Annotated in this window: 218 protein-coding genes, 2 tRNA genes and 1 pseudogene (2 of these 221 cut by a window edge); 80 read left to right on the top strand and 141 right to left on the bottom strand. The window is 56.0% G+C overall.

Annotated elements, in window-relative coordinates; translation table 11 throughout:
• Positions 1–346, bottom strand: the 5' end (the start) of a protein-coding gene (locus tag LINBF2_RS05940) for an ABC transporter permease (protein WP_281891172.1). 614 nt of this gene lie to the left of the window's left edge; 346 of the gene's 960 nt are visible here — the first part of the coding sequence; its start codon is at positions 344–346; its stop codon lies beyond the left edge, outside the window.
• Positions 347–414: 68 nt separating this feature from the next.
• Positions 415–1413 (bottom strand): sugar ABC transporter substrate-binding protein, encoded by a 999-nt coding sequence (locus tag LINBF2_RS05935; protein ID WP_104797830.1) that lies wholly within the window; start codon positions 1411–1413, stop codon positions 415–417.
• 178 nt (positions 1414–1591) lie between these two features.
• Here LINBF2_RS05935 and LINBF2_RS05930 point away from each other — a divergent pair, with 178 nt between their 5' ends.
• From LINBF2_RS05930 to ppc, 10 genes are all read left to right on the top strand, one after another.
• Positions 1592–2032: an RbsD/FucU domain-containing protein gene (locus LINBF2_RS05930; protein WP_104797460.1), complete on the top strand. Its 441-nt coding sequence runs from the start codon at positions 1592–1594 to the stop codon at positions 2030–2032.
• Positions 2029–3243, top strand: a complete 1215-nt coding sequence (locus LINBF2_RS05925; protein ID WP_281891169.1) for an ROK family transcriptional regulator — start codon at positions 2029–2031, stop codon at positions 3241–3243. Before LINBF2_RS05930 ends, LINBF2_RS05925 begins: the two co-directional genes overlap by 4 nt.
• A gap of 65 nt (positions 3244–3308) precedes the next feature.
• Positions 3309–4157: an SIS domain-containing protein gene (locus LINBF2_RS05920; protein WP_281789988.1), complete on the top strand. Its 849-nt coding sequence runs from the start codon at positions 3309–3311 to the stop codon at positions 4155–4157.
• Positions 4154–5620: a glucose-6-phosphate dehydrogenase gene (gene zwf / locus LINBF2_RS05915; protein WP_281891167.1), complete on the top strand. Its 1467-nt coding sequence runs from the start codon at positions 4154–4156 to the stop codon at positions 5618–5620. The genes LINBF2_RS05920 and zwf overlap by 4 nt, the downstream gene beginning before the upstream one ends.
• Positions 5620–6363 (top strand): 6-phosphogluconolactonase, encoded by a 744-nt coding sequence (gene pgl / locus LINBF2_RS05910; RefSeq protein ID WP_281891165.1) that lies wholly within the window; start codon positions 5620–5622, stop codon positions 6361–6363. The genes zwf and pgl overlap by 1 nt, the downstream gene beginning before the upstream one ends.
• 8 nt (positions 6364–6371) lie before the next feature.
• The gene (edd, locus tag LINBF2_RS05905; RefSeq protein WP_281891163.1) at positions 6372–8204 is read left to right on the top strand and encodes a phosphogluconate dehydratase; all 1833 of its coding nucleotides are present in this window, start codon (positions 6372–6374) and stop codon (positions 8202–8204) included.
• 12 nt (positions 8205–8216) lie between these two features.
• Positions 8217–8858, top strand: a complete 642-nt coding sequence (eda, locus tag LINBF2_RS05900) for a bifunctional 4-hydroxy-2-oxoglutarate aldolase/2-dehydro-3-deoxy-phosphogluconate aldolase (protein WP_281891160.1) — start codon at positions 8217–8219, stop codon at positions 8856–8858.
• A 75-nt stretch (positions 8859–8933) separates the two neighbouring features.
• Positions 8934–10541 (top strand): glucose-6-phosphate isomerase, encoded by a 1608-nt coding sequence (pgi, locus tag LINBF2_RS05895; RefSeq protein WP_281891158.1) that lies wholly within the window; start codon positions 8934–8936, stop codon positions 10539–10541.
• Positions 10542–10544: 3 nt separating this feature from the next.
• Positions 10545–11555, top strand: coding sequence for a glucokinase (locus LINBF2_RS05890; RefSeq protein ID WP_281891156.1), 1011 nt, complete (start codon positions 10545–10547; stop codon positions 11553–11555).
• Between the two features lie 26 nt (positions 11556–11581).
• A complete protein-coding gene (gene ppc, locus LINBF2_RS05885; protein WP_281891154.1) occupies positions 11582–14473 on the top strand; it encodes a phosphoenolpyruvate carboxylase in 2892 nt (963 codons plus the stop codon).
• A gap of 61 nt (positions 14474–14534) precedes the next feature.
• Here ppc and LINBF2_RS05880 read toward each other — a convergent pair whose 3' ends face one another.
• From LINBF2_RS05880 to LINBF2_RS05865, 4 genes are read right to left on the bottom strand one after another with little or no spacing between them, the layout of a single operon-like run.
• Complete coding sequence (locus LINBF2_RS05880; RefSeq protein WP_104797470.1) at positions 14535–15554, bottom strand: TRAP transporter substrate-binding protein; 1020 nt, start codon at positions 15552–15554, stop codon at positions 14535–14537.
• A 24-nt stretch (positions 15555–15578) separates the two neighbouring features.
• Positions 15579–16871: a TRAP transporter large permease subunit gene (locus tag LINBF2_RS05875; RefSeq protein ID WP_281891152.1), complete on the bottom strand. Its 1293-nt coding sequence runs from the start codon at positions 16869–16871 to the stop codon at positions 15579–15581.
• Between the two features lie 5 nt (positions 16872–16876).
• Positions 16877–17377 carry a TRAP transporter small permease subunit gene (locus tag LINBF2_RS05870; RefSeq protein WP_281891150.1) on the bottom strand — a complete coding sequence of 167 codons (501 nt, stop codon included), beginning with the start codon at positions 17375–17377 and terminating at the stop codon, positions 16877–16879.
• The gene (locus LINBF2_RS05865) at positions 17374–17892 is read right to left on the bottom strand and encodes a gluconokinase (protein ID WP_281891148.1); all 519 of its coding nucleotides are present in this window, start codon (positions 17890–17892) and stop codon (positions 17374–17376) included. Before LINBF2_RS05865 ends, LINBF2_RS05870 begins: the two co-directional genes overlap by 4 nt.
• A gap of 133 nt (positions 17893–18025) precedes the next feature.
• On the opposite strand from LINBF2_RS05865, the gene LINBF2_RS05860 reads away from it, so the two are divergent.
• Entirely contained in the window at positions 18026–19051 is a 1026-nt protein-coding gene (locus tag LINBF2_RS05860; protein ID WP_281891146.1) for a LacI family DNA-binding transcriptional regulator, read from the top strand.
• 3 nt (positions 19052–19054) lie between these two features.
• On the opposite strand, the gene ugpC is transcribed toward LINBF2_RS05860, so the two are convergent.
• From ugpC to LINBF2_RS05835, 5 genes are all read right to left on the bottom strand, one after another.
• On the bottom strand, positions 19055–20119 hold the full coding sequence (gene ugpC, locus LINBF2_RS05855) for a sn-glycerol-3-phosphate ABC transporter ATP-binding protein UgpC (protein ID WP_281891144.1): 1065 nt from the start codon (positions 20117–20119) through the stop codon (positions 19055–19057).
• A gap of 11 nt (positions 20120–20130) precedes the next feature.
• Positions 20131–21000, bottom strand: coding sequence for a carbohydrate ABC transporter permease (locus LINBF2_RS05850; protein ID WP_281891142.1), 870 nt, complete (start codon positions 20998–21000; stop codon positions 20131–20133).
• Positions 20990–21871: a sugar ABC transporter permease gene (locus LINBF2_RS05845; protein WP_281891140.1), complete on the bottom strand. Its 882-nt coding sequence runs from the start codon at positions 21869–21871 to the stop codon at positions 20990–20992. Before LINBF2_RS05845 ends, LINBF2_RS05850 begins: the two co-directional genes overlap by 11 nt.
• 72 nt (positions 21872–21943) lie before the next feature.
• Entirely contained in the window at positions 21944–23164 is a 1221-nt protein-coding gene (locus LINBF2_RS05840; protein WP_104797832.1) for a carbohydrate porin, read from the bottom strand.
• A 50-nt stretch (positions 23165–23214) separates the two neighbouring features.
• Positions 23215–24462 carry an ABC transporter substrate-binding protein gene (locus LINBF2_RS05835; RefSeq protein ID WP_104797477.1) on the bottom strand — a complete coding sequence of 416 codons (1248 nt, stop codon included), beginning with the start codon at positions 24460–24462 and terminating at the stop codon, positions 23215–23217.
• 163 nt (positions 24463–24625) lie between these two features.
• Here LINBF2_RS05835 and fabG point away from each other — a divergent pair, with 163 nt between their 5' ends.
• Genes fabG through LINBF2_RS05815 form a run of 4 tightly spaced genes read left to right on the top strand, consistent with a single transcriptional unit; the run spans position 24626 to position 27190 of the window.
• Positions 24626–25393, top strand: coding sequence for a 3-oxoacyl-ACP reductase FabG (fabG, locus tag LINBF2_RS05830; protein ID WP_281891136.1), 768 nt, complete (start codon positions 24626–24628; stop codon positions 25391–25393).
• Positions 25390–25977: a chromate transporter gene (locus LINBF2_RS05825; protein WP_281891134.1), complete on the top strand. Its 588-nt coding sequence runs from the start codon at positions 25390–25392 to the stop codon at positions 25975–25977. The genes fabG and LINBF2_RS05825 overlap by 4 nt, the downstream gene beginning before the upstream one ends.
• Entirely contained in the window at positions 25974–26570 is a 597-nt protein-coding gene (locus LINBF2_RS05820) for a chromate transporter (RefSeq protein ID WP_104797480.1), read from the top strand. The genes LINBF2_RS05825 and LINBF2_RS05820 overlap by 4 nt, the downstream gene beginning before the upstream one ends.
• Positions 26561–27190, top strand: a complete 630-nt coding sequence (locus LINBF2_RS05815; RefSeq protein WP_281891132.1) for a nucleoside/nucleotide kinase family protein — start codon at positions 26561–26563, stop codon at positions 27188–27190. The genes LINBF2_RS05820 and LINBF2_RS05815 overlap by 10 nt, the downstream gene beginning before the upstream one ends.
• A 9-nt stretch (positions 27191–27199) precedes the next feature.
• Here the strand turns inward: LINBF2_RS05815 and rlmB are convergent, their stop codons facing one another.
• Together rlmB and LINBF2_RS05805 are read right to left on the bottom strand one after the other, a co-directional pair.
• Positions 27200–27949, bottom strand: a complete 750-nt coding sequence (gene rlmB, locus LINBF2_RS05810) for a 23S rRNA (guanosine(2251)-2'-O)-methyltransferase RlmB (protein WP_281891130.1) — start codon at positions 27947–27949, stop codon at positions 27200–27202.
• Between the two features lie 9 nt (positions 27950–27958).
• Entirely contained in the window at positions 27959–28657 is a 699-nt protein-coding gene (locus tag LINBF2_RS05805) for an ABC transporter ATP-binding protein (protein WP_281891128.1), read from the bottom strand.
• A 220-nt stretch (positions 28658–28877) separates the two neighbouring features.
• Between LINBF2_RS05805 and LINBF2_RS05800 the strand changes: the two genes are divergently transcribed.
• Positions 28878–29438, top strand: a complete 561-nt coding sequence (locus tag LINBF2_RS05800; protein WP_281891295.1) for an arylesterase — start codon at positions 28878–28880, stop codon at positions 29436–29438.
• A gap of 3 nt (positions 29439–29441) precedes the next feature.
• Positions 29442–30527 carry a tRNA 2-selenouridine(34) synthase MnmH gene (mnmH, locus tag LINBF2_RS05795; protein WP_281891126.1) on the top strand — a complete coding sequence of 362 codons (1086 nt, stop codon included), beginning with the start codon at positions 29442–29444 and terminating at the stop codon, positions 30525–30527.
• A gap of 3 nt (positions 30528–30530) precedes the next feature.
• On the opposite strand, the gene LINBF2_RS05790 is transcribed toward mnmH, so the two are convergent.
• The 22 genes from LINBF2_RS05790 to LINBF2_RS05685 all read right to left on the bottom strand — a co-directional run bounded on the left by LINBF2_RS05790 (position 30531) and on the right by LINBF2_RS05685 (position 51915).
• Positions 30531–31319, bottom strand: a complete 789-nt coding sequence (locus LINBF2_RS05790; RefSeq protein WP_281891124.1) for a DUF2189 domain-containing protein — start codon at positions 31317–31319, stop codon at positions 30531–30533.
• A 26-nt stretch (positions 31320–31345) separates the two neighbouring features.
• Positions 31346–32557, bottom strand: coding sequence for a PLP-dependent transferase (locus LINBF2_RS05785; RefSeq protein WP_281891122.1), 1212 nt, complete (start codon positions 32555–32557; stop codon positions 31346–31348).
• 72 nt (positions 32558–32629) lie between these two features.
• Positions 32630–33154, bottom strand: coding sequence for a phosphoribosyltransferase (locus LINBF2_RS05780; protein ID WP_281891120.1), 525 nt, complete (start codon positions 33152–33154; stop codon positions 32630–32632).
• Between the two features lie 19 nt (positions 33155–33173).
• Complete coding sequence (locus tag LINBF2_RS05775) at positions 33174–34502, bottom strand: adenylosuccinate synthase (protein ID WP_281891294.1); 1329 nt, start codon at positions 34500–34502, stop codon at positions 33174–33176.
• Positions 34503–34548: 46 nt separating this feature from the next.
• A complete protein-coding gene (locus LINBF2_RS05770; RefSeq protein ID WP_281891118.1) occupies positions 34549–35715 on the bottom strand; it encodes an ATP phosphoribosyltransferase regulatory subunit in 1167 nt (388 codons plus the stop codon).
• Between the two features lie 49 nt (positions 35716–35764).
• Complete coding sequence (locus LINBF2_RS05765) at positions 35765–35959, bottom strand: DUF2065 domain-containing protein (RefSeq protein ID WP_281891116.1); 195 nt, start codon at positions 35957–35959, stop codon at positions 35765–35767.
• A 12-nt stretch (positions 35960–35971) separates the two neighbouring features.
• Complete coding sequence (gene hflC, locus LINBF2_RS05760; RefSeq protein WP_281891114.1) at positions 35972–36880, bottom strand: protease modulator HflC; 909 nt, start codon at positions 36878–36880, stop codon at positions 35972–35974.
• A gap of 14 nt (positions 36881–36894) precedes the next feature.
• On the bottom strand, positions 36895–38274 hold the full coding sequence (gene hflK, locus LINBF2_RS05755; protein WP_281891112.1) for an FtsH protease activity modulator HflK: 1380 nt from the start codon (positions 38272–38274) through the stop codon (positions 36895–36897).
• A 53-nt stretch (positions 38275–38327) separates the two neighbouring features.
• A complete protein-coding gene (gene hflX, locus LINBF2_RS05750; protein WP_104797493.1) occupies positions 38328–39491 on the bottom strand; it encodes a GTPase HflX in 1164 nt (387 codons plus the stop codon).
• A 67-nt stretch (positions 39492–39558) separates the two neighbouring features.
• A complete protein-coding gene (gene hfq / locus LINBF2_RS05745) occupies positions 39559–39825 on the bottom strand; it encodes an RNA chaperone Hfq (RefSeq protein WP_104797494.1) in 267 nt (88 codons plus the stop codon).
• Between the two features lie 67 nt (positions 39826–39892).
• A complete protein-coding gene (gene der / locus LINBF2_RS05740; RefSeq protein ID WP_281891108.1) occupies positions 39893–41233 on the bottom strand; it encodes a ribosome biogenesis GTPase Der in 1341 nt (446 codons plus the stop codon).
• Positions 41234–41257: 24 nt separating this feature from the next.
• Positions 41258–42394, bottom strand: a complete 1137-nt coding sequence (gene bamB / locus LINBF2_RS05735; protein ID WP_281891106.1) for an outer membrane protein assembly factor BamB — start codon at positions 42392–42394, stop codon at positions 41258–41260.
• Complete coding sequence (locus LINBF2_RS05730) at positions 42391–43062, bottom strand: tetratricopeptide repeat protein (RefSeq protein ID WP_281891104.1); 672 nt, start codon at positions 43060–43062, stop codon at positions 42391–42393. The genes bamB and LINBF2_RS05730 overlap by 4 nt, the downstream gene beginning before the upstream one ends.
• A 50-nt stretch (positions 43063–43112) precedes the next feature.
• Positions 43113–44396, bottom strand: a complete 1284-nt coding sequence (hisS, locus tag LINBF2_RS05725) for a histidine--tRNA ligase (protein ID WP_281891293.1) — start codon at positions 44394–44396, stop codon at positions 43113–43115.
• 81 nt (positions 44397–44477) lie between these two features.
• Positions 44478–45761: a flavodoxin-dependent (E)-4-hydroxy-3-methylbut-2-enyl-diphosphate synthase gene (gene ispG / locus LINBF2_RS05720; RefSeq protein ID WP_281891101.1), complete on the bottom strand. Its 1284-nt coding sequence runs from the start codon at positions 45759–45761 to the stop codon at positions 44478–44480.
• Positions 45751–46401, bottom strand: coding sequence for a helix-turn-helix transcriptional regulator (locus LINBF2_RS05715; RefSeq protein ID WP_281891099.1), 651 nt, complete (start codon positions 46399–46401; stop codon positions 45751–45753). Before LINBF2_RS05715 ends, ispG begins: the two co-directional genes overlap by 11 nt.
• Before the next feature lie 29 nt (positions 46402–46430).
• Positions 46431–47006, bottom strand: coding sequence for a hypothetical protein (locus LINBF2_RS05710; protein ID WP_281891097.1), 576 nt, complete (start codon positions 47004–47006; stop codon positions 46431–46433).
• Positions 47003–48133: a 23S rRNA (adenine(2503)-C(2))-methyltransferase RlmN gene (rlmN, locus tag LINBF2_RS05705; protein ID WP_104797501.1), complete on the bottom strand. Its 1131-nt coding sequence runs from the start codon at positions 48131–48133 to the stop codon at positions 47003–47005. The genes LINBF2_RS05710 and rlmN overlap by 4 nt, the downstream gene beginning before the upstream one ends.
• Before the next feature lie 44 nt (positions 48134–48177).
• Positions 48178–48600 carry a nucleoside-diphosphate kinase gene (ndk, locus tag LINBF2_RS05700; RefSeq protein ID WP_104797502.1) on the bottom strand — a complete coding sequence of 141 codons (423 nt, stop codon included), beginning with the start codon at positions 48598–48600 and terminating at the stop codon, positions 48178–48180.
• Positions 48601–48724: 124 nt separating this feature from the next.
• Positions 48725–50053 carry a pseudouridine synthase gene (locus tag LINBF2_RS05695; protein WP_236657751.1) on the bottom strand — a complete coding sequence of 443 codons (1329 nt, stop codon included), beginning with the start codon at positions 50051–50053 and terminating at the stop codon, positions 48725–48727.
• Complete coding sequence (scpB, locus tag LINBF2_RS05690) at positions 50043–50783, bottom strand: SMC-Scp complex subunit ScpB (protein ID WP_104797504.1); 741 nt, start codon at positions 50781–50783, stop codon at positions 50043–50045. The genes LINBF2_RS05695 and scpB overlap by 11 nt, the downstream gene beginning before the upstream one ends.
• 154 nt (positions 50784–50937) lie before the next feature.
• A complete protein-coding gene (locus tag LINBF2_RS05685) occupies positions 50938–51915 on the bottom strand; it encodes an RluA family pseudouridine synthase (protein ID WP_236657752.1) in 978 nt (325 codons plus the stop codon).
• An 80-nt stretch (positions 51916–51995) separates the two neighbouring features.
• Here LINBF2_RS05685 and LINBF2_RS05680 point away from each other — a divergent pair, with 80 nt between their 5' ends.
• Entirely contained in the window at positions 51996–52805 is an 810-nt protein-coding gene (locus tag LINBF2_RS05680) for an outer membrane protein assembly factor BamD (RefSeq protein ID WP_281891292.1), read from the top strand.
• On the opposite strand, the gene LINBF2_RS05675 is transcribed toward LINBF2_RS05680, so the two are convergent.
• The 8 genes from LINBF2_RS05675 to LINBF2_RS05640 all read right to left on the bottom strand — a co-directional run bounded on the left by LINBF2_RS05675 (position 52774) and on the right by LINBF2_RS05640 (position 65092).
• Positions 52774–54960 (bottom strand): ATP-dependent DNA helicase, encoded by a 2187-nt coding sequence (locus LINBF2_RS05675; protein WP_281891089.1) that lies wholly within the window; start codon positions 54958–54960, stop codon positions 52774–52776. The two genes, LINBF2_RS05680 and LINBF2_RS05675, sit on opposite strands and share 32 nt — an antisense overlap.
• The gene (locus tag LINBF2_RS05670) at positions 54957–55520 is read right to left on the bottom strand and encodes a hypothetical protein (protein ID WP_281891087.1); all 564 of its coding nucleotides are present in this window, start codon (positions 55518–55520) and stop codon (positions 54957–54959) included. The genes LINBF2_RS05675 and LINBF2_RS05670 overlap by 4 nt, the downstream gene beginning before the upstream one ends.
• On the bottom strand, positions 55517–56626 hold the full coding sequence (zapE, locus tag LINBF2_RS05665) for a cell division protein ZapE (protein ID WP_281891086.1): 1110 nt from the start codon (positions 56624–56626) through the stop codon (positions 55517–55519). Before zapE ends, LINBF2_RS05670 begins: the two co-directional genes overlap by 4 nt.
• Before the next feature lie 79 nt (positions 56627–56705).
• Positions 56706–58133 (bottom strand): dihydrolipoyl dehydrogenase, encoded by a 1428-nt coding sequence (gene lpdA / locus LINBF2_RS05660; protein WP_104797509.1) that lies wholly within the window; start codon positions 58131–58133, stop codon positions 56706–56708.
• 58 nt (positions 58134–58191) lie between these two features.
• Positions 58192–59445 (bottom strand): 2-oxoglutarate dehydrogenase complex dihydrolipoyllysine-residue succinyltransferase, encoded by a 1254-nt coding sequence (gene odhB, locus LINBF2_RS05655; protein ID WP_281891083.1) that lies wholly within the window; start codon positions 59443–59445, stop codon positions 58192–58194.
• Between the two features lie 37 nt (positions 59446–59482).
• Positions 59483–62347, bottom strand: a complete 2865-nt coding sequence (locus LINBF2_RS05650) for a 2-oxoglutarate dehydrogenase E1 component (protein WP_281891081.1) — start codon at positions 62345–62347, stop codon at positions 59483–59485.
• Positions 62348–62501: 154 nt separating this feature from the next.
• A complete protein-coding gene (locus tag LINBF2_RS05645) occupies positions 62502–64397 on the bottom strand; it encodes a propionate--CoA ligase (RefSeq protein ID WP_104797512.1) in 1896 nt (631 codons plus the stop codon).
• Positions 64398–64489: 92 nt separating this feature from the next.
• The gene (locus LINBF2_RS05640) at positions 64490–65092 is read right to left on the bottom strand and encodes an isochorismatase family protein (protein WP_104797513.1); all 603 of its coding nucleotides are present in this window, start codon (positions 65090–65092) and stop codon (positions 64490–64492) included.
• 159 nt (positions 65093–65251) lie between these two features.
• Here LINBF2_RS05640 and LINBF2_RS05635 point away from each other — a divergent pair, with 159 nt between their 5' ends.
• Positions 65252–65791, top strand: a complete 540-nt coding sequence (locus tag LINBF2_RS05635; protein ID WP_281891077.1) for a C40 family peptidase — start codon at positions 65252–65254, stop codon at positions 65789–65791.
• A 3-nt stretch (positions 65792–65794) separates the two neighbouring features.
• Here LINBF2_RS05635 and LINBF2_RS05630 read toward each other — a convergent pair whose 3' ends face one another.
• On the bottom strand, positions 65795–66649 hold the full coding sequence (locus LINBF2_RS05630) for an RNA pseudouridine synthase (RefSeq protein WP_281891075.1): 855 nt from the start codon (positions 66647–66649) through the stop codon (positions 65795–65797).
• 69 nt (positions 66650–66718) lie between these two features.
• On the opposite strand from LINBF2_RS05630, the gene LINBF2_RS05625 reads away from it, so the two are divergent.
• A complete protein-coding gene (locus tag LINBF2_RS05625) occupies positions 66719–68281 on the top strand; it encodes an AMP-binding protein (protein WP_281891073.1) in 1563 nt (520 codons plus the stop codon).
• A 17-nt stretch (positions 68282–68298) separates the two neighbouring features.
• Entirely contained in the window at positions 68299–69006 is a 708-nt protein-coding gene (locus tag LINBF2_RS05620) for a VOC family protein (protein WP_281891071.1), read from the top strand.
• A 72-nt stretch (positions 69007–69078) separates the two neighbouring features.
• Here the strand turns inward: LINBF2_RS05620 and ycaO are convergent, their stop codons facing one another.
• The 7 genes from ycaO to LINBF2_RS05585 form a co-directional block, all read right to left on the bottom strand.
• Entirely contained in the window at positions 69079–70806 is a 1728-nt protein-coding gene (ycaO, locus tag LINBF2_RS05615) for a 30S ribosomal protein S12 methylthiotransferase accessory factor YcaO (RefSeq protein WP_281891069.1), read from the bottom strand.
• A gap of 118 nt (positions 70807–70924) precedes the next feature.
• Entirely contained in the window at positions 70925–72103 is a 1179-nt protein-coding gene (locus LINBF2_RS05610) for a YbfB/YjiJ family MFS transporter (RefSeq protein ID WP_281891068.1), read from the bottom strand.
• A gap of 3 nt (positions 72104–72106) precedes the next feature.
• Entirely contained in the window at positions 72107–72523 is a 417-nt protein-coding gene (locus LINBF2_RS05605) for a type II toxin-antitoxin system VapC family toxin (protein WP_104797520.1), read from the bottom strand.
• A gap of 2 nt (positions 72524–72525) precedes the next feature.
• Positions 72526–72756 (bottom strand): type II toxin-antitoxin system VapB family antitoxin, encoded by a 231-nt coding sequence (gene vapB / locus LINBF2_RS05600; RefSeq protein WP_104797521.1) that lies wholly within the window; start codon positions 72754–72756, stop codon positions 72526–72528.
• A gap of 56 nt (positions 72757–72812) precedes the next feature.
• The gene (locus tag LINBF2_RS05595) at positions 72813–74882 is read right to left on the bottom strand and encodes a DEAD/DEAH box helicase (protein ID WP_281891066.1); all 2070 of its coding nucleotides are present in this window, start codon (positions 74880–74882) and stop codon (positions 72813–72815) included.
• Positions 74883–74975: 93 nt separating this feature from the next.
• The gene (locus tag LINBF2_RS05590; protein WP_281891065.1) at positions 74976–75482 is read right to left on the bottom strand and encodes a hypothetical protein; all 507 of its coding nucleotides are present in this window, start codon (positions 75480–75482) and stop codon (positions 74976–74978) included.
• Positions 75479–76447: a tRNA-dihydrouridine synthase gene (locus LINBF2_RS05585; protein WP_281891064.1), complete on the bottom strand. Its 969-nt coding sequence runs from the start codon at positions 76445–76447 to the stop codon at positions 75479–75481. Before LINBF2_RS05585 ends, LINBF2_RS05590 begins: the two co-directional genes overlap by 4 nt.
• A gap of 123 nt (positions 76448–76570) precedes the next feature.
• On the opposite strand from LINBF2_RS05585, the gene LINBF2_RS05580 reads away from it, so the two are divergent.
• From LINBF2_RS05580 to LINBF2_RS05545, 8 genes are read left to right on the top strand one after another with little or no spacing between them, the layout of a single operon-like run.
• Entirely contained in the window at positions 76571–77095 is a 525-nt protein-coding gene (locus LINBF2_RS05580; protein ID WP_281891063.1) for a GNAT family N-acetyltransferase, read from the top strand.
• A gap of 34 nt (positions 77096–77129) precedes the next feature.
• Entirely contained in the window at positions 77130–77414 is a 285-nt protein-coding gene (locus LINBF2_RS05575) for a DnaJ domain-containing protein (protein WP_281891062.1), read from the top strand.
• Between the two features lie 6 nt (positions 77415–77420).
• Positions 77421–77981, top strand: a complete 561-nt coding sequence (locus LINBF2_RS05570) for a hypothetical protein (protein ID WP_281891061.1) — start codon at positions 77421–77423, stop codon at positions 77979–77981.
• 9 nt (positions 77982–77990) lie between these two features.
• Entirely contained in the window at positions 77991–78746 is a 756-nt protein-coding gene (locus tag LINBF2_RS05565) for a hypothetical protein (protein ID WP_104797526.1), read from the top strand.
• Positions 78747–78757: 11 nt separating this feature from the next.
• Positions 78758–79963, top strand: coding sequence for a hypothetical protein (locus tag LINBF2_RS05560; protein WP_281891058.1), 1206 nt, complete (start codon positions 78758–78760; stop codon positions 79961–79963).
• 51 nt (positions 79964–80014) lie between these two features.
• Entirely contained in the window at positions 80015–80761 is a 747-nt protein-coding gene (locus LINBF2_RS05555; RefSeq protein ID WP_236657756.1) for a tRNA-uridine aminocarboxypropyltransferase, read from the top strand.
• Between the two features lie 15 nt (positions 80762–80776).
• Entirely contained in the window at positions 80777–81715 is a 939-nt protein-coding gene (gene ylqF / locus LINBF2_RS05550) for a ribosome biogenesis GTPase YlqF (RefSeq protein ID WP_104797528.1), read from the top strand.
• 12 nt (positions 81716–81727) lie between these two features.
• Positions 81728–82321, top strand: a complete 594-nt coding sequence (locus LINBF2_RS05545) for a 3'-5' exonuclease (protein ID WP_104797529.1) — start codon at positions 81728–81730, stop codon at positions 82319–82321.
• A 7-nt stretch (positions 82322–82328) separates the two neighbouring features.
• Here LINBF2_RS05545 and LINBF2_RS05540 read toward each other — a convergent pair whose 3' ends face one another.
• Entirely contained in the window at positions 82329–82688 is a 360-nt protein-coding gene (locus LINBF2_RS05540) for an SUMF1/EgtB/PvdO family nonheme iron enzyme (RefSeq protein WP_281891054.1), read from the bottom strand.
• 50 nt (positions 82689–82738) lie between these two features.
• Positions 82739–82972: pseudogene (locus LINBF2_RS05535) on the bottom strand (SUMF1/EgtB/PvdO family nonheme iron enzyme); the annotation flags it as partial.
• A gap of 188 nt (positions 82973–83160) precedes the next feature.
• On the opposite strand from LINBF2_RS05535, the gene LINBF2_RS05530 reads away from it, so the two are divergent.
• Complete coding sequence (locus LINBF2_RS05530; RefSeq protein WP_281891052.1) at positions 83161–84084, top strand: hypothetical protein; 924 nt, start codon at positions 83161–83163, stop codon at positions 84082–84084.
• A gap of 86 nt (positions 84085–84170) precedes the next feature.
• Here the strand turns inward: LINBF2_RS05530 and LINBF2_RS05525 are convergent, their stop codons facing one another.
• The 5 genes from LINBF2_RS05525 to LINBF2_RS05505 are packed head-to-tail and all read right to left on the bottom strand — an operon-like array spanning position 84171 to position 91869.
• Positions 84171–87269 carry a type I restriction endonuclease subunit R gene (locus tag LINBF2_RS05525; protein ID WP_281891050.1) on the bottom strand — a complete coding sequence of 1033 codons (3099 nt, stop codon included), beginning with the start codon at positions 87267–87269 and terminating at the stop codon, positions 84171–84173.
• Positions 87266–88303, bottom strand: coding sequence for a virulence RhuM family protein (locus LINBF2_RS05520; RefSeq protein ID WP_281891048.1), 1038 nt, complete (start codon positions 88301–88303; stop codon positions 87266–87268). The genes LINBF2_RS05525 and LINBF2_RS05520 overlap by 4 nt, the downstream gene beginning before the upstream one ends.
• Positions 88300–89136 (bottom strand): BRO family protein, encoded by an 837-nt coding sequence (locus tag LINBF2_RS05515; protein WP_281891046.1) that lies wholly within the window; start codon positions 89134–89136, stop codon positions 88300–88302. The genes LINBF2_RS05520 and LINBF2_RS05515 overlap by 4 nt, the downstream gene beginning before the upstream one ends.
• Before the next feature lie 13 nt (positions 89137–89149).
• Positions 89150–90301 (bottom strand): restriction endonuclease subunit S, encoded by a 1152-nt coding sequence (locus LINBF2_RS05510; RefSeq protein ID WP_281891044.1) that lies wholly within the window; start codon positions 90299–90301, stop codon positions 89150–89152.
• The gene (locus LINBF2_RS05505) at positions 90298–91869 is read right to left on the bottom strand and encodes a type I restriction-modification system subunit M (RefSeq protein WP_281891042.1); all 1572 of its coding nucleotides are present in this window, start codon (positions 91867–91869) and stop codon (positions 90298–90300) included. Before LINBF2_RS05505 ends, LINBF2_RS05510 begins: the two co-directional genes overlap by 4 nt.
• A 140-nt stretch (positions 91870–92009) precedes the next feature.
• Between LINBF2_RS05505 and LINBF2_RS05500 the strand changes: the two genes are divergently transcribed.
• On the top strand, positions 92010–92354 hold the full coding sequence (locus tag LINBF2_RS05500) for a type II toxin-antitoxin system RelE/ParE family toxin (RefSeq protein ID WP_281891040.1): 345 nt from the start codon (positions 92010–92012) through the stop codon (positions 92352–92354).
• Positions 92355–92365: 11 nt separating this feature from the next.
• Positions 92366–92659: a helix-turn-helix domain-containing protein gene (locus LINBF2_RS05495; protein WP_104800370.1), complete on the top strand. Its 294-nt coding sequence runs from the start codon at positions 92366–92368 to the stop codon at positions 92657–92659.
• A 275-nt stretch (positions 92660–92934) separates the two neighbouring features.
• Here LINBF2_RS05495 and lpdA (LINBF2_RS05490) read toward each other — a convergent pair whose 3' ends face one another.
• Genes lpdA (LINBF2_RS05490) through aceE form a run of 3 tightly spaced genes read right to left on the bottom strand, consistent with a single transcriptional unit; the run spans position 92935 to position 99174 of the window.
• On the bottom strand, positions 92935–94779 hold the full coding sequence (lpdA, locus tag LINBF2_RS05490) for a dihydrolipoyl dehydrogenase (protein WP_281891038.1): 1845 nt from the start codon (positions 94777–94779) through the stop codon (positions 92935–92937).
• A 15-nt stretch (positions 94780–94794) separates the two neighbouring features.
• Entirely contained in the window at positions 94795–96456 is a 1662-nt protein-coding gene (gene aceF / locus LINBF2_RS05485; RefSeq protein ID WP_281891036.1) for a dihydrolipoyllysine-residue acetyltransferase, read from the bottom strand.
• An 18-nt stretch (positions 96457–96474) separates the two neighbouring features.
• Positions 96475–99174 carry a pyruvate dehydrogenase (acetyl-transferring), homodimeric type gene (aceE, locus tag LINBF2_RS05480; RefSeq protein ID WP_281891034.1) on the bottom strand — a complete coding sequence of 900 codons (2700 nt, stop codon included), beginning with the start codon at positions 99172–99174 and terminating at the stop codon, positions 96475–96477.
• 152 nt (positions 99175–99326) lie between these two features.
• Here aceE and LINBF2_RS05475 point away from each other — a divergent pair, with 152 nt between their 5' ends.
• From LINBF2_RS05475 to LINBF2_RS05460, 4 genes are all read left to right on the top strand, one after another.
• Entirely contained in the window at positions 99327–101834 is a 2508-nt protein-coding gene (locus tag LINBF2_RS05475) for a PAS domain-containing sensor histidine kinase (protein ID WP_281891031.1), read from the top strand.
• 15 nt (positions 101835–101849) lie between these two features.
• On the top strand, positions 101850–102476 hold the full coding sequence (locus tag LINBF2_RS05470) for a response regulator transcription factor (RefSeq protein WP_104800365.1): 627 nt from the start codon (positions 101850–101852) through the stop codon (positions 102474–102476).
• A 93-nt stretch (positions 102477–102569) separates the two neighbouring features.
• Positions 102570–103430 (top strand): bifunctional methylenetetrahydrofolate dehydrogenase/methenyltetrahydrofolate cyclohydrolase FolD, encoded by an 861-nt coding sequence (folD, locus tag LINBF2_RS05465; RefSeq protein ID WP_281891028.1) that lies wholly within the window; start codon positions 102570–102572, stop codon positions 103428–103430.
• Between the two features lie 10 nt (positions 103431–103440).
• Positions 103441–105528 carry a M3 family metallopeptidase gene (locus LINBF2_RS05460; RefSeq protein WP_281891026.1) on the top strand — a complete coding sequence of 696 codons (2088 nt, stop codon included), beginning with the start codon at positions 103441–103443 and terminating at the stop codon, positions 105526–105528.
• Between the two features lie 3 nt (positions 105529–105531).
• On the opposite strand, the gene LINBF2_RS05455 is transcribed toward LINBF2_RS05460, so the two are convergent.
• Complete coding sequence (locus LINBF2_RS05455; RefSeq protein WP_281891024.1) at positions 105532–106278, bottom strand: SDR family NAD(P)-dependent oxidoreductase; 747 nt, start codon at positions 106276–106278, stop codon at positions 105532–105534.
• The gene (gene rpiA / locus LINBF2_RS05450; protein WP_281891022.1) at positions 106233–106931 is read right to left on the bottom strand and encodes a ribose-5-phosphate isomerase RpiA; all 699 of its coding nucleotides are present in this window, start codon (positions 106929–106931) and stop codon (positions 106233–106235) included. Before rpiA ends, LINBF2_RS05455 begins: the two co-directional genes overlap by 46 nt.
• 41 nt (positions 106932–106972) lie before the next feature.
• Between rpiA and LINBF2_RS05445 the strand changes: the two genes are divergently transcribed.
• On the top strand, positions 106973–108055 hold the full coding sequence (locus tag LINBF2_RS05445; RefSeq protein ID WP_281891020.1) for a quinone-dependent dihydroorotate dehydrogenase: 1083 nt from the start codon (positions 106973–106975) through the stop codon (positions 108053–108055).
• A gap of 60 nt (positions 108056–108115) precedes the next feature.
• Here LINBF2_RS05445 and LINBF2_RS05440 read toward each other — a convergent pair whose 3' ends face one another.
• The 4 genes from LINBF2_RS05440 to LINBF2_RS05425 all read right to left on the bottom strand — a co-directional run bounded on the left by LINBF2_RS05440 (position 108116) and on the right by LINBF2_RS05425 (position 111063).
• The gene (locus tag LINBF2_RS05440; protein ID WP_281891018.1) at positions 108116–108598 is read right to left on the bottom strand and encodes a C40 family peptidase; all 483 of its coding nucleotides are present in this window, start codon (positions 108596–108598) and stop codon (positions 108116–108118) included.
• A gap of 10 nt (positions 108599–108608) precedes the next feature.
• Entirely contained in the window at positions 108609–109718 is a 1110-nt protein-coding gene (locus LINBF2_RS05435) for an NAD(P)/FAD-dependent oxidoreductase (RefSeq protein ID WP_281891016.1), read from the bottom strand.
• Positions 109719–109810: 92 nt separating this feature from the next.
• Entirely contained in the window at positions 109811–110356 is a 546-nt protein-coding gene (locus LINBF2_RS05430) for a phasin family protein (RefSeq protein WP_104800357.1), read from the bottom strand.
• 179 nt (positions 110357–110535) lie between these two features.
• Entirely contained in the window at positions 110536–111063 is a 528-nt protein-coding gene (locus LINBF2_RS05425) for a phospholipase D family protein (RefSeq protein WP_281891014.1), read from the bottom strand.
• A 91-nt stretch (positions 111064–111154) separates the two neighbouring features.
• On the opposite strand from LINBF2_RS05425, the gene LINBF2_RS05420 reads away from it, so the two are divergent.
• Both LINBF2_RS05420 and LINBF2_RS05415 read left to right on the top strand, forming a co-directional pair.
• Positions 111155–112372: an MFS transporter gene (locus LINBF2_RS05420; RefSeq protein ID WP_281891011.1), complete on the top strand. Its 1218-nt coding sequence runs from the start codon at positions 111155–111157 to the stop codon at positions 112370–112372.
• 11 nt (positions 112373–112383) lie between these two features.
• Positions 112384–113295, top strand: coding sequence for a 3'-5' exonuclease (locus tag LINBF2_RS05415; protein ID WP_281891009.1), 912 nt, complete (start codon positions 112384–112386; stop codon positions 113293–113295).
• 83 nt (positions 113296–113378) lie between these two features.
• Here the strand turns inward: LINBF2_RS05415 and LINBF2_RS05410 are convergent, their stop codons facing one another.
• From LINBF2_RS05410 to LINBF2_RS05395, 4 genes are all read right to left on the bottom strand, one after another.
• A complete protein-coding gene (locus LINBF2_RS05410) occupies positions 113379–113750 on the bottom strand; it encodes a hypothetical protein (protein ID WP_104800354.1) in 372 nt (123 codons plus the stop codon).
• A 63-nt stretch (positions 113751–113813) separates the two neighbouring features.
• Positions 113814–114194, bottom strand: coding sequence for an MAPEG family protein (locus tag LINBF2_RS05405; protein ID WP_104800353.1), 381 nt, complete (start codon positions 114192–114194; stop codon positions 113814–113816).
• Entirely contained in the window at positions 114191–114562 is a 372-nt protein-coding gene (locus LINBF2_RS05400; protein WP_104800352.1) for a hypothetical protein, read from the bottom strand. The genes LINBF2_RS05405 and LINBF2_RS05400 overlap by 4 nt, the downstream gene beginning before the upstream one ends.
• Positions 114563–114607: 45 nt before the next feature.
• Positions 114608–115924, bottom strand: coding sequence for an amidase (locus LINBF2_RS05395; RefSeq protein WP_281891006.1), 1317 nt, complete (start codon positions 115922–115924; stop codon positions 114608–114610).
• Between the two features lie 68 nt (positions 115925–115992).
• Here LINBF2_RS05395 and LINBF2_RS05390 point away from each other — a divergent pair, with 68 nt between their 5' ends.
• Both LINBF2_RS05390 and LINBF2_RS05385 read left to right on the top strand, forming a co-directional pair.
• Complete coding sequence (locus LINBF2_RS05390) at positions 115993–116406, top strand: DUF393 domain-containing protein (RefSeq protein WP_104800350.1); 414 nt, start codon at positions 115993–115995, stop codon at positions 116404–116406.
• A gap of 82 nt (positions 116407–116488) precedes the next feature.
• The gene (locus LINBF2_RS05385) at positions 116489–116761 is read left to right on the top strand and encodes a hypothetical protein (RefSeq protein WP_201747069.1); all 273 of its coding nucleotides are present in this window, start codon (positions 116489–116491) and stop codon (positions 116759–116761) included.
• Between the two features lie 123 nt (positions 116762–116884).
• On the opposite strand, the gene parC is transcribed toward LINBF2_RS05385, so the two are convergent.
• The gene (gene parC, locus LINBF2_RS05380; RefSeq protein WP_281891003.1) at positions 116885–119242 is read right to left on the bottom strand and encodes a DNA topoisomerase IV subunit A; all 2358 of its coding nucleotides are present in this window, start codon (positions 119240–119242) and stop codon (positions 116885–116887) included.
• Positions 119239–121218: a DNA topoisomerase IV subunit B gene (locus LINBF2_RS05375; RefSeq protein WP_104800348.1), complete on the bottom strand. Its 1980-nt coding sequence runs from the start codon at positions 121216–121218 to the stop codon at positions 119239–119241. Before LINBF2_RS05375 ends, parC begins: the two co-directional genes overlap by 4 nt.
• 163 nt (positions 121219–121381) lie before the next feature.
• Between LINBF2_RS05375 and LINBF2_RS05370 the strand changes: the two genes are divergently transcribed.
• Genes LINBF2_RS05370 through LINBF2_RS05345 form a run of 6 tightly spaced genes read left to right on the top strand, consistent with a single transcriptional unit; the run spans position 121382 to position 126209 of the window.
• The gene (locus LINBF2_RS05370; protein WP_281891001.1) at positions 121382–122608 is read left to right on the top strand and encodes an MFS transporter; all 1227 of its coding nucleotides are present in this window, start codon (positions 121382–121384) and stop codon (positions 122606–122608) included.
• An 18-nt stretch (positions 122609–122626) separates the two neighbouring features.
• Complete coding sequence (locus LINBF2_RS05365; protein ID WP_161499745.1) at positions 122627–122773, top strand: hypothetical protein; 147 nt, start codon at positions 122627–122629, stop codon at positions 122771–122773.
• Position 122774: 1 nt separating this feature from the next.
• Positions 122775–123332: a class I SAM-dependent methyltransferase gene (locus LINBF2_RS05360; protein ID WP_104800347.1), complete on the top strand. Its 558-nt coding sequence runs from the start codon at positions 122775–122777 to the stop codon at positions 123330–123332.
• A gap of 55 nt (positions 123333–123387) precedes the next feature.
• Positions 123388–124281: a 4-hydroxy-tetrahydrodipicolinate synthase gene (dapA, locus tag LINBF2_RS05355; RefSeq protein WP_281890998.1), complete on the top strand. Its 894-nt coding sequence runs from the start codon at positions 123388–123390 to the stop codon at positions 124279–124281.
• A gap of 26 nt (positions 124282–124307) precedes the next feature.
• Entirely contained in the window at positions 124308–125399 is a 1092-nt protein-coding gene (gene bamC, locus LINBF2_RS05350; RefSeq protein ID WP_281891291.1) for an outer membrane protein assembly factor BamC, read from the top strand.
• 24 nt (positions 125400–125423) lie between these two features.
• Positions 125424–126209, top strand: a complete 786-nt coding sequence (locus tag LINBF2_RS05345; protein ID WP_281890996.1) for an MBL fold metallo-hydrolase — start codon at positions 125424–125426, stop codon at positions 126207–126209.
• Positions 126210–126276: 67 nt separating this feature from the next.
• Here LINBF2_RS05345 and LINBF2_RS05340 read toward each other — a convergent pair whose 3' ends face one another.
• Both LINBF2_RS05340 and LINBF2_RS05335 read right to left on the bottom strand, forming a co-directional pair.
• Positions 126277–126453 carry a hypothetical protein gene (locus LINBF2_RS05340; RefSeq protein ID WP_201747067.1) on the bottom strand — a complete coding sequence of 59 codons (177 nt, stop codon included), beginning with the start codon at positions 126451–126453 and terminating at the stop codon, positions 126277–126279.
• 163 nt (positions 126454–126616) lie between these two features.
• Complete coding sequence (locus LINBF2_RS05335) at positions 126617–127747, bottom strand: cupin domain-containing protein (RefSeq protein WP_281890994.1); 1131 nt, start codon at positions 127745–127747, stop codon at positions 126617–126619.
• Between the two features lie 19 nt (positions 127748–127766).
• Between LINBF2_RS05335 and LINBF2_RS05330 the strand changes: the two genes are divergently transcribed.
• On the top strand, positions 127767–128291 hold the full coding sequence (locus tag LINBF2_RS05330; protein WP_104800343.1) for an FKBP-type peptidyl-prolyl cis-trans isomerase: 525 nt from the start codon (positions 127767–127769) through the stop codon (positions 128289–128291).
• A 1-nt stretch (position 128292) separates the two neighbouring features.
• Here LINBF2_RS05330 and dut read toward each other — a convergent pair whose 3' ends face one another.
• Together dut and coaBC are read right to left on the bottom strand one after the other, a co-directional pair.
• Entirely contained in the window at positions 128293–128742 is a 450-nt protein-coding gene (gene dut, locus LINBF2_RS05325; protein ID WP_281890991.1) for a dUTP diphosphatase, read from the bottom strand.
• Positions 128743–128827: 85 nt separating this feature from the next.
• Entirely contained in the window at positions 128828–130045 is a 1218-nt protein-coding gene (coaBC, locus tag LINBF2_RS05320; protein ID WP_281890989.1) for a bifunctional phosphopantothenoylcysteine decarboxylase/phosphopantothenate--cysteine ligase CoaBC, read from the bottom strand.
• Between the two features lie 69 nt (positions 130046–130114).
• Between coaBC and LINBF2_RS05315 the strand changes: the two genes are divergently transcribed.
• From LINBF2_RS05315 to LINBF2_RS05290, 6 genes are read left to right on the top strand one after another with little or no spacing between them, the layout of a single operon-like run.
• Positions 130115–131761, top strand: coding sequence for a CTP synthase (locus tag LINBF2_RS05315; protein ID WP_281890987.1), 1647 nt, complete (start codon positions 130115–130117; stop codon positions 131759–131761).
• A 22-nt stretch (positions 131762–131783) separates the two neighbouring features.
• Positions 131784–132641, top strand: a complete 858-nt coding sequence (gene kdsA / locus LINBF2_RS05310; RefSeq protein ID WP_281890985.1) for a 3-deoxy-8-phosphooctulonate synthase — start codon at positions 131784–131786, stop codon at positions 132639–132641.
• Between the two features lie 55 nt (positions 132642–132696).
• Entirely contained in the window at positions 132697–133980 is a 1284-nt protein-coding gene (eno, locus tag LINBF2_RS05305; protein ID WP_104800338.1) for a phosphopyruvate hydratase, read from the top strand.
• A 24-nt stretch (positions 133981–134004) separates the two neighbouring features.
• On the top strand, positions 134005–134277 hold the full coding sequence (gene ftsB, locus LINBF2_RS05300) for a cell division protein FtsB (protein ID WP_236657953.1): 273 nt from the start codon (positions 134005–134007) through the stop codon (positions 134275–134277).
• Positions 134274–134885, top strand: coding sequence for a nicotinamide riboside transporter PnuC (gene pnuC / locus LINBF2_RS05295; RefSeq protein WP_281890982.1), 612 nt, complete (start codon positions 134274–134276; stop codon positions 134883–134885). The genes ftsB and pnuC overlap by 4 nt, the downstream gene beginning before the upstream one ends.
• Positions 134882–135517 (top strand): ATP-binding protein, encoded by a 636-nt coding sequence (locus LINBF2_RS05290; RefSeq protein ID WP_281890980.1) that lies wholly within the window; start codon positions 134882–134884, stop codon positions 135515–135517. Before pnuC ends, LINBF2_RS05290 begins: the two co-directional genes overlap by 4 nt.
• Before the next feature lie 6 nt (positions 135518–135523).
• Here LINBF2_RS05290 and LINBF2_RS05285 read toward each other — a convergent pair whose 3' ends face one another.
• Both LINBF2_RS05285 and LINBF2_RS05280 read right to left on the bottom strand, forming a co-directional pair.
• Complete coding sequence (locus LINBF2_RS05285; protein WP_281890978.1) at positions 135524–136498, bottom strand: Hsp33 family molecular chaperone HslO; 975 nt, start codon at positions 136496–136498, stop codon at positions 135524–135526.
• Positions 136498–137022, bottom strand: a complete 525-nt coding sequence (locus LINBF2_RS05280; RefSeq protein WP_104800334.1) for a gamma carbonic anhydrase family protein — start codon at positions 137020–137022, stop codon at positions 136498–136500. The genes LINBF2_RS05285 and LINBF2_RS05280 overlap by 1 nt, the downstream gene beginning before the upstream one ends.
• Positions 137023–137061: 39 nt before the next feature.
• On the opposite strand from LINBF2_RS05280, the gene LINBF2_RS05275 reads away from it, so the two are divergent.
• Positions 137062–137865: a ferritin-like domain-containing protein gene (locus tag LINBF2_RS05275; protein WP_281890977.1), complete on the top strand. Its 804-nt coding sequence runs from the start codon at positions 137062–137064 to the stop codon at positions 137863–137865.
• 7 nt (positions 137866–137872) lie between these two features.
• Here the strand turns inward: LINBF2_RS05275 and xerD are convergent, their stop codons facing one another.
• Positions 137873–138796 carry a site-specific tyrosine recombinase XerD gene (gene xerD, locus LINBF2_RS05270; protein WP_281891290.1) on the bottom strand — a complete coding sequence of 308 codons (924 nt, stop codon included), beginning with the start codon at positions 138794–138796 and terminating at the stop codon, positions 137873–137875.
• Complete coding sequence (locus LINBF2_RS05265; RefSeq protein WP_281890975.1) at positions 138796–139758, bottom strand: tripartite tricarboxylate transporter substrate binding protein BugE; 963 nt, start codon at positions 139756–139758, stop codon at positions 138796–138798. Before LINBF2_RS05265 ends, xerD begins: the two co-directional genes overlap by 1 nt.
• Before the next feature lie 98 nt (positions 139759–139856).
• Between LINBF2_RS05265 and LINBF2_RS05260 the strand changes: the two genes are divergently transcribed.
• The 4 genes from LINBF2_RS05260 to LINBF2_RS05245 all read left to right on the top strand — a co-directional run bounded on the left by LINBF2_RS05260 (position 139857) and on the right by LINBF2_RS05245 (position 144325).
• Positions 139857–140762, top strand: coding sequence for an AEC family transporter (locus LINBF2_RS05260; RefSeq protein ID WP_104800330.1), 906 nt, complete (start codon positions 139857–139859; stop codon positions 140760–140762).
• Between the two features lie 91 nt (positions 140763–140853).
• Positions 140854–141111 (top strand): type B 50S ribosomal protein L31, encoded by a 258-nt coding sequence (locus tag LINBF2_RS05255; protein WP_104800388.1) that lies wholly within the window; start codon positions 140854–140856, stop codon positions 141109–141111.
• 66 nt (positions 141112–141177) lie between these two features.
• Positions 141178–142908 carry a hypothetical protein gene (locus tag LINBF2_RS05250; RefSeq protein ID WP_281890972.1) on the top strand — a complete coding sequence of 577 codons (1731 nt, stop codon included), beginning with the start codon at positions 141178–141180 and terminating at the stop codon, positions 142906–142908.
• 7 nt (positions 142909–142915) lie between these two features.
• Positions 142916–144325, top strand: a complete 1410-nt coding sequence (locus tag LINBF2_RS05245; RefSeq protein ID WP_281890970.1) for an MATE family efflux transporter — start codon at positions 142916–142918, stop codon at positions 144323–144325.
• On the opposite strand, the gene glmM is transcribed toward LINBF2_RS05245, so the two are convergent.
• The 4 genes from glmM to LINBF2_RS05225 all read right to left on the bottom strand — a co-directional run bounded on the left by glmM (position 144322) and on the right by LINBF2_RS05225 (position 149277).
• Positions 144322–145653: a phosphoglucosamine mutase gene (gene glmM / locus LINBF2_RS05240; RefSeq protein ID WP_281890968.1), complete on the bottom strand. Its 1332-nt coding sequence runs from the start codon at positions 145651–145653 to the stop codon at positions 144322–144324. The two genes, LINBF2_RS05245 and glmM, sit on opposite strands and share 4 nt — an antisense overlap.
• A 52-nt stretch (positions 145654–145705) precedes the next feature.
• Positions 145706–146530: a dihydropteroate synthase gene (folP, locus tag LINBF2_RS05235; RefSeq protein WP_281890966.1), complete on the bottom strand. Its 825-nt coding sequence runs from the start codon at positions 146528–146530 to the stop codon at positions 145706–145708.
• 54 nt (positions 146531–146584) lie between these two features.
• On the bottom strand, positions 146585–148495 hold the full coding sequence (ftsH, locus tag LINBF2_RS05230; protein WP_281890964.1) for an ATP-dependent zinc metalloprotease FtsH: 1911 nt from the start codon (positions 148493–148495) through the stop codon (positions 146585–146587).
• A gap of 107 nt (positions 148496–148602) precedes the next feature.
• Positions 148603–149277 (bottom strand): RlmE family RNA methyltransferase, encoded by a 675-nt coding sequence (locus tag LINBF2_RS05225; protein WP_281890962.1) that lies wholly within the window; start codon positions 149275–149277, stop codon positions 148603–148605.
• Between the two features lie 34 nt (positions 149278–149311).
• On the opposite strand from LINBF2_RS05225, the gene LINBF2_RS05220 reads away from it, so the two are divergent.
• The gene (locus tag LINBF2_RS05220) at positions 149312–149785 is read left to right on the top strand and encodes a YhbY family RNA-binding protein (protein ID WP_281890960.1); all 474 of its coding nucleotides are present in this window, start codon (positions 149312–149314) and stop codon (positions 149783–149785) included.
• On the opposite strand, the gene LINBF2_RS05215 is transcribed toward LINBF2_RS05220, so the two are convergent.
• From LINBF2_RS05215 to rpsB, 19 genes are all read right to left on the bottom strand, one after another.
• Positions 149782–150216, bottom strand: coding sequence for a DUF4149 domain-containing protein (locus tag LINBF2_RS05215; protein ID WP_281890958.1), 435 nt, complete (start codon positions 150214–150216; stop codon positions 149782–149784). The genes LINBF2_RS05220 and LINBF2_RS05215 overlap by 4 nt on opposite strands.
• 9 nt (positions 150217–150225) lie before the next feature.
• Positions 150226–150702, bottom strand: a complete 477-nt coding sequence (greA, locus tag LINBF2_RS05210) for a transcription elongation factor GreA (protein ID WP_281890956.1) — start codon at positions 150700–150702, stop codon at positions 150226–150228.
• A 9-nt stretch (positions 150703–150711) separates the two neighbouring features.
• Positions 150712–153990 carry a carbamoyl-phosphate synthase large subunit gene (gene carB, locus LINBF2_RS05205; RefSeq protein WP_104800320.1) on the bottom strand — a complete coding sequence of 1093 codons (3279 nt, stop codon included), beginning with the start codon at positions 153988–153990 and terminating at the stop codon, positions 150712–150714.
• A gap of 2 nt (positions 153991–153992) precedes the next feature.
• Positions 153993–155156, bottom strand: coding sequence for a glutamine-hydrolyzing carbamoyl-phosphate synthase small subunit (gene carA / locus LINBF2_RS05200; protein WP_281890953.1), 1164 nt, complete (start codon positions 155154–155156; stop codon positions 153993–153995).
• Positions 155157–155326: 170 nt separating this feature from the next.
• A complete protein-coding gene (locus LINBF2_RS05195) occupies positions 155327–156103 on the bottom strand; it encodes an RNA methyltransferase (RefSeq protein ID WP_281890951.1) in 777 nt (258 codons plus the stop codon).
• A complete protein-coding gene (rnhB, locus tag LINBF2_RS05190) occupies positions 156100–156717 on the bottom strand; it encodes a ribonuclease HII (protein ID WP_281890949.1) in 618 nt (205 codons plus the stop codon). The genes LINBF2_RS05195 and rnhB overlap by 4 nt, the downstream gene beginning before the upstream one ends.
• On the bottom strand, positions 156689–157831 hold the full coding sequence (lpxB, locus tag LINBF2_RS05185) for a lipid-A-disaccharide synthase (RefSeq protein ID WP_281890947.1): 1143 nt from the start codon (positions 157829–157831) through the stop codon (positions 156689–156691). Before lpxB ends, rnhB begins: the two co-directional genes overlap by 29 nt.
• Before the next feature lie 5 nt (positions 157832–157836).
• Positions 157837–158631, bottom strand: a complete 795-nt coding sequence (gene lpxA, locus LINBF2_RS05180; RefSeq protein WP_104800316.1) for an acyl-ACP--UDP-N-acetylglucosamine O-acyltransferase — start codon at positions 158629–158631, stop codon at positions 157837–157839.
• Positions 158632–158633: 2 nt separating this feature from the next.
• The gene (gene fabZ, locus LINBF2_RS05175; RefSeq protein WP_281890944.1) at positions 158634–159071 is read right to left on the bottom strand and encodes a 3-hydroxyacyl-ACP dehydratase FabZ; all 438 of its coding nucleotides are present in this window, start codon (positions 159069–159071) and stop codon (positions 158634–158636) included.
• 2 nt (positions 159072–159073) lie between these two features.
• Positions 159074–160057 carry a UDP-3-O-(3-hydroxymyristoyl)glucosamine N-acyltransferase gene (lpxD, locus tag LINBF2_RS05170; protein WP_281890942.1) on the bottom strand — a complete coding sequence of 328 codons (984 nt, stop codon included), beginning with the start codon at positions 160055–160057 and terminating at the stop codon, positions 159074–159076.
• Between the two features lie 6 nt (positions 160058–160063).
• The gene (locus LINBF2_RS05165) at positions 160064–160570 is read right to left on the bottom strand and encodes an OmpH family outer membrane protein (RefSeq protein ID WP_104800314.1); all 507 of its coding nucleotides are present in this window, start codon (positions 160568–160570) and stop codon (positions 160064–160066) included.
• Positions 160570–162807, bottom strand: a complete 2238-nt coding sequence (gene bamA, locus LINBF2_RS05160; RefSeq protein WP_281891289.1) for an outer membrane protein assembly factor BamA — start codon at positions 162805–162807, stop codon at positions 160570–160572. The genes LINBF2_RS05165 and bamA overlap by 1 nt, the downstream gene beginning before the upstream one ends.
• An 89-nt stretch (positions 162808–162896) precedes the next feature.
• A complete protein-coding gene (gene rseP, locus LINBF2_RS05155) occupies positions 162897–164267 on the bottom strand; it encodes an RIP metalloprotease RseP (RefSeq protein WP_281890938.1) in 1371 nt (456 codons plus the stop codon).
• A 3-nt stretch (positions 164268–164270) separates the two neighbouring features.
• Positions 164271–165467 (bottom strand): 1-deoxy-D-xylulose-5-phosphate reductoisomerase, encoded by a 1197-nt coding sequence (gene ispC, locus LINBF2_RS05150; protein WP_281891288.1) that lies wholly within the window; start codon positions 165465–165467, stop codon positions 164271–164273.
• A gap of 32 nt (positions 165468–165499) precedes the next feature.
• Positions 165500–166336 carry a phosphatidate cytidylyltransferase gene (locus LINBF2_RS05145; RefSeq protein WP_281890936.1) on the bottom strand — a complete coding sequence of 279 codons (837 nt, stop codon included), beginning with the start codon at positions 166334–166336 and terminating at the stop codon, positions 165500–165502.
• 5 nt (positions 166337–166341) lie between these two features.
• A complete protein-coding gene (frr, locus tag LINBF2_RS05140) occupies positions 166342–166902 on the bottom strand; it encodes a ribosome recycling factor (protein WP_281890934.1) in 561 nt (186 codons plus the stop codon).
• Between the two features lie 46 nt (positions 166903–166948).
• Positions 166949–167671 carry a UMP kinase gene (gene pyrH, locus LINBF2_RS05135; RefSeq protein ID WP_104800308.1) on the bottom strand — a complete coding sequence of 241 codons (723 nt, stop codon included), beginning with the start codon at positions 167669–167671 and terminating at the stop codon, positions 166949–166951.
• 78 nt (positions 167672–167749) lie between these two features.
• On the bottom strand, positions 167750–168643 hold the full coding sequence (gene tsf, locus LINBF2_RS05130) for a translation elongation factor Ts (protein WP_108282458.1): 894 nt from the start codon (positions 168641–168643) through the stop codon (positions 167750–167752).
• An 83-nt stretch (positions 168644–168726) separates the two neighbouring features.
• On the bottom strand, positions 168727–169467 hold the full coding sequence (gene rpsB, locus LINBF2_RS05125; RefSeq protein ID WP_281890930.1) for a 30S ribosomal protein S2: 741 nt from the start codon (positions 169465–169467) through the stop codon (positions 168727–168729).
• A gap of 215 nt (positions 169468–169682) precedes the next feature.
• On the opposite strand from rpsB, the gene LINBF2_RS05120 reads away from it, so the two are divergent.
• Positions 169683–170939 (top strand): D-amino acid dehydrogenase, encoded by a 1257-nt coding sequence (locus tag LINBF2_RS05120; protein ID WP_281890928.1) that lies wholly within the window; start codon positions 169683–169685, stop codon positions 170937–170939.
• Positions 170936–172414 carry an NAD(P)H-hydrate dehydratase gene (locus LINBF2_RS05115; protein WP_281890926.1) on the top strand — a complete coding sequence of 493 codons (1479 nt, stop codon included), beginning with the start codon at positions 170936–170938 and terminating at the stop codon, positions 172412–172414. Before LINBF2_RS05120 ends, LINBF2_RS05115 begins: the two co-directional genes overlap by 4 nt.
• Before the next feature lie 22 nt (positions 172415–172436).
• On the opposite strand, the gene rnr is transcribed toward LINBF2_RS05115, so the two are convergent.
• Positions 172437–174686 (bottom strand): ribonuclease R, encoded by a 2250-nt coding sequence (gene rnr, locus LINBF2_RS05110; protein WP_281891287.1) that lies wholly within the window; start codon positions 174684–174686, stop codon positions 172437–172439.
• 22 nt (positions 174687–174708) lie between these two features.
• Here rnr and LINBF2_RS05105 point away from each other — a divergent pair.
• Positions 174709–174793 (top strand) — tRNA-Leu (locus LINBF2_RS05105).
• A 51-nt stretch (positions 174794–174844) separates the two neighbouring features.
• Here the strand turns inward: LINBF2_RS05105 and rimO are convergent.
• The 4 genes from rimO to LINBF2_RS05085 all read right to left on the bottom strand — a co-directional run bounded on the left by rimO (position 174845) and on the right by LINBF2_RS05085 (position 179042).
• Positions 174845–176224: a 30S ribosomal protein S12 methylthiotransferase RimO gene (gene rimO / locus LINBF2_RS05100; protein WP_281890924.1), complete on the bottom strand. Its 1380-nt coding sequence runs from the start codon at positions 176222–176224 to the stop codon at positions 174845–174847.
• Complete coding sequence (gene phaR, locus LINBF2_RS05095) at positions 176221–176667, bottom strand: polyhydroxyalkanoate synthesis repressor PhaR (protein ID WP_281890922.1); 447 nt, start codon at positions 176665–176667, stop codon at positions 176221–176223. The genes rimO and phaR overlap by 4 nt, the downstream gene beginning before the upstream one ends.
• Positions 176668–176738: 71 nt before the next feature.
• Positions 176739–176815 (bottom strand) — tRNA-Val (locus LINBF2_RS05090).
• Positions 176816–176846: 31 nt separating this feature from the next.
• The gene (locus tag LINBF2_RS05085; protein WP_281890920.1) at positions 176847–179042 is read right to left on the bottom strand and encodes a bifunctional (p)ppGpp synthetase/guanosine-3',5'-bis(diphosphate) 3'-pyrophosphohydrolase; all 2196 of its coding nucleotides are present in this window, start codon (positions 179040–179042) and stop codon (positions 176847–176849) included.
• A gap of 62 nt (positions 179043–179104) precedes the next feature.
• On the opposite strand from LINBF2_RS05085, the gene LINBF2_RS05080 reads away from it, so the two are divergent.
• Both LINBF2_RS05080 and LINBF2_RS05075 read left to right on the top strand, forming a co-directional pair.
• Positions 179105–179887 carry a 3-hydroxybutyrate dehydrogenase gene (locus tag LINBF2_RS05080; RefSeq protein ID WP_281890918.1) on the top strand — a complete coding sequence of 261 codons (783 nt, stop codon included), beginning with the start codon at positions 179105–179107 and terminating at the stop codon, positions 179885–179887.
• A gap of 105 nt (positions 179888–179992) precedes the next feature.
• Positions 179993–180409 carry a hypothetical protein gene (locus LINBF2_RS05075; RefSeq protein WP_104800299.1) on the top strand — a complete coding sequence of 139 codons (417 nt, stop codon included), beginning with the start codon at positions 179993–179995 and terminating at the stop codon, positions 180407–180409.
• Here the strand turns inward: LINBF2_RS05075 and ispF are convergent.
• Both ispF and ispD read right to left on the bottom strand, forming a co-directional pair.
• A complete protein-coding gene (ispF, locus tag LINBF2_RS05070) occupies positions 180403–180885 on the bottom strand; it encodes a 2-C-methyl-D-erythritol 2,4-cyclodiphosphate synthase (protein WP_281890915.1) in 483 nt (160 codons plus the stop codon). The genes LINBF2_RS05075 and ispF overlap by 7 nt on opposite strands.
• 22 nt (positions 180886–180907) lie before the next feature.
• Complete coding sequence (gene ispD / locus LINBF2_RS05065; RefSeq protein ID WP_281890913.1) at positions 180908–181618, bottom strand: 2-C-methyl-D-erythritol 4-phosphate cytidylyltransferase; 711 nt, start codon at positions 181616–181618, stop codon at positions 180908–180910.
• 58 nt (positions 181619–181676) lie between these two features.
• On the opposite strand from ispD, the gene mfd reads away from it, so the two are divergent.
• Both mfd and serB read left to right on the top strand, forming a co-directional pair.
• A complete protein-coding gene (gene mfd, locus LINBF2_RS05060; RefSeq protein WP_281890911.1) occupies positions 181677–185162 on the top strand; it encodes a transcription-repair coupling factor in 3486 nt (1161 codons plus the stop codon).
• A gap of 27 nt (positions 185163–185189) precedes the next feature.
• Positions 185190–185906, top strand: a complete 717-nt coding sequence (gene serB / locus LINBF2_RS05055) for a phosphoserine phosphatase SerB (protein WP_281890909.1) — start codon at positions 185190–185192, stop codon at positions 185904–185906.
• Between the two features lie 67 nt (positions 185907–185973).
• Here serB and uvrC read toward each other — a convergent pair whose 3' ends face one another.
• A complete protein-coding gene (gene uvrC / locus LINBF2_RS05050) occupies positions 185974–187875 on the bottom strand; it encodes an excinuclease ABC subunit UvrC (RefSeq protein ID WP_281890907.1) in 1902 nt (633 codons plus the stop codon).
• Positions 187876–187900: 25 nt separating this feature from the next.
• On the opposite strand from uvrC, the gene earP reads away from it, so the two are divergent.
• The 3 genes from earP (at position 187901) to LINBF2_RS05035 (ending at position 190607) form a co-directional block, all read left to right on the top strand.
• A complete protein-coding gene (gene earP, locus LINBF2_RS05045; protein WP_281890905.1) occupies positions 187901–189025 on the top strand; it encodes an elongation factor P maturation arginine rhamnosyltransferase EarP in 1125 nt (374 codons plus the stop codon).
• A 75-nt stretch (positions 189026–189100) separates the two neighbouring features.
• Positions 189101–189655: an elongation factor P gene (gene efp / locus LINBF2_RS05040; protein ID WP_281890903.1), complete on the top strand. Its 555-nt coding sequence runs from the start codon at positions 189101–189103 to the stop codon at positions 189653–189655.
• 88 nt (positions 189656–189743) lie between these two features.
• Entirely contained in the window at positions 189744–190607 is an 864-nt protein-coding gene (locus tag LINBF2_RS05035) for a TIGR00730 family Rossman fold protein (protein ID WP_281890901.1), read from the top strand.
• On the opposite strand, the gene LINBF2_RS05030 is transcribed toward LINBF2_RS05035, so the two are convergent.
• Genes LINBF2_RS05030 through LINBF2_RS05000 form a run of 7 tightly spaced genes read right to left on the bottom strand, consistent with a single transcriptional unit; the run spans position 190582 to position 198142 of the window.
• Positions 190582–191733: an MFS transporter gene (locus LINBF2_RS05030; protein WP_281890899.1), complete on the bottom strand. Its 1152-nt coding sequence runs from the start codon at positions 191731–191733 to the stop codon at positions 190582–190584. The genes LINBF2_RS05035 and LINBF2_RS05030 overlap by 26 nt on opposite strands.
• Positions 191730–192980 carry a DNA recombination protein RmuC gene (gene rmuC / locus LINBF2_RS05025; protein ID WP_281890897.1) on the bottom strand — a complete coding sequence of 417 codons (1251 nt, stop codon included), beginning with the start codon at positions 192978–192980 and terminating at the stop codon, positions 191730–191732. The genes LINBF2_RS05030 and rmuC overlap by 4 nt, the downstream gene beginning before the upstream one ends.
• The gene (locus tag LINBF2_RS05020; protein WP_281890895.1) at positions 192980–193954 is read right to left on the bottom strand and encodes a D-glycerate dehydrogenase; all 975 of its coding nucleotides are present in this window, start codon (positions 193952–193954) and stop codon (positions 192980–192982) included. Before LINBF2_RS05020 ends, rmuC begins: the two co-directional genes overlap by 1 nt.
• Before the next feature lie 13 nt (positions 193955–193967).
• Positions 193968–195254: a sodium:proton antiporter NhaD gene (nhaD, locus tag LINBF2_RS05015; RefSeq protein WP_281890893.1), complete on the bottom strand. Its 1287-nt coding sequence runs from the start codon at positions 195252–195254 to the stop codon at positions 193968–193970.
• 13 nt (positions 195255–195267) lie between these two features.
• Positions 195268–196452, bottom strand: coding sequence for a nicotinate phosphoribosyltransferase (gene pncB / locus LINBF2_RS05010; RefSeq protein ID WP_104800286.1), 1185 nt, complete (start codon positions 196450–196452; stop codon positions 195268–195270).
• 20 nt (positions 196453–196472) lie between these two features.
• A complete protein-coding gene (locus tag LINBF2_RS05005) occupies positions 196473–197180 on the bottom strand; it encodes a nitroreductase (RefSeq protein ID WP_281890891.1) in 708 nt (235 codons plus the stop codon).
• A complete protein-coding gene (locus LINBF2_RS05000; protein WP_281890889.1) occupies positions 197177–198142 on the bottom strand; it encodes a histone deacetylase in 966 nt (321 codons plus the stop codon). The genes LINBF2_RS05005 and LINBF2_RS05000 overlap by 4 nt, the downstream gene beginning before the upstream one ends.
• 194 nt (positions 198143–198336) lie before the next feature.
• On the opposite strand from LINBF2_RS05000, the gene LINBF2_RS04995 reads away from it, so the two are divergent.
• The gene (locus tag LINBF2_RS04995; RefSeq protein ID WP_104800283.1) at positions 198337–198879 is read left to right on the top strand and encodes a phasin family protein; all 543 of its coding nucleotides are present in this window, start codon (positions 198337–198339) and stop codon (positions 198877–198879) included.
• Positions 198880–198976: 97 nt separating this feature from the next.
• On the opposite strand, the gene LINBF2_RS04990 is transcribed toward LINBF2_RS04995, so the two are convergent.
• A complete protein-coding gene (locus LINBF2_RS04990) occupies positions 198977–199894 on the bottom strand; it encodes a patatin-like phospholipase family protein (RefSeq protein WP_281890887.1) in 918 nt (305 codons plus the stop codon).
• Positions 199895–200021: 127 nt separating this feature from the next.
• Between LINBF2_RS04990 and LINBF2_RS04985 the strand changes: the two genes are divergently transcribed.
• The 4 genes from LINBF2_RS04985 (at position 200022) to rpoD (ending at position 207614) form a co-directional block, all read left to right on the top strand.
• On the top strand, positions 200022–200780 hold the full coding sequence (locus LINBF2_RS04985) for a 3-hydroxyacyl-CoA dehydrogenase (RefSeq protein ID WP_104800282.1): 759 nt from the start codon (positions 200022–200024) through the stop codon (positions 200778–200780).
• An 88-nt stretch (positions 200781–200868) separates the two neighbouring features.
• Complete coding sequence (locus tag LINBF2_RS04980) at positions 200869–203067, top strand: OsmC domain/YcaO domain-containing protein (protein ID WP_281890884.1); 2199 nt, start codon at positions 200869–200871, stop codon at positions 203065–203067.
• A 24-nt stretch (positions 203068–203091) separates the two neighbouring features.
• Complete coding sequence (dnaG, locus tag LINBF2_RS04975) at positions 203092–204993, top strand: DNA primase (protein ID WP_281890883.1); 1902 nt, start codon at positions 203092–203094, stop codon at positions 204991–204993.
• Positions 204994–205244: 251 nt separating this feature from the next.
• Positions 205245–207614 carry an RNA polymerase sigma factor RpoD gene (gene rpoD, locus LINBF2_RS04970; protein ID WP_104800279.1) on the top strand — a complete coding sequence of 790 codons (2370 nt, stop codon included), beginning with the start codon at positions 205245–205247 and terminating at the stop codon, positions 207612–207614.
• Between the two features lie 79 nt (positions 207615–207693).
• Here rpoD and LINBF2_RS04965 read toward each other — a convergent pair whose 3' ends face one another.
• Positions 207694–208530 carry a class III extradiol dioxygenase family protein gene (locus LINBF2_RS04965; protein WP_281890880.1) on the bottom strand — a complete coding sequence of 279 codons (837 nt, stop codon included), beginning with the start codon at positions 208528–208530 and terminating at the stop codon, positions 207694–207696.
• Positions 208531–208548: 18 nt separating this feature from the next.
• A complete protein-coding gene (locus LINBF2_RS04960) occupies positions 208549–208899 on the bottom strand; it encodes a protocatechuate 4,5-dioxygenase subunit alpha (RefSeq protein WP_104800277.1) in 351 nt (116 codons plus the stop codon).
• 87 nt (positions 208900–208986) lie between these two features.
• On the opposite strand from LINBF2_RS04960, the gene LINBF2_RS04955 reads away from it, so the two are divergent.
• Positions 208987–209871 (top strand): LysR family transcriptional regulator, encoded by an 885-nt coding sequence (locus LINBF2_RS04955; RefSeq protein ID WP_104800276.1) that lies wholly within the window; start codon positions 208987–208989, stop codon positions 209869–209871.
• A 5-nt stretch (positions 209872–209876) separates the two neighbouring features.
• Here LINBF2_RS04955 and LINBF2_RS04950 read toward each other — a convergent pair whose 3' ends face one another.
• From LINBF2_RS04950 to LINBF2_RS04910, 9 genes are all read right to left on the bottom strand, one after another.
• Positions 209877–210878, bottom strand: coding sequence for an aldo/keto reductase (locus LINBF2_RS04950; RefSeq protein WP_281890877.1), 1002 nt, complete (start codon positions 210876–210878; stop codon positions 209877–209879).
• Positions 210875–211762 carry a TIM barrel protein gene (locus LINBF2_RS04945; RefSeq protein ID WP_104800381.1) on the bottom strand — a complete coding sequence of 296 codons (888 nt, stop codon included), beginning with the start codon at positions 211760–211762 and terminating at the stop codon, positions 210875–210877. Before LINBF2_RS04945 ends, LINBF2_RS04950 begins: the two co-directional genes overlap by 4 nt.
• Before the next feature lie 11 nt (positions 211763–211773).
• Positions 211774–212655, bottom strand: a complete 882-nt coding sequence (locus LINBF2_RS04940; protein WP_281890874.1) for a 4-hydroxyphenylpyruvate dioxygenase — start codon at positions 212653–212655, stop codon at positions 211774–211776.
• 33 nt (positions 212656–212688) lie between these two features.
• A complete protein-coding gene (locus LINBF2_RS04935) occupies positions 212689–213540 on the bottom strand; it encodes a ThiF family adenylyltransferase (protein WP_281890872.1) in 852 nt (283 codons plus the stop codon).
• Positions 213541–213546: 6 nt separating this feature from the next.
• On the bottom strand, positions 213547–213990 hold the full coding sequence (aroQ, locus tag LINBF2_RS04930; RefSeq protein ID WP_281890870.1) for a type II 3-dehydroquinate dehydratase: 444 nt from the start codon (positions 213988–213990) through the stop codon (positions 213547–213549).
• Positions 213991–214073: 83 nt separating this feature from the next.
• A complete protein-coding gene (locus LINBF2_RS04925; protein WP_281890868.1) occupies positions 214074–215096 on the bottom strand; it encodes a TRAP transporter substrate-binding protein in 1023 nt (340 codons plus the stop codon).
• An 85-nt stretch (positions 215097–215181) separates the two neighbouring features.
• Positions 215182–216459, bottom strand: a complete 1278-nt coding sequence (locus LINBF2_RS04920; protein WP_281890865.1) for a TRAP transporter large permease subunit — start codon at positions 216457–216459, stop codon at positions 215182–215184.
• A 21-nt stretch (positions 216460–216480) separates the two neighbouring features.
• Positions 216481–217011, bottom strand: coding sequence for a TRAP transporter small permease (locus LINBF2_RS04915; protein WP_104800270.1), 531 nt, complete (start codon positions 217009–217011; stop codon positions 216481–216483).
• A 106-nt stretch (positions 217012–217117) separates the two neighbouring features.
• Positions 217118–217783 (bottom strand): TetR/AcrR family transcriptional regulator, encoded by a 666-nt coding sequence (locus LINBF2_RS04910; RefSeq protein ID WP_281890862.1) that lies wholly within the window; start codon positions 217781–217783, stop codon positions 217118–217120.
• Positions 217784–217893: 110 nt separating this feature from the next.
• On the opposite strand from LINBF2_RS04910, the gene LINBF2_RS04905 reads away from it, so the two are divergent.
• Together LINBF2_RS04905 and LINBF2_RS04900 are read left to right on the top strand one after the other, a co-directional pair.
• Positions 217894–218631 (top strand): sulfite exporter TauE/SafE family protein, encoded by a 738-nt coding sequence (locus tag LINBF2_RS04905; protein WP_104800268.1) that lies wholly within the window; start codon positions 217894–217896, stop codon positions 218629–218631.
• Entirely contained in the window at positions 218628–219689 is a 1062-nt protein-coding gene (locus tag LINBF2_RS04900) for a Gfo/Idh/MocA family oxidoreductase (RefSeq protein ID WP_281890859.1), read from the top strand. The genes LINBF2_RS04905 and LINBF2_RS04900 overlap by 4 nt, the downstream gene beginning before the upstream one ends.
• Before the next feature lie 35 nt (positions 219690–219724).
• Here the strand turns inward: LINBF2_RS04900 and LINBF2_RS04895 are convergent, their stop codons facing one another.
• The 7 genes from LINBF2_RS04895 to LINBF2_RS04865 are packed head-to-tail and all read right to left on the bottom strand — an operon-like array spanning position 219725 to position 225536.
• Positions 219725–220777 (bottom strand): Gfo/Idh/MocA family oxidoreductase, encoded by a 1053-nt coding sequence (locus tag LINBF2_RS04895; protein WP_281890857.1) that lies wholly within the window; start codon positions 220775–220777, stop codon positions 219725–219727.
• Positions 220778–220779: 2 nt separating this feature from the next.
• Complete coding sequence (locus LINBF2_RS04890) at positions 220780–221541, bottom strand: ABC transporter ATP-binding protein (protein WP_281890855.1); 762 nt, start codon at positions 221539–221541, stop codon at positions 220780–220782.
• Positions 221542–221543: 2 nt separating this feature from the next.
• Positions 221544–222302, bottom strand: coding sequence for an ABC transporter ATP-binding protein (locus tag LINBF2_RS04885; protein ID WP_281890853.1), 759 nt, complete (start codon positions 222300–222302; stop codon positions 221544–221546).
• A complete protein-coding gene (locus tag LINBF2_RS04880) occupies positions 222299–223282 on the bottom strand; it encodes a branched-chain amino acid ABC transporter permease (protein WP_281890850.1) in 984 nt (327 codons plus the stop codon). Before LINBF2_RS04880 ends, LINBF2_RS04885 begins: the two co-directional genes overlap by 4 nt.
• Positions 223279–224154 carry a branched-chain amino acid ABC transporter permease gene (locus tag LINBF2_RS04875; RefSeq protein ID WP_104800263.1) on the bottom strand — a complete coding sequence of 292 codons (876 nt, stop codon included), beginning with the start codon at positions 224152–224154 and terminating at the stop codon, positions 223279–223281. The genes LINBF2_RS04880 and LINBF2_RS04875 overlap by 4 nt, the downstream gene beginning before the upstream one ends.
• 55 nt (positions 224155–224209) lie before the next feature.
• Entirely contained in the window at positions 224210–225355 is a 1146-nt protein-coding gene (locus LINBF2_RS04870) for an ABC transporter substrate-binding protein (RefSeq protein WP_281890844.1), read from the bottom strand.
• On the bottom strand, positions 225348–225536 hold the full coding sequence (locus LINBF2_RS04865) for a hypothetical protein (RefSeq protein WP_281890843.1): 189 nt from the start codon (positions 225534–225536) through the stop codon (positions 225348–225350). Before LINBF2_RS04865 ends, LINBF2_RS04870 begins: the two co-directional genes overlap by 8 nt.
• 54 nt (positions 225537–225590) lie before the next feature.
• Between LINBF2_RS04865 and LINBF2_RS04860 the strand changes: the two genes are divergently transcribed.
• The gene (locus LINBF2_RS04860) at positions 225591–226343 is read left to right on the top strand and encodes an IclR family transcriptional regulator C-terminal domain-containing protein (RefSeq protein WP_281891286.1); all 753 of its coding nucleotides are present in this window, start codon (positions 225591–225593) and stop codon (positions 226341–226343) included.
• Positions 226344–226476: 133 nt separating this feature from the next.
• Here LINBF2_RS04860 and LINBF2_RS04855 read toward each other — a convergent pair whose 3' ends face one another.
• From LINBF2_RS04855 to LINBF2_RS04845, 3 genes are read right to left on the bottom strand one after another with little or no spacing between them, the layout of a single operon-like run.
• Complete coding sequence (locus LINBF2_RS04855; RefSeq protein WP_281890842.1) at positions 226477–227286, bottom strand: sugar phosphate isomerase/epimerase; 810 nt, start codon at positions 227284–227286, stop codon at positions 226477–226479.
• Between the two features lie 19 nt (positions 227287–227305).
• A complete protein-coding gene (locus tag LINBF2_RS04850) occupies positions 227306–229708 on the bottom strand; it encodes an FAD-dependent oxidoreductase (RefSeq protein WP_281890841.1) in 2403 nt (800 codons plus the stop codon).
• Positions 229709–229727: 19 nt separating this feature from the next.
• Complete coding sequence (locus LINBF2_RS04845; protein ID WP_281890840.1) at positions 229728–230543, bottom strand: IclR family transcriptional regulator; 816 nt, start codon at positions 230541–230543, stop codon at positions 229728–229730.
• Between the two features lie 124 nt (positions 230544–230667).
• Here LINBF2_RS04845 and LINBF2_RS04840 point away from each other — a divergent pair, with 124 nt between their 5' ends.
• Positions 230668–230686 carry the beginning of a ThiF family adenylyltransferase gene (locus LINBF2_RS04840; protein ID WP_281890837.1) on the top strand. The gene runs 794 nt beyond the window's last position, so only the first 19 of its 813 coding nucleotides appear in the window; its start codon is at positions 230668–230670; its stop codon lies off the right edge, out of view.

The following is a 230686-nucleotide window of genomic DNA, read 5'->3' as shown; positions in this document are numbered from 1 at the left end:
GCGTCACCAGCACACCATTGAGGTAACCAAACAAGGTCGTCACCGCTAAACCACACGCCATTGCGACGGGCGTCGAAAGCCCATAGTCCGCTGCAAATTTGGTCATCACAATGCCACCCAGCGCCATGACCATGCCACATGACAAGTCAATGCCTGCAGTCAAGATGATGAGGGTTTGACCAATCGCAATCACGCCCACCACCATGACTTGCGCCAAGATGAGCGAGAAGTTTTGGGTGCTCAAAAACCGGTCGCTTTGGCTGGCAAAAAACACACAGGCCAACACCAGTGCAATCAGCGGCCCCAAGGTGCCCATGGGCGGGAGCTTGTCTTTGAAGGAATTCATACAGTGACTTTTTTCTTTGAAATCGGAGGGGGCCACACGGCCCCCTCACTCAAGCGTTTGATCACGCTTTACTTGTTACCCCAGCACAGGTCTGCGCCAGTTTTCACGTCTTTGCTGTCCACGCCCTTCATGGCCTTAGCAGCAATCAATGTCACACCCGTGTCGGTGTAGCCGCTGACTTTTTTACCGGTCTTGGCATATTCCACACCCGCAGCCACACCCATGGCGGCCATGCGCAAGGGGTATTGTTGCGATGTCGCTGCGATCACGCCAGCGCCCACGTCTTTGATGCCAGCGCAGCCGCCATCCACAGACACGATCAACACGTCTTTCTCTTTGCCTGCAGCCTTGAGTGCGTTGTAAGCACCAGCAGCTGCGGGTTCATTGATGGTGTAAACCACATTGATGTTGGGGTTCTTTTGCAAGCAGTTTTCCATGCCGGTTTGGCCCTTGGCGCGGTCGCCAAAGCTGTCGGCCATACACACCACTTCAGCAGGTTTGGCCAACTCGTTGCTCTTGGCGTCGAGTGAGGTCAAGCCGTAGCCTTGCAAGAAACCGTTGTGGCGCTGTGCGCCCACAGGGTGGCCTGGGAACAAATCGAGGGTGGCGATGACGGGCTTCTTGCCATTCAACGCGGCTTTGGCGTATTGACCAATGAAGACACCGGCTTTGTAGTTGTCCGTCGCAAACAACGCGTCAGTCGCGTTGGCAGGTTCTGTGGGGCTGTCCAAGGCGATGACCATCACGCCTTGTGCTTGTGCTTTCTTGATGGCAGGCACGATGGCTTTGGAGTCGCTGGGCGTGATCAAAATGGTTTTGGCACCGGCCGCAATCATGTTTTCCATGGCAGTGACTTGACCTGCGTTGTCGCCATCTGTCTTGCCTGCCGCAGACATCACCTTGGCACCGAGTTTGGTGGCTTCGGCTTGTGCGCCCTCTTTCATCTTCACAAAGAAGGGGTTGGTTTCGGTTTTGGTGATCAAGCCGATCACTGGCTCAGCCGCATAGGCGCTGGTTGCGGCCAAGGCAAGAGCTGTCAACATCAATTTAGGTGTGTTCAATTTCATCAAGGTCTCCACGTTGTTGGTAATCATCGCCGACGCACTTTTGCGCCGCGACTTAAATGTAAGATAACTCGACTTACTAAATCAAGTTAGTTTAGTTAGTACATACCCTGAAACACGAGTTGCCAAAAATTTGGCATCCTCCAAGGCCTGACAATATTGATGAATTAAGGACAGATACGTGCTCAAAGGAATTGACCCCATCCTCACCCCCGAGTTGCTCATGCACCTGTGTGCCATGGGCCATGGCGAATGGGTTGCCGTTGTGGATGCCAACTTCACCGCTGATTATTTGGCACACGGCAAACCCGTGGTGCGCCTCCCCGGCCTCAGCCTAGAACGCGTGAGCGACGCGGTGCTGTCGGTGTTCCCACTCGCCACCGATGTGGCGCAACCAGCCGCCCTCATGCATGTGTGCCACAGCGAGGCCAGCCATCGCACCGAAGCACAACAAGCGGTGATTGGTTTGGTCAACAAGGCGGGCTTTGCGTCGAATCAAGTCGAAGCTGTGGAGCGCTATGCGTTCTACGAGAAAATCAAAGGCGCCAGTTTGATTGTGCAAACTGGCGAAGGCACGGCCTACGGCAATGCCATGTTCTGCAAAGGTGTGATTCTTTTATGAAAACAATGCGTGGGTCTAACCACACCGGCATGCGCCAATTCAACGAGCGCACGGTGCTGCGCGCCATTCGTCACGAAGGCGCCATTCCCAAAGCCGATCTGGCACGCCTCACGCAGCTGTCGTCTCAAACCGTTTCCATCATCGTCAATCGTTTGCTCGACGATGGTTTGCTCATCAAGCAAGACCGGATTCGCGGCAAGATTGGCCAGCCTTCGGTGCCACTCGCCATCAACCCCGATGGCGCTTACAGCATTGGCCTGCAAGTGGGCCGCCGTAGCCTTGAGGTGGTGGTGACTGATTTCCTTGGGCAAATGCGCCACCAGTGGCAACACACCTATCCCTACCCTTCCCCCACCGAAGTGCTGCCCAAAATCAAAGAAGGTTTGAAGCTCATGCAAAAACGCATGGGCGCTGAAGCTTGGAAACGCGCCGTGGGCATTGGCCTGAGTGCGCCGCTGGCCATGCACCAATGGGGCGACTTGATGGGTAAGAAGGCTCAAAAAGCCATGGTGGATTGGGAGCACATCGACTTGGTGCAAGAAGTGCAAGCCATGTCGGCGCTGCCCGTTGAATTTGCCAAAGACACCACCGCCGCTTGCGTGGCTGAGTTGGTGCAAGGCTTGGGCCGTGATGTACCTAACTTTTTGTATGTCTATGTGGGCACATTTGTGGGGGGCGGCTTGGTCATGGATGGGCACATCGTCAACGGCCCACGCGGCAACGCAGGTGCGATTGGCTCCATGCCGATTGGCCTGCCACCTTTGGGCACACGCGCCAATGCAAACACACCCGCGCAGCTGTTGCAACTCGCATCGGGTTGGCAGCTTGAACAAGCCTTGATGGCTGCAGGACACGACCCGCTGCTGGTTCAGCAAGACGCAATCATGAGCGCCGAATTCAGCGCGTTCACACAACCCTGGGTTTCACAAGCAGCCAAAGCCTTAGCCATGAGCGCCACCAGTGCAGCTGCCCTGCTGGATTTGGATGCCATCATCATGGATGGTTCGCTCAACCCCAAACTCTTGCAAACCCTGATTCAACAAACCGAAGCCAGCTTGGCGCAATTCAGTTTTGATGGCATTCATCAGCCTCAAATTTTGGCCGGCCGCGTGGGCAACCATGCCCGCGCTTTGGGGGGCGCACTGCTGCCTTTGCATGCCCAATTTTTCCCTGACAAAGACATTTTTTTGAAGCAAGACGAACTCGGGTAATCATCCAGAAAAATGATCTGTAACCATGTTGACTAAAAACATGAAACTAAGTTACATTTGCGTTCATGTTGGAACGCATCAAATCGACCCTATCGTCCTTAGCCCCCGCCGAACAGCGCGTGGGCAAGCTTCTTCTCTCTGACCCACGCACGTTCTCGACGCTACCCGTCACCGAACTGGCCGAACGTGCAGGCGTGAGCAAACCGACCGTGGTGCGCTTTTGCCGCAGCATGGGCTACGAAGGTTTGAGTGATTTCAAACTCAAGCTCGCGGGCAGTTTGAGCGAAGGCGTGCCCTTCATCCATCGCAACGTGGGCGCACAAGACAACAGCAACGATGTGTTGGTCAAAGTCATTGACAACACCGTCACTGCGTTTTTGAAATACCGCAACGATGCCTCTTCAGCCGCCATCGACAAAGCGGCCGAAGCCATCGCCCTCACCCACAAAAAAGGCAAGCGCCTTGAGTTTTTTGGTGTGGGCAATTCAGGCATCGTGGCGCAAGACGCACAACACAAATTTTTTCGTCTGGGTTTTCACACCATCTCGCACAGCGACGGCCACATGCAAATCATGAGTGCCTCTTTGCTCGGCCCTGGCGACTGTTTGGTGGTGTTCTCTAACTCTGGCCGCACGCGTGATTTGCTCGACTCATGCGAGATTGCCAAAAAGAACGGTGCCACCACCGTGGTGGTCACCGCCTCTGGCTCACCTCTGGCCAATGCCGGAAAAATTCACCTCGCAGCGGACCATCCCGAAAGCTACGAAAAATTCAGCCCCATGGTGTCGCGCTTGCTGCACCTGATGATCGTCGACGTGTTGGCCACCACTGTGGCACTGCGCATTGGCAGCACTCAGCTGCAACCTTTGCTGCGCAACATGAAACAAAACCTTCTTAACAAACGTTACTCATGACACACCCCAATCCACCAGCGGGCACGCTGGACATCGTGATTTTTGGCGGCGCTGGCGACTTGTCCTTTCGCAAACTCTTGCCTGCGCTGTACATGGCGCATTTGCATGACAAGCTCGATGCATCCGCACGCATCATTGCTGTGGGCCGCCAAGACTGGACGCGCCAAGCGTATTTGGATTTCATCGACAAAAACTCGCCCGCCTTCATCGAAAAAGACGCCTTCACCAAAGACGATTGGCAAAGCTTTTTGAACCGCTTGGCCTACGTGAGCATGGACGTGACCAACGCCAACGACTTTGCCAAGCTCAAAGACTTATGCGGCACACCCGCGCTGCGCGTGTATTACTTGGCCACGGCGCCGAGCTTGTTCACGCAAATTTGCGCGCACTTGTCGGGCGCAGGTTTGGTGGATGCGCAGTCGCGCGTGGTGCTTGAAAAACCACTGGGCACCGACCTCGCCTCTGCTCGCGACATCAACAGTCAGGTGGCCCGTTACTTTGACGAGCAACAGATTTACCGCATCGACCACTACCTTGGCAAAGAGACGGTGCAAAACCTCATGGTGCTTCGTTTTGGCAATGCCATTTTCGAACCGCTGTGGCGCGCGCCTTACATCAAGAGCGTGCAAATCACCGTAGCCGAAAGTGTGGGCGTGGGCAGTCGTGCAGGTTTTTATGACGGCGCAGGTGCGATGCGTGACATGGTGCAAAACCACTTGTTGCAGCTTCTGTGTATCGTGGCCATGGAGCCGCCCATTTCCTTGGGCGCAGACGATGTGCGTGATGAAAAGCTCAAAGTGTTGCGCTCGCTGCGCAAGATGGATTTGGCTGACATCAAGCGCGACACCGTGCGCGGCCAATACACCGCAGGTGCCTCTGAAGGCGCTGCCGTCAAAGGCTACTTGGAAGAAGACAACGTGCCCGCCAGCAGCCGCACCGAAACCTTCGTGGCCTTGCGTGCGCACATCAACAACGCACGTTGGGCCAATGTGCCGTTCTTCTTGCGCACGGGCAAACGCATGCAGCGCCGCGAATCGCAAATCATCATTGAGTTTGCGGACCAACCGTTTTCCATCTTCGGCTCCACCGCACAGCAAGAGCCCAACCGACTCATCATCACCTTGCAGCCTGAAGAATCGATTCAGCTGGAGATGATGGTCAAAGAGCCAGGCACAGGCATGAACTTGCATCCGGTGAAGCTGGGCCTCGATTTGCAACAGTCGTCCGACAAGCGCCGCGCAGAAGCGTACGAGCGTTTGTTGATGGACGTCATCAAAGGCCGCCTCACCCACTTCATGCGTCGTGATGAATTGGAAGCGGCGTGGATTTGGGTCGAGCCCATCATCAACGGCTGGGCCGAGTTGGACGACAAACCGCGTGCCTACTCTGCTGGTAGCTGGGGCCCTGCAGCGTCATCAGCCCTGATGGCACGTGAAGAACTGTCGTGGTTTGAGGAAGCCTGATGACCTCCACATGGCATCCTGAATCGCGCGGCACGTTGACGGTTCACACCGTCAGTGCAGCCGAGTTGAATGTGCGCTTGGCAAAAGACATCGCGCAACGTTTAGCCGCAGCCATTCAAGCGCGTGGCTTTGCTGTGCTGAGCGTGTCAGGCGGTAAATCGCCTGTGGCTTTGTTTGAAGCACTGTGTGTGATTGACATCGATTGGTCACGCGTGCGCATCACCTTGGTGGACGAGCGCTGCGTGCCCCGCAGTCACCCCGACAGCAATGCACTGTTGGTGCAAACCCATTTGCTGCAAGACCTCGCCGCCAAAGCGCAACTGGTGTTCATGGTGGCCAGCACGGCAGAACCTTTGGATACACCTGCCACGCTTGCCAAAGCAGCCAGCCTTGCACTGACCGCTGCAGGCGTGGCCGATGTGTTGGTGTTGGGCATGGGGGCTGATGGTCACACGGCGTCGTTATTTCCGGATGCCCCCAATTTGACGGATGCGCTAGACCTGCGCAACACCCAAACCTGCGTGGCCATTGAATTGACACATCCCCCCGCCAATGCGCCCTATGCGCGCATCACGCAAACCTTGGCGCAAATTTTGTCGGCACGTCACATCGTGTTGCCGCTTTCTGGCACCGACAAACTCAATACCTTGCAGCAAGCTTGGAAGCAAGCCACACCTGCCCTACCGATTTCATGTGTGTTGCAACAAACCCAAACGCCTGTGGCGCTTTGGCTTGCGAACTGAAAGTTTTTATGACCGTACCTTTACATGCCACCCTCGCCGCCGTCACTGCACGCATTGAGCAACGCAGCGCCAAAACACGCCAAGCCTATTTAGACGTTTTGGCCAAAGCCAAAAAGCCCGGCCCTTACCGCGGTGGCATGGGCTGCGCCAATGCAGCGCACGCTTATGCGGCCATGCCTGCCAACGACAAGCTGGTGTTGCGCCAAGAGCGTCAGCCCAATGTGGGCGTCATCACGGCGTACAACGACATGCTCTCGGCCCATCAGCCGTATGAGCACTACCCAGAAAAAATTCGTGCGGCCGCACGTGCCGCAGGTGCCACAGCCCAAGTCGCAGGCGGCGTGCCTGCCATGTGTGATGGCGTGACGCAAGGCGAAGACGGCATGGAGCTGTCACTGTTCTCGCGCGATGTGATTGCCTTGGCCACTGCCGTGGGTTTGTCGCACAACGTGTTTGATGCCGCGCTGTTCTTGGGCGTATGCGACAAGATCGTGCCCGGCCTGTTCATCGGTGCGTTGCAGTTTGGCCATTTGCCTGCGGTGTTTGTGCCTGCTGGCCCGATGACATCAGGTTTGTCAAATGATGAGAAAGCCAAAGTGCGTCAGCAATACGCACAAGGCTTGGTCAGCCGCGAGGTGTTGCTCGAAGCCGAACAAGCGGCGTACCACAGCGCAGGCACGTGCACGTTTTACGGCACGGCCAACTCCAACCAAATGCTCATGGAAATCATGGGCCTGCACTTGCCCGGCTCCTCATTTGTGAACCCAGGCACACCGTTGCGTGAAGCCCTGACGGTAGATGCCGTCAAACGTGCCGTGGCTTTGTCACATGACAAAGAAACAGGTGTGGGTTACCAAATCAACGCCAAGGTCATCGTCAACGGCATCGTGGGTTTGTTGGCCACCGGCGGCTCGACCAACCACACGCTGCACATCGTGGCCATGGCCCGCGCGGCAGGCATTCTTGTGAACTGGGATGACTTCGCGGATCTCTCGGCTTGCGTACCCTTGCTCGCACGTGTCTACCCCAACGGCAACGCCGATGTGAACCACTTCCAAGCCGCGGGTGGCATGGGTTATCTCATGGCCCAGTTGCTCAGCGCAGGTTTGTTGCACGACGATGTGCACACCATCATGGGCCAAGGCCTGCATCGTTACACCGTTGAGCCTTGGCTCAACCCCGCACTTAACGGCCAACTCGATTGGCGCAATGTGCCAGCTAAGTCAGCTGACGAAGCTGTGTTGCGTCCTGTGACGCAACCCTTCAGCACCGATGGTGGCTTGCGTTTGTTGCAAGGCAACTTGGGCCGAGCCGTGGTGAAAGTCTCTGCCGTCAAACCAGAGCACCGCCAAGTGCGTGCGCCTGCCATCGTGCTGACTGATCAAAAACAACTCAACCAATTATTCAAAGATGGCAAGCTGGAACGCGACTTTGTGGCCGTGGTGCGCAACCAAGGCCCACAAGCCAACGGCATGCCCGAGCTACACCGCCTCACGCCTGTGTTGGGCGTGTTGCAAGACAAAGGCTTCAAAGTGGCCTTGGTCACCGATGGACGCATGTCGGGCGCATCAGGCAAAGTGCCGGCGGCGATTCACCTCAGCCCAGAGTCTGTGAACGGCGGTTTGATTGGCAAAGTGCAGAGTGGCGACATGATTGCGCTCGACTGCGATACACAAACGTTGCAGCTTGAGGTGAGCGATGCTGAACTTGCCGCACGCACCGCCCCCACCCCTGATTTGTCTGGCAACCAACACGGCACAGGCCGTGACATCTTTGCGCTGTTCCGCGCCAATGCTGCGCTGGCCGAAGAAGGCGCATCGCCTTTGTTCACAAACATCTAAAGCTCACTTGATATGACCCAACTCAACCCCGCATTCACCCGCCCCGCGTTCACCTCACGCGTGGTGCCTGTCATCGTTATCACCCATCCTGACCAAGCGGTGCCCATGGCCCACGCGCTGCTCGAAGGGGGTGTGGACGTGATGGAAATCACCTTGCGCCATGCCGCAGGTTTGCCAGCGATTGAACAAGTGGCCAAGCACGTGCCGCACATGCATGTGGGCGCGGGCACCGTCACACGCGCCGAAGAAATGGCCCGCGTGCAAGCCGCAGGTGCCAGCTTTGCGCTGTCGCCTGGCATGACCGATGCGCTCGTGCAAGCCGCCATTCAATGCAAACTGCCCTTCATGCCCGGTGTGATGACGCCAGGCGAAGTGATGGCGGCACGCGACTACGGCTTTGGCTTGGTCAAACTTTTTCCCGCAGCACAAGCCGGTGGCTTGGCCATGCTCAAAGCCATGGGCGGCCCCTTGGGCGATATGCGCTTTTGCCCCACAGGCGGTGTGTCGTTGGCCAACATGGGTGAGTTCTTAAAGCAACCCAATGTGGGCATGGTCGGTGGCTCATGGCTCACGCCTGTCGATGTGGTGGAACGCGGCGATTGGGCCGAGATCACGCGCTTGGCGCGTGAAGCCACCGACGCGGCTGCTGTTTAAGTTAATTCAACTGTCACATCAAAAGTTTCATTCGACTGCGACTAGAAACGCACTAAATTTGACGAAAATCCAAACATGACTTCATTCGTCCCTCCCCAAAAGCGCCAAGCTTGGCAAGCCCTGCAAGCCTTGGCCCAAGGCCCACAACCGCATTTGCGCGAGTTGCTCAAGAGTGCCGAACGCAACACGGCCTTGCACGCCAGTGGCGCTGGCATCAGCATCGACTACGAGCGTCAACGCGTCACACGCGAAGTCATGCAACAGCTCTTGGCTTTGGCAGACGAATCGCAAGTCATGCCACAAGCACAAGCCATGTTCAAAGGCGAGCCCATCAACGCCACCGAACAACGCGCGGTATTGCACGTGGCTTTGCGTGGCAGCCATGTACCCAACCCACCTTGGGGCCATGAAATTTCAAAGCAAGTGGCCAATGAGTTGCACCGCGTGTGTACCTTTGCCGAGAAAGTGCGCGAAGGCCACATGAAAGGCCATGGCGGCGAATCCATCACCGATGTGGTGAACCTTGGCATTGGTGGCTCAGACCTCGGTCCTCGTATGACCACCGAAGCGCTCAGCCACTTGACGCGTGACAGCTTCAAAAACAAAGTGCGCGTGCACTATGTGTCCAACGTGGATGCTTGGAGCCTGTACACCGCACTCGCCTACCTGAACCCTGCGCGCACCGCGTTTGTGGTGCAAAGCAAAACCTTCACCACGCAAGAAACCATGACCTTGGCTGCTTCGGCTAAGCGTTGGTTGACCGACGGTGGCTGCCCTGAAGACCAACTGGGCAAGCACCTGATTGCGGTGACGGCCAACCCACACATTTCTGCAGCACAAGGCTTCACGCCTGAGCACACCTTTGGTTTTTGGGATTGGGTGGGTGGCCGCTACTCGGTGTGGTCTGCCATTGGTTTGCCTTTGGCCATCTCCATCGGTGCGTTTGCCTTCCAAGACATGCTCTTGGGTGCACGCGCGATGGACGAGCACTTCATGACTGCACCGTCTGACCAGAACCTGCCTTTGCTCATGGCATTGTTCGGCGTGTGGAACCGCAATTTCTTAGGCGCGACCACGCACAACATTGCGCCCTACGCTTCGCCCTTGGGCAAGTTCGCCTCGTTCTTACAACAGATGGACATGGAGTCCAACGGCAAAGGCACACACGTCGATGGCAGCCCCGTTGAAGTCGCCACGGCGCCCGTGTTGTGGGGCGGCTTAGGCATCGACGGGCAACACGCTTACTTCCAACTCATCCACCAAGGCAAGCACTTGGTACCGATGGACTTCATTGGTTTGCGCACCGAGCGCAGCCCCTTGCCGTTTGCCGCTGAACACCACCGCGTGGTGTTGCTCAACATGCAAGCCCAAGCGCAAGCTTTGGCCATTGGTCGCACACCTGAAGAAACCATGCGTGAGCTACGCGACAGCGGCATGGACGAAGCTGAAGTGCAACGTTTGGCCCCACACCGCAGCTACCCCGGCAACGTGCCCAGCACCACCATTTGGGTGGATGCGCTCACGCCACGCAGCATGGGTGCGCTCATGGCCTTGTACGAACACAAAGTGTTCTGCCAAGCCGCCATCTGGGGCATCCACGCCTACGACCAATGGGGCGTGGAGTTGGGCAAAAAAATGGCCAAGGACATCGAAGCCGCCGAAGCGGCACGCCTGAAAGCCTGATGCATGTTTGAGTCACGCGACCCCGCCGTGGCCCATGCGCAGGCGTATCCGCGCTTGCTCGGCGACATCGGCGGCACCAATGCCCGCTTTGGTTGGCAAGCGCTTGAAGATGCACCCATCACCCACGTGCAAGTACTGCCCTGTGCCGAACACGAATCGTTGTTGGCAGCAGCACAAACGTATCTCAACGCACAAGGCTTAAGCGCCCCACCCTGCGCGGCATTTGGCATTGCCAACCCTGTCACCGGCGACCAAGTGGCCATGACCAACCACCACTGGAAGTTTTCAGTGAATGCTTTGCGCGAAGGTTTGGGCGTGTCACGCTTTCTGTTGCTCAACGATTTCACCGCACTCGCGTTGTCACTCACGCTATTGCCCGATACACAAAAACGCCAAGTGGGAAGCGGCACCGCTGCACCTGATGCCGCGATTGGTTTGATTGGCCCAGGCACTGGTTTGGGCGTGTCGGGTTTGTTTCCGGTGGGCTATCAAAACAAGTGGATGCCCATCGCCGGCGAAGGCGGCCACGTGAGTTTGACCGCGACCACGGAACACGAGTTTGCTGCCATTCAACAACTGCAAAAACGCTACGGCCATGTGTCTGCCGAGCGCGTCATTTCTGGTGCGGGTTTGGTGGATCTATACCACGCGCTGTGTGATTTGAAAGACGGCCAAGGCCGAGAAATCACGACGCCTGCCGAAGTGATTGAGCGCGCACAAGAAGTAGCAACCTCAACAGCCAATGAAGCCCTAGATATGTTCTGCGGTTTCTTAGGCTCAGTGGCGGGTGACTTGGCTTTGACACTGGGTGCACGCGGTGGCATCTACATCGGCGGCGGCATCGTGCCGCGCTTGGGCGAGCGCTTTGATGCGTCCCCATTTCGTGAACGCTTTGAAGCCAAAGGTCGGTTCAAGAAGTATTTACAAGAAGTCCCGACTTGGGTGATTCATAGCCCTGTTTCGCCGGCACTGCAAGGTGCGTCGCAGGCTTTGTCATTGACGCAATGGCAATAAAAAAACATTTACAAACCGAGCAATACATGACTGACAAAACTTCAGCCAAAGCCAAACCATCAGCTACTGCCAGAGCAACAGCACAAGCCAAAGAAAACGAACGTCCCTTGGTTGAAGACATTCGCCTCTTAGGCCGCATCTTGGGCGATGTGATTCGCGAACAAGAAGGCAAAGAAGCCTACGAGTTGGTCGAACAAGTGCGCAAGCTCTCGGTGGCGTTTCGCCGCGACGCCGATGCCAGCGCCGACAAAGCCCTGAAAAAACTCTTGGCCTCACTCAGCGCCGAAGCCACCGTGAGTGTGATTCGCGCATTCACCTATTTCAGCCATTTGGCCAACCTCGCCGAAGACCGCCACCACATTCGCCGCCGTGCGATACACGAACGTGCGGGCGATACGCAAGAAGGTAGCTTGCACATGGCGTTGAGCCGCCTCAAGGCCGCAGGCATCGCACCTAAGAGCATCGTGCAGACATTGGCGCACAGCCATGTGTCGCCTGTGCTCACGGCGCATCCCACTGAAGTGCAGCGCAAGAGCATCTTGGACGCAGAGCGTGGCATTGCACAACTCTTGAGCTTGCGTGACGACATCAAATCTCGCTCTGCCCTGCACGCTTCTGCCAAAGCACCAGATGCTTTGGCGCTGCGCGAACTGGCCGCCAACGAAATGCAATTGCGCGCACGTGTGTTGCAACTGTGGCAAACCCGTTTGCTGCGCTTCACCAAACTCACTGTGTCAGACGAAATTGAAAACGCGCTGAGCTATTACGAATCCACGTTCTTGAGCGAAATCCCGAAGCTCTACGCCGACCTGGAAGCTGAGCTGGGTCAAGCCCACGTGCACAGCTTTTTGCGCATGGGCCAATGGATTGGTGGCGACCGCGACGGCAACCCCAACGTCAACGCCGACACCTTGCGCTTTGCCTTGCGCCGCCAATGCGATGTGGCCTTGCGTCACTATTTGACAGAGATTCACTACCTCGGCACCGAGTTGTCCATGTCGGCCATGTTGGTCGATGTCACGCCTGAAATGCATGCACTGGCAGATCGTTCACCCGACACCAACGCACACCGCCAAGACGAGCCTTATCGCCGCGCCCTGACTGGCATGTATGCGCGCTTGGCTGCTACGCTCAAAAACCTCACAGGCGGTGATGCCGCACGCCATGCGGTGGCGCCACAAAACGCGTACCTTTCGGCCCAAGAGTTGCTGGCTGATTTGCGCGTGATTTCAGAATCACTGCAAGCCCAACACGGCAGCGCCTTGATGGCGCAGCGCCTCACACCGCTCATGCGTGCAGTGGAAGTGTTTGGCTTTCACCTAGCGACCGTGGACTTGCGTCAAAGCTCTGACCAACACGAGTTGGTGGTGGCCGAGTTGCTGGCCACGGCAGGCGTGGAAAAAAATTACGCCAAGCTCAATGAACCACAACGCATCGATGTACTGAACAAGTTATTGCACGACGCACGCCCGCTGCGCGTGATGGGTGCGAGCTACTCCGAACTCGCGCTCAAAGAGCTGGCGATTTTTGAAACCGCACGCGAGATGCTGGACACTTTTGGCAAAGACGCCATTCGCCACTACATCATCAGCCACACCGAAACCGTGAGCGATTTGCTCGAAGTGTTGTTGCTGCAAAAAGAAACCGGCTTGATGCGCGGCACCCTAGGCAACACATCAGGCAGCAAAACATCGACCTGCGATCTGATCGTCGTGCCTTTGTTTGAAACCATCGAAGACTTGCGCTGCGCCGCCGACATCATGGGTGGCTTTTACGCGATTGACGGTGTGGCCAACTTGGTCAAGCGCAGCGGTGGCGAGCAAGACATCATGTTGGGCTACTCCGACAGCAACAAAGACGGCGGCATCTTCACCAGCAACTGGGAGCTGTACCGCGCCGAGATTGCATTGGTCACGTTGTTTGATGGCTTGTTCAAGCAGCACGACATCACCCTGCGCATGTTCCACGGCCGTGGCGGCACCGTGGGTCGTGGCGGCGGCCCCAGCTACCAAGCGATTTTGGCGCAGCCCCCAGGCACGGTGCGCGGGCAAATTCGCCTCACCGAACAAGGCGAAGTCATTGGCTCTAAATACGCCAACCCAGAAATTGGCCGTCGCAATTTAGAAACGCTCGTGGCAGCGACTTTAGAAGCCACGATGCTGCAAACCACCAAGCCAGCACCACAAGCATTTTTGGATGCAGCGCAGTGGCTCTCACACGCCAGCATGGCCGCTTACCGTGGCTTGGTGTACGAGACACCAGGCTTCACCGAATATTTCTTTGCGTCCACGCCCTTGCGCGAAATTGCCGAGCTCAACATTGGCTCACGCCCTGCAGCACGACCCAAGAGCGGCAATGCATCGCCTCGCATCGAAGACTTGCGCGCGATTCCTTGGGGCTTCAGCTGGGGTCAATGCCGCTTGACCTTACCCGGTTGGTTGGGCTTTGGCTCGGCTGTGAACCAGTTCATCCACCAACACCCCACGCTCAAGCCCAAAGATGCGTTGGCCTTGCTGCAAAAAATGCAGCGCCAATGGCCGTTCTTCCGCTCGCTCTTGTCCAATCTCGACATGGTGTTGTCCAAGAGCGATTTGGGGCTGGCCTCACGCTACGCCGAGTTGGTGAGCGATGCCCGTTTGCGCAAAAAGATTTTTAGTTTGATTGAAGCCGAATGGCATCGCACATCAGATGCTTTGAAGCTCATTACGGGTGACAAACAACGTTTGGTCAACAACGCTGCGTTGGAACGCTCGATGCGCCATCGCTTCCCCTACATCGACCCACTGCACCATTTGCAAGTGGAGTTGATTCGCCGCTACCGCGAAGGCAAGCGTCCGCAAGACCGTGATGAGAAAGCCCAACGCGGCATTCACATCTCGATCAACGGCATTGCGGCAGGGTTGCGCAACACCGGCTAAACCACGCGACAGACAAAAGAAAAGCCACCCGAGGGTGGCTTTTCTCATGAAGCTTTAGACATTACTTCTTGGCACGCAAACGTGTCAGTTCTTTCTGTGTGTCATTCCACAAGTCCATGCCCACGTTGGTGGCAATGCCTGCGTTGATGTGCGTGAGCTTGTCACGCATGCGGTTGGTTTCAGCCACCGACAACTCGTTGATTTGCATGCCCTTGGCTTTCAGATCGCCCAAGGCTTTGGCAGCTTCGTCACGGGTGTCTTTGCGCTCAAAGTCGCGGCTCACGCGTGCGGCGTCGAGCAAGATTTTTTGTTCGGTCTTGCTCAAGCCATCCCACCACTTCTTGCTCACTGTGACGATCCAAGGGCTGTACACGTGGTTGGTCACGCTCAAGTACTTTTGCACTTCGTAGAACTTGCTCGACAAGATGGTGTTGTACGGGTTCTCTTGACCGTCGACTGTTTTGGTTTCCAAGGCGCTGAACAGCTCAGAGAAAGGCATAGGCACCGCATTGGCACCCAAGATCTTGAAGCTGTCGAGGTACACATTGTTTTGCATCACGCGCAGTTTGACGTCGTTCAAGTCTTCGAGCTTGGTCACGGGGCGCTTGCTGTTGGTCAGGTTACGGAAACCGTTTTCCCAATAGGCTAAACCGACCAAGCCTTTGTCTTGCAGCTTGTCCATCACCTTTTGACCGATGGGGCCGTCCAGCACAGCATCGGCTTCTTTGACGTTGTTGAACAAGAACGGGGTGTCCCACAAAGCCATCTCTTTGGTGATGCCCACCAAGGTGGCGGTGGAGCCCACCATCATCTCTTGTGCGCCGCCAATCAATGCTTGTTGCATTTGCGTGTCTGGGCCCAAGGCTGCTGCACCAATGGCGCGCACTTTCATTTTGCCGCCAGAGGCTTTTTCCACTTGCTCAGCAAACACTTTGGCTGCACGGCCTTGGTTGCTTTGCTCGTTCAAGCCGTAGCCAAAGCGAATCAAGCGTGGCTTGATGTCTTGCGCAAAGACAGAAAACGAGGCGCTGGCCACGGCCACGGTGGCTGCAGCAATCAGGGTTCGACGAAGAAAAGTCATGGGAAGTCTCCTTGGGTTAAAAACTTATCGCATCCACGCCACAGGGGCGGTCACGATTTGTGGGAACAAAACAAACGCAGTCAAGATGATGAGGTAAGTCACCAAAAACGGGTTCACCCCTTTGATGACTTGGTGCATGGACAAACGTCCCACACCCGCCACCACATTGAGCACAGTGCCGACAGGCGGTGTGATCAAACCAATCGCGCCATTGAGCACAAACATCAAACCGAAATACACGGGGTCAATGCCAGCCTTCACCGCGATGGGCAACATCACGGGCGCAAAAATCAAAATCGTGGGGGTGAGGTCCAACGCCGTGCCAATCAGCACCAGCGTGATCATCATCACCGCCATCAACACGCGTGGGCTCTCGACCAGCGGGCCCAACCAACCTGTGAGCACCGTGGGCAAATCTGCCAAGGTGATCATGTAGCTAGCCACTTGTGCGCCCGCACACAAGAACATCACCACCGCCGTGGTTTTGGCAGCACGCACCAAGACCTCGTGAATTTCAATCAGCTTCATTTCGCGGTGAATCACCAACGCGACGACCAAGGCGTAAAACGCGGCGACCACGGCCGCTTCGGTGGGCGTGAAGATGCCCGTCTTCATGCCACCAATGATGATGAGCGGCATGAGCATGGCCCAGAAGGCTTTGCGTGTGGCGTGCAAACGTTCAATCAAGGGAAGTTTTTCGCCGTGAGGCAAATCAATGTGACGCAGTTGAAGCTTCCACGCAATGATCAAGCCAATGCCCATGATGATGCCGGGCACGATGCCAGACAAAAACAAGGAAGAAATAGAAGTGTTGGTGGTCACGCCATAAATCACAAAGGGCATGGACGGCGGGATGATGGGGGCAATGATGCCGCCCGAGGCAATCAACCCCGCTGAGGTGTGCATGGGATAGCCCTGACGCTTCATCATGGGCAACAAAATCGTGGCCAAAGCGGCTGTATCCGCCAAGGCTGAACCACTCATGCTGGCCATGAGCACCGCAGCACCAATCGCGACAAAACCCAAACCACCACGGATGTGTCCCACCCACGCTTGGGCCATGTCAATGATGCGGCGGCTGATGCCGCCAGAGTTCATCAATTCACCGGCCAAGATGAAGAACGGCACGGCCAATAAAGGAAAGCTGTCCACGCCCGCCACCAAGTTTTGGGCCAGCAACTGGGTGTCCCAAAAATCAAGGGTCCAGGCCATGCCTGCGCCTGTGAGAACCAAGGCAAACGCCATGTTCAGGCCAATGCCCATGAGCAACAACATGCCCACCGAGAAAACAATGAATGCTTGTGCTTCTGGTGTCATGCTGTTTACTCCACGTCCACGCCGTGGTCAAAGTCCATAGCTTTGTTCTGAATCAATTCTTTGAATGCCATCAAGCCAATCGCCAATGAGGACAACAACACAGGCAATGGCAGCAACCAATTGGGGTAACCCAACACCACCGAGTTGCTGGCAAAGCCCACTTCCACCTGTTGCCAAGCACCACGGCCTAACATCACGCAGCTCAAGATCACCAAGCTCCGTATCAAAATCGTCAAGGCTTGGATGGTGTTTGGATGCTTGCGCAAACTGGCAATGAAACTGGTGAAGGCCATGTGCTCACCCGCTGGATAAGCTGCGGTGGCGCCAATGAACACCATCCACACAAACAACAAACGCGAGAGCTCTTCACTCGCCGCAATGCCGCTGCCAAAACCGTAGCGCAATACCACGTTGAAAAACACGGCCACCGCCATGACACCCAAACACGCGGCCATCATCACGTGCGCTAGTGCCTGACTGCGTGAGGTGGTTTGATTTGTACTCATGCACACTCCTTGGCTTGCAACCAAGCACACACTTGCACTTGGATCGTTTCAATACTTTGCGTGGCGTCTGCGGTGAACACACCGGCTTCGTCCACTGGTTTTTCTAAGGCCGCAAACTGGCTGTCTACCAACGCGGGCTGAAAGTAGTGGCCTGGTCGTTGCGTCACACGTGCGATGGATTGCTCACGCGTGAGGTCCAGGTGCACAAAACGCAAGGTCGGCACGCTTTGGCGCAAACGGTCGCGGTAGGCTTTTTTCAGGGCCGAACACGTGAGCACCGCATGCGGGCCACATTGCACCAGCTCATTGGCCAACGCATCCAACCAACCTGCACGGTCATCGTCAGTCAATGGAATGCCAGCGCGCATTTTGTTGACGTTTTCAGGCGGATGGAACTCATCCCCTTCAATCAACTGCCAGCCCAACGCCTGCGACAAAGCTGCCGCAAAGCTGGACTTGCCGCAACCGGCCACACCCATGATGACCACAGGACTCATCAACTCAGATTCATTCATAGACTGGATAGCGCTATCCCATTTTGGTAAAAAGTAGAGCGAACCCCGTGATAACCATCACATCGTTCACTCTTGGATAGCGCTATCATAAACAAACCATACAGCTCCCAACCTAGCAAAAACCCTGAGCCAAATGAAGTCCACCAAAACCCGTTCTCGCGCCACCGGCCGCGTCACGCTGGCGGATGTGGCCGCTTTGGCCAAGGTCAGCCCCATCACGGTGTCGCGTGCGTTACGCGGTGAACGTGCGGTGGCCTCTGATTTGACCGACCGCGTCAAAGCCGCCGCTTTGAAACTGGGCTACACCCCTGACCCCGCCGCACGCGCCCTCGCCTCGCGTCACAGCGACCACGTGGCGGTGTTGATTCCGATGTTGTCCAACAACCTGTTTGTGGACGTGTTGGAGTCCATCCAAAAAACACTGCGCCATGCGGGCTACCAAACCCTGATTGGCATCACCCACTACGACACCCGTGAAGAAGAACAACTTTTGCGCGAACAGTTGCAGCACCGCCCTGCAGGTATCTTGGTCACAGGCTTAGACCGCAGTGATGCTGCACGTGAGCTGATTGAAAAAAGCGGCATTCCGTGTGTGCACATGATGGAGCTCGCCCAATCGCCCGATGTCAACAGTGTGGGGTTCTCACAAACACAAGCGGCTATGACGTTGACCGAGCATTTGCTGCAACGCGGACGCCAACGCATTGCCTTTGCCGCCGCCCAACTCGACCCACGGACCATGCAGCGTTTGGACGGTTGGCGCAAAACACTCAAGGCGGCCAAGCTGTATGACAAGGCCTTGAGCTACACCAACAAGTCGCCGTCATCCATGGCTTTGGGGGGGGAGATGCTGCAACACATCATGGCCCAAGATCCCAGCATTGACGCCATCTTCTTCTGTAACGATGACTTGGCCCAAGGCGCGTTGTTGGCGGCTCAACGCTTGAAAATCAAAGTCCCTCAGCAGCTTGCGATTGCAGGTTTCAACGACCTCACAGGCAGCGATCTCGTTGGCCCAGGCCTGACCACCATTCGCACACCACGCGCTGCGATTGGTGAAGCCGCGGCGAAGATGCTGCTGAACCTGATGCGTGAAGAGGATGTGCCTACGCCCAGCGTGGACGTAGGCTATGAGCTGATGGTGCGCGGCAGCACCTGAACTTTACAAACGCAAGCCCGAGGCTTGGTCAAACCAAGTCACGTGTTCGGCTTGAATGTCCAAGCCCACAGCGTCACCAGGGCGCACCTGTGTTTGCGGCGCAGCGCGCACCGTGACTTTGCCAGCCGCCGTGTCCACCACCACATAGGTGTCAGCGCCTGTGGGCTCCACCAAATTCACCACACCACGCCAAGGCGCGGCATCATTCAAACGGATGTGTTCTGGTCGCAAACCCATCAAGGTGGGTTTGCTGGCGTTGTCGGGCACGGCCAAAGCCAGTTGTGCACCAGCCACCGTGAACTGCCCAGTCCCCGATGCCCTGCCCTCGACCAAGTTCATCGTGGGCGAACCAATGAAGGTCGCCACATAGGTGTTTGCGGGTCGGTTGTAAATCTCATCGGGGGTACCGAGCTGTTGCAACACCCCGCCCTTCATCACCGCGATGCGACTGCCCAAGGTCATGGCCTCGACTTGGTCATGCGTCACATACACGCTGGTGATACCACTGAGCTGGTGCAAACGTTTGATCTCGGCACGCATCTCCACGCGCAACTTGGCATCGAGGTTTGACAAAGGTTCATCAAACAAAAACAGCTGCGGGTTACGCGCCAAAGCACGGCCCATGGCCACACGTTGACGCTGGCCACCGGACAGTTGCGAAGGACGACGGTCAAGCAAATGTTCTATCTGCAACATGGCAGCCACTTCGGCAATGCGCGCTTGGCGCTCAGCTTTGGGTACTTTGCGGATTTCGAGAGCGAAGCCAATATTCTCAGCCACGCTCATCGTGGGGTACAGCGCATAGCTTTGAAACACCATCGCAATGTCACGTTGTGCGGGCGGTACACCCACCACGTTTTTGTCACCAATGGAGATGCTGCCCTCTGTGGGTTCTTCCAGGCCCGCAATGATGTTGAGCAAGGTGGATTTACCGCAGCCCGAAGGGCCGACCAAAATTAAAAACTCACCGGGTGCCACATCGATGTCGATGCGCTTGAGCACCTCCACCGTGTTGTCACCCTGACCAAAGCATTTGCGAATGCCGCTGATTTTCAATGCTGAAGACATGCTTATTCCTCTTAACCTTTCACAGCGCCGGCGGTCAGGCCGCGCACAAAATATCGTCCAGCCACCACGTAGACCAACATAGTGGGCAGGCCTGCAATCAATGCAGCGGCCATGTCCACGTTGTAGGCTTTGACGCTGCTAGTGGTGTTGGCCAAGTTGTTCAATCCCACAGTGATGGGTTTGGAATCCGCGCCGCTGAAGGCCACGCCGAACAAAAAGTCGTTCCAAATTTGGGTGAACTGCCAAATCAAAGTCACCATCACGATGGGCGTAGACATGGGCACGATGATGCGCAGAAAAATCATCCAAAAACCTGCGCCATCCATGCGTGCGGCGTTGAGCAAATCTTTGGGCACGGCGGCGTAGTAGTTACGAAAGAACAAGGTGGTGCTGGGCAAACCGGCCAACAAGTGAACCAAGATCAGGCCAGCGATCGAGCTAGACATACCGAGCCAACCCAACACTTGGCTCATGGGCAGCAGCACCACTTGAAATGGCATGAACACGCCAAAGAGCAAAAAGGCAAACAAGGTTTCGCTGCCGCGAAATTTCCACAGGCTCAGCACATAACCGTTGAGTGCACCCCAGGTAGTGGAGATCAACACAGCAGGAACGGCCATCCACACCGAGTTCCAAAAGAAGGGCTCTAAGCCAGAACACTGCGCGCCGGTGCAAGCGGAGTCCCAAGCCAAACGCCAGGCATCAAAATTCATCCCGCCAGGCAAACTGACCAAGCTGTTTTGGCGAATCTCGTCGGCATCTTTGAGTGAGGTCACGACCATCACATACAAAGGCGCCAAAAAGAATGCGGCGCCGACCAACAGCGTGACATACAGCAATGCACGCGAGAACATGTGCATCGAAAAAAGCTTAGTGCTCATGTGATTTACCTCGCAACTCGCTGTACAGATAAGGCACGACCAAGGCAGCCACCGTGGCCAACATCATGGTGGCACTGGCTGCCCCCAAACCAATTTGCCCACGCGTGAAGCTCATGGCATACATGAAAGTCGCTGGCACGTCCGTGGCATAGCCGGGGCCACCCGACGTCAAAGCCATGATGAGGTCAAAGCTCTTGATGGCCAAATGAGAAAGCACCATCAAGGTTGAGAAAAACACAGGGCGCAACGCAGGCAACACAATGCGCCAATAAATACGCGGCAGCGACGCACCATCTATCTGAGCCGCTTTGATGATGCTGTCATCAATCCCGCGCAAGCCCGCCAAAAACAAAGCCATGGCAAAACCCGCGGATTGCCAAATACCAGCGATCACCACGCAGTAAATAGCCATTTCGCTGTCGACCAACCAACCAAATCTGAAGCTTTCCCAGCCCCAGTCATGCATAAGTTTTTCTAAACCCATGCTAGGGTTGAGCAACCATTTCCAAGCAGTCCCCGTCACCACAAATGACAAGGCCATGGGGTACAGATACACCGTGCGAATGAAACCTTCTGCGCGTACCTTTTGGTCCAACAGCACAGCAAGGAACACACCGAGGGCCATCGCACCGCCGACATAACCGACGCCGAAAATGGCGAGATTTTTCAGGGCGACCCACCAGCGGTCCATCTCCCACAACTTGGCATATTGCGCCAAGCCAACCAATTCGTAATTGGGCAGCATGCGAGACGCGGTGACTGACAACACACCGTTCCAAATCATGAAGCCATAGATGAACGCAAAACCCAGCAACAAGCCAGGAGCGACCACCAATTTGGGTATCAACGTTTCTAAGCGATGCTTTTGCATCTGGATGCCTTTATGTAAGAAGCAAAAAAGGGAAAGGGTTGCCCCTTTCCCAATCCCTCGTTCAACCCTTGCTTACCACCACACTTCGTACTGGACGCCAGCGAGTGTTTGTGATTTTCTGCCGTTGGTACCAAACGCACCTTCACCTGTACCACCGTTGTTCGCATCAGAAGCAGCTTGGTTCCAGTTGGCTTTTGTCACGTAAAAACGCAACTCAGGACGTGACCAGAAGTCTGGAGACAAAGCCAATGTGGGCGCGATCGTCAGCTTGTTCAAGCGCTGTGCGGCTTGGTTGTCGCTGAACTTGCGTGATGTGGTGCCTGCTTCAACCAACCACTTGAAATTCTTAGAAACAGCGTAGGACACGCGGCCACCCAGAGAGGTATCTTTGATGGTGTAAGTGACAGCTGGGTCATCGGACTTGGTCGTTTGGTAACCCAAGATCGCTTGCCCACCAAACGCGCCTGACTGCCAGTTGATCGAGTCAGCAATACGGTTTGTTTTCTTGCCGTAGACAGTCGCTGCACCAGCGGCATCGTAGAACGCTCCAAATCGACCATTGATATTGGCGTAGCCACTAGAGGTTTGCAAGAACAAGCTGTTGGTCAAGCCCTTCACAACAAAGTCAGATTGGTTGTGGCTCACAGTGAAGCCAGAACCACCGCTGCTCTTCAAGCCTGAAGTGCTAACCGAGGTCACCAATACGCGGGCTTTACCACCAGGATTCGTCTTGATTTCAGACAGATCCAAATTCAACTTGTTGGCAGATGTACCTGCAATCATTTTTGCGTCAAAGGTATCGCCTGTTTGCAAAGCTGCGCCCAATTTCATGCCACCCACGGCCAAATCTGTGAAGCCTGAACCTTGGTTGACGCCGTAGTCCATCAAGAAGTGATCCACGATGTGCACGTCTTGAATACGAAGACGGCGTTGGCCAGCCCAGATTTTGGCTTCGGGTGCAAAGCTCAAACCACTCATCTCCACGAAGGCTTGTTCTGTGCCGACATTGCCGCTATTCCATTTGGTGGGCATGTAATCGAGTTTGTATTTCACGCCTTCGACGTCAAAGGTTTTGGCGATGTTGACTTCAACACCATAGTCACCCTCGTTACCCAAACGGTACTTTTGCAAATCACCGCCCAAGCTCAAGCCACCTTTGACCTGTTGGTCTTTGTTGTAGCTGTACACACCACCGCCACGGCTGTAGCCGGTGACTTCCACACCGCCCACATCAGCGGCCAAAGCGGCTGTGCTCAAGCAGCACAAAGCAGCAGCCACACAAGTTAATTTCATCTTCATTGTTTGTATCTCCAAGGTTTATGTTTCAACAGTCGAGCTGCTGCTTATTTGGTGGCTGCGGCCGCAACAAGACGCTTTTGACCGTCGTCAATGCTGATCTTGTCGTCGTTCCAGAACTGGCTCACCAAATCTTTGATTGCGCCTTCGGTCGCTGGCGAAATCGCCATGCCGTGGGCGACGGAGGGGACCAAGCCGCCAGTCTTGGCGGTGTCCACGAAATCTTTGCTTGAGAGCTTGGCGCAATCGTCAAACTTAGCCATCGACATGCTCAAGCGCACAGGGATAGAACCCTTGTTGAGGTTGAACACCTCTTGGAAGTCTGTGCTCATGATGGCGGCCGCCAAGTCACCTTGGGCTTTTTGTGCGCTGGCATCTTTGAGCTTGAACATCGCAAATGAATCGACGTTGAAGGTGTAAGACTTGGCGGTGCCTGGGGCTGCCGCACACAAGAAGTCTTTGCCAGGTTTTTTGCCTGCGGCCACAAACTCGCCTTTGGCCCAGTCACCCATGAACTGAAAGCCTGCTTTGCCTTGCATGACCATGGCTGTGGCCAAGTTCCAATCGCGGCCAGGCGAAGCCGCATCGGTGTAGCCCTTGATCTTGCGGAAGGTCTCAAGCGACTTTTTCATGGTCGGGCTGTTCAAGGCTTTGGGATCGAGCTTGACCAAAGCATCTTGGTAAAACTTGGCACCACCCACACCCAACACCACCGATTCAAAGGTGGTGAAGTCTTGCCAGTTTTGACCACCGTGGGCCACCGCAATAAAGCCTGCTTTTTTGATCTTGTCAGCTGCAACAAAGAACTCGTCGTAGTTGGTGGGCATGGCAGACACGCCTGCCTTCTTCAAAACCTCTGGGTTGGCCCACACCCAGTTCACGCGGTGCACGTTGACGGGCGCTGCCACGTAGTTGCCTTTGTATTTCATGACATTGGCCACCACCTGTGGCAACAAGCTGTCCCACTTCTCGGCTTGCGCCACGCTGTCCAAGTTGGCCAACACGCCCTCTTGCGCCCACTCTTGAATGGCGGGGCCTTTGATTTGTGCGGCTGAAGGTGGGTTGCCTGCCACCACGCGGCTCTTCAACACGGTCATCGCGTTGTCACCGCCGCCACCCGCAACTGCGAAGTCTTTCCAAGCATGGCCTTTGGCAGCCATGATTTTTTTCAGCTCAGCCGCTGATTTGGCTTCACCACCCGATGTCCAGTAATGCAGGACTTCGACCTCGCCCGCCACTGCTGCAGACACTGACAAAGCGGCAGCGCAGGCCAAAAACAATTGATTCAATTTCATAAGAATGTCTCGCTCCAAAATGTTGTGAAACTTGAATTAATCACTCAAGTTGATTTATTGTTACTTAATCACTCAAGTTGATTTATTAGGTTTTTCCCTTAATCTATATAAATGATTTAGTCGGTGTTTCCCCTTGTTGAGCCAGGTGCTTAAACTAAAGCCTATGAGCACACACACAAACACACACCACCAGCGGTTAAACGGCAAAGTCAGCGTCATCACGGGTGCCGCACAAGGCATTGGTTTGGCCACCGCTTTGAAATTCGCACACGAAGGCGCCATCGTCATCGTGTGTGACGTGAAGCAAGCTGCGGTCGATGACGCCGTCAAACAGTGCCAAGCCATCGGTGCACAGGCCCAAGGTTTTGTGGTCGATGTGACGCAGCGCGAGATGGTCGATGCCACTGTGAAAGCCGTGCTCGACAAGTTCGGACGTATCGATGTGTTGGTCAACAACGCAGGCATCACACAAGATGCGCGTTTGCAAAAAATGACCTTGGAACAGTTTGACCGTGTGATTGACGTCAACCTGCGTGGCGTGTTCCATTGCGCGCAAGCCGTGACGGATGCCATGGTGGCGCAAGGCAGCGGCGTAATTTTGAATGCCTCATCGGTCGTTGGCATCTACGGTAACTTTGGCCAAACCAACTATGCAGCCACCAAGTTTGGCGTGATTGGTTTCACAAAAACATGGAGCCGCGAGCTTGGCCCCAAAGGCATTCGTGTGAATGCCATCGCACCCGGTTTTATCCAAACGCCGATCTTGTCGACCATCCCTGAAAAAGTGATTCACGAGATGACTGACCGCGTGCCCCTGAAGCGCTTAGGCCAACCCGAAGACATTGCCAACGTGTATGCCTTCTTGGCCAGTGATGAAGCCGCTTACATCAACGGCACCGTGATTGAAGTGGCTGGCGGTCTCACCCTATGACCGCACAGCACAGTGCTGTGCCCAACGCACCTCAAAACAAAACCGATTTGTTTGTGTCGTTCACCGTGCTGGCCTTGCAAGGCTTTGGCGGCGTGCTGGCCGTTGTGCAACGAGAATTGGTGGACAAAAAGCAATGGCTCACCACCGATGAATTTGTCGAAGACTGGGCTGTTGCGCAAATTTTGCCGGGCCCCAATGTGGTCAACCTCTCGCTCATGATTGGTGGCCGACACTTTGGCATTGCGGGCGCATTGGCGGCACTCAGTGGTTTGTTGATTGCACCTACCGTGCTGGTGCTGCTACTCGCTGCCGCCGTGGCAGGTGTGGCAGAGACCCCCGTGGCACAAGGCATGTTGCGCGGCATGGGCGCCGTGTCCGCAGGACTTATTGCGGCAGTGGGCATCAAGCTCATGGGTGCTTTGAAAAACAACCCCATGGGCATGCTGACCTGCATTGGCATTGGTGCCCTCACCTTCGTGGCCATTGGCCTGCTGCGTTTGCCTTTGGCTTGGGTGCTGCTCAGCCTCGGCCCTCTGGCCAGCGTGTGGGCCGCGCATTGCATCAAACAGCGAGGTGTGGCATGAGCATCACCATGACCTTGGCTGATTGGGGTTCGCTGTTTTTGCACTTCATCTCGCTCTCACTCTTGGCCGTGGGTGGCGCTATCACTACTGCGCCCGATATCCACCGTTACTTGGTAGACGAAACACATTGGCTCAGCGACACGCAGTTCACCTCGTCCATCGCTTTGGCCCAAGGCGCACCGGGCCCCAACGTGATGTTCATCGCTTTGATGGGCTGGAACGTCGGGCTCAACGCAGGTGGCGGTCTAGCTGCAGGTTGGCCTGCCGTGGCCTTGGCCCTGTGGGGCGTGCTCATCACCATGGTGGGCATCATGATCCCGTCCTGCACCCTCACCTTTGTGGCCACGCAATGGGCGCACCGCAACCGCGAGATGCTGGCTGTCAAAGCCTTCAAAAGCGGCATGGCCCCCATTGTGATTGCGCTGCTGATTGCCACGGGATGGTTGCTCACAGGCAACCACGAAAACCCTGCGCGTGATTGGCCGCTGTGGGTCTTGGCCGGTGCCACCACACTGATTGTGTGGAAGACCAAAACGCATTTGTTGTTGCTATTAGGTTTCGGTGCTTTGCTGGGTGCTTTGGGATGGATTTAAAAATCCCTGCCCTGTATCAACAGCGCATTGCGCATTTACTGAGCAGCGGCGAGCGCCGCATTCTGGGCTTGGTCGGCGCACCAGGCGCTGGCAAATCCACGCTGGCTCATGCCTTGGCGATGCAATGGTCCCAAGACATTCAAGTCGTTCCCATGGATGGGTTTCATTTGGCTAATGTCGAGCTAGAACGCTTGAACCGAAAAAGCCGCAAAGGCGCACCTGATACTTTTGATGCGTTTGGCTTCATCGCTTTGCTCAAACGCCTGCGCATACCAGCAGCAGATGAAGTGGTTTACGCACCCTGCTACGAGCGCAGCCTAGAAGAAAGCGTGGCTGGTGCAATAGCCGTGCAGCCATCGACACCGCTCATCGTGGTGGAAGGTAATTACTTGTTGCTCAGTGATTCACCGTGGAACCAAGTGCAAGCGCTGTTAGATGAAACATGGTTTGTCGATGTGCCGCAAGACTTACGCGTGGGCCGTTTAACCCAACGCCATCAGCAGTTTGGTCGCAGCGCACAAGACGCTGCCGATTGGGTGAAACACACCGACGAGCCCAATGCGCGACGCATTGAGGCCGAACGGGCTAAAGCCGATGTGATGTTTCGCTGGGACGCTTAAAGAAGCGACTTAACCAACCGTGCGTTGACGGCGAGCTTCGTACAAGCAAACGCCACTGGCCACCGACACGTTCAAACTCTCCACTCCACCACACATAGGAATGCTGATGAGCTCGTCACACGTCTTACGCGTGAGCTGACGCATGCCGTCACCTTCTGCCCCCAACACCAATGCGGTGGGGCCTTTGAGGTCGACTTGGTACAAAGTTTTGGGCGCATCGTCGCTGGTGCCGATGATCCAAATGTTTCGCTCTTTCAGCTCGTTCAAGGTGCGCGCCAAGTTGGTCACCATGAAATACGGCACCGTCTCAGCCGCACCGCTGGCCACTTTGGCTACTGTGGCGTTGATGCCCACGGCATGGTCTTTGGGCGCAATCACCGCATGTGCACCAGCACCGTCGGCCACACGCAAACACGCGCCGAGGTTATGCGGGTCGGTCACACCGTCCAGTACCAAGATCAAAGGTGATTCGATTTTTTCGATGCCTTCCAGCAACTCGTCTAACGAGTGAACCATCTTGATTTCGCTCACACGCGCTGCCACACCTTGGTGGCCATGGCCACCTGAGAGCTTGGCCAAACGCGGGCCATCGGCCTCGATCAAACGGATTCCAGCTTCGGTAGCGCGGTCCACAAATTGACGCATACGTGCATCGCGGCGCGTGGGGTCGAAATAGATTTCGATGACGGATTGCGGCGCTGTTTTAACGCGCACGCCAACGGCGTGAAAGCCGAAGAGAACTTTAGGGGCTGAAGACATATGCAGGCATTATCCCTTGACCTGCCCCGCCTCAATCGTGATGGCTTGATCGCACCTTGCGGCCAGCTTTAAATCATGCGTCACCAACACCAACGTGGTGCCTAGTTCTTTGTTCAACTCGAACATCAAATCCATGATCCGCTCTCCGCTGGCGTGGTCCAGGCTGCCTGTGGGCTCGTCGGCCAGCAACAGCGCGGGCTTCACCACAAAGGCACGGGCCAAGGCGACGCGTTGTTGTTCACCACCCGACAGCACTTTGGGGTAATGGCCCAAACGCTCGCCTAAGCCCACGCGCACCAGCATGTCTTTGGCAGCGGCACGCGGGTTGGGCAAGCCTGCCAGCTCTAGCGGCAGCATGACGTTTTCTAGCGCGGTCATATTGCCTAAGAGCTGAAAGCTTTGAAACACAAAGCCCACTTGGCGGGCACGCACTGCGGCGCGTGCGTCTTCGTCCATCGCAAACATGTCCACACCTCCCAGCCACACGGTGCCCTGCGTGGGGGTATCCAAACCGGCCATGATAGACAACAAGGTGCTTTTGCCCGAGCCCGAAGCGCCCACGATGGCCAACGATTGTTGCGGCGCGAGATGGAAGTCGATATCGCGGAGAATGTGCAGTGTGCCACTGGCGTCTTGCACCGATTTCGACAAGTGCGAGACGACCATCAAAGGCGATGTGGATGATTTTTCAAATGAAGGCTGGGTCATGAAACGCAATGGGTGGTTAAGACGTGACTTTAACTTGGGCGCACTGGGCGCCGCTTTGCTGGGGGCATTGGGCACAAGCGTTGCCTCGGCCCAGCAAAGCGTCATCACGTCCACCGGCCAAGGCATGGAGGGTGACATCACCTCCACCGGCCCGCACCGCCGCCGTGGTCAACCCCAAAACAACGTGCCACCGCCCGGCTCGGCCCCCGCGCCAGGCACCATGCCTGCAGCCACTATCTTGGTGTTGGGCGATTCGCTCAGCGCCGAGTACGGCATCCCTCGCGGCAAAGGCTGGGTGGCGCTGCTGGCCGACAAGCTACAAGCCGAGCGCCCCGATGTGCGCGTGGTCAATGCCAGCATCAGCGGCGACACCACCGCCGGTGGCCGATCCCGCCTGCCCGCCATGCTCGACCAAGTGCGCCCCGTGCAAGTGGTGATTGAACTCGGCGGCAACGACGCTTTGCGTGGCCTTGATCTGAACAGCACTCAAAACAACCTCGAAGCCATGATTCAAGCCTGCCGCGCCGTCAATGCGCGCGTGGTGTTGGTGGGCATGCAAATACCGCCCAACTACGGGCCAGATTACAGCGCCAAATTCTCGGTGATGTTTACCAACCTCGCTAAAAAATACCGCACAGGCTTGGTGCCGTTTTTCCTCAAAGGCATTGCCGATGCGCCCGAAGCCACCGCACAGTTCCAACCCGACCGCATCCACCCCAAAGCCGAAGCGCACCCGCGCATGTTGGCCAATGTGTGGCCCGAAATTAAAAAGAATTTATAAACCGTGAGCGTTACCTTCATCTCGGCGCAAGACGCCATGGCCCGCATGGCCATTCCCCTTGGGGCTTCCGGTGGATTCAGTACCATCATCGACGCACGCAGCGAAGACGAGTACGCACTCGACCACTTACCCGCCGCCGTCAACTGGCCCTCGCTCAACAACGAAGAACGCATCTTCGTGGGCACCATGTACAAGCAGCAAGGCGCGTTTGAAGCCCAAAAGCATGGCGCTGCCATGGTGGCTGCCAACATTGCGCGACACATCCAACGCGAAGTGTTAGCGCTTCCGAAAAACTGGCAACCTCTGATTTACTGCTGGCGTGGCGGCAAGCGCAGTGGATCGCTGTCGTTGGTGCTGGGGCAAATTGGTTTCAAAGTGAACTTGATTGAAGGCGGCTACAAAGCGTTTCGTGCGGCCATCGTGGAAGACATTCCTAAGCGAGTGGCACCACTGCAATTCAAAGTCATCTCTGGCCCCACGGGCTCGGGCAAAACGCGTTTGCTCTATGCACTCGCTGCCGAAGGTGCGCAAGTGTTGGACCTCGAAGACCTCGCCAGCCACCGCAGCTCGGTGCTGGGCCACATTCCTGGGCAACCTCAACCCAGCCAAAAACGCTTTGACACCTTGGTATGGCAAGCCCTGCGCAGCTTTGACCCCGCGCGGCCTGTGTTTGTGGAATCTGAAAGCCGCAAAGTGGGCAATCTGTCTATCCCTGAATCGTTGATGCTGGCCATGCGCGACAGCCCCTGCTTTGAGCTGCAACTCAGCCTCGATGAACGCGTGGCCTTGCTGATGGAAGACTACAACTTCTTCGTCGATGACCAAGACTTGTTTTGCCGACGCCTAGATGCGCTGGTAGCCATTCGCGGCAAAGCGGTGGTGGATGCGTGGAAAGAACAAATTCACACCGGCCACATCGACCAAGTTGTGCGTGACTTGCTGGTGATTCACTACGACCCAACCTATGCGGCATCCATGGTGCGCAACTTCGCGCAAACAGGACAGGCCACGGCTTGTGTGGCAGACAACCGACATGCGGAGAGTCTGCGTCAGGTGGCACAAGCCTTGTGCCACCAAGTAGGTGCTTGAGGTTTAGCTCGCCTGTGCTGCCGTCACACGCACGGCAGCGCGGTAAGCGTGCCAACTGGCAAAGCCCAGCCAAGGCCCGACCACCAGCAAACCCGCCGCTGACGGCAACATGGCCAACACCACCAAGGCTGTGATGAGCGCCCCCCAAAACACCGACACGGCGGTGTGATCCACAAAGACACGCAAGCTGGTGATGCAGGCGGTGATGGCATCGGTGTCACGGTCCAAAATCATCGGAATAGACACCATCATGCTGGCGAAGACCAGCCCAGCAAAGAAGCCCCCCACGCATAGGTAGGCGGCAATGAACTCCCAGTTCTGCGGGTTGAACACGGCCTCTAGCACGGTGGCGGTGGTGGGCATTCCGCCCGTGTTGAAAAACACCGCAAACACCACCAACGATGCGCGCCCCCACAGCAGCTCCATCACCACCATCACCATGATGAGCATGCTCATGCTACGGATGTGCGACTCCCAACAAGTGAGCGAACTGCCCATGCTCGGCGGCTCATCGCGCTCCATGTGCATGCTCACGTCATACAGCCCCATGGCCAAAAAGGGGCCAATCAGCAAACAACCCGACACAGCCGACAAGGTGTACTCGGGATTGCTTTTGAACACGGCCAACAAGATCAACGCCATGAGCCAAAAGCAGACGCCGTAAAACAAAGAAATCATAGGTTGCGAGACCATGTCTCGCAAGCCCTGCCAAAGCCAACGCAACGGATCGCTCAAGCCAATCGGGTTGATGTCAATGCGGTCATGTGCCTCGTCTGGTACCAATTGCTGCATGTGTCTCCCCTCTTGTGGGTTTGGTTTTATAAGTTGGCGACTTTCAAAGCTCGCTCTAGGTCATTTTGCAAATCGATCACATTCTCTAGGCCAATACAAAAACGCACCACGCGTCCGCGTTGCCTATGCGACACCGAGCGTGCGCGGCTAGACGCCATGTTGTAGGGCATCACCAAACTCATGGGGCCGCCCCAGCTGTAACCAATTTTGAACAACTGCAAGGCATCGCAAAACGCATCCACTTGTTTGGATGTGAAACGCTCGTCCATCACCACGCTGAAAATACCCGCAGCCAAACCCTCAGGCTCATGCGGCGTCACACACAGTTGCTGCCAATGCACATGACCCGGCGAGCTGCTGAGTGCGGGATGCAACACTTGGCTGAATGCAGGTTGCAAAGCGCACCATGCAGCCAAGGTGCGTGCAGCCGCGTCTTGCGCTTTGTAGCGCAGCGGCAGAGAAGCCAATGAGCGCAACACCATCTCAGCGTCATTCGCGCCCACACCCGTACCCAAACGCATGTGCGTGAGTTTCAACACACGCGCCAATTCATCGCTGCGCGTGACGATGCTGCCCATCAACACATCACCGCCGCCGCTGGGGTATTTGGTGAGCGCGTGAATGGTCAGGTCCACCCCAAGCTCGCCCTGCCCTGGCGTGAGGTCAAACGCGTTGAAGGCCAAGCCTGCGCCCCAGGTGTTGTCGAGCGCGCACAGCACGCCACGCGCTTTGCACAGCTGCACCAAAGCCACGAGGTCGGGAAACTCCATCGTCACCGAGCCCGCCGCTTCGAGCCACACCAAACGCGTGCGCGGTGTGATGCGTGCAGCCAAGTCATTCACATCCAACGCGTCGTACACCTGATGCGTGATGCCAAACTGCGCCAACTCACCCTCGGCCAGCGACTTGTTGGGCGCATAGGCGTTATCAGGAATCAACACCTCGTCGCCCGTTTTGAGCAGCGCGAAATCCACATGCGCAATCGCCGCTAAACCGCTGGGCGTGAGGATGCAATGCGTACCGCCCTCTAGCGTGGCCAAACGCTCTTCGAGCGTGAACGTGGTGGGAGTGCCATGCAAACCGTAGGTGTAAGCCGACTTGTCCATCCACTCACGCGTGCGCATGGCGGCCACATTCGGAAAGATGACCGTCGAGGCTTTGAACACCCCCACCTGCGGCGCTTCAAACTCAGCGGGGGGAAGGTAGGTGTGGTGAATGAGATCGGTGCTGCGGGTCATGCACTGATATTAACCAGCCGAGAAACGAAAAACTCCGCCGAAGCGGAGTTCTTAAAACCAACAAGGGGAAAGTTAAACCTTCCACTTCTCCAACAAAGCCACTGGGCGCATGCTGTCATAGGGCTCAAACGGTTGGTGAATCCATGGGTTCGTGGCCAAATAGTCCATCGAGTAATCAGGTTTGAATTCAGACACGCCCTTGGTCCAAATCACGGCAGTGCGCAATTCGGTGATGGGTGCGTAGTTGTTCTTGAGCTGGTCCACCACCGCCTTCAAGGTGTGGCCGGTGTCAGCCAAGTCGTCCACCAACAGCACTTTGCCAGCGATTTCGCCTTTAGGTGTGGTGATGAAGCGGGCGATATCCAAATGGCCTTGCACCGTGCCTGCATCAGCGCGGTACGAGCTGGTGGACATGATGGCCAAAGGCTTGTCGAAGATGCGCGACAAGATGTCGCCTGGGCGCATACCGCCACGGGCCAAGCAAAGGATGGTGTCGAATTCCCAGCCCGATTGGTGAATCTTGATGGCGAGTTTTTCAATGAGGTTGTGGTACTCGTCGTACGACACGTACAGGTGTTTGCCGTCTTCGGTCAACATGGTCTAGTCCTTTAAAAAATTAAGCGATGTAGGGGTGTGTCAGCAAGATCGTGTGGTCACGGTCTGGGCTGGTGGACACCATGTGAATGGGCACGCCAGTGGTGTCAGCAATGCGGTTGAGGTAGTGCTGAGCGGCTTTGGGCAACTTGTTGTAGTCGGTCACGCCAACGGTGCTGTCGGTCCAGCCAGGGATGGTTTCGTAGATGGGTTTGCAACGCGAAATCTCGTCTGCGCCCATGGGCAAGATGTCGATGGTTTCGCCGTCCAATTCGTAACCCACGCACAAGAGCAATTCGGTCAAGCCGTCGAGCACGTCGAGCTTGGTGATGCACAAGCCTGTGAGGCCGTTGACTTGTGCGCTGCGCTTGAGCAACGCGGCATCAAACCAACCGCAACGGCGTGAGCGCCCCGTGGTCGTGCCCTTCTCTGCGCCAATGGTGGCCATGTGGTAACCAGGCGTGCCTTCTTTTTCCCAATCGAGTTCGGTGGGGAATGGGCCGCCGCCCACGCGTGTGCAGTACGCCTTGGTGATGCCCAAGATGTAGTGCAACATGCCAGGGCCAACGCCTGCACCTGCAGCGGCGTTACCGGCCACGCAGTTGCTAGACGTGACGAAGGGGTAAGTACCGTGGTCCACGTCGAGCAAGGTGCCTTGTGCGCCTTCAAACAACAGGTTGGCACCGGCTTTGTGGGCTTCGTTCAACTCACGTGACACGTCTGCCACCATCGGCAAGATTTCTTTGGCATAGGCCATAGCTTCGTTATAGACGGTGTCGTAGTCCACAGCGGGCGCGTGCAAGATGTCGGTCAACACATGGTTGTGCAGCTCAAGGTTCTCGCGCAGTTTGGTGGCGAAGCGCTCGGGGTGCTTCAAGTCTTGCACGCGCAAAGCACGGCGTGCAATTTTGTCTTCGTAGGCGGGGCCAATGCCGCGGCCTGTGGTGCCGATCTTGGCGGTACCGGCCTTCTCTTTGGCGGCTTCACGCGCGATGTCGATGGCGGCGTGGTAAGGCAAGATAAGTGGGCAAGCTTCGCTGATGCGCAAGCGTGAGCGCACTTCCACGCCCGCCTTTTCCAAGCCCGCAATTTCTTCAAGCAGCTTAGGTGCAGACAACACAACACCGTTGCCGATGTAGCACTTCACGCCCGGGCGCATGATGCCGCTGGGGATCAAGTGCAGCGCGGTTTTCACGCCGTTGATGACCAAGGTGTGTCCTGCGTTGTGGCCACCTTGAAAGCGCACCACGCCAGTGGCGGTTTCGGTCAACCAATCGACCAATTTGCCTTTGCCTTCGTCACCCCATTGGGTGCCGACCACGACGACGTTACGGCCTTTGGTTGCAGCCACGGTTTGTCCTTGGGTAGTGCTCATATCCACTCGATTACTTAAAAAATTAAAGGGCTTGACCAGCGGGAACAGCTTGCACTGCCCACTGGCCGGCGACTTCGATCAGTTCACGATCGCAGTCAAATTCATCGACTTCGCTTTCGTGGCCTGGCAACACGCAGACCACGGTTTCACCATTGGCACGCAAGGTGGCAATGGCTTCGCGCAAACCTTTGGCGGTTCCCCAGGGCGCACGAATGGCGGCTTTGAGGGCGCGCTCTGGCACCACGCTGACCAACTCTTTCAAGTCCAAACTGAATCCAACGGCGGGACGCTTACGGCCAAACACCGCCCCCACTTCGTCGTAGCGGCCACCGCGCACCAAGGCGTCGCTGGCACCGCGCACAAAGATGGCAAAGCGCACGCCGCTGTAGTAGGCGTAGCCGCGCAAATCGGCCAAGTCGAATGTCACGGCCACACCGCTCAAGTCAGCGGCAATTTGGCGCAGCTCAGCCAAGGCTTGCATGACCACAGGCCATGCAGCAAATGCTTTTTCGGCTTGGGCCAACACGGACGCATCGCCATACATGCCGACCAAAGCGACCAATGCCGTGCGCACGTTGGCAGGCAAGTCTTTGGAGAGAGCTTGAACGCCTGAAGTGTCTTTGGCGGCCAAGGCGCTGTGCAAGGCATCGCGCACGTCAGCCGTCAAGGTCACACCATTGAGCAACGCGGGCACGATGCGCGCATCGCTCAAGTCCACCGTGAATTGGTGGATGGACACGGCTTTGAGGGTGTCCAACGCCAAGTGCAGCACTTCAAGATCGGCCTCGATACCTGCATGGCCATAAATTTCGGCACCAAACTGCAAAGGCTCACGGGTGGCGAATGGGCGGTCTGGGCGTGTATGCAGCACAGGGCCGCAGTAGCACAGGCGCGTCACGCCAGTACGGTTGAGCAAATGGGCGTCAATGCGGGCGACTTGCGGCGTGGTGTCGGCGCGCAGGCCCAAGGTACGACCAGAGAGTTGGTCGACCAGTTTGAAGGTTTGCAAATCGAGTGCGCGGCCTGTGCCCGACAGCAATGATTCGAGGTACTCAAGCAACGGTGGCATGACCAGCTCGTAGCCATAACCTCTAGCTGTGTCGAGATACAAGCGACGCAGCTCTTCGATGTGCCGGGCCTCAGAAGGCAGAACATCGGCGATGTGATCCGGCAGAACCCAAGCAGACATGTAATTAAGGGAGGCTGTTAAAACCGAGATTTTACAGGGCTAAACGCCCTCAACCCAGCCACCAGAGCATCAAAAGACCGACCATGACGCAGACCAAGCCGAAAAAGCGGATCTGACCGTCTTCCAACACCATGAGTTGGGCCATTTTGTCGCGCCAACCGTGGGGCGACACGAAGGGGAAGATGCCTTCAAAAATGAGCATCAACCCGAACGCGACCCACAGCGTATCGCTGTCCAAGCTCATACGAGGGGCCTTTTACTTCTTAGGCGCTGGGGCGCTGCCGCCACTGCTGCCACGCAGGGCTTTGAAGAAGTCGCTCGATGGGTCGACCACCATCACGTCGCTCTTTTTGCTGAACGTGGTTTTGTAGGCTTCTAAGCTGCGGTAAAACTGAGCAAAGTTAGCATCGCGGCCAAACGAGTCAGCATACAAACGCGCGGCTTCGGCGTCGCCCTCGCCTTTGATTTTTTGCGCTTCGCGGTAGGCATTGGCTACAGTCACTTCGCGTTGTCGATCTGCATCGGCGCGGATTTTCTCGCCTTCGGCGGCACCGGTCGAACGCAGCTCGTTGGCCACGCGCTTGCGCTCGGCTTCCATGCGGCGGTACACCGATTCAGTGATGGCGTCCACATAGTCAGCACGGGTGATGCGCACGTCAATCACGTCCACGCCCCAAGGCTTGGCACCTTTGACTGCCGTCAACACTTCGCGCTTGACATCGGCCAGCAACTCTTCGCGCTTCAATGAAAGCAGTTCTTTCACCGTGCGCTTGTTGATCTCTTCTTGGAAAGCATTGCGCACAACACGGGCCAGCTGCACAGCGCCGGCGTTTTCGTCCAGACCCACGTTACGGATGTATTGCGATGGGTCGGTGATACGCCAACGGGCATACCAATCAATCACCACACGCTGCTTTTCAGCGGTGAGCATGGGCTCGGTGTCCGCGTTGTCCAGCGTGAGCAAACGCTTGTCGATGTAGCTCACGTTTTGGAACGGTGGCGGCAGCTTGATGTTCAAGCCAGGCTCAGTGATGACGTTCTTGATTTGGCCAAAGGAATACACCACGCCAAACTGACGTTGGTCCACCACAAACAGGGTGGAGCTGAGCAGCGCCAAAGCCACGAAGGCAGAGGAAATGTAAAAACCGATTTTGTTTTGTTGCATGTTCGTGTCCCCTATCAACGGCCATCACGGTCGCGTGCGCGGCCATCGCGTGCGCGCGCATCTGTGGCAGGCGTGCTTGGGTTAGCGGGTGTGTTGGCGGCATTTTGCGCAGCGTCAGCAGGTGACGCAGCAGGTGCTGTGCCATTGGCTGCATTGGTTTGCTGGATGATTTTGTCCAAGGGTAAATACAACAAGTTCGAGCCTTGCTTGGTGTCCACCAACACCTTGGTGGTGTTGCTGTAAATCTGTTGCATGGCGTCGATGTACAAACGGTCACGCATGACTTGTGGCGCCTTTTGGTATTCGCCCACGAGCGACTTGAAGCGTTGCGCATCACCCTCGGCTTGCGCCACGATGCGGGCTTTGTAACCATCGGCTTCTTGCTTCAAACGCGAAGCGGCACCCACAGCACGTGGCACCACGTCGTTGGCATAGGCTTCGGCTTCGTTTTTGGCGCGTTCGCGTTCTTGACCCGCTTTGAGCACGTCGTCAAACGCAGCTTGTACTTGCTCTGGGGGGCGCACGCCACCTTGTTGCAAGTTGATGCCCACCACTTCGACACCGACTTTGTATTGGTCAAGAATGGCTTGCATGATGGTGCGAATGCGTGGACCAATTTGGTCACGCTCGTCGGACATGGCAGCGTCCATCTTCATCTTGCCCACCACTTCGCGCACGGCTGTTTCGGCAGCTTGCACCACGGTGTCCGTGGGGTTCTTGGTTTCAAACAAATAAGCGCGTGCATCTGTCAAACGGTATTGCACGGCAAATTTGATTTCAAGGATGTTTTCGTCTTCCGTCAACATGGCCGACTCGCGCAAGCCCGTGGACTTGACGATGGTGTCACGGCCCACATCGACCGAACGAATTTGCGTCACGAACACCAGCTCTTGGCGTTGGAAGGGATAAGGCAAACGCCAGTTGAAACCGGCACCCACAGTGGAGTGGTAGCGGCCAAACTGCGTGATGACCGCTTGCTGACCTTCTTGCACGATGAAGAAACCGGTGCTGAGCCAAATGGCCAACACCACAGCGCCAATCACACCGATACCAAAACGCGCCACTTTGAAGTCGGGGCCTGTTGGACCACCGTTGTTGTTTGGCGGCTCAGAGCCACCTTTTTTATTGCCAAGCAAGCCTGATAGCTTGGCGTTGAAATCGCGCCACAACTCATCCAAGTCAGGCGGACCGCCCGCGCCTGCTGCGGGTGGGCGCTTGGGTTCGTCTTGCGGCTTTTTCTCGTCGCTCGAAGGCGGAATGGCCTGACTGCCATTGGGGTCAAACGTGGGGTTGCCGTCTTTGTCGCGACCCCAGCGGCCATCGTTGAGGTTGAACATGCCGAGCAGTCGCGCGCACCAAGATTTGGGGCTGACCGTGTGGGTGTTGGAGTTCATGCGCATCGTTGTTTTTTCTTTGAAGTCTTCGATTGTGCCTAAGGATTCAAGCCTCATTCCAATTCCTGCGTATTTGCATGGTCTTCAGGCATCGTCGACAGAGCTTCCTGTGCCAAAAATTCACGCAAAGCTGCGACGCCCTCACCTGTTTGAGCGCTGACAAAAAAGCGCGGTACGCTCAAGCCGTCTACCGTGTAATGGTCTTGTAACTGCACAGGACGCGTTTCGGGGCTCATGGCATCGAGCTTGTTGAACACAAAGACCTGCGGCACATCGGCCGCACCAATCTCGGCCAACACTTTTTGAACCTCGACCATTTGTTCGGGGTAATTGGGGTTAGACGCGTCGACCACGTGCATCAGCAGCGTGGCATCCGCCGCTTCTTGCAAGGTCGCTTGGAAAGCATCGATCAAACCGTGCGGCAAATCGCGGATGAAACCCACCGTGTCTGACAGCGAGACCGAGCGGCCCGTGCCATCGGCATTGCCCAAATACAGCTGACGAGTGGTGGTGTCCAGGGTGGCAAACAACTGGTCGGCGGCATAGGCCCGGGCTTTGACCAGGGCGTTGAACAAGGTCGATTTGCCCGCGTTGGTGTAGCCCACCAGAGAGATGGTGAAGGCATCGCGGCGGTTGCGCTGGCGGCGCTGGGTGCTGCGCTGCTTTTTGACCTTGTCCAAACGTTCTTTGGTGCGCTTGATGGAATCATTGATCATGCGGCGGTCCAGCTCAATCTGGGTCTCGCCGGGGCCACCGCGCATACCGATACCACCGCTTTGGCGCTCTAAGTGCGACCAGCGGCGCACCAAGCGCGTGCTGAGGTATTGCAGCTTGGCGAGCTCGACTTGCAACTTGCCTTCGTGGCTGCGCGCGCGTTGGGCGAAGATTTCCAAAATCAACAAGGTGCGGTCGTTCACCGCCACGCCCATGTGACGCTCTAGGTTGCGCTGCTGTGCAGGGCTGAGCGATTGGTCAAACAGGATTTCGGTGGCACCGTGCATGAGGGCCAGCTCTTTGATTTCGTCGGCTTTGCCGCTGCCTACAAACAGGGCAGCATCGGGCGCTTTGCGCTTGCAGGTGATGCGCGCCACAGGCTTCAGGCCCGCGGTTTCGGCCAAAAGCCCAAGTTCTTCTAGCTCGCCATCGAAATGCGGCAAGCCAAAATCGACCCCTACCAAAATGGTGGCGCCGGCGGTTTTTTGAGGTGTGTCGTTCAAGCGGTCAGTCTAGAAAATAAGGCGTAAAAAAAGGGCTGAAACAGCCCTTTTTGCAGAGCGTTCAAGCTCAGACTTCAGGCGAACTGCCTGTGCCGTCGGTGGGGTTGAAGTTGACAGCGCGGCCCGGCACGATGGTCGAGATGGCGTGTTTGTAAACCATTTGCGTCACGGTGTTGCGCAGCAACACGACGTATTGGTCAAACGATTCGATTTGGCCTTGCAGCTTGATGCCGTTGACCAAGTAGATGGACACGGGCACATGCTCGCGGCGCAGGATGTTCAAAAATGGGTCTTGCAACAGTTGGCCTTTGTTCTTTGAGTTTTCGGTGTTCACGATATGCTCCGTGTCTGTGTAGTTGAAAGAAATGCCACGTTACCACAGAGCTAGAGGGCTTGTAATATCAGTCGTCTTTGCCTGCGTAAGGGTTACTTGAGGTCTTCATCTCAATTCGCAAGGGGGTACCTTCTAAATTAAAGGCCTTGCGGAATCGCCCTTCCAAGAACCGTTTGTAGGTTTCGGTCACGTGCTCCAGCGAATTGCCGTGAATCACGATGATGGGCGGATTCATGCCACCTTGGTGGGCATAACGCAGCTTGGGGCGGTACATGCCGCCGCGCTGTGGTGACTGAAACTGCACGGCTTCTAGCAACAAGCGTGTGAGCAAAGGCGTTGGCATCTTGCACATCGCCGCTTTGTGGGCTTGCGCAATCGCGCCCCACAACGGCCCCAAACCTTGGCGTTTCTTGGCGGAAATGAAGTGCATGGCCGCAAACTTCAAAAACGGCAAACGCGTCTCAATCGAGCGCATCAGCAATTCGCGCTGGTAAGAGTCCACGGCGTCCCATTTGTTCACAGCCAACACAACGGCACGGCCGCTTTCCAAGATGTAGCCTGCGATGTGCGCGTCTTGGTCGGTCACGCCTTGGGTCGCGTCGAGCAACAACAGCACCACGTTCGCCGACTCGATGGCTTGCAAGGTTTTGACCACCGAGAACTTCTCGATGGCTTCAAACACTTTGCCTTTGCGGCGCAAACCAGCCGTATCGATGAGTTCAAACATTTGGCCATTGCGCTCAAATGGCACGCTGATGGCGTCACGTGTGGTGCCCGGCATGTCAAACGCCACCAAGCGTTCTTCACCCAACCACGTGTTGATGAGGGTCGATTTTCCCACGTTGGGGCGGCCGGCCACAGCGAGCTTGATGGTGCCGTTGTCTGCGTCGGCATCTTCTTCGTTAGGGTCAGCCAAATTCAGCGGTGCCAAGGCCTGCGCCATCATGTCGCGAATGCCTTGACCGTGCGAGGCGGACACAGGCAACACTTCGCCCAAGCCCAGCTCGTAGAACTCAACCAGCTGAGCGCCCTCTTTCATGCCCTCGGCTTTGTTGGCCACCAAAATGGTGGGCTTGCCCAAGCGGCGAAGGTAGTTGGCAATGTCGTGGTCTTGGGCAGAAATACCGCCACGCGCATCCACCACAAACACCACCACATCGGCTTCGGCCACGGCTTGTTGCGTTTGACGCGCCATCTCTTTGTAGATGCCGTTGTCAGCGGTGGGCTCAAAGCCGCCCGTGTCAATGACGATGAATTCGTGTTTATCAAAACGGGCGTTGCCGTAGTGACGGTCGCGGGTCAAGCCTGCGAAGTCGGCCACGATCGCATCACGCGATTTGGTCAAACGGTTGAACAACGTGGACTTACCAACGTTGGGGCGGCCCACTAAGGCCAATACGGGTTTCAAAACTTAATCCTTTAACTTTCCCAATTACGGGATTTGGAGGCCAGTCACGCGACCTTCGCGTGTGACCACCACATAGCGACCACCTGCAAACACAGGGGCAGTTGCCAATTCTTCGGTATCGAGCTTGATGCGGTTGAGCAATGCGCCGTCAGCGAGTGACAGCAAATACAACCAGCCGCCGTTGTCAGCCACCAACACGCCGCGCGGCGTGACCAGTGGTGCGCTCAAGATGCGGTATTTCAAACGCTCGGTGTCCCACAGACGTTCGCCATTGCTGCGATTGAACGCTTGCACCACGCCGTTGGACAGTGGCGCGACCAGCAAGGTGTCGTTGCCACTCACGCCCATCTCGCCTGCGGACGGACGTGTCCACACGCCTTGACCACGGTCTGCATTCACACAACCGACAGCGGTCTGGAAGGCACGCACGCACACCACGTCTCCCACGCGGTCAAACGGGGCGACCAAGTCGACCAAACGCTCCACGTCGTTGGTGCCGCGCGGTGTGGCAATGGCTGATTCCCAACGAATTACGCCCGTGTTGGGGTCAATGCCCGCCAAGCGACCAGACAGGCCGACCACCAAGGTGTTCTTGAATGCAAGCATCACACCTGCTTGCTTCAGCACCAAAGGCTCGCCAGGGCGCTGCTGGGTCCAGAGTTGGCGACCTGTCGCACCATCAAACGCGATGACTGAACGATCTGCTGTCAGCACAAACACGCGTGAACCCGCCACCAAAGGCGCGGTAAACGATTGCGCAGGCAAGCTCTTGCGCCATTGCACTTTGCCGTCTTGCAACGCAACCAGTTCGTTGTTGCGAGTCACCACTGCCAGCTGTTGGCCATCACTGCCCACGCCCGCTGAAATAGCTTGGTCCAACTTCAAACGCCAAATGTCTTTGCCGGTGGCGGCGTCCAACACGGCCACCACGCCTTGGCTGTTGGCCAGAGCAATGCGATCTTCGCGAGCTGACACGACCAAGGGGAAGTCCACCTTGCCCACATTGGCGGTCCAGCTCGTGCGCATGTCTTGCAACACGGGGACGCCAGGAATTTCGGTGGGCTTAGGACGCGAAGGACCCGAGCATGCAGCCAAGGCCACGCACGCGCCAACTAGCGCAACGCGTGTCAGAGATAGGCAGCGAGACGTTGTTGTGTTCACTTTTTGCTCTCCACGGCAGCTGTATCTTCAGGGTCTGCGCCCAAAGCAGACAATTTCACAGCCACCAAACGGCGGTACTCGGCGTTGGGCTCAAAGCCCTTCCACGCATTTTTGTAGTGTTGAACAGCTTCAGCCGGTTGCGCTTGCAACATGGCCAAGTCACCCAAGCGATCGGCCATCAAGGGGGCGAAGGCTTCTGGCACTTTGGCAGTGAGTTGCTTGCGGGCTTCGTCATACGCTTTGTCTTCCACCAACAAAGCAGCCAAACGCAAACGTGCCAAGGCTTGGTAGCCCTCGTCGCTGGCTTTCTCAACAACCCAGCTCAGCTGAGCTTTGGCATCGGCTTTGCGGTCCTTGTCGTTGTAAACGCGGGCGGCCAACAAAGCGGCTTGTTGAGCGTAAGTAGTGCCGGCAAATTTGTCTTTGATGTCGCTCACCGAGCGGTCAAGCAAAGCAATGTCGCCACTCAACGCGGCGCGTTCCACCGTGTCATACAAGGCCGCAGATTGGGCCGCTTGTTTGCCTTGGTAAGACTGCCAACCCATCCAAGCGGCATATCCGCCCAACACGGCAATCAGCAGCCACGTGATGAGGTCGCCCCAGTTTTTCCAAAAGTGCTTGAGTTCGTCGATTTGTTCTTGGTCTTCAAGGTTGAGGTGCGATGACATGGTGTGAATGCTTTGACTTAAAAATTTAGCGAATTGTAGGGCTCGGCTTATCAGCCAGCGGTTTGAGACGGGGCCACGCCCTGCGCAAGTTTGGCAGCCACACGGGTGGTAACGTCTGCCAAGGGCAACGCCTCTTGCGCACCCGCGCCATCGCGCAAGGCTTTGAGGGTAACTTCGCCGCGCGCCAACTCATCGCCGCCAAAAATCAGGGCGAACTGTGCGCCGCTGCCATCGGCTTTTTTGAACTGCGATTTCATGCTGCCCATTCCTTCACCTGCCCCCGCATGCATTTGCACGGACATGCCTTGCGCACGCAGGATTTGGATGGTTTTGAACACAACAGGCAATGCAGTCGCGTCGGGCACGATGGCGTACACATCAGGCCCCACAGCCTCGGGCAATGTGCCCTGCTCTTTGAGCAACTCCAGCACACGCTCCACACCCAAGGCCCAGCCTACGGCGGGCGCAGGCTTGCCTCCCACTTGCTCAATCAGATAGTCGTAACGGCCACCGCCGCAAATGGTGCCTTGCGAGCCCAAGCGGTCGGTCACAAACTCAAACACGGTGAGGTTGTAGTAGTCCATGCCACGCACCAAGCGTGGGTTGATGCGGTAGGCCACGCCACTCGCATCCAAAATGGCTTTCACCGCGTTGAAGTGAGCCAGTGAAGCCTCGCCCAAAAAGTCGATCAACTTCGGTGCGGCTTCGACCACGGCTTGCATCGCTGGGTTTTTGGTATCCAAGATGCGCAAGGGGTTGGTGTGCAAACGGCGCTTGGCTTCTTCGTCCAGCACATCGACATGAGCTTCTAAGTGAGCAATCAAAGCAGTGCGATGCGCCGCACGCTCGTCGGGTTGGCCCAAGCTGTTGAGCTCCAAGCGCACGTCTTGCAAACCCAGTTCTTGCCACAGCGTGGCAGCCAACAAAATGAGCTCGGCATCCACCTCGGCGCCAGGAAAACCCAAAGCCTCTGCGCCGATTTGGTGGAACTGGCGATAGCGGCCACGTTGTGGGCGCTCGTGGCGAAACATCGGGCCCATGTAATACAGGCGCTGACCACCGTTGTAGAGCATGTTGTGCTCAACCACTGCACGCACCACACCGGCTGTGGCCTCTGGGCGGAGCGTGAGCTGCTCGCCATTCAGGCGGTCTTCAAAGGAGTACATCTCCTTTTCCACAATGTCGGTCACCTCGCCCAAGCCACGCACAAACAAGGCGGTGGGTTCAACGATGGGTGTGCGCAAGTTGCGATACGCGTGGCGTGCCATCAGACCGCGAACCTTCTCTTCCAACCATTCCCATTGGGCTGAGGCTGGAGGCAACAAGTCGTTCATGCCTTTGACAGCGGTCAAGGCTTGGGCTTTGGCAGGTTTTGTTGTTTTGTTTTCTGTCGTCACGATAGGCAGGCGCACGGATTAACCGAAGCGTTTTTCAATGTAGTTTTCAACAATTTGGTGGAACTCTTGCGCGATGTTGTCGCCGCGCAAGGTCATGGCTTTTTCGCCGTCGATGAACACGGGCGCTGCAGGCGCTTCTCCGCTGCCAGGCAGGCTGATGCCAATGTCAGCATGCTTGCTTTCGCCAGGGCCATTCACGATACAACCCATCACCGCGACCTTGAGGTTTTCCACCCCGGGGTATTGGGTGCGCCACACAGGCATTTGCGCGCGTAAGAAGTCGTCAATCGACTTGGCCATTTCTTGGAAGGTCGTGCTGGTGGTGCGACCACAGCCAGGGCAAGCCGTGACGCTGGGCACGAAGGTGCGCAGCCCCAAGGCTTGCAAAATCTCAGAAGCAATCACCACCTCTTGCGTGCGGGCTTCGCCGGGCTGAGGTGTGAGCGAGACGCGAATGGTGTCGCCGATACCTTCTTGCAAAAGAATAGACAAAGCCGTGGCCGAAGCCACTGTGCCCTTGGTGCCCATGCCCGCTTCGGTCAGGCCCAAATGCAGCGGATAGTTGCAGCGCTGAGCCAGCTCACGGTAAACCGCGATCAGGTCTTGCACACCACTGACTTTGCAACTGAGCAAAATTTGTTCAGCGGGCATGCCCATGCTCTGTGCCAATTTAGCTGAGTCGATGGCGGAGGTGATGAGCGCCTCGTACATCACTTGCTTGGCTTCAAAGGGCTGCGCACGCAAAGCGTTTTCGTCCATCAATCGGGCCAACAGTTCTTGATCCAAACTGCCCCAATTCACACCAATGCGCACAGCTTTGTTGTAGCGCATCGCGGCTTCAATCATCTGGCCGAATTGCTTGTCGTGCTTATCGCCCTTGCCCACGTTGCCGGGGTTGATGCGGTACTTGGACAAGGCTTGCGCACAGTCTGGAAATTCGGTCAGCAAACGGTGGCCGTTGTAATGGAAGTCGCCAATCAGCGGCACGTTGATGCCCATCTTGTCGAGCTGCTCACGCACGTACGGCACGGCGGCAGCTGCCTCGGGTGTGTTGACGGTGATGCGCACCAATTCAGAACCGGCCAATGCCAATTCTTTGATTTGAATAGCCGTGCCAATCGCGTCTACCGTGTCGGTGTTGGTCATGGACTGCACGCGCACAGGCGCATCGCCACCCACGGTCACCACGTGGTCGCCCCATGACACGCGGGCTTGCAAGCTGCGGCGTGCTTTGGGTTGTGACAACGCAATGCCGTGCGTTTGAGGCAAGGCGAAGCCTTGGGTGTGCGCGTTATTTACCATCCGAGGCTCCCGGTGCGCTGGCAGGTGCTGCAGCACTGGCCGCTTGTGCGGACACGGCTGCCGAATGAACCGTGGTCACCACCATGTTGCCGGACACGTTGTCAACCACGGGCGCAGGCACTTCGGTGGAAGGCAAAGCAATGGCAGGCTCCACGGGGACCACCACGGTACCCGCGGTGGGATCGTCTTTGAACACCAACAAGCCATGAATTTCTGGCCACAAACCAATCCCCAAGGCCAAGACCAACACAGCCACAGCCGCCCAACGCATGGGGGTGAACAAACGTGCCACAGCGACAAAGCTGGACTGCGGTAAAAAGGAAGGACGGTCCAAAGGAAAGTCCAAACCACGTTCGTTTTTAGCTGCTAAGCGCGACACATCTTGGGTGGGCAACAAGGCCAGCACGGGGGCTGCATCGGTCTTCAATTGGCGGCACACGGCCAAGGTCAAGGCGCGCGCAAACATGGCGTCTGGTAACGCATCCAAATGGTCGGACTCCAAGGCCTCTAGCTTGGCAGGTGACACGCGCAAGGCTTGCGCCAACACGTCGAGCTTGAACCCTGCGTCTTTGCGGAGTTGACGCAACAAGGCTCCAGCTGTCGTGCTCGAGGTAGTCGATGTGGTGGTTTCTTCAGTCATCAGGCTTCAAAAAAGAATGAGGGGTTTGTTCAATGATTGTGTTGGCGCGTGTCAGCGGGTGTCGCACGCTTTTTACAAAATTCAATGGCTTTGTTTGTTTTGTCAGCACTGGCGTAGCCCGGTTGCGACAGCGCACGGCCCAACTGGGTTTGTGCTTCTGCAAAACGGTTTTGTTCGCACAAGAACCAACCGTAGTTGTGTTGAATGGCACCTAGCTCGGCTGAGCGCACAGGCGGCTGAGACGCCAGCTGCAGGGCCTGCTCAAAACTTTGTTGCGCCAAAGCAGGCGCTTTTGCGCGCTGGTGAATCAGTCCAAGCAAGCTATACGCATCGGCATAGTTCGCGTCAATTTGCAAAGCGGCGCGCACTTCTTGCTGCGCTACGTCGTTTTGGTTTTGTTCGTAATACGCACTGGCCAAACTCAGGCGGCGCATCGCGCGTTGGCGGGTGCTGTCGGGCTCGACTTGCGTGAGCGTGTCGAGCTGCGGCGTAGCACTTGTGCATGCGACCAGACCACAAGCAGTGGCAAGCCAAAGCAACGCGCCACTTGCCAAGCTCCTTGACGTGCAACTGGCAAGGCCACTGATCGCATACCACACGCTCATGACGACACCTGTGTCAGTGGAATCACGCGCTGCTTGGCCATGCGGGCATCGACCTTGGTGCGGTCTTTCACGTCACCCGCAAGCTGGCCGCACGCGGCATCAATGTCGTCACCGCGCGTTTTGCGCACCGTGGTGATGATGCCGGCTTCACTGAGCTGCGCCGCAAACGCTTTGACCGTGGCGGCACTGGAACGTGTGAGACCCGAGGCTGGAAATGGATTGAACGGAATGAGGTTGAATTTGCAAGGCACGCTCTCACCTAAACCGCGTTTGGGCTTGACCAAATCAATCAAGGCTTGCGCGTGTTCGGGCTGGTCGTTCACGCCATCCAACATGCAATATTCAAAGGTGATGAAGTCACGTGGGGCGTGCGCCAAATAGCGGCGGCAAGCGTCCATCAATTCATGCAAAGGGTATTTGCGGTTGAGCGGCACCAAATTGTCGCGCAAAGCATCGGTGGGTGCATGCAGTGATACGGCCAAGGCCACGGGGCAGTCTTCGCCCAAACGGTCCATCATGGGCACCACGCCCGAGGTAGACACCGTCACGCGGCGGCGTGACAAACCGTAACCATGGTCGTCCAACATCGAACGCAGCGCAGGCACCAAGGCGCTGTAGTTTTGCAGCGGCTCGCCCATGCCCATCATCACCACGTTGGAGATGACGCGCTCAGTCGTGTTGAACTGTTTGCGCAGCGTGTGCTCGGCAAACCACAGCTGCGACAAAATTTCGCCAGTGGTGAGGTTGCGGCTAAAGCCTTGGTGGCCCGTGGAGCAAAAGCGACAACCCACGGCGCAACCGGCTTGCGACGACACGCACAAAGTGCCTCGATCGTCTTCGGGAATGAACACGGTTTCAACGGCGTTGCCGTCACCCACGTCGAACAACCATTTGATGGTGCCGTCGGCGGAGTCGTGTCGGGAAATAGGAGTGAGTGGCTGAACCTGTGCGCAGGTCTTCAGCTTCTCGCGCAGCGACTTGGCGAGATCAGACATCTGATCAAAGTCTTGTGCGCCTTTTTGGTGGATCCACCGGAACAGCTGCGTGGCACGGAAGCGTTTCTCGCCCAAGCGCTCACAAAAAACGGCCAAACCGTCGAGATCAAAATCAAGCAGGTTGGCCGTCATTTTTTTGCTTAGGCATTGCTGCAAGCAGCAACACCAATTGCCTCTTAGTGACCGTAAACGTTCATGCCAGCGAAGAAGAAGCCGATTTCGACAGCGGCAGTCTCAGCGGCGTCAGAACCGTGCACAGCGTTGGCATCAATGCTGTCAGCGAAGTCAGCGCGGATGGTGCCAGGAGCAGCGTCTTTAGGGTTGGTAGCGCCCATCAAGTCACGGTTTTTCAAGATTGCGCCTTCGCCTTCGAGCACTTGGATCATGACAGGGCCGGAGACCATGAAATCAACCAAATCTTTGAAGAAAGGACGCGCTTTGTGCACAGCGTAGAACTGTTCGGCTTCGCCGCGTGACAGGTGAGCCATGCGAGCTGCGACAACTTTCAAGCCAGCAGCTTCGAAGCGTGCGTAGATTTGGCCGATGACGTTCTTAGCAACTGCGTCTGGCTTGATGATGGAGAGAGTACGTTCGGTCATTTGGATTTTCCTGTATTGACTGTGATTGAAACTTTTATACGCGATGTGCGAAGCCCGCTATTTTAACCGTTTCAAGGGATTTCCCTTGAACGGGCAAGCGTTTTTGGTGCATCTTGCGTGTGATTTATCGGCCGCCTCGCCCGCCTTGGCCACGATTGCCACCTGAACCGCCAGCGTTGCCGCCGCCCGAGCGGCCACCACCAAAGCTGCCCCCTGCCGAGCCACCGCGGCGTGGACCGCTGCTGGAAGGACGTGGACCACCGACCAGGCCGGCTTTGAATGCTTTTTGGCCATCTTTTTTGCGTTGACGCTCCTCGGCGTAGCTGTCTGCACCGATGTAGCCCACTGAGGTTTGCATTGGATCTGGCTGTGGTGCGCGCTCTGGCGCTTTGCCACCGCGGCGGCGCTCTGTACGCACCAAACGCTCGGGGCCACTGCGCTCTTCAGCCGCACGCGGTGTGGATGGACGCGGACCAATGCTGTTGCCGCGACGGCGGCTGTTGGCGCGCTCGCTGCGGTCATGGCGTGAGGGGCCGCTTTGCATCGGTGCTTCAGCACCAGCGGCTTCCATCAGCGCGCGAATGTCGCGCTCACCCAGCTCTACAAACGCGCCGCGCTTCAAGCCGCGTGGCAACACCATAGCGCCGTAACGAATACGAATCAGGCGGCTCACGGCGTGGCCCACGGCCTCGAACATGCGGCGCACTTCGCGGTTGCGGCCTTCAGAAATGGTGACGCGGTACCAGCAGTTAGAACCTTCGCCACCGCCCTCTTCGATCGAGCCAAATTGGGCTGGACCATCGTCGAGCTGAATGCCCGTGATGAGCTGTTCTTTTTGGTCTTTGCTGAGTTTGCCCAGCGAGCGCACCGCGTATTCGCGTTGCAAGCCAAAGCGTGGGTGCATCAGCTGGTTGGCCAACTCACCAGAGCTGGTGAACAGCAACAAGCCTTCGGTGTTCAAGTCCAAACGGCCCACGGATTGCCATTTGCCTTGGTACAGGCGGGGCAAGCGGCGGAAAACAGTCGGGCGGTTTTGTGGATCATCGGTGGTCACCACTTCGCCCGCAGGCTTGTGATACGCGATCACGCGCGGTGGCGGTGGTGCAATGCGCACCTTGAGCTGACGGCCATTGACCTTGATCTGGTCACCAAACTGCACGCGTTGGCCGGTGTGGGCCACTTCGTTGTTCACAGCCACATGGCCTTCGGCAATGAGGCGCTCCATCTCGATGCGCGAGCCCATGCCCGATTGGGCCAAGACTTTGTGCAGCTTCGGCGATTCAGGTTGTGGCAAGAGCACTCGCTTTTCTGGCGCAGCTTCGGCGCGGATCAGCTCGGCATCGAACTCGCCAGAAACGACGTCGTCAAAGTCAAACGCGGTGTCGTCGTCATCCAAAAATTCGTCGTGTGATTCGGTTGGCTTGCCACCCAGGTCGTGGTGTTTAGTGTTCATGCGTGTCGTCGCCGGTTGGGGCGGGGTCTCTGGGTGAGGAAAGTTCAAAAATAGGGGCATCGTCGCTGAGCGCCGTTGGGGCTTGTGCGGCCACTTCTGCAACCGCCTCGCCTTCGACTGGCGTGGCAACTTCAGTCGCATCAGCAGACTCAAGGGCCATGTTCATTTGTAAAGATGGGTCGTCTTCGCCCAAACGGGCAAAGGCGTTGGCTTGCGCCTGGGCGCTGTCGTACACAGGCAATTGGTCGAGTGAGGCCAAGCCTAAGTCGTCCAAGAACTGGCGTGTGGTGGCGTACAAAGAAGGACGGCCCACGGTTTCGCGGTGGCCAATCACTTCGACCCAGCCACGGTCTTCGAGTTGTTTGATGACGAGTGAATTAACGGTCACGCCACGGATGTCTTCCATGTCGCCACGGGTCACCGGTTGGCGGTAGGCAATGATGGCCAAGGTTTCCATCACGGCACGTGAGTATTTAGGAGGCTTCTCAGGGTTCAAACGGTCCAAATATTCACGCATTTCTGGGCGGCTTTGAAAGCGCCAACCGGTGGCCACTTGCACCAGCTCAACGCCGCGCTGCGCCCAGTCGAGCTGCATTTCTTCCAGCAAGGTGCGAATGGTGTCTGCGCCCAAGGCGTCAGAGAACAGCACGCGCAAATCGCGAATCTGGATGGGTTGGTGCGAACAAATCAGGGCGGTCTCAAGTACGCGCTTGGCATCCACGGTGTTCATCGTGAGAGTTCCGGGTCAAGGGTCGAGGAAAAGGCCTACGAAAATTCATCTCGAGGCAGTAAGGGCCATGCGGGGCATGGCACGAGTCAGAGCCAAAGGGCTCACCGCTTTCACAAGCGTGAGCCTATATTGTAACGGAGGTGGCTGGAAAGACCTAGTCGGGGCGCTTGAGGCCCAAACCGGCCAGTAAATTGACCATATCGTCAGGCAATGGCGCTTCAAATTTGAGAGGCTCGCCGGTGATGGGATGGTCAAAGCTCAGGCGGAAAGCATGCAAGGCTTGGCGGTCAATGCCAAGCGTCATCGGCCCTGCATAAAGCGAATCGCCCACCAGCGGATGACCAAAGTGCGCCATGTGCACGCGAATTTGATGCGTGCGGCCTGTGTGCAAGGTGCATTGCACCAAACAAGCTTCTTCTTGACTGCTCAGACATTCAAAGGTGGTGTGGGCTTCTTTGCCTGGCAAGCGCTCCAGATCAACCACAGCCATGCGCAAGCGGTTGCGGTAGTCGCGGCCAATGGCAGCCACGATGTCGCGCACAGGTGTGCCACTCCATTTGCGGTAGGCCACGGCCAAATATTCGCGGTGCACTTCACGTTCTGCAATCATGGCCACCAAGGCATCCATGGCGCGACGCGTGCGCGCTACGATCATCAAGCCACTGGTGTCTTTATCAAGGCGGTGCACGATGCCCGCGCGGGGCAGCATCACCGCTTGTGGGTCCAAGGCCAGCAAGCCATTGAGCAGTGTGCCGCTCCAGTTACCGGGCGCAGGATGTACCACCAAACCTGCTGGCTTGAACAGCACACGCAGATCTTCGTCTTGGTAAATGACGTCCAACGGGATGTCTTCTGGTTTGAAAGCCTGACTCTGCGGCGTAGGCCTCAAGATGAGTTGATAACGCTCGCCCATACGCACCTTGGCCGAGGCCTTGGTCATCACGCGAGAGGTGGGCAACACGCAGCTGACACACCCTTCGCTGAGCAACTGCTGAGAGAAGCTGCGCGAGAACTCAGGCAACAACACAGCCAGAGCGCGGTCTAGACGCTCGCCATGCAAATCGTTGGGGATGGAGAGTTCACGGGTTTCCACCTCTGGCCCGTCGATGAGGTCGACATGCTCATCGAGCAAAACATCCTCCTGAACAGGCGTGGGGGATGGTGGCTGAGCCGATAGAATGGATTTACTTTGCTTCAAGAGGTTGACCTGTGGTGTTACGACTCAAATTATCGACTGTGTGGATGGCCATTGGCCTATCGACTGCTATTCTTTTCACAGGATGCGCCGACAGCAACTACGACCCCACCAAAGACTGGAGCAACGACAAGCTCTACAACGAGGCCAAAGACGAAATGGCCGCGGGCGGTTACGACAAAGCCATTGGCATGTATGAAAAGCTCGAAGGCCGTGCTGCGGGCACGCCTTTGGCACAACAAGCTCAGCTAGACAAAGCATGGGCACAGTACAAAACCAACGAACCCGTGCAAGCTGTCGCCACACTGGACCGCTTCATCAAGCTGCACCCTGCCAGTCCAGCAATGGACTATGCGCTGTACCTCAAAGGTTTGGTCAACTTCAACGACAACTTGGGACTCATGTCATCTGTCGCCGAACAAGATTTAGCTGAACGCGACCCTAAGCAAGCGAAAGAATCGTTTGAAGCCTTCCGCGAATTGGTGAATCGATTCCCAAGCTCAAAGTATGCAGAAGATGCACGCTTGCGCATGGCATTTATCAAAAACTCACTGGCGCGTTCAGACGTCCACGTGGCGCGCTTCTATTACCAACGTGGCGCCTATGTAGCGGCGATCAACCGCGCACAAACTACGGTGCAGGAGTTCCGCGATGTGCCAGCGGTCGAAGAAGCTTTGTTCATCATGGTGCAGTCCTACGACAAGTTAGGTCTGAACCAGTTGCGCGATGACACCAAACGCGTGTTAGAAACCACCTACCCCAATACAGCCTTCTTGTACCCAGAGCGCGCAGCGACTAAAAAGTCGTGGTGGAAGTTCTGGAAATAAAGTCTAGGTTGAGCGCCTCCAACGACTGAGCCAACGCCTCAGTCGTTTGCAACTGACGCATGGGCGGCAAAGCCGCCATCAAACGACGGCCATACCCTGTGGTGACCAAACGGTTGTCACACAGCACCAAGACCCCTTGATCAGACTCGGTGCGAATCAACCGCCCAGCCCCCTGCTTCAAAGCCACCACAGCCTCTGGCACAAAGTAGTCGTTGAACGGGCTGCGGCCTTGGGACTCTAAGCGCTTGCTGCGCGCCTCGACCAATGGATCGTTCGGCGGCGGAAACGGCAGCTTGTCGATGATGACCAGCTGCAGCGCATCACCCGGCACATCAAAGCCTTCCCAGAACGTGGCTGAGGCCACCAACACGCAACCGCCCTCACCCACTTTCGCACCTTCGCGAAAACGCTCCATCAAATGACGCTTGGGCCATTCACCTTGCACCAACACCTCGATGCCTGAGCCTTCGAGCTGTTGTTTCATCACATCGCCAATCGCACGCAAGGCACGCAAGGTGGTGGTGAGCACCAAGGTGCGACCACCCAAGCGACGCACAGCATCGCTGGCGATGGCTGCCACCTGCGCACTGTGCGCGGGGTCATTGGGGCGCACGATGTCACGTGGCACATAGAGCGAGGCTTGTGCAGGGTAATCAAACGGGCTGCTCACGCGCAAGATTGTGGCGGACTCCAAGCCACAAGGCTCGGTGAACCAACGCAGGCGTGGGTCGTCCCCCAAAGTGGCCGAGGTGAACACCCAGCTGCGTGGACGCGTGTCTTCTGCGGGGCGCATGGGAAACGCGCTCTCAAACGGAGAAGCTTCGGCATCGTGATCATGTGTGCTGGATGCGTCTTCTGCTTCGTGCGAGGCCACAGCATCGTCGAACATAGGTTCATCGTGCCAAGGGGGCGGCTCTTGGTCTGCGCCATCCTCTGCCATGGCGGCTGACTGCTTCATCAAACGTTCACGCACAGTTTCAGCAATGTCCAAAGGTGCTTCCATCAAACGCATTTGCGATGCGCTCACGTCCACCCAACGCACGGCATCGGGTGCACACGGATTCAAGAAGGCATCGACACGTTTAGCCACTTCAGCCACACGGTCATGCAGGCGCATGAAGTCGGGAGCAATTTCACTCACCGTATCGAGTGCCTGCAAAGCTTGTACGCAAGCAACGCCCACATCTTGCAGCGATTGCTCCCATGCGCCCGCGTGAATGCCCTCCGGCGCCTCCTCGGTCCAACGCAGCTTGACCGCACCCATGCGTTTGCCGCCCATCAAGCGCAGCTCGCGAGCAGCGCGCTCCAGCCCTGAGCACACACCTTGCCAATCGGCTAAGCCACGCGCCAATTGCAACCCGGTGGCCAACATGTCACGCGTCACATCGAGCAACTGTGCCGTCCCCAATTGGTGACCTAAAAAATTCACACCCACTTCGTTGAGCTGGTGCGCCTCATCAAAAATCACCACGCGCACACTGGGCAGCAACTCGGCCATGCCGGTTTCGCGCACGGCCATGTCGGCAAAAAACAAATGGTGGTTGATGACCACCACGTCTGCCCCCAGCGCCTCACGCCGAGCAGCATTGACATGACACGTTTTGAACTTGGGGCATTGCGAGCCCAAGCAGTTTTCACGGTTGGACGTGATGAGCGGAATCAAAGGTGAACGCTCATCCAAACCGGGCAACTCGGCCAAGTCCCCCGTGCGCGTACTGAGTGACCATGTCTCCACACGCGACAACAAATGCACGGTGTGGCGGTCAGGGATTTGTGTGTCGCGTCGCGCCATTTCCATGCGGTGCGTACACAGGTAGCTGGAGCGCCCTTTGAGCAAAGCCAAGCGAATGGGCAAGTTGAGGGCTTGCACCAAACGCGGTAAATCACGCGCAAAGAGTTGGTCTTGTAAGGCCTTTGTGGCGGTAGACAACAACACGCGCTCACCACTCAGCAACGCTGGCACCAAATAGGCAAAGGTCTTGCCGACACCTGTTCCCGCCTCGACCACCAAACTGCCACCGTGTGCCACCACATCGGCCACAGCGAGCGCCATGTCAGTTTGACCTTGGCGCGGGTTGAAATGGTCAGTGGCGCGTGCCAACACACCCAGCGGTGCAAAGGCTTCTTGCACCAAGTCGCGCAAGGGATGTGTCATCGGCCAGGCACTGGCAGCGGCGCTGCGGGTTCTTTGGTGCGTTCGCGCAATTTCTTTTCTACATCGGCACGGCGCTGTGCAGCTTCGCGTTGCTTTTGCTCGTATTCACCGCGTTTGGTGCCTTGCAGCTCATGCTCCATTTGCTTTTGTGCATTGGCATCGGCTCGGTCTTTGCTCGCTTGAACGGCTTGCGCGCGATTGGCTTGCGCTTCCTTGGTTTTGGCTTCGCTGGTTTTTTCTTCTGTCCGCTGCACCGCCTCTTCGGCTTGGATGCGGCGCTCAGTGGCGTTGTAACGCAGCTCTTCCTTGCGCAAAGCGGCATTGGCTTGGATGCGACGCTCGCGTGCTTGAATGCGACAACTCGTCACATCAAAGTTTTGATAGCAAGCCTTGAGCTCTTGTTGATAGGTGTCTTCCAGCTTTTGCCTGAGTGCAGACAAGCGCTGACCTTCTGCTTGACGCGCTTCTAAGCTTGGCGCACTCGCAGGCACTTGCGTTTGCGAGTAAGAAGCTGTCCAAATACAAGCCGCGCAGGTGAAGAAAAGAATCTCTTTTTTCATGTCAACCCCGTATCCACGGTACGACGCTCCAACGCCAAGAACTCAGCCGATTGCATCTCGTTCAAGCGAGACACCGTACGCGGGAACTCGTGCGACATCGGGCCCTCGGTGTACAACTCTTCAGGGGGCACAGCCGCTGACAACATGAGCTTGACGCGACGGTCGTACAACACATCTACCAGCCAAGTGAAGCGGCGAGCTTCGGCAGCCTTGTTCACAGGCATGAGTGGCACATCGCTGAGGAGCACCGTATGAAATTGGCTGGCAATTTCTAAGTAGTCGTTTTGCGAACGAGGGCCACCGCACAAGTCTTTGAAGTCAAACCACACCACACCACCGGCGCGACGACGCGCTTTGATTTGGCGGGCCTCAATGTGCAGCACAGGGTCTTCGTCTTGGCACTCGGCTAAGCGGTTGAAGGCATCAGTCATCGCCGCATCGGCCTTTTCACCCAATGGGCGTAAATAGAGTTCTACCTGCTCCAGTGTGCGACGACGGTAGTCAGTACCGTTGTCGACGTTGATGATTTCCAGCTCTTTGTTGAGCAACGCAATCGCCGGCATGATGCGATCGCGGTGCATCCCGCCTGGGTACAAATCATCCGGCTTGAAGTTAGAGGTGGTCACAAAGCCCACACCGTTGTCAAACAGGGCATCAAGCAAGCGATGCAAGATCATCGCGTCCGTGATGTCGGCCACGTGAAATTCGTCAAAGCAAATCAGCTTGTACCGCTTGGACATTTGTTTGCCCAACACATCCAGCGGGTTGACCGTGCCTTGCAGTTCACGCAGCTCACGGTGCACCTCACGCATGAACTCATGGAAATGCAAACGGGTTTTGCGCTTGATCGGCACAGCCTCGAAAAAGCAATCCATCAAAAAGCTTTTGCCGCGCCCCACCCCACCAAACATGTACACGCCACGCGGAATAGCGGGACGGTTGACCATCTTCTTCAACGCGTTGGATCGCTTCTCTTTGTAAGCGGCCCACTCGCTGGCGCAACGCTCTAGGGCATCAATCGCTCGCAACTGCGCAGGGTCGCTTTTGAAGCCTCGAATTTCGAGTTCTTTGAGGTAGTTTTCGTGGACGGGTTGTTTGGCTGACATAGGGCTCTATTGTGCCTTGCCCATGAAAAAAGCCCGCTGTTGCCAGCGGGCTTTTTAGACGCAAGACGGATGAATTTGCTTAGAAATTCAACGTGCGTTTATCCACCGCCAAAGCAGCCTCTTTCGTTGCCTCAGACAACGAAGGATGTGCATGGCAAATGCGTGCGATGTCTTCGGCAGAAGCCTTGAACTCCATCGCCACCACAGCTTCAGAGATCAACTCTGACACCTGTGGGCCCACCATGTGCACGCCCAAGATTTCGTCGGTCGTGGCATCGGCCAAGAACTTGACCATACCGGTGGTGTCGCCCAAAGCGCGTGCACGGCCGTTCGCGAGGAACGGGAACGTGCCGGCCTTGTACGCCACACCGTCGGCCTTGAGCTGTTGCTCAGTGCGGCCCACCCAAGCGATTTCGGGGCTAGTGTAGATGACCCAAGGGATGGTGTTGAAGTTGACGTGACCGTGTTGGCCTGCCATGCGCTCTGCCACAGCAACGCCTTCTTCTTCGGCTTTGTGCGCGAGCATCGGGCCACGCACCACGTCGCCCACCGCCCACACGCCGGGCACGTTGGTTTTGCAATCGCCGTCCACAACAATCGCACCGCGCTCGTCGAGTTGCAAGCCAATGGCTTCGGCGTTCAAGCCGATGGTGTTAGGCACGCGTCCGATGGATACGATGAGCTTGTCAGCATCCAACACAATAGCTTCGCCTTTGGCGTTGGTGTAGTTGACGGTGACGCCCTTCTTGCCGTTGACGATCTCGCCAACTTTCACGCCGAGTTCGATCTTCAAGCCTTGCTTGTCGAATGCTTTCTTGGCTTCTTTGGCAATTTGCTCGTCCACAGCGCCGAGGAATGTGGGCAGGCCTTCGAGGATGGTCACGTCAGCGCCGAGTCGACGCCACACAGAACCCATCTCCAAACCGATCACGCCTGAGCCGATCAAGGCCAACTTCTTAGGTACAGCGCCCACGCGCAATGCACCGTCGTTGGACAACACGTTGACTTCGTCAAACGGTGTGCCGGGCAACGCACGGGCGTTCGAGCCTGTGGCGATGATGACTTGCTTGGCTGTGATGGACTCTTCTGTTTTGCCAGCCACGTTGATGGTGTAGCCGCTTTCAGCCTTGCCAGCAAAGCTGCCACGACCGTGGAAGAAAGTGACTTTGTTTTTCTTGAACAGGTACAAGATGCCATCATTGTTTTGTTTCACAACGTTGTCCTTGCGGGCAATCATCTTGGCCACATCCATCTTCACGTCCTTGGCAGTGATGCCGTGCTCTGCGAAGTGATGGTTGGCATGGTCAAAGTGTTCGCTGGACTGCAGCAAAGCCTTAGAGGGAATGCAACCCACGTTGGTACATGTGCCACCGGGCGCTGGGCCACCGGCTGCGTTTTTCCATTCGTCGATACAAGCGACTTGGAAACCGAGTTGTGCAGCACGAATCGCTGCGATGTAGCCACCGGGACCACCACCAATGACGACGACGTCGAATTGTTTACTCATGGGAATATCTCTTGAATGAACAACGCCCCCAAAAGAGGGGGCATTGAAAATGGGTGAATTAAATGTCGAACAGCAAGCGAGCTGGATCTTCCAGCGCTTCTTTCATCGCCACCAGACCCAAGACAGCTTCGCGGCCGTCAATGATGCGGTGGTCATACGACATCGCGAAGTAGTTCATGGGGCGAACCACCACTTGGCCGTTTTCCACCATAGCGCGGTCTTTGGTCGCGTGCACGCCCAAAATCGCAGACTGTGGTGGGTTGATGATCGGGGTCGACATCATGGAGCCGAAAGTACCGCCGTTGGAGATAGAGAAAGTACCGCCGGTCATTTCTTCCAAGCCCAACTTGCCATCACGCGCTTTCACGCCGAATTCAGCAATTTTCTTCTCGATGTCGGCAAAGCTCATTTGATCGGCGTTGCGCAAAATTGGCACCACCAGACCGCGTGGCGAGCCCACAGCGATACCGATGTCGAAGTAGCCGTGGTAGACGATGTCATTGCCGTCGACCGAAGCGTTCAACACGGGGAACTTCTTCAAGGCGTGCACTGCAGCTTTGACGAAGAAGCTCATGAAGCCCAACTTGCAACCGTGTTCTTTTTCGAAACGCTCTTGCATGCGCTTGCGCATGTCCATGACGGGAGCCATGTTGATTTCGTTGAACGTGGTCAGGATGGCGTTGGTCGATTGCGATTGCAACAAACGCTCAGCCACGCGAGCACGCAGACGTGTCATGGGCACGCGTTGCTCTGGGCGGTCACCCAAAGCCACGACAGGTGCCGCAACTTGTGGCAGTGACTTGGCAGGTGCGCCAGTAGGAATCACAGCAGCAGTGGATTGCACACCACCAGCCACAGCAGACAACACATCACCTTTGGTAACGCGACCGTCTTTGCCTGTGCCAGACACAGAGCCGGCAGCCAAGTTGTTGTCAGCCATCAGTTTGGCTGCAGCGGGCATGGCCACGCCGGCTTTGCTGCTAGAAGCAGCTGCAGCTGCTGCAGGAGCAGCAGCGGCTGGTGCGGCAGCAGGTGCTGCGGCTGCGGGAGCGGCAACTGCGCCAACTTTGCCATCGGTGTCGATGCGAGCGATGAGCTGCTCAGCAGCCACTGTGCCGCCATCAGCGACCACGATTTCGCACAACACGCCAGCAGCTGGTGCGGGCACTTCGAGCACCACTTTGTCAGTCTCGATGTCGATCAAGATTTCGTCAGCAGCAACTGACTCGCCCACTTTCTTTTTCCATTGCAGCATGGTGGCTTCGGCCACGGATTCGGACAGCTGAGGAACTTTTACTTCGATGATTGCCATGTTTATCTCTCTTTATTTGAGTGTTCGTTTCAACGATTTATTTGGTCAGAACAAAGCCCTTGAGCTTGCCGAATGCGCCTTCGACCAGCGACTTTTGCTGCTCTTGGTGCAAGTGTGAATAACCCACGGCAGGCGACGCAGAGGCGGCGCGGCCAGAGTAGCCAAGCTTTTGGCCGGGCAACATGTTTTCGTGGATGTAATGCTGCACGAAGAACCATGCGCCTTGGTTTTGTGGCTCGTCTTGCGTCCACACCAATTCAGTGGCGTTGGGGTACTTCTTGAGTTCAGCCGCGAAAGCTTTGTGTGGGAATGGATAGAGCTGTTCGGCGCGCAAGATAGCAACGTCGTCAGCACCCAACTCTTCACGCTTCTTGACCAGGTCGTAGTAAACCTTGCCTGAGCACACCAACACGCGTTTGACCTTGTCGGCCTTGAGCGCTTTGTTTTCAGGAATGATGGTTTGGAACGAACCCTTGGTGAATTCAGACACGGGTGATGTCGCGTCTTTGTTACGCAACAGCGACTTCGGTGTGAAAATGATTAATGGCTTGCGCAAGTCGCGCACCATTTGACGACGCAACACGTGGAAGATCTGGCTGGCCGTGGTGGGCTGCACGATCTGCATGTTGGTGTCAGCGGCGAGCTGCATGAAGCGCTCGAGGCGTGCCGAGCTGTGCTCTGGGCCTTGGCCTTCGTAGCCGTGTGGCAGCATCAAAGTCAAGCCGTTGACACGGCCCCACTTCACTTCGCCAGAAGCAATGAACTGGTCGATCACCACTTGGGCGCCGTTGGCGAAGTCGCCGAACTGGGCTTCCCAGATCACCATGGTGTTGGGATCGTTGGAGGCGTAACCGTATTCGAAACCGAGTACCGCTTCTTCAGACAAGATCGAATCGATCACGGTGAAAGGCGCTTGGTTTTCAGTCACGTTTTGCAACGCAACATAAGTACCGGTGTCCCACTTTTCACGCTTTTGATCGTGAATCACAGCGTGACGGTGCGTGAACGTGCCACGACCGCAATCTTCGCCCGACAAACGCACGGGGTAGCCGCTGGCCACCAAGGATGCGAAAGCCATGTGCTCGCCCATGCCCCAATCCACAGGCGTGTCGCCACGGCCCATGGCGGCACGGTCGTCGTACACCTTTTTCACCAACTGGTGAGGCGTGACGGATGCGGGGATGGTGGTGATTTTCTCAGCCAAGCGCTTCCACTCAGACATTGGGATCGCGGTGTCACCTGCATCAGTCCACTTCTTGCCCATGAAGGGCGACCAGTCCACAGTGAACTTGGTTTTGAAGTTGGTCAACACAGGATCATCCGTGTGTTTGCCAGCGTCCAAAGCGGCGCGGTAAGCCTTGACCATGTCGTCCCCCAAAGTCTCGCCCAAGCCTTGTGTGGCCAACTTGTCGGCGAACAGCTTGCGGGTGCCAGGGTGAGCGGCAATTTTTTTGTACATCAGCGGCTGAGTCAGCGCTGGTGTGTCTTGCTCGTTGTGGCCGAGTTTGCGGAAACACACGATGTCGAGCACCACGTCTTTGCGGAAGGCCATGCGGTATTCGAGGGCCAGTTGCGTGGCCAACACCACGGCTTCTGGATCATCACCGTTGACGTGCAACACAGGTGCTTCGACCATCTTGACGATGTCGGTACAGAACACGCTAGAACGCATGTCACGTGGATCTGAAGTGGTGAAACCGATTTGGTTGTTCACAATGATGTGCACCGTGCCGCCAGTGGTGTAACCACGGGTTTGGGCCAGAGCCAAGGTTTCTTGGTTCACGCCTTGACCGCCGAAGGCAGAGTCACCGTGCACCAGCACTGGCAAGACTTGGCTGCCCGTTGGGTCTGCACGGCGGTCCATGCGTGCGCGCACAGAGCCTTCCACCACAGGGTTGACGATTTCCAAATGCGAGGGGTTGAACGCCAATGACAAATGCACGGGGCCACCAATGGTGGACACATCCGAGCTAAAGCCTTGGTGGTATTTCACGTCACCAGCTGGCAAGTCTTCAGGCGCTGTGTGGTCGAACTCAGCGAACAAGTCAGAAGGCAACTTGCGCATGGTGTTGACCAACACGTTCAAACGGCCACGGTGGGCCATACCGATCACAACTTCTTGCACGCCCTTGAGGCCGGCTTGTTGAATCAGTTCGTCCATTGCGGCAATGAAGCTTTCACCACCTTCGAGCGAGAAGCGCTTTTGGCCCACGTATTTCGTGTGGAGGTAGCGTTCCAAACCTTCAGCGGCGGTCAGGCGCTCAAGGATGGCTTTCTTTTTATCAGAGTTGAAGTTGGCTTTGCTGCGGATGCTTTCCAGCTTCTCTTGCCACCAACGCTTTTCGGATTGCTCCGAGGTGTACATGTACTCGGCGCCCAAAGTGCCGCAGTAGGTTTCACGCAAAGCGTTGAGCAACTCGCGCAAGGACATATTGTTCTTGCCGAAGAAAGTGTTGCTGGTGTCGAAAACGGTTTCTTGGTCGGCATCGGTGAAGCCGTAGAAAGCGGGATCGAGATCAGGAATATTGGGGCGCTCAGTGCGCTTGAGTGGATCAAGGTCAGCCCAACGTTGACCCACGTTGCGGTAGGCGGCGATGAGTTGCTGCACAGCAGTGCGCTTGCGGCCCATTTCAACGTTTTCGCTCGCCATGACAACTTTGGTGCCGCCAGATTTGGCACGTTCAGCAAAGGCATTGATGACGGGCAAGTGAGGCACGTCTTTGGCGTTCGAGCCATCGACTGCGGGCACATGCGACAACGCATCAAAGTACTCGCGCCACGAATCGGGCACGCTACCTGGGTTGGCTAGATAGTTTTCATACATCTCTTCGACGTAGGGGGTGTTGCCCCCGAAGAGATGGGTATTGCCTGAATAGGCTTGATAGACGGTTGTCTCACTCATTTGCGCTGACCTCCGTTTCCCTGCAGGAAACATTAGTTGGTTGGAAAAAAACCTCCGCGACACGGCTGGACCGGTTAGCGGATGCGACTTTGATCAGGATTGACCTAAGTTACACCCAAGATTGTGCCACCGAAACCAGCCGCAGGCGGCTCAATTAAACGATTTGGTCCTTGATTTGCTGCAAAGCGGCGGGATCGTCCATGGTGGTCAAGTCACCAGGATCGCGCCCTTCAGCTACCGCTTGGATGGCACGGCGCAGCAATTTACCGCTGCGTGTTTTGGGCAAAGCCGAGACAAAAATCACGCGTGATGGGCGGGCCACTGCACCGAGTTGGCTGTCCACCACCTTCATGACTTCGGCTTCCAGGGCTTTGCGGGCGGCATCGTCGGTCAGGCCAGAGGTGTCTTTGGCGATGGCAAATGCCATGGCCACTTGACCCTTGAGTTGATCGGCGACACCAACCACGGCCACTTCAGCGATATTGGGGTGACTGGAGATGCTTTCTTCGATTTCGCGGGTGCCCAAGCGGTGACCGGCGACGTTGATCACGTCATCGGTACGGCCCAAGATGAAGTAGTAGCCATCTTCGTCACGCACAGCCCAGTCGAAGGTGCTGTACACGAGTTTGTTGGGCACGGTCTTCCAATAGGTGTTGACGAAACGGTTGTCATCACCCCAAATGGTTTGCAAGTTGCCAGGAGGCAGTGGGCCTTCGATGGTCAACACGCCTTTTTGGTTAGCGCCTGTGAGCTCTTCGCCCGTTTGGTCATCCACCAACTTGACGTTGTAGCCATACACCGCCTTGCCGGGTGAACCAAACTTGCTAGGCGCTTTTTCCACGCCGTTGCAGATGGTCAAGATAGGCCAGCCGGTTTCGGTTTGCCAGTAGTTGTCGATGATGGCTTTACCGTTAAGACCTTCAGAAATCCACTTGGCCGTTGGCTCGTCCAAAGGCTCGCCAGCCAAGAACAAGGCCTTGAGCGTCGACAAGTCGTACTTGGTGAGCAACGCTGGGTCTTGTTTTTTGAGCACGCGAATCGCTGTGGGCGCGCTGAACATGACAGAGACTTTGTATTTCTCCACCAAGCTCCACCAGATGCCGCCGTCTGGACGGATGGGCAGACCTTCGTACATGATGGTGGCCATGCCACCAATCAGTGGGCCATAGATGATGTAGCTGTGGCCCACCACCCAACCGATGTCGCTGGTACAGAAGAAGGTCTCACCAGGCTTGCCTTGGTAGATATTAGGAATGCTGGAAGCCAAGGCCACGGTGTAGCCACCGGTGTCACGTTGCACGCCTTTTGGCTTGCCCGTGGTGCCTGATGTGTACAGGGTGTAGCTGGGATGCGTGGACTCGACCCACTCGCAAGGCACTTGCGTGTCCATGTGTTTGGCGCGCTCGGTGGCGTAATCCACATCACGGCCAGCCACTGGCGTGAAAGCCGCCAATTTGCGGTCCACCATGATGACGCTCTTGGGCTTGTGCGCAGACAAGTTGATGGCCTCGTCCAGCAATGGCTTGTAAGGCACGCCTTTGCCGCCACGTGAACCTGCGTCCGCGCTGATGATGACCTTGGGTGACGCATCTTCAATGCGAGTGGCCAAGGAGTGAGATGCAAAACCGCCGAACACCACCGAATGGATCGCGCCCAAACGCGCGCAAGCCAACATGGCAAATGCCGCTTCGGCAATCATGGGCATGTAGATCAAGACGCGGTCGCCTTTGACAATGCCCAAGTCTTTCAAAATCGCTGCCATGCGCTGCACTTCAGCGTGCAAGTCGCGAAATGTGTACGTGTGTTCTTGGTTGGTTTCTGTGGAAACGAAAATCAACGCGGCTTGGTCAGCGCGGTCTTTGAGGTGACGGTCGACCGCATTGTGGCAAATGTTGGTCTTGCCACCCACAAACCACTTGGCAAAGGGAGGGTTGCTGTAATCGCAGATTTGCTGGGGAGGTGTTTCCCAATCCACCAATTTGGCCTGCTCAGACCAAAAAGCGTCGCGGTCCTCAATGGAACGGCGGTGAAAATCTGCGTACGCAACCATCTATTTCTCCTAAAAACGAATCTGTACTGAATTCATAATTATGAGAAGGACGGACTTGCAACAAGCTGACTTTTCAGGTGGGTAATTACCCTTTATTTGATCAGCGCATGGATTTCTTTGAATGGGTCCGCCTCTGCTGTGCGCAGCCATTCAAACAACACCATCTCGGTGGTCACCAGCTCTGCACCGGCTCCGGCCAAGCGGTCAAACGCGGCGTCTCGGTTGCGCTCGGTGCGTGAACCACAAGCATCCGTCACCACCCACACCGAATACTCTTCTTCTAGCAAATCCAAGGCAGTTTGCAGCAAGCACACATGCGCTTCGCAGCCCGCAATGACGATGCTTTGGCGTGTGGGCTCTTGCGGCACGGCCTTTTGCAAATGCTTGGGCAAGCTGCGGGCGTTGCCAGCAGGTGCGCGTGCTGCGGGGCGCAACACTTCGCTCAAGCCATCGGGGCAAGCGCTGAAACTCATCTTGGGGATGGTCCGTCGGCACAAGGCGCGCAGTTCGGCAGGGTTTTGGCCTAGCTTGTCTGGGTTTTGCTCGGTGCCGTAGGTCGGCACTTCCATCCAATGCGCGGCTTGCGCCAAACGCATGGCATTGGCCAACACCAAATCAGCTTCAAAAATGGCGGGCATCAGGCGGGCTTGGTAGTCCACCAGCACGAGTTGGGATTCTTGGTCGTCGAGCAACATGCGAGGGTCGAATAGGTTTGTAGAAAAGCGCAAGTATCGACGATATGAAATTTGCAGCCTGTCAATATCGTTTACTTTAGGACTAACCCTAGTGAAATCAACAACTTAGGCGCTGTATTTGATAAGTTTTCGCAGATAAAGCAGCTAGAATAGCCGGCTATGTTGAAACGTACCCTACTCATCCTCTGCTGCGTCGCCAGTGCACATGCTGCACCGTCAAACAATGCAGCGGAAGATATCGAGCGCTATTTGGCCGAGCGTGGCATCGTCGCGCAAATGGACCAGGTACGCCAATCGGTGGGTGATACGGCTTCCGACTTGGTGGGCAACGCCATGACCTTCTTGGGCGTGCCCTACCGACGTGGCGGCACCAGCGCTGCCACGGGATTTGACTGCAGTGGCTTTGTGCGCTCCATGTTCGAGCAAACCGTGGGCAAGGTCTTGCCCCGTCGCGCCAGTGAACAAGCTGCCGCAACCGAGAAAATCGACAAGCAAGATTTGAAGCCAGGCGACTTGGTGTTCTTCAACACCATGCGCCAAACTTTCAGCCATGTGGGCATCTACGTGGGTGACAACAAGTTCATCCACTCACCTCGCTCAGGCAAAAGCGTACGCGTCGAGGACATGCGCGATGCTTATTGGGACCGCCGCTTCACAGGCGCCCGTCGTGTGCCCGCCGCAGGCAACAACGACAACTAAGCGTCAGAAACGCTCGCCTTCGGCTAGGTAGCGCCAAGTCCCCTCCTCCAGATCGCCCAAGCTCACGCGTCCCAAGCGGATACGTCGCAGCGCCAAGATTTCCAAGCCTGCCAATTCGCACAAATAAGGCGCCAAGCCTAGCTGCGAGCCTTTCACCGCCAAACGCAGCTTGCTGCGCTCGGGGTTGGCACTGCCCACGCTGATTTTGAAATCAGGCAAACGCAGGCGCTCATCGCGCATGGCGCGTTCAATCGGACGCAAGGCATCAGGCAAGACTTCTCCACGCACATCCACGATCAGCTCTTGCTCGATGAACGCCATGTCTTCCATCAGCTTGCGCTGCACACGGAAGTCTTGGGTGAACGCCACTAATCCGCTGGCTTCGTATTCCAAGGGCACGCTGGCATCAAGCTTGGCCAAATGGCTTTTCAAAAAGCGCACACCGCTGTGGTCGTGCTTGCTGTGCTGCTCAGACGTGAGCAAGGTGCGAACGTTTTGCGGACCTCTAGGTGCGCGGACTGGAGGGCGAACAGATGCACCAGGCTTACCAGCAGGCGCTGACCGCGCCAGAGGCTTTTGGGCGGGCAAAGGCTCTAAGCCATCGGTCCATCCCGCAGGCTTGTTCAAGATCAGCGTGACTGACATGAGGTTGAGCAAACTGGCATGCGCATCCACCGCCACGTTTTGCGTGGTCACACGAAACTGCGGCTCTTGGACAACCGCCCCATCCACGCGCACAAAGCCCGCTTCGATGTATTGCTCGGCTTCGCGGCGCGAACAGTCGCGCAGTTGCATGATGCGTTTAGAAAGGCGTTCGCCTTCGGCTGGGCGCTCGCCCATGGATTTACTGGAATTCATAAGGGCTGAATCCTCCCACAGTTAATCGTTGTATCGTTCACCCATTCAGCTCTTTGTGGAGAGATTTCGTTGAACTTGGCTCATTTACTCAAGCGGATGGCGCGGCAGTTTCCCAAACGCGCTGCTATTTTTCATGGCACACAGGCTGTGGCTACTTACGCGCAATGGGCACAACGCTGCGCGCATTTGGCCCAACAGTTTCAAAACGCAGGCTTGCAGCCTGGCGACCGCGTGGCCATCTTCATGCACAACCACCAGCGTTACCTAGAAGTTCTGTTTGGCGCATGGTGGGCAGGCTTGGCCGTAGTGCCCATCAACGCCAAGCTGCATGTGCGCGAAGCGCAGTGGATCATCGACAACGCGCAAGCCTGCTGGGCCTTTGTCACGTCTGACGTGATGGCCGACGTCACCACCAACACACCCCAACAATTGACCGGCTTGCAACGCGTCATTGATGTGGACAGCCCAGAGGCCAATGCCTTGTGGACCATGCCTCAAGCCAGCGATGCGCCACCAACAAAGCCCATCATTGAACGCCAGTCAGACGACCTCGCTTGGTTGTTCTACACCAGTGGCACGACGGGCCGCCCTAAAGGTGTGATGATCACCCACCGCAACTTGATGACGATGGGCTTGGCTTACTTCACCGACGTGGATGCCATCACTGACCAAGACGCCATCGTCTACGCCGCACCCATGTCACACGGTGCTGGCTTGTACGCCATCCCACATTTGATGGCAGGTGCACGTCATGTGGTGCCAGCTTCTGGCGGCTTTGATGCAGCGGAGTTGTTTGAACTCGGTCAGTCGGTTGGGCCACTTTCCATGTTTGCAGCACCCACCATCGTCAAACGCTTGGTCGACCATGCCGAGCAAACCTCACTCACACCCAAAGCTTGCGCCCTAGCTTTCAAAACTATCGTCTACGGCGGTGCACCCATGTACGCCGCAGACATCCAGCGCGCCCTTCGCATCATGGGCCCATGTTTTGTACAAATTTACGGCCAAGGCGAAAGCCCGATGGTGGGCACTGCCCTGTCGCGCTTTCATTTGAGCGACAGCACTAACCCCGAACACGCCCAACGCTTGGCATCTATCGGCATTGCCCAAACGCCGGTTCAAATCCGTATAACCGACAAACATGGCCACGACTTGGCGCTAGGCGAAGTAGGCGAAGTGCTCATCAAAGGCGACAGCGTCATGGCTGGCTACTGGCGCAACCCTGAAGCCACCCAAGCCGCCATTAGAGATGGCTGGCTCTTCACGGGCGATATGGGCTGCTTAGACGCACATGGGTTCCTCACACTCAAAGACCGAAGCAAAGACCTCATCATCAGCGGCGGCTCCAACGTGTACCCACGCGAAGTGGAAGAAGTGTTATTGCAAGCCCCAGGCGTGAGCGAGGTGGCCGTGGTCGGCGCACCCGACCCTGAGTGGGGCGAAGTCATCGTCGCCTTTGTGGTGCTGCAACAAGGCAGCGCGGTCAGCGCCCAAGACCTAGACGCGTATTGCCTCAACGAAATTGCCCGTTTCAAGCGCCCCAAACGCTATGAATTGGTCGACAGTCTGCCCAAGAACAACTACGGCAAAGTGCTGAAAACCGAGCTGCGACTCAGACTCACGCAGCCCTAGTGGTATCGTGCTGCCCCATGCACACACAAATAGACCACCTCGTCATCGTTGCCAAAAGCCTAGAACAAGGCGTGCAATGGTGCGAAGACACACTGGGCATCACGCCCGGCCCCGGCGGCGAACACACGCTGTACGGCACACACAACCGCTTGTTCAAAGTGGCCTCGCCCGCTAACCCGATGGCCTATGTCGAAATCATCGCCATTGATCCCAAAGCCGTGCGCCCCAAACGCGCCTGCCCCACACGCTGGTTCGATATGGACGACCCAGCCCTGCAAAAAGCCGTGGCCAAAGAGCCGCGCTTGGTGCACTTTGTGGTCAACACCCCTGACATTCGCGCCGCACGCATGGCCATTCGCATGCAAGGCATTGACCGCGGCCCCGCCATCTCGGCCAACCGCCGCACGAATCGCGGCACGCTCAACTGGCAAATCTCGGTGCGTGCCGACGGTCAGCGCTTGTTTGACGGCTGCATGCCCACCCTCATTCAGTGGGGCAAGCCCGAAGCCACCGACCCACTCAAGCTCCATCCCCGCAACACCCTCACCCGCTCAGGCGTGACGCTGCAAAGCCTAGAGGTGATTCACCCCAGTGCGGCCAAACTGCAAGCAGCCTATGACGCGATTGAACTCAACCGTGTGAGCGTGACCGAAGGTCCTGCCAACTTGAAAGCCACGCTGCAAACACCTAAAGGCGTGGTGGTGTTGGAAAGTTTAGGCATCTAAGCCCGCAGCGCTTGCACCTCAAGCACTCATGAAAAAGCCGCTTTGAAAAGCGGCTTTTTTGTTTGCGTTCGGTTACTTGTACTCTTGCACTTTTTCGTAGGCCGCCCACAACTTGTGTTGCATCTCGCAGCCCTCCATCATCAAGCCAGGCGCTGAGATGCCCATGAAGCGGTCAGTCTGCATGATGAGGGCGTGGGCTTGCTCAAACACACCCGCGCCAAACAGCTGGCGAATCGCACCCACATAAGGCGCAGTGTCGCCACGGTCGGTCAGCAACACCAAGGTTTCGATACACGCATACACAGCACGGCGTTGTTGCGGAATTTGGTCAAAGTGGCGAATCCACTCGCAGCCTTCTACGGTGGCGGCTTCGTCGCCACAGGCCAAGGCCAACAACGTTTTGAGTTCGCCTACGCGCAAGTCGGCCCAGAAGCTGCCTGCGTCTGCGGCCATGCCAATCAGGCCCGCCACGGGGCGTTCATCGGCCAAGTTGGATTCGTTCAACGAGGCCAACAAGTCTGAACACTCTTCGTTATCGAGATCCGTCAAATTAAGAATGGCCTCGCGCATTTCGTTGGCGATGCTGTTGTTCTCAAAGTCAAGGTCGTCCACGGGGTAAATCTCAGACATACCTGGCACGAGCACGCGGCAGGCATACACGCCCAAGTGCTCGAAGTCAGCGATGTAAATGTCAAACCCATCGTCGTGCATGCGCTTCACACAATACGCGTAGTCTTCAGGCGTGGTGTTGGCAAAGTTCCAGTCCACAAACACATAGTCTGGAATCTGGCCCAAGAACTCCCAGTGAATCACACCACTCGAATCCACAAAATGAATTTCGATGTTGGGTGCACTCGCCGCTTCTTCCAAATCAAATGTGGGCGCAGGAAAACCGCTCAAACTATCCAACGCGCGGCCTTGCAGTAGTTCGGTCAATGCACGCTCCAGTGCCACCTCAAAACGCGGGTGCGCACCAAAGCTGGCAAAGCAGCCTTGGTCTTCGGGGTGCAGCAAAGTCACGTTCATCACGGGGTACTTGCCACCGAGCGATGCGTCTTTCACCAAAATACCAAAGCCTGCTGCACGCAAGGCTTCAATGCCTGCAGCGATACGCGGGTAGCGATTGATCACCGCTTCTGGCACATCGGGCAAGCAAATGCCTTCGCTGATGATCTTGGCTTTCACATGGCGTTCGAAAATCTCAGACAACGCTTGTGTGCGTGCCTCCAGCGCGGTGTTGCCCGCGGACATGCCGTTGCTCACATACAAGTTGCCAATGATGTTGACGGGGATGTAGGCTGTCTCGCCATCACGCTGGCGCTCATACGGAATGGCGCAAATACCTCGCTCCATGTTGCCCGAGTTGAAGTCCACCAAGTTGGCGCAATCAATGTTGCCCTCGGGGTTGTAAAAGGTGTGCAGCTCAGCGTTGAGTAAACCCTTGGGCCAAGAACCGTCATCGGTCAAATCAAACCAACGCTCTTGCGGGTAGTGCACAAACGAAGCATCTGCCGTGAGGGGACCAAGGTAGAAATGCGTCCAAAAATAATTGGTGGCCAAGCGTTCAAAGAACTCACCCAACGCGCTGGCCAAACACGCCATGCGAGTCGCGCCTTTGCCGTTGGCAAACAAAGCGGGGCAATCGCGGTCGCGGATGTGAACCGACCAAATGCCGTCCACGGGATTGAGCCAACTTTTCTCTTGGATGTGAAACCCCATCGCCTGCAACTTGGCCTGCATGGTGTTGATGGTGGATTCGAGTGGCGCGTCTTTGCCAAGAATAAAACTTTGAGTGGGCACGGTAAATCGCTTTAAAAAACAGCAGGGGCGCCCTAGAGCTAACGCCCTATTGTGAGGCCTGAGCTACCCCGTCACAGGCTGGGGTTTTCGCTCAAATCCTTTGCGAAATGCTGTGCTTTCAGTCGTCTTTGGGCAAAGTCGCCAACAGGGCCATGCCTGCGGCCATCACCCCAGCGGTCAGCCACAACGCACCTTTGAACGTGCCCGTGGTCTGAGCCATGTAACCCGCCACCACAGGGGCCAGCATTTGCGCGGCGCCGTAGCTGAGCGTGAGCTTGGCCATGGCTTTGCCTGGGTTGTTGGGTGCTCTGCGGCCCACCAAGGCCAGTGTCATGCTCACAATGCCAATGAACGTTGCGCCATAGCCCACAGCCCCTGCAAGCGCAGCCCACAACTCGCCCGACATCGCAGGCAACATGACCGAAAGCGTTTGCAAACCAAACGCCAACAGCAATGCCCGCTTGTCGCCCACACGCCGCGCCACCAAATCCCAAATAAACACCGCGGGCATGGCCGCTAACCCCACCATCGCCCAAGCTAACGGGCCTTGGCCCGCCAGTGCAGGCTCGCGCTCAACAATCGCCACCGTGAAAGTGGCGCTGATCACAAAGCCCCAACCCGCCGCAAAGTAACTGGTGAGCATGGTCCACGCCCAGCGGCGCGAGCCTAAGCCTGCCGCAGGCGCTGCGTCATGCGCCACCACCACCTGCGGTGGCACAGGCGGACGCCACTTCCAAGCGGGCACAAAAAACAGCAAGCCCAGCGTCGCAAACGCCAACCATTGGTCCGACCATGTGGGCCACAACTGCGACAAGCCCCAAGCACCCAACGCCGACACCACAATGCCCAGCCCCAAGCCAATGAAATACAAACCCAACTCAGGCCGGCGCCCCTGCCGCATCAGCCAACCCAAAATCAATCCGGAGCCCAGCAACATGCCAGTTGCGCCACACAAACCACCGATGTAGCGAATCAAAGCCCACGCAGGCATCCAAGTGGTCAGCGCCATTGCGGCCACCGTGACCAAAGCCATCCACAAGCCAGCGCTGTAGAGCCAATGCCGCCAGCGCACATCGTCAATCCAGGTGGCCGCCAATGCACCGCTCATGTAGCCAGCGTAGTTGATGGCGGCCAAGCCGCCTGCGGCAGCGTCGGTTAATCCGGTTTGAATTTGCAGGCTTGGTAGCAACGGCGTATATGCAAAACGCGCCAAGCCAATGGTCAACACCAAACCGCAAATGCCGCCTGTGAGGACTTGCCAAGGGTGGAGGTGTGTTTTAAGACTTGCAGGTGGCATGCATTACTCAACCCAGTTTTCAACGCGTAACCCCTGCACTCGGCTGAACTCACGCGTGTTGTTCGTCACCAAAGTCCAACCTTCGGCTAGAGCATGAGCGGCTAACCAAAGATCGTTATTTCCAATTGGCATGCCCTGCTGCTGTAAGGAGGCTCGCACATGACCGTAATGTTCAGCCGCCGCCATGGGTAAGGCACACGGCTGGATCATTTGAACCAATTGCGCAATAGTCGCTAACGCACGATCACGAGACTGACTTTTTTCTGCACCAAACCGCAATTCACCCACCGTGATCGTAGACATGGCCAACTCTTGAAGCGTGTGCGACTCAAACCGATGGCGCACAGCCAGCGGCTGTCCCTTAGCGATGTAAATGCAAATATTGGTATCTAAGAGATAGCGATTTAGCTGCACGGCCATCTTCAAAGCGCCTCGCGCTCTTGAGGCGGTGCGTCTTGGCGGCCATCGGCCATAAAGTCTGCGGGCAAGCTACTTAGTAAATCGAACACGGCGCCCGCGTTGGTAGGCACTTGGCGCAGCACAATGTCACTGCCCTGTCGAAATATTTCGACCTGATCTGTGTCAAATCGAAACTCTTTAGGTAAACGCACAGCTTGGCTGTTGCCAGACTGAAAAACACGGGCATATGTCATCAAAGCTCCCGATATAAATGTATTTACATCAAGTATATACACCCAGCATCATTTGTTCAAGGCTGCAAATGCAAAGCCAACAAAAGTACCTGGTTGACACCTTGCTCACGTAAGAGCGCCGCCGCAAGCGTTGAAGCCCAACGAGTTCGCACATGGGTAGCCACGAGAAGCACGGTGCCATCAGATAGCGCGACATCTGTTGCAAGCCTCATCACTGACTCTAAATGAGCCACTACAAGCGTGGAGGCTGCGTCATCAGGGGGCATTCCACCAGCCCAGCTAAATACATCGTGCAACGGCAAACGACCTTTTTGAGCAATGTACGCAGCTAGGGCGCGGTTGGACGCCATGTTGTGCGCTGGCATCGGCACAACACACACCGGACGGGCGGGCCAGGTTTTGGCCCAGCGCCCAAGAGTGGCCACGGCCCCTGCCAACAAATCGGTGGGTACATCGCCCGGGGCAGCCATACGCAAAGCCTGCAACTCGACCACCCAACCCGGATCATCGGCAAAAGCCACAGCTCGGCCCGCGTCAAAGCCGCGAATCGCGCCCTTACGCCCCACCCCACTCGGCCAGCGTTTGCGCGGTTCGATGTCCACGTCCATGCCGCGCAAGAAGTCACGCGCAGCGATCAGTTTGTCTTGTGAAGGCATGAGGCCCGGAAACGGCAAATGCCCGGTGCACACCGAGCAGCGCCCGCAAGGCTCGGGCGACGGGTCGTCCAGCGCGGTTTGCAAATACGCCATCAGGCAGCCCGCACCCTGGGCGTATTGGCGCATGATGCCGGCCTCTTGCTGGCGCACTTGCGCCAGCGCCGTCCATTTGGCCGTGTCGTGTTCATACGGCACACCCGTGGCGCGCCAAGTGGGGCCTTCTTTGTCCACCACGCCCTCCACCGCCAAGATTTTGAGCAGCGCTTCCAGCCGCCCTCGGCGCACGCCCGTATCGGCTTCGATCTCCAGCAAACTGCGCCCGTCGTTTCCCAGACTTTGCAACACCTTGGCGGCCGTGGCCGCATCCGGGATTGACGCGGTGGCGAAGTAATCCCAAATCCGTTCGTCGGCGTCCGACGGCAGCAACACCCCTTCGGCATGCGCCACGGCGCGCCCTGCCCGCCCCACCTGCTGGTAGTAGGCCACCGGGGTCGAGGGCGAGCCCACATGCACACAAAAGCCCAAATCCGGCTTGTCGTAGCCCATGCCCAGCGCTGAGGTGGCCACCACCGCTTTGACCTGGTTGTGGCGCAAACGATCTTCCACTTTGAGGCGCGTATCGGCGTCGGTCTGACCGCTGTAAGCATCGACCGCATGGCCGCAGCTGCGCAAAAACGCGGTGAGCCGCTCGGCCTCGGCCACCGTCAGCACATACACAATGCCCGAGCCCGGCAACTGCGCCAAGGCATCGGCGATCCAGGCGTAGCGCTGCAAGGGCGACAAACCCGGCACCACCGACAGCGTGAGCGAGGTGCGGGCCAGCGTGCCGCGAAAGGTCACCGTGTCCGCGCCCAACTGCTTGCCAATGTCCAAGGTAACGCGCTCGTTGGCCGTGGCCGTGGTGGCCAGCACGCTGGCGGTCGGCGTAGACAAAAGCGCCCGCGCCAAGCGCTGGTAATCAGGCCTGAAGTCAAAACCCCAATCGCTGATGCAATGCGCCTCGTCGATCACGATCAAGCCCACCCGGGCCAGCAAAGCGCCCAGCCGCGCCGCAAAACGCGGGTTGCCCAGCCGTTCAGGCGAGACCAGCAGCACGTCGATGGTGTCCTCGTCCAGCCGTTGGAACACATCGTCCCAGTCATCGATGTTGGTGGAGTTCACGGTAGCTGCCTTCAAGCCCGCACGCTCGGCGGCGCTGACCTGGTCGCGCATCAGCGCCAACAGGGGCGAGACCACCAGCGTGGGGCCAGCGCCCGTGCTGCGTATCGCGTGCGTGGCCGCCCAATACACCGCCGACTTGCCCCAACCCGTGGCCTGCACCACCAGCACACGGGACGCCGGTTGCAGCACGGCGTGCACCGCGTCCACTTGGTCGGCACGGGGCACCGCACCCGGACCGGCCAAGCGGGCCAGGATGGTGTGCATGTGTTGCTCGGCGAATTCGCGGGGGTAAGTAGATGTAGGTTTCATGCCGTCATTCTGCGAAACCCACAAGGCTGCGGCACGAGCAAAGCTCACGCAACTTGAAACACCAGCTTTCAAGACACCGAGTCATGCGTGGGATCAACCACGCCCCTTCGTCATCTCAAACCCCGCATCCACCCAAGCCTGTGCCGTATTGCGGTTGAGCTTGTAGCCCGCGTCCACACGCACCTCGGCCAGCGTGTCGCCGCCCTCGTCTTGCGCGCTCAGTGTGGCGTAGGGGTTGTCGTCATCGGGCACGATGTCTAGCAGCACGGTCACGCGACCTGTTTGGCCGTTGACCGTGACGGCCTGGTGCAGCGTGGCGTGCAACTGCTGCTCGCTGCGGCGCACAAACTCTGAGGCGGTTTTGACCAAGGTGATGAAGGCGTTGCCATCCAGCGGCTTGGGGTTCTTTTTGTCGCGACCCATCGTCCATGGGCCAATCAGCGCGGCTTCGGATTCGCCGTCTTTGAACATGGCCACCGCCCACCCATCGTCATCGTCGTTTTTGATGACCTTGGCTGTCCACGTTTCGTTTTGCCAAAGGCGGGGCTCTTGCGCGAATGCGTTGTCGTCGATGGCGTCTTGGGTGTTGTCGTCGGTCATTGATGTGTAGGCATGGCGTCAAACCATGCGTTGATGTCTTTGGGGCTGGTCAAGGTGCGTACATGTTGGTAGGCGGCCTCGGCGTCGGGGTAGTACTTGCGCAAAAAATTCAGCCATTGTTTCAAGCGCCCAGCTTGGTGACGCTCGCTCACATGGCCCGACACAATTTGCCAAAACGTGTGCAGGTGTGGCGGCAGGTCTTGCCAGCGTACTTCGGGCGCGGGTGCGGGCAAACCATTTGCAGCAGCGTCGTGCGCTTGAATGTCCCAGCCCAGGCCAGGGTTGGTCACGATGCCGCGGCCCAACATCAAATCAAAGCAGCCCGACTCGGCGCGTGCATTGATGGCGTCTTGCACATTCCAAATTTCGCCATTGGCCACCAAGGGTGTTTTCACCTTGGCTTTGATGTCGGCAATGCGATGCCAATACGCCGGCGGTCGGTAGGCATCTGCCTTTGTGCGGGCGTGCACCACGATCTCACTCGCCCCACCCGCTTCTAGCGCCAAGGCGCATTCTTCGGCGGTGCTGTCGTCGTTGAATCCCAAGCGCATCTTGGCCGACACCACTTGGTGTGCAGGCACGGCGGCGCGGACGGCTCGCACAATTTGGTACAGCACTTCTGGGTCTTGCAGCAGCACCGAACCGCCGCCGTGGCGGTTCACTTGTTTGGCGGGGCACCCAAAGTTCAAGTCCACCCCATCGCAACCCATGCCCGCCACACGTGCGGCGTTGTCGGCCAAACATTGGGGGTCTGACCCCAATAACTGAGGGCGCACAGGCACACCCGCAAAAGTACGGCCGCCATTGGTCAGCTCGGGCACGATGCGCAAAAAAGTGCGCTCGGGCAGCAAGGTGTTGGTGACGCGGATGAACTCCGACACGCAGCGGTCCACCCCGCCGATGCGGGTCAGCACGTCGCGCAGCACAAAGTCGAGCAAGCCCTCCATCGGGGCAAGAATGAGCATGGGTTCGGGAGTTTGAAAAAGAAGGCTGCTAGCAGCGAAGGCACTACTCTACCTAAGTCTTAGCCGAGGATGGATTTACTGGGACAATAGCGGTCTTATCTGTTTACCGAATTTCCCCTCTCCATGTCCGACCTGACAACTGTTGAAGTCCGTCCCGCCACGATGCGCGACGCCGCCAAAATCGCCGAGCTGTACGCAGCCACCGCCAAAGAAGCTTTCAAAACCATGCAAACCGGCGCCAAAGTGCTGCCAGTGCCCGAAGAAAAAAACACCGTTTACTGGCGCGAAGCCATTGAATACGCCGAACCCCAAGTCCAAGTGGCCGTTGACGGCAGCAAGATTGTGGGCTTTGTGGGCTACGACCGCTCACGCGACAAAGGCACACCCAACACCCTCGGCGAAATTTGGGACATCTATGTGGACGCCGCCTACTGGGGCAAAGGCGTGGGCTTGGCCCTGTGGGACGCCGCCCGCGAAGGCCTGCAAGAAGAAGGCTGCACCCATGTGTCTATTTGGGTGCCTATTGCCAACGACCGCGCCATGCGCTTTCACGAGTTGGCTGGCTTCAAGCGCGAAATGTCTAGCGCCAAGACCGTGCCCATGGGCCCCGTCAAGGTCGAAGAAATTCGCCTAAAGCAATCGCTTTAATTTCTCAACCGCTGTCATTCAACAAGAGTTTCACGTGTCTGAACACTACGCCGCCTTAGGTCTCAAAAGCGATGCCTCGCTGTCGGACATCAAAAAAGCGTTCCGCCAAAAAGCCTCGCAGTTTCATCCGGACCGCAACAGCGACCCCGATGCGCCTGCGCGTTTTCGTGAAGTGCAAGAGGCGTACGACGTGCTGTCAGGCAACGACAAACGCAAAGCCTACGACGACAACCGTCGCCGCAACCTGTTGGACGACCCCGCACAAACGGCACGCGAAATTTGGCAAGGCTACTTTCAGCAAGTGCTGAACCGGACATAAATCATCATGAGCATTTCCCCATTCTTCCAAGAGCTGCGCTCTGCCTACCAAGCCGAGTTGGACGACCTCAACTCTGACTCCGAAGGCCACTACATCCTTGACAAGCGCTTGGCGGAAAAGCGCAAAGAGTTGGACTTCTTGTTGCAAATGATGGACCTCAGCCCCGAGATGGTGGCCGTGGTCTTGCACCAAGCCTTTGAGTTTCACGAGCCCGAGTTGATGGCCCACTTCATCACCCGCGATGCGGATGATTTGCTGAGCTGGGATGCCTTGTCTGAAGGTGTGCGCATTGCACCTTGGGCACAACCCATCGTCGACAAAATTTTGGCTGAGCCAGTTGGCGCTTGGTTCATGACCGTGGCCGCTGCACTCGAATACATGCATGGCACGCCAATGCGAGCTGGATTACACGGTGGTGCACAGTCAAACGACGCCGATGCCGATGAAGATTTGCAAAACGTCGAGCGCGGCGACCAAGCCGAGGATGACGAAGAGCGCGAAGCCCGTGAACGCGAAGAAGCAGGCAACGCGTGGATGGTCGAACAAGGCTTCGACAGCAAAGAATAAGGAAACGTCATGACCGACAAAACAAACGCCATCGCACTGATTACCAAAACGCAAAGCCTCATCGCCGCAGGTGACATCACCGGCGCAGAGGCTGCGTTGGTCGAGCTGGCCGATGCCGAAGGCGATCAAGCACTGATGGTGGTGCTGGAGCAGCTGCCTCCCAAAGACATCTTGGCTGTTATTCGTGAGTACGACACGTCTAAAGAATCGGTCATCAACCTGCTGGTCACGCCCGAGCAATTTGCCCGTGCCGTAGTGATTGAAAAACAATACAAAGACCTCACCCGCACCCACCTGCGCGGCATGATGAACTCCATCATCTTCCGCGAAGACGCAGACACGGTTGAGTTCCTCACCGCCATTGGCGACCTAGAAGGCGGCGCAGAAGCGCTGGCCGACTACTTCAGCGAAAAGTGGAGCCGCATTGAAGCCTTTGCGCGCACCGGCACATTCGACACCATGGAAGACGATGGCGACATGCTGACCGAAAGCGCCCTACTCGGCTCGGCCTATGTGAAGCCACGCGTCGAAGAAGACGAAGTGGCCGACCAAGACTGGATGCAACTCGCTTGGATCTTGCGCCACAAAATTCCAGACCTCTTCATCGAAATGCTCTTGGTGCTGCGCGCCAAAGCACGCGCCCACGATGCAGGCCTGTCGGAAGAAGACGAGGAAGAGGACGATGGCAAGGTCGAAACCAGCGCCACCGACCGCGGCCAAGCCACACCCGCTGCCCGTGACTCTGACGAAGAATCAGCCATCTAAATCCACAGACCATGACGCAATCTGTTGTTGCCCTTTTTGATGACCGCCCTTTCTTTGAAAAGGTGTTGGCCTTCGGCGTGCAACACGGCGTATTAGACCAAGCCAAGCTAGACGCCATCCAAACCGATGCGCCCAAAGGCATGGTGCAAATTGCGCGTTACTTTGGCAGCGAGTTCTTACGTCCCGAGCTTGAAAAAGCCAAGGACCGCATCGTCAACATGGTCAGCCTCACGCTGCAAATTCAAAGCGGTGGCGATCTGCGCAAAGCCGCCGAACACTTGCGCGAGCACTCATTCATGTCACGCTCTAAAGCAGCATCAGACATGCTCAAAGCCCTCATCGTCATGCCGCGAAATACGCACTTTGGCATGAACGAGCATGGCGGCTTCAGCGACAAACACATCCCGCAATTGGCCAAATGGTCGCTCTGCAATCTGGCCGACTACCAAGCCGAGCTGGCCAAACGCCAACAAGTGGCCCACGTCATCGACGCCGCTATTTGGATGGCCGACGAGCTGGGCCTGCACGCCGATGATTTAGAAGAAGCTGGCTGCGATGCCGAAGCCGTCATTCGCACCGCCTTGTTAGCAGCCGCCACCAAACACAAAGACATGCCTGACTGGGTGGCCTTTCAAAAAATCATCGCCACCCTGCGCAAACCCAGCGCCACCAAAGCCATCAACTTGGCTGCGCCTAAAAACCTGCCTGCTGAGTTCAAAGAAGCAGTCGAGCAAGTGCGGCAAAGCGTGGAAGCCGACTTGGCCAAAATTTTGGACGGTGCCATCACATGCCAAAAGCTCTTCAACCAAACACCAGCTTTTGTAGGCCGCTACTTTTGGGTGGAAGACGGTTTGTCCGAGGTCGACCACTTTGACCGCCAAACCTCTGCCGCGTGGACCAAAGCCACAGGCGGCCACAGCGACGACAGCTCGTTGCTCACCCTCTTCTTGTGCATTGCTACGGGTAGCACAGGCAAAACGCTGTTGACCGAAAAAACGGCTGCCACGCTGATTCGCAAAATTCGTAAATCAGGTTTAAAGACTGAACTGGCCACCGAATTCATCCAGGCCAATGCACCGGCTGAGCATCAAGACGATTACATCGACATGTGGGAGTCGTTCATCGACGATGCGCTCGTCACTTTAGAGAGCGACCATGATTACAAATTACACGATGCACTGTCGCTCTTGCGCCGCGAGTGCAATGTGTCTGAATAAGCTTTCGCTGCCCAGCAATAGCCACCGCTCCAGCCGTCAACTTCCCCAGTCGTGTCCGTCTACTTGCCCCACGCGGTTTCTCGCCTTCGCGCCTCGCGCCTAGCCCGCAGCGTCAAACCCTTTCTAGCTCGTGGCGGCCCCAAAGGCGAACGCTGCGCTGGCTGCCGCTTGGTGCCCACCCACTGCATCTGCGCGCTTCGCCCCAACGTGCCCACACGCGCAGGCATGTGTTTGCTCATGGCCGACATCGAGCCGCTCAAACCCAGCAACACCGGTTGGCTGATTGCCGATGTGGTAGCCGACACCTTTGCCTTTGGTTGGGCGCGTACCGAAGTTGACCCTGCGTTGTTGGCTCTGTTGAACGACCCACAATGGCAACCCTATGTGGTCTTCCCTGCTGAATTTGCTGATGACACACGCGTGGTGCATGAGGTGACGCACAACGCCAACACGCAACCTGTGAAGCGGCCCTTGTTCATGTTGCTCGACGGCACATGGGACGAAGCCCGCAAGATGTTTCGCAAAAGCCCCTACCTGCAAAACTTCCCCGTGCTTAGCCTGCAGCCCGAACAACTCTCACGCTACAAACTGCGCCGCGCCCAAAGCGAAGCGCACCTGTGCACCGCCGAAGTGGGTGCGATGTGTTTGGCACTGGCTAACGACACCCAAGCTGCCGAAGCCCTCAACGCCTACTTTGAAGTGTTCACCGAGCACTACATCAAAGCCAAGCAACAACTCCCCGTCGATTTAACGGATGACGTGCATCTGCGATTGCAGACAGCCACCCACTCCGCGTGAACGACAATCAAGACTATGGCTATTCAATGGTTCCCCGGACACATGCACCTCACGCGCAAAGCGATTGGGGAGCGCATCAAAGAGATTGACGTTGTCATCGAAATGCTTGACGCCCGTTTGCCCGGCTCTAGCGCCAACCCGATGCTGGCCGAACTCATCAAAACAAAGCCTGCACTCAAGGTGCTGAGCAAGCAAGACTTGGCTGACCCAGCTCGCACCGCGATGTGGCTGGCCCACTACAACGCCATGCCCGGCGTGCGTGCCATTGGCCTCGACACCAGCATGTCGTCACCCGCCAAAGCGCTGATCGACAACTGCCAGCAACTCGCCCCCAACCGTGGCGGCATGGTCAAGCCCATGCGCGTGCTCATTTGCGGCATTCCCAACGTGGGCAAGTCCACCCTCATCAACACCCTCAAAGGCAAGCGCGCCACCAAAACGGGCGACGAAGCCGGTATCACCAAAACCGAGCAACGCATTGCCTTGGCCGATGATTTTTATTTGTACGACACACCGGGCGTGCTGTGGCCGCGCATCATCGTCGAGCAAAGCGGCTTCAACCTAGCCGCCAGCGGCGCGATTGGCGTGAACGCGTTTGACGAAGAAACCGTTGCGCTTGAGCTGCTCAACTACCTCATTCCGCACTACCCCAACGAGCTCAAGCAGCGCTACAACATCGACGACGTGGCCAGCCACACCGACGAAGAAATGCTCGAAGCCATTGGCCGCAAGCGCGGCGCAGTTCAAAGCGGCGGCCGCATCAACACTACCAAAGCCGCGCACATCGTCATCCACGATTTCCGCACCGCTGCGCTGGGCCGCGTCACACTAGAAACGCCAGAAGAATTTGCTGCGTGGCTGGCCGAAGGCAAGATTGCTGATGCCGAACGTGCCGTGCGCAAAGAGGCGATTGAGAAAAACAAGAAAACGGCGTTCAAATCTAAGAAGCGTTGAGATCAGCCACACATGACACAACGCCGCGACACCCCCGACAAAGAAGCCATCGCCCTGCTTCCAGAGTTTCCTCGTTTGGGGCTTGACCGCATCACCTTGGTCAACACCGGCAAACAAGCGCAACAGGCTCACGATGCGTTGATCACATCACCCGCTTGGGGCTTTGACACTGAATCAAAGCCCACCTTTCGCGTGGGCGAAGCGTCTGACGGCCCGCATGTGTTGCAGCTTTCCACGGGCGAACGCGCTTGGGTGTTTCAGCTACACGACCCCGAGTGCAGAGCTGTGGCTGCCGACTTGTTAGCGCGCGAAGGCATTGCCAAAGCAGGCTTTGGTTTGGGCGACGACCGCAAACGCATCATCCAAAAATTTGGCGTCGAGCCTGCGGGCATCTTGGAGCTCAACACCATTTTCAAAGCCCAGGGCTATCGCAAAGAAATGGGCGTCAAGGGCGCAGTGGCAGTGCTGTTCAACCAGCGTTTTCAAAAGTCAAAGAAGGCAGCCACCAGCAACTGGGCCAATCTGCGCTTGAGCGAATCACAGCTGGTTTACGCCGCCAACGATGCGTATGCGGCGTATCGCGTGTGGGAAGCGTTGCAGCTGTAAAGCACCTTCAGCGGTCATACACACATCGAAACCCGATGTAGACCGCATAAAAATCTGCAGGCTTAAACGCCTTCACATCGGCTTTCATGTTGAACGCGCCGTACCACCAAGAGCCACCCACCGTTCTGCGTTCGCGACCTGTGGCGTCTGTGCTGTCGGTGGTCCATTCCCACACATTCGCGCCCATGTTATACAAGCCATTCACACCTTGGCGTGTCGCGCCTGCGGGGGCGGCACGCGGCCATGGGTCGGGGTCGCTGGTGTTAGCGCCTTGCGGGCTGTCGCCTGTGGTCCATGGGTAAGTGCGGCCTTTGGCCCACGGTGCAGGGGTGCATCGCGCAGCTCGGTAAAGCCTGCCTTTTGCCACTCGTCCCCCGTGGGCAAACGGCCACCCGCCCAGCGGCAATAAGCCTGTGCCTCGGCAAAATCTAAATGCACCGCAGGCATGTCGGCACGGGTCGTCTGCCCATCGGGCTTTCGCCAGCTCCAGCCGGGGCGGCGCTCCCACCCTGCCCCGTACTCAAAACCACCGCCTTCTTTCTCGGCCCGCGTCACCGTGCCCGTGGCTTGCACATAGCGCTCAAACTGCGCGATGGTCACCTCGGTTCGGTCTATCGCAAAGCTTGGCAACACCACGCGCCCCTCATCCATTCGCACGTGCGCGTGCGCGGCAGATGCAACCAACAAGAGGACCGATAAAGCGTGTTTGATAGACATGCATCAAGTCTAAACAAGCTGCCCTTGTTGCGCAGCACGTGGTGAAGATGCCCTGAGGCTAAGCCCTAAAATTGGCACATCATTCGCCCGTTGTTCGGGCCTAGCCTCTACCCCACTTCACCATGTCCACCCCTTCGGGCCTCAGCGCCGCCACTCCATCTGAACCAACCACCTCGGTGCTGGAATTTGCCAACTGCCAGTGGCGCGTGCGCAGGCCCAAGCCCTTTGTGTTGGTGATTGAAGGCGAGGAAAAAAACTTCAAGGGCAATGAGGCGGAAGCCCCCACCGACTACCTGCACGACAAACTGCTATTGCCTGAATGGCGCGAAGCCTTTTACAAGTTGGTCGATGCCACGGGCTTGGTGGTGTGCCTGAACGTTCACACCCAACACCCCACCTACCGCGACGTGCGCGGGCGCTCTAGCAAAGGGCGGCTGAGCCAAGGCGAGTACTACCACCACGACGGCTGCACTGGGCCCGTCAAGCCGCGCTTTGTAGAAATTCGCTGTCCCATCCAACCGCAAACACGCGGCGTGGCCACGGCTGTAGCGCCCCATCACGATGTGGTCAAAGCCATGGTGCAAGTCTTAGCCGCCGAGTTACCCGCCGAATTGGCCAAAATAGCCGCACTGGCCACACAAGACATGAGCCCAGAAGCCTTGGACCAGATGGACTACGCCGCGCTAGACCATATGCAAGGCCTCATCACGCGCACTGTGCGCAAGAAGCTCAACGCCGAAGGCGCACGCAGCTACTTCCGCCAAGTCGATGCAAAGGCCAATGCCTACTTTGAACCTTGGGCCTTGGGCGAAAGCCGCTTTATTGCCAACGCCAACAGTGGCGTGACCATGCAACACCGCCGCGCCTACCAAGCCCCACACACTGGCGGCGTGGCCAATGGCCACTTGGTCAAGCGTTGGACCAATGAAGAGCTGCTGCTACCTGGCCAAGTGGCAGACCTTGCCTTGATTGCTGCGCTGTGCAGCGAAGAAGGTGATGAAGTGGATGGGGAGCGGGCTGAGGGGTGTTACCTCGGGGCGCATTGAGTGCGGTGAATACGCGGCCTAATCACCGCACAGAATGCGGTGAATACAGAGCTTAATCACCGCATGAAATGCGGTGATTAGCAAACTTAGACCTGCCCACCCACGCCTTTGAACTTCTCTACAAAGGCAGCGATTTTCTGAAACACGCTTTGCTTCTTAGTCAAGTATTGCGGGTTGAGTGGGCTCATCTTTGGCAAGATGGCATTGAGCTCTGTTCCATTGTCACTGGCGTACTCACGCTTTAAAGAGTTAGTGATGTAACGCTTGGCCGCTTCTGCATTCAGGCTCTCAGAGCTAATCAGCTCTTGTGCTTCGCGTTGTTGCTCTGCTTGCGCAAAAGCAAAGAAAGCTTCAATCACGCCAGCCTTGTCGCCCATCTTGTCTAAGTCCGACTGGTTGATGAAGTCAACCAGCAAGCTTTCTTTGGCTCGATTACCTAAGCTAGATCGAATCAAACGACGAACGTCTTCAACCAGCGCTACTTTGTCTTTGACCTTTTTGTTGTTGTCAAAGATCAACTCCAAAATGAAATCAAGATTGATCTCTTGCGACTTCAACAGGTCAACCTCAAACACCACATCGTCCCAATCGACGCTGGACTGCTCGGGTTGCTTGCCTTCTCGCTCACGGCGTAGCCAATCGCGAATATCGTTGTAGGCAGAACGGTAATCCTGAAGCGCCCGCTCGCTAGGGATGTTCAGGCCCTGCATGGCAGTCAGCTCGTTGTCTGTCAGTCCATGCTGCGCCTTGAAGGCCTCGACAGCTGTCGCGTCACGCACGTCCAAGCTTTGCGCGGCGCGCAGGCTGGCAAATTCATCAAAGTTTTGCAGCACATTTTCAATGCGCAAATACTCGCCAAACAGTTTGGCAAAGGCTTTTTTATCGGCCTCTTTTTCGATGGCCGCAGGGTCTGGAAAGCGCTGCTCCAACTCACCCACCACCTCAACGAAGCCGCGTCGCGCCTCACCCGTCACCACATCGGTGAAGCCTTCCATGTATTCCTTGTAGCTTTTCTCCAGCACCACGTTTTTGGTGTTCTTGTCACCAAACAGAGTGATGGCGTCTACCGTGGCTTTTTCCAAATCTCGAAAAGTCACGATGTTGCCAAAGGTCTTGGTGGCATCAAAGATCCGGTTGGTGCGTGAATAGGCCTGAATTAAGCCGTGGTAGCGAAGGTTTTTGTCAACGAACAAGGTGTTGAGCCTTGGCGCATCAAAACCTGTCAGGAACATACCCACCACGATCAACAAGTCAATTTCACCCGACTTCACCTGCTTGGCCAGGTCTCGGTAGTAGTTTTGAAACCCGTTGCTGTCCACACTGAAGCTGGTCTTGAAGTGCGCGTTGTAATCGGCAATGGCGGCGGTCAAAAACTCTTTGGCGCTGCTGTTCAGGGCAGACACATCCAGGCTCTCGTCTTGAATATCGCCAATGGCTTCTTGCTCTTCATTGGCTGCAAACGAAAAAATGGTGGCTACGCGCAAAGGCTTGTCGCTATCCTTTTGCAGGTCTTTGAGCGTCTCGTAATACAGCTTGGCCGCGTCCACACTGCTGACGGCAAACATGGCGTTAAAGCCCTTGCTGCCCGTTTGCAAGCGATGGGTTTTGCGGCGGAAGTTGTTCAGGATGTAATGCGAGATTTCCTCAATTCGTTTGGGGTGCAGCAAGGCCTGTTTGTTCTCGGCTGCGCTCAGCTTCTTCTCATCCTGCTCCGTTTCAATGGCTTTGAACTGTGGGCGCACATCGTTGTAATCCACCTTGAACTTGAGCACCTTCTCATCGCGAATGGCATCGGTAATCACATAGGAATGCAGCTCTCGTCCAAACACACTGGCCGTGGTCTCTGCGCCCAAAGCGTTTTGGGGAAAGATCGGCGTACCCGTAAAACCAAACTGATAGAACTTCTTGAACTTTTTCTTCAGGTTCTTCTGCGCTTCGCCAAACTGGCTGCGGTGGCACTCGTCAAAAATAAACACCACCTGCTTGCCGTAAATGGCTAGATCGGCCTCAGTACGCATCAAGTGATTGAGCTTTTGGATGGTAGTGACGATGATCTTGTTGTCATCCTTTGCCAAATTGCGCTTTAGGCCCGTCGTACTCTCAGAGCCGTTCACGCTGTCGGGTGAAAAGCGCTGGTACTCCTTCATGGTCTGGTAGTCCAGGTCCTTGCGGTCCACCACAAAAAACACCTTGTCCACAAAGTCCAGCTCGGTGGCCAAACGCGCGGCCTTGAAGCTGGTCAGCGTCTTGCCCGATCCGGTGGTGTGCCAAATAAAGCCGCCGCTTTCTGTGGTACTCCAATTTTTAGCCTGATAGCTGCCACCAATCTTCCACAAAATGCGCTCGGTAGCGGCAATCTGGTAAGGGCGCATGACCAGCAAGGTGTCACTCGCATCAAACACCGAATAGTGCAGCAACACCTTCAGCAAAGTCTGCTTCTGAAAAAAGGTAGCCGTGAAATCCTTCAGGTCCTTAATCAAACTGTTGTCCGCCTTCGCCCAGTTCATGGTGAAGTCGTAGCTGTTTTTGTTGCGCTGCGTTGTGTTGGCAAAGTAGCGGCTGTCTGTGCCGTTGGAAATCACAAACAACTGTAAATACTTGAACAGTGAGTTCGCGCTGTTAAAGCTCTCTTTGCTGTAGCGGTGTACTTGGTTAAACGCCTCGCGAATGGCTACGCCGCGCTTTTTCAGTTCTACCTGCACCAGTGGTAAACCGTTGACCAAAATCGTCACGTCATAGCGGTTGGCATGTTTACCTGTTTGCTCAAACTGCTTGATCACTTGCAACTTGTTGCGAGCAATGTTCTTCTTATCCAGCAAATAGATGTTCTGAATACGCCCATCGTCAAACACAAAGTCGTGAATGTAGTCATCGTGAATCTTGCGGGTCTTCTCCACAATGCCATCACTTGCTTTGTCCAGCCAGCTCTCTACAAAGCGCTGCCACTCGGCATCTGAAAACGCCACGTTATTGAGCGCTTGTAATTGCACGCGCACATTGGCCAGCAAGGCCTCGGGCGTGCTGAGGCCGGGTACGTATTCGTAGCCTTGATGACGCAGGTCTTGAACCAGCTCACGCTCTAGCTCGCTCTCGCTCTGGTAGCTCTCGTTGACTTGCCACTCTTTGGTGTACTTGTCCAAAACAATAAAATTTTTGGACTCGGCAATGGTTTTGTAGTCGCTCACTCGTCAGCGCTCCCTTTGTGCAACAGCTTTTTGACTTGGCGGTCGAAATCGGATTCGATGCGTTGCTGCTTGTTGAATTTTTCATACTCGGCCAGCGCTATTTGGTCAGCCTGCTCACGGCTGATACTGCCGTAGCCTTCCAAAACACGGTATTCATTGAAGGCCAAAAACTTGTCCACGCTCTCGGCAAAACCCGCCATGGTGAAGCTGGTGCGCTGCTCGATGATGCGTTCGATGTAGTCAAAAAATGCGGCCACTGCACGCTCCAGTTTTTTGATATCCGACTCGCTCAAATAGTTTTTGGCCACCAGCGTGTCCGACTTCAGCACGCGGCCAGCGGGTGCATTTTTAAAGGTGCTCAAGCCCATCAACGGCTTGCTGGCATCGGCTTGGCGCGAAATAATCTCTGCCGACGTCTGCCCTGTGATTGCGAAGTGAAACTTGTCTTGCACATGGGCGTAAAAAAGCCGCGTGGTCTCTGACTTGGGGTCGTAGTCGATGCTGCACTCGGCAAAAATATCGGTGATCTGCTGGTAAATACGCCGCTCACTCGACCGGATGGAGCGCACCCGCTCCAGCAGCTCACGAAAATAATCCTGGCCAAAAAAGCTCCCGTTTTTCAGGCGCTCATCATCCATGGCAAAGCCCTTGATGATGTATTCCTTGATCAGCTGGGTGGCCCAAATGCGGAACTGCGTGGCCTGTGCCGAATTGACGCGGTAGCCCACCGAGATGACGGCGTCGAGGTTGTAATACTTGACCTGCTGCGTCTGCGTCAGTCCAGCCACAGCACCGTGCTCACTGGTTGTTTCCAAAATGGAAATAACCACTTCTTCCACCAGTTCACCACTGTCAAAGATGTTTTTCAGGTGTTTAGAAATGGCTGGCACCCCCACGCCAAACAACTCGGCCATGCGCTTTTGGGTCAGCCAAATGGTTTCATGGCTGAGCAGCACCTCCACCTTGATGCCCCCATTGGGCGCGGTGTAGAGCAGAAACTCGGTGGTTTGGTCGCGGGTGGTGAGCTTCTTCATGCTTTGCCCCTTGTTTTGGGGCCGGGGTTCTGCCCCAAGGCCCGCAGTTGCTTGGCGTTTTGCGGGCTGACCAGCTTTTTGCCCGTTTCGGCTTCCAGCTTCAGCCGCGCCTGCCGGGCCACGCCGCCACCGCGCTTGGCCACGGATTCGTGTTCGTCCAGCGTTTGCGGTTGCACGGCTTCTGAGATTTCTTTGGTGGACAGCTCGGCCAGCATGCTCATGATCAACTCTTTGTTGGTCATGTTGTCGCGCAGGTTTTCTTTCTTCAGGCCCTTGTGCTGCTTGTATTCCTTGGCGGTTTTGTCGGCCCAGGTTTTGTAGATCACATCGGTCAAAAAGGCGAACTGCGGCCCTTCTTGCAAACCGTGCTTTATCCACTCGTCGGTCAGCTCCTTGCGGATCTCGATGCTCTTGAGCCGCTGGTTGATCCAGTTGTCTGTGTAGCCAAGGCGCTTGTAGTCCCGCATGGCCTGCTCAATGCTGAGTTCAGGGTCTTGCAGTTGGTCTAGGCGCTGGCTGCCCACTTCGGCCAGCCAGAGCTTGAAGGGTTCGGCCTTTTTAGAAGGGATGGACTGAACGATGCGCAGCAGATGCTGGGTCGTTGCGGCCAATGTTTTTCTGGCTTTGCCAGTCTCGGTGGGCATGGCTACCTGGGGACAATTTGTCCCTATGTAGTCGCGCAACTGTTCGTCCCGTTTGCGCAGCTTCTTCAAATAGTCCGTCGGGTTGACGCTGTCTGTGAGCGCAGCGACCACATCGACAATGGAAAAAAACCATTCTTCACGCTCGGCATCCCAATGGTTGCGGATATGGGTGGATTCAAACAACTGCACTTTGACAGGGCGGTCATTGGGCATGGGCATCTCCATGGCTTTCCGACTTCGGAAAGCTCAGCAGCAAATCGCGGTAGTGCTCGTACTGCTTCTGGCGCAGTTCGATTTCGCGGGGCAAGCCTTCGCTTATGGAGTTGGTCAGCGCATCGAATTTATCGAGGATGGCGACGATGCGTTTTTGCTCTTCGAGCGAAGGAAAGGGTATTTCCAGTTGAACAAGGTCAGACTTATTGACGGCAGGAACCCCACCTTCTTTTTTTAAGCCCAGTAGCAGTTCGCTTCGTGATTGAAGGAAGTAAAAAAGATATTTGTTGATCAGAACCGTCTTATCTGTTGACTGCAACTTGTAGCACAAAGGCCCCAACCAGAATGGTTCGTTTTGATATCCCACATAGCCAATGCCGCCTTGACCTCGCGACGGAGTTGTGACGGTATCGCCTGCACAATTACTTGCTGCGCTGTATCCGGATCGGGATGTTCCAGCATTGATGTAATCAAAGCTTGTTGCTGTTTCAAGAATTTCCGTCGGCTTTGAACCAGTGTTTACATCAGCCAATTCCCCCAACGTCTTCCACTCCACTTCCCCATCTTCAAAACTCAACAACTGATCGCGGTAGTGGTTGTATTGTTTTTTTCGGGTGGTCAGCTCGGTGGTCAGCTCGGTGGTCAGCTCGGTGAAGGCGTCCAGGATGCGGACGATTTCGGCTTGAATTTCAAGCGACTTTTTGGGATTGTCTGGACAGGGGATTGGGATTTGAAAATCCTCCAAAGTTGACAGCACGATGTACGTCATAGCGGCGCTGTTTGTCCTTTCCTCAAGATACTTTTTGAGGTCGTTACTGAGTACGTAAAACAGAAATCTAATGTTTACGCCACTTGCGAAGCTGGTCAGCACGTAAGTGCGCTGATACGCGTCAAATTTCCCAGAATAATGCTTTACCTCGCCAACATTTGCATTTCCCGCAATAAGTAATGCTTCCGTATCCCAGCGATATTTATTTATCCTGCTAGTTTCTTTTGCGGTCGTGAAAAACATAAATTCACCATCATCAACCGCTGCATTTGCGTTTAGTTTCCCGGTCTCAATCTTGCAGACGCTTGCGAGTGCCTGCCACTCCACCGCCCCCCCATCCAACAGCTTGTTCATAAAGTCCAAACTGCTCATGCCTGCTGCTCCTCGCCTTCAATCTCGGCCACGATGGCGTCAATGTCTTTGCGCAGTTGGTCGATCTTGGCCACGGTGGTTTTCAGCTCGGCGTTGAGCTGGGTAATGTCCACCACTTCGCGGGTGTCTTTGGCCTGCACGTAGCTGCTGACGGACAGGTTGTAGTCGTTGGCAGCAATCTCGGAATGGCTGACCGAGAGGGCGAAGTGGTCCACATTGGCCTTGCTGTCGAACACGGCCATGATTTGGTCAATGTGCGTTTCGAGCAGCGTGTTGGTGTTGGTGTCTTTCTTGAACAGTGCGCTGGCGTCTATGAACTGGGTGGTAGTGTCCGCCTTGTGTTTGGACAGCACCAAAATGGTCACGGCAATGGTGGTGCCGTAAAACAAATTGGGCGCGAGCGAGATGACGGTTTCCACATGATTGTTGTCCACCAGGTATTGGCGGATTTTTTGCTCCGCACCGCCCCGGTAAAAAATGCCCGGAAAGCAAACAATGGCGGCGCGGCCCTTGCTGGATAGGTAGCTGAGTGCGTGCAACACAAAGGCAAAGTCAGCCTTGCTCTTGGGGGCCAGCACGCCTGCGGGAGCAAAGCGGTCGTCGTTGATCAGGGTGGGGTCGTCGCTGCCGATCCACTTCACCGAGTAAGGCGGGTTGGAGACGATGGCATCAAACGGTTTGTCATCGCCAAAGTGCGGCTGGGTGAGAGTGTCACCCAGCTGGATGTTGAACTTGTCGTAGTTGACGTTGTGCAAGAACATGTTCATGCGCGCCAAGTTGTAGGTGGTGTGGTTGAGTTCTTGGCCCCAGAAGCCGTCTTGAATCAAATGCTGGTCAAAGTGTTTTTTGGCTTGCAGCAGCAGTGATCCCGAGCCGCAGGCTGGGTCGTAAATTTTATTAACACTGGTTTGCTTGTGCATGGCCAGCTGGGCAATCAGCTTGGACACATGCTGGGGCGTGAAAAACTCACCGCCCGATTTGCCGGCGTTGGCCGCGTAGTTGGAAATCAAGAACTCGTAGGCGTCGCCAAACAGGTCGATTTGGTTGGTCTCGAAATCGTTGCCGCCAAAGTCGCCAAAGTCCAGCTCGGCCACGCCTTTGAGTACGGCGGCTAAACGGATGTTCTTGTCTTTGACGGTATTGCCAAGGCGGTTGCTGGTGGTGTCAAAGTCGGCAAACAGGCCTTTGATGTCTTTTTCGGATGGATAGCCATTGGCCGAGCTTTCAATGGCGGTAAAGATAGCGGCTAAATCGGTGTTTAAGCTTTCGTTGGTGTTGGCACTGGCAACCACTTTGGCAAACAGCTGACTGGGATAGATGAAATAGCCCTTGGTCTTGATGGCATCGTCTTTGATGTCTGCGGTGATCACGCTATCGGCCAGCTCTGCGTAGTTGATGCTGTCGTCACCCGCTTCGATGTAGCTGGCAAAGTTTTCGCTGATGAAGCGGTAGAACAAGGTGCCCAACACATACTGCTTGAAATCCCAGCCGTCTACTGCTCCGCGTACGTCGTTGGCAATTTTCCAGATTTGGCTTTGCAGTGCGGCGCGTTGTTGTTGGCTGGTCATTCTTATGTTCCTGTTCTTTGCAGCCGATATTGTCGCTTCTAAGTAAGTGGAAAACACTCAAATTCAGAGGCAATTTCACACCAGCTAATCGGTTGATCGCGTAAACATAGAGACTTGTCAAATTAATCCAATGGATTAGAATGAAATCTCTACTCACCATCGCCGAGCTGCCCGAATACATACGTCGCGCTGAGAAACTGATGAGCGCGTCTGAGCGCTTAGACATCATCAACTACTTGGCTGCGCATCCGAAAGCGGGCGACTTGATGGAGGGCACAGGCGGCATTCGCAAACTGCGTTGGGGACGGGGTGCACAGGGCAAGTCAGGTGGTGTGCGCGTGATCTATTACGTTCACAGTGAACAAATGCCGCTTTACCTGCTGACACTGTTTGCAAAAAATGAACGTGCCAACATCAGCAAAGCTGAGCGCAATGAGTTGGCAGAAGTGGTCGATTTGCTCGTGCAAATTTGGTTTGAATCGTGAAAGGAAAACACATGACAAATGCATTCAACAGCATCAAACAAGGTTTGACTGAAGCCGTTGCGCACGCCAAAACCAAAGACACCAAAACATCTGGTGTGAAGCTGTACCAACCCCATGCAGTTGATGTGTCAAACCTGCGCCAACGCCTAAGCCTGACACAAGAGCAGTTTGCAGCTCGCTTTGGTTTTTCAGTGGCTACATTGCGTCATTGGGAACGTGGTGACCGTTCACCCAGCGGTGCTTCGCTGGTGTTGCTCAATGTGATTGATCGCAACCCAACAGCGGTACTGCAAGCATTGCAATAAAAGAAGCTGCCAAGCCTTTCAGGTTGGGCGGTATACTTTTTCTCGTAAGCACTGAGGACCCCACTCCCGCACCTGTAAAGGTACCTAAGCCGGTGATGCCCTTTGATGCACCAGAGCAAGACGCCACCCTCGAGGTGGCGTTGCGCTTTGTGGGGCTAGATTAGCCCAAGGGTCGAAAAAATATTTGATTTGCACTTGCATTGAAATCACTCCACAAGAAAAAAAGCCGCCAACCCTCTTAGGTTGGCGGCTTTTTTATTTACAGCGCGAAACGTTTACTTCTTGCTAGGCGGCAAGTCCGTGCAGCTACCGTGCGCCACTTCTGCCGCCATGCCGATGCTTTCGCCCAGCGTGGGGTGTGGGTGGATGGTTTTGCCGATGTCCACAGCGTCTGCGCCCATCTCGATGGCCAAAGCGATCTCGCCAATCATGTCGCCCACATGCGTGCCCACCATGCCGCCGCCCAAGATCTTGCCGTGGCCGTGGGCCTCGGGTGAATCGTCAAACAGCAGTTTGGTCACGCCTTCGTCGCGGCCGTTGGCAATGGCGCGGCCCGAGGCGGTCCAAGGGAACAAGCCTTTTTTGACCTTGATGCCTTGCGCTTTGGCTTGGTCTTCGGTCAAGCCCACCCATGCCACTTCGGGGTCGGTGTAGGCCACGCTTGGGATGACGCGTGCGTTAAACGCAGCGGCTGCCAGCTCTTTGTTGCCTTGAAGTTCGCCCGCAATGACTTCGGCCGCCACGTGCGCTTCGTGCACCGCCTTGTGCGCCAACATGGGCTGGCCCACGATGTCGCCAATGGCGAAGATGTGCGGCACGTTGGTGCGCATTTGAATGTCGACGTTGATGAAGCCACGGTCGGTCACAGACACGCCGGCTTTTTCAGCGGCGAGTTTTTTGCCGTTGGGCGTGCGGCCCACAGCTTGCAACACAAGGTCGTACACCTGCGGCGCGGGGGCTGTGCCACCCTCTTCTGCCGGTGCAAACGTGACTTCAATGCCTTCGGGCAAGGCGCGTGCTGACACGGTCTTGGTCTTGAGCATGATGTTGTCAAAGCGCTTGGCGTTCATCTTTTGCCAGATCTTCACCAAGTCACGGTCAGCGCCTTGCATGAGGCCGTCCATCATTTCCACCACGTCCAGGCGTGCGCCCAGCGTGCTGTAAACCGTGCCCATCTCTAGGCCGATGATGCCGCCGCCCAAGATGAGCATGCGCTTGGGCACTTCTTTGAGTTCCAAAGCACCGGTGCTGTCGACCACGCGTGGGTCGTTGGGCATAAAAGGCAAACGAACGGCTTGAGAGCCTGCAGCGATGATGGCCTTCTTGAAGGCGATCACTTTTTTGCTGCCGTTTTGTTCTTGTGCAGTGCCAGTGGTCTCGCTCACTTCGAGGTGGTTTGCACCCACGAACTGACCCAAGCCGCGCACGGTGGTGACCTTGCGCATCTTGGCCATGGCAGCCAAGCCGCCTGTGAGTTTGCCAATGACTTTTTCTTTGTGGCCGCGCAGCTTGTCGATGTTGACAGCGGGTGTACCGAAGTCCACACCGAGGTCAGCCATGTGGGCCACTTCGTCCATCACCGCTGCGACGTGCAGCAGGGCTTTGGATGGAATGCAACCCACGTTCAAACACACGCCGCCCAAGGTGGCGTAGCGCTCGACGATGACGACGTTCAAGCCGAGGTCAGCCGCACGGAATGCAGCCGAGTAGCCACCAGGGCCACCGCCCAACACGAGCACATCACACTCGATGTCGGCAGAGCCGCCAAAGGATGAGGCTGTTGGTGCGGGGGCTGCGGCCACTGGAGCAGCGGGTGCTGCGGCTGGAGCCGCTGCGAGCGCAGGTGCAGAAGCGGTTGGCGCGGCAGGAGCAGCGGCAGCGCCTTCTGCATCCAACACCAACACAACAGAGCCTTCTTTGACCTTGTCGCCCAGCTTGACTTTCAACTCTTTCACCACGCCTGCGTGTGAGGATGGAATTTCCATCGACGCTTTGTCGGACTCCACAGTGATGAGCGATTGCTCAGCTTTGACTGTGTCGCCGGGTTTGACCAGCAACTCGATCACGGCCACTTCGTCGAAGTCGCCGATGTCTGGAACTTTGATATCAATCATTGCCATATCAGTTCCTTGGGCTTAGAGCAACACGCGACGGAAGTCGCCGAGGATTTGACCGAGGTACGCATTGAAGCGTGCCGCCGCTGCGCCGTCGATGACGCGGTGATCCCACGTCAAGCTCAGAGGCAACATCAAGCGTGGCACAAATTCTTTGCCGTTCCACACGGGTTCCATGGTGCTCTTGCACACACCGAGGATGGCCACTTCGGGCGCGTTGATGATGGGCGTGAAGTACTTACCACCAATGCCGCCGAGGCTAGAGATGGTGAAGGTTGCGCCAGTCATTTCGGCGGGGCCGAGTTTGCCGTCACGGGCTTTCTTGGCCAGCTCTGACATTTCGGCGCTGATTTGCAGCACGCCTTTTTTGTCGCAATCGCGGATGACGGGAACCATCAAACCATTGGGCGTGTCAGCGGCAAAGCCGATGTGCCAGTAGTTTTTGTAGACCAGTGCATCGCCGTCGAGCGAGCTGTTGAACTCTGGGTATTTCTTGAGCGCGGCCACGCAAGCCTTGATCAAGAAAGCAAGCATGGTCACTTTGACGCCGCTCTTCTCGTTCTCTTTGTTGGTCGAGACGCGGAAGGCTTCGAGGTCGGTGATGTCACAGTCGTCATGGTTGGTGACGGCCGGAATCATGATGGCGTTGCGAAGCAAGTTCGCGCCGCTGATCTTCTTGATACGGCCCATTTCTTTGCGCTCGACAGGACCGAACTTGGCAAAGTCAACCTTCGGCCATGGGATGAGGCCCAAGGCTGCACCATCACCACCCGCAGATGCGCCACCCTTGGCTGCTTGAGCCTTGGTTTGTGTCGCGCCCGACATGACGGACTTGGTGAAGGTTTGCACGTCGTCTTGTGTGATACGGCCTTTGTGGCCAGAGCCTTTGAGCTCTTCCAACGGCACACCGAGTTCGCGTGCGAACTTGCGCACAGAAGGTGATGCGTGTGGCAAGCCCAATGTGGGTGCGCCTGGGGCGTGTGCTGGTGCGGCCACGGCAGCCACTGCAGCGGCAACCGCAGTAGGTGCAGCAACAGCGGCAGATGCTACGGCTGCAACTGCAGATGCGGCTGCAGACACAGGTGCAGCAGCGGCAGACACGGTGCCTTCCAAAATGGCCAACAAGTCACCAATGTTGACGGTGTCGCCCACTTTGACTTTGAGCTCTTTGAGCACGCCCGCGTGTGAGGATGGAATTTCCATCGAGGCTTTGTCAGACTCAACCGTGATGAGCGATTGCTCCACCTTGATGCTGTCGCCAGGCTTCACAAACACTTCGATCACGGCGACGTTTTTGAAGTCGCCGATGTCTGGCACATGAATTTCGATGGAGCCGGATGCAGCGGCGGCTACGGGAGCTGCAGCTGCAACGGGTGCAGGCGCAGCGGCGGCTACAGGCGCAGCTGCTGCGGCTGCAGGGGCTGCGGCCGAAGCTGCAGCAGCACCAGCGGCTTCCACCACCAACACCACTGAGCCTTCTTTGACCTTGTCGCCCAAGTTCACGCGCAGCTCTTTGACCACACCAGCTGTACTCGATGGAATTTCCATTGAGGCTTTGTCTGATTCGACGGTGATCAGGGACTGTTCCGCTTTCACGGTGTCGCCCACTTTGACCAGCAGTTCAATGACTGCGACTTCGTCGAAATCCCCGATATCCGGGACTTTTACTTCTACCAATGCCATGTTGTGTCTCCCGAATTTTTATGCGTACAGCGGGTTGATCTTGTCGACTTTGATGCCGTACTTTTTGATGGCTTCAGCCACTTGTGCCACTGGCACAGTGCCTTCTTCGCTGAGGGCTTTGAGGGCTGCCACCACGATGTAGTGGCGGTTAACTTCAAAGTGCTCACGCAGCTTGCTGCGGAAGTCGGAACGACCAAAGCCGTCTGTGCCCAACACTTTGTAGGTGCGGCCTTTAGGTATGAACGAACGAATCTGTTCGGCATAGGCTTTCATGTAGTCGGTCGATGCAACGACTGGGCCGACGTATGGGTCCAACTGTGCAGTGACAAACGGCACTTTTGGTTTGTCGGTGGGGTGCAACAAGTTGTAACGCTCAGCGTCTTGGCCGTCGCGTGTGAGTTCGTTGAAGCTTGGGCAGCTCCACACGTTGGCAGCAACGCCCCAATCAGCAGCGAGCAAGTCACGTGCAGCCATGGATTCACGCAAGATAGTGCCCGAGCCCAACAAGTTCACGCGTGGTGCAGTTTTCTTGCCCTCGCCTTGTTGCAGCAAGTACATGCCTTTGATGATTTGCTCTTCCGTGCCAGCTTTGAGGCCGGGCATGGCGTAGTTTTCGTTCAACAAGGTGATGTAGTAGAAGACGTTGTCTTGCTTCTCGACCATGCGCTTCAAACCGTGGTGCAGGATGACGCCGACTTCGTGTGCGAAGGTGGGGTCATAAGACACGCAGTTAGGAATGGTGTTGGCCATGATGTGGCTGTGACCGTCTTCGTGCTGCAAGCCTTCGCCGTTCAAGGTAGTACGGCCCGATGTGCCGCCCAACAAGAAGCCGCGTGCTTGCATGTCGCCAGCAGCCCATGCCAAGTCGCCAATGCGTTGGAAACCAAACATCGAGTAGTACACGTAGAACGGCACCATGATGCGGTTGCTGGTGGAGTAGCTGGTGGCAGCTGCAATCCAGCTCGACATACCGCCGGCTTCGTTGATGCCTTCTTGCAAGATTTGGCCAGCTTTGTCTTCTTTGTAATACATCACTTGGTCTTTATCGACCGGTGTGTATTGCTGACCTGCAGGGTTGTAAATACCGATTTGACGGAACAAACCTTCCATACCAAAGGTACGGGCTTCGTCCACAAGAATAGGCACCACGCGTGGGCCCAAAGCTTGGTCACGCAAGAGCTGCGTGAGGAAGCGCACATAGGCTTGAGTGGTCGAGATTTCACGGCCTTCGGCTGTGGGCTCCATCACCGATTTGAAGATGTCCAACGACGGCACAGTAAAGCTTTCTTCAGCTTTCGTGCGGCGGTGTGGCAAGTAGCCACCCAAGGCCTTGCGGCGCTCGTGCAGGTAACGCATTTCGGGGGTGTCATCCGCAGGCTTGTAGAAAGGCACGTTGGCCAACTCACTGTCTGGCACTGGGATGTTGAAGCGGTCGCGCATGTAGCGGATGTCTTCGTCTGTGAGCTTTTTGGTTTGGTGAACGTTGTTCTTGCCCTCGCCTGCTTTGCCCATGCCAAAACCTTTGACGGTTTTGATGAGCAACACAGTGGGTTGGTCTTTGTGCTTCACGGCTGCGTCGTAAGCTGCATAGACCTTTTGTGGGTCATGGCCGCCGCGCTTCAAAGCCCAGATTTCGTCGTCGCTCATGTGCGAGACCATCTCGAGCGTGCGTGGATCGCGACCGAAGAAGTGCTTGCGCACATAAGCGCCGTCGTTGGCTTTGAACGCTTGGAAGTCGCCGTCCAAGGTTTCCATCATGATCTTGCGCAGTGCGCCGTCTTTGTCGCGAGCCAAGAGCTTGTCCCACTCGCTGCCCCACAAGAGTTTGATGACGTTCCAGCCTGAGCCACGGAATTCGCCTTCGAGTTCTTGAACGATCTTGCCGTTGCCGCGCACTGGGCCGTCTAAGCGTTGCAAGTTGCAGTTGACCACGAAGATCAAGTTGTCGAGTTTTTCGCGAGCGGCCAAACCAATCGCACCCAAGGATTCGACTTCGTCCATTTCGCCGTCGCCGCAGAACACCCAAACCTTGCGGTTTTCGGTGTTGGCAATGCCGCGTGCGTGCAAGTACTTCAAGAAGCGCGCTTGGTAGATGGCCATCAATGGGCCAAGGCCCATCGACACGGTGGGGAACTGCCAAAACTCAGGCATGAGTTTGGGGTGTGGGTAGCTGGACAGACCTTTGCCATCGACTTCTTGACGGAAGTTGAGCAATTGCTCTTCGGTCAAGCGGCCTTCAAGGTAAGCACGGGCATAAACGCCGGGCGACACGTGACCTTGGATGTACAAGCAGTCGCCACCGTGGTTTTCGTTTTCAGCGTGCCAGAAGTGGTTAAAGCCAGCACCAAACATGTGGGCCAGTGACGCGAAGGAGCCAATGTGGCCGCCGAGGTCGCCGCCGTCGATTGGGTGGTGACGGTTGGCTTTGACCACCATCGCCATCGCGTTCCAACGCATGTAGGCGCGCAGGCGTTCTTCAATTTCGATGTTGCCGGGGCAATGGGCTTCTTGATCGGGTTCGATGGTGTTGACGTAACCCGTGGTGGCAGAGAACGGCATGTCGATGCTGCTCTCGCGTGCGTGTTCGAGCAGTTGCTCTAACAAGAAGTGCGCACGTTCAGGCCCTTCTGCATTGATGACGGCGGACAAAGCGTCCATCCATTCACGCGTTTCTTGGCTGTCCACGTCGGTACGCAGATCGTTCGGTTGTGCTGACATGCTTGTCTCCTCTTGTTGCACTTGTTTTTACTCGAATGTAAATAGTTTCTCACAAATTTCTGAAATTTCAAATAGCGACTATTGATTTCTTATTATGAAATCTAGTAATTACCTGAAGGAATGATTTCACGGCAGACATAAACTCACCGCACATGTCAAAAACATTGCCCATTTCCCCTTTCACGCAACTCATCACCCACTGGCGTCAGTGGTGGCGCCGACAAACCCCCAACCGTCAGGACCGCTTCGCGTTCATCGCCCCGCTAGCGGCGGTGGTGCTGTTCATGGCCGCCATCACCACCGCGTTTTGGTACCTGCGTTACGAAGAAATTGTGCGCGAACAAGAAGTCGTTCGCCGGGATGTGGAGTACGCCCAACAACGTTTACGCCTACGCCTGCTTGATAAACAAGAACAAATCATGCGCATGGCGCGTGACATTGCCAACAGGGAAACCGATAGCAAGGCTTTTTCTAGCGAAGCCCAAACTCTGTTAAATCAAAGCCCTGAATTGGCGAGCCTGACATGGGTAGACGCGCGTCAACGTGTGCACATCAGCTATGCCAGTGCCAGCAACAACTCGACCATGAGTTTTCTGAGCGGCACGACCATCACCCATGCCGAGACGATCAGCACGTTTCATTTGTCGCGTGATTTGCAACAGCCCGTTTACTCGCAACCCATCATTGAAAAACGCAGCAGTGCAGCGCCATATACGCACTTGCAGCTTCATGTGCCGATCATCAACCACGGCAAATTCGAAGGCGTGTTGTTGGCCGAATACACGATGGATGGCATGCTGCGCTTTGCAGTGCCCAACGAAATAGCCAACCGATATGCCGTGTCTTTGCGAGACGTGAATAACCACGTGCTGGCAGGCCAAGCCAACAAAGCGCGCCCCAAAGTGACCGAGGTGTTGCCTTGGTTGTTCCAAACCAATGAGTACGAAGTACCCATCACCCCTGTGGGCTATGCACTGTCATTGCACGCGCAGGCCTACCGCACCTCGCAAGGTTTGATTGGCAATGGTGTGTTTTGGTTGGTGGCCGTGCTCAGTGCCATGACCGCATGGATGTTAATTGGCACTTGGCGCCACACCCGCCGACGCGTGCAAGCGCAACAGGCCTTGGTGGCCGAGACCAACTTTCGCCGCGCGATGGAAAACTCCATCCTCACCGGCATGCGTGCGATGGACCTCAAGGGCCGCATCACCTACGTGAACGCTGCGTTTTGCCAAATGACAGGCTGGACCGAAGAAGAGCTGGTGGGTCGTGAACCGCCCTTCCCCTATTGGCCCGAAGAAGACCGCGCGACCTTGGAAGAAAAACTTGCCCAAGAACTGCAAGGCGACACCACGGCCAGCGGCTTTCAAGTTCGCGTCAAGCGCAAAACAGGTGAAGTGTTTGATGCGCGCTTGTATGTTTCACCACTCGTGGATGCACGCGGCCAACAAACCGGCTGGATGACGTCGATGACCGACATCACCGAGCCCAACCGCGTGCGCGAACAACTCTCCGCAGCCCACGACCGATTCACCACCGTGCTCGAAGGTTTGGACGCCTCCGTGTCTGTGGCGCCTTTGGGGAGCAAAGAACTGTTGTTTGCCAACAAGCTGTATCGCCAATGGTTTGCCAGCACCACGCAAGGTCACCTGAGTTTGGTTTCGCAAGCTGGCCAACCACGCCCCTCGACAACATCAGACGCCGCAAACGATGACGGCCAAGATGAAGACGATGGCTTGATGGGCTTGCCCACCGAAGGCATCACCGAAACCAAGGCAGAGAACGCCGAAATTTATGTGCCGGAATTAGGCAAGTGGTTAGAGGTACGTTCGCGCTACCTCAACTGGGTGGATGGCCGCTTGGCGCAGATGGTGATTGCCTCAGACATCACCCCACGTCGCCAAGCCGAAGAGCAAGCCCAAGTACAAGCCGAACGCGCGCAATCGGCCAGCCGCCTCATCACCATGGGTGAGATGGCGTCTAGCGTGGCACACGAGTTGAACCAACCACTGACGGCCATCAACAACTACTGCAGCGGCATGGTGTCGCGCATCAAAGCCAACAACTTGACCGAAGAAGAGTTGCTCAAGGCTTTGGAGAAAACCGCCCACCAAGCGCAACGTGCGGGGCAAATCATTCAACGCATTCGCACCTTTGTGAAACGCAGTGAACCCAACCGCACCCCCTCCGATGTGACCGCCATGGTGGCTGAAGCGGTGGAATTGGCCGGCATTGAGATGCGTCGGCGACAGGTGCGGTTGAGCCAAGTGCTCGCGGCGCGCTTGCCCGCGGTGAACGTGGACCCCATCTTGATTGAACAAGTGTTGGTGAATTTGATGCGCAATGCCGCAGAGTCCATTGACCTGGCCCAGCGCCCGCTCACACGCCGCGATGTGGAACTAAAGGTATTACCACGCAGCGAAGAAGGCCAACCTGTGATTGAGTTTTCAGTCACTGACACAGGGCGAGGCTTGCCGCCCGAGGTGATGGAACGTTTGTTTGAAGCCTTCTTCTCCACCAAATCAGAAGGCATGGGCATTGGCCTGAATTTGTGCCGCTCCATCGTGGAGTCGCACCAAGGCAGGATGAAGGCCGAGAACCTCTACAATGGCGAGGAAATAACGGGCTGCCGCTTTTCCTTCTGGATACCGGTCCGATAGGTTGGAGTTTTTTTGATGAGTTTGATTCCCAAAAAAGGTACGGTCTACGTTGTAGATGACGACGAGGCTGTACGTGATTCCTTGCAATGGTTGTTAGAGGGCAAGGACTACCGCGTTCGTTGCTTCGATTCAGCTGAAACATTCCTCAGCCGTTACGACCCACGTGAAGTGGCTTGTTTGATTGTGGACATCCGCATGGGTGGCATGACAGGCCTCGAATTGCAAGACCGTTTGGTCGAACGAAAGTCGCCTTTACCCATCGTGTTCATCACCGGTCACGGCGATGTGCCCATGGCTGTGGACACCATGAAAAAAGGCGCGATGGACTTCATTCAAAAGCCTTTTGACGAAACCGCTTTGGTGAACTTGGTCGAACGCATGTTGGCGCAAGCCACCACGTCGTTCGCCGAATCACAACAAGCCGCCAGCCGCGACGCGCTGATGGCCAAGCTGACTACCCGAGAAGCCCAAGTGTTAGAGCGCATCGTGGCTGGCCGTTTGAACAAGCAAATTGCAGACGACCTCGGCATCAGCATCAAAACCGTGGAAGCGCACCGTGCCAACATCATGGAAAAGCTCAACGCCAACACCGTGGCCGACTTGCTGAAAACCGCACTCGGACAAAACGCTGCCAAAGCCTAAACACAAGCCTTTGGCAACCTCTTGAACGCCCCTTTAAACGCCCGTATTTCACGGGCGTTTTCAATTCAACTTCCTCTCTGTATACACAAGACCATGACTGCACAACTCATTGACGGCAACGCCCTCTCCAAACAACTGCGCGCACAAGTGGCCGCCGACACAGCCGCCTTGAAAGCCAAGGGTTTGACACCCGGCTTGGCTGTGGTTCTGGTGGGCGACAACCAAGCCAGCCAGGTGTATGTGCGCAACAAGGTCAAAGCATGTGAAGACGCAGGCCTGCACTCGGTCCTCGAGAAATACGAAGCCACCATGACTGAGGCCGATTTGTTGGCCCGCGTGGAAGCGTTGAATCACGACGACAGCATTCACGGCATCTTGGTGCAACTGCCCTTGCCTGCTCACATCGATGCGCAAAAAGTGATTGAAGCCATCAGCCCTGCCAAAGACGTGGATGGTTTTCACATCGCCAGCGCCGGTGCATTGATGACGGGCATGCCCGGCTTTTGGCCATGCACACCGTATGGCTGCATGAAGATGCTGGAGAGCATTGGCTACGACCTGAAGGGCAAACACGCCGTGGTGATTGGCCGCAGCAACATCGTAGGCAAGCCCATGGCACTTATGCTTTTGCAAAAAGATGCCACCGTCACGGTGGCGCACTCGCGCACACAAAACCTCAAAGCACTCACCTTGCAAGCCGATGTGATCGTGGCCGCTGTGGGCAAGCGCAATGTGCTAACGGCTGACATGGTCAAGCCAGGCGCTGTGGTGCTGGACGTGGGCATGAACCGCAACGATGAAGGCAAGCTCTGCGGTGATGTGGACTTTGACGGTGTGAAAGAAGTAGCCGGCTACATCACCCCTGTGCCGGGTGGGGTTGGACCGATGACCATCACAATGTTGCTGGTCAACACCTTGGAATCGGCGCAACGGGCCTTATCTGAGAAGCATTGAAAGTTTTCTTATGACATACGCTAACAATCCGCTTCTCGACTTTTCGAATCATCCGCTGTTCGATGTCATCCAACCATCGCACATCGCGCCTGCACTTGACCAGCTTTTGCCAGCAGCAGATGTCGCATTAGAGCAAGTCACAGCAGCCGACTTCCCCGCCGAGTGGAAAGCAATTGCATCGGTGCTGGATGTGGCCACCGAAAAACTCAGCCGCGCTTGGGGTGCTGTGAGTCATTTGCACTCTGTGGCCGACACGCCTGAGTTGCGTGCTGCGTATACCGAAGCGCTGCCACGCGTGACTGAGTTTTACACGCGCCTCGGTGCAGACGAGCGCTTGTATGCCAAGTACAAAGCCATCAATGTGGCGAGCTTGAACACCGAACAAAAACACGCCCACACTTTGGCCATGCGCAACTTTGTGTTGTCGGGTGCTGAGCTGGTGGGTGCTGCCAAAGAACGCTTTGCTGCTATTCAAGAGCGCCAAGCGGAAGTGAGCCAAAAGTTCAGCGAGAACGTGTTGGACGCGACTGACCAATGGTCGGCCATCGTCACCGCCGAAGAGTTGGCTGGTGTACCAGACGACGTGCTGCAAACCACACGCGCAGCAGCTGAGAAGGATGGTGTGGCTGGCCACAAACTGAATTTAAAAATGCCGTGCTACCTGCCCATCATGCAGTTTGCGCACAGCTCGGCCCTGCGTGAAAAGCTGTACCGCGCTTATGCCACACGCGCCTCTGACCAATCGGAAGCGGTGCAAAACGGCAAACCCGAACAAGACAACACACCGTGGGTGAAAGAAATCTTGGCCCTGCGCCAAGAAGAAGCGCAGCTCTTAGGCTATGCCAACTACGCCGAGGTGTCGTTGGCTGCCAAGATGGCGCAGTCGCCCGCCGAGGTGATGGCCTTCTTGCGCGACCTCGCCAAACGTGCCCGCCCTTATGCTGAAAAAGACGTGGCCGAGATGCGCGCCTTTGCTGCCGAACACTTGAACCTTCAAGACCCACAACCGTGGGACTGGCCGTACATCGGCGAGAAGCTCAAAGAAGCGCGCTACGCTTTCAGCGAGCAAGAAGTCAAACCGTACTTCACCGAGCCTAAGGTGTTGGCTGGTTTGTTCAAGATTGTGGAAACCTTGTTTGAGGTGAGCATTCGCCGCGACGACGCGCCGGTGTGGCATCCAGCGGTGGAGTTTTATCGCATCGAAAGACATTCGGAAGCAACCCGCGCCCGCGGCTTGCCGCCTGAGCTAGTGGGCCAGTTCTACCTCGACCCAGGCGCTCGCGCGGGCAAACGCGGCGGCGCGTGGATGGACGATGTGCGCGCACGGTGGTTGCGCCCCGACACAGGCGCGTTGCAAACGCCCGTGGCGCACCTCGTGTGCAACTTCTCCGAAGCCGTGGGTGGTAAACCACCATTGCTCACGCACGACGACGTCATCACCCTATTCCACGAATGCGGCCATGGCTTGCACCACATGCTCACGCAAGTGAATGAGCGCGATGTGTCTGGCATCAGCGGCGTCGAGTGGGACGCGGTCGAGCTGCCCAGCCAATTCATGGAAAACTTCTGCTGGGAGTGGAGCGTGTTGCGCCACATGACCGCGCACGTGGATACAGGCGAGCCTTTGCCACGCGCCTTGTTCGACAAAATGCTGGCAGCCAAAAACTTCCAAAGTGGTTTGCAAACGCTGCGTCAAATTGAGTTTTCACTCGTGGACATGCTGCTGCACTCTGACGGTGACAAAGCCCAAGACTTCATGCAAGTGCTGCGTGATGTGCGCGCCGAAGTGGCTGTGTTGCAAAGCCCTGCATGGGGCCGCACGCTGCACACCTTCAGCCACATCTTTGCAGGCGGCTATGCGGCCGGCTATTACAGCTACAAATGGGCCGAGGTGCTGAGCGCCGATGCCTACGCCGCGTTTGAAGAAACCGCAGGCGCAGATGGCGAACCTAGCATTGACACAGGCCGCCGCTACCGCGAAACCATCCTAGAAGTCGGCGGCAGTCGCCCTGCGATGGAATCGTTCAAAGCCTTCCGTGGCCGTGAGCCTCAGCTGGATGCGCTGCTGCGACATCAAGGCATGAGCGCCGCGCATTGAGCATCACCAAGGAATCGCTGCGCCTTTGTAATCCACAAAGTGCGCAGCGGCTTTCGCTGGCAAATCATCCAAAGCACTGAGTAAACCCGCCACCGATTGCGCGGGCGTAAGGCAGTCTTGCGCCGGCACAAACGGCGCTGACAAATTGGATGCCACTGTGCCGGGCTGCATAGCAGCCACTACGAGTTGTGGGCGTTTACGGGCGGCTTCAATCGCTGCGGTTTGCAGCACCATGTTCAATGCTGCTTTGGCTGCACGGTAGCCATACCAACCGCCTTTGCCGTTGTCGCTGATGCTGCCCACGCGCGCTGATAGCTTGGCGTAAATGCTGCGCTGCTCAATAGCGAGCAAAGGTACAAAGTGTTTGAGCAACAACGCGGGGCCAATGGTGTTGACTTCAAACGCACGCGCCAGTTGCGCGGCGTTGAGTGCACCCATGTGTTTTTCTGGCCCCTGCCCGTCAATGCTGAGCGCACCTGTGGCATCGATGATGAGGTGAAACGGGCCTTGAGATTGGGCGGCCAGCTCAGTAGCCGCAGCTGCCATGCTGGCCTCGTCTTCTAAACGAAATGCAGGTTGCGAATTGCGCGACAAGCCCACCACGTCGGTGCATGCTGCGTCGCCCTTCAAGGCTTCAACAAAAGCACTCCCCAGCGCACCTGATGCACCCAGCACCAAAGCTCGATACGAAGTGCCTAGGCTTTTCAAAACTTCAGCGTCTTCACGCCGGTCGATGTGCCCAGCAAACACACCTGCGCTTTTTGATGGGCAAACACACCCACCGTTACCACGCCCGGCCATTGGCTGACGTCGGTTTCAAACTGCAGCGGGTCGCTGATTTTCAAACCCGTCACATCGACGATGTGTTGGCCGTTGTCGGTCACCAGCGGTTGACCGTCTTTCAAACGCACCTTGGCGCTGCCGCCCATCGCAGCGAATTGGCGCATCACGCGCGCGGTGGCCATGGGGATGACTTCCACGGGCAACGGGAACGCGCCCAGTGCATCGACCAGCTTGCTTTCATCGGCAATGCACACAAACATTTTGGATTGCGCAGCCACAATTTTTTCGCGGGTCAACGCCGCACCGCCGCCTTTGACCATGTGGCCTTGGTGATCGATTTCGTCCGCACCGTCGATGTAGACCGACAGGCTTTCCACCTCGGCGGCTTCAAACACTGGGATGCCTAAAGCTTGCAAGCGTTCAGTGGACGCCACCGAGCTAGACACCGCGCCTTTGATTTGGTCTTTCATGGTGGCCAAGGCGTCGATGAACTTGTTCACCGTTGAGCCTGTCCCCACACCCACCACTTCGCCGGGCACCACATATTGCAAGGCGGCTTGGCCCACCAAAGTTTTCAATTCATCTTGAGACAAAGGTGTGGCAGCTGTGGGCGTGTTCATGGGCGAAAATCCGAGGGTTTTATAAAAGCTTGAGATTATCCATGTCGTTGTTGCCTTATTCCCTCGCCCGCCCATTTCTGTTTGCTTGTGCTCCCGAAACCGCCCATGAGCACACGCTGGCCATGCTGGCCCGCACGCAAAACACGCCGCTGGCGTGGGCCTATTGCCAAGAGCGCGTGCAAGACCCCGTTCAACTGGCAGGTTTGAACTTCCCCAACCGTGTGGGCTTGGCCGCAGGCTTGGACAAAAACGCGCACTGCATTGACGGCTTGGCCGCGATGGGTTTTGGTTTTGTGGAAGTGGGCACCGTCACGCCCAAAGGCCAGCCGGGCAACCCCAAGCCGCGCATGTTCCGTTTACCCGAAGCCAATGCATTGATTAACCGCTTGGGCTTTAACAACGAAGGTTTGGATGCTTTCTTGGCCAATGTGAAGCTGGCGAAGTTCCGCAGCAACTCAACCAAGCATGGTGGCACGCCCATGTTGCTTGGCCTCAACATCGGCAAGAACGCCGCCACGCCCATTGAGAATGCGGCTGACGATTATTTGATTTGCCTTGATGGCGTCTACCCACACGCCGACTATGTGACGGTGAACATCTCCAGCCCCAACACCAAAAACTTGCGCGAGCTGCAAAGCGACGAAGCGCTGGATGCACTCATTGGCACGCTCGCCAAACGCCGCGCGGAGTTGGCTCAGCAACACAACAAGCAAGTGCCGGTGTTCATCAAGATTGCGCCTGATTTGGACAGCGATCAAATCGCGGTGATTGCGGCCACGTTGAAGCGTCACTGTGTGCACGAAGGCACGCCATCTTGGGGCGTGATTGCGACGAATACAACGATCGCCCGCGACGCCGTGCAAGGCATGGCACACGCCGACGAAACAGGCGGCCTTTCAGGTGCCCCCGTGTTCGAGAAAAGCAACGAAGTCATTCGCCAGTTGCGCGCGGCGATGGGCCCCAACTTCCCCATCATCGGCGTGGGTGGCATCTTGAGCGGCGCCGATGCCGTAGCGAAAATCAAAGCAGGTGCGGATGTGGTGCAGATTTACACCGGTCTGATTTACAAAGGCCCAGCACTCGTGAAAGAGGCTGCGTTGGCCATTCGCGATCGCACTAAATAAGCAGCAAGCTTTCGTGACGGGTAACTCCGCGCGAAAAGCAAACTGGCCTACGGCTCAACCTCAGGCAAAAACCGTGCGATAACCCTCAAAGCGTTTTGACCAATAGCTATGGCTCAAGCGCTCGGTTTTCACACCGGTTCGCTCGTTGGCTGCGTGCACAAATTTGCCATCGCCAATGTAGATGCCCACATGGGAAAACGGACTGCCCAAGGTGTTGAAAAACACCAAGTCACCAGGATGGGCCTGCGACGCATTGACGGGACGTGCAGCCTCTGCCATTTGTGCCGCGCTGCCTTTGATCGCAATGCCAGCGGACTCTTTGTACACAAAGGTCACCAAGCCCGAACAGTCAAACCCCGTATGGAGTTTTTTACCGCCATAGGTGTAGCCGCGATCTAGCATGGCCATGGCTTGCATGACGATGTCTTGGCGCTTAGCGGGGTTGTTGGGGTAGCTTTGCGATGTGGTCGATTGACGCGACACCGTCGAGCAAGCCAACAAAAATTGCGTCATGCAAACGCCAAGGAATAAGCGTTTATTCATGCGTGCAACTTTACTGCAAGGCCTGAACAACGGCATCACCGATCGCCAGCGCACTCGTCAAGCCTGGTGACTCAATGCCAAACAAATTCACCAAGTCTTTCACGCCATGCACGTCTGGGCCTTGGATACAAAAATCAGCAGCTTCGGCGTTGGGGCCAGATATTTTGGGGCGAATGCCCGCATAGCCAGCTTGCAACGCACCATCACCCAAGGCTGGCCAATACTTGCGTACGGCGTCGTAAAACGCTTGCTCATGCTCGGTGGACACCGCCAAATCATCAGGGCCGTCCACCCATTGCACATCAGGTCCAAACTTGGCCTGACCGCCCAGGTCAAGCGTCAAGTGCACGCCCAAACCTGCGGCTTCGGGCACGGGATAAATCAAACGCGAAAACGCTGACTTGCCTGAGAGCGTGAAATAGTTGCCTTTGGCAAAGTAAGCCTGCGGCACATGCTGCGCGGCCAACCCTTCAAAACGTTTCGCCAACCAAGGCGCGGTCAGCCCTGCTGCATTCACCACCGTTTGCGCCAACAACTCAGAGCCATCGGCCATGCGCACCACGATGCCATCTTCGCGACACACGGCTGAAGCAACAGGCGAATTCAAGGCCACGATGCCGCCTGCATTTTCAAAATCACCTTGCAAACTCAGCATCAAACCGTGACTGTCCACAATGCCCGTGCTGGGTGAATGCAAGGCTGCCACGCATGACAGCGCGGGCTCCATCGATTGCGCTTGCTCGGCGGTAAGCAGCACCACATCGGTCACGCCATTGGCGTGGGCCTTTTGCAAAACGGCATGAAGTGCAGGGAGTTGCTCCACATGTGTCGCCACAATCAATTTGCCACAGCGCTGGTACGACACACCGCGCTCTGCCGCATAGGCATACAGCATGTCGCGACCTTGCACGCACAACTTGGCCTTGAGCGAGCCTTGCGGGTAGTAAATGCCTGCGTGAATGACTTCGCTGTTGCGCGAACTGGTGCCCGTGCCAATGGCGTCTGCCGCTTCCAACACCAACCACTCGCGAGCAGTTTCTGGTGCCGCCTGAATCAAAGCACGCGCCGCAGCCAAGCCCACCACACCTGCGCCAATCACCACACCATCTACTTTATCCACCGCTGCTCTCCTGTGTTTTGACCCAATGTTAAGCACATACGAAAAACGGCTCCCGAAGGAGCCGTTTCAGTTGTCTTGGAGGACCTTGAAAATTAACGCTTCTTAGCAGCTGGCTTAGCTGTTTTCAAAGCTGTTTCTGTCATGTTTTTGTAGTTGGCTTCAGCAACATCAGTGGCTTGCTTGACAGCTTTTTGCACAGATTCCAAAGCGTTGTTACCAGCGGCAACTGCAGTTTTGAATGCAGCCACAGCAGCTTCAGAACCAGCAGGTGCGTTTTTAGCAGCGTTGTCCACCATGTCGTGGAAAGCTTTTTGCGCTTCAGCCACTTTAGATTCCACGTGACCTTGGAAATGTGAACCTGTACCTGTGGTGATTTCAACCAAGTGACGGTTGTAGGCCACAGCTTTTTCAGCCAAAGGTTGGAACAGGCTGGCTTGCAAAGCCAACAACTCTTGTGCGTCTTTCACGCTCAAAGCAGCGTTGGTTTGTTTTTGTGAATCAGCCAAAGTGCTTTTCGCAGCGGCCAAGTTCAACTCGATGAGTTGCTCCACGCCAGAGAAAGCTTTGGTGGTCAAACCCACCAGAGTTTCCAGATTAGCTTTGTTAGCGGCGATTACTTGTTCAGGTGTCAAAGTCATTTCATATCTCCAAAATTTAAAAGGATGGTTAAAACTGCTCTGAACCTGGCCATTTGGCTAAAGTTATGTTGCAGTGCAGCATGACGCGTATTTTAGGGATAAGTTTCACACTGACAAGGGTTTTGCGCCGAAATGGTGCGCTTTTAGAGCTGGCAGACTAAATCTGGCTTTTCAAACCCTTACTCCACTCCGTGCGCCCAATGGTGTTGCCACTGCTGGCTGTACTTTTCGGCCAAGTCTGCGGATCTCAAAACCAAAAAGTTTTCTGCGTTTCGGGTGGACGCAGAGTTGGTGAAATTGAAACTGCCCGTGATGACGATGGTTCGGTCAATCACCATCACCTTGTTGTGAGCGATGGCATGTTTGCCGTCTTGGCGCAATTCAATTTGGGCATCGCTCAGCACCTCCATCACATAGCGGTTTGAACTTTGGCTTTTTCGATCCAGCAACACGCGCACCTCGACACCACGTTGGTGCGCTCTTATCAAGGCTTGTGCAATGGCGTTGTGGGTGAAGCCATAGGCTTGCACCAAAACTTCGCGCTCACTGTCATCAATCGCTCTCACAATAGCTGCCACAGCATTTGCAGGTGGCGTGAAGTAAACGCCCAACACCTCAGCCGTCATGGCGTCTTGGTTGGGTTGTGCCCAAGCCCATGAACACACCCCACTCAACAAACCAATTAACAAAGACACAAAAAATTTCATAGTGCCAATGCTAAACCGTCATCTCATAGTTTTCGACTTTGACTTACAAGCGACAGCACCCAACGCGGGTAACGGGTAAAGTCAGACCGCTTTGAAAACAAACACATCTGCCCCTGAAGCTCTATCGCCCACCACCCGTCGGGCGATTTTTTTGTTGTCGCTGGCAACGTTTTGCAGCATGGCCTTGCAGCGCATTTGCGACCCCATGCTGCCCGAGCTGTCGCGCGTCTTTGATGCGCCCATCAGTGAGGCCTCACGAGTCATTTCATTCTTCGCCATCGCCTACGGTTTGATGCAGCTCTTTTATGGCCCCGTAGGTGACCGCTTAGGCAAATACCGCGTCGTCATGCTGGCCACCATCGGTTGCAGCGTAGGCTGCGTGCTGTCGGCGCTCAGCGCAGACTTGACGTTTCTTGTGGCCGCGCGTGTCGGCACCGCATTGGCGGCAGCCGCCATCATTCCGCTCTCATTGGCGTGGGTGGGCGATGTGGTGCATTACGAGCATCGCCAAGAAACCTTGGCCCGTGTGGGTTTGGGCACCATGCTGGGCATCACGGCTGGCCAGTTGTTTGGCGGACTGCTGACTGACACCTTGGGTTGGCGCTGGGCTTTTGCACTGATGGCCGCGGCTTTTGCCACCGTGAGTCTTTTGCTTGGCCAACAGCTCAAACATTTGGACCCCACCGCGCACCCAACACATGCACCCACAGGTTTTTTCAAACAGCTGCAACAAGTGGCGCATAACCCATGGGCACGCACCTTTCTGAGCATCACACTGATTGAAGGCGCCACTGTATTTGGCGTATTGGCCGTGACAGCGGCGCACTTGCATCAGGTGCACCACATCTCCCTCACGTTGGCAGGCGGGACCACGGCGCTCTTTGGATTAGGGGGCATGGCTTACATAGCCACGGCCAAAATCACCATTCGACGCTTTGGAGAAGTGGGTTTGGCGCGTTACGGCGGCATGAGCTTTGGCGCCGCATTTTTGGTGATTGCGTTTGCACCTTGGTGGCAACTGGCGCTGCCCTCTTGCTTTATTGCTGGCTTTGGGTTTGCCATGTTTCACAACACCATGCAGGCCAAGGCCACGCAAATGGTGCCCACCGCACGCGGCACAGGCGTGACGCTGTTTGCTGGCTTTTTATTTTTAGGCCAATCGCTTGGCGTGTTGATACTGGCTGAACTCTTGAGCCACTTCAACTCGCCGTTGATTTTGGGCGCTGATGCTTTGGTGGTTTGTGCGATGGGCATCTTTTTGTCACATGCCATTGCCAAACGCAACGCGACACAGGCCGACCACGCTTAACATTAGCCCCTATGACTCAAGACATCGAACAACTCGCCCAACAACTCGAACAACACCCAGACTACCGCGTGCTTCGCCGCCTCGTGCCTGGCCGTGTGTTCAACACCCCCGCCCCCGGCCAAAAGCTCAGCAAAGGCGTGGTGCTCGACACCGAGACCACCGGCTTTGACGTGGCCCAAGACCGCGTGATTGAGCTGGGCATGCTGGCCTTTGAATTCGACCCCGTCACAGGCGTGGTCTACCGCGTGAGCGATGTGTTTGATGAGCTAGAAGACCCAGGCTTTGCCATTCCCCCCGCGACCATTGCCGTGCACCACATCACCGACGAGATGGTGAAAGGCCACCACATTGACGATGCGCGCGTGGCTGAGTTTTTGAAAAACGTGGACGTGGTCATTGCCCACAACGCCCAATTTGACCGCCCCTTCGTCGAAGCTCGCTGGCCGCTGTTTGAGCAGCTCAACTGGGCATGCAGCATCAAAGACATTGACTGGCGCGAAGAAGGCTTTGGCTCCGCCAAGCTGGAGTATTTGCTCAGCACCCAAGGCTACTTTTACGAAGCCCACCGCGCCGAGGCCGATTGCTGGGCGCTGCTTGAGCTACTCAATCAAGTACTGCCGCAAAGCCAACAAACGGCTCTGCTTGCCGTGCTGATGACTTTGAACAAGCCGCAGCAAAAGGTGTACGCCATCAACTCGCCGTTTGAGACCAAGGACAAGCTCAAAGCACGTAACTACCGCTGGTCTGCAGAGCTGCGCTGCTGGAGCCGCGTGGTGGCTGGTGAAGCCGAAACCAAGCAAGAGCTGGAATGGCTCAAGCACCATGTATACGCAGGCCGCAGTGCTCGCGTGGAGCTAGAAACCACGGGCGGCAAAGTGCGTTACTCAAACCGCTTGGGTCACAAAGAAGTGGTCACGCTCTAACCATGTGATGCATGCGCCTCAATGAAGCGCATGACGCACAACAAAAAGCCGGGCTAGCCCGGCTTTTTGTTTGAGTGACTTTGTTAGTAGTTCACAGGCTGCCAAGGCACTTGGCAGGTGGGCACATTGGGGTAGTACTGCTGCGCTGTCGGGCAGAAATACGCCACACGGCTAGGCGGCGCATATTGCTGTTGCACCACCACTGTTTGTGGCATGGCATAGCTGGGCGTGCTGGCGGCATACATCACGCTGCCCACCAACGCAGCACCCAACACGGGGGCGAGCCAATAGTTGCTAGAGCCACGGTAGTGACCACCGTAACCATGACCGCCGTAGTTGTGACCATAACCACCGTGGCCACCGCCATATCCACCATGCCCACGGCCATCCGCTTGCGCGGGCAAGACCACGGCAAAGGCCAACATACAAGCCAACAAGGTAGAAAAGCGTTTCATAGAAAACTCACTTTGTGAAAAGGTAGCTCTACAACGCGCGGCACTTGCAAACGGATGACAGCTTTACAAACCCAAGGCCGCAGCAAACAAACCCACCACACTCAGCAGGCCCACCAACCAGCACAAAGAACGCAAGCTGGCTTTGTCGGTCACGTAGCAAACAATGAAGCCCACGCGTGCTGCAACAAACACAAACGCGTACAAATCAATACGTGCTGCATCCACTTGCGCCAAGGTGGCAATGATCACGCCCGCAGCAAACAGTGGAAACGACTCAAAAGTATTGGCCTGCGCCGCATTGGCGCGCGCACGGAAACCCGTTTGCTGAGCCAACCATTCACGTGGATTGTGGTTGTCAAACTTTTTGAACCCCCACTTCGCAACCATGGCACACACATAGGGCAACAAGCCCGCCACCAAGACACACAGATAAGCTTTGTTCATCGCATCACCACCAACCAAGGACTGACACAGGTTTGCACCATCGGAAAATACTGGCCTGTTTCGCGACAGTAGTACGCCTCAACAGGTTGCTGCACCGGCTGACTGTTCACCCACTGCGTAGGCTGGGGGTTGCTCATCACCACCGCAGGTGGGCTGGTGATGATGACGGTAGATGGCTGCACAGGGCGCGACAAATAAATCGACGTGCCCACAATCGCTCCGCCCACCAAAGCTGGGCCCCAGAAGTAATCGCCACCGCCACGGTAATAACCACCACGGTAACCGCCGTAGGGGCCATGCGCCATGGCTGCGCCTGCCGTCGCGGCTAGCAACAGGCCTAGCGCGAATGTGCGAAATTTAGAAGTCATAGCGTGCTCTCTTTCTCTCAACGCTTGGATTGTGGTCTAAGCGCGTCAAGAATTGATTAAGTTTTCTAAAGCCAACGCCACGCGCGCCAAATGCGCGTCCTGGCCGGCAACGCTAGACACCATCAAACCCACAGGCAACTCACCCGCTTCATGGCAAGGCAGGCTCCACGCGCAGCCGTCCATGTAGTTGATAGCCGAGGGGTTGCGCAGCAATAAGCGATTCACTTTGAAAAATGCCTCATCGTCTTTGAGCAAAGGCTCAGTCAATGGCGCGACCATGGGCACTGTGGGGCACAACATGGCGTCAAAGCCTTCCAGCGTTTGTTGGGCTGCAGTAATCCACGCGTTGCGGCGGTTGTGTAGCTCTAGGTAGTCTTGGGCGCTGATGCCTTTGCCCAGCATCATGCGAGCCACCACGCGGTGGTCAATTTGGTGTGCACCGCGCTCCAGGCGCGCGTGGTGTGCAGCGTAGCTCTCGATGGGCGAAAAACCACCGGGCATGCTGAGCGCAGCAATGTCGCCCAGTGCTGTGAAGGGCATCTCCACCACTTGCGCACCCGCCTTGTTGATGCGATGCAAAGTGCGCACAAAAGCCTGGGCCACGGTGGCATGCACATCGTCCATCATCAAAGTTTGCGGCACGGCAAAACGCAGGCCGCGCAACTCTGTGGCATCAGTAGGCAACGCTTGTTGCGACAGCACCGCATCCACCGCCAAACACGCCCGCACCGAGCGTGTGATGCTGCAAACGGTGTCCAGCGTGCGCGACAACTCCATCACACCCGTGCACGGAATACGCACTTGCGTGCTCTTGTAGCCCACCAAGCCACACAGCGCGGCGGGTATACGGATAGAGCCGCCCGTGTCTGTGCCAATACCGGCCTCGGCCAGCCCCAAAGCCACAGACACTGCAGCGCCCGACGACGAACCTCCGGGCACGCGTGCATGCGCTGGGTCAGCAGGATTGGCAGGCGTGCCGTGGTGTGGGTTGATGCCCACGCCCGAGAACGCAAACTCGCTCATATTGGTTTTGCCCAGCACCACCGCACCTGCATCGCGCAAGCGTTGCACCACGGGTGCATCGTGCAGCGCAGGCGCTTCGCCCGCGCACACCACGCCACCGGCCATGGTGGTTTCGCTCGCCACGTCGATGTTGTCTTTGAGCGTGATGCACACGCCGTGCAACACACCTAGGCTGCGGCCTGCTTTCGCCTCAGCATCACGTTGCTGCGCTGAGGCGCGTGCGGCATCGGCATAGAGCTGCGTGAACACATGTTGCGCAGCTGGGCTGGCTGCGCCCTCTAGCGCGCTGGCCACACGTTGTGTGGCGGTGGTGGATGTATCAAAGCAGGCTTGGGTCATGCGATCAATTCTGCCCGATTACCCTTTGTGCAGCACCGCGCTTGGTAGGCGTGCTAGCCTACGTTCCGATGCAAACCACAACTGCCACCACCACGCCCGAACTCACGCTGTACTACGACGGCCAGTGCCCGCTGTGCGTGGCTGAGATAGATTTTTTGCAAAGCCGCAATGCGCAGGGCCAGTTGGCCTTTGTGGACGTTACCCACACTGGCTTTGAGGCTGCGGGCCACAACATCTCGTGCGAAGCCGCCATGGCGCAGATTCATGGCCGCACCGCCGATGGCCAAGTGCTGGTGGGTGTGCCCGTGTTTGCCACCGCTTACCGGCTAGCCAAACTGCCTGTTTTGGCTTGGGTGTTGTCACGCAAATGGCTCATGCCGGTGCTGCAACCGGCCTATGTGCTGTTTGCCAAACACCGCCAAGCCATCTCAAAACGCATTGGGCCCAGCGTTTTGAAGCTTTCCAAGCGCTTTTTGCGGTGAATTTTGAGGTTTTTGAGGGCCGGTTGTCAGAACGGTTGATAAATTTGCGAAAATACCGTCTTTGCCTCGAGAACTACAACGAATGTCACGCCCAGAAAAAACAGAAATCTCCAACGACGGTTTGCGCTACAAATCGAAAAAAGGCGGTTCACCCTTCGAAGGCCTCGGCCGCACTGGCGACACCATGAGCTGCATCAAGTGCGGCGTTCACAAGCCCCGCAACAACGGTTCATTCAAGCGCATCTTGGGTTCATCCATGTTTGTGTGCTTCGACTGCAGCCCTCCCAAGAAAGAGGCAGCACCTGCAGACGGTGCCACCCCAATGGCAGCTACCAAAGAAAAAGCCAAAGCTTAATTCTTGCTACCCCACAAAAAAGCGGCTCGTTGAGCCGCTTTTTTATTGCCCCAAACAACCTAGCAATTGAAAACGGCCCTTGCAAGCAAGGGCCGTTTCTATTTGGCTAGCCGGGGCGTCGCGTTATTCCACCCGCACCACAGCATTAGGCTTAAATCCCAAGTCAGCCACTTTGCCCTTCTTGCCGCGTGCCGCTTTGGCGTTATTCAAGCTGCGAATTTCCAGCGTTTCTTCGCGCACTTTGCCGCCACGGCCAATGCCTTCGATGCGCACGCTGCGTGTGTACGCAGCCGCACCGGCCAAGGTATCTTTGGCTTCTAGGTCAATCAGCATCAAGCCGCGACCGCCCTTTTCCATGGCTTTGAGTTCTGACAACTCAAAGGTCAAAAAGCGGCCGCCCGTGGACGCACAAGCCACATGCGTAGCAGGTGCCACAGGCTGTGCGCCCGAGCCACCGCTGGCAGGTGATGGGCGGCACACGGTTTCGCCCTCACCCACGGTGATGAAGGCTTTGCCGCCTTTGTTGCGCGAGATCATGTGCTCGATGTTGGCCATGAAGCCATAGCCACCCGAGCTGCTGAGCAAGTACGTCGCGCCCGCAGGGCCAGCCACGTAGTGCAGCAACTGAGTACCTGATTCCAAATCAACCAACGTGGTCACGGGCTGGCCGTCGCCACGCGCGCCCGGCAAAGCGGCCACAGGCACAGAGTAGATGCGGCCGTTTGAGCCAAACGCGATAAAGGTGTCCACCGTGCGGCACTCAAACGTGCCGTACAAGCCGTCGCCTGATTTGAAGGCGAAGGCACTGGCTTCGTGGCCGTGGCCGGTACGTGCACGGACCCATCCTTTTTCAGAGACCACCACGGTCACGGGCTCGTCTACCACCTTGACTTCGGCCACTGCTTTTTTCTCTTCTTGAATGAGCGTGCGGCGTGGGTCGGCAAAGGTTTTGGCGTCGGCTTCAATTTCTTTGACCATCAAGCGGCGCAGCGCCGATGGGTTGCCCACGATGTCTTCAAGCTTGGCCTGTTCGTCGCGCAACTCTTTGAGCTCTTGCTCAATCCGAAAAGCTTCCAAACGCGCCAGCTGACGCAGACGAATTTCTAAGATGTCTTCGGCTTGTCGCTCGCTGAGTTTGAAGCGCTCCATCAGCGCCTGCTTGGGCTCGTCGCTCTGACGGATGATGGCAATCACCTCGTCGATGTTGAGCAACACCAACTGACGACCTTCCAAGATATGGATGCGGTCCAGCACTTTGTTCAAACGGTGCTGAGAGCGGCGCAGGATGGTGGCAGAGCGAAACTCAATCCACTCGGTCAACATCTCGCGCAGCGACTTAGGCACAGGACGGCCATCGATACCCACCATGGTGAGGTTGATAGACGACGAAGTTTCTAAGCTGGTGTGCGCCAGCAAGGTGGTGATGAGTTCTTGTTGCTCAATGGTGCGGGTCTTGGGCTCGAACACCAAACGCACAGGGGCGTCTTTGCTTGACTCATCGCGCACCACGTCCAACACAGCCAAGATGGTTGCCTTGAGTTGAGTTTGCTCGGCGCTCAGCGCCTTCTTGCCTGTCTTGACCTTGGGGTTGGTGAGTTCTTCAATCTCTTCCAGCACGCGTTGGCTGCTCACGCCGGGTGGTAACTCATTGACCACCAGTTGCCATTGGCCACGGGCTAATTCTTCAATGGTCCAGCGAGCGCGCACTTTGAGTGAGCCACGGCCTGTGCGGTAGGCGTCGGCAATGTCGGACGCGCTGCTGATGATTTGGCCGCCACCGGGGTAGTCGGGTGCGGGCAAGATTTGCAGCAACTCGGCGTCGCTCATCTTGGGGGTCTTGATGAGTGCCACGCACGCATCGGCCACTTCGCGCAGGTTGTGGCTTGGAATTTCAGTGGCCATACCCACTGCAATGCCGCTTGCGCCGTTGAGCAGGGCAAATGGCAAACGGGCGGGCAACTGCTTGGGCTCTTCGGTGGAGCCGTCGTAGTTGGGCTGGAAGTCCACCGTGCCTTCGTCAATCTCGTCCAGCAACAGCGTGGTAATTTTGGCCAAGCGTGCTTCGGTGTATCGCATGGCCGCAGCGCCGTCGCCGTCGCGTGAGCCAAAGTTGCCTTGGCCGTCGATCAGTGGGTAGCGTTGTGCAAAGTCTTGCGCCATGCGCACCAGCGCTTCATACGCGGCGCTGTCGCCATGAGGGTGGTAGCGGCCCAGCACGTCACCGACCACGCGGGCGCACTTGACGGGCTTGGCACCTGAGTTACCGCTGAAGCCCAAGCCCATGCGGGACATGGAATAAAGAATGCGGCGTTGCACCGGCTTTTGGCCGTCGCATACGTCGGGCAAGGCGCGGCCTTTGACCACGCTGAGCGCGTATTCAAGGTAGGCGCGTTGGGCGTAGTGGCCCAGCGCGATGTCGCCGTCGCCATCATTGTTATTGTTGTTGGCGGTGGGCAGTCCAGGGGTTAACAAATCGGTCATACGTCAATCTCAATCGAATCGCCATGCAGTTCCATCAGCTCACGGCGTGCGGCGGCTTCGCCTTTGCCCATGAGTTGCGTGATCAAACCTTCGGTGGTTGCAAAGTCCAGCAAGCCCAGTTGCACGGGCATGAGGCGACGGGTGTCAGGGTTGAGGGTGGTGTCCCACAGTTGTTCGGCGCTCATCTCACCCAAACCTTTGAAGCGGCTGATGCTCCACTTGCCCTCGGCCACGCCGTCTTTGCGCAGCTTGTCGAGGATGGATGTGAGCTCACCCTCGTCCAAGGCATACACCTTGGTAGCTGGCTTTTTGCCACGCGCCGGTGCGTCCACACGAAACAGCGGTGGACGCGCCACAAACACATGTCCCGCTTCGATGAGCTTGGGGAAGTGACGGAAAAACAAGGTGAGCAACAACACTTGAATGTGCGAGCCGTCAACGTCCGCATCACTCAGGATGCACACCTTGCCGTAACGCAGACCACTCATGTCGGGGCTGTCTTTTGGACCGTGAGGGTCAACACCCACGGCCACCGAGATGTCGTGAATTTCGTTGTTGGCAAACAAGCGGTCACGCTCGACTTCCCAAGTGTTCAGCACCTTGCCACGCAGCGGCAGGATGGCTTGGTTTTCTTTGTTGCGACCCATCTTGGCGCTGCCGCCCGCAGAGTCGCCCTCGACCAAGAACACTTCGTTGTGCGCCGTGTCTTTGCTTTCGCAATCGGTCAGCTTGCCGGGCAACACAGCCACACCTGAGCCCTTGCGCTTCTCTACTTTTTGGCCGGCTTTTTGGCGACTTTGTGCAGCTTTGATGGCCAACTCAGCCAGCTTTTTGCCGTACTCAACGTGCTGGTTGAGCCACAGCTCCATGGTAGGGCGCACATAGCTTGACACCAAGCGCACAGCGTCGCGCGAATTGAGGCGTTCTTTGATTTGACCTTGGAACTGCGGGTCAAGCACCTTGGCGCTCAGCACGTAGCTGGCACGGGCAAACACGTCTTCTGGCATGAGCTTGACGCCCTTGGGCAGCAAAGCGTGCAACTCGATGAAGCTTTTCACCGCCGTGAACAACCCATCGCGCAAGCCGCTGTCGTGTGTACCACCAGCGCTGGTGGGAATCAGGTTGACATAGCTTTCGCGCACAGGTGCGCCGTCTTCGGTGAAGGCCACAGCCCATGCTGCGCCCTCGCCTTCGGCAAAGCTGTCGTGGTTGCTATCGGCATAGCCATCGCCTTCAAACAAAGGAATGACGGGGTCGCCATGCAGTGTCTGCATCAAATAGTCACGCAGGCCGCCTTTGTAGAGCCAGTTTTGCGTGTCTTTGGTTTTCTCATTGATGAGCGTCACGCTCACGCCGGGCATGAGCACAGCTTTGCTGCGCAGCAAGTGCACCAACTCGTTCATCGGCAAGGCCGAGGATTCAAAATATTTGGCATCGGGCCACACGCGCACGGTGGTGCCTTGCTTGCGGTCGCCTGATTCTTGTTTGCGGGTGGTGAGTTTTTCCACCACGTCGCCACCTGAGAACACCAAGCGGGCCACTTGGCCTTCACGGTACGAGGTGGCTTCCATGCGTTTGGCCAGCGCGTTGGTCACGCTCACACCCACGCCGTGTAAACCGCCAGAGAAGCTGTATGCGCCGCCCGAGCCTTTGTCAAACTTGCCACCTGCGTGCAAGCGGGTGAACACCAGTTCAATGACGGGTGCTTTTTCTTCGGGGTGCATGCCAAACGGAATGCCACGGCCATCGTCGTCGATGCTGACCGAGCCATCGCTGTGCAGCGTGACGCCAATTTTTTTGCCGTGTCCAGCAAGCGCCTCGTCAGCCGCGTTGTCCAACACTTCTTGAATGATGTGCAGCGGGTTGTCGGTGCGGGTGTACATGCCCGGACGTTGCTTGACGGGTTCGAGTCCTTTGAGGACGCGAATCGAGCCTTCCGAGTACTGGGGCGGTGTAGTGGGTTGCTTTGTAGCCATGGGGCAGAATTGTAGACAGATTCAAACGCAGCACTGTATAAAACAACAGACTCATCTTCTTTGCAAACCGAATCGGCTCAGAACCTGAGCATTTGCGGCATCCAGCCGACTTGGCACAACGCCTTTGACAGCAGCTGTGCAACACATTGGGTAAAGTCGACCTATGACCAACCAACACAAAACACTGCCCATGTGGCAGGTACTGGCCTGCGGGGCCGCCATCGTCACCTTGTCCATGGGCGTGCGTCACGGCTTTGGCCTGTGGCTGCAACCCATCACCCAAGCCCAAGACTGGACACGCGAAAACTTCGCCATGGCCATTGCCATTCAAAACCTGACTTGGGGTTTTGCAGGCATCTTCTCGGGCATGTTGGCGGACCGCTTTGGCGCCTTCCGAGTCATTGTGACCTGTGCAGTGATGTATTCGCTGGGCTTGATTGGCATGGCGTATTCAGACACGCCCGCCTTATTCACCGCGACTGCTGGTGTCTTGATTGGCATTGCCCAAGCAGGCACCACCTACGCCGTGATCTACGGTGTGATTGGCCGCAATGTGAGTGCAGCCAAGCGTTCGTGGGCCATGGGTGTGGCAGCGGCGGCGGGCTCGTTTGGCCAGTTTTTGATGGTGCCCACCGAGGGCTACCTCATCAGCACCTTTGGTTGGCAAGAGGCCTTGGTGTGGTTGGCGCTGTCGGCCATGCTCATCATTCCCCTCGCCTACGGTTTGCGTGAACCTGGCTTTGGAGGAGGTGCGACACCGCACCGCGACCAATCCATCCTGCATGCGCTGCGTGAGGCCATGGGCTATCGCAGCTTTCAACTGCTGATGGCGGGCTACTTTGTGTGCGGCTTTCAGGTGGTGTTCATTGGCGTGCACATGCCCAGCTACCTCAAGGACCACGGCTTGTCGCCTGAAGTGGCCAGCATTGCTTTGGCGCTGATTGGTTTGTTCAACGTGTTTGGCACCTACATCGCAGGCAGCTTGGGCCAGCGCATGGCCAAGCGCAAAATTTTGTCGTTCATTTATTTCTCACGCTCCATCGCCATCGTGCTGTTTTTGCTCGCGCCACTCACACCCATGAGCGTTTACATCTTCTCTAGCGTGATGGGCCTGCTGTGGCTCTCCACCGTGCCGCCCACCAATGCGGTGGTGGCTCAGATTTTTGGCGTGGCTCATTTGTCGATGCTGGGCGGCTTTGTGTTCTTCAGCCACCAAATTGGCAGCTTCATGGGTGTGTGGCTGGGCGGCTACTTGTACGACAAGACGGGCAGCTACGACATTGTTTGGTACATCTCGATTGCGTTGGGCGTTTTTGCCGCACTCATCAATATGCCGGTCAATGAAAACGCGATTGAGCGTAACGATGTGCCAAAGACCGTTGCTGCTTAACCATCCAAAATCCAAGCCATGATGCGCCGCCTGATCAGCACCACCTTGATTCGCAAAGTTGCGATTGGCTTGGTGTGCGTGGCCATTTTGTTGGCGGTTTTGTCTATGTATTTACGGCCTGAGTTCTTGCTGACCTTGGCCGACCAAGTCTGGGGATGCTTCTGAGATGAGTACTGTGCTTCATGGGCAAGAGCCCACATCGAGTTGGGTGGCCCGTTGGGCGCACCTATTGCCTGCGGGCTGCCATGTGCTGGACTTGGCCTGCGGACACGGCCGTCACATGCGCCACTTTGCGGATCTTGGTTACCCCGCCACAGGGGTGGACCGCAACCCAGACGCCATTGCCGCCGTCAGCGCCTTGGGCGAAGCCATTTGTGCAGATATTGAAAACGGGCCTTGGCCGCTGCAAGGCCGAACTTTTGGTGGCGTGGTCGTGACCAACTACCTGTGGCGCCCTCTTTGGCCGCACATCTTGGCCAGCCTCGCGCCCAATGGCGTGCTGATTTACGAAACCTTTTCTGCAGGCAACGAAACCGTGGGTAAACCTTCGCGCCCAGACTTTTTGCTGCACCCTGCCGAACTGCTGGCCGTGTGCAAAGACTTACGCGTGGTGGCGTTTGAAGAAGGCTTTTTGTCTCAGCCCGAGCGCTTTGTGCAACGCATCGTGGCGGTGCGTGAGACCAGCAGCGCACAAACACCCGTTCGTTACCCACTTTCTCACTAAAAACGTCACTGGCAATCGCTAGAATGAACGTTTTTCCTTGACCGAACTCGCGGACATGACACCCATTACCGGCAGCATCGTGGCTTTGACCACCCCCATGCACACAGACGGCAGCGTCGACTACCCTACTCTGCGCAAACTGATTGATTGGCACATTGCCGAGGGCACCGATTGCATCGGCGTCGTGGGCACCACCGGCGAGTCACCCACCGTCAACGTGGAAGAACATTGCGAAATCATCCGCGTGTCGGTCGAACAAGCGGCCAAACACACCGAACGTCATGTGCCCATCATGGCGGGTTGCGGCGCGAACTCGACAGCTGAAGCGATCGAGCTGGCTAAGTTCGCCAAGAAAGTTGGCGCACATTGCCAACTGCAAGTGGTGCCCTACTACAACAAGCCCACGCAAGAAGGCCAATACCTGCACTTCAAGGCCATCGCCGAAGCGGTGGACTTGCCCGTGATTTTGTACAACGTGCCCGGCCGCTCAGTGGCCGATATGGCGCACGACACCGTGCTGCGTTTGGCCCAAGTGCAAGGCATCGTGGGCATCAAAGAAGCCACAGGCAACATCGAACGCGCCGAGTGGCTGATTCGCGATGTGCCCAAAGGCTTTGCCGTCTATTCAGGCGACGACCCCACCGCTGTGGCGTTGATGCTGTGCGGCGGCCAAGGCAACATCAGCGTGACCGCCAACGTGGCCCCACGCTTGATGCACGAGCTGTGCGTGGCTGCCATCGCTGGTGACGTCAAACGCGCCATGGAAATCCAATTCAAATTGATGCCCGTTCACAAACAGCTGTTTGTGGAAGCCAACCCCATCCCCGTGAAGTGGGCCATGCACCGCATGGGCCTTGCCGGCCCAACGCTGCGCTTGCCCATGACCGAACTCACCAAGGCCAACGAGCCTGTGGTGGAAGGCGCCTTACGCGCCGCTGGTTTGATCTGATTGTTAAAAAGGCCTTGGCTGTGAACATTTCTTTTGCTTCAAATCGTGCAACGCTTGCGCTAACCCTCTTGGTTTTGCTCAGCGGCTGTGGCTCCATCATGGACGGCGACAAAGTCAATTACAAAACTGAAGGTGGCACCAAGGTGGTACCGCTCGACATTCCACCCGACCTGACTCAACTCACACGTGACACACGTTACGCCGTGCCTGGCGGTGCAGTCACTGCCAGCAGCATGGGCGTTCGCCCTGTGCAAACAGTGGCCACAACTGCTGCCAAACAAGTCAACGATGTGCGCATTGAACGCGACGGTAAACAACGTTGGTTGGTTGTCAACCGTACAGCCGACGTGGTGTGGCCGATTGTTCAAGGCTTCTGGAAAGAAAATGGCTTTGAATACGTGATCGAGCAACAACAACTGGGTTTGCTCGAAACTGAATGGGCTGAAAACCGTGCCAAGATTCCGCAAGACTTCATCCGTCGCAATTTAGGCAAAGTACTCGATGGCCTGTATTCGTCTGGCGAACGCGATAAGTTCCGCACACGCATTGAACGCAACAGCACAGGCGGCGTAGATATCTTCGTGACCCACCGCGGCATGAGCGAAGAATACAAAGATCAAACCAAGTCAGGCACGATTTGGGTTCCACGTCCAAGCGATCCAGAATTAGAAGCTGAATTTTTAAGCCGTTTGATGGTCAAACTCGGCGTTTCAGCAGAGCAAGCCAAAGCCAGCACAGCAACGGCTCAAGTCGCACACAGCAAAACCAGCTTGACCACCAAAGGTGATGCGGCAACATTGAATATTCCAGACTCATTTGATGTCGCTTGGCGCCGTGTGGGCTTGGCCTTAGACCGCACAGGCTTTACGGTTGAAGACCGTGACCGTGCACAAGGCGTTTACTTTGTGCGCTATGTTGATACGACGAAAGAAGAAAAAGGTTTCTTCAGCAAGATGTTCAGCAGCTCCACCGCTGACACAGGCCCTGTCAAGTACCGTATTGCTGTACGTAAAACCGACAGCGTGACAGAAGTCACCGTTCAAAACGCTGCAGGCAAAGCTGAAAACAGCCCCGTCGCTCAGCGCATCTTGAAGCTGGTGGCTGACGACCTGCGCTGATTCAGCGCGGTCTGAGCTTGCGCCATGTTGCGCTTTAAAAGCCTGGGCAGCGGCAGCTCGGGCAATGCCACTTTGGTTGAAGCCCAAAGCGGCGTGCATACGACCCGTTTACTCATCGACTGCGGCATTCGCCTGCGCGATCTTGAAGCCCGCTTGATCGAAGCCGGCACTTGCGCTGAAGACCTCGACGCCATCTTCATCACACACGAGCACGGCGATCACATTGGCTGCGCACGCAGCTTTATCAAACGCTATTCAACACCGCTGTGGATGAGCCAAGGCACGTGGCTGGCTGTGTGTGACGATGCGTGGTTGCCACACCAGCGCTTATTGAATCTAGCACGAGACGGTAACACGATCGAAATAGGTGCTTTGCAAGCCCTGCCGTTCACTGTGCCGCACGATGCCCGAGAGCCCTTGCAGCTGCGCTGCAGCGACGGCAACCGCCACTTGGGTCTCGCCACCGACCTAGGCCATCCATCGGCTCATATGGTGTCGTCTTTGCAAAGCTGTCACGCCCTGCTGCTTGAAGCCAACCACGACCCCGAGATGCTGCAAGCTTCCAGCTACCCCAGCTTCTTAAAGCAACGCGTGGCAGGCCCATGGGGGCATTTAGCAAACCACGCAGCAGCCGAACTGTTGGCCCGCGTGAAACACAAAGATCTGAACTTTGTGCTGGCCGCCCACTTGAGCGAACGCAACAACACCCCAGAACTGGCACGCGCCAGCCTGAGCAAGGCCATGCAATGCGCGCCGTTAGACATTGCCGTGGCCGATCCGATCACGGGGTCGGCCTGGGTGCAGGTCTAAGCCATTTGCGATGCGCCCATGAAAAAAGCCACCCGAGGGTGGCTTTTGAATTCAGTCCGAAAACTGATTACTTGCTGGCAGCGTCAGAAGCTGGGGCAGCGGCTTCAGAAGCCACAGCAGAAGCGGCTTCAACAGCAGCAGAAGCGGCAGCAGGAGCGGCTTCAACAGCAGGAGCTTCTTTTTTGCCGCAAGCGACGAGAGCGGCAGCAGCCAACAAAGATGCCAACAGGATTGACTTGTTCATTTTGATATTCCTTAAAGGGGATGAAAACAATTTCCGGAAATTGCTGTGGCTTGCACCACAACCAAGCAGAAGGGCTCGAGCCTCTCAACTTAGGGTCAAATTATAGGGTAATTCCTATACGCATTTCAAGCAACTTGTCAGCCAGACGTCAAGGTCTGAATATTTAGGCACCGGCGTGGAGCCAGCCGTCGTCACACCACTCGAGCAGAAGGTTTAATGCTTCCATACTCGCTTTAACCAAATCAGATTGAGACAAAGAACGTGTATCTGCAAGTTGACGCATCAGTGCAGCATCCTTACCCGCAGCACGCCAACTTTCACCATTCAAGAAAATATGGTGCGCGTCGTACATCATCTTGCTTCGTCGATCTAAACGCACTGAAGTGAGCTGATCTGGCACATCGCCTATTTCAAACCACACACTGGCTTTGGGTTCCGTCAAATACTCACCCAAAGCACGTTGCAGAGCTTTGGGATCTTTTAACGCTTTTTGAAGTGCTGATTTGGCAAAATCAGCCAAACCGTCGGGCATCGCCGCTGGCTTTGACACAGCAAGTTGAGTGGCGTCTTTGTACAAGTCATCACCTGCAGCCTCTTCGGCACCTTCGCTCAAACGCACCAACAACTCGCGAGCCAAATCGCCAGTTTGGGGCACGCGAAAGCCCACCGAATAGGTCATGCACTCGCCTTGTGCAACGCCATCGTGGGCATAGCGCGGTGGCAAGTACAACATGTCACCAGGGTTGAGCACCCAGTCGTGCTCTGGCTTGAAATTAGCCAAAATCTTCAACGGCATGTCGGGCACGAGCGACAAATCTTTTTGTCGGCCAATGCGCCAACGGCGTTGGCCGTGGGCTTGCAACAAAAACACGTCGTAGCTGTCAAAGTGCGGGCCCACGCCACCGCCTTCGGTGGCGTAGCTGATCATCACATCGTCCAAACGGGCATCTGGGATGAAACGAAATTGCTGCATCAAGGCGGCCACACGGTCGTCGTGCAAATCCACACCTTGCACCAACAAGGTCCAGTCGCGCTCAGTCAGCTTAGGGATGGCTCGGCGTTTGAACGGGCCGCGCTGCATTTGCCAGTCGCGTTTGCCGCCGTTCGCCCCCATCACCAAACGAGATTCGACCTCGTTTTGTTCGGCCAAATCAAACAGCTCAGGACGGCTGAGCAAGGCTTTAAATTCAGGGATGGCTTGGCGCACCAACAGTGGCTTGCGCTGCCAATAGGTGTTCATAAATTCGGCGGGACTGATGCCGCCGAGCAGGGTCAGGGGTTTATTCACATGCATCGTGCGACAATTTTGCCCTATGGAAATTACACAACACTGCGTGGTCGGCTTAACTTGGACCTTGAAAGACACTTTGGGCGAGGTGCTGGACGAATTGGACAGCCCTGTTGAATTCTTGGTGGGCGGCGATGACTTGCTGGCCAAGATCGAAGAAGCGCTGCAAGGCCACAGCGTGGGCGACCACATCGACTTGCAACTCGAACCCGAAGAAGCCTTTGGAGACTACGACGAAAACTTGGTGTTTTTAGAAGCCCGCTCGCTTTTCCCAAAGGAGCTAGAAGAAGGCCACACGGTTGAGGGTCACGCCCTGCCCGCTGGCTGCAACCCCGACGCACCACAAGACTTGCTCTACACCGTGACCGAGCTCTACCCCGAGCATGTGGTGTTAGATGGCAACCATCCGCTGGCCGGCATTGCGATTCGCATTCACCTCGATGTGCAATCGGTGCGCGAAGCCACGCAGGAAGAACAAGAACGCGGCACTTTGGGTACAGGCTTTTTCAAGATCGAAGCCCAAGCGCCGGGCAACGATTTGCTGCACTGATTTATTTCTTACCGGTCGAACCGTAACCGCCCTCACCGCGCTCAGTCGGCGCGGCAAATTCATTCACCACATTGAACTGGGCTTGCACCACGGGCACGATGACCAACTGAGCCAAGCGCTCCATGGGCTCGAGCGTGAACGCCACATCGCTGCGGTTCCAAGCGCTGACCATGAGTTGACCTTGGTAGTCGCTGTCAATCAGACCGACGAGGTTGCCCAACACGATGCCGTGTTTATGACCCAAACCCGAGCGCGGCAAGATGAGCGCGGCATACGCGGGGTCAGCCAAGTGGATGGCAATGCCCGTGGGCACCAATTGCCAAGCGTTGGGCTCTAGTGTGATGGGCGCATCCAAACATGCGCGCAAATCAAGGCCAGCGCTGCCAGGCGTGGCGTATTGCGGCAGTTGTTCGGCCATGCGGGTATCGAGAATTTTGACGTCGAGTTTCATTGTTTGATCAGATGAAATAAATGGATATTGCAAATTTAAATGTGAATCTTGCCAGCACGCACGAGGTTGAATCGGGCAGCTGATATCAAGCGGCTTTCAAACGCCGCGAAATCTCAGCCACCAACTGGCGCGCCAATGTGAGCTTGCTGGCATGCGGTAATTCATGGCTACCTTGCGCATCGACCAATAACAACGCGTTGTCATCCAACCCAAAGGTGGCAGGGCCAATATTGCCTACCAACAACGGCACACTTTTGCGTTCGCGTTTGGCCGTGGCGTGCTTGAGCAAATCATGGCTCTCAGCTGCAAAGCCTACGCAATACAAAGCGCCGCTTTGAGCGCGGGCTGATTGGGCGACACCAGCCAAGATGTCTGGGTTTTCCACAAAGTTCAGTTGCGGTAATTGACCGGAACCGTCTTTTTTGATTTTTTGTCCCGCCACATCGGCCACACGCCAATCAGCTACCGCGGCCGTCGCCACAAACACAGAAGCCGCATCCACATGCTGAGCCACAGCCGCTTGCATGTCCAAGGCCGATCGCACATCCACACGCTGCACGCCGCGCGGCGTAGGCAGATGCACGGGGCCAGCGACCAAGATCACTTCGGCGCCCGCTTCGCGTGCAGCGCGGGCAATAGCAAAACCCATCTTGCCGCTCGATAAATTGGTGATGCCGCGCACAGGGTCCATCGCCTCGTAGGTAGGGCCTGCGGTGATCAGCACATGCTGGCCCGCCAAAACTTTAGGCTGGAAGAACGCAATCAGGTCTTCCAAAATTTCTTCTGGCTCCAACATGCGGCCGTCACCGGTTTCGCCGCAGGCTTGTTCACCTTGGCCTACGTCCAACACATGAGCGCCATCCGCTAAGAGCTGCGCCATGTTGCGCTGCGTAGCGGGGTGTTGCCACATTTCGCGGTTCATCGCGGGGGCCAAGATCAGGGGCACGCTTTCAATCGGGCGGGCTAAGCACATGAGGCTGAGCAAATCGTCAGCGCGCCCATGCAGCAGTTTGGCCATGAAGTCGGCGCTGGCAGGTGCCACCACGATGGCGTCGGCCTCGCGGCTCAGGTTGATGTGCGCCATGTTGTTGGGCTCACGGGCATCCCATTGCGAGACGTACACCGGACGATTCGACAAGGCTTGCAGGGTGACGGGTGTCATGAACTGGGCCGCAGCCTCAGTCATGACCACTTGAACCGTAGCTCCCGCCTTAACCAAGGCACGACACAGTTCCGCCGCTTTGTAGCAAGCGATGCCACCACTCAAACCCAAAACAATGTGCTTATTTGACAGATCAGACATGGCTCGCAATGTAGCAGAGCGCCTATAATTTCGATTTCCACCTACCGGGAGACAGTCTCTCGATCTGGCATGACCCAATTTGTATTCGTCACCGGCGGTGTTGTCTCTTCCCTTGGTAAGGGAATTGCAGCCGCCTCACTCGCCGCCCTGCTTGAGTCGCGCGGCCTCAAAGTCACCCTCATCAAACTGGACCCCTACATCAACGTAGACCCAGGCACCATGTCGCCGCTGCAGCACGGCGAGGTGTTCGTCACCGAAGACGGCGCAGAAACCGACCTCGATTTAGGCCACTACGAGCGCTTCATCACGACGCGCATGAAAAAGGCCAACAACTTCACCACTGGCCAGATTTACCAAAGCGTGCTCGACAAAGAGCGCCGCGGCGACTATCTGGGCAAAACGGTGCAAGTCATCCCCCACATCACCAACGAAATTCAAGAGTTCGTCAAACGTGGCGCAGCCTATGACACGCCTGACGCCGTGGATGTGGCCATTGTTGAAATCGGTGGCACTGTGGGCGACATCGAGTCCCTGCCCTTCCTCGAAGCCGCTCGCCAAATGAGCCTGAAGATGGGTGCACACAACACAGCGTTTGTGCACCTGAGCTACGTGCCTTGGATCGCCGCCGCTGGCGAACTCAAAACCAAGCCAACCCAACACACCGCACAAAAACTGCGCGAAATCGGCATCCAAGCTGATGCACTGCTGTGCCGTGCAGACCGCCCAATTCCTGAAGAAGAACGTCAAAAAATCAGCCTGTTTTCGAACGTGCATGAGTCGGGTGTGATCTCCATGTGGGATGTGGACACCATCTACAAAGTGCCACGCATGTTGCACGAGCAAGGGCTGGACAACTTGGTGTGCGACAAGCTGCGCATCAACGCCAAACAGGCCAACTTGCAACGCTGGGACGACTTGGTCCACGAAGTGGCCAACCCCAAAGAAGAAGTCACCATAGCCATGGTGGGTAAATACGTCGACCTGTCTGACAGCTACAAATCGCTCAACGAAGCCTTGCGCCATGCTGGCATGAAGAACCATGCACGCGTGAAGATCGAGTACGTGGACTCTGAATTCATCACACCCGAGAACGTCAAAGACCTCGGCAAATTCGACGCTATTTTGGTGCCCGGCGGCTTTGGTATTCGCGGCGTGGAAGGCAAGATTTCTTCTGCTCAATTTGCCCGCGAAAACAAAGTGCCATACCTTGGCATTTGCTTAGGCATGCAAGTGGCTACCATCGAATACGCCCGCCACATGGCTGGCTTGAAAGACGCCAACAGCACTGAGTTTGTGCCAGACGGCCCTTACCCCGTCATCGCCCTCATCAACGAGTGGAAAGACGCAGACGGCAGCATCCAAACTCGCACAGCCGACTCCAACCTTGGCGGCACCATGCGCTTGGGCGCACAAAGCTCAGATGTGGCCCCCGGCACCTTGGCGCACAAAATTTACGGCGACGTGGTGACCGAGCGCCACCGCCACCGCTACGAAGCCAACGTGAACTACCTCGACGCCCTGCGCAAAGCGGGCTTGGTGATTTCGGCGCTCACACAGCGCGAGCACCTCACCGAAATCGTCGAGCTGCCACAAACCGTTCACCCTTGGTACATGGGCGTGCAGTTCCATCCCGAGTTCAAATCGACCCCATGGGATGGCCACCCCTTGTTCAACGCCTTCGTCAAGGCAGCGTTGGACCACAAAGCTAAAGCCTAATTTTTAGAACACAGGACACGCTATGAAACTTTGCGGATTTGACGTCGGCCTCGACAAGCCTTTCTTTTTGATCGCAGGCACTTGCTCGATCGAAGGTTTAGAAATGTCCATCGACGTGGCAGGCCAGCTCAAAGAAATCTGCTCGAGTCTCGGTATTCCTTTGATCTACAAAGGTTCGTTCGACAAAGCCAACCGCTCGTCTGGCAATACCAAGCGCGGTGTGGGCATGGATGCGGGCTTGAAGATCCTCGACGAAGTGCGCCGACAACTGCACCTGCCCATCCTGACCGATGTGCATGACGAGTCGCAGGTCAAAACAGTGGCCAGCGTGGTCGACGTGTTGCAAACCCCAGCTTTCTTGTGCCGCCAAACCGACTTCATCCGTGCCGTGGCGCAATCGGGCAAACCGGTGAACATCAAGAAGGGCCAGTTCTTGGCTCCTTGGGACATGAAAAACGTCATCGACAAAGCCCGCGACGCCGCTCGCGAAGCTGGCTTGCCCGAAGACAACTTCTTGGCCTGCGAACGTGGCGTGAGCTTTGGCTACAACAACCTCGTAGCCGACATGACCAGCTTGGCTGAGATGCGCAAATCTGGCGCGCCGGTGGTGTTTGACGTCACCCACTCGGTGCAAAAGCCGGGCGGTCAAGGCACAGTCAGTGGTGGCGCTCGCGAGATGGTGCCCGTGTTGGCCCGCGCTGGCGTAGCCGCTGGCGTGGCTGGCCTGTTCATGGAAACACATCCATGCCCTTCAGAGGCTTGGTCTGACGGACCGAATGCTGTGCCCCTGAACAAGATGAAAGCTTTGTTGGAAACTTTGGTCGAGCTCGATGCCGTGACCAAAAAACACCCCTTCTTAGAAAACAACTTTGAGGCCTGAGTGCACTGCACACAGTCACAAACTCTTTTTAAAAACTTGAAATAGGAAAACACAAATGAGCGCTATCGTCGACATCGTCGCCCGTGAAATCTTGGACAGCCGCGGCAACCCCACCGTGGAATGTGATGTGTTGTTGGAGTCCGGCACCATGGGCCGTGCTGCTGTGCCATCAGGCGCTTCCACCGGCAGCCGCGAAGCGATTGAACTGCGCGATGGCGACAAAAGCCGCTACCTTGGCAAAGGCGTGTTGAAAGCAGTTGAGCACATCAACACCGAAATCTCTGAAGCCATTTTGGGCTTGGACGCTTCTGAGCAAGCCTTCCTTGACAGGACCTTGATCGACCTCGACGGCACTGACAACAAGAGCCGCTTGGGCGCCAACGCCTTGTTGGCTGTATCCATGGCTGTGGCCCGTGCTGCCGCTGAAGAGTCTGGCTTGCCTTTGTACCGTTACTTCGGTGGCATGAATGGCAACCAATTGCCAGTGCCCATGATGAACGTCATCAACGGTGGCGCACACGCCAACAACAACTTGGACTTGCAAGAGTTCATGATCATCCCCGTGGGCGCACCTACATTCCGCGAAGCCGTGCGTTACGGCGCTGAGGTGTTCCATGCCTTGAAGAAAATCATCCACGACAAAGGCATGAGCATTGCTGTGGGCGACGAAGGTGGCTTTGCCCCTAACGTCACCAGCCACGAAGCCGCCATCCAAATGATCTTGGACGCAATTGCTGCAGCAGGCTACACCGCGGGCGAACAAATCGCCATCGGTTTGGACTGCGCGGCCAGCGAGTTCTACAAAGACGGCAAGTACCACTTGTCTGGCGAAGGCTTGCAATTGACGGCTCAGCAATGGACCGACATGCTCGCCACTTGGTGCGACAAGTACCCCATCATCAGCATCGAAGACGGCATGGCCGAAAACGACTGGGATGGCTGGAAAGTGTTGACCGACCGCTTGGCCAAGAAAGTGCAAATCGTGGGCGACGACTTGTTCGTGACCAACACCAAGATCTTCAAAGAAGGCATCGACAAAGGCATCGCCAATTCGATCCTCATCAAGATCAACCAAATCGGCACCTTGACCGAAACGTTTGAAGCCATCGAGATGGCCAAGCGCGCGGGCTACACCGCCGTGATCAGCCACCGCTCTGGCGAAACCGAAGACAGCACCATTGCCGACATCGCAGTGGGTTTGAACGCCGGTCAAATTAAAACCGGTTCAATGAGCCGTTCTGACCGCATGGCCAAGTACAACCAACTCTTGCGGATCGAAGAAGACTTGGGCGACGTGGCGGTGTACCCAGGCCGTTCTGCCTTCTACAACCTGCGTTAATCGCTGGTCTCCTGAGTCTGATTCATGCTGCGACCACTCCACCTCGTGCTGATTGCCCTGCTGCTTGTGCTGCAGGGCCAGCTGTGGTTTGGTCGCGGCAGCATCCCTGACGTGATGCGTCTACGTCAGACCTTGAATGACCAAAAGCAGCAAAACGCTGCCGCGCAATTGGCCAACGACCGCCTGAGCGCTGAACTCCACGACCTCAAAGATGGTCTGGAAATGGTCGAAGAGCGTGCCCGCTCTGAAATCGGCATGGTCAAGCCGAACGAAGTCTTCGTGCAAATCGCGAAGTGACCGAACTCCTTTTCTCGATCGCATTCACCCTCTGGGGCCTCGACACTTCTTGGCTTGAACTCATCGCTGTGCTGCTGGCCTTCGCGATGATTGTGTGCAACATCGTCGAGTGGCATTGGGGCTGGCCTTTGGCCGCCATCAGCTCGGTGCTGTATTTCTTTTTGTTTTGGAGCCAGCGCCTGTATGGCGATGCGCTGCTGCAAGTGCTGTTCGTCGTCTTGGCCCTGTGGGGCTGGTCGGTATGGTTGCGCGGCGTGGAAGGTGCGCCGTTGCCAGTGACACGCATGCCTGCGCACCAGCGCTTCACCTTGACTTGGATGGGCAGCTTGCTTTGGCTTAGCACAGGGGCCGTGCTGTTGAACTTCACCGACACCGATGTGCCTTGGTGGGATGCCTTTCCCACCGCTTTCAGTTTGGTCGGCCAATATTTGCTCGCGCACAAGCGCTTAGAAAACTGGGCGGTATGGATAGGGGTCAACATCGTGGCTGCAGGTCTGTTTGCGTGGAAGGACTTGTGGCTCACCACCCTGCTCTACCTCGTGTTCATTGCACTCAGTGGACTGGGTTGGCGCACATGGGCCAAGCACGCCGAAGTGGAAGCTGCATGAAGATTGCTCTGCTCGGCGCAGAAAGCACAGGCAAGTCACAACTGGCCCAAGCACTGTGCGCACGGTTGCAGAGGTCTGGCTTGGTAGTACACCTCGTGAATGAATACCTTCGCGAATGGTGCGACACCCACCAACGCACACCTCGCCAAGACGAACAGTTACACATCGCCGAGACACAAATTGCACGGGTGCTCGCAGCGCCAGCGAATACCGTGGTGATTGCAGACACCACCCCGTTGATGACGGCTGTCTACAGCCAAATGCTATTCAACGACGACAGCTTGAATGCTCTGGCTATGGCTCATCAGGCGGTGTATGACGTGACCCTACTCACGGGACTTGATGTGCCTTGGGTGAGCGATGGTTTGCAACGCGATGGCCCACATGTGCGTGAACCCGTTGATGCGGCTGTGCGCCACATGCTAGGCCTAGCTGGCCTGCCTTACCAAGTGGTGTACAGCACGGGCGCACAACGCTTAGACAACGCTTTGTTTTGCATTGGCCGCCAAGCACCAGACTGGGCAAAGCAGCTAGAGCGCCCCGAGACCCTCACGCGCTGGAACGGCCCATGTGAGACCTGCGGTGACGGCGACTGTGAACACCGCTTGTTCACCAGCCTCGTCAAAGGCTAAACCGCCTTATTGCAACGACGAAGGTGCTGGTGGGGGCGTTGGTGTGCCGGTGAAAATTTGCGCCGCATCCACCGCGTCATAGCGGTATTGCTCGCCACAAAAATCGCAACCCACTTCCACATCTCCGCGCTCGGCCAAGATGCTTTCCACCTCTTCGGTACCCAAGCTACGAATCATGTTGCTCACACGTTCACGGCTGCATGAGCACGCAAAACTAGGCGTGAGTGGCTCGAAGCGCACCAGTTTTTCTTCCCAGAACAAGCGGCGCAGAATTGTTTCGGCATCCAAATTCAGCAACTCATCGGACGTCAAACTTGAGGCCAAGATAGAGATGCGGTTGTAGTCCTCGCTACGACCAATTTCATCTTCGTCTTCCATGGTCGCCTTGGCAGCCAAGTTGCCTTCACCTTTGATGGGCAGGCGCTGAATCAGCAAGCCCGCAGCCGTGCTGTCGTTTGCAGCCAGCACCAAGGTGGTGTCCAGCTGCTCGCTTTGCAGCATGTAGTGCTGGAGCACGTCGCTGAACTTGTCGAGTTTGTTGCGTTGGTCGTCAAACAGAGGCACCACACCTTGGTACGCCTGTTGGCCGGGCATCTTGTTGAGTGGGTCCAGTGTGATGGCACATTTGCCCTCGTTGTTGACGTTGACCATCTCTGACAAAGTGCTGGCATCGCCCAACTCACCCACCACTTTGGCTGTGGCTCGCAAGCTTAAATTTGGATTGACTTCAACCACCGCCAACTTCAGCGGGCCATCGCCAAAAATTTGCATCACCAAAGCGCCATTGAATTTGATGTTCGATTGCATCAACACGGCAGCCGCCGTCATCTCACCCAACAAGTGGCGCACAGGCTCTGCATAGGGGCCGGTTTCCACGTTGGCCGCGCGGCGCTTGAGTACCTCTTGCCACACATCGGTGAGCTGCACCAACATGCCACGCACAGGCAAACCATCGAACAAAAATTTATGCAGTTGAGACATTAAGCAATTTTCTTTAAACCCGCTTTGAAGCGGTTTTTGTTAGTCACATAGTGCTGCGCGCTGCGGCGCAACCCTTCAATTTGCTCAGGCGTGAGCTCGCGCACCACCTTGGCAGGGCTTCCCAAAATCATGGAGCCATCTGGAAACTCTTTGCCTTCGGTCACGAGCGAGCCCGCTCCCACCAAACAGTTCTTACCAATCTTCGCGCCGTTCAACACCACAGCACCAATGCCAATGAGCGATTCATCGCCAATCGTGCAGCCATGCAGCTGAACCATGTGACCCACCGTCACATGCTTGCCAATGGTGAGTGGAATCCCCACGTCAGCGTGCAACACGCTGCCGTCTTGGATGTTGGTGCCTTCGCCAATGCGGATGGTGGCCGTGTCGCCACGCACCACGCTGCTGAACCACACGCTGCTGTCAGCGGCCATGTGCACATCGCCAATCACTTGGGCGTTGTCCGCCACCCAAGCAGAGTCGGCAATGTCTGGGGTCAGCGTATCGAGTTGGTAAACAGCCATGAAAGTCTCCTGCGATTTTGGTTTTCTACAATTGTAAGGATGAGCCTACGCCCCTTAGCATTGACCGCCCTTTGTATATGCGACCCCGCCGCGAAAGTTCAAGCGGTGCAGTCGCTGTGGGCTAAGCAAAAAGATGTGGTGGTATTGACGAATGAAGTCATCGTCAACGATTCTGCCCAAACACTGCCTGGCCGCCCTGAACTGCCACACTTGATTCCAGCCCAACAAGTGCCCACACGTACACCCTTCACGCCCGAGGGCTTGGCAGCCTTGATGCATGCGGTGTGCCACATCGAGTTCAATGCCATCAACCTCGCATTGGATGCGGTTTGGCGCTTCTCCAACATGCCTGCGCCCTACTACACCGACTGGCTGCGCGTGGCCTATGAAGAGTCGCAACACTTTGAGATGCTGCACACGCACTTGCAAAGCCTAGGCCACCGCTACGGCGACTTTGACGCCCACGATGGCATGTGGCACATGTGCCAAAAAACAGCCAACGATGTATTGGCCCGCATGGCGCTGGTGCCCCGCACCCTAGAAGCACGCGGCCTAGATGCCACGCCCTTGATTCAAACCAAGCTACGCAAAGCGGCTACGCCCGCCGCCTTGCAAGCGGCAGATTTGTTGGACATCATCTTGCGCGAAGAAGTTGGCCATGTGGCCATTGGCAACCACTGGTACCGCTGGTTGTGCGAGCAGCGCGGCCTAGACCCTGTGGCTTTTTACAGCGAATTGGCCAAGCGTTATGAAGCGCCGAAGCTGCGTCCGCCCTTCAACAAAGAAGCCCGCAAGCGTGCGGGCTTTACCGAGGCAGAGCTGGACTATTTGTTAGGCGGCTGATAGCAAGTCAGCCACGCGGATGGTGCTGCCCGTGCAGGCTCTTCAAACGTTCACGCGCAATGTGCGTGTAGATGGTGGTGGTGGAAATATCGGCATGGCCCAACAACATTTGCACCGCCCGCAAATCAGCCCCGTGGTTCAGCAAATGCGTGGCAAACGCATGGCGCAAGGTGTGCGGTGAAATCGGCACATGAATTTGCGCTTGCAAGGCATAGCGTTTGATGAGCTGCCAAAACATGGCACGCGTCATGGATTCTCCTGCGTTTTTTCCCCGCACTGTCACAAACAAAGCTTCGGTTTGATGACCTGCCAGCAATGCGGGGCGCGCCTCACTCAAGTAGCGCTGCAACCAATCGCGCGCCACTTCGCCAAACGGCACCAAACGCTCTTTGCTGCCCTTGCCCATGATGCGCAGTACGCCGTCGTTCAAACTCACATGCAGGGTCTTAAGGTCGACCAACTCACTCACGCGCAAGCCACTGGCGTAAATCAACTCCAGCATCGCGCGGTCGCGCATGCCTAGGCCCGTGGACACATCGGGCGCGTTGAGCAAACTCTCAACCTGCGCCTCAGTCAAACTTTTGGGCGCACGCACAGGCTGCTTGGCCGTGAGCAGTTTCAACGTGGGGTCAGCCACCAACATGCGCTCGCGCAAGGCCCAACGGTAAAAGCGCTTAAACACCGTCAAGCGCCGATTGGCACTGGTGGCTTTGGTCTCGGCGTGGCGGTGCGCAAAGTACTGCTGCAGGTCTGACTCTTGCGCGGCAAGTAAATGCGTGCCCTGAGCATTCAGCCATGCAGACAACAAATTCAAATCACGCCGATAGGCCGCCAAACTGTTAGCAGCCAAACCGTGCTCTAGCCAAAGTGCGTCAATGAAGATGTCGATGTTGGCGTCAGGTGCAGACGCCGATAGGCCTGTCAATGCGATCAATCCAAGGTGAGTTTTTGTTCCGTCACCACGCGTTTGTAAACTTCAAACTCGGCTTTGATTTGCGCTGCAAATTGCTCGGGCGTGTTGGCCACAATGAGCGAACCCGTGTCTTCAATGCGTTTACGCACAGCTGGATCTTCCAGCGCTTTGCGTACGCCGGCATTGATTTTGTCCACGATATCTTTGGGCATACCCTTGGGGCCGTAAATGCCATAAAACGCCATGCGGTTCACAGGTTCTAGGCCTATTTCTTTGAAAGTAGGCACGTTAGGCAACACGGCCAAGCGTTGAGGTGCGGCCACAACAATTGGCACCAAGCGGTTGTCTTTGATAAAGGGCAACGCCGATGGCAAGTTATCAAAAATCATGGGAACTTGGCCTGCCACCGTGTCATTCAAAGCTGGTCCTGCACCACGATAGGGAATGTGCGTGACAAAGGTACCGCTCAAGTTTTTGTACAACTCCATCTGCAAATGACCAATGCCACCAGTGCCGGATGATGAGTATGAATACTTGCCTGGCGAACGCTTGAGCTCGGCGATGTAGCCCTTGTAATCCGTCGCGGGGAAATTGGGATGCACAGCAATGATGTTGGGGGTCGCCGCAATGTTGATGATGGGTGTGAAGTCGGTCAACGGGTTGTACGGAATTTTGCTGTTGATCGCAGGATTCGCTGCCGTGGTCGACACGGTGGCCATGCCTAGCGAATAGCCATCGGGCGCAGCTTTGGCTGTTTCGTTGGCACCCACCACGCCGCCACCGCCTGCTTTGTTGATGACCACCACCGTTTGCCCCAACGCTTTACCCAATGGGTCTGCAATCGTGCGTGCAATGATGTCTGTGGTTCCACCTGGGGCAAAAGGAATTTGCAACTGAATAGATTTGGAGGGATAAGCTTGCGCAAAGGCAGAGCCAGCCGCGGCAAGCAAGGAAAGAGCAAACCAATGACGACGTTGCATTTATGTATCTCCTAAAAAGATCCGACCAATTGACCCGTGTTTCAATCCTATACGCTTTGAGATCACTCAAGAATTGAAGTAAGGGTATTCTCTGTCCCGTGAATTACGCCCAACTCCTTTTCCCCGACTTCTCACTCATCCTTTGTGGTTATTTAGTTTGTAAATACACAGCCCTCAATCGCACCGTTTGGGAGCAGGTTGAGAACTTGGTTTATTTCTTTCTCTTCCCCGTTTTGCTGTTTCATTCCATCGTGCGCACGCCTTTGGATTTGCAAGCCGCCTCCCACCTCATCATGGCGGGCTTGACACTGGGGCTGAGCAGCGTTGGCATGTCCTATGCCATTCCCAAGCTGCCGTTTTTGCGCAAACACATTGACACGCGCTTGCATGCAGCCAGTGCGCAGGTTGCGTTTCGCTTCAACTCTTTCATCGCCCTGGCATTGGCAGAACGGATTGCGGGACCGCAAGCCTTGTTATTGATTGCGGTGTTGATCGGCGTCTGTGTGCCCCTGTTCAACGTAGCAGCGGTTTGGCCCATGGCCCGTCATGCTCAGCGCAGCTTTGGGCGCGAACTCATTCGCAACCCGTTGATTTTGGCCACAGGTTTGGGGCTGCTCGCCAATATTGTCGGTTTGCACATCCCAAGCTGGACAGAGCCCACACTGCAACGCATTGGCGCTGCGTCGTTGGCGTTGGGATTGATGGCTGCAGGTGCAGGCATGCAATTTGGGCACTTGATGAAAGCAAAAAGTTTGGCCATTTGTCTTTTGACTGTGCGCCATCTACTCACCCCGCTGCTGGCGTGGTGGTTGGCTGGCGTGTTTGAGCTCGACAGGACCCAAACCAGCGTGCTGCTCGCCTTTTCAGCCCTACCCACCGCCTCTAGCTGCTATGTCTTGGCAGCTCGCATGGGCTACAACGGGGCCTTCGTGGCGGGCTTGGTCACCTTATCGACGGTTTTAGGCATGCTCAGCCTGCCATTTGCCTTGGGTGTTTTGCGATAAAAGGCCACTCTTTCATGGCATAATGACGCGTTTTGCGGAAAGTGTGTCGAAATAGGTCGGCGTGGCTACCGCAGCTGCTCAAGGAAAAGCGATGAAAGAAGGCATTCACCCCAACTACCGTGAAATCTGTTTCATGGATATGTCTAACGGTTTCAAATTTGTGACGCGCTCATGCGCCAGCACAAAAGAGATGATCACCATGGAAGACGGCCGCGAATTGCCGTTGTACAAGCTGGATACCACCAGCGAGTCACACCCCTTCTACACAGGCACACAAAAATCTGTCGACAACATGGGCGGCCGCGTCGAGCGCTTCCGCAACAAGTACGGCAAGACGATCGCCAAGTAAGCCACGCGCTCACTTCAAACAAGGCAGCCCGGCCCTCCGCGCTGCCTTTTTTCATTCAAAAAGCTTGTGACCCAACCCACCCCCGCCATCGTTCCTCAAAGTGCCGTGCGCCGCTTGCCGCGTGTTGCGCTGTGGCTGTTCTGCGCAGCCTATGTGCTGCCCGGTTTGTTTGGCCGTGAACCTTGGAAAGGTAATGAGTTCACGGCATTTGGTCACATGCTGGCCTTGGCTGAGGGTGCGAGCGATTGGTTCAACCCCAGCGTCTGGGGTCAAGCCCCCGAACTAGACGCCTTGCTGCCTTATTGGTTAGGCGCATGGGCGATTCAAATCGCCCCCAGCTGGCTATCTGCTGGATTTGCCGTACGAATCCCTTTTGCGGGTCTCTTGGGGCTGACCTTAGCGAGCACTTGGCATGGGGTTTACTACTTGGCGCTCAGTCCCCAAGCCCAGCCCGTACCCTTTGCTTTTGGCGGCGAAGCCCAACCCAAAGACTACGCTCGCACCATTGCAGATGGTGCCGTGCTCGCGCTGATTGCGTGTTTGGGCCTCACCTTGCTCTCCCATGAGGCAAGTCCCATCTTGATGCAACTGGCTTTCGTGAGCTTTGCTTTTTATGGCGTCGCTGCTTTGCCTTACCACCCACGCTACAGCTTCAGCGCATTGAGCACTGGGCTGCTTGGTTTGTGTTTGAGCGGCGCACCTAGCTTTGCTGTTTTGATGGCCATCGGCAGTGGTTTTTTGTGCTTGCTAGATCGTCAAAGCACATCACACCAAACAGGCCGTCAACACGCACTGTGGCTCTTGCTCATGGGCTTGGCTGTGGCAGCCTTAGCCACACTATTGGATGTGTGGCAGTGGCGTTTGATGCCTTTGCACAACGACTGGCAAGAATGGCGTAGCTTGCTACGCTTGGTGGCATGGTTCACATGGCCTGCATGGCCACTGGCCGTATGGACTTTATGGCGCTGGCGTCGCCAATGGACATCACTGCATTGGAGCCGCCACTTGGTGCTACCCATGTGGTTCACCGCATTGACCCTCACCACGGCCATGGTCACACGCTCATCGGAACAAACATTGCTGTTGGCTCTTCCCTCCTTCGCAACCTTGGCAGCCTTTGCTTTGCCGACCTTGCGCCGAAGTGTGGCCGCGTTGATTGATTGGTTCACTCTGCTATTTTTTTCGGGATGCGCCTTCATCATTTGGGTGATTTGGATAGCCATGCAAACAGGCTGGCCAGCACAACCTGCAGCGAACGTCGAGCGCTTATTCCCAGGGTTCCAACCCAGTTTTGGATGGATGGCATTCATCGTGGCCTTGGCTGCTACTGCGGTGTGGATTTGGCTTGTCACATGGCGCACAGCCAAACACCGCCAAGCTTTATGGAAAAGCATGGTTTTACCCGCAGGCGGAGCTGCACTGTGCTGGCTATTGCTACTGACCTTGTGGCTACCACTGTTGGACTTTGCGCGCAGCTACAAACCTTGGGTGCAACAAATTCAAGGCGTGATGGCCAAACAAGAAGCGTATGAAGCACGCACAGGTTGCTTGCTGAGCTATGGATTAGATGTGGGCCAAATGACCGCCTTTCACTACCACGGCGGCTTTGATATCAAGTCCATTGAAACCACCTCCAATGAACAACAAAGCACTTGCCCGTGGCTATTGGTCGACAACGACTTGCGACCAGAGCTAGCGAGTGTGGTTAGGCTGCATGAATGGAACCGTGTTCGCACCATCCGCCGCCCATCTGACAACAACGAGGATGTGACGCTGTACCACCGCCGTCACCCCTGACACACCGATGAGTACCGAACGCGCCACCATCATGCGGCACGCTGGCACCGTGATGGTCGGACAGCTGGCCGTGATGGCCTTTAGCATCACCGACACCTTGGTAGCGGGTCACTTCGCAGACACCGCCTTGGCCGCACTGGCCGTGGCATCGGCCACTTACGTCACGGTGCATATCTCCCTCATGGGCATGTTGCAAGCGTTGCTGCCTGTGTGGGCCGAGCTGCATGGCGCTCAGCGCCACGCAGAGGTGGGCCGCTCGTTGCGGCAAGCTTTATATCTATGCGCCATCACAGCCAGCCTTGGCATGTGGGCATTGTTGAATCCTGACTTTCTTCTGAATTGGACGCAAGTACCCGCCGATTTACGCGTCGAAATTCACGACTACCTCAACATCGTGGCCTTTGGATTACCCGCCTCCTTGCTGTTTCGCATGTACAGCACGCTGAATCAAAGCCTAGGGAAGCCTAAGCTGGTGACGTGGGTGCAAGTGGGCGCCTTGATGGTCAAGATTCCACTGTCCATCGTGCTGGTTTTAGGCATTCCAGGTGTGCTAGCGCCCATGGGTTTGGCAGGATGTGCATGGGCGACCTTGGTGGTGACGCTTCTCATGCTGAGTCTTGCGCTCTGGCTATTACGTACACAAGACTTTTACAAGCCCTACCGCATCTGGGCTCCAATGGAAAAACCTCACGCAGCCACCTTGCTTCGCTTCGTGCGCTTGGGGCTGCCAAGTGGTTTGGCAATTGGCGTTGAAGTCACCTCCTTCACCCTCATGTCTTTGTTCATCGCGCGCTTGGGCGTGGTGGCCACCGCGAGCCATCAAATCGTCTCCAACATGACGGCTGTGCTCTACATGATTCCCTTGTCACTGTCCATCGCCAGCAGTTCGCGTGTGAGCTATTGGATTGGTGCTGGGCAAATTCATCGTGCGCGTCAGGCACTGCGCACAGGTCTTAGCTTGGTGCTATTGCTCAGCCTAAGTTTGGCGGGTTTGATGGGTTGGCAACACCAAGCCATTGCTGCGTTTTACACCCAGTCTCCCGAGGTCGCCGCGCTGTCTGCCACCTTGTTGCTGTGGTTGATGCTGTACCACGTGGCCGATGCCGTGCAAGTGTTTTGCGTGTTCACGCTGCGCTGCTATGGCATTACCGTCCTGCCACTCATCACTTACACCGTCTTGCTATGGGGCTTGGGGCTTGCGGGAGGTTATGTGGTGGCTTACGACGTGGGCTTTGATGCGTCGGGTTTGAGCTGGCTCATGGGTTGGCTCACACCGCAGTCACCCATTGCGTTTTGGCAAACGGGCAGTTTGGCGCTGTATGTCACCACGGCTGTTTTATTGCCTGTGTTGTGGCGAGCGGCCTACCGCCCGACACAAAGCACACACACAGGTCAGAATCTTTTGCCGCAGCCTTAAACCGACAAGGTGTCGGCAATGCGCTTGGCACATGCGTTGGCTTGCGCTTCATCACGGGCCTCTACCATCACACGCACCAGCGGCTCAGTACCACTGGCGCGAATCAGCACACGACCGGAATCGCCCAATTCGGCCTCAGCCTTTTGCACTTCCTCTTTCATGCGTGCATTCGACTGCCAGTCTTGACCGGGACGCAAACGCACGTTGATGAGGGTTTGCGGAAACAGCGTCACATCTTTGAGTAACTCAGCCATGGCCTTGCCGCTGCGCACGCAGGTTTGCAAAATTTGCAAAGCGCTCACCAAACCGTCACCCGTGGTGTGTTTGTCCAGCGCTAACAAATGGCCTGAGCCTTCGCCACCCAAAATCCATTGGTGTTTGGCCAGTTCTTCCAGCACATAGCGGTCACCCACCTTGGCACGCACAAACTGCACACCACGTTTTTTCAAGGCCACTTCCACGGCCATGTTGGTCATGAGGGTACCCACCACGCCGGGCACCACTTCGTCATTGGCCAAGCGGTCGTCTGCCATCAAATACAACAACTCATCGCCGTTGTACAAGCGGCCTTGGGCATCCACCATTTGCAAGCGGTCGGCATCGCCATCCAGCGCAATGCCAAAGTCGGCATGGTTGGCTTTCACGGCACGCACCAAAGCATCCGGATGCGTGGCACCGACTTCATGGTTGATGTTCAAACCATCGGGGCTGCAGCCAATCGCAATCACATCGGCACCCAGCTCGTGGAACACCTTGGGTGCGATGTGATACGCCGCACCGTGCGCCGCATCCACCACCACCTTCAAACCTTTGAGCGTGAGGTCGTTTGAAAAAGTGCTCTTACAAAATTCAATGTAACGACCCGCCGCATCGTCCAAGCGTTTGGTCTTGCCGAGGTTGGCCGAATCCACCCACACAGGCGCTTCTTCCAACGCAGCTTCTACTGCCAGCTCCCATGCATCGCTGAGTTTGTTGCCATTGGCACTGAAGAACTTGATGCCGTTGTCGGCAAACGGGTTGTGGCTGGCACTGATGACCACACCTAGGCTCGCACGTTGGGCGCGTGTGAGGTAGGCCACACCGGGGGTTGGCAAGGGGCCGAGTAACACCACATTGACGCCTGCTGAGTTGAAACCAGACTCTAGAGCTGACTCCAACATGTAGCCAGAGATACGGGTATCTTTGCCAATCAACACCGTAGGGTGTGCTTCGGTTTGCTTGAGCACACGACCCACGGCATGAGCCAAACGCAAGACAAAGTCAGGGGTGATAGGCGCTTGGCCCACCGTGCCGCGAATGCCATCTGTGCCGAAATATTTGCGTGTCATTGTGTTTGCCTTGGATGTTATTTTTGTTTGCGATCGATTTGAATGCATTGTCTCAAACTTGCGCGACTTGCCAAACCTTGAGTGCCTGCACAGTTGGCGCCACATCGTGCACACGCACAATACGCGCGCCACGCTCAACAGCCAGCAGAGCCGCCGCCACGCTAGGCACCATACGCTCCCCCACCTCACAGCCTGTCACTGCACCGATGGATGACTTACGCGACCAGCCGACCAATAAGGGATAGCCCAAGACCAACAATTGGTCTTGATGCGCAAGCAGTTCAAAGTTTTGCGCCACGGTTTTGCCAAAGCCTACACCTGGGTCTAAGGCAATGCGCTCGTGTGCGACGCCCAAGGCTTGTAACCCTTGTGCGTGGGCTTTCAAAAACTCAGCCACCGGCTGAATAGAGCTGCCGTGCATGGGCAAGGCTTGCATGGTTTGTGGCTCGCCATGCATATGCATCAGGCACACACCACATTGGGCATGCGCAGCCACCACTTGCTGCGCGCCGACCTGACGCAAAGCCCACACATCGTTGATGATGTCGGCGCCTGCATCCAGCACAGCTTGCATCACCTCAGCCTTGTAGGTGTCGACAGAGATGGGCACATTCAAGCGCACGGCTTCGCGCACCACGGGCAACACACGCGCTAACTCATCGTCGAGTGACACCGCAGGCGCGCCAGGACGGGTGGACTCACCACCAATGTCCAAGATGTTTGCACCTTCTTTGAGTAACTGTTCGCAATGCGCCAAAGCAGCACGCGTGTTGGCATGCTGACCACCGTCAGAGAAAGAGTCGGGCGTGACATTGACAATGCCCATCACCTGCGGCTGGCTCAGGTCAATGCGAAAACGTGTGGTTTGCCAAAACATAAGTGCTCCATGAAAAACGGGGCTTGCGCCCCGTTCTTGGTTCAACCCAATCGCTTAAGCCGCGCTGGGCGCTGGGTCTGCTTGCACCGCTGGGGTGCCGCCGCTGTCACCGCCCGAAGGGGTGCGTGGTGTCCAGTCTTTTGGTGGACGTGGTGGGCGGCCTTCCATGATGTCGTCAATTTGCTCTTTGTCGATGGTTTCCCATTCGAGCAAAGCTTTGGCCATGGCGTGCATCTTGTCGCTGTTGAATTCAATCAAACGACGGGCCAAGTTGTATTGCTCATCAATGATGCGGCGCACTTCCACATCCACCTTTTGCATGGTGGCTTCAGACATGCTGGTGGTCTTGGTGACCGAGCGGCCCAAGAACACTTCGCCTTCGTTCTCTGCATAGACCATAGGGCCCAAAGCATCGGTCATACCGTAGCGCGTGACCATGTCGCGTGCAATGGAGGTTGCGCGCTCAAAGTCGTTGCTCGCGCCAGTCGTCATTTGGTTCATGAAGACTTCTTCGGCAATACGACCACCGAACAGCATGCTGATTTGGTTCAACATGTATTCTTTGTCGTAGCTGTAGCGGTCTTTCTCAGGCAAGCTCATGGTCACGCCCAAAGCACGGCCACGGGGAATGATGGTCACTTTGTGCACGGGGTCACACTTGGGCAACAACTTGCCAATCAAGGCGTGACCAGCTTCGTGATACGCCGTGTTGCGGCGCTCTTCTTCTGGCATGACCATGCTCTTGCGCTCAGGGCCCATCAAGATTTTGTCTTTGGCCTTTTCAAAGTCTTGCATCTCGACCACGCGTGCGTTGCGACGTGCGGCCATCAAGGCAGCTTCGTTACACAAGTTGGCCAAATCAGCACCACTCATACCAGGTGTGCCACGTGCAATCACGCTGGCATTGACGTCTTGGCCAATTGGCACTTTGCGCATGTGCACGTTCAAGATTTGTTCGCGGCCACGGATGTCCGGCAAGGTCACATACACCTGACGGTCAAAACGACCGGGGCGCAACAGCGCGGCATCCAAAATGTCGGGACGGTTGGTGGCAGCCACCACGATGACGCCGAGGTTGGTTTCAAAACCATCCATCTCGACCAGCATTTGGTTCAAGGTTTGTTCGCGTTCGTCGTTACCACCGCCCACACCGGCGCCACGTTGGCGACCCACAGCATCAATCTCGTCAATGAAGATGATGCAAGGTGCATTCTTTTTGGCGTTCTCAAACATGTCGCGCACACGGGCTGCGCCCACGCCCACAAACATTTCAACGAAGTCAGAACCTGAGATGCTGAAGAACGGCACTTTGGCTTCGCCCGCAATGCCTTTGGCCAACAATGTTTTACCAGTACCGGGAGGGCCCACCAACAACAAACCGCGTGGGATACGACCACCCAGTTTTTGGAAGCGTTGTGGGTCTTTCAAAAAGTCCACCACTTCTTTGACTTCTTCTTTGGCTTCGTCGCAACCTGCCACGTCAGCAAACGTCACTTGGTTGTTGTTCTCATCCAGCATGCGGGCTTTGCTCTTGCCGAAGCTGAACGCCCCACCCTTGCCGCCGCCTTGCATTTGGCGCATGAAGTACACCCACACACCAATCAACAGCAGCATGGGGCCCCAGCTGACCAACAGTGTCATGAGGAGTGAGCCCTCTTCGCGAGGCTTGACGTCAAACTTCACGCCATTGGCGATGAGGTCGCCCACCAAACCGCGGTCGAGGTAAGTGGCCGTTGTGCGAATCTTGCGCTCGTCATTGGTGACCGCCGTAATTTCTGTGCCGCCCTGACCTTCTTGGATGGTGGCGGTTTTGATGCGCTTGGCGCGAACTTCTTCGAGGAAGTCCGAATAGCCAAGGTAACCAGAGCCTGCGCCTGGGCGTGTTTCAAACTGTTTGAAGACGGTGAACATCACCAAAGCGATGACCAACCAAACAGCGACTTTTGAGAACCATTGATTGTTCAATGTGGGCTCCGAAATAAAAAGAGTACGAGATGTACTGAGATGGGCCTGATTTTAGGCGTTTCAAGCGCTTGGGGCGGCTTTATTCACCGCAAGCAGCCTTAGAAAAATCAAGGATTTGCTGAAACGCGACTTTTCACACCCATACCCACCAAAAAGGTTTCACTTGATTTGTCACGACTGGCCTTGGGCTTGATGGGCTTGACCACGCGAAACGTGCTTTTGAAAAGGGTCACCAAATCGCTGTAGCCGCTGCCATGAAACAGCTTGACCACCAAGGCACCATCATCTTTGAGGTGTCTCTGCGCGAAGTCCACAGCGAGCTCAATCAAATGGGCAATGCGGGTCGCGTCGGTCGACTCAATGCCTGTGAGGTTGGGCGCCATGTCTGACACCACCACATCCACGATACGGCCTTGCAAGGCCGCTTCCAGCTGAGCCAAGACATCTTCCTCACGGAAGTCACCCTGAATGAAGGTGACGTCCTCGACAGGCTCCATGGGCAAGATATCCAAACCAATGATGCTGCCGTTCAAAGTGCCGGTGGCGGCGCCTGTGGGCGACATGCGACGGCGCAGGTATTGGCACCACGCACCCGGCGCACAACCCAAGTCCACCACCACGTTGCCAGGTTTGACAAGGCTGAGCTGCTCGTCAATTTCTTTGAGCTTGTAGGCCGCACGCGCACGGTAGCCCTCTTTTTGGGCCAGCTTGACGTAGGTGTCGTTCACATGGTCGTTCAACCATGTTTTGTTAACTTTTTTGCTTTTAGTTTTAGCTTTCAATTCATACCTTTGAGCGAGCGGGGATAATACCCGCATGTCCGCAATACAACTCACACCTGCTCAACGCAAAATTCACCGCGCCGAAGCGCACCATTTAGCCCCCGTCGTCATGATTGGCAACGATGGTTTAACGCCTGCCGTCATCAAAGAAGCCGAGATGGCGCTCAACGCGCACGGCCTCATCAAAATCCGCGTCTTGGGCGACGACCGCCAAGCACGCGAAGCCATGTTTGTAGCTTTGGCCGACCAACTCAACGCAGCCCCCATTCAACACATCGGCAAGCTGTTTGTGTTGTGGCGCCCACGCGCTGAAAAAGAACGCACCGTCGACGAAGACCGCATGGCAGGCCCTCGCGATGTGAAAGTACTCAAGTACAGCAGCCGTGGCGGCCAACGTCCCGAAGTGAAAACTTTGCGCGTGCTGGGCAACCAACGCCTGACCTCTGGCGGTCAAGTCAAACGCGCGAAACCGAAAAAGATTTCGGTCAAAAAACGTACACTGGGTTAATCGGTTTGCGCAGAGTCTGCTGCAATGGCAGGCTCTGGATTCGCAGGGCACAGTGACCAAAGCACCTTGCCAGCACACAGCCACTGCAACACGTAAAACGCAGAGCCTAGGTTGTGCCACAAAGCCAAGTTATCTCGGGCCATGATGTGAGGCTTCACAGCTAACTCAATCAGCAAAGCCAACAACATGCCCGTAATCACCCAGGGCGAAGGTGCATGGACTCGGTCTAAGTTTTGGCGCTTGGCTGCTAACAACGACAAAACGCCGCAAGCCACTGCCAGCCATGTTTGGGCACTGAATAATTTGCCAGCCATCTGACCCGCGATGGCGGGTGTTTCCAAATGCATAAACAGCATAGGCACCACCATGAAACCCACGGTGGTGAGGCTGCCCCACCACAGCGCCGCCAAAAAGATTTGTAGCCGCGCCATGTGAGGGGTTTAGAGGTAAGAGACCTTGACCACTTCGTAGTGCTTCACACCGCCTGGCGCTTGCACTTCAGCCACATCGCCCTCTTCCTTGCCAATCAAGGCACGGGCAATGGGGCTGCTGATGTTGATGAGGCCAAACTTCAAATCGGCTTCGTCTTCGCCCACGATTTGATAGGTGACTTTGTCACCTGTTTCCTCTTCTTCCAACTCCACCGTGGCACCAAACACCACACGACCGCCCGCATCCAGTTCGGTCGGGTCAATGATTTTGGCCACCGACAACTTGCCTTCAATTTCTTGAATGCGGCCTTCGATGAAGCCTTGACGGTCTTTGGCTGCGTCGTACTCGGCGTTCTCGCTCAAGTCGCCTTGTGCGCGGGCTTCTGCAATCGCAGCAATCACAGATGGACGCTCAACGGTTTTGAGTTTATGCAACTCATCCTTGAGCTTTTCTGCACCGCGTTTGGTAATGGGAACTGTACTCATCGTGTGTCCTTAGGCGGTCAGTTGAGCGTGCATTTCCTGCACAGAAATGACATCCAACTTGTCCATGTACTTCATGCCTTCCACAGCGGCTTCTGCGCCTGCGATGGTGGTGAAGGTGGTCACACGGTTGAGCAATGCCGAGGTGCGAATGTGGCGTGAATCAGCAATCGCATTGCGACGCTCTTCCACGGTGTTGATGACCAACACCACTTCGTTATTCTTGATGCTATCCACAATGTGTGGACGGCCTTCGGTCACTTTGTTCACCACATCACAAGGCACGCCGGCTTCAACAATGGATGCCGCTGTGCCCTTGGTTGCAATCAATTCAAAACCCAAAGCAGACAACTGACGGGCCACCTCAATGACGCGTGGCTTGTCGTTATTCTTCACCGAGATGAACACCTTACCGGTAGAGCGACCATCAGCATCACGAGGACGAGGCAACTTGGTGCCTGCACCCAATTGGCTCTTCACAAAGGCTTCGCCAAATGTTTTGCCAACGCCCATGACTTCGCCAGTGGACTTCATCTCTGGACCCAGAATCGTATCGACGCCTGGGAACTTCACGAACGGGAACACCGCTTCTTTCACACTGAAATAAGGTGGCGTAACTTCTTTGGTGATACCTTGCGACGCAAGTGTTTGCCCCGCCATGCAACGTGCAGCGACCTTGGCCAGCTGGATGCCCGTGGCTTTAGACACATAAGGCACGGTGCGTGAAGCACGTGGGTTGACTTCGAGCACGTAGATGACGTCTTTGCCGTCGACATGTTGAATCGCGAACTGCACGTTCATCAAACCGACCACATTCAAAGCACCGGCCATCGCGGCAGATTGGCGCTTGAGTTCAGTCACTGTGGCTTCGGACAAAGAGTAAGGGGGCAACGAGCAAGCCGAGTCACCGCTGTGCACACCTGCTTGTTCGATGTGTTCCATCACGCCGCCGATGAAGGTCTTGCCTTCGGGGTCGCGCAAACAGTCCACATCGCACTCGATCGCGTCATTCAAGAAACGGTCGAGCAACACAGGTGAGTCATGCGACACCTTGACGGCTTCGCGCATGTAGCGCTCGAGGTCGCGTTGCTCGTGCACGATTTCCATGGCACGGCCACCCAACACATAGCTGGGGCGCACCACCAAGGGGTAACCCAAGGCAGCCGCTTTTTCCAAAGCTTCTGGCTCTGTGCGTGCCGTGGCATTTGGAGGCTGGCGCAAACCGAGGTCGTGCAACAACTTTTGGAAACGCTCACGGTCTTCGGCAGCGTCAATCATGTCCGGGCTGGTACCAATGATGGGCACGCCAGCCGCTTCCAAATCGAGCGCCAACTTCAAAGGCGTTTGACCACCGTATTGAACGATGACACCGGTTGGCTTTTCTTTGTCGACGATTTCGAGCACGTCTTCGAGCGTCAATGGCTCGAAGTACAAACGGTCAGATGTGTCGTAATCGGTCGACACGGTCTCTGGGTTGCAGTTGACCATGATGGTTTCGTAGCCGTCTTCGCGCATGGCGAGCGCAGCGTGAACGCAGCAGTAGTCAAACTCAATACCTTGACCAATGCGGTTAGGACCGCCGCCAAGCACCATGATTTTTTTATTGTTGGTGGGTTCAGCTTCGCACTCGGCGTCTCCCACGCCGAAGGCGTTGCCATTACCTTCGTAGCACGAGTACATGTAAGCGGTGTCGGTCGAGAACTCGGCAGCACAGGTGTCCACACGCTTGTAGACAGGGCGAATGTTGAGTTCATGGCGACGTGCACGCACCACATGCTCAGTGGTTTTGAGCAACTTGGCCAAACGACGGTCTGAGAAGCCCTTCTTTTTCAAGGCGCGCAATTCTTCGGCCGTGATGGCTTCAAGCGTGGTGGTTTCAACTTCGAGTTCGATCTTCACGATCTCTTCGATTTGCACCAAGAACCAAGGGTCGATCTTGGTCAAGGCAAACACCTCGTCCACGCTCAAGCCCATGGCGAATGCATCGCCCACATACCAAATGCGCTCGGGACCAGGTTCGCCCAGTTCTTTCTCGAGCACTTCGCGGTCTTGGGTTTTTTCGTTCATGCCATCCACGCCCACTTCCAAACCACGCAGGGCTTTTTGGAAGGACTCTTGGAAAGTACGGCCCATGGCCATTACCTCACCCACCGATTTCATTTGGGTGGTCAAGCGGCTGTCAGCCGTGGGGAATTTCTCAAACGCAAAACGTGGGATCTTGGTCACCACGTAGTCGATCGATGGCTCAAACGAAGCTGGCGTTGCACCGCCTGTGATTTCGTTGCGCAGCTCGTCGAGTGTGTAGCCCACAGCCAACTTGGCTGCGACTTTCGCAATCGGAAAACCTGTGGCTTTAGAAGCCAACGCAGATGAACGCGACACGCGTGGATTCATCTCAATGACGACCATGCGGCCGTCTTTGGGATTGATCGAGAACTGCACGTTCGAGCCGCCAGTGTCCACACCAATTTCGCGCAACACAGCCAAAGAGGCGTTACGCAAAATTTGGTATTCCTTGTCGGTCAAGGTTTGTGCGGGTGCCACAGTGATGGAGTCACCGGTGTGCACGCCCATGGGGTCCAAGTTTTCGATCGAGCAAATGATGATGCAGTTGTCCGCCTTGTCGCGCACCACTTCCATCTCATACTCTTTCCAACCGAGCAAAGATTCTTCAATCAACAGCTCGTTGGTGGGCGAAGCTTCCAAGCCGCGCTTACAGATGATTTCAAACTCTTCAGGGTTGTAGGCAATACCGCCGCCTGTGCCGCCGAGCGTGAAGCTGGGGCGAATGACGGTGGGGAAACCCAAACTCTTTTGCACATCCCATGCTTCTTCCATGCTGTGCGCAATACCTGAACGTGCTGAGCCCAGACCAATCTTGGTCATGGCGTCTTTGAACTTCAAGCGGTCTTCGGCTTTGTCGATGGCCTCTGGGGTTGCGCCAATCAGCTCAACCTTGTACTTGGCCAACACGCCGTGGTGCCACAAATCCAACGCGCAGTTGAGCGCCGTTTGGCCGCCCATGGTGGGCAGGATGGCGTCTGGACGCTCTTTGGCAATGATCTTCTCGACCGTTTGCCAAGTGATGGGCTCAATGTAGGTAACGTCTGCCGTGGCAGGGTCAGTCATGATCGTGGCGGGGTTGCTGTTGATCAAGATGACTTTGTAACCCTCTTCACGCAGAGCTTTACAAGCTTGCACGCCAGAGTAATCGAACTCACAGGCCTGACCAATGATGATCGGGCCTGCGCCAATGATGAGAATGCTTTTTAGGTCGGTGCGCTTTGGCATGATTATTTCGCCTCCATCAGTTTGATGAAGCGGTCAAAGAGGTAAGCAATGTCGTGCGGGCCGGGCGATGCTTCAGGGTGGCCTTGGAAGCAAAACGCGGGCTTGTCGGTGCGGGCCAAGCCCTGCAAAGTGCCGTCAAACAAAGACACGTGGGTGGCACGCAAGTTGGCGGGCAACGATTTTTCATCCACTGCAAAACCGTGGTTTTGGCTGGTGATGGACACGCGACCTGAGTCGAGGTCTTTCACAGGATGATTCGCGCCATGGTGGCCAAACTTCATCTTGAAAGTTTTCGCTCCACTGGCCAAGGCCATGATTTGATGGCCCAAGCAAATGCCAAATGTGGGAATGCCAGTTTCAATCAACTCAGCAGCCGCAGCAATTGCGTAGTCGCAAGGCTGAGGGTCGCCAGGGCCGTTGGACAAGAAGATGCCGTCGGGGTTGTGCTTGAGCACATCAGCGGCTGGCGTCTTCGCAGGCACAACAGTCACTTTGCAACCGCGCTGAGCCAACATGCGCAAGATGTTTTTCTTCACGCCAAAGTCATATGCGACCACATGGAACTTAGGTGCGGTCAAGTTGCCGTAGCCTTCGCCCAATGTCCACTCGGTTTGTGTCCACTCATACGACTTGGACACGGTGACTTTTTGCGCCAAATCGAGGCCGGCCATATTGGGCGCGCCTTTGGCGGCTGCCACCGCTTGGTCGATCACCGTTTGCGTGACTTCTTGGCCTTTGGCCAAGCCCACGATCGCGCCGTTTTGCGCGCCCTTGGTGCGCAAGATGCGTGTGAGTTGACGTGTGTCGATGTTGGCAATGGCCACTGTACCTGCATCAACCAAATAGGCCGACAAGGTTTGGCTAGAGCGGAAGTTGCTTGCGACCAAAGGCAAGTCTTTGATGATCAAGCCAGCAGCATGGACTTTGTCAGCTTCGATGTCTTCCACGTTGACGCCGTAGTTACCGATGTGCGGGTACGTCAAAGTGACGATCTGCTGGCAGTAGCTGGGGTCAGTGAGGATTTCCTGGTAGCCGGTGAGTGAGGTGTTAAACACCACTTCGCCGACTGTGGAGCCGGTGGCTCCAATCGAGTTGCCGATAAAGACCGTGCCGTCTGCGAGCGCCAAGATGGCGGGCGGGAAGGTTCCCTGAAGAGACAAAAGCACTGGGTTCTCCGGAATAGTTCGGGTACGCCTCAGCGCTCACAAGAGAACGTGTCTCTTTGGCTGCTTTGTTCGAGGAATTTGCCTAGGTTTGAGCTGGGGCGTACAGGTTGATGCGGGAAAGCCTCTCATTATATCCGAGGCACTGGTTTTCCCGAATCAAAGTAGGCGAATTAAGGCAAATGACAGGTGGCGCTGGCGTGTAAGCAAATAGCAGCAGCCGAGGCTACGTTGAGTGACTCTTCCCCGCCCGGCTGGGCAATGCGCACATGTACGGCGGCACGATCCGCCAAAGCGGCAGACACGCCCTGCCCTTCGTGGCCCATGAGCCATGCGCAGGGCATGGGCAGCTTGGCTTCGGCAAGCAAACTGTGCAAAAACGGGCCTTGGTGTGAACTAGTGGCTACCCAAGGTATGTCCAACGTATTCAAATCGTCGGCGCTCAGGCCTTCTACCAAATGCAATCCGAAATGTGCGCCCATACCGGCACGCAAGACCTTGGGCGACCACAAAGCAGCCGAGCCCTTGATGGCCAGAACTTGTCTGAAGCCAAAGGCTGAGGCACTGCGCAGAATTGAACCTACGTTGCCTGCATCTTGCACACGGTCAAGCACCACCGTTGGGATTTTGGCTTGGATGTCTAGGGCACTGGGTGCCGCCAAGATAAAACCCATCTTGGCGGGTGACTCTAAGCTGCTGATTTCGGCAAACAGAGCATCCGGCAGCACGGTGTTGCGCTCGGCCGCTTGCGTCCACTCACGCGGTGCAGTGGCCCACAAAGATTCAGCAAATACCGCATGCTCAGGCTTCACGCCACGCGTTAGCGCAGCACGGCAGAGGTGATCGCCCTCTAACCATACACGACCAAGTTTGCGGTAGGCCGTGCTGTCTTGCGACAAGCGGCGCAGATCTTTGACCAAGGGATTGTCACGCGAGGTGATCAAGTTCATTTCAAGACCTCTGCCACGGGCGAAAACGATTTACGGTGCCAAGGCGTAGCACCGTGTTCCTTGAGGGCTTGCAAGTGCGCCGCTGTGCCATAACCTTTGTGGCCATCAAAACCGTACTGCGGATACTGCGCGTGCAACTCTTGACACCAACGATCGCGATGCACCTTGGCCAAGATAGAAGCCGCAGAAATGGCTTGCACCTTGCTGTCGCCTTTGACAATGGCTTCAGCCAACACATCAAGCACGGGCAAGCGGTTGCCATCTACAAGTACCTTGGTAGGCTTCAAGCGCAGGCCTTCTACGGCGCGACGCATGGCCAGCATGGTGGCTTGCAAGATATTGAACTCGTCAATCTCTTCCACCGTCGCTTCTGCAATGGAGCAGCACAAGGCTTTGGCACGAATCTCATCATACAAACGCTCGCGCTTCAAGGCGGTGAGTTTTTTGGAGTCGGCCAAACCCGCAATGGGGTTCAAGTCATCCAAGATCACGGCAGCAGCGACCACGGGGCCAGCCAGCGGCCCACGGCCAGCCTCATCCACCCCAGCGATTAAGCCTGGGGCATCCCAAATGAGCGCGGCTTGTTCAGCCCGCAAGAACTTTTTCGATCGCATGGGCCGCCAGTGCGGGGGTATCGCGGCGCAGCATGTCGTGCAGCGCCGCAAAGCGTTGTTGAACCGCGGCAGCAGCCGCAGGGTTGGCCAACCATTGCAACACCTCATGCGCCAAAGCATCAGGTGTGGCTGCATCCTGTAGCAACTCAGGCACCACAAAGTCTTGGCACAAGATGTTAGGCAAACCCACCCAAGGCTGTAGCTTTTTGCGGCGCATGATTTGCCAGCTGAGCCAGTTCATGTTGTAGGCAATCACCATGGGGCGCTTGAACAATGCAGCTTCTAGCGTGGCCGTACCGCTGGCAATGAGCGTCACATCGCAAGCGGCCAATGCCGCATGCGATTGGCCGTTGAGCACCAAGAGATTGGGCACCTCGCCCACATCCTTGGCAATGGCATCGATGCGCGCACGCAAAGCGGGCATAGCCGGCAACAAGAAGTGAATACCAGGCTGCTGCTTGGCCATGCGCTGCGCAGCTTGCAAAAAGCGATGCGCCAAATACTCAATTTCAGAACTGCGGCTGCCAGGCAGCAAAGCCACTACCGTGGCGTCTTGCGGCAATCCAAGCGCTGTGCGTGCGGCAGCGCGGTCTGGCACGTCGGGAATATTTTTGGCTAAAGGATGCCCCACATAAGTGGCGTCGATGCCATGCTGCGCGAGCAAATCGGCCTCAAACGGAAAGATGCACAACACGTGGTCCACGCTTTGGCGAATTTTCTCCACACGATCTGCGCGCCACGCCCAAATGGATGGGCACACAAAGTGAATCGTGGGAATACCTTTGGCTTTGAGATCGCGTTCTAAACCGAGATTGAAGTCTGGCGCATCCACACCAATGAAAGCGCTCGGTGGATTGGCCAGCAAGCGTTCACGCAGTTGATTACGAATACCTACGATTTCTCGGTAGTGGCGCAGTACTTCGACATAGCCACGCACGGCGAGTTTTTCGTAAGGCCACCAAGGCTCAAAGCCCTGTGCAGCCATACGAGGGCCGCCAATGCCGGCGCTGTGCATGTCAGGCCATTGCTCGCGCATGCCACCTAGCAACAGGCCGGCGAGCAAATCACCCGAGGCCTCGCCTGCGACGAGCGAGAAAGACAGGGCCTCGGCCATCAGGTTTAACGAATGATGCCGCGTTGCGGCGAGGTGTGGTTCAAGAAGTCCAGCATCATGGCAACATCGGGTGCGGCTTCTGGTTTTTCTTGGGTCAATGCAGCGATGCGTACTTTGGCTTGATCCAAGGTTAAGTCGTCGCGGTACAAGGCTTTGTGCATGGCCTTCACAGCGCTGATGCGCTCAGGAGAAAAGCCGCGACGGCGCAGGCCTTCAAAATTCATCGAGCGCGGCTCGGCAGGTTGGCCTTGGCACATCACAAACGGCGGCACATCGGCAAACAAGAGCGAATGCATAGCTGAGAAGCTGTGCGCGCCAATACGAACAAACTGATGCACCACGGTAAAGCCACCCAAGATCACCCAGTCACCCACATGCACATGGCCTGCCAACTGCGCGCTGTTGGCGAAGATGGTGTGGTTACCTACGATGCAGTCATGCGCTAAATGCACATAAGCCATGATCCAGTTGTCATTGCCCACTTTGGTGATGCCAGCATCGCCGGGTGAGCCAATGTTGAACGTACAAAACTCACGGATGGTGTTGCGGTCGCCGATGATCAACTCACAAGGCTCGCCTGCGTACTTCTTGTCTTGCGGAATCGCGCCCAAAGAATTGAACTGAAAAATGCGGTTGTCGTTACCAATCGTGGTGTGACCTTCGATCACGCAATGCGGCCCCACGGTCGTACCTGCACCAATGCGCACATTGGGCCCGATGATGGTGTAAGGCCCCACCTGCACCGAGCTATCAAGCTCGGCTTTGGGGTCAACAATGGCGGTGGCGTGAATGAGGCTCATCGTCAGGCAATAGAACGCATGGTGCACATCAAATCGGCTTCCGTCGCCACGACATCACCCACTTTGGCACGTGCCTTGAATTTGAAGATACCGGCCTTCATGCGGTCTAACTCCACTTCCAAAATAAGCTGATCACCGGGCTCAACGGGGCGCTTGAAACGTGCACCATCAATGCCAGCAAAGTAATACACGGTCTTGTCATCGGGCGCAGCGCCCAAGGTATCGAATGCCAACAAGGCAGCAGCTTGCGCCAAGGCTTCCAGAATCAACACGCCCGGCATCACGGGGTGATGCGGAAAATGACCACCAAAAAATGGCTCGTTCATCGTCACATTCTTGAGGGCCCTGATGCTTTTGCCCTTTTCAATTTCCATTACGCGGTCCACCAACAAGAATGGATAACGGTGTGGCAACTGCTTCAAGATTTGGTGAATGTCCATGCTCATTTTTTTTGACTTTCTAAAACGGATTCAAGAGATTTGATACGGTCACGCAAGCGATGCAATTGGCGCAGCGTGGCGGCGTTTTTCTCCCACGACGCATTGTCGTCGATTGGAAATACACCGCTGTATTGACCAGGCTGACGTATGGAGCGCATCACCACCGACGCGGCAGAGATATGCACCCCATCGGCAAGTTCCAAATGGCCCAACACAATTGCGCCGCCACCGACTGTGCAGTTGGCACCAATACGTGCACTGCCAGCCACACCTGCGCAACCAGCCATGGCTGTGTTCGCACCCACGTGGACGTTGTGCCCGATTTGGACCAAGTTGTCGAGCTTGACGCCATCTTCAATGATGGTGTCATCTAAAGCGCCACGGTCTATGCAAGTGTTTGCCCCGATTTCCACATCGTTACCGATGCGAACAGCACCAAGTTGCTCTATCTTTTCCCAGCGGCCTTCAAACAGCGCGAAGCCAAAACCATCAGCACCAATGACGACGCCCGCGTGCACGATGCAACGCTCACCAATGCGGCAATCCTCACCCACAGTGATGCCAGATTTCAGCCATGTATTTGCGCCGATGTGTACACCGCGTTCGACCACACACAATGGACCGATACGCGCAGTGACATCGATGTGAGCTTGCGGGTGAATCACCGCACTGGGGTGAATTAAGGGTTCATCTGTCACACGCGTGTGTTGACGCCACAGCTGGGTCAAACGTGCAAAGTAATGGTATGGGTTATCTGCCACGATCAAGGCCATACTGACCTTGGCAGTCTCGGCGACTGCAGGCGACACAATGACGCAACCCGCCTGCGTTGTGGATAGTTGCGACTGGTATTTGGGGTTGCTTAAAAAACTCAGCGCGTCAACTTGAGCGGTGTCAAGCGGCGCGAGTTTTTGGATGATGTGTTGGGAGTCACCAACGAGGCGACCACCCAAACTTTCAACGATCTGGCCGAGACTCAGTGCCACGGCAGATTATTTAGCGGCGTTGATGACCTTGAGCACTTTGTCAGTGATGTCGTGCTTAGGGTTGATGTAGACAGCTTCCTGCAACACCAGGTCATATTTTTCAGCTTCAGCCACTTGTTTGATCACGCGGTTGGCGCGCTCAAGCACCTGTTGAAACTCTTCGTTCTTGCGTGCGTTGAGTTCTTCTTGAAACTCACGGCGCTTGCGTTGAAAGTCGCGGTCTTGTTCGCCCAATTGTTTTTGGCGCGAGACACGTTGAGACTCTGACAACGTAGGCGCTTCACGTTCGAATTTTTCAACTGCTGTTTTCAACGCATTGCCAGAACCCTCGAGATCCTTTTCACGCTTAGAAAACTCTTGCTCCAACTTGGCTTGCGCTTGCTTGGCCGTGTTGGCTTCTTTGAAAATACGGTCGGTGTTGATAAAGCCAATACGGATCTCTTCCGCTTGCGCACACAACGCAGCCAAGCCCAACACAACAGCTAAGGAAATTTGACGAGTAAACATGTTCATCAGAAGGATGTCCCGATTTGGAATTGCAATTGTTGGATTCTATCGCCTGAGAATGCGCGCACGGGACGAGCCCAAGCGAAGCGTAACGGGCCCATAGGAGAGACCCAACTCAGACCTACGCCGTAAGAACTACGCAGCAGCTTTAAATCAAACTTTGACTCTTCACCATACACGTTACCCATGTCATAGAAGCCATAAAGGCGCAGAGTACGGTCATTACCAGCGCCTGGGAACGGCATTAAAAATTCAGTGTTCAAAGTGAATTTTTTTGCACCGCCAATAACGAGTGCGTTAGACACATCGCGAGGACCTAAAGTCCCTTGCTCAAAACCACGCACAGAGCCTAAACCACCAGAGTAATAATTTTTATAGAACGGCAAGGATTGACCGTTAAGGCCCTTGCCTAAACCCAGATCGGCATTGAATGCAAAAGTGTATTGCTTGGTAATGGGGAAATACTGCTGATATTGCCCTCCAAGCTTGGCATATCGGGCATCGCCGATGGCGCCGAGCTCAGTATTCAGACGAACAAATTTTCCATTGTTAGGATTCAAATAACTGTCACGACTATCTCTGGCCCAACCTGCAGTAACAGGAATATTTTGAGCTTTACAGCCAAACTGTGTACACAACTCCGCGTATTTGGCTGGCATATTCGTTCCCTGCACAAGCTCAGTTCGCTCAGCGGCAATTCCCACAAACACTCGATCGAGTTCGCTGAAAGGAATTCCAAACCGTAAACCTAAACCGGAGGTGACCATGCGGTAGTTACCACCCTGCTCCACATACGGCTTGCTCGCGCGGTGGTACAACTCAAACGTACGTGAAACACCATCCTCTGTGAAATACGGATCCGTGGTGTTCAGCACGTAATACTGGTTGTACTTGCTGGTACTAACTTGCAAACCTAAATTATGTCCAGAACCGAACACGTTGTCTTGCTGGATACCAAAAGACAGCGTCACTTTTTCAGCGCTGGAGAAACCAGCCCCCAAAGTCAGCATGCCAGTTGGCTTCTCGACAACGTTCACGTTCAAATCGACCTGATCTTGGGATGATGGGACTTCCTGCGTATCAATATCAACATCTTTGAAATAGCCCAAACGGTTCACACGGTCACGCGACAAACGAATTTTTTCGCCGTCATACCAAGATGATTCTGTTTGGCGGAATTCACGACGCACGATTTGATCGCGCGTGCGGTTATTGCCCACGATGTTGATTCGGCGTACATACGCACGGCGCGCGGGGTCAGCCACCAGAACCAACTTCACACGATTCGTGGTGCGATCAATCTCTGGACGCACATCCGTGCGTGCGAATGCAAAACCGAAGTTACCGAAGTATTCGTTGAATGCCTTGGTGGTTTTGGCCACGTCATCGGCGTTATAGGCTTGCCCTGCCTTGATTTCCACCAGCGATTTGAATTCATCATCTTTGCCGAGATAGTAGCCTTCCATCGCCACTTCAGACACGACAAAACGATCGCCTTCTGTCACATTGATGGTGACGCTGATGTCTTGTTTGTTTGGAGAAATCGCGACTTGGGTTGAGTCAATACGAAACTCTAAATAACCACGAGACAGGTACCACGCACGCAAAGTCTCCAAGTCCGCATTGAGCTTGGTGCGGGAGTAACGGTCTGACTTTGTGTACCAGCTCAACCAGTTACCCGTGCCTTGATCGAACTGGTCCAAGAGTTTGGACTCGTCAAACGCTTTGGCGCCCACCACACGCATTTCTTTGATTTTGGCCAAATCGCCTTCAACCACCGTGAAAGAGAGGTTCACACGGTTGCGCTCAGCTGGGGTGATCGTGGTGATGATTTCAGCGCCATACAAACTGCGGTTGACATACTGACGCTTGAGCTCCTGCTCAGCACGGTCAGCCAAAGCTTTGTCGAAGGGACGACCTTCGGCCAAACCAATATCTTTGAGCGCTTTCTTCAAAGTATCTTTGTCAAACTCTTTGGTACCAATGAATTCAACCGCAGCAATATTGGGACGCTCTTCGACGATCAGCACCAACACATCGCCATTGACTTCAATGCGTACATCCTTGAACAGGCCTAAGGCAAACAAGCTGCGAATCGCTGCTGCACCTTTGTCGTCGGTGTAGTCGTCACCCACGCGGAAGGGAATCGAGGCAAACACGGTGCCAGGCTCCACACGCTGCAAACCTTCCACACGAATGTCGCGCACATTGAAGGGGTCAGCCGCCAGCGCATGGAGTGCCATCACGGTGCCCGCAATGAATGCTGCCGTTTGGGCCAGTGTGGTGCGACGAAATAAAGAAAATTGCATAGTCATGGAATATATGGAGAGACTCAAGGAAGCCAACCTAGGCGAACCACGTCGTTAAAAATAGAAAAAACCATCAGTGCCACAAGTACCGCCAAACCCGCGCGCTGCATGGCGTCTAGCCATTGAGGCGAAGGAGGATGACCTGTGCAGGCCTCGTAAAGATAATACAACAGGTGCCCGCCATCGAGGACCGGTAAAGGCAGCAGGTTGAACACACCAAGGCTGATGCTGACCAACGCCAAATAGCTGAGATAAGCCCCTAGCCCAAGACTTGCAGAACGCCCCGCGTAGTCCGCCATGGTGAGCGGGCCACTCAGGTTATCAAGCGACGCATGTCCCGTGAGTAAACGACCCAACATGTCTAAGGTCATGACCATGACCTCCCATGTTTTGCTGATGGCTTTGGATAGCCCATCGAAAGCGCCGTATTGAACCCACACCTTGCGCGGAGGCTCTCCCACCTGAGCGCCTATGCGCCCAATGAAATGATCACCTTCAACCGTTTGTTCTGGCGTGACTTCGAATTGAAGCACATGTCCATCGCGTGACACGTCCCAAATTTGAAGAGCTGGTAATTGGTGCTGACCGCTGGCACGCACCAGCGCACGCAAGGCACTGGCATCGCTCACCACACGGCCATCTATGCGTAACACTTCATCACCACGCTGCAAACTCGCTTTGTGCGCGGGCAGTTCTTTTTGGACTTCACCCAATACAGCACGACTCCACGCACCAGTGAAACCACGCGCTTGCCAAGCATTGCTGTCTTTTGAAATTGCGTCAGCTGACAATTCAGGCAAATGCAACACATGCGGTGTTTGCTTGCCGAGCGGCTGTACTTCCAAATACACCGGTGTCGTGTCTTGCTGAAGCATCCACCAACGCAAGGCATCGAGAGACGCCATTTCTTGCAAAGCATCGGCAGACTCCCCCGCACGCACCACGGTGTCGCCGCTGCGCAGGCCTGCCGCTTCTGCGACTGAACCCACCACAGGCGCAGATAAGGTGGCTTGTGTTTCGTGCTGCCCTATCCAAAAAGTTGCCGCATACAAACACACGGCCAACAACAAATTGGCCAACGGGCCTGCCGACACAATCGCAGCCCTCGCCCACAAAGGCTGTCTGTTGAAAGCCATCGCCACATCTTGCGGTGCAACTTCAGCCTCATTCTCATCGAGCATCTTCACATAGCCGCCCAAAGGAATGAGGCTGATGCAAAACTCGGTGTCTTGTCCTGCGTGTGGGCGGCGAGATTTCCAACGCAGCAAGGGCTGACCAAAACCGATTGAAAACGTGAGTACTTTCACACCACAGGCCACGGCCACACGGTAATGCCCCCACTCGTGCACGGTGATGAGCACACCGAGTGCGAGCAAAAAGGCCAGAAGGGTCATGGTTTATTTGGCCAACAGACGCACAGCGTCCTCAGCCACAGCCCGTGCTTGCGCATCAAGCGCCAACAGATCGTCCAAGCTATGCGGTGCAGATGGCGACAAATGCGCCATGCAGTTTTGATTCACCACATGGATTTGGTCAAAACGAATGCGACGGTCTAGAAAAGCTGCGACGGCAATCTCGTTGGCCGCATTGAGCACAGCCGTGGTGCCGCGTGGACCACGCAAGGCCTCCCAGGCCAAATGAATGCCGGCAAAACGTTCGGGGTGACCGTGGTCATCCAAGGCTTCAAACGTCATGGCTGACAAGGCATGAAAGTCCAAAGCTTGCGCACCAGAAACCATACGCTCTGGCCAGCTCAAACCATAGGCAATGGGCACACGCATATCGGGCGTACCCAACTGAGCCACCACCGACATATCCCGGTACTGCACCATCGAATGGATGATGCTTTGCGGGTGAATCACCACCTCTAAACTTTCGGGCGGTAAGCCAAACAAATAACGCGCCTCAATCACTTCCAGCGCTTTGTTCATCATGGTGGCCGAGTCCACCGAAATTTTGCGGCCCATCACCCAGTTGGGGTGCGCGCAGGCTTGCTCAGGTGTCACGTCTTTCAAGGTAGCCAAGTCGCGTGTGCGAAATGGGCCACCAGATGCTGTGAGGATGATTTTTTCGACACGTGCATCCCAAGTCGAGGCGTCTTCTGGCAACGATTGAAAAATAGCGGAGTGCTCGCTGTCAATGGGCAGAAGTGTGGCACCGCCTACTTTGACTGCATCTAAAAACACTTCAGCACCAACCACCAACGCCTCTTTGTTAGCCAAGAGCAAACGCTTGCCTGTTCTTGCAGCAGCCAAGCAAGGCGACAAACCTGCAGCGCCTACGATGGCAGCCATCACCGCATCAACCTCGGGATGTGCAGAAATGTCATCCAAAGCCGCAGCACCGCTGAGCACTTCGATGGATAAGCCTTCGGCTTGAATTTTGTCTTTGAGTTGTTGTGCAGCTTCGGCGTGAACCATCACCGCAAAGCGCGGTTTGAACTGCGCACATTGGCGCAACATCAAATCGACTTGGGTTGCACCGGAAAGTGCAAACACTTGAAAGCGTTCGGGGTGACGCGCAATGACGTCTAGGGTGTTCGTGCCGATAGAGCCTGTCGAGCCCAGAACCGTGATGTGCTGCACCTTGCCCATGCCATCCGCATGCATATCGGTGTGCATGTGCATCACACCGATTGCGCCAACATCATGGCCAATGGCAAGGCGGGAAGCAGTGCATCCACGCGGTCCAGCACACCACCATGACCTGGCAGCAATTGGCTGCTGTCTTTCATACCGGCACTACGCTTGACCAATGACTCAACCAAGTCACCCGCCACACTCATCATGGTAAGGAACAGTGTCGCCAAAACCAAGAATGGTGCGCCACGGTTGTACAGGCGGGTATAGAGGCTTTCGCTGTCTACGGCGTATTGGGTATCCACCCAAATCCACACGCAAGCCATCAGCAACACGCCCACCATGCCGCCCCAAACACCTTCCCAGCTTTTGCCAGGACTGATGGCGGGTGCAAGTTTGCGACGGCCAAACGCACGACCCGAAAAATATGCAGCAACATCAGCCATCCACACAAGGAAGAGCACCGACAACAAGAAGTTCACGCCCATGACCTTGGCTTGATACATGGCCACCCAGGTCAGCCACAGAGCCAATACGCCCACCACCAAACGCAAGGTGCGCGAAATGCTGGCCCAACGCTCCACGCCGTGGCGAATCAACCAAGCGGCCACCAGCACCCATGCAGCACCCGTGATGATCCAGACATTGGCAGGCGCATCGTAAGCCCAGCGTGTAGACCAGGCGTACAAACACAGGGTCACACACACCGCAGCTACACGCAACGAGCCACGCATGGCGAAACCATTTAGACGGCCCCACTCCCATGCGCCTGCAGCAATGAGCACCAAGGTGAGGCCAGCCAAAGGCTCGGCCGTATCTGCCAACAATGCTGGCAGCAACAGCGCCAACAAAACCAGCGCGGTGATGACGCGTTGCTTGAGCATTTGGCTTAGACCGCCATGATTTCGTGTTCTTTGCTGGCGATGAGCTTGTCAATCTCAGCAATGTGGCTGTCTGTCACTTTTTGGATGTCGGCTTCTGCACGTTTTTGATCGTCTTCAGAAGCGAGTTTGTCTTTCACCAATTTCTTCACAGATTCGTTAGCATCGCGGCGCAAATTGCGCACCGCAATCTTCGCGTTTTCGCCTTCGGTGCGAACCACTTTGGTCAACTCTTTACGGCGCTCTTCCGACATCGGAGGCATGGGCACGCGAATCAGCTCGCCCATCGATGAAGGGTTCAAACCCAAATCGCTGTCACGGATGGCTTTTTCAATCTTGGCGCCCATGGGCTTTTCCCAGGGCTGCACGCTCAGGGTGCGGGCGTCCAACAATGACACGTTGGCCACTTGGCTGATTGGCACCATAGAGCCGTAGTAATCAACTTGAACGGTGTCCAACAACGATGGGCTAGGACGGCCTGTGCGAATTTTGGTCAAGCTGTTACTGAAGGCCGCAATGGATTGACCCATTTTGGTTTCGGTGGTTTTCTTGATGTCAGCGATGGTCATGTTGTGCTCCTGAGGCAGCGCAGTGTGAGATTCGAAAAAATGGGAATTAGGCGTGCACCAAAGTGCCTTCGTCTTCGCCCATGACGACGCGCTTGAGCGCACCGTTCTTGAAAATAGAGAACACCTTGATTGGCAATTTTTGGTCACGGCACAGCGCAAAGGCGGTGGCGTCCATGATGCCGAGGTTTTGGCCAATGGCATCATCGAAGCTGAGCTCGGTGTAACGCGTGGCGTTGGGGTCTTTCTTCGGGTCTGCGGTGTACACACCGTCGACCTTGGTAGCTTTGAGCACCATCTCAGCACCAATCTCTGCGCCACGCAATGCGGCAGCCGTGTCGGTGGTGAAGAAGGGGTTGCCAGTACCGGCCGCAAACACCACCACTTTGCCCTCTTCGAGGTATTGCAAAGCTTTGGGACGCACATAAGGCTCGACCACTTGGTCAATGGCGATGGCGGACATGACACGCGCGGTCAAACCTGTTTTGTTCATAGCATCAGCCAAAGCCAACGAGTTCATCACCGTGGCCAACATGCCCATGTAATCGGCTGTGGCACGGTCCATACCGACAGAACCGCCTGCAACACCGCGGAAGATGTTGCCGCCACCAATGACGATGGCCACCTCGACACCGAGGTGGATGACTTCAGCTACCTCGTCCACGATGCGAACGATAGTGGCACGGTTAATACCGAACGCATCGTCACCCATCAAGGCCTCCCCCGACAGCTTGAGCAAAATGCGCTTGTAGGCTGGCTTTGGTGAGGTCATGAAAAGGCTCCTTGATGTGTGCAGTTGAATGTGATGTACGGGGGATATCAAAAGGGGAGCCTAAGCCCCCCTTTGTGATTAAGCAGTTTGCTTAGCGGCAGCGACTTGAGCGGCCACTTCGGCTGCAAAGTCGTCGACCTTCTTCTCAATGCCTTCGCCCACCACATAGAGGGTGAAAGAAGCCACTTTGGTGTTGGCAGCCTTGAGCATTTGCTCAACGGTTTGCTTGTCGTTCTTGACGAAAGTTTGGTCGAACAAAGACACCTCTTTGAGGTACTTCTGCACAGAACCTTCCACCATCTTGGTGACGATGTCGGCAGGCTTGCCAGACTCAGCAGCCTTAGCAGCAGCGACTGAACGCTCTTTTTCGATCAAGTCAGCAGGCACATCAGCGCTGGTCAAAGCCACTGGCTTCATGGCAGCCACGTGCATCGCCACATCTTTGGCAGCAGTTTCGTCGCCGTCGAACTCGACCAACACACCAATGCGTGTGCCGTGCAAGTAAGCAGCCAACTTGTGCGCGCCGTCAAAACGCTTGAAGCGGCGGAAGCTCATGTTCTCACCGATCTTGCCGATCAAACCTTTACGCACGTCTTCGAGCGTTGGACCGAAGCTGTCTTGCTCGTAAGCCAAGGCACCCAAGGCTTCGATAGAAGCTGGGTTGTGCTCAGCCACCAGCTTGGCGGCAGCTTGAGCCAATGCCAAGAAGCTGTCGTTCTTGGTCACGAAGTCGGTTTCGCAGTTCACTTCCAACAAAGCGCCAGTGTTGCCACTGATGAAGCTAGTCACCACGCCTTCGGCGGTCACGCGGCTAGAAGCCTTGCCAGCTTTGCTGCCGAGCTTGACGCGCAACAACTCTTCTGCTTTGGCCATGTCGCCTTCTGCTTCAGTCAAAGCTTTTTTGCACTCCATCATGGGAGCGTCAGTTTTTGCGCGCAGTTCAGCGACCATGCTTGCGGTAATTGCAGCCATTTAATTTCTCCGTATTCAGTTCAAAACAATTTGGGTGTGAAAAAGGGGCTTCACAAGCCCCTTTTCAAGCGTGGGTCGCGTGATTAAGCAGCGACTTCAACAAACTCTTCGCCACCTTCGGTCACAGCTTTGACCAAGTCGTTGGTGGCGTTGGCACGACCTTCGATGATCGCGTCAGCGATGCCGCGCGCATACAAAGTCACAGCCTTAGAAGAGTCATCGTTACCTGGAATGATGTAGTCGATGCCTTCAGGTGAGTGGTTAGAGTCCACCACACCGATCAATGGGATGCCCAATTTCTTGGCTTCAGCGATGGCGATTTTGTGGTAACCGACGTCGATCACGAAAATCGCATCAGGCAACACAGCCATGTCTTGAATGCCGCCGATGTCTTTCTCAAGCTTTTCCATTTCGCGCTTGAACATCAGTTGTTCTTTTTTAGACAAAGCGTCCAAACCAGCTTCTTGCTGGATCTTCATGTCTTTCAAACGCTTGATCGATGTCTTGACTGTTTTGAAGTTGGTCAACATGCCGCCCAACCAACGTTGGTCAACATAAGGCACGCCAGCACGTTGTGCTTCGGCGGCGACGATTTCGCGTGATTGACGCTTGGTACCGATCATCAACACAGTGCCACGGTTCGCAGACAACTGCTTGACGAACTTGACAGCGTCTTGGAACATCGGCAACGATTTTTCCAAGTTGATGATGTGAATTTTGTTGCGGTGACCGAAGATGAACGGGGCCATCTTGGGGTTCCAGAAGCGAGTTTGGTGACCAAAGTGGACGCCGGCTTCCAGCATATCGCGCATAGTGACTGACATAGAAATACTCCAAAGGTTGGGTCTAAAATCCAGCCCATCATCACCGCCAGTTTTCATTCTTGAAAAACTCTTGGCAACACCTTGATTGGACTGGTTTGCGAGTGATGTTTGTCCGAATTTGAGACAAAGCCTCAACCTCGGAAAAACCCAATGATTCTAGCACAGCAATACATGCCCCTCGCCCCCAACCAGCCGCCTTCAGCAAGGATTCGCCCATGAAGGTCGCCGTGATTGGCGCAGGCGTGATTGGCATCTCCACCGCGTACGAACTCGCTGCGCAAGGCCACCAAATCAGCGTGTATGAGCGCAATGGCGCAGCCGCCGAAGAATGCAGCTTCTCCAACACAGGCGTGGCCTCTGCGGGTTATGCCGCGCCGTGGGCACGCCCTGGCATGGTCAAACACGTGCTTTCACACCTGTGGCAGCGTGACACGCCTCTGCGCATCTCCAGCCCCAGCATGGCCGATTGGCGCTGGCTGTGGCAGATGCGCAAAGCCAGCAGCGCCACCACCTTTGCGCGTAACCGCGCCAGCATGCTACGTTTGGCCGAGTACAGCAGCCACCGCATGCGCACCCTGACCGACACCTTGAACTTGGAGCACGAACGCAGCCAAGGCTTCATGGTGCTCTTGCGAACCGAGCGCGAAATTCAGCTCATGCAAGACAGCTTGCAAGTCATGCGCGATGCAGGCCTGAGCTTCAAAACACTGAGTGCCGAAGAAGCCCGTGGCATTGAACCTGCGCTCAATCCCGAAACCGCTTTGGCGCAAGCCATTCACTTTCCCGAAGACGAAGTGGGCAACTGCCGTCAGTTCACGCTGCTGCTCAAAAGCGAAGCCGAAGCCTTGGGCGTGAAATTTCACTTCAACACCGGCGTGCTGCCGCTCTCCAACGCGCAACCCAAAACCATTCGCACCTCTGCGCAAGACATGGGCGAAAAATTTGACGCTGTGGTGGTCTGTGCGGGCTTGGCCAGCGCACAATTGGTGCGGCCTTTGGGCTTGCGCATTCCCCTCGCAGCCGTTCACGGCTACGCCATCAGCGCAGCGGTACGTGAACCACTGGATGCACCTCGCAGCGGTGTGATGGATGAGCAATACAAAGTGGCCATCAGCCGTTTGGGCCAACGCGTTCGCGTGTCGGGTGGCTCTGAAATTGGGGGCAATGCCAAACGCCACGATCCAGCCAGCATCAAAACGCTGTACCGCGTGCTGGACAACTGGTTTCCGGGCGCAGCACGCACACAAGACAACGTGCAAGTGTGGAAAGGTTCTCGCCCCATGCTGCCCGATGGCCCGCCCATCGTCGGGGCCAGCGGTGTGTCGGGTGTGTGGCTGAATCTAGGACACGGCGCGAGTGGTTGGACCTTGGCCTGCGGCAGCGCCCGCGTGGTGGCTGACAGCATCAACGGCAAAAGCCCAGACATCGATTTGCAAGGCTTAGGCCTTGAGCGCTTGCACCTCCAACGATGAAAACCCTGGGCCTCACTCAACGTATCGACAGCCAAGCCCTGTGGCCGCTGTACGACGTGACGCAGACCCGAAGCATTGAGGCTCAAGCACAAGCTGCCCTGTCCGCTCACACCTTGATGCAGCGTGCAGGCTTGGCCACCGCGCAACTGGCTTTGGCCATCGCGCCACATGCGCAAAAAATTTGGCTGGCTTGTGGGCCGGGCAACAACGGCGGCGACGGCCTTGAAGCCGCAGTCCATTTGCAGACATGGGGCAAGCAGCCCATCGTCACTTGGTTAGGCAAAGACGGTACCGGCCCTGCTGACGCTCAACAAGCGTGGCAACGCGCCAAAGCAGCGGGTGTGACGTTTGCCCAGCAAATCCCAGAACAATTTGACCTCGCCATTGATGCACTTCTTGGGATAGGCACACAACGCACACCTGACGGCGCGATAGCGCAATGGCTAGAAGCCTTGCAAATCACCGACATGCCAGTGTTGTGCGTGGACATGCCGACGGGTTTGAATGCCAACACCGGTGAATGGCTGGGCAAAAGTACATCGCGTCACGCGAATGCCCAACGCCACACCTTGAGCCTGCTCACCCTGAAACCAGGCCTGTTCACCGCCGAAGGCCGTGATGCTTCGGGTCAAGTTTGGTTCAACCACCTTGGCATTGAACCCACGCAAGCCCCTACAGCTTGGTTGCAACAAAATATCGAAGCACCAAGCGACAGGCCGCACAGCAGCCACAAAGGCAGCTTTGGCGATGTGAGTGTCATGGGCGGCGCACCAGGCATGTCTGGCGCTGCGGCACTGGCAGGGGTAGCCGCTTTGCACGGCGGCGCAGGTCGCGTATTTGTTGGCGTCATGGATGCATCAACCCGTCATGCCATCACCGCAGCACATCCACCCTTGATGGTGCGAGCACCTGAAGATTTGGACCCACAAACATCCACCGTGGTTTGCGGCTGTGGCGGCGGCGCTGACATTCACGCTTTGCTGCCCCATGTCATGTCATCGTCAAAACAACTGGTGCTCGATGCCGATGCATTGAACGCCGTTGCACGCGATACATCGCTGCAAAGCTTGCTCAAAAAACGCAGCGCCCGCAGCAAGCCCACCGTGCTCACGCCACACCCACTGGAAGCCGCACGGCTGCTGAACTGCACAACCCAAGAGGTGCAACACAACCGGTTGCACACCGCACAGCAATTGGCCGATATGTACCAATGCGTGGTGGTACTCAAGGGCTCCGGCAGCATCATTGCCAGCCCACATCACACACCCGTCATCAACGGCTCAGGCAATGCTTTACTTGCCACAGCAGGCACAGGCGATGTACTGGCTGGTTTGATTGGTGCATACATCGCACGCCATGAAAATGTATTTGAGGCCGCTTGCCACGCGGTGTTTGCACACGGAAAAGTGGCAAACGATTGGCCCAGCGCTGGACCTGCACTCGATGCGGCATTACTTGCCGCATCGGTGCGTTAAAGCTCAATCGCGAAAGCGCGATTTACTTGCGCGAGCGTCGGCTTTTGGCGCCGGCTTTTTTATCGGTGGATTTACCTACGCGAGCAGACGGCGATTTAGATTCACCACGTCCATCTTTGCCACTGATTTTGGTGAAGGCTTTTTTCACCGCAGTTTTGAAGTTCTGCATGGGCGAGCCTGCGGCGTCTTTGCCATGGCGTGGCAACAACTCATCGGCTTCACGCACCAAGCGGAAATCAATCTTGCGGCCATCTAAGTCCACGCGGCTCACCTGAATGCGCACGCGTGAACCAATACCGTAGCGAATGCCAGTGCGCTCACCGCGAAGCTCTTGACGCATTTCGTCGAAGCGGAAATATTCACCACCGAGTTCGGTGATGTGCACCAAGCCTTCTACATACATGGCGTCCAAGGTCACGAACAGACCAAAGCCCGTAGCAGACGTCACGACACCGCCGTACTCTTCACCCAAATGCTCGCGCATGTATTTGCACTTGAGCCACGCTTCCACATCGCGGCTGGCTTCATCGGCGCGACGCTCATTGGCGCTGCAATGCAGACCAGCAGCTTCCCAAGCTTGCTGGTCGGGCGTCAGTTTGGTTTTAACAACCAATTTGTTTTCAGGCTCGCGCACGCGCGAGGCCAATCGACGCGCCAGTTTGGCATGTGCCTCACCTGGCGTGGGTAGCGTTGGCAAGGTGTATTTACGCTTCGTCAGAATTGCTTTGATGACACGATGCACCAACAAATCTGGGTAGCGACGAATCGGGCTGGTGAAATGGGTATAGGCCTCAAACGCCAAACCAAAGTGGCCGTTATTGTCGGGCGTGTACACCGCTTGCGACATCGAACGCAACAGCATCGAATGAATTTGCTGCGCGTCTGGACGCTCTTTGGTCGCATCAGCAATCGCTTGAAATTCTGAAGGCTTGGGCTTGTCCCCGACCGTCATTCCCACGCCGGTGGCTTTGAGGTAGCCGCGTAGCACATCGATCTTCTCTGGCGTTGGCCCCTCATGCACACGGAACAAACCGGGGTGCTTGCTTTGCAAAATAAAGTCCGCGCTGCAGACGTTGGCGGCCAACATGGCCTCTTCAATCAGTTTGTGCGCATCGTTGCGCACACGCGGAATGATTTTGTCGATACGACCACTTTCGTCACACACGATTTGTGTTTCGGTGGTTTCAAAGTCGACCGCACCACGCACATGTCGAGCTTTGAGCAAAGCCCCATACACATCGTGCAGGTTGAGCAAATCATCAATACGGTCTTTACGTTTAGCCGCTTCCGGTCCACGCGTGTTAGACAAAATAGCCGCCACTTCGGTGTACGTGAAGCGTGCATGGCTGAACATCACCGCAGGGTAAAACTGATAAGCCTCTACATCGCCTGATGCGCTGATAAGCATGTCGCACACCATGCACAAGCGTTCAACATCGGGGTTCAATGAACACAAACCGTTGGAGAGCTTCTCAGGCAACATCGGAATCACACGGCGCGGGAAGTACACGCTGGTGGCCCGGTCATAAGCATCCACATCAATCGCGCTGCCGGTTTCCACATAGTTGCTCACGTCAGCAATGGCCACCAACAAGCGCCAGCCTTTGCCCTTGCCTACTTTGGCAGGTTCGCAATACACGGCGTCGTCAAAGTCGCGCGCATCTTCACCATCGATGGTGACCAAGGGCACATCGGTTAAATCAACGCGGTCTTTTTTGTCTTGCGGACGCACCTTATCGGGCAGGCTTCGAGCCATGGCCAAACAAGCGTCTGAGAACTCATGCGGCACGCCGTACTTACGCACAGCAATTTCGATTTCCATGCCGGGGTCATCCACTTCGCCCAACACCTCTTTGATACGGCCCACAGGCTGCCCATACAAACTGGGCGGCTCGGTCAGTTCAACCACCACAACTTGGCCGACCATCGCTTTGGCGGTCGCGCCTTTGTTGATCAACACATCTTGGCCGTAGCGCTTGTCTTCAGGCGCCACCAGCCACACACCGCTCTCTTGCAGCAAACGACCAATGATGGGTTGCTTTGAGCGTTCCAAAATTTCAACCACGCGCCCCTCTGGGCGACCTTTGCGGTCTAAGCGAACAACACGTGCTTTGACGCGGTCACGGTGTAACACCGCGCGCATTTCATTCGGGGGTAAAAAGATGTCGGGCGATCCATCATCTCGTTGCACAAACCCATGACCATCTCGGTGACCCGAGACGGTGCCGACAAACTCTTCCAGTAATCCACTGGTATGAACGGAATTCTTGATACAATGCTCTCTTTCCTGAAATGCCCAGGTGGCGGAATTGGTAGACGCACTAGTTTCAGGTACTAGCGAGTAACATCGTGGGGGTTCGAGTCCCTTCCTGGGCACCAATATAAGTTAAATGAAAGCCACCTTTTAGGTGGCTTTTGTTTTTTGTGAATTTAAATCGGCAATGCGACAAGGTCATGACCATCTGTAGCCACCACTTTGGCACGGGTGAACTCACCCACCTTGAGCACTTTGCTGAGTTTTTCAGGTGGCAACAACTTCACGACGCCATCGATCTCAGGTGCATCTGCGTAGCTGCGGCCCACGCCACCTTTGCGGCCACCGGCGGGCGCTGAATCCACCAGCACTTGAATGGTGGAACCAATGCGGCGTTTGAGCTTGGCAATCGATACCTCTTCGGCAACCGCCATGAAGCGGGCTTGACGTTCTTCACGCACCTCTTGCGGCAACATGCCCGGAATGTCGTTGGCAGCAGCGCCGTCTATAGGGCTGTAGGCAAAGCAACCCGCGCGGTCGATTTCGGCTTCACGCACGAAGTTGAGCAAGTGCTCAAACTCTTCTTCGGTCTCACCAGGAAAACCTGCAATGAAGGTGCTGCGAATCACAATTTGCGGGCACAGCTCGCGCCAGCGGGCGATGCGCTCCAGGTTTTTCTCACCGCTGGCTGGGCGCTTCATGCGCTTCAACACATCGGGGTGGCTGTGCTGGAACGGCACATCCAAATACGGCAACACATGACCTGTGGCCATTAACGGGATGATGTCATCCACGCTGGGGTATGGGTACACATAGTGCAAACGCACCCATGCGCCATAGGTTTGAGCCAACTTGGCCAAGGCTTGCGCCAGCTCTAAAGTGCGCGTCTTGATGGGCTGACCATCAAAGAAACCAGTGACGTACTTCACATCCACGCCGTAGGCTGATGTGTCTTGGCTGATGACCAACAACTCTTTCACGCCGCCTTCAAACAAAGCACGCGCCTCTTTGAGCACATCGCCAATCGGACGACTCACCAAATCGCCACGCATAGACGGGATGATGCAAAACGTACAACGGTGGTTACAGCCTTCGCTGATTTTCAAATAGGCATAGTGCTTGGGCGTGAGCTTGACGCCCGCTTCACCAAAGCTGTTGGGCACCAAGTCGATGAACGGGTCATGCGGCTTGGGCAAATGCGCGTGCACGGCGTCCATCACCTCTTGCGTGGCGTGTGGGCCAGTAACGGCCAACACACTAGGATGCATTTCCATCACCAAATTGGCACCGCCTTCGGCTTGGCGGGCACCTAAACACCCCGTCACGATGACCTTGCCGTTTTCGGCCAAGGCTTCGCCAATGGTGTCTAGGCTTTCTTTGACGGCGTCATCAATGAAGCCGCAGGTGTTGACAATGACCAAGTCAGCGCCAGCAAAAGTTTTAGACGTTTGATAGCCCTCGGCGCTGAGTTGCGTCAAGATCAATTCGGAGTCGGTCAAAGCCTTGGGGCAGCCCAAGCTCACGAAGCCAACTTTAGGTGCGGTTACTTCTGTCATTTACGTTTCAGTCCCATCACATCCATCATGTGTTCGGTTTGTTTTTGCAATTGTTCGGCATAGCTGCTCACCAGTGTCGGCACGATGGGCAGTTGTGGCACGTTGTCCATGAACGTTTGCACGTTCTTTTCAAGGTAAGAGCCCATGAAGCCTTGCATCGAATGCCCATAAAAGCGAATGATGTTGGCCAAGACCTGCTCGGTCAGGATGGGTGAGCCTTCCGACTCATGCTCCAAGATGATTTGCAACAAGATGCTACGCGTCAGGTCTTCCCCCGACTTGGCATCTACCACCCGAAAAGGGGTGTTGTGCATCACCAGTTGTTTGATATCTGCCAAGGCCACATAGCTGGATGACGCGGTGTCATACAAGCGGCGATTGGGGTACTTCTTGATCACGCGGTCTTGCGTGTCGTCGGAAGTGTTTGATTTTTTGCTGCTCATGAAGTCAGCTCCCGTTGAAAGAGAAAAGCCCAGTACTGTTCAAACAGTGCCGGGCTTGACGGGGAACAATATGGTAGGCGCGATTGGAATCGAACCAACGACCCCCACCATGTCAAGGTGGTGCTCTAACCAACTGAGCTACGCGCCTACATTGTTCGAAGCTGGAAGTATAGCAGACTTCAGCGACGTTTCGCGGTCCGCACCCCACGAACCTCTTTGACCAAGCCCAAAACCTTTTGCAAGCGGCGTGAATCACCCACTTCCACAGTGAATGTCATCCACGCCAAGTCTTTCACTGACTGGGTTTGCACGCCAATCACATTCATCTTTTCTTTGGCAAACACTTCCGAAATGTCACGCAACAAGCCCTGACGGTCCAAGGCTTCGATATTTACATCTACTGGATAGACCAAGGCTTGCGCCGAAGCCGATTGCCCCCAGTCCACCTCAATCACACGGTCACCGCTGCGCAATGCCATTTGACGGAAGTTGCCGCAATCGGCCCGGTGAATGCTCACACCTTTGCCGCGTGTCACAAAGCCACGAATGTCATCGGGCGGTGCGGGCTTGCAGCATTTGCTGAGTTGCGTGAGCAAGGAGTCAATCCCCACCACCAACACCCCGCTCTTAGAGGCCTTGTCGTTAGACTTGGCTTTCTTAAGGCGGACATAGTCATCCGCCACCATGGGCGCGGCGGGGGGATTGAGCAATGTCTCGATGTTGCGCAGCGAAAACTCGTCTTTACCCACCACCTCAAACAAGGCTTCGGCCGACTTAAAGCCCAGTTGCGAGGCTAAGTCATCCAGCTTCATCGCTGTTTTGCCTTCACGCTGCAAAAGCTTTTCTACAGCCTCGCGGCCTTTGGCCGCGGTTTCTTGCATGGCTTGGGCGTTGAACCATGCCCTCACCTTCGAACGCGCACGTGAGCTGGCCAAGAAGCCAAGCTCCGGATTCAACCAATCACGCGAAGGACCGCCTTCCTTGATGGCGGTCACCTCCACCGTCTGGCCGTTTTTGAGCTGCGTATTCAGGGGGACCATCGCGCCATCCACGCGCGCACCACGGCAACGGTGACCGAGATTGGTGTGCAAGGTGTAGGCAAAGTCAATCGGTGTGCCGCCTTGGGGCAGCTCGACCACAGCAGCATCCGGTGTGAGCACATAAATGCGATCACTCAGTGCATCGGTGGTGGCTTGGCTTTGTGCACCGGCTGAGAGCTCGCGCTCCCACGCCAAGAGCTGACGCAACACCGCAATCTTGGCGTCGTAATCGCCAGAGGCACTCACGCCGGCGTAGCCTTTGGCCCCCGCCTCTTTGTAGGCCCAATGCGCGGCCACACCGTGCTCGGCATGGTCGTGCATCTCTTGGGTGCGGATTTGAATTTCAATTGGGCGGCCTTGTGCGTCGCGCACCACCGTGTGCAAGGACTGGTAGCCATTGGATTTGGGCTTGGCAATGTAATCGTCAAACTCCGAATCAATCGGTGCAAACTGGGTGTGCACCATGCTCAATGTGGCGTAGCAATCGGGCACCGAAGGCACCACCACACGTAAAGCACGCACGTCAAAGACGCGTGAAAAGTCGAGCGACTTGCCGCGCATTTTTTTCACGATGCTGTAAATGTGCTTGGGTCGCCCCGCCACTTGCGCTGTGATGCCTTGGGCTTTCAAGTCAGCCTCAAGACGCTCGCGCAACTGCACCATGTAGTTTTCGCGCTCCACACGCTTTTCATCGAGGAGCTTGGCGATTTCACGGTAGGTCTCAGGCTCAAGGAAGCGGAAAGACAAATCTTCCATTTCCCATTTGATTTGCCAAATACCCAAACGGTTGGCCAGTGGCGCAAACACATGCAAAGACTCATAAGCCAAGCTGTGCGGCACTGGCAGCTTGCTAGCGGCAAAGTGGCGCAGGGTTTGCAGGCGCGACGCCAAGCGCAGCAAAACCACACGCAAATCACGCGAAAACGCCAGCAACATCTTGCGCACGTTCTCGGTTTGCAAGGCTGCCACTTGTGATTCCGCTGCCACAGCGCGAGCTTGGCGCTGCACACGAATCAAGCGCGTGGTTTCCAAAGCCAACTCGGCGTAGCTAGCGCCAAAGGCTTTGGCAATCACCTCCTCTGGCTTTTGTAAATGTTCAGAGGCGTAAACCAAGTAGCAAGCAGCTTGCATGGCCTCAGAGCCACCAATCACGCTCAAGATTTGGGCGACCGCGTCCGCATGCGCCAACACGTCTTCGCCCGTATCCAGCGTCGCACCCATCAGCAAAGGCTGTGCAAAGGCGCGCGCACGCATCAGCGCCTCAGGCTGGTCTGGCAAATCTTGCAGCGAGGCACTCAAGAGCGAGGTGCGCTGCGTTTCTCCGTTATGTTTCATGTAAGCCGCTGAACCACATAATGTCTATAGGTTTCTCATCGTAATGCATGGAGTTTTCAAAAATGTCAGAACGCACACTCATCGGTAAAACAGCTTTGGTCACGGGCTCCACCAGTGGCATTGGTTTGGGTATTGCCAAAGCCTTGGCTCGTCAAGGCGCCAACATCATCCTCAACGGCTTTGGCGACACCGAAGGCCCCAAGGCCGAAATAGCAGCCTTGGGCGTCCAAGTTGCTTATCACGGCGCAGACATGAGCAAAGCCGCAGACATCGAAGACATGATGAAGTTTTCAGCCGACACCTTTGGTGGCGTGGACATTTTGGTCAACAACGCGGGCATCCAGCATGTGGCCTCGGTGGAAGACTTCCCCGTGGAGCGCTGGGACGCCATCATCGCCATCAACCTCACCAGCGCTTTCCACACCTCGCGCTTGGCTCTGCCCTACATGCAAAAACAAAACTGGGGCCGCATCATCAACGTGGCATCCATTCACGGCTTGGTGGGCTCTGCCCAAAAGTCTGCCTATGTGGCGGCCAAACACGGCATCGTGGGTTTGACCAAAGTTACCGCCCTTGAAAACGCCACCACAGGCGTGACCTGCAACGCCATCTGCCCTGGCTGGGTACTCACCCCCTTGGTTCAAAAGCAAGTCGATGCCAAAGCAGCGGCTTTGAACATCTCGAATGATGAAGCCATCAAGTTGCTTTTGGGTGAAAAAGAGCCGTCCATGCAATTCACAACGCCTGAAGAGTTGGGTGACTTGGCCGTGTTTTTCTGCTCTAAAGCCGGCAACAACGTGCGCGGTGTTGCCTGGAATATGGACGGGGGTTGGACTGCACAGTAATTAATTTGAGAGATTTGGCTGTATTTGTAATACTTTTCAATTAAATGCGATATTTTTTTTACTTACAATTACATCATCGAGTCAAATCTCTCTTACCTTCGAGGTATGACACAAACCTACCCTAAAGAAACCAGTAAATTTGCAGATCGTTTTCGCGCCGCTCTCAAAGATGCGGGCGTCCGAGTTTCTGCAACTGTCGTCGCAAATGAGTTCAACTTGCGGTACTGGGGAGAGGGCATCTCTTCACACGCTGCACGCAATTGGCTCATGGGTGTGTCCATTCCTAAGCAAGACAAGCTCTTGGTTTTGTCCAAGTGGCTCAAAATTTCACCCGAAGGTTTGTTGTTTGGTACGCCACCACCCCGCCCTGCGGATGAAGCCTTGACCGACGAGCGCATCAATTTGGTCGACCAACAGTTGATTTCTCGCTACTTCGGCTTGCAACCCGAACACCGCCGCGTGGTGCGCGAAGTGGTAGAAGGTTTAGCCGCCTTAGGCCCTAAACCTCCCAGCCATCAATAAATCAACGCCACTGCGCGAGCTTCCATACTTAGGCCCTGTCCCACAGGGCCTATTTTTTCGGCTGTCTTGGCCTTCACATTCACGCGCGACACATCAATCTCTAACGCCTCAGCAATGCGTTGACACATCACTGGCATATGCGCTGCCAGCTTAGGGGCTTGCGCAATCACGGTGCTGTCGATGTTGCCAATCTGAAAACCTGCAGCACGCACCATCTCAGCTGTCTTTTGCAGCAATACCCAAGAATCTGCACCTTTGTAGGCAGCATCTTTGTCTGAGAAGTGCCGACCAATGTCACCCAGCGCTGCAGCACCCAGCAACGCATCAGTGATGGCGTGCAGCAACACATCGGCATCTGAGTGACCTAGCAAGCCGTGTGTGTGCTCAATGCGCACACCACCCAGCATCAGCGGGCGACCTTCCACCAGAGCATGTACATCCCAGCCTTCACCAATTCGAAATGAGGGTACGGTCATCGTGTGTTCTTTCCATCAAGCGTCAATGACGCGAATTCAAAATAGCAGCTGCCAAGGCAAAGTCTTCGGGGTAGGTCACCTTGAAGTTTTGTGCGTTGCCGGAGACGAGCAAAGGCTTGAAGCCCATCGCCTCGATGGCACTTGACTCATCCGTCACAGCAGCACCCGCTTGCTCCAAGGCTTTGAGCAAGACGCCTAAGCGAAACATTTGCGGCGTTTGCGCCAACCACTTGTCAGACCGGTCCACCGTTTGGGCCACGCGGCCATTGGCTTCAGCCTTCAGGGTATCGGCCAACTTATGGGCCAGCAAACCGCCCACTGCATCGTCTTGGCAAGCGTCTATCAATGCGTTGATTTGTTCAGGCGTGACCAAGCAACGCGCAGCGTCATGCACCAGCACCCAATCGGTGTCGTGTGCGCCCTGCGTGACCAATTCACGCAAGCCTGCCAACACGCTCTGTGCACGTGTGGCTCCGCCTGTGCGCGATGTTTCAAACATAGGCTGCGGATGCGCAGCCAACACACCCGCCATGTGCACATCATCAGGCGCCAGCACCAACACACCTTTTGCCATGCGTGCCACTCCGGCAAAGGCCTTGAGCGTGTGCACCACCATGGGCAGGCCTGCAATGGCTTGGTATTGCTTAGGCATTGCCGTGCCCGCGCGGCTGCCAAAGCCTGCGCAAGGAATGACGGCAAAAAAACGAAGATGGCTGTGGGTGTGTAAGGACATTGAATAGGTTTGAGCTTCATTAAGAAGAAAGCCCAGCCCCCATTCTAGAATTACCCCAATGCACCTGCCCTCTTTGAGTCCCGGCAAACGATTTGCCATGCCCCGCCCTGTCGGCTCTGCGGACGCATTGCTGCTCGCACAGCTGGGCACGCGCGAAAAAGCCAAACAACAACGTGTGGCCATCATCACCGCCGATGCGGTGGATGCCCAACGTCTGCAAGACGAAATGGCGTTCTTCGCCCCTGACTTGCGCTGCGTGTTGTTCCCCGACTGGGAAACGCTGCCCTACGACAGCTTCTCACCCCACCAAGACCTCATCAGCGAACGCTTAGCCACCTTATGGCGCATCTCGCAGGGCGACGCCGATGTTGTGCTGATTCCAGCCACTACAGCGCTGTACCGCTTGGCCCCGCCTGCATTCTTGGCGGGTTACACCTTCCACTTCAAAGTCAAGCAAGCCCTCGACGAAGCCAAGCTCAAATCACAACTCACGCTGGCGGGCTACACGCACGTCACGCAAGTGGTCAGCCCTGGCGAATACGCGGTGCGTGGCGGCTTGATTGACCTGTTCCCGATGGGTTCACTCGTGCCCTACCGCGTCGATTTGTTTGACAACGAAATCGACTCTATCCGGACCTTCGACCCCGACAGCCAACGCAGCCTCTACCCCGTGCCCGAAGTGCGCTTGCTGCCCGGCCGCGAGTTCCCGATGGACGATGCCGCGCGTGCGCTGTTTCGCAACCGTTGGCGCGAAATGCTCGATGGCGACCCAACCAAGAGCCGCATCTACAAAGACATTGGCAACGGCGTAGCCACCGCAGGTATTGAGTACTACCTGCCTTTGTTCTTCGAAGAAACTGCCACAGTGTTTGACTACCTAGGCACATCGGCCACCGTGGTGTTGCACGGCGACTTAGAGCCCGTGTTCCAACGCTTTTGGCAAGACACGCAAGATCGCTATCGTTTGGTGCAAGGCGACCCCGAGCGCCCTGCCTTGCCGCCTGCCAATCTATTTTTAAGCGCCGAACAGTTTTACGCATCGGCCAACAGCTACGCGCAATTTGCGCTGCGCCCGCACGTCACCGACGTGATCGACAACGCGTTTGCCCAAACCCTGCCCGACCTCACCGTGGTGCGTGGCGCGGCAGACCCGCTGCAAAAACTGCAAGCGCACGCTGGCAAAACAGCCAACCGCTTGCTCATCTTGGCCGAGAGCGATGGCCGCCGCGAAAGCTTGCTCGACTTCTTGCGCTCGTCCAACGTCAGCCCACCTGCGTTTGATTCGCTGGCCGAGTTCGAAGGCAGCGCCGAGAAAATCGGCATTGCCACCGCCGCATTGCAAGTTGGCTTTAGCTGGACCGAAGCAGGCTTAGACCTGATTACAGAGACCGAACTGTTTGCCGTCGGTGCGACCACCCGCCGCCGCAAGAAGCAAGAACAAGTCAGCGATGTCGAAGCGCTCATCAAAGACTTGTCCGAGCTCAACTTGGGCGACCCCGTGGTGCACAACGCCCACGGCATTGGTCGCTACCGTGGTCTGATCAACATGGATCTGGGCGAAAAGAACGCCGATGGCACGCCCGCGCTACAAGAGTTCTTGCACCTCGAATATGCCGACAACGCCGTGCTCTATGTGCCGGTGAGCCAGCTTCATTTGATTGGTCGCTACACCGGCGTGAGTGCCGACGAAGCACCGCTGCACAAACTCGGCTCCGCCCAGTGGGACAAAGCCAAACGCCGCGCCGCCGAACAAGTGCGCGATGCCGCCGCTGAGCTGCTGAATATCTACGCCCGCCGCGCCGCACGCCAAGGTCACCCTTTCCGCTACTCGCCGCAAGACTACGAAACATTCGCCAACGATTTTGGCTTTGAAGAAACCGCCGACCAACGCGCAGCCATCCACGCCGTCATGCAAGACATGATCAGCCCTCGTCCTATGGACCGTTTGGTGTGTGGCGATGTGGGCTTTGGCAAAACCGAGGTGGCCCTACGCGCTGCATTTGTAGCAGTGACGGGTGGCAAACAAGTGGCATTCTTGGCCCCAACCACTTTGTTGGCCGAGCAGCATTACCAAACATTGGTAGACCGTTTCAGCAAATGGCCTATCAAAATTGCCGAGATGAGCCGCTTCCGTTCGGCCAAAGAAATCACCGCTGCCGCCAAAGGTTTGGCTGAAGGCCAAGTCGACATCGTGGTGGGCACGCACAAGTTGCTCAGCGAGTCGGTCAAGTTTAAAGACCTGGGCCTGCTCATCATCGACGAAGAACACCGCTTTGGCGTGCGCCACAAAGAGGCCATGAAAGCCATGCGCGCAGAGGTGGATGTGCTCACGCTCACCGCCACGCCTATTCCGCGCACGCTCGGCATGGCGCTGGAAGGCCTGCGTGATTTGAGCGTCATTGCCACTGCGCCACAACGCCGCCTGGCCATCAAAACTTTTGTGCGCAACGAAGGCAATGGCGTGATTCGTGAAGCCGTGCTGCGCGAACTCAAACGTGGCGGCCAGTGCTATTTCTTGCACAACGATGTGGCCACCATTGAAAACCGCCGCGCGCAGCTCGAAGAGCTGCTGCCCGAAGCACGCATCGCGGTAGCCCACGGCCAAATGCCTGAGCGCGAACTTGAACGTGTCATGCGCGACTTCGTGGCCCAGCGCTACAACATGCTGCTGTGCTCCACCATCATCGAAACTGGCATTGACGTGCCCAGCGCCAACACCATCATCATGAGCCGCGCCGACAAATTTGGTTTGGCCCAGCTACACCAGCTGCGCGGCCGCGTGGGCCGCAGCCACCACCAAGCCTACGCCTACCTCATGGTGCCCGACACCCAGGGCCTGACCAAACAAGCCTCTCAACGCTTGGATGCGATTCAACAAATGGAAGAACTTGGATCAGGCTTCTACCTCGCCATGCACGACCTTGAAATTCGTGGCGCGGGTGAAGTGCTGGGCGAAAACCAAAGCGGCAACATGCTGGAAGTGGGCTTTCAGCTCTACAACGAAATGTTGTCTGAAGCCGTGCGCGCTTTGAAGAATGGCGAAGAACCAGACTTGCTCAGCCCCCTGAGCGCCACCACCGAAATCAACCTGCACGCCCCCGCCCTGCTGCCCGACGACTACTGTGGTGACGTGCACCTGCGCTTGTCGTTCTACAAAAAATTGGCCACGGCTAAAACGGGCGACCAAATTGACGCGCTGCTCGAAGAAATTGTGGATCGCTTTGGCAAACTGCCCTCGCAAGCGCAAACCCTCATCGACGTGCACCGCCTGCGCGTGCAAGCCCGCAGCTATGGTGTGACCAAGGTAGACGCTGCACCCGGTGTGACCCACATCAGCTTCAAACCAAATCCACCGTTTGATGCCATGCGCATCATCGAGCTGGTGCAGAAAAACAAGCACATCAAACTGGCGGGCAACGACCGCCTGCGTATTGAGCGTGATCTACCCGAACCCAAAGCCCGTGCGCAAATGGTTCGCGATGTATTGCGCTCGTTGGGTACGCCCAATGTGCCAGCAGCCAAAGCGGCTGAAGTGCAGCCATGACAAACAGACTCACACCATAATTTCCTTATGACTATTGCTACAGAATTTGCACCCGGCCTTGCCATCCAAGGCTTCACTGCCCCCCTGAAACTTCAAGACTTCAAACTCATTGCGTTTGACATGGACTCAACGCTCATCAACATTGAGTGCATTGACGAGATCGCAGATGCTGCAGGCCGCAAGGCCGAGGTGGCAGCCATCACCGAAGCAGCGATGCGCGGTGAAATCACCGATTTCAAAGACAGCTTGCGCCGCCGCGTGGCGCTGCTCAAAGGTGTGCCCGAAGCCGCCTTGCACGAGGTGTTTGAACAGCGCCTGCGTTTGAACCCCGGCGCCAAAACATTGGTAGACACCTGCAAAGCCCACGGCATGAAAGTATTGTTGGTCAGCGGTGGCTTCACCTTCTTCGCCGACCGTGTGTGCGAAATGCTGAACATCGACTACGCCCGCAGCAATGTGCTGGCGATTGACAACGGCCACCTCACAGGCGATGTGGTCACGCAAGACTGGGGCGATATTTGTGACGGCGCAGAAAAACGCAAGATGCTGCTGCACATCTGCGCGCAAATGGGCATCAGTCCAAAACAAGCCATTGCAATGGGTGACGGCGCGAACGATTTGCTGATGATGGGCGAAGCTGGCTTGTCGGTGGCGTACCACGCCAAACCCAAAGTGCGCGAGCAAGCGATGGTGGCTATCAATGAAGGCGGCTTAGACCGTTTGTTGGAAGTCGTCAAAGCCTAAAACTATTGTGGTTTGCGACGGTGCTGCTGAATGCGCGCCACTGCGCAACACACAGCCAGCAGTTGACTTAGCGCAGCGCGTTGTAAATCGTTTGCGCCAACTCTTCCGAAATACCTTCCACCGTGCAAAGGTCTGCCACGCTGGCATCGCCTACGCCGCGTGCACCACCAAAACGCTGCAGCAACTTGGCGCGCTTCTTTGGCCCCACACCCGGAATTTCTTCTAGTTTGCTGCCACCCACACGCACTTTCGCACGTGCGGCACGCATGCCGGTGATGGCAAAGCGGTGGGCCTCGTCGCGAATTTGTGCCACCAGCATCAACGCGGCTGAGTCACGACCGAGATACACCTTTTCGCGACCATCGGCAAACACCAACTCTTCTAGGCCCACTTTGCGGCCCTCGCCTTTTTCCACGCCCACGATGCGCGAGAGGTCAAGCCCGAGCGACTCAAACACCTCACGCGCCATCGACACTTGGCCTTTGCCGCCGTCAATCAGCACCAGATCGGGCAGCTTGCCCTCGCCGGCACGCACAGCCTCGGCCAGCTTGCTGTATCGACGCACCAGCACTTGGCGCATGGCGGCGTAGTCGTCGCCGCCGGTGATGCCGTCAATGTTGTAACGGCGGTATTCGGCGCTTTGCATTTTGTGGTGATGGAACACCACGCACGACGCTTGCGTGGATTCGCCAGAGGTATGCGAAATGTCAAAGCACTCCACACGGAACTGCTCTAAATCTTCTGGCGCTAAATCCAGCGCATCCACCAACGCACGCGTGCGCGCTTGTTGCGAGCCTTCTTCGGCCAACAAACGGGCCAGTTGAATATCAGCGTTTTGTTGCGCCATTTCTAGCCACACGCGGCGCTGCTCGCGCGGGTTGTGCACCGCCGTTATCTTCACGCCGGTCTGTTCGGTCAACGCTTGCAACAGCTCTTTGTCTACCGCGTGGCTGGTGATGAGCGCGGGCGGCACAGGCACATCCAAATAGTGCTGACTCAAAAACGCTTCCAGCACTTCGATGGGCTCGGCATCGTCCACATGTACGGGAAAGTAAGGCCTGTCCCCCAAATGGCGGCCACCGCGCACCATGGCCAAGTTGACACACGCTTTGCCGCCTTGCACTTTGACGGCGAGGATATCGACGTCTTGATCGCCCACGGTGTCCACGGCTTGCTGGTGCAGCACTTTAGAGAGCGCACTCATTTGATTGCGCAGCTCGGCGGCTTGTTCAAACTCAAGCTTCTCGGCATGCGCCATCATGCGCGCTTCGATGCTGGCCATCACCTCTTGGGTTTCACCGCGCAGCAAACGCATGGCGCTGTCCACATCGCGCTGGTAGTCAGGCACAGAAATGTGGCCCACACACGGCCCCGAACAACGCTTGATTTGAAACAGCAAACACGGGCGCGTGCGGTTGTTGAACACCGTGTCTTCACAGGTGCGCAAGCGAAACACTTTTTGCAGCAGCTGAATAGCCTCGCGCACCGCCCACACGCTGGGGTATGGGCCAAAATAGTCGTGGCGTTTGTCTACTGCGCCTCGGTAGTAAACGACGCGGGGAACTTGTTGGGGGCTGGGGTTGACGCTTGGCTTAGGCGGCTCGTCTATCTTGACTGCCACACCACGCGTCATCTTCAAATACGGATAGCTCTTGTCATCCCGAAACAAGATGTTGTACTTGGGCTTGAGCGTTTTGATGAGGTTGTTTTCCAGCAGCAGCGCCTCGGCTTCTGAGCGCACCACCGTGGTTTCCATACGCACAATCTTGGTCACCATGTGGCCAATGCGTGTGCCACCGTGGTCTTTTTGGAAATAGCTCGACACCCGCTTTTTCAGGTTGATGGCTTTGCCCACGTACAGCACCTGCTCTTGCGCATCAAAGTAGCGGTAAACGCCTGGTAATGCAGGCAAGCTGGCCACCAGCTCTAACAGCTCGGGCGGGTGGCGTGGTGCGGTTTTTTCTTCCATCCCTGTATTGTGGACAATCTGAGGCGTGAAATTCGATACCCCTTCATCACCCAGCCTGCGTTGGGATATTTTTTGTCGCGTCATCGACAACCACGGCGACCTCGGTGTGTGTTGGCGGCTATGCGCTGATCTCGCGCAGCGCGGCCACGCTGTGCGCTTGTGGGTGGATGACGCTTCAGCACTCGCCTGGATGGCGCCGCAAGGTTGTGCGGGTATCACTGTTCATGCTTGGCCTGATGATGCAGCCATGCAATCCCTGGCTCAAGATAGCACGTTCAACATAGGCGATGTGGCGATCGAAGCCTTCGGCTGCGAGCTACCCGAAGCGTTTCAAGCACTTATGGCGCAAGGCACATCGCCAGTGTGGATCAACCTCGAATACCTGAGCGCCGAGGGCTACGTGGCCCGCTCGCACGGCTTGGCTTCACCCGTGATGAGCGGCCCTGCACGCGGGATGACCAAATGGTTTTTCTATCCGGGCTTCACGCCCGACACGGGTGGTTTGTTGCGCGAGCCAGATTTAACTGCACGACAAGCAGCGTTTCAACGCCAAGCGTGGCTAAGCGCACTGCCGCTAGACAAACCCATTGCAGCCAACGAACAACTCATCAGCCTGTTTTGCTACGAACCCGCAGCCTTGCCCGATTTGCTAAAACAACTCAGCCTAGCAGCCACCCCCGCCCGTTTGCTTGTAGCCCAAGGTCGACCCAGAGCGGCCGTAGCAGCGGCCACCCAGGCCCTGCACATGTCCAGCCGCGGCGCAGGCCTGCTACACATCAGCCAACTGCCCTACCTCAGCCAAACAGACTTTGACCACTTGCTGTGGGCTTGCGACTTCAACTTTGTGCGTGGCGAGGATTCGCTGGTGCGCGCCCTATGGGCAGGCAAACCGTTCGCATGGCACATCTACCCGCAAGATGATTTGGCTCACCACGACAAGCTGCATGCTTTCGAGGCGGCGCTGGACATGCCCGCCAATTTAAGAAAATTTCACGCGGTATGGAACGGCTTAGAAACAGGGCCACTTCCTGCGCTATCCCGCACCGCCATTGACCATTGGCATGCTTGGGGCCATCAAACGCAACAGCGTTTATTGGCCCAAACCGACCTCACCAGCCTATTACTCAGTTTCGTGGCCCAAAAACGCTAAAATAAGTGGCTTTGCGAACCCCGTCGCAGCCAATGCTGCTTGGGCCACACCCCTCTTAGAAAACTTCACATCACTATGAAAACCGCACAAGAAATCCGCGTTGGCAACGTCATCATGCACGGCAAGGACCCCATGGTTGTCCTGCGCACCGAATACCAACGTGGCGGCCGTGGCTCTTCCACCGTTCGCATGAAATTGAAAAGCTTGATCGCCAACTTCGGTACCGAAGTCGTGTTCAAAGCTGACGACAAGATGGACCAAGTCATTTTGGACAAGAAGGATTGCACCTACTCTTACTTCGCAGACCCTATGTACGTTTGCATGGACGCCGACTTCAACCAATACGAAGTCGAAGCCAGCAACATGGGCGACGCCCTGAACTACCTCGAAGACGGCATGGAACTCGAAGTCGTGTTCTACGACGAGAAAGCTATTTCTGTCGAATTGCCCACCAACGTGGTGCGCGAAATCACTTGGACTGAGCCAGCTGTCAAAGGCGACACATCAGGCAAAGTGTTGAAGCCCGCCAAACTGGCGACTGGCTTTGAAGTGTCAGTGCCTTTGTTCGTGGCTCAAGGCGACAAAGTCGAAGTCGATACACGCACGGGCGAATACCGCAAGCGCGTCTAAGCCTTCAACGGTTTAGCCAATCAAGGCTCCTTCGGGAGCCTTTTTTATGGCCCACGTATCCGTCATGTCTGCCATGTAACATCACTGCATGGATGGAATGCTAGACCCTCACGACCGACGCCTTGCCGAAGCTTGGGAAACTCTCAAAGCGCATTACGACAACGGCGACTCCCTCAAGCCAGAATCGAACCGATTGGCGTTTGCCGACCCCGAGTTTTTGCTGCGTCGCGAAACGCGCGGCTTGCGCATCCAAATGGAAATCCTCAAGCCCGATTTGGCGCAAATCGAGCGCGGCATCGAGCACACGGTGGTGATTTTTGGTAGCGCACGTTTTCGCAGCGAAGAAGCATCACACCTGCAACTCATGCAAGCACGCGCCAGCGGCGATGAAGCAGCGATTGCCAAAGCCGAAGTCTTGGTGCGCAACGCGCGTTATTACGAACAGTCACGCGCCTTGGCCCACACCATCACCAAATTTAGCGAAGGCAAAACCAACGGGCGCAAGCTGTTCATCTGCACGGGCGGTGGCCCCGGCATCATGGAAGCGGCCAACCGTGGAGCACAAGAAGCGGGCGGCATCAGCGTAGGGCTCAACATCGCCCTACCCCACGAACAAACACCCAACCCCTACATCACGCCCGGCCTGAGCTTCAAGTTCCACTACTTTGCCTTGCGCAAAATGCACTTCATGATGCGCGCCAAAGCCTTGGTGGCATTCCCTGGCGGCTTTGGCACCTTGGATGAGTTGTTTGAAACACTCACGCTGGTGCAGTGCAAAAAATCCAAGCCCGTGCCCATCGTGCTGTTTGGCAGTGCATATTGGAAGCGCTTGTTCAACCCCCACGTGCTGGTGGAAGAAGGCGTGATTTCCGAGGAAGACTTGGACTTGTTCACCTACGTCGACAGCGTGGACGACGCTTGGAACTTCATTCGCTCTTTTTATGAACTCTGAGCAAATACGCGCTGCGTGAGCCCAAGCCCACCACGGCTGACACACACCAAAACACCCCGCTGATGCCAATGACGGTGCCTGCTGCACCGAACACCATGGGCATCAGCACGCTCGATGCATTGATGCCCATCAAGCGCAAGCCCAGGGCCTCGCCATGCCGATGCTCTGGCGTGATTTGGTGCAAGGTACTCATGATCATGGGCTGAACACCGCCCAACGACAAGCCCACCAACACCGAGCATGCGCCCATCAACCAAGCCGTCTCGGTAAACGGATAGACGGCCAACATGAACGAAGTGACCAACATCGCACCCGTGACCACTTGCCACTCGTGCAAATGTGCGGCGATGAACGGCATCATCATGCGAATGAACGCTGCGGCCAGTGCAAATACGCCCAAGATGGTGCCAATCGCCGAAGCACTCAAGCCGCGTTCATGACCCAAGATGGGCACGACAAAGGTGTGCACATCCCAGCATGCTGACAAAAACCAATTGACCATCAGCAAGCGCCGAAACATGGGGTCGTTCAACAAATCCCAAGCGCTGTTGTTTTCGTGGCCTTCAGGCTTCACCACCTTGGGCAACTCATGCACTTGGCGAATCCACAACCAGGCGATCACGGGCAACAACGCCATGGCGGCAAACGCCCATTGAAAGCCAGTATGGTCAATCAACAAGCCCGCAACAAACGGGCCAATGAAGTTTGAAAATGCAGGCGCGATGGACAGCCAACTGAACGCTTGCTTCATCTGCGCCAAGCCCTGCGCGGCACGCCCCACGTGGCGTTGCAAAGCAATGATGGCAATGCCCGTGGCACCGCCCGTCATCAAACCACTGAAACACAACACAGGAAAGACGGGCCATACCGCGGCAGCGCCTGCACCGATGGCCCCCATGAGCACGCTCCACAACACAGGACGTTTCAAACCATGCAGGTCCGCATAGCGGCCTGCGGGCAAGGCCAAGAACACTTGGGTCAAGGCAAACATGGCGAGTAAAAAGCCAACGGCTGCTTCGCTCTGGCCATTGCGCAACGCCAGCAAAGGGGCGGCCATGCGCATGCCCGCCATACAAGCGTGCAGGCACACCTGGCCTGCAATCAGCTTGGTGAGTTCACGTTTCAAACTTTGGCGTCCGTGTCATCCAAGGCGTCGTCAAATTTGGGCAACAGGGCTTGCGCTTCGCCTTCAGGCAAGGCCTCTACATTTTTGAGCGCACGGCGCATTTGACGACTGCGTGTGTCAGCACGGTCCAAAGTGTCGGCCGCTTTTTGCACTTGCTCGCGCACCTTCTCCACCCAATCGCCATAACGCTCAAACTCGGTTTTGACGGCGCCTAATACTTTCCACACCTCAGAAGCTTGCTGTTCCAGCGCCAATGTGCGAAAGCCCATGTGCAAGCTGTTGAGCATGGCCAGCAAGGTGGTGGGGCCAGCGAGCGTAACGCGGTAGTCACGCTGCAAGGTGTCCATCAAACCGGGGCGACGCAACACCTCGGCATACAAGCCTTCTGTGGGCAAAAACAAAATCGCAAAGTCGGTGGTGTGCGGCGGTGCCAAGTAGCTCTCGGCAATGCTCTTGGCTTCGGTACGAATGCGCACTTCCAGCGCTTTGGCCGCCACCTCGGCAGCCACACCATCGGCGCGGTCCTGCGCATCGAGCAAGCGCTCGTAGTCTTCACGGGGAAACTTGGCATCAATCGGCAGCCACACGGGCTCACCATCTGCACCACCTCGACCGGGGAAGCGAATCGCAAAGTCCACACGCTGGTTGCTGCGCGGTTTGGTTTCCACTTGCTTAGCGTATTGCTCAATCGTGAGCACTTGTTCAAGCAAGGCTTCGAGTTGCACTTCGCCAAACATGCCGCGTGTTTTGACGTTGGTCAGCACGCGCTGCAAGCTGCCCACACCATCGGCCAGCTTTTGCATTTGACCCAGACCGTTGTGCACTTGCTCCAGTCGCTCCGCCACTTGTTTGAAGCTTTCAGACAAGCGCTTTTCCAGCGTGGTTTGCAGCTTCTCGTCCACCGTACGGCGCATTTCATCCAACTTGTCGGCATTGCTTTTTTGCAGCTGCTGCAACTGTTGGTTCAACGTATCGCCAATGCTCTTTTGCATCAGCGTGAGTTGCTGCACTTGGCTTTGCTGAAACAGCGCCAAGTTTTGCGTCAGTTCTTGGCGACCACCGCGGGATGACTCGGTAATTTCGGTGCGCAGCTCTCGCTCGATGCGCTCTAGCTTTTCATGCATGCTTTGCAGGCTCTGCTGCAAAGCTTGGACGGCGGCTTCGTTGTTGCCGCTGGGCCTGCGCAACAACACCAACAAAAGCAAGGCATTGAACGCGCCAACGCCTACCGCAATCCAAACTTCCATCACGCAGTCACCGTGTTCAAGGGGGTCACAGATTTGCCTTGCGTGAAATAGCTGATGAGGTTGTCAGCGGCCAAGTTGGCCATGGCCATGCGTGTGGGAATCGACGCGCTGGCAATGTGCGGTGTCAGCACCACATTGGGCACAGTTAACAAATCTGGATGCACTTTAGGCTCGCCTTCAAACACGTCCAAACCAGCGGCTGCAATTTGTTTGTTGCGCAAGGCCACAGCCAAAGCGGCATCGTCCACGATGCCACCGCGTGCGATGTTGATGAGCGTGGCCGTGGGCTTCATCTGCGCCAACTCCGCTGCACCAATGGTGTGATGCGATGCCGCGCTGTAGGGCACCACCAACATCACATGGTCTGCGGTTTTCAGCAACTCTTCTTTGCTCACATACGTGGCTTTGCATTCAGCTTCAGACTCGGCACTCAAGCGTGAACGGTTGTGATAAATCACCTTCATGCCAAAGCCATGTGCAGCCCGGCGGGCAATACCTTGGCCAATGCGGCCCATGCCCAAAATACCAATGGTGCTGCCGTGCACTTCGGCTCCCGCAAACATGTCGTAGCGCCATTGCGTCCACTCGCCACGGCGCAGGTAGTGTTCGCTCTCGGTGATGCGGCGCGCCGTGGCCATCAACAACGCAAAGCCAAAGTCGGCAGTGGTTTCAGTCAGCACATCGGGCGTGTTGCTGGCTTGCACACCTTGGGACGTCATGGAGGGCACATCAAAGTTGTTGTAACCCACGGCCATGTTGGCCACGGCTTTGAGGTTGGGGCAGGCGTTCAACACTTCTGCATCCACAGGGTCAGAACCGGTGGTGAGTGCACCCACGTGCTGGGACAGCGCTTGCGTCCAAGAAGCTTTGGTCCAAGGTGTGTCCGCTTGGTTGTCGGTCACAACAAAATGCTCGCGCAAGCGAACAAGCGTCTCTTCAAAAATAGGACGGGCGACGATGATTTTGGGTTTCATAGACAACTTTCAATTAATGCGTGAGCGCGTACTCAACGATGTAAAACACAGCACCAGAAAAGTAGCCAATCAAAGCTAGCCCACTGATTTTTTTAACGTACCAAACAAAATCAATTTTTTCCAATCCCATGGCTGCCACACCAGCGGCAGAACCGATGATCAAAATCGAGCCACCCGTGCCTGCGCAGTAAGCCAAGAACTCCCACAAGAAACTATCAGCGGGGTATTGCGTGAGGCTGTACATGCCCATCGATGCAGCCACCAGTGGCACGTTATCAACAATGGCACTGACCACGCCGATGATCATCACGATCACATCTTGACGCCCCACCGATTGGTCTAGCCAAGCGGCCAGGTCAGACAAGATATGGGTGTGTTCCAAGGTGGCGACTGACAACAAGATGCCAACAAAGAAAACAATGGACGGCATGTCAATGCGTGTGAGTGCATGCGTGAGCGACAAATGCGCTTTGTCTTCATGGTCTTTTGTGCGGTGCACCAAATCACCCACAAGCCACAGAACGCCCAAGCCAAACAGCACGCCCATGAAAGGCGGCAAGTGCGTCCACGTCTTGAAAGCTGGCACTGCGACCAAAATTCCAAGCCCTAAGAAAAACATGAGATTACGTTCAAACGCAGTGGTGACGTGCAAAGACTGCTCAGACACATTGGCCACGGGGGGCACCACAGCTTTTCCTTTGAGCAAAAAACTGGTCACAAACAACGGCACCAACAAGTTCACCAATGACGGTAAGAACAAGCCTTTGATGATTTCCAAAGCGGTGATTTGCCCGCCAATCCAAAGCATGGTGGTGGTCACATCACCAATGGGTGACCAAGCACCGCCTGCATTGGCCGCGATGATGATGATGCCGGCAAAGAACAAACGGTCTTCACGTTTGTCGAGTAGCTTCTTCATCAACGACACCATGACGATGGTCGTTGTGAGGTTGTCCAAAATAGCGCTCAGAAAAAACGTCACAAAACCCACCAACCACATCAGGCTTGAGAGCTTCGTGGTTTTGATGCGTGAGGTGATGACTTCAAAACCATTGTGCGCATCCACCACTTCAACGATGGCCATGGCCCCCATCAAAAAGAACACGATCTGCGCCGTACTGATGAGCGACTCGCTCAGGTGCTCACTCACCACATGGGCATCCCCTGTGTTCACAGCGTAGATGGTCCACAACAAACCTGCCCCCACCAAAGCCGATGCAGATTTGTTAATTTTGAGCGGATGCTCAAACGCGATGGCAGCATAGGCCAAGACAAAAATAACAACCAAAGCAGTCAACATACAAGCTCCAAAATTAAGCAGGTTGTGCGATGTCAAACACTTGACGCAAATACGCCAAATAATTTTCATCGTCACACATCCCTTTGCCAGGTGTGTCTGACAGTTTGGCCACAGGCTGGCCATTGCACTGCGTCATCTTGATGACGATTTGCAATGGCTCGTAGCCCAAGTCATTGGTCAAATTGGTGCCGATACCAAATGCCAATTGGCAACGGCCACGGAACTGTTGGTACAGAGCAATGATTTTTTCAACCGTCAATCCGTCAGAAAAAATCAAGGTCTTGGTCAGCGGATCCACACGGTTGTTGCGGTAGTGCGCAATCATGCGTTCACCCCACGTGAAGGGGTCGCCACTGTCATGGCGTGCGCCATCGAACAGTTTGCAAAAGTACATGTCGAAGTCGCGCAAGAACGGCTCAATGCCATACACATCGCTCAGGGCAATGCCCAAGTCACCACGGTATTCACGCGCCCAGGTCTCAAACCCAAACACTTGGCTGTCACGCAAGCGTGGCCCCAAAGCTTGGCAGGCTTGCAAGTACTCATGCGCCATGGTGCCCAAAGGCGTGAGGCCAAGCTTCATCGCAAACAAGGCATTGCTGGTACCCGCCAACTGCCCAGAGGGGCCCGTACCCAGCTTAGAGGTCAATACACGCAGCAACTCTTCGTGCCAAGCCCTTGAAAAGCGTCGACGTGTGCCGTAGTCGGCAATTTTCAAATCGCTCAAACGCTCGGCGTGCAAGGCATCAATCTTTTGATCCAGGCGCTTGCGACCCTCCAAGAAGTCAGGCACGGTTTGTGTGTTGCGAAAGTACACCTCATTGACGATGGCCAACACAGGAATCTCAAACAGAATGGTGTGCAACCAAGGGCCTTGAATGCTGATGTCAATCTCACCGTTTGGGAGTGCATTCACCTGGATGTATTTTTCATTCAGGCGAAACAGCCCCAAGAAGTCGACAAAGTCACTCTTGATGAAACGCAAGCTGCGCAGCCAAGTCAACTCGGCGTCTTGGAACTGCAAGCTGCACAGCGAGCGAATTTCGTCACGAATTTCCTGCACGTACGGTGCCAGTGCCACGCCGGGGTTGCGGCACTTGAATTTGTACGACACCTGCGCACTCGGGAACTGATGCAGCACGGCCTGCATCATGGTGAATTTGTAAAGGTCGGTGTCGAGCAGGCTGGTGATGATCATCGCAAACTAACTTAATAAACTCAGGCCACCCAGTGGGTGAACTCATTCACAGGCACGCGCGGCGTGACCAAGGTATTGACCTTGTCGCTCTCGTCGGCAAAGCCCAGTGACATACCGCACACCATCATCTCACCCTCGCCTGCACCGATGTGCGGCAGGATGATGCTGTGAAAACCATTCCACGCCGCTTGGGGGCACGTGTGCAAACCACGCGCACGCGCTGCGAGCATGATGTTTTGAATGAACATGCCGTAGTCGAGCAACGAACCACGGCCCATGATGGGGTCGATGGTGAACATCAAGCCCACGGGTGCATCGAAAAACTTGAAGTTGCGTTGCTGTTGCTCGTGCATACGGTCTTTGTCAGCTTTGCCAATGCCCAACAAGCCGTACAAGCTCCAGCCGTTTTCACGGCGGCGGTCGATGTAGGGGCTGACCCATTTTTCAGGGTAATAGTCGTATTGCTCTTGGTACTGCTGGGCCACTTCGGGGTTGGCGCGAATGGCTTCGTGTGCGGCACACACTTTGTCAGCCAAAGCATCACGCGTGGCACCTTGCAACACATAGACCTTCCAAGGCTGGGTGTTGGTACCCGAGGGCGCGCGGCTCGCGACTTGCAAAATTTCGGTGATGAGTTCGCGTGACACGGCTTGCTGTGTGAACGCGCGTGCAGACATGCGTGAAGTGATGGCGTGGTCCACAGCGGACACCGAAGCTGAATGCGTCATTGGTGAGTCTCCATAGGTTTGTTTGAATCTTTGTGTAGATTTTGCCAGCGTCGCCAGTACGCATAGGCGACACGGTAGGTGTTGACTTGCGCCTGCACTGTGTCAGCCATTTCTTTGCCGTAGCCCCCCGCCATCGAGAAAGCCAAGGGAATGCGTTTGGACCATGCCCAGTCAAACACCCGGCGGTCACGGGCCTCTAGGCCATCAAAGCTCAGGCTCAAGCGCCCCAAACGGTCGCCCTCGTGCGGGTCAGCGCCCGCCAGATAAATCACCAAACCTGGTGTGAAGCGGGCTTCTAGCTCGGCCAAAGCGTGTTCTAACGCCTCTAAATAAGCCGCATCAGCACAGCCATCGGGCAGTTCAATGTCTAAATCACTGGTTTCTTTGGCAAACGGAAAGTTGCGCGCTCCGTGCATGGACAGGGTGAACACCTGCTCGTCTCGCGCAAAGATGCGCGCTGTGCCGTTGCCTTGGTGCACATCCAAATCAATGATGGCCACCTTCAAGGGCTGCTTGTGCACACGACCCCACTCGGCTTGCATCAGGCGCGTGGCCACGGCTGCATCGTTGAACACACAAAAACCACTGCCCTTGTCCGCATACGCGTGGTGCGTGCCCCCTGCCAAGTTGGCCGACACCCCCTGCCCGCCAAACAAGGCCGTGCGTGCAGCCATCACCGTGGCACCTGCCGAGCGACGTGAGCGCTCAACCATGGCGGGCGTCCATGGAAAACCAATTTCTTTTTGCTGAGCCTCGCTCAATGTGCCTTGCACCACGGACTGGATGTAGCTGGGTGCATGCACCAAAGCCAGCTCGCCGTCACTCGCGGGCTCGGCTGCGGCCAACTCGACTTCGGGTAGTTCTGCGCCCAAACGCTCGCGCAGCAAGCGGTACTTGGCCATGGGAAAACGGTGGCCAGGCGGCAAGGGCAACACGAATTGGTCCGAATAGAAAGCGCGCATAACCCTTGAAAACCGCATGAAACAGGGATGCATTGTCACCAATTTGCAAAAACCTTCAGTTTTAGAACCTCACCTCTAATCAGCCCTTCCAAGCCCCAAACCCTCTTGCAAAGCTGCGGGATAACCCTAAACTTCAACCCAATGCTGCACCGCAACATTTTTTGCAAGCTCACTTAACTTTCTGGAGTATTCACATGATCAACGTCGAACAAATCGCCGCCACCAACAAAGCCAACCTGGACAACCTGTTTGGTTTGTCAAACAAGGCCTTCGCTGGCGTTGAAAAAATGGTTGAACTCAACCTCACTGCTGGCCGCGCCGCTTTGGCTGAGTCTGCTGCTCACGCACAAGCTGTGATGGGCGTGAAAGACGCACAAGAACTGATCGCTTTACAAACTAGCTTCTTGCAACCTTTGGCTGAGAAGTCTGCTGCTTACAGCCGCCACATCTATGACATCGCTCAAGGCACTGGCGCTGAATTCACCAAAGGCCTCGAAGGCAAAGCTGCTGAAGGCCAACACGCTGTTCAGGCTTACATCGAATCTGCTTTGAAAAATGCACCTGCTGGCTCTGAGCAAGCTGTGGCTTTCTTCAAACAAGCTGTGACTGCCAGCAACACCGCTGTGGAATCTGTGCAAAAAGCCGTCAAGCAAGCTGCTGACATGGCCGAGTCACACATCCAAACCGCCACTGAAACAGCTGTGAAAGCTTCAAAAAGCGCTGCTAAGAAGCGTTAATTTGTAACGATTGTCTCCTCGGATTCTTCGTCACCTCTGGGTGCAGGAATCCCTTCAAGGGCTCGCCGCAAGGCGGGCCCCTTTTTTTCGCCTGTCGTTATGGCGTTGCTAGAGCGGCCTTGAGTTTGGGCAAGGCTTGCAGCATGGCCGCACGACCTGCTTCAATCGAACGACGACGCGCCTTGAAGTCAGCGCTGCCTACATCGTGCAAGGCAGGGCGCACCACGAGGTCGGCATCGCGCAACTCAAGGGTGTTGATGCTCTTGCCCATGATGGTGAAGGTCTGCATCAAGATGTCAAACATGTCACCCGTTTTGCCGGACTCAGGCGGACTGGAAATGTCGATGGCCAACACATACTCGGCCCCCATCTGACGTGCATAACGCACAGGCACAGGTGACACCAAGCCACCGTCCACAAACTCTCGATTGCCAATGCGCACCGGCTCAAACACCGAAGGCACCGCACTCGACGCGCGCACCGCCGTGCCCACATCGCCACGCTGAAACAAAACGCCCTCGCCCGTTTTCAAATCAGTGGCCACGATGCCCAGTGGAATCTTCATCTCCTCAATGCGACGGCCACCCGTTTGCTTGCTGATGTAGCGGGCCAAGCCATCGCCACGCATCATGCCGCGCCCAAGCAGTGGCACAGTCCAGTCGGTGATGGTGGCTTCTTCCATGGTCTCTGCTGCTTTTTGCAGCTGCGCACCGTCTTTACCACTGGCATAAAACGCCGCCACCACGCTGCCGGCCGAGGTGCCCACCACCAAGTCGGGCTTGATGCCGGCCTCTTCAAGCACCTGAATTACACCCACGTGTGCAAAGCCACGCGCCGCACCCCCGCCCAAGGCCAAGCCCAACTTGGGCACGCGCTTGGTCACGGACGTTTCTGACGGACCAGTTTCGATGGGCGCCAAAGGCCCACGCGAAGAACAGCCGGCCAATACAGCCAGAATCAAAGCCAACACCCACACACGCGCACTGGACGCCGCCATTAACAAACGCAAATTCATGCAAAAACTTTCAACAGTCGATTTCTCTACTAGGGATTGTCCTAGATAGCAGCCAGAAGCCTTTGGCATCCCGCATAATTGACGTTTACGTAAACGTAAAGCAACCATCTAAATTTTGGAGACCCTCATGGACATCAAAGGCAAAGTTTTCATCGTCACCGGCGCAGCCTCTGGCTTGGGCGAAGGCACGGCACGTGCACTCGCTGCGAAAGGCGGCATCGTGGTCATCGCCGACATGCAAGCCGAGAAAGGCGAAGCCGTGGCCAAAGACATTGGTGGTGCCTTTGTGAAATGTGATGTGAGCAACGAGGCCGACGGCCAAGCCGTGGTGGCCAAAGCCGTGTCATTGGGCAAGCTCATGGGCTTGGTTAACTGCGCGGGCATTGCTCCAGCCGAAAAAACCGTGGGCAAAAACGGCGCGCATGCTCTGGCCTCGTTCAGCAAAACCATCACCATCAACCTTATTGGCAGCTTCAACATGATCCGCTTGGCCTCTGAAGCCATGTGCCGCAACGAACCCGAAGCCACAGGCGAGCGTGGTGTGTTGATCTCTACCGCGTCTGTGGCAGCGTATGACGGCCAAATTGGCCAAGCCGCTTACAGCGCCTCCAAAGGCGGCATCGTGGGCATGACCTTGCCCATCGCCCGCGACCTGGCCCGCAACGGCATTCGCAACATGACCATCGCCCCCGGCATCATGGGCACGCCCATGCTGTTTGGCATGCCCCAAGAAGTGCAAGACGCACTGGCCGCTGGCGTGCCCTTCCCTTCGCGCTTGGGCACCCCGCAAGACTACGCCAAGCTCGCTTTGCACATTTTTGAAAATGATTTGCTCAACGGCGAAGTGATTCGTTTGGATGGTGCGATTCGTTTGGCACCGAAATAAGCGCGAACTGGGCTTTATATACTGGGTACTCACGTGGTCGCCACCCTGGCGACCACTTTGTTTTGAGTCCTGTTTTTAAATATCGCCCATGGAAATCAAGGTCAACTTTCTCGACAAGCTTCGCCTAGAAGCCAAGTTCGATGATTTCACCGTCGTCGCTGACCAGCCCATCCGTTACAAAGGCGATGGCTCAGCCCCTGGCCCTTTCGATTATTTTCTAGCCTCGTCGGCTTTGTGTGCGGCATACTTTGTGAAGCTGTATTGCGTCACACGCAACATCCCCACCGAAAACATCCGTCTCTCGCAAAACAACATCGTTGACCCAGAGAACCGCTACCAACAGATTTTCAAAATTCAGGTGGAGTTGCCATCCGATATTCAGGAGGTCGACCGCCGCGGTATTTTGAATTCGATTGAGCGCTGCACTGTCAAAAAAGTGGTGCAAGCAGGCCCCGAGTTTGTCATCGAAGAAGTTGAGAACTTAGATGCCGATGCCCAGTCGCTGCTCACCCTCCAACCCAGCGCAGACACCCGCACCTACATCGTGGGCAAGGATTTACCGCTAGAGCAAACCATCGCCAACATGTCGAGCCTCTTGGCTAATCTAGGCATCAAGATTGAAATTGCCTCGTGGCGCAACATCATTCCCCATGTGTGGTCGCTCCACATCCGCGACGCCCATTCGCCCATGTGTTTCACCAATGGCAAGGGCTCAACCAAAGAAAGCGCGCTAGCCTCAGCCTTGGGCGAATACATCGAGCGTTTGAGCAACAACCATTTCTACGCCGGTGCTTTTTGGGGCGAAGACATCGCCAACGCGGCGTTTGTGCACTACCCAAATGAGCGTTGGTTCAAGCCTGGCAAGAAAGATGCGCTGCCCAAGGAAATTTTGGATGCGTACTGCCTCAACATCTACAACCCCGATGGTGAGTTGCGTGGCTCGCACCTCATCGACACCAACTCTGGCAATGCGCAGCGTGGCATCTGCGCACTGCCTTATGTACGCGAATCGGATGGCGAGGTGGTGTACTTCCCCACCAACCTGATCGAAAACCTGTTCGTCAGCAACGGCATGAGCGCCGGCAACACACTGGCCGAAGCGCAAGTGCAATGCCTGTCTGAAATTTTCGAACGCGCCGTCAAACGCGACATCATCGAAGGCGAAATCTGTTTACCCGACGTGCCTAAAGACGTGTTGGCCAAATACCCCAGCATCCTGGCGGGCATTCAAGGTTTGGAAGAACAAGGCTTTCCAGTACTGGTGAAAGACGCGTCATTGGGTGGCACCTATCCTGTGATGTGCGTGACGTTGATGAACCCGCGCACTGGCGGTGTGTTCGCCTCGTTCGGCGCGCACCCCAGTTTTGAAGTGGCGTTAGAGCGCAGCCTCACCGAACTGCTGCAAGGCCGCAGCTTTGAAGGCCTGAACGACTTGCCTGCGCCCACATTCGAAAGCAACGCCGTCACCGAACCCAACAACTTTGTAGAGCATTTCATTGACTCCAGCGGTATCGTGTCGTGGCGCTTTTTCAGAGCCAAAGCTGACTACGAATTTGTGGAATGGGACTTCTCTAGCCAAGGTGAAAACTCCAACGCGCAAGAAGCCTCGACTTTGTTTGGCATTCTCAAAGACCTAGGCAAAGAGGTCTACACCGCGGTGCATGACCAGCTAGGCGCCATCGCCTGCCGCATTTTGGTGCCTGGCTACTCAGAGGTGTACCCCGTTGAAGATTTGATTTGGGACAACACCAACAAAGCGCTGCTATTTCGCGAAGACATCCTCAACTTGCATCGCTTGGACGACGCCCGCTTGTCTGAGCTACTGGAACGCTTAGAGAACAACGAGTTGGACGACTACTCTGACATTGCCACGTTGATTGGCATCGAATTTGATGAAAACACCGTCTGGGGACAACTGACAGTGCTGGAGCTCAAGCTCTTGATTCAACTTGCCTTGAAGCACCATGAAGAAGCCCAAGAACTTGTGAGCGCTTTTCTTCAATACAACGACAACACGGTCGATCGCGGTTTGTTTTACCAAGCCTTGAACGTGGTGCTGGAAGTGATGCTCGATCCAGACCTAGAACTGGAAGACTACGACGTGAATTTCCGCCGGATGTTTGGCAACGAACGAATGAACGCTGTCATGGGCTCTGTCGATGGCAGCCTGCGTTTCTACGGGCTCACCCCCACAAGCATGAAACTCGAAGGTCTGGATAGACACCACCGCCTCATCGACAGCTACAAGAAACTGCACCAAGCGCGCGCCGCAAAGGGCGACGCCTAAAATCAGGCGACACCCTTTTCACTTATGGCCATCCCCCAGTCCTTCATTCAAGAGCTTCTAGCACGCGTCGATGTGGTCGAGGTGGTCGGCCGCTATGTGCAGCTCAAAAAAGGCGGGGCCAACTTCATGGGGCTGTGCCCGTTTCACGGCGAGAAGTCGCCGTCGTTTTCGGTGAGCCCCGCCAAGCAGTTTTTCCATTGCTTCGGCTGCGGCAAAAACGGCAATGCCATTGGCTTCTTGATGGAGCATGCGGGCATGACCTTCGTCGAAGCGGTGAAGGACTTGGCGCAAAACATCGGCATGCAAGTGCCAGAAGACGATGCGTCGCCGCAAGACCGCGCCCGCGCTGCCGAGCAACGCCAAAAGCAAGCCACCCTCACCGACGTGCTGGAAAAAGCAGGCGAATCGTTCCGCAAACATTTGCGCAACTCACCGAAAGCGATTGAGTATTTCAAAGGCCGCGGCCTGAGCGGCGAAATTGCCAAACAGTTTGGCCTGGGCTACGCCCCCGAAGGTTGGCGAAGCTTGGCCAGCGTGTTCCCCGATTACCAAGACCCGCTTCTGGCAGAGAGCGGCTTGGTCATCGTGAACCAAGAAGACGGTGAAGAAGAGAAACGCTACGACCGTTTCCGCGACCGCGTGATGTTCCCCATCCGCAACGTCAAGGGCGAATGCATTGGCTTTGGTGGCCGCGTGTTGTTTGAGGGCACGCCCAAATATTTGAATTCCCCCGAAACCCCTGTGTTCAGCAAAGGCCGCGAGTTGTACGGCCTGTTTGAAGCCCGCAACGGGCTGCGAGACGCCGGCTATGTGCTGGTGACCGAGGGCTACATGGACGTGGTGGCCTTGGCGCAGCTGGGCTTTCCCAATGCCGTGGCCACACTGGGCACAGCGTGCACAACAGACCATGTGCAAAAACTGTTTCGCTTCACCGACAACGTGGTGTTCAGCTTTGACGGCGATGGCGCAGGCCGCCGCGCTGCACGCAAGGCGCTGGATGGCGCATTGCCCTACGCCACCGACGTGCGCAGTGTGAAGTTTTTGTTCTTGCCTGCTGAGCACGACCCCGACAGCTACATCCGAGAATTTGGCAAAGAAGCCTTTGCCCACTGCGTGACCGAAGCCATGCCCTTGAGCCGCTTTCTCATCGAAGTGGCCCGCGAAGGCTGCGACCTGCACACGGCTGAAGGCCGCGCCCACATGGCCAGCAACGCCAAGCCGATGTGGATGGCCTTGCCTGATGGTGCGTTGAAGCGCCAGTTGCTCAGCGAAATCGCCGAGCTGGCCGACTTAGGCAACCACGAGCTGCAAGACCTGTGGATGCCAGCCCCCGCAGCTGCGCCCGCACGCACCGGTGAATTTAAAAAATCATCCAAGTTCAAACCCCGTGAACCCTACGCGCCCAAAACCTACAAGCGTGGCACACGCCTGATTCCACAAGGCCGCGCCGACCACGCTGCACGGGTGCTGCTTTCGCACATGGACTTGTGGGACGACCTCTCCACAGAAGACCACAACCTCTTGTGCGAACTCGCCCCACCCCACGGCCCGCTGTTTGTGTGGCTGGACCACCAACACCACGAACACGGCAACCAAGCTTGGGGCGCATTGCGCGAAGGCCTGCGCGAGCATGAATCAGAAGACCTCGCCCTGCGCGTCATGGCCACCGCCTTCACCCCACTCATGGACGACGAAGGCAAGCCCATGCCCGAGAGCCTGACGCCCGAGCAACAACACAAAGAAGCTGGCCTAGAGCTGCGCGGTATCTTGAACAAAATTTTGTTTGAAAGCCTGGACGCGCAAATGAAAGAGGCCATCGCCGAAGCCGCCGCCGACCCAACGGCCATGCTGCGCTACAAAGCCCTGTTTGAGCGGCGCAAGCAGCTGGGCCTGATTCCGCAAAAACTGGTCGAAAGCCAAGATTGATGCGCCTGCGGCCAATCTAAGGCCACCGTTTTGGGTATAATCCAAACTTAGCAAGTGCGACAGCAGCACCTCCGGGCCCGGCCAACCGTGACACAAGCGCACGACTCGCCACTTCACCGCAAGGACTGCACACCAAATGTTCGCCCAATCCGCTTGCTTCTAGAGGTTCACACTTCACCCCCCTTTTCTCTTTTCCCGCGCCGGGTTTTTGTGGCGCTGTGTATTCGTTTCTTTGATGTCTAGGAGTTTTCATGCCTGTTGACCGCAATTCCAAGAAGCCTGCCAAGCCTGTAGCCAAGAAGGTGGTTCCCAAACCTACCGTCAAAGCCACAACCAAAGCAGTTACGAAGCCAGTCGCAAAACCCGTTGCAAAAACGGCTACCAAACCGGTAGTCAAAACCGCTGCTAAACCAGCAGCCAAGCCCGCAACGAAAGCCAAGTCAGTGCCCGCATCGAAAACAAAAGCTGCTGAAAAGCCAGTCACCAAACCCGTCGTGAAATCAATCCCCAAAGCCGAGGACACGAAGAAAAAAGCTTCGGCCGTAGAAGCCCACGCCCCTAAAGCAGCTGCCAAAAAAGCCCCCGCAAAAAAAGCAACCAAGGCCAAAGGTAAAAAAGCCGGCGGTGACGACGAAGACCTCGGCGACATCGAAGCCGACCTCGAAGGCGAGCCCGTCATCGAACCAGGTGCAGAAAAGGTCAAGCCCCTGCGCATGAAGATCAGCAAGGCCAAAGAACGTGCCTTGATGAAAGAATTCGGTTTGGACGAAACCGTGCTGTCTGAAGAAGACATGCAAAAGCGTCGCTCACGCCTGAAAACCCTGATCAAACTCGGTAAGACACGTGGCTACCTGACCCACGGTGAAATTTCTGACCACTTGCCCGACAAGTTGGTCGATGCTGAAACCCTCGAAGTGGTGATCAGCATGTTGAACGACATGGGCGTCGCTGTTTACGAACACACGCCTGACGCAGAAACGCTGCTGCTCAACAACAACACGCCCACCGCCGCCACCGAAGAAGAAGCCGAAGAAGAAGCCGAAGCGGCTTTGTCAACGGTGGACAGCGAGTTTGGCCGCACGACCGATCCCGTGCGCATGTACATGCGCGAAATGGGCACGGTTGAGTTGCTGACACGTGAAGGCGAGATTGAGATTGCCAAGCGCATCGAAGGCGGCTTGATGGACATGATGGCCGCGATCAGCGGCTCACCTGCCACCATCGCTGCGGTGTTGGCCATGGCTGAAGACATTCGTGAAAACAAAGTGGTCATCTCCACCATCGTGGACGGTTTCAACAACCTCAACGAAGCCGATGACTATGTGGCCGAAGAAGACTTCGACGAATTTGACGAAGAAGACGATGACGACGGCAAAGGCGGCTCTAAAGCGCTGACCAAGAAATTGGAAGAGTTGAAGAATGCAGCCCTTGAGCGCTTCGACCGCATGATTGTGTTGTTCGAAAAACTGCGCAAGACCTACGACAAAGAAGGCTATGGCACCCCTGCTTACATGAAGGCACAAACCGCATTGACCGCAGAGTTGATGGGCATTCGCTTCACCGCCAAGACCATTGAGAAATTGTGCGAATCTGTGCGCGGCCAAGTCGACGATGTGCGCAAGAACGAACGCGAACTGCGCCGCATCATCGTGGACAAGTGCGGCATGCCGCAAGCCACGTTCATCAAAGACTTTCCACCGAACTTGCTCAACCTCAAGTGGGTTGAAAAGCAAGCTGCTGCTGGCAAACCATGGTCGACCACCATGGGCCGTTACATCCCACCGGTTCAAGACTTGCAGCAAAAATTGATGGACTTGCAGTCCCGAGTGGTCGTGCCTTTGGAGCAACTCAAAGACATCAACAAACGCATGAATGCCGGCGAGCGCAGCTCACGCGGCGCGAAGAAAGAAATGATCGAAGCCAACTTGCGCTTGGTCATTTCCATCGCCAAGAAATACACCAACCGTGGTTTGCAATTCCTCGACTTGATCCAAGAAGGCAACATCGGTTTGATGAAGGCCGTGGACAAGTTTGAATACCGTCGCGGCTACAAGTTCTCGACCTACGCCACATGGTGGATTCGCCAAGCGATCACGCGTTCTATCGCCGATCAGGCACGCACCATCCGTATTCCTGTGCACATGATCGAGACCATCAACAAGATGAACCGCATCAGCCGCCAACACTTGCAAGAGTTTGGTTTCGAGCCCGATGCCAGCGTCTTGGCCGAGAAGATGGAAATTCCAGAAGACAAGATCCGCAAGATCATGAAGATCGCCAAAGAGCCGATCTCTATGGAAACACCGATCGGTGATGATGACGACAGCCACTTGGGCGATTTCATCGAAGATGGCGTCAACACAGCGCCTATCGAAGCCGCCATGCAAGCAGGCTTGCGTGATGTGGTCAAAGACATCTTGGATGGCCTCACCCCACGCGAAGCCAAAGTGCTGCGCATGCGCTTTGGTATCGAAATGGCAATGGACCACACCTTGGAAGAGGTAGGCAAACAGTTTGACGTCACGCGCGAGCGCATCCGTCAAATCGAAGCCAAGGCTTTGCGCAAGTTGAAGCACCCCAGTCGCAGCGACAAACTGCGCAGCTTCATCGACACGATGTAATGCCCCTGCCCCGCTTTTGCGGGGCAACAAAAAACCCCGCCTGTTTGCACCGGCGGGGTTTTTCTTTTGCGGCTTTTTTTTATTCGGTCGCCAACGCCATCACGCCAGTGGCTGTGTTGGAAATTGGGATGTGATAGTTCTGGTGCACAGGCTTCACATGGTCGCCCAAGGCGCCGCGCATGGCCAACCACATGACCAGCTCCACGCCTTGCGTGCCAGTCTTTTCGACCAACTCGTGGATGCTGAACTGCGTGGCCCACTCGGGGTTCTTTTGCAGACTGTCCATGAATTCCAAATCAAACGCCTTGTTGATGTGGCCTGCCCGCTCGCCGTCGAGTTGATGGCTCAAACCACCGGTGCCCAAAATGGCCACGTTCAAGTCGCTGTCCCAGCTGCGAATGGCGTCGCCCACGGCTTTGCCCAGGTTGTAGCAACGCTTGGCCGATGGCAAGGGGAACTGCACGGTATTGATACAAATCGGCACGGTCAGCACAGGGCATGTGTCGCCAGGCCAGAACAATTTGAGCGGCAAGGTGAACGCATGGTCGACCAACATTTCTTGACACGTCACCACATCAAATTCTTTCTCCACCAGCTCGTTGATGATGTGCCATGACAAATCAGGCGCACCTTTAAACGGTGGCAAGGTGGGAATGCCCCAACCTTCATCGGCGTTGTTGTACTGCGCTGCAGCACCCACGGCAAAGGTGGGCATTTTGTCGAGGAAGAAGTTCAACCCGTGGTCGTTGTAGAACACCACAGCCACATCGGGCTTGACCTTGCCCAACCACTCGTGAATAGGTGGGAAGCCATCGAAGAATGGTTTCCAGTACGGGTCTTGCTGAATGCCTTTGGCAATCGCGCCACCAATAGAAGGGATGTGTGATGAGGCGAGGCCGCCAACGATGTGTGCCATGGTGTGTCTCCTAGATGTTTATTGGTGGGCCGCAGCGCGCAGCTTGGCTTTGAATTCTTCTTTGGTCATGCCGGTTTGGGCAGCACCCAGGTCTTGCACGTCCAAACCCAAAATGCCGGCGAATTTCGCGAGGTAGTACACATTGCCACCAGCGGCAATCAGGCCCAAGACGTTGCGCGTGCGAATGGCATCGGCTTGTTGTGCGTTCAAGCCGTACTGCAGCATGTACGCCTCTTCATCCGCTTTAAAGGTAGCGCGGCTATCGGCGCTGTTGAACGAGTAGCACATCTTGTTGAGGGCATAGCCTTTTTGGGCTTGGTCACCGTCAAACAAAGTGGTTCCAAAAATGGGTTCAGGGTTATGGCTCATGTGTGTCTCCGTGATTGAAGTTTTTCAATGGAACGGAGTGTGGGCGTTTCAACCCATAAAATAAACAAGGCAATACTCATTTATTCCATGAAAAAATTTAATCATTTGGATTTGGACGGTCATCTGCTGCATTTGCTCAGCACCGTGATTGAGCAAGGTTCTGTCACCGCAGCCGCCAACGCACTAGGCATCACGCAGTCCGCGGTGAGCCACCAGCTCGACCGCTTGCGCGCCATCGTGGGCGACGCCTTGTTTGTCAAATCGGGGCGCGGCATTGTGCCCACGGCGCGAGCTGAAGCTTTGGCCTTGCAAGCGCAAGGGCTGCTGACTCAGCTGCAAGGATTTGTACACAGTGGTGCGTTTGAGCCTGCGCGCCTGACCCAATGTTTCACCATCGCCGCCAACGATTTGCAACGCGACTTGCTGCTACCGGGCTTGTTGAACCGCTTGCAAGCCCAAGCGCCAGGTGTCACGCTGCGCGTGGAGCCATCCGATGTGCCCAGTGCCGACATGCTGCGCGCTCAAGACTGCCAGCTGGTCATCAGCCCGCGCCCGCCAGATGCCACCGACATCAAACACAAGCGCCTGTTCGCCGACAACTACCGTGTGTTTTATGACCCGCAGATGCGCAAAGCCCCGCGCTCGCTGAAAGCCTATGAAGCGGCTGAGCACATCACCGTGGTACACCAACCGCGTCGCAGCTTAGACATTGACGAATTACTGCTTAAAAAAGGCGTGCAACGCCGTTTTGCGGCCACCCTGAGCAGCTTTGCAGGCGTGGCGGCGTTCGTGGCTGGCACGGAGCGCTTGGCCACCCTGCCCGGCTTGCTGCGTCAAGGTTTGCTGCGCGGTTTGGCAGATGCGCCCGTACCCTTTGACACGCCAGACATGCCCATGTACGCCATCTGGCATGTGCGGCACCAGCAAGACCCAGTGCATATTTGGCTGCGCGAACACTTGTTTGCTAGTTGATACGCTTAAGCAAACTCTTCGGTATCCACCTCGGAAGCATTCACCGCGTTGTAACGCGGCCCCTTCACAGTCTGCGGGTTGATGAGCGCTTCTAAGCGCTGCATCTGCTCAGCCGACAGCACCACATCAGCGGCAGCGATGTTGTCTTCGAGGTGATGGATATTTTGTGTGCCGGGAATCGGAATGAGCAAGCTGCTTTTGTGCAGCAACCAAGCCAAGGCCAATTGCGCAGGTGTACAGCCTGCTTCGCGTGCAATGGATTGGTAGGCATCGAGCAAAGGCAAATTGGCAGCATAAGTGTCTGCGTTAAAACGTGGCATGGCGCGGCGAATGTCATTGGCCGCCAAAGTACTCACATCACGCAAATCACCACACAAGAAACCACGTGCGACAGGACTGAACGCGACAAAGGTCGTGCCCAACTCTTCGCAGGCTTTGAGCACGGCAATTTCGGGGTTGCGTGTCCACAGCGAGTATTCGGTTTGCACTGCCGCAATGGGGTGCACGGCATGCGCTTTGCGCAAGGTGGTGGCAGAGACTTCGCTCAAACCAATCTCACGAATCTTGCCTGCACGTACCAGGTCGCTCAGCGCGCCTACGCTGTCTTCGATGGGCACTTGTTTGTCCCAGCGGTGCAAGTAGTACAGGTCAATCACATCGGTGCCCAAGCGCGACAAGCTGTCATCACAGTTTTTACGCAAGGTCTCGGGGCGGCCATCAATCACGCGCTTCACACCGTCAGGGAAGGACACTCCCGCCATGCCACCTTTGCTGCACAAGGTGATCTGATTGCGATGCGCTTTGAGCGCGCGACCGACCAACAACTCGTTGGTGCCAAAGCCATACAAAGCCGCCGTATCAAACATCGTCACGCCGAGGTCTAGGGCGCGTTGAATGAGAGCCTCGCCCGCTTCCGGCGCAGGTGGTGCGCCATAAGCGTGGCTGAGGTTCATGCAGCCTAGGCCAATGGCTGAAACTTGGTAGGGGCCGAGTTGACGTTGTTTCATACGGAAGCGTGTGTGCGTGTCCAAGCAGGCAATGGGGCTGAGCGGTGCAGCACGTTGTCATGCAACCATGTGGCGCTCTTGCGCGCACGCTCGGCCACAGTGGCCAAGGGCAGTTGTTGGTAGTCGTCGTTGAAGACTTCAAAGCTGTAGTCGCCACGGTAACCAATGCGGTCAAGGCGCAGCACCAAATCGGCCAAAGCCTCGCTGTGCACGCCTTCGCCCGGGAACACGCGGAAGGTACGTGCGGTGGTCATGCGGTCTTCAAAGGTGGGCGTTTCGTGCCACATGAAGTCAGACAGTTGCACCAAGAAAATTTTCTCGGGGTCAAGGTCTTCAATTGCGTCCAGCGGCGTGTTGGCCGCGAAGATGTGGAACGAGTCAATGCCAATGCCAAGGTTGGGGCAATCGGCGCGGCACACCACATCCCACGAGGTGGTGAACTCGTTGACCGTACGGCCCCAAGACAAACCTTCGTAAGCCACTTTGATGCCTAAGGGTAAGGCCATCATGGCGAGCTTTTTCAAATCGCGAGCGATGTGGTCTAAATCATCTGTCGCGTGGCGTGAGGTGGACGAACACGCCAACAACACTTTGCTGCCCGTGGCCGCGCACATCTCCAGCATCGACTTGGCGATGTCAACTTTGTAGCCATGCAAGTGACCAGACAAACCTTCAAAGTCGCGCAGCACCTGAAAACCTGTGGGGCGCAAGCCACTGGCCTGCACTGCAGCCACAGCAGCAGGCACGCCGCCAGGGTGCGTGACCAAGTCACGCGCCATGAGCATGACTTGTGAAAAGCCTGCGTCTTTCATCGCCGACAGCTTGGCTTCTAAAGAGCCCGCCATCGTGATGGTGTCCATACCGAAACCATCGAGCAAGTTCATGGCATGCCCCTTCATTGGTCTTTGTGAACCAGCTCAAACGACACTGAGCCCAAGGCGCTGCGTGTGAGCGCGCCACGGTCTTCGGGGTGCAACTGGGTGGACTCGACAAACTCCACGCCACGCGCTTTGAGTGCCGTCACCGCGGCGCCCACATCGACCGCGCCCAAACCAATGCGTTGCAAGCACTCGGGCGACTCATCGGTGTCCATCCAAGGATCGGGTTCGATGAGTTGCCACAAGAAGTTGCCGCAGGGGCTTTTCATCAACTTACCTTTGGGCAAGATGCCAAAGCGTTGCTCGTCGGGCACAAAGCTGAAATCAAACATGTGTTCAAAGTAGGCCAACCAGTCGGCACTGCGGCCTGCGCCGATGTACTGCACCACACCAAAGTAGCTCATGCCAGCGGTGGCTTCTGGGTGTTGGTCCACAGTAGGAATAGGTTTGAAATCGATGTCGTAAATCGAGAACTCTTGCCAACGGTCCACAAAGTAAAAGCGGCTGCCACCTGGGCCGTGGATGGCCGGAATGTGCAACTCCATCGCTTGCGCTTGGCTGGTCACATTCCATGCACCCAACTCCATGCAGCGGGTGTGCGCTTGCAGCGCATCGCGCACGCGGAAAGCCACAGCAGAGATGACAGGTTGGCCATCGGTGGTGGCGCTCACACGCGCATCATCGGGGCTGGCGTTGACCACCAAGTTCATACCGCCTTGGCGGTACAAGGTCACCTCACGCGAGCGGTGGCGTGCAACGGGGCGAAAGCCCATGTTTTCTAACACTTGGCCCAGCGCCTGTGGGCGGCTGGTGGCGTATTCGATGAACTCGATCCCATCCAAGCCCAAACGATTGGGCATATCGGGCACGGACTCGCGATGTTGAGATGTCAATGTCATCAAATACTCCAAGAAAAATTAATAGCTCAAAACTCAATAGCTCAGCTGCGCCACATCGCGCAGCACGTCAGCGGTGGTGGTGGGCAAGCCGAAGTATTCCAAGTAGGCAGGAATTTGCTCAAACAACATGTCCGAGCCCACCTGCACGCGGCAGCCTCGGTTTTTGGCGGCTTGCAAGAATGCAGTCATTTCGGTCTTCATCACCACCTCACCCACAAAGGCGTCGGGCGAAATGCGCGATACATCCATGGGCAAGGCATCGCCTTCGTTCATACCCATGGGCGTGGCGTTGACCACCAAGTCGTGGTCCGCAGGATCGTTCGAGCCTGTGCGCACATCGATCTGAGGGTAGTTTTGTTTCAAGCGTTGGCCCAAGGCCTCGGCAGATGCGGTGTTCACATCAAACAAGCTGATGGCGGCAATGCCTGCACCCGCGAGCGACGCCGCAATGGCGCACCCCACACCGCCAGAACCGACCACCAACACGCGCTTACCCGTGAGGTCAAAGCCCTTGCGTTGCACGCCGCGCACAAAGCCAGCGCCATCAAACATGTCGCCGACCAAACGGCCATCCGCGAGTTTTTTCACGGCATTGCAAGCACCGGCCACGCGCACGGTGGCGGTTACTTCGTCGAGCAAGCCCACCGTCACCACCTTGTGCGGCATGGTGATCAACGCACCACAAATGTTGGTGAGGCTGAACACCGACTTCAAGAACACCTGATAGTCAGGCGTTTGGCAACCCATGGGCACCACCACTGCATTGATGCCCGCACTGGCGAAGTACGGGTTGTAAATCATGGGCGACTTGAAGGAATGCGTAGGAAAACCAATGTGGGCAATCAGCTGCGTGTTGCCATTGATAGAAATGCCGTGCTTGCTCATGGTGTTTTATTTAGAAGATTGAACAGCAGACACCGCGGCACGCAAAGCCAGCTCGTAGCTGTCAGCACCAAAGCCGCAAATTTGGCCTTTCACAATTTCAGCGAAGACTGATTTGTGACGGAATTCTTCACGCGCATGGATGTTGGACATGTGCAACTCGACCACAGGGCAAGTCAACACGGCCAAGGCATCGCGTATGGCGTAGCTGTAATGGGTCCAGGCGCCGGCGTTGATGAGCACGGCGTCCACGTTGTCAAAGTAGCCTTGATGAATGCGCTCGCACATGTCGCCTTCGTGGTTGGTCTGATAGCACTCAACCTCAGCGCCGAGCTCTTTGCCCAACTTGTGCAAATTGGCATTGATCTCATCGAGTGTGATGGTGCCGTATTGCTTAGGGTCGCGTTTACCAAACATGTTGTGGTTCACGCCGTGGAGCATCAAGACTTTCATATGCAACTTCCCTTGAGAGTTTTTATATTCGTTCAACAAAAAAAGCTTCGCCGCATGCAAGCGGCGAAGCATCACGAAGTCAATTACTTGGACTTCTTGGCAGGCGCAGCTGAACGCACTTTGTCGATTTCAGCTTGCAACTCTTTCACCACGTCTTGGCCCACGTTCACGCCATGCTTGGCGGTCACAGGACGCATCTTGTCGCGCAAGATCGCCATTTCAGACTCAGGCAACTGAGTGACTTGCATGCCGTTTTTCTTGAGATTGGCCAACAAGCTGGCTTCCAAGTTACGTGCAGTTTCGCGTTGGAATTTGGCAGACTCAGTCGCCGCATCAGCCACCACTTTCTTCTCAGCAGCGCTCAAGCCATCCCAGAATTTTTTGCTGATGATCACAGACTGTGGGTTGTATTGGTGTGCTGTCAAAGCCATGTGCTTTTGCACTTCGTACAACTTGGCGCTGTTGATGGTGGGAATGGGGTTCTCTTGACCGTCCACGGCACCTTGCTCCAAAGCGGCATACACCTCTGGCCATGGCAGTGGTGTAGGGTTGGCACCCAAAGCTTTCACCCAATCCACGTTGATGGGGTTAGGAATCACGCGCAACTTCAGGCCTTCGATGTCAGACACTTTGTTGATGGCGCGCTTGCCGTTGGTCAAGTGACGGAAGCCCAGTTCGTAATAAGCCAAACCGATCAAACCTTTTTCTTCCAACTTGGCGTGCATCTTCTTACCGAAGGCGCCGTCGACCACAGCATCCGCTTCTTTGGTGGTCGCAAACATGAAGGGGAAATCGAACACGGCGAATTCTTTGACTTGGCTTGCGAAGATGCCAGAGTTCATGGAAGCCATTTCAAGAGAGCCGCCTTGGATGGCAGACACGTTGGCTTGGTCGCTGCCCAAAGTGCCACCTGGGAAGATGTTGACTTTGAGTTTGCCGCCGGAGTTCTTCTCGACGATTTCTTTGAACTTCTCCATGCCCTGAACAATGGGGTGACCCGCATTGTTCTGGTTGGCGAACTTGATGGTTTTCACTTGCGCCGAAGCGATGCCCATGGCGGCCATGGCCACAGTGGCGATCACGGTCTTGATAAATACACGTTTCATGTCAGTGTCTCCTGAAGAACTTTGCGGTCGTACGCGAATCAAGGGAACCACTGCCAGGCGTACCCGGGCTGACAGTGGAAAAGAATCAATAGAACCAGCGTGCGGGCACCATCACCAATTGTGGGAAGGCCACCATCGCAAACATGATGATGAACTGCGCCACCATGAATGGCATCACACCGCGCGTGACTTCATCCATGCTCACTTTACCAACACCGGCCACAGCATTGAGCACTGTGCCCACAGGTGGTGTGATCAAACCAATCGCATTGTTGATGATGAACAAGACGCCGAAGTACACAGGGTCAATGCCAGCAGCTTTCACCACAGGCATCAGCACAGGTGTGAGCAACAAAATCGTTGGTGTCATGTCCAAGGCGGTGCCTACCAACATGGTGATGACCATGATGGTCAGCATCAACAAACGTGGGCTGTCCAACAAGGGTTGAAGCAAAGCGACCAATTCAGCAGGCAAGTTAGCCACCGTGATCAACCAAGCAGACACCATGGCCGCTGCCACCAAGAACATCACAATCGCGCTGGTCTTGGCAGACGAAACAAACAAGGGATACAAGCTCTTCAAATTCAGCTCTTTGTACACAAAGGTCGAGATGAGCAAGGCGTACACAGCAGCCACCACCGCAGCTTCTGTCGGTGTGAACACACCGAACTTCAAACCAAACACCACGATCACAGGCAATACCAAAGCCCAAGTTGCCTCGCGCAGCGCTTCACGAATTTCGCCAAACGATTTACGTGGGGGCACGGTCACCACTTCTTGACGGGCCAACCACCACCACGTGATCCACAAAGACGCACCCAACAAAATGCCGGGCACGATGCCGGCCATGAACAATTTGGAAATCGACACGTTGCCGGCCACACCAAAAATCACAAAGCCAATGCTCGGTGGAATCACGGGCGCGATGATGCCGGCAGAGGCAATCAAGCCCGCCGAGCGGGCGCGGTCATGGCTAGCCGCCACCATCATGGGCAAGAGCAAAGAGGCCAAAGCAGCGGCATCGGCCACGGCAGAACCAGACAATGCAGCCATGATGACCGCAGCCATGATGGTCACGTAGCCCAGGCCACCTTTGATATGGCCCACACACGCCATGGCGAAGTTCACGATGCGGCGTGACAAACCACCCGCATTCATGATCTCGCCAGCCAACATGAAGAATGGCACAGCCAACAACGGGAAACTGTTGGAGCCTTCGATCAAGTTTTGCGCCAAGATTTGCGCGTCAAACATGTTCATGTGCCACATCAGCGCAGCACCGCACAACAGCAAAGAGAAGGCGATGGGGATACCCAACGCCATGGAACCCATCAGGGAAAAGAGAAATACAGCGATCGTCATGGTCTTGTTCCTTGGATGGGTTTAGTGGTTGTCGCCGTGTGGGGCTTCTTCAGACTCTTGAATCATCACCAAATCTTCGTCGCGCACGTGCCCAGTCAACAAGCGAATGAACTCTGCACTCAAAATCAAACCGCCCATCACAGCAAACAAAATGCCGGGCAAGTAAACCCAAGCCATCGAAGCCTCCATCACGGCGCTGGTGCTGTCCAAATTGATGACGGCTTGCTCATAAGCGCCCTTGAGCAAAAGCCAGCAAGCAAACAACATCAAAATGTATGACGCACCCAAGCACACCTTCTTGCCGAATGGGCCCAAGCGGCTCACCAACATGTCTGTCCCCAAATGGCCGTGCTCTTTCAGGGCCACGATGGCGCCGAGGAAGGTCATCCACACGAAAGCCCAACGCGACAGCTCTTCAGACAAGGTGATGCCTGAGTTCATGGCGTAACGCAGAAACACATTACCGAACACCAGGACCACCATCAGGGCGAGGCAAAAGGCGATCGCTGCTTCAAGCACTTTGCAGCAGCGATCCAAAATGAGGTTGAACATGAGGATGATCCTTAAAGAATATGGGTTGAAACAAAATGTACAAAACAGTTACTTTGTGACATGTTAGTGAAAACCCGCATTTAAATCACGCATAGCCAACTACCTGCTATGCCAAATTTGAATAGCTAACAAAACGCAGAACCATGTCCACCACGCTTTGGCGTCGTGCCGACAGAGCTTTGGCTGTTTGGCCGTTGCGTTTGAAAATCAAATCGAAGGTGTAGCGGTTGGAGACATTGAAAAAAGTCAACGCCGAGATAGACGCGTGGATATCAATAGGATCCAGCCCCTTGCGGAATACACCCGCCTTGACGCCACGCTTGTACAACTCTTCGATGGACTGAATGGCCGACACATTCAACTCTTGGATGAGCTTGCTTTGTGCCAAATAGCTACCGTGTTGGATGTTTTCGTTCATCACCAAACGAATGAAATCTTGGTTGCTGTGGTGGTGATCAAAAGTGAAGCCCACCAATGCTTTGAGGGCGTCGACAGGCGACAGATCGGACAAGTGCAGCTCGGACTCGGTGGCGCGAATGCGGCGATAGGCGTCTTCTAGCACAGCCAAATACAAGCCCTCTTTGCTGCCGTAGTAGTAATAGATCATGCGTTTGCTGGTGTGCGTGGCCGCTGCAATCGCGTCGATGCGTGCGCCCGCCAAGCCCTTGGCTGCAAACTCTTGGGTCGCCACGGCCAAGATCCCCGCCATCGTCCGCTCAGGATCGTTGGTGCGCTTGGGCGCTTTGCGAGAAGAATGTACCGTTTCGTTCATTATCAAAGTATAGAGTGCACAGAGCAGACATCTGTCTCCAGAAGAACCCTAGTACACAGCCAGGTGTCATCGCGTGCGTAAACTCAAGCGACGCACACACAAAACCACACATGTCATTTGATTCTTACTTCGTCTTAGCTGGTCTCGCCTCGCTCTTGGTGGGCTTGTCCAAAGGCGGATTGCCCACGGTGGGAATGCTGGCCGTCCCCCTGCTCTCACTGTTCATGTCACCGGTGAAAGCGGCGGTGTTGTTGCTGCCCATTTACATCATCTCGGATGTGGTGAGTGTGTGGCTGTATCGCAAAAATTTCAGCGCACCGAATTTAAAAATCCTCATTCCTGCCGGTGTGTTGGGTGTGTTCATTGGGTGGCTCACGGCCTCGGTGACTTCGGACAGCGCCGTGAAACTGATCATTGGCTGTATGGGCATCGGTTTTTGCCTCAACACATGGCTGCGCAAAACGCCACAAGACAAACAACCAGTCAATGCCAAGAAGGGTTGGTTCTGGGGCACGGTAGCGGGATTTACCAGCTTCATCTCGCACGCGGGAGGGCCGCCGTTTCAAATTTATGTGTTGCCACAGCGACTGCCTAAGGTTCAATTTGCAGGCACCGCCACGTTGTTGTTTGCTGTGATCAACGCGGCCAAGATTTGGCCCTACCAACTTTTGCAGCCTTACTCTTACGACGACTTGATGCGCGCCGCAGACCTGATCCCGTTCGCCTTGGTGGGCACGGTGCTGGGCGCGTACATCACCCGAAAGATTGCCGACGTTTGGTTTTACCGCTTGGTGCAAGCGGGCCTGTTTGCGGTATCCCTCAAACTCATTGCAGATGTTGTTCTATGACCACCTCACATCACACCTCTTTACGCACTGCCCCATTGCGCTTGGGCATCCTGGGTTGCGCCAACATTGCCAAACAATTTACACGCGATGTGCACGGCAGCAAGCAGGTGTCCATCCAAGCCGTGGCCAGCCGCGACTTAACCAAAGCGCAAGCCTTCGCGCAGAGCTTTGACATCGCACGCGCTCACGGCAGCTACGAGGCGCTGCTAACTGATGCTGCGCTAGACGCCATCTACCTCCCGCTGCCCAACAGCCTGCATGCCGAGTGGGCCATTCGCGCCATGCAAGCGGGCAAACATGTGTTGTGCGAAAAACCGCTGGCACTCAACTTGGGCGAAATCACACGCATGTTTGAAGTCGCGCGCCAACAAGGCGTGATGTTGTTAGAGGCTTATCCCTATTGGTTCCAACCCCAAACCCGCGACTTGTTGGCGTGTTTGAGCCACGACAAGATTGGCGAGGTGCGCAGCATGCAAGCCAGCTTTGGCTTCACCGTGGGTAACACCGACACCAACATCCGCATGAAGCCTGACCTCGGCGGCGGTGCCCTGCTGGACGCAGGCTGCTATCCACTGAGCTTGATTCGTTTGGTCATGGGCTGCGCCCCCGAACGTGTGATGGCCCATGCCACGTGGGCTGACACGGGCGTGGACATCAGCCTGATGGCCACCTTGTTTTACGCTGATGGCCGACGTGCGCAGATGTCTTGCGCCATGGACACCGCCAACCACCGACGCGCCACCATCGTGGGCTCACACGGCACGGTCGAGACCGAATACCTCAACCACACCAGCGACTCGCACACGCACCCTTGGGGCTACTTGCCCAGCCAAATGCGCGTGCGCCAAGGCGTTGCCAACAGCATTCCGTTTGAAGACGTGCATTCAGCGTCAGGCAGTGGTTTCCGCTTTGCCGCAGAAGCCTTTGCCCAGGTGGTGCGCGCGGGTGACATGGCCGCCATCGAACGCACAGCAATGGCGAGCCACGACATTGCCGCCACCTTGGATGCGATTCAAGCCAGCGCGAAAACGGGACACATGGTGCGATTGAGCCGCTGAGTGCCAGCCGGCGCAACACGCCCTGCGCGCCAAGTTCAAGTTTCGCTTAAGCGAACGGTTTGCTGATTTGCCGCCGCCTGCGCAATGGCTTCGACGACCCGTAAGTTTTGCAAGCCGTCGTGCGCGCTCACCAGAGGTTCTTCCGCACCTTGGATCACACGGATGAAGTGGTCCATCTGCAAACGCAAGGGATCTTCTCGCTCTAACGCCACAGTGCTACTTTGGTAAGGCTTGAACCACGAACGGTCTTCAGCTTTGCCGTAGGTTTTCAAGCGCATGGTGGGCACAGACAAACTGCCCATCGTTCCTGCAATGACGTAACAGTCTTCATCGTCATAGCTGGCGTAGGCTTTGTTCTCTTGGCTGGTTTGCTCCCAACTCTGCGCCGATGCCGCTGTGTCGGAGAGCATGAATGACGCCAACACACCCGATGCAAAACGGAACGTGATGGATGCCGTGTCTTCCACCGCAAAGCCACGCACCGCATTCGAGGTCATGGCCTGCACTTGCGCGATCTCACCGCACAACATGCGCAAGTTGTGAATCTCGTGAATGAGGTTGATCAGAATTGGGCCACCGCCCACCTCACACCGCCAAGGCGCTTGCGTGAAGTAGTCATCGGGCTTGTAAAACATGGCACTGCCAACCACGCTCACCAACTGCCCCAAACGCCCCTCGTCAATCACCGCTTGGGCTTGACGCATGATGGGGCTGTGGGCTCGGTGGTGACCGATCAACACCTTGGCTTGATGCGCTTGCGTGGCTTGCACCAGCTTTTGTGCATCGGCCACGGTGTGTGCGATCGGCTTCTCCACCAACACCGGCACACCTGCGGCAATGCACTGCAGGGCTTGCGGCACATGCATGGCATTGGGTGTTGCCAGAATCACGCCGTCTGGCGAGACAGCAGCCAGCAGTTGGTCCAAGGTGGCAAACCAAGGCACGCCATGCTCTTGAGCCAAGGCTTGCGCAGCCTCAGACGGATCGGCAATGGCGCTCAATCGGCACTGCGAAGATTGCGCAATGACGGCGATGTGAGCGCGACCAATCACGCCCGCACCAGCGACCGCGATGTTCACTGGGGGCATGCTTAAACGGTCGCTGCTGCTGCCGTGGTGGTGTGTGCACCACCCAAGAACAAACGTTCCATTTGTGGATCAGCCAAAATTTCAGCGGCTGATTTGTACAGCACCAAACGACCAGACTCCAAAGCAATCGCGTTGTCTGAGTACTTGAGCGCACTCTTCACGTTTTGCTCCACCATCAGCACCGTGGTGCCTTGGTCAGCCAACTTGCGCAAGAGCTTGAACACGTCTTGCACCACCATGGGCGACAAACCGATCGAGGGTTCATCAATCAACAAAACTTTGGGACGCAGCAACAAAGCGCGACCAATTTCAAGTTGCTTTTGTTCACCACCCGAGAGAGAAGATGCCAAGGAGTTCATGCGCTCTTTCACGCGCGGGAAAAATTCCAGCACTTCAGGAATGCGCTCGTGCGTGGTCTTCATGCCCAGCGTGATGCCGCCCAACTCTAGGTTTTCGTAGACCGAGAGTTGACCAAACAAATTGCGACCTTGCGGCACAAAGGCAATGCCACGCGCGAGCAAGTCTTTTTGTGTGGCGCCAGTGATGTCATCGCCATTCAAACGAATCTTGCCTTGGCGCGGCGTGAGCAAACCAAACAAGGTTTTGAGCACGGTCGACTTGCCAGCGCCGTTGGGTCCAATCAACAAGGTGATGGAGCCCTTGGGCACAGAAAACGACAGGTTGTTCAAGATCATGAAATCTTTGTAGCCTGCCACCACATCGTCAAATTCGATGCACGGTGTTGTGTTGTTATGTGTTGTCATGATCAGCTTCCCAAGTAGGCGTCGAGCACTTGTTTATTGGCACGAATCTCGGCCGGTGTACCAATGGCCATCACCTTGCCTTCGACCATCACCATGATGCGGTGGCACAGGTCCATCACAAAATCCATGTTGTGTTCGATCACCACGAAACTACCCTTGCGGGTTTTGTTCAGGTCTTTCAGCAAGGTGCTGATGCCACCCACCAGCGAAGGGTTCACGCCCGCGCAAGGTTCGTCAAGCAAGACCAAGTCGGGTTCACTCATGAAGGCCATGGCAATGTCGACCAGCTTTTGTTGACCGTAGCTCAACTCACCCGCTTTTTTATCGGCCACGTGCTTGATATGGAACTGGTCAATCAAGGCATCTGCCTTGGCACCTAAATCTGAATCGCTGGGTGCGAACATGCGGCTGAACATGGTGCCTTGGTGCTCTTGCGCGGCCACGATCAAGTTGTCGCGCACGGTCATCTTGCCAAACACTTGCAGGGTTTGGAAGGTGCGCCCCACGCCCAAGCGGTTGAGCTCCAAAGGACCCAACTGCGTCACGTCTTGGCCATTGAGTTCGATCTTGCCGGTGTCCGGTGTGATTTGACCCAACATGCTGTTGAACAAGGTGGTTTTGCCCGAACCGTTGGGGCCAATGACGCCAAAGATTTCACCAGGGCGCACTTCAAACGACACGCCACCCACCGCTTGAATCGCGCCATAGGCTTTCTTCAAGTCGGTGACTTTGAGAACGGGTTGAATGTTTGAATTCGTCATGCCTTCACTCCTGATTGGCCTGCAGCCGCACGTGCCGCTGAGGCTTCACGCGACTGACGTTTCGCACGGATGCGGTCTGGAATGCTCAGCAAACCGTCGGGCAGCCAAATCATCAACATCACCACGGCCGTGCCGAACACGAACAAATACCAGGCCTGCGCAAAGCGCAACCACTCCGGCAAGATCACACCCACTGCAGCACCCAGCAAGGGGCCCAAGAAATAACCGGGGCCACCCACCACCACCATGAGGTACATCATGATGGACGCTTCCACCGTGAATGGCGCGGGGTCAATGAACTGCACCAATGAGCCAAACAAACCACCGGCAATACCTGCATAGGCCGCGCCAATCGCAAAGCTCAACAAGGTGTAGCCACGAATGTCCACGCCCAAGCTTTCCGCACGGATGGGGTTGTCACGCAAGGCGGTGAATGCTTTGCCCCATGGCGAATGCAGCAAGCCCCACAAAAGCAAACCCAACACCACGGCAAACGCCAACACCAAGTAGTAGTAAGCCAAGTTGCCATCAAAGCTGATGCCAAAAACTTCAGGACGTGCAATGTTGTTGATGCCAAACGTGCCGCCCGTGAGCCACTCTTCGTTGCGCATCACCAACCACACCGCGGTGTTGAAGCCAAGCGTGGCAAACGCCAAGTAAATGGTTTGCACGCGCAGCGCAGGAAAGCCCAGCGCCAAGCCCACCACAAAGCAGCCCAAGGCTGCGAGTGGCATACCGAGCCAAAAGCTGTAACCCGCTTGCATCATCACCGCCACGGTGTAGGCACCAATGCCAAAGAACGCGGCATGGCCGAGTGACTTTTGACCGGCATAACCGATGGTGAGGTTCAAGCCCATGGTGGCGATGACGTAAATCAGCCAGTAGGTGAACAAATAAATGCCGTGATTTTTGAGCAGCGTGGGCACAAAAATACAGGCCAACAGCCCCAAGAGGCCGGCAAGAATTGCGAGCTTCTTCATACTTTGCGCTCCACTTTTTTACCGAGCAAGCCTTGTGGCTTGAACAAAATCACGACCATGAAAATGATCAACGCCACCGCGTCTTTGTAGGCCGGCGAAATGTAGGCTGCAGCCAAGTTTTCGCACACGCCCACAATCACACCCCCCAACAACGCACCGCGTGAGTTGTTGAAGCCACCAATGATGGCAGCGAAGAAAGCCTTCGTACCCAAAGCTGCGCCCATGTCGAACTTGGCCAGATACGTCGGCGTCACCAAAATCGCAGCGGCTGCTGCCAGCACCGCGTTGATGGCGAAGGTGTAAAAAATCATGCGGGGCACGTTGATGCCCAACACCGAAGCGCTCTCGGTGTTTTGTGCCACCGCTTGCATGGCACGACCGGTGACGGTCTTGGCCAAGAAAGCTTGTGTGATCAACACGAGTGCAATGGCAAACACAAAGGTGCCAATGTCGGTGGCCGAAATGGTCACACCGGCAATGTTGTACACCTCATCTGGAAATAGATTGGGAAATGGATGCGGCTCAGCGCTGTAACCTGCGCGCACCGCATTGCGCATGGCGATGGACAGACCAATGGTCGCCACCACGATGGGCATCATGCCGAACTTGAAGAGTGGGTCCACCACGCCGCGCTTGAACAACCAGCCCAGCACAAAGACCGACAGCACACAACTCGCGGCAAAGCTCAACATCAAAGGGAAGCCTGCGGCCATGAAGCCCAGCATCATGAAAGCCGGCAGCATCACAAACTCGCCTTGTGCGAAGTTGATGGTGCCCGAAGCTTGCCAAAGCAAGGTAAAGCCCAAGGCCGCCAGCGCATAAATGCTGCCGGTGGCGAGGCCACTGAAAAAGAGTTGTAGGAAGTCGGTCATGTCAATTCGCTTGAAAAAAGAAAGGCACGCCCGCAGGCGTGCCTTGTTTCTCTAATTACTTCTTGGCGTTCAAAGCGGGCAAAGTGGCTGTCACCACTTGACGGCCATTTTTCACTTCGATCAAGAAGCTTTCGCGGTCAAGGTCACCCTTGTCATCAAAGCTCACATCCATGATCACGCCTGGGTGCTTCTTGGCGCTGATGCTGATGCCGTGCAGTGCTTGTGCCACAGCCTTGCGGTCGAGCTTGCCCACTTTTTCGATCGCAGCTTTGAGCACGTACACGCCGGTGTAACCCTTGATGCCGTTGTGGTCAGAGATGCTGCCGTAGGCTTGGTAGTACTTGGCTTTGAACTTCAACATTTCTGGGTTCGGTGCATCCACGGTCAAACCCACGTGGGCCATCGCACCGTTGGCGGCATCGCCTGCCAACTCGATCACTTTTTGACCTGTTAATGTGGTCTCACCGATCACGGGCTTGGTCCAGCCTTGCTTCTTCAATTCGCGCAACAAACGTGCAGACTCTTCTTCGTTGGTGTAGGCAAAGATCGCGTCAGCGTTGGTTTGCTTGGCTTTCAACACGGCGGCAGAAAAGTCAACTTGACCTGCGTCTGTTGAAATGTCGGCCACGATTTTGGTAGGGCCATCTGCCAGCAACTTGCTCAGTGTGTCACGACCGCCTTTGCCGAAGTCGTTGTTCACATAAATCACAGCCAATGTTTTGGCTTTGGTGTTGATGAACTTGGCCAGCTTGGGGAATGAGGTGCTTTGGCCGAACGCAGTGCGGAACACATAAGGGTTGCCTTGCGCAGTGATCGAAGCAGCTTCGCCGCCTGTGAAGTTAGGCACTTCGCCACGTTTAGATTCAGCCATGGACACCATGATGGAGCCTGAGTAGACGGGGCCAAAAATGGCAAACACGCCGTCATCCACTGCCTTTTGAGTCAAACCCTTGGCCACGCCAGGATTGGTTTGCGTGTCAACGGTGTAGCTCTCAATCTTTTTGCCCAAGATGCCGCCGTTGTCGTTGATCTCTTTGACCGCCAACTCCACGCCATTCTTAAACACCGTGCCAGCTGTGGTGCCTGGGCCAGACAGCTCAACGATGTTGGCAATCTTCACAGTTTGCTGGGCATGCGCGACGCCAGCCAACGCAAAAATTGCGGCAGCGGCAACAGCTTTCAAGGTGGAACGTTTATTCATGGATGTCTCCTCTTTGGGTTTGAAATTGAGCCAATGTCTGGCGGCTCGGGGTGATGAAATCGAAGGCACACCATCGATTGGTTTTAGATGTGTGCAATTTAATTGGAAAAGCTTGATCTGTCGGAACATTTGCCCAAGATTGAGCGATAAACGAACGTTTTTGTGCGATCATCGAACGCATCACGGGTTTCCCCCTGCACCCCCTATGAACACACTTTTGACGCACGCCGCGGGCATGGACAAGAAGGACTGGATCGCCGGTCTGGACAAAGGCCTCGCCATGCTCCAAACCTTTGACGAACACAACCCGCGCTTGACCGCCACCCAAGCTGCCCAACGCTGCGGCCTGACCCGCACAGCGGCACGTCGGTATTTGCTGACGCTCTTGCATTTGGGTTTTGTCACCACCGACGGCAAGCTGTTTTGGCTCACCCCAAAGGTGATGCGACTGGGTCAGTCGTACCTGGAGTCGGCCCGCTTGCCGCGCATCGTGCAACCCTCGTTGCAACGCTTGGCGATGGGCACACAAGAAATTTCGTTTGTCGCCGTCCTCGACGGCTACGACTTGGTCTACATCGCGCGCAACGGTCAAAACCGCAGCATGAACACCAGCTTCGCGCTGGGTGCGCGTGTGCCGTGTCACTTGACTAGCGCGGGTGTGTTGTTGCTCGCACTCTTGGGTGAGGAAGAGTCGGATGCGTGGTTGGCCAACCACGAACTCAAAGCCTTCACCTCGCACACCATCACCGACCCCAAACGCATGCGCACCGAGCTGGCCCGCATTCGCGCGCAAGACTGGGCCTTGTCCGAGCAGCAACTCGACTTGGCGTACCGCGGTGTGGCCGTGCCCTTGCGTGACCACAAAGGGAATGTGCAAGGCGCTTTGACGGTGAGCATGCCCATTCAGCATGAGACCTCCAAGGAAGCCGTGAACCGCGTGTTGCCTGTATTGCGTGAAGTGGCGCAGAGTTTGCGCCCGTTGATTTGACGTTACGGTTTTGGTGATGACCAAGTTGGGCTGCCTGTGCGCACAGCAGCTCCTCTTCGCTTCGCTCAGAATGTCGCTTGCTGCGCGCACAGGCAGCCCAACTTGGCGACTGTTGTGAACGTGGCGTGCTGATTCAGGCATCGCCTAAAGCCTTCTTAGTTGCATTGAGGCACAGTTCGGCCCATGCTTTGTCGCCCATGGGTTTTGATCGTTCTAGGTTCACGATCTCTACGCTCACGGGGAGGTCTTGGGGCAAAGTGGCAAACAAACCTGTCACGTCAATATTGCCCTCACCTGGCAAGAGGCGTTCTTGTCTTGCGGTGTGAATCAGCTCTTCTGTCGTGAAGTTCAAACCTGCTTGTGCATCGCACATCTGCGCATAGTGCAACCACTCGCGTGGAATGGCTGCGATGTCTTGCAAGCTTGTGGTGGAACGACCAAAGTGCAAAGCGTCTACCAGAATGCCGGCGTTGTTAGGGCGTCCTGCCAACTCAACCACGCGCATGGCGGACTTGGCGTCTTTCACGGCGGTCCATGGCATGAACTCCAAATCGGCGGTCAAGCCGTAGGGGCGCATGGCATCACAAAGCGCAGCGTAGTTGTCGGCCAAACGTGATTCATTGGCGTCGTCTGCGGCAATCAACACCGCTTTGGCGCCTAAGGTTTGGCCGATGTCCATCAACGCGGCATGGTCTGCCACTTTGAACTGTTCACCAATGCGGATGATTTCTAAGTCATACACCCCCACGCCGGTGTCACGCATTACCGCTTGGGTTTCGCGCAACACAGCAACATCGCCAATCAAGGTTTGAAAGGGTGCACCGGGTCCGTTGGGTTGCACACGCAAACCCACATAGGCATAGCCCAACTTCGCCGCAATGCCAATGGCTTGCGGCACGGTCGACGCATTGGCCGTGAGGTATGCGAGCGAATAAGTACGCATGGTATGCCGCCTTGACAATTTATTTCAATGGCGAAACCGCAGTGGGCATGGCGATGGTGGACACCATGTTGGTGGTCAAGTTGGCAGGGCCGCCTTTGGGTGGCCAGATGCCTTGGGCCACAGCATCCGCGCGCGCTTTGCTTCGTGCGTCGAGTGTGGGGTAAGCCCAAATGTTGGTGAAGCGCAGCGGACCATCCAAAGCGACCATCGCCACCACGCAGGGCGAAATTTTGTCGCGCGCGGGAATGGCTTGCTCCCACAAATCAATCGTGGGTTGCACGCCACCGGGTTTGATCCCGTAGGTGCGGATTTCATACACGGGTCCGTTGATGCCACTCTCAGCGCTCGGGCGCACAGGCTTCATCCAAGGGAAGCCTTGGTAGCTGTGTTGCTCCAAGCTTTGAAAGATGTCGCCACAACCAAACGGGCTAGCGTTGTGTTGTGTGCGGTTGCGTTCGGCTTGCAAAGTGGCCAAGTCATCAAAGCCACGCAACACAATCATTTGGTTGAGCACACCGATGTCGGTGAACCAGCAGCCCAGCAATTCACCTTGGCCTTGCGCAGCGAAAGTTTGCACGTTAGCTGCGGCTTGAGCAGCGGTGCCAAAAGGCAGCGTCATGGTGGCGAGTTCGTAATACATGGGGGAAGTCCTTTTCAAAAATGGATGTTCAGAAGATGCAAAGTCAGGTGACAAGCGAGCCGCGTGATGCGCGGCCAAATAACCAAAGGTCATGGCGGGGCCAAGGGTGATGCCGCCACTCGGGTAGTTGCCGCCCATCACACTAGAGAGGTCGTTGCCACCGGCGTACAAACCGTCGATGGGCTGGCCTTGCGCGTTGAGCACTTGCGCGTGTTCGTTGCAGCGCAAACCGGCAAACGTGCCCAAGCTGCCAGCCACGATGCGCACCGCGTAAAACGGGCCGTCTTGAATGGGCGCCATGTTGGGGTTGCGGCCTTCGTGTGTGGCATCGCCTTGCACGCGGTTGTAAGCGGTTTGGCCTTTGCCAAATTCACCGTCGTAACCGATGTCTGCTTGGGTGTTGTAGCGCGCCACGGTGTTTTGCAACGACACGGCGTTGATGCCACACACCTCCGCCAACTCAGCCAAGGTGTTGCCACGTTTCAAGTAACCATTGGCCAACATGCTGTGCATGGGAACGGGTGCAGGTTTGACGGCGCCCAAACCCCAACGACGGATGAAGCAGTGGTCCACCACCAACCAGGCTTGCACAGGCTCACCTTCAGGAAGCGCTTGAATCAAACCTTGCATGAAGTCGTGGTACGAGTCGGCCTCGTTCACAAAGCGTTTGCCAAAGCGCGTGACGGCAATGAGGCCAGGCTTGCCGCGTTCAATCAAATGAGGGAAGTGTGCAATTGTTCCATCGGCACGTGGCACCAAAGACACAGGCGCCATCGCTGCCGCATGTTTCAAATCGTTCGCCACCACCGCACCCACCGATTCGCCCAAGCGCAAACCATCGCCCGTGTTGCCGCGCGAGGCGGCAGAGAAATGTTGTTCGCCCGTGGGATCGTGTGGCAGCAGTTGGCTCTTGCGCTGTGGGTCGTGTGGAAAGCCCCCCGTGGCCAACATCACACCGCGCTTGGCGCGAATGGTTTGCTCAACGCCGTTGTGCATCACCACGGCGCCACGCACTTTTTGCGAACCGTTGTCACCTTCAGTGATCAAACGCACGGCAGGGCTGTTCACGCGAATGTCCACGCCCGCATCGAATGCCGACTTGGCCAAAGCGGCCACCAAAGCATTGCCGTTGACCAACTGCATGCCACGTCCATACATCGCCAAATCAAACACATGACGCGTGACGCGCTTGGCCACATGGAAGAACGAGCCCCATGAACGCAAAGCATGGAAGAAGTGACGAATGTCAGCCCCCGAGGCAATGCCCATGCCGAGGAAGGTCATCTCATACAACGGCGTTTTGAGCTGCTTCACATGCTTGCCCAACAAGCGACCATTGAACGGCGCGGCGCAGACCGACCGGCCACCTAATGCGGCGTCCTCAGTCTTGCCATGGAAATCTGGAATCAAGTTGCCATCGATGAACTGCAAGGCGGTGTGTTCTTGAAAGAAGCGCACCATACGTGGGCCGTGCGTGAGGAACGTGCGCGCACGTGCTTCATCAAACTGCTCGCCCAACTCATGACGCAAATACAACAGTGGTTTTTCAATCGGCTCGGTGATGCCCGCTTGAATAGCCAGTGGATTGCGTGGAATCCACATCCAGCCCCCCGACCATGCGGTGGTGCCGCCGTAGTGCGCATCTTTTTCCACCACGATGACTTTGAGGCCAAGGTGTGCCGCCGTCACGGCGGTAGATAACGCACCGGCACCGGAGCCCACCACCAGCAAATCGCAATCCCACGCTTTGGGTTGAGCAGTGTCAAGTGATGGGGTAGTCATCGTGACGTATCCAACGCAATCAAGCGGCGTAAATGGGTTGCAAACGCACATGGCTGGTGCCACGCGCCAACATGGGCGATGCGCCGCTGGCCGCTGCCAATTGCGCCGCACATGACAACAAATCAGGTGCCAATGCCAACATGCGCTCACGCGTCAAACGCGCCGAAGGGCCCGCCACACTGATGGTGCCCATGGGCAACTGCCCTGCCAACCCCACAGGTGCGGCAATGGCGTTGAGCCCTGCGGTGTAGGTTTCTTCGGTCAAGCTAAAGCCTTGTTTGCGGGTGTCTTGCAAGACCTTCAGGAAAGCTTTCAAACTCTTGGGTGCGTTGGGGCCGAAATCTTGCGGTGAACCCAAGCCTTGTTGTGACACCAAAGCCAAAGCATCGTCATCCTTCATGGTGGACAACCAAGCCAAGCCAGACGACGAACAGCTCAAGCGGGCAATGCTGCCCATGTCGGGGTCGTAGCGCAGGCCTTGGCGAGCGCCTTGGGCGCGGGCAACCCATGTCAAGCGGTCACCATCGACCACCGACAAACGCACCAGCTCACCGGTTTGTTCGGCCAGGCGGTCGAGCAGCGGCTGGGCCACATCAATGACGCCTGTTTTGCTGAGGTAGCTCAAACCCAACGAGACGAGCTTGGTGGTCAACACATACTCGCCCATGTCGCGTGTTTGGCGCACATAACCAAAGCGCACCAGGTCGACCAACAGGCGGTGCGCGGCGCTCTTGGGCATGTTGAGCTTGTCGGCCAACACAGCCAGCTCGACGCCCTGCCCTTGTTCAGACAAGAGCTCCAAGATGCCCAAAGTTCTTTCAAGTACGCCGCTCATAGTGCTGTGTGGAAATGGATGTTGGCCGAACTTTATCACGGAAAATGAATTTGATTCAAAAGTTGAACGTAATTCCATTTTTGGATAAACTGCGCCACATTCATCCACTTCACTTTGAATCACCATGCTTGAAAACTACAGCG

The sequence above is a fragment of the Limnohabitans sp. TEGF004 genome, assembly GCF_027924965.1.
GTDB lineage: Bacteria > Pseudomonadota > Gammaproteobacteria > Burkholderiales > Burkholderiaceae_C > Limnohabitans.
Note: the sequence above shows the minus strand (reverse complement) of the source record. Positions and strands in the feature narration are given on the sequence as shown.

Bases quoted from the DNA above. Each gene is read 5' to 3' on its own strand.
- LINBF2_RS05935 (WP_104797830.1), bottom strand. From the start codon at position 1,413: ATGAAATTGAACACACCTAAATTGATGTTGACAGCTCTTGCCTTGGCC.
- LINBF2_RS05925 (WP_281891169.1), top strand. From the start codon at position 2,029: ATGAAAACAATGCGTGGGTCTAACCACACCGGCATGCGCCAATTCAAC.
- LINBF2_RS05920 (WP_281789988.1), top strand. From the start codon at position 3,309: ATGTTGGAACGCATCAAATCGACCCTATCGTCCTTAGCCCCCGCCGAA.
- zwf (WP_281891167.1), top strand. From the start codon at position 4,154: ATGACACACCCCAATCCACCAGCGGGCACGCTGGACATCGTGATTTTT.
- pgl (WP_281891165.1), top strand. From the start codon at position 5,620: ATGACCTCCACATGGCATCCTGAATCGCGCGGCACGTTGACGGTTCAC.
- edd (WP_281891163.1), top strand. From the start codon at position 6,372: ATGACCGTACCTTTACATGCCACCCTCGCCGCCGTCACTGCACGCATT.
- eda (WP_281891160.1), top strand. From the start codon at position 8,217: ATGACCCAACTCAACCCCGCATTCACCCGCCCCGCGTTCACCTCACGC.
- pgi (WP_281891158.1), top strand. From the start codon at position 8,934: ATGACTTCATTCGTCCCTCCCCAAAAGCGCCAAGCTTGGCAAGCCCTG.
- LINBF2_RS05890 (WP_281891156.1), top strand. From the start codon at position 10,545: ATGTTTGAGTCACGCGACCCCGCCGTGGCCCATGCGCAGGCGTATCCG.
- ppc (WP_281891154.1), top strand. From the start codon at position 11,582: ATGACTGACAAAACTTCAGCCAAAGCCAAACCATCAGCTACTGCCAGA.
- LINBF2_RS05880 (WP_104797470.1), bottom strand. From the start codon at position 15,554: ATGACTTTTCTTCGTCGAACCCTGATTGCTGCAGCCACCGTGGCCGTG.
- LINBF2_RS05875 (WP_281891152.1), bottom strand. From the start codon at position 16,871: ATGACACCAGAAGCACAAGCATTCATTGTTTTCTCGGTGGGCATGTTG.
- LINBF2_RS05870 (WP_281891150.1), bottom strand. From the start codon at position 17,377: ATGAGTACAAATCAAACCACCTCACGCAGTCAGGCACTAGCGCACGTG.
- LINBF2_RS05865 (WP_281891148.1), bottom strand. From the start codon at position 17,892: ATGAATGAATCTGAGTTGATGAGTCCTGTGGTCATCATGGGTGTGGCC.
- LINBF2_RS05860 (WP_281891146.1), top strand. From the start codon at position 18,026: ATGAAGTCCACCAAAACCCGTTCTCGCGCCACCGGCCGCGTCACGCTG.
- ugpC (WP_281891144.1), bottom strand. From the start codon at position 20,119: ATGTCTTCAGCATTGAAAATCAGCGGCATTCGCAAATGCTTTGGTCAG.
- LINBF2_RS05850 (WP_281891142.1), bottom strand. From the start codon at position 21,000: ATGAGCACTAAGCTTTTTTCGATGCACATGTTCTCGCGTGCATTGCTG.
- LINBF2_RS05845 (WP_281891140.1), bottom strand. From the start codon at position 21,871: ATGCAAAAGCATCGCTTAGAAACGTTGATACCCAAATTGGTGGTCGCT.
- LINBF2_RS05840 (WP_104797832.1), bottom strand. From the start codon at position 23,164: ATGAAATTAACTTGTGTGGCTGCTGCTTTGTGCTGCTTGAGCACAGCC.
- LINBF2_RS05835 (WP_104797477.1), bottom strand. From the start codon at position 24,462: ATGAAATTGAATCAATTGTTTTTGGCCTGCGCTGCCGCTTTGTCAGTG.
- fabG (WP_281891136.1), top strand. From the start codon at position 24,626: ATGAGCACACACACAAACACACACCACCAGCGGTTAAACGGCAAAGTC.
- LINBF2_RS05825 (WP_281891134.1), top strand. From the start codon at position 25,390: ATGACCGCACAGCACAGTGCTGTGCCCAACGCACCTCAAAACAAAACC.
- LINBF2_RS05820 (WP_104797480.1), top strand. From the start codon at position 25,974: ATGAGCATCACCATGACCTTGGCTGATTGGGGTTCGCTGTTTTTGCAC.
- LINBF2_RS05815 (WP_281891132.1), top strand. From the start codon at position 26,561: ATGGATTTAAAAATCCCTGCCCTGTATCAACAGCGCATTGCGCATTTA.
- rlmB (WP_281891130.1), bottom strand. From the start codon at position 27,949: ATGTCTTCAGCCCCTAAAGTTCTCTTCGGCTTTCACGCCGTTGGCGTG.
- LINBF2_RS05805 (WP_281891128.1), bottom strand. From the start codon at position 28,657: ATGACCCAGCCTTCATTTGAAAAATCATCCACATCGCCTTTGATGGTC.
- LINBF2_RS05800 (WP_281891295.1), top strand. From the start codon at position 28,878: ATGCCTGCAGCCACTATCTTGGTGTTGGGCGATTCGCTCAGCGCCGAG.
- LINBF2_RS05790 (WP_281891124.1), bottom strand. From the start codon at position 31,319: ATGCAGCAATTGGTACCAGACGAGGCACATGACCGCATTGACATCAAC.
- LINBF2_RS05785 (WP_281891122.1), bottom strand. From the start codon at position 32,557: ATGACCCGCAGCACCGATCTCATTCACCACACCTACCTTCCCCCCGCT.
- LINBF2_RS05780 (WP_281891120.1), bottom strand. From the start codon at position 33,154: ATGTTGACCGAAGACGGCAAACACCTGTACGTGTCGTACGACGAGTAC.
- LINBF2_RS05770 (WP_281891118.1), bottom strand. From the start codon at position 35,715: ATGTCTGCTTGGGTTCTGCCGGATCACATCGCCGATGTTCTGCCTTCT.
- LINBF2_RS05765 (WP_281891116.1), bottom strand. From the start codon at position 35,959: ATGAGCTTGGACAGCGATACGCTGTGGGTCGCGTTCGGGTTGATGCTC.
- hflC (WP_281891114.1), bottom strand. From the start codon at position 36,880: ATGCAACAAAACAAAATCGGTTTTTACATTTCCTCTGCCTTCGTGGCT.
- hflK (WP_281891112.1), bottom strand. From the start codon at position 38,274: ATGAACTCCAACACCCACACGGTCAGCCCCAAATCTTGGTGCGCGCGA.
- LINBF2_RS05730 (WP_281891104.1), bottom strand. From the start codon at position 43,062: ATGTCATCGCACCTCAACCTTGAAGACCAAGAACAAATCGACGAACTC.
- hisS (WP_281891293.1), bottom strand. From the start codon at position 44,396: ATGAACGACTTGTTGCCTCCAGCCTCAGCCCAATGGGAATGGTTGGAA.
- ispG (WP_281891101.1), bottom strand. From the start codon at position 45,761: ATGGTAAATAACGCGCACACCCAAGGCTTCGCCTTGCCTCAAACGCAC.
- LINBF2_RS05715 (WP_281891099.1), bottom strand. From the start codon at position 46,401: ATGACTGAAGAAACCACCACATCGACTACCTCGAGCACGACAGCTGGA.
- LINBF2_RS05710 (WP_281891097.1), bottom strand. From the start codon at position 47,006: ATGAGCGTGTGGTATGCGATCAGTGGCCTTGCCAGTTGCACGTCAAGG.
- rlmN (WP_104797501.1), bottom strand. From the start codon at position 48,133: ATGACGGCCAACCTGCTTGATTTTGATCTCGACGGTTTGGCCGTTTTT.
- ndk (WP_104797502.1), bottom strand. From the start codon at position 48,600: ATGACCGAACGTACTCTCTCCATCATCAAGCCAGACGCAGTTGCTAAG.
- LINBF2_RS05695 (WP_236657751.1), bottom strand. From the start codon at position 50,053: ATGAACACTAAACACCACGACCTGGGTGGCAAGCCAACCGAATCACAC.
- scpB (WP_104797504.1), bottom strand. From the start codon at position 50,783: ATGAACACCGTGGATGCCAAGCGCGTACTTGAGACCGCCCTGATTTGT.
- LINBF2_RS05675 (WP_281891089.1), bottom strand. From the start codon at position 54,960: ATGACACATCCCTTGCGCGACTTGGTGCAAGAAGCCTTTGCACCGCTG.
- LINBF2_RS05670 (WP_281891087.1), bottom strand. From the start codon at position 55,520: ATGAAAAAAGAGATTCTTTTCTTCACCTGCGCGGCTTGTATTTGGACA.
- zapE (WP_281891086.1), bottom strand. From the start codon at position 56,626: ATGTCAGCCAAACAACCCGTCCACGAAAACTACCTCAAAGAACTCGAA.
- lpdA (WP_104797509.1), bottom strand. From the start codon at position 58,133: ATGAGTAAACAATTCGACGTCGTCGTCATTGGTGGTGGTCCCGGTGGC.
- odhB (WP_281891083.1), bottom strand. From the start codon at position 59,445: ATGGCAATCATCGAAGTAAAAGTTCCTCAGCTGTCCGAATCCGTGGCC.
- LINBF2_RS05650 (WP_281891081.1), bottom strand. From the start codon at position 62,347: ATGAGTGAGACAACCGTCTATCAAGCCTATTCAGGCAATACCCATCTC.
- LINBF2_RS05645 (WP_104797512.1), bottom strand. From the start codon at position 64,397: ATGGTTGCGTACGCAGATTTTCACCGCCGTTCCATTGAGGACCGCGAC.
- LINBF2_RS05640 (WP_104797513.1), bottom strand. From the start codon at position 65,092: ATGTTGCTCGACGACCAAGAATCCCAACTCGTGCTGGTGGACTACCAA.
- LINBF2_RS05635 (WP_281891077.1), top strand. From the start codon at position 65,252: ATGTTGAAACGTACCCTACTCATCCTCTGCTGCGTCGCCAGTGCACAT.
- LINBF2_RS05630 (WP_281891075.1), bottom strand. From the start codon at position 66,649: ATGAATTCCAGTAAATCCATGGGCGAGCGCCCAGCCGAAGGCGAACGC.
- LINBF2_RS05620 (WP_281891071.1), top strand. From the start codon at position 68,299: ATGCACACACAAATAGACCACCTCGTCATCGTTGCCAAAAGCCTAGAA.
- LINBF2_RS05610 (WP_281891068.1), bottom strand. From the start codon at position 72,103: ATGCCACCTGCAAGTCTTAAAACACACCTCCACCCTTGGCAAGTCCTC.
- LINBF2_RS05605 (WP_104797520.1), bottom strand. From the start codon at position 72,523: ATGGCCGTGCAGCTAAATCGCTATCTCTTAGATACCAATATTTGCATT.
- vapB (WP_104797521.1), bottom strand. From the start codon at position 72,756: ATGACATATGCCCGTGTTTTTCAGTCTGGCAACAGCCAAGCTGTGCGT.
- LINBF2_RS05595 (WP_281891066.1), bottom strand. From the start codon at position 74,882: ATGAAACCTACATCTACTTACCCCCGCGAATTCGCCGAGCAACACATG.
- LINBF2_RS05590 (WP_281891065.1), bottom strand. From the start codon at position 75,482: ATGACCGACGACAACACCCAAGACGCCATCGACGACAACGCATTCGCG.
- LINBF2_RS05585 (WP_281891064.1), bottom strand. From the start codon at position 76,447: ATGCTCATTCTTGCCCCGATGGAGGGCTTGCTCGACTTTGTGCTGCGC.
- LINBF2_RS05580 (WP_281891063.1), top strand. From the start codon at position 76,571: ATGTCCGACCTGACAACTGTTGAAGTCCGTCCCGCCACGATGCGCGAC.
- LINBF2_RS05570 (WP_281891061.1), top strand. From the start codon at position 77,421: ATGAGCATTTCCCCATTCTTCCAAGAGCTGCGCTCTGCCTACCAAGCC.
- LINBF2_RS05565 (WP_104797526.1), top strand. From the start codon at position 77,991: ATGACCGACAAAACAAACGCCATCGCACTGATTACCAAAACGCAAAGC.
- LINBF2_RS05560 (WP_281891058.1), top strand. From the start codon at position 78,758: ATGACGCAATCTGTTGTTGCCCTTTTTGATGACCGCCCTTTCTTTGAA.
- ylqF (WP_104797528.1), top strand. From the start codon at position 80,777: ATGGCTATTCAATGGTTCCCCGGACACATGCACCTCACGCGCAAAGCG.
- LINBF2_RS05545 (WP_104797529.1), top strand. From the start codon at position 81,728: ATGACACAACGCCGCGACACCCCCGACAAAGAAGCCATCGCCCTGCTT.
- LINBF2_RS05530 (WP_281891052.1), top strand. From the start codon at position 83,161: ATGTCCACCCCTTCGGGCCTCAGCGCCGCCACTCCATCTGAACCAACC.
- LINBF2_RS05520 (WP_281891048.1), bottom strand. From the start codon at position 88,303: ATGAAGAAGCTCACCACCCGCGACCAAACCACCGAGTTTCTGCTCTAC.
- LINBF2_RS05510 (WP_281891044.1), bottom strand. From the start codon at position 90,301: ATGAGCAGTTTGGACTTTATGAACAAGCTGTTGGATGGGGGGGCGGTG.
- LINBF2_RS05505 (WP_281891042.1), bottom strand. From the start codon at position 91,869: ATGACCAGCCAACAACAACGCGCCGCACTGCAAAGCCAAATCTGGAAA.
- LINBF2_RS05500 (WP_281891040.1), top strand. From the start codon at position 92,010: ATGAAATCTCTACTCACCATCGCCGAGCTGCCCGAATACATACGTCGC.
- LINBF2_RS05495 (WP_104800370.1), top strand. From the start codon at position 92,366: ATGACAAATGCATTCAACAGCATCAAACAAGGTTTGACTGAAGCCGTT.
- lpdA (WP_281891038.1), bottom strand. From the start codon at position 94,779: ATGGCAATGATTGATATCAAAGTTCCAGACATCGGCGACTTCGACGAA.
- aceF (WP_281891036.1), bottom strand. From the start codon at position 96,456: ATGGCATTGGTAGAAGTAAAAGTCCCGGATATCGGGGATTTCGACGAA.
- aceE (WP_281891034.1), bottom strand. From the start codon at position 99,174: ATGTCAGCACAACCGAACGATCTGCGTACCGACGTGGACAGCCAAGAA.
- LINBF2_RS05475 (WP_281891031.1), top strand. From the start codon at position 99,327: ATGTCAAAAACATTGCCCATTTCCCCTTTCACGCAACTCATCACCCAC.
- LINBF2_RS05470 (WP_104800365.1), top strand. From the start codon at position 101,850: ATGAGTTTGATTCCCAAAAAAGGTACGGTCTACGTTGTAGATGACGAC.
- folD (WP_281891028.1), top strand. From the start codon at position 102,570: ATGACTGCACAACTCATTGACGGCAACGCCCTCTCCAAACAACTGCGC.
- LINBF2_RS05460 (WP_281891026.1), top strand. From the start codon at position 103,441: ATGACATACGCTAACAATCCGCTTCTCGACTTTTCGAATCATCCGCTG.
- rpiA (WP_281891022.1), bottom strand. From the start codon at position 106,931: ATGAACACGCCCACAGCTGCCACACCTTTGTCTCAAGATGAATTGAAA.
- LINBF2_RS05445 (WP_281891020.1), top strand. From the start codon at position 106,973: ATGTCGTTGTTGCCTTATTCCCTCGCCCGCCCATTTCTGTTTGCTTGT.
- LINBF2_RS05440 (WP_281891018.1), bottom strand. From the start codon at position 108,598: ATGAATAAACGCTTATTCCTTGGCGTTTGCATGACGCAATTTTTGTTG.
- LINBF2_RS05430 (WP_104800357.1), bottom strand. From the start codon at position 110,356: ATGACTTTGACACCTGAACAAGTAATCGCCGCTAACAAAGCTAATCTG.
- LINBF2_RS05425 (WP_281891014.1), bottom strand. From the start codon at position 111,063: ATGAAATTTTTTGTGTCTTTGTTAATTGGTTTGTTGAGTGGGGTGTGT.
- LINBF2_RS05415 (WP_281891009.1), top strand. From the start codon at position 112,384: ATGACTCAAGACATCGAACAACTCGCCCAACAACTCGAACAACACCCA.
- LINBF2_RS05410 (WP_104800354.1), bottom strand. From the start codon at position 113,750: ATGAAACGCTTTTCTACCTTGTTGGCTTGTATGTTGGCCTTTGCCGTG.
- LINBF2_RS05405 (WP_104800353.1), bottom strand. From the start codon at position 114,194: ATGAACAAAGCTTATCTGTGTGTCTTGGTGGCGGGCTTGTTGCCCTAT.
- LINBF2_RS05400 (WP_104800352.1), bottom strand. From the start codon at position 114,562: ATGACTTCTAAATTTCGCACATTCGCGCTAGGCCTGTTGCTAGCCGCG.
- LINBF2_RS05395 (WP_281891006.1), bottom strand. From the start codon at position 115,924: ATGACCCAAGCCTGCTTTGATACATCCACCACCGCCACACAACGTGTG.
- LINBF2_RS05390 (WP_104800350.1), top strand. From the start codon at position 115,993: ATGCAAACCACAACTGCCACCACCACGCCCGAACTCACGCTGTACTAC.
- LINBF2_RS05385 (WP_201747069.1), top strand. From the start codon at position 116,489: ATGTCACGCCCAGAAAAAACAGAAATCTCCAACGACGGTTTGCGCTAC.
- parC (WP_281891003.1), bottom strand. From the start codon at position 119,242: ATGACCGATTTGTTAACCCCTGGACTGCCCACCGCCAACAACAATAAC.
- LINBF2_RS05375 (WP_104800348.1), bottom strand. From the start codon at position 121,218: ATGGCTACAAAGCAACCCACTACACCGCCCCAGTACTCGGAAGGCTCG.
- LINBF2_RS05370 (WP_281891001.1), top strand. From the start codon at position 121,382: ATGACCAACCAACACAAAACACTGCCCATGTGGCAGGTACTGGCCTGC.
- LINBF2_RS05365 (WP_161499745.1), top strand. From the start codon at position 122,627: ATGATGCGCCGCCTGATCAGCACCACCTTGATTCGCAAAGTTGCGATT.
- LINBF2_RS05360 (WP_104800347.1), top strand. From the start codon at position 122,775: ATGAGTACTGTGCTTCATGGGCAAGAGCCCACATCGAGTTGGGTGGCC.
- dapA (WP_281890998.1), top strand. From the start codon at position 123,388: ATGACACCCATTACCGGCAGCATCGTGGCTTTGACCACCCCCATGCAC.
- LINBF2_RS05345 (WP_281890996.1), top strand. From the start codon at position 125,424: ATGTTGCGCTTTAAAAGCCTGGGCAGCGGCAGCTCGGGCAATGCCACT.
- LINBF2_RS05340 (WP_201747067.1), bottom strand. From the start codon at position 126,453: ATGAACAAGTCAATCCTGTTGGCATCTTTGTTGGCTGCTGCCGCTCTC.
- LINBF2_RS05335 (WP_281890994.1), bottom strand. From the start codon at position 127,747: ATGCATGTGAATAAACCCCTGACCCTGCTCGGCGGCATCAGTCCCGCC.
- LINBF2_RS05330 (WP_104800343.1), top strand. From the start codon at position 127,767: ATGGAAATTACACAACACTGCGTGGTCGGCTTAACTTGGACCTTGAAA.
- dut (WP_281890991.1), bottom strand. From the start codon at position 128,742: ATGAAACTCGACGTCAAAATTCTCGATACCCGCATGGCCGAACAACTG.
- coaBC (WP_281890989.1), bottom strand. From the start codon at position 130,045: ATGTCTGATCTGTCAAATAAGCACATTGTTTTGGGTTTGAGTGGTGGC.
- LINBF2_RS05315 (WP_281890987.1), top strand. From the start codon at position 130,115: ATGACCCAATTTGTATTCGTCACCGGCGGTGTTGTCTCTTCCCTTGGT.
- kdsA (WP_281890985.1), top strand. From the start codon at position 131,784: ATGAAACTTTGCGGATTTGACGTCGGCCTCGACAAGCCTTTCTTTTTG.
- eno (WP_104800338.1), top strand. From the start codon at position 132,697: ATGAGCGCTATCGTCGACATCGTCGCCCGTGAAATCTTGGACAGCCGC.
- ftsB (WP_236657953.1), top strand. From the start codon at position 134,005: ATGCTGCGACCACTCCACCTCGTGCTGATTGCCCTGCTGCTTGTGCTG.
- LINBF2_RS05290 (WP_281890980.1), top strand. From the start codon at position 134,882: ATGAAGATTGCTCTGCTCGGCGCAGAAAGCACAGGCAAGTCACAACTG.
- LINBF2_RS05285 (WP_281890978.1), bottom strand. From the start codon at position 136,498: ATGTCTCAACTGCATAAATTTTTGTTCGATGGTTTGCCTGTGCGTGGC.
- LINBF2_RS05280 (WP_104800334.1), bottom strand. From the start codon at position 137,022: ATGGCTGTTTACCAACTCGATACGCTGACCCCAGACATTGCCGACTCT.
- LINBF2_RS05275 (WP_281890977.1), top strand. From the start codon at position 137,062: ATGAGCCTACGCCCCTTAGCATTGACCGCCCTTTGTATATGCGACCCC.
- LINBF2_RS05265 (WP_281890975.1), bottom strand. From the start codon at position 139,758: ATGCAACGTCGTCATTGGTTTGCTCTTTCCTTGCTTGCCGCGGCTGGC.
- LINBF2_RS05255 (WP_104800388.1), top strand. From the start codon at position 140,854: ATGAAAGAAGGCATTCACCCCAACTACCGTGAAATCTGTTTCATGGAT.
- LINBF2_RS05245 (WP_281890970.1), top strand. From the start codon at position 142,916: ATGAGTACCGAACGCGCCACCATCATGCGGCACGCTGGCACCGTGATG.
- glmM (WP_281890968.1), bottom strand. From the start codon at position 145,653: ATGACACGCAAATATTTCGGCACAGATGGCATTCGCGGCACGGTGGGC.
- folP (WP_281890966.1), bottom strand. From the start codon at position 146,530: ATGTTTTGGCAAACCACACGTTTTCGCATTGACCTGAGCCAGCCGCAG.
- LINBF2_RS05220 (WP_281890960.1), top strand. From the start codon at position 149,312: ATGTCCGCAATACAACTCACACCTGCTCAACGCAAAATTCACCGCGCC.
- LINBF2_RS05215 (WP_281890958.1), bottom strand. From the start codon at position 150,216: ATGGCGCGGCTACAAATCTTTTTGGCGGCGCTGTGGTGGGGCAGCCTC.
- greA (WP_281890956.1), bottom strand. From the start codon at position 150,702: ATGAGTACAGTTCCCATTACCAAACGCGGTGCAGAAAAGCTCAAGGAT.
- carB (WP_104800320.1), bottom strand. From the start codon at position 153,990: ATGCCAAAGCGCACCGACCTAAAAAGCATTCTCATCATTGGCGCAGGC.
- LINBF2_RS05195 (WP_281890951.1), bottom strand. From the start codon at position 156,103: ATGAACTTGATCACCTCGCGTGACAATCCCTTGGTCAAAGATCTGCGC.
- rnhB (WP_281890949.1), bottom strand. From the start codon at position 156,717: ATGCGATCGAAAAAGTTCTTGCGGGCTGAACAAGCCGCGCTCATTTGG.
- lpxB (WP_281890947.1), bottom strand. From the start codon at position 157,831: ATGGCCGAGGCCCTGTCTTTCTCGCTCGTCGCAGGCGAGGCCTCGGGT.
- lpxA (WP_104800316.1), bottom strand. From the start codon at position 158,631: ATGAGCCTCATTCACGCCACCGCCATTGTTGACCCCAAAGCCGAGCTT.
- fabZ (WP_281890944.1), bottom strand. From the start codon at position 159,071: ATGGACATTCACCAAATCTTGAAGCAGTTGCCACACCGTTATCCATTC.
- LINBF2_RS05165 (WP_104800314.1), bottom strand. From the start codon at position 160,570: ATGAACATGTTTACTCGTCAAATTTCCTTAGCTGTTGTGTTGGGCTTG.
- bamA (WP_281891289.1), bottom strand. From the start codon at position 162,807: ATGGCACTCCATGCGCTGGCGGCTGACCCCTTCAATGTGCGCGACATT.
- rseP (WP_281890938.1), bottom strand. From the start codon at position 164,267: ATGACCCTTCTGGCCTTTTTGCTCGCACTCGGTGTGCTCATCACCGTG.
- ispC (WP_281891288.1), bottom strand. From the start codon at position 165,467: ATGGGCAAGGTGCAGCACATCACGGTTCTGGGCTCGACAGGCTCTATC.
- LINBF2_RS05145 (WP_281890936.1), bottom strand. From the start codon at position 166,336: ATGCTCAAGCAACGCGTCATCACCGCGCTGGTTTTGTTGGCGCTGTTG.
- frr (WP_281890934.1), bottom strand. From the start codon at position 166,902: ATGACCATCGCTGACATCAAGAAAACCACCGAAACCAAAATGGGTCAA.
- pyrH (WP_104800308.1), bottom strand. From the start codon at position 167,671: ATGACCTCACCAAAGCCAGCCTACAAGCGCATTTTGCTCAAGCTGTCG.
- tsf (WP_108282458.1), bottom strand. From the start codon at position 168,643: ATGGCTGCAATTACCGCAAGCATGGTCGCTGAACTGCGCGCAAAAACT.
- rpsB (WP_281890930.1), bottom strand. From the start codon at position 169,467: ATGTCAGTCACTATGCGCGATATGCTGGAAGCCGGCGTCCACTTTGGT.
- LINBF2_RS05120 (WP_281890928.1), top strand. From the start codon at position 169,683: ATGAAGGTCGCCGTGATTGGCGCAGGCGTGATTGGCATCTCCACCGCG.
- LINBF2_RS05115 (WP_281890926.1), top strand. From the start codon at position 170,936: ATGAAAACCCTGGGCCTCACTCAACGTATCGACAGCCAAGCCCTGTGG.
- rimO (WP_281890924.1), bottom strand. From the start codon at position 176,224: ATGACAGAAGTAACCGCACCTAAAGTTGGCTTCGTGAGCTTGGGCTGC.
- phaR (WP_281890922.1), bottom strand. From the start codon at position 176,667: ATGAGCAGCAAAAAATCAAACACTTCCGACGACACGCAAGACCGCGTG.
- LINBF2_RS05085 (WP_281890920.1), bottom strand. From the start codon at position 179,042: ATGAAACATAACGGAGAAACGCAGCGCACCTCGCTCTTGAGTGCCTCG.
- LINBF2_RS05080 (WP_281890918.1), top strand. From the start codon at position 179,105: ATGTCAGAACGCACACTCATCGGTAAAACAGCTTTGGTCACGGGCTCC.
- LINBF2_RS05075 (WP_104800299.1), top strand. From the start codon at position 179,993: ATGACACAAACCTACCCTAAAGAAACCAGTAAATTTGCAGATCGTTTT.
- ispF (WP_281890915.1), bottom strand. From the start codon at position 180,885: ATGACCGTACCCTCATTTCGAATTGGTGAAGGCTGGGATGTACATGCT.
- ispD (WP_281890913.1), bottom strand. From the start codon at position 181,618: ATGTCCTTACACACCCACAGCCATCTTCGTTTTTTTGCCGTCATTCCT.
- mfd (WP_281890911.1), top strand. From the start codon at position 181,677: ATGCACCTGCCCTCTTTGAGTCCCGGCAAACGATTTGCCATGCCCCGC.
- serB (WP_281890909.1), top strand. From the start codon at position 185,190: ATGACTATTGCTACAGAATTTGCACCCGGCCTTGCCATCCAAGGCTTC.
- uvrC (WP_281890907.1), bottom strand. From the start codon at position 187,875: ATGGAAGAAAAAACCGCACCACGCCACCCGCCCGAGCTGTTAGAGCTG.
- efp (WP_281890903.1), top strand. From the start codon at position 189,101: ATGAAAACCGCACAAGAAATCCGCGTTGGCAACGTCATCATGCACGGC.
- LINBF2_RS05035 (WP_281890901.1), top strand. From the start codon at position 189,744: ATGGATGGAATGCTAGACCCTCACGACCGACGCCTTGCCGAAGCTTGG.
- rmuC (WP_281890897.1), bottom strand. From the start codon at position 192,980: ATGGAAGTTTGGATTGCGGTAGGCGTTGGCGCGTTCAATGCCTTGCTT.
- LINBF2_RS05020 (WP_281890895.1), bottom strand. From the start codon at position 193,954: ATGAAACCCAAAATCATCGTCGCCCGTCCTATTTTTGAAGAGACGCTT.
- nhaD (WP_281890893.1), bottom strand. From the start codon at position 195,254: ATGTTGACTGCTTTGGTTGTTATTTTTGTCTTGGCCTATGCTGCCATC.
- pncB (WP_104800286.1), bottom strand. From the start codon at position 196,452: ATGATCATCACCAGCCTGCTCGACACCGACCTTTACAAATTCACCATG.
- LINBF2_RS05005 (WP_281890891.1), bottom strand. From the start codon at position 197,180: ATGACGCATTCAGCTTCGGTGTCCGCTGTGGACCACGCCATCACTTCA.
- LINBF2_RS05000 (WP_281890889.1), bottom strand. From the start codon at position 198,142: ATGCGCGCTTTCTATTCGGACCAATTCGTGTTGCCCTTGCCGCCTGGC.
- LINBF2_RS04995 (WP_104800283.1), top strand. From the start codon at position 198,337: ATGATCAACGTCGAACAAATCGCCGCCACCAACAAAGCCAACCTGGAC.
- LINBF2_RS04990 (WP_281890887.1), bottom strand. From the start codon at position 199,894: ATGAATTTGCGTTTGTTAATGGCGGCGTCCAGTGCGCGTGTGTGGGTG.
- LINBF2_RS04985 (WP_104800282.1), top strand. From the start codon at position 200,022: ATGGACATCAAAGGCAAAGTTTTCATCGTCACCGGCGCAGCCTCTGGC.
- LINBF2_RS04980 (WP_281890884.1), top strand. From the start codon at position 200,869: ATGGAAATCAAGGTCAACTTTCTCGACAAGCTTCGCCTAGAAGCCAAG.
- dnaG (WP_281890883.1), top strand. From the start codon at position 203,092: ATGGCCATCCCCCAGTCCTTCATTCAAGAGCTTCTAGCACGCGTCGAT.
- rpoD (WP_104800279.1), top strand. From the start codon at position 205,245: ATGCCTGTTGACCGCAATTCCAAGAAGCCTGCCAAGCCTGTAGCCAAG.
- LINBF2_RS04965 (WP_281890880.1), bottom strand. From the start codon at position 208,530: ATGGCACACATCGTTGGCGGCCTCGCCTCATCACACATCCCTTCTATT.
- LINBF2_RS04960 (WP_104800277.1), bottom strand. From the start codon at position 208,899: ATGAGCCATAACCCTGAACCCATTTTTGGAACCACTTTGTTTGACGGT.
- LINBF2_RS04955 (WP_104800276.1), top strand. From the start codon at position 208,987: ATGAAAAAATTTAATCATTTGGATTTGGACGGTCATCTGCTGCATTTG.
- LINBF2_RS04950 (WP_281890877.1), bottom strand. From the start codon at position 210,878: ATGAAACAACGTCAACTCGGCCCCTACCAAGTTTCAGCCATTGGCCTA.
- LINBF2_RS04945 (WP_104800381.1), bottom strand. From the start codon at position 211,762: ATGAACTTGCTCGATGGTTTCGGTATGGACACCATCACGATGGCGGGC.
- LINBF2_RS04940 (WP_281890874.1), bottom strand. From the start codon at position 212,655: ATGACATTGACATCTCAACATCGCGAGTCCGTGCCCGATATGCCCAAT.
- LINBF2_RS04935 (WP_281890872.1), bottom strand. From the start codon at position 213,540: ATGAGCAAGCACGGCATTTCTATCAATGGCAACACGCAGCTGATTGCC.
- aroQ (WP_281890870.1), bottom strand. From the start codon at position 213,990: ATGAAAGTCTTGATGCTCCACGGCGTGAACCACAACATGTTTGGTAAA.
- LINBF2_RS04925 (WP_281890868.1), bottom strand. From the start codon at position 215,096: ATGAAACGTGTATTTATCAAGACCGTGATCGCCACTGTGGCCATGGCC.
- LINBF2_RS04920 (WP_281890865.1), bottom strand. From the start codon at position 216,459: ATGACGATCGCTGTATTTCTCTTTTCCCTGATGGGTTCCATGGCGTTG.
- LINBF2_RS04915 (WP_104800270.1), bottom strand. From the start codon at position 217,011: ATGTTCAACCTCATTTTGGATCGCTGCTGCAAAGTGCTTGAAGCAGCG.
- LINBF2_RS04910 (WP_281890862.1), bottom strand. From the start codon at position 217,783: ATGAACGAAACGGTACATTCTTCTCGCAAAGCGCCCAAGCGCACCAAC.
- LINBF2_RS04905 (WP_104800268.1), top strand. From the start codon at position 217,894: ATGTCATTTGATTCTTACTTCGTCTTAGCTGGTCTCGCCTCGCTCTTG.
- LINBF2_RS04900 (WP_281890859.1), top strand. From the start codon at position 218,628: ATGACCACCTCACATCACACCTCTTTACGCACTGCCCCATTGCGCTTG.
- LINBF2_RS04895 (WP_281890857.1), bottom strand. From the start codon at position 220,777: ATGCCCCCAGTGAACATCGCGGTCGCTGGTGCGGGCGTGATTGGTCGC.
- LINBF2_RS04890 (WP_281890855.1), bottom strand. From the start codon at position 221,541: ATGACAACACATAACAACACAACACCGTGCATCGAATTTGACGATGTG.
- LINBF2_RS04885 (WP_281890853.1), bottom strand. From the start codon at position 222,302: ATGACGAATTCAAACATTCAACCCGTTCTCAAAGTCACCGACTTGAAG.
- LINBF2_RS04880 (WP_281890850.1), bottom strand. From the start codon at position 223,282: ATGAAGAAGCTCGCAATTCTTGCCGGCCTCTTGGGGCTGTTGGCCTGT.
- LINBF2_RS04875 (WP_104800263.1), bottom strand. From the start codon at position 224,154: ATGACCGACTTCCTACAACTCTTTTTCAGTGGCCTCGCCACCGGCAGC.
- LINBF2_RS04870 (WP_281890844.1), bottom strand. From the start codon at position 225,355: ATGAATAAACGTTCCACCTTGAAAGCTGTTGCCGCTGCCGCAATTTTT.
- LINBF2_RS04865 (WP_281890843.1), bottom strand. From the start codon at position 225,536: ATGCGTTCGATGATCGCACAAAAACGTTCGTTTATCGCTCAATCTTGG.
- LINBF2_RS04860 (WP_281891286.1), top strand. From the start codon at position 225,591: ATGGACAAGAAGGACTGGATCGCCGGTCTGGACAAAGGCCTCGCCATG.
- LINBF2_RS04855 (WP_281890842.1), bottom strand. From the start codon at position 227,286: ATGCGTACTTATTCGCTCGCATACCTCACGGCCAATGCGTCGACCGTG.
- LINBF2_RS04850 (WP_281890841.1), bottom strand. From the start codon at position 229,708: ATGACTACCCCATCACTTGACACTGCTCAACCCAAAGCGTGGGATTGC.
- LINBF2_RS04845 (WP_281890840.1), bottom strand. From the start codon at position 230,543: ATGAGCGGCGTACTTGAAAGAACTTTGGGCATCTTGGAGCTCTTGTCT.